The organism is Micromonospora sp. WMMA1998 (genome assembly GCF_027497375.1).
Lineage (GTDB): Bacteria > Actinomycetota > Actinomycetes > Mycobacteriales > Micromonosporaceae > Micromonospora > Micromonospora sediminicola.
The window spans coordinates 2,194,743-2,425,428 of the sequence record NZ_CP114911.1 but is presented as its reverse complement, the minus strand read 5'-3'; the positions used below and the strand labels follow the sequence as shown (position 1 = coordinate 2,425,428).

At 74.4% G+C, this 230,686-nt stretch carries 208 protein-coding genes and 2 pseudogenes (2 of these 210 only partly in view); 126 read left to right on the top strand and 84 right to left on the bottom strand.

Translation table 11 applies throughout. The features are described from left to right. The 8 genes from O7600_RS10535 to O7600_RS10500 form a co-directional block, all read left to right on the top strand. A protein-coding gene (locus tag O7600_RS10535) for a replication initiator (RefSeq protein WP_281593427.1) crosses the window boundary here: on the top strand, positions 1-1,689 show its 3' portion. 63 nt of this gene lie to the left of the window's left edge; only the last 1,689 of its 1,752 coding nucleotides appear in the window; its start codon lies off the left edge, out of view; it ends in the stop codon at positions 1,687-1,689. Further along, a complete protein-coding gene (locus O7600_RS10530; protein ID WP_281593426.1) occupies positions 1,689-1,868 on the top strand; it encodes a helix-turn-helix domain-containing protein in 180 nt (59 codons plus the stop codon). The genes O7600_RS10535 and O7600_RS10530 overlap by 1 nt, the downstream gene beginning before the upstream one ends. After that, positions 1,868-3,085, top strand: coding sequence for a tyrosine-type recombinase/integrase (locus O7600_RS10525; RefSeq protein ID WP_281593425.1), 1,218 nt, complete (start codon positions 1,868-1,870; stop codon positions 3,083-3,085). Before O7600_RS10530 ends, O7600_RS10525 begins: the two co-directional genes overlap by 1 nt. A gap of 53 nt (positions 3,086-3,138) precedes the next feature. Next, complete coding sequence (locus O7600_RS10520; protein WP_281593424.1) at positions 3,139-3,477, top strand: Imm51 family immunity protein; 339 nt, start codon at positions 3,139-3,141, stop codon at positions 3,475-3,477. A gap of 126 nt (positions 3,478-3,603) precedes the next feature. Continuing rightward, positions 3,604-3,897 (top strand): transposase, encoded by a 294-nt coding sequence (locus O7600_RS10515; protein ID WP_013289120.1) that lies wholly within the window; start codon positions 3,604-3,606, stop codon positions 3,895-3,897. Between the two features lie 11 nt (positions 3,898-3,908). After that, positions 3,909-4,808 (top strand): IS3 family transposase, encoded by a 900-nt coding sequence (locus O7600_RS10510; protein WP_281590201.1) that lies wholly within the window; start codon positions 3,909-3,911, stop codon positions 4,806-4,808. 31 nt (positions 4,809-4,839) lie between these two features. Continuing rightward, positions 4,840-5,097, top strand: coding sequence for a hypothetical protein (locus O7600_RS10505; RefSeq protein WP_281593423.1), 258 nt, complete (start codon positions 4,840-4,842; stop codon positions 5,095-5,097). Between the two features lie 325 nt (positions 5,098-5,422). After that, positions 5,423-6,052, top strand: coding sequence for a hypothetical protein (locus O7600_RS10500; RefSeq protein ID WP_281593422.1), 630 nt, complete (start codon positions 5,423-5,425; stop codon positions 6,050-6,052). Between the two features lie 60 nt (positions 6,053-6,112). On the opposite strand, the gene O7600_RS10495 is transcribed toward O7600_RS10500, so the two are convergent. After that, a complete protein-coding gene (locus tag O7600_RS10495; RefSeq protein ID WP_281594120.1) occupies positions 6,113-7,045 on the bottom strand; it encodes an SMP-30/gluconolactonase/LRE family protein in 933 nt (310 codons plus the stop codon). Between the two features lie 95 nt (positions 7,046-7,140). Between O7600_RS10495 and O7600_RS10490 the strand changes: the two genes are divergently transcribed. Further along, positions 7,141-7,611, top strand: a complete 471-nt coding sequence (locus O7600_RS10490; RefSeq protein ID WP_281593421.1) for an Lrp/AsnC family transcriptional regulator — start codon at positions 7,141-7,143, stop codon at positions 7,609-7,611. Between the two features lie 342 nt (positions 7,612-7,953). Here O7600_RS10490 and O7600_RS10485 read toward each other — a convergent pair whose 3' ends face one another. Then, positions 7,954-8,229 (bottom strand): hypothetical protein, encoded by a 276-nt coding sequence (locus tag O7600_RS10485; RefSeq protein ID WP_281593420.1) that lies wholly within the window; start codon positions 8,227-8,229, stop codon positions 7,954-7,956. Between the two features lie 101 nt (positions 8,230-8,330). Between O7600_RS10485 and O7600_RS10480 the strand changes: the two genes are divergently transcribed. Beyond that, positions 8,331-9,254, top strand: coding sequence for a hypothetical protein (locus O7600_RS10480; RefSeq protein ID WP_281593419.1), 924 nt, complete (start codon positions 8,331-8,333; stop codon positions 9,252-9,254). 206 nt (positions 9,255-9,460) lie between these two features. On the opposite strand, the gene O7600_RS10475 is transcribed toward O7600_RS10480, so the two are convergent. Together O7600_RS10475 and O7600_RS10470 are read right to left on the bottom strand one after the other, a co-directional pair. Beyond that, on the bottom strand, positions 9,461-9,946 hold the full coding sequence (locus O7600_RS10475) for a roadblock/LC7 domain-containing protein (RefSeq protein WP_281593418.1): 486 nt from the start codon (positions 9,944-9,946) through the stop codon (positions 9,461-9,463). Next, positions 9,943-10,314, bottom strand: coding sequence for a hypothetical protein (locus tag O7600_RS10470; RefSeq protein ID WP_091572826.1), 372 nt, complete (start codon positions 10,312-10,314; stop codon positions 9,943-9,945). Before O7600_RS10470 ends, O7600_RS10475 begins: the two co-directional genes overlap by 4 nt. Positions 10,315-10,680: 366 nt before the next feature. Here O7600_RS10470 and O7600_RS10465 point away from each other — a divergent pair, with 366 nt between their 5' ends. From O7600_RS10465 to npdG, 4 genes are all read left to right on the top strand, one after another. Beyond that, positions 10,681-10,884 (top strand): hypothetical protein, encoded by a 204-nt coding sequence (locus O7600_RS10465; protein WP_098747330.1) that lies wholly within the window; start codon positions 10,681-10,683, stop codon positions 10,882-10,884. A gap of 77 nt (positions 10,885-10,961) precedes the next feature. Then, the gene (locus O7600_RS10460) at positions 10,962-11,681 is read left to right on the top strand and encodes a histone (RefSeq protein WP_281593417.1); all 720 of its coding nucleotides are present in this window, start codon (positions 10,962-10,964) and stop codon (positions 11,679-11,681) included. Between the two features lie 108 nt (positions 11,682-11,789). Further along, positions 11,790-13,226, top strand: a complete 1,437-nt coding sequence (locus O7600_RS10455) for an RNB domain-containing ribonuclease (protein WP_281593416.1) — start codon at positions 11,790-11,792, stop codon at positions 13,224-13,226. 99 nt (positions 13,227-13,325) lie between these two features. Beyond that, positions 13,326-14,024 carry an NADPH-dependent F420 reductase gene (gene npdG, locus O7600_RS10450; protein ID WP_091572837.1) on the top strand — a complete coding sequence of 233 codons (699 nt, stop codon included), beginning with the start codon at positions 13,326-13,328 and terminating at the stop codon, positions 14,022-14,024. Positions 14,025-14,090: 66 nt separating this feature from the next. Here the strand turns inward: npdG and panB are convergent, their stop codons facing one another. Both panB and O7600_RS10440 read right to left on the bottom strand, forming a co-directional pair. After that, positions 14,091-14,936, bottom strand: a complete 846-nt coding sequence (gene panB, locus O7600_RS10445; protein ID WP_281593415.1) for a 3-methyl-2-oxobutanoate hydroxymethyltransferase — start codon at positions 14,934-14,936, stop codon at positions 14,091-14,093. 117 nt (positions 14,937-15,053) lie between these two features. After that, complete coding sequence (locus O7600_RS10440) at positions 15,054-16,814, bottom strand: NAD+ synthase (RefSeq protein ID WP_281593414.1); 1,761 nt, start codon at positions 16,812-16,814, stop codon at positions 15,054-15,056. A 208-nt stretch (positions 16,815-17,022) separates the two neighbouring features. Between O7600_RS10440 and glnA (O7600_RS10435) the strand changes: the two genes are divergently transcribed. The 6 genes and pseudogenes from glnA (O7600_RS10435) (at position 17,023) to O7600_RS10410 (ending at position 26,174) form a co-directional block, all read left to right on the top strand. Next, positions 17,023-18,372 (top strand): type I glutamate--ammonia ligase, encoded by a 1,350-nt coding sequence (gene glnA / locus O7600_RS10435; protein ID WP_091572849.1) that lies wholly within the window; start codon positions 17,023-17,025, stop codon positions 18,370-18,372. 82 nt (positions 18,373-18,454) lie between these two features. Then, positions 18,455-18,880 (top strand): DUF350 domain-containing protein, encoded by a 426-nt coding sequence (locus tag O7600_RS10430; RefSeq protein ID WP_091572853.1) that lies wholly within the window; start codon positions 18,455-18,457, stop codon positions 18,878-18,880. 33 nt (positions 18,881-18,913) lie between these two features. Continuing rightward, positions 18,914-19,111: pseudogene (locus O7600_RS10425) on the top strand (HTH domain-containing protein); the annotation flags it as partial. A 93-nt stretch (positions 19,112-19,204) separates the two neighbouring features. Then, positions 19,205-22,540 carry a hypothetical protein gene (locus O7600_RS10420; protein WP_281593413.1) on the top strand — a complete coding sequence of 1,112 codons (3,336 nt, stop codon included), beginning with the start codon at positions 19,205-19,207 and terminating at the stop codon, positions 22,538-22,540. A gap of 37 nt (positions 22,541-22,577) precedes the next feature. Continuing rightward, a complete protein-coding gene (locus O7600_RS10415) occupies positions 22,578-22,949 on the top strand; it encodes a VOC family protein (protein WP_281593412.1) in 372 nt (123 codons plus the stop codon). Positions 22,950-23,150: 201 nt separating this feature from the next. Beyond that, positions 23,151-26,174 (top strand): carbohydrate binding domain-containing protein, encoded by a 3,024-nt coding sequence (locus O7600_RS10410; protein WP_281593411.1) that lies wholly within the window; start codon positions 23,151-23,153, stop codon positions 26,172-26,174. Positions 26,175-26,285: 111 nt separating this feature from the next. On the opposite strand, the gene O7600_RS10405 is transcribed toward O7600_RS10410, so the two are convergent. Continuing rightward, entirely contained in the window at positions 26,286-26,747 is a 462-nt protein-coding gene (locus tag O7600_RS10405) for a hypothetical protein (RefSeq protein WP_281593410.1), read from the bottom strand. Positions 26,748-26,928: 181 nt separating this feature from the next. On the opposite strand from O7600_RS10405, the gene O7600_RS10400 reads away from it, so the two are divergent. Further along, a complete protein-coding gene (locus O7600_RS10400; RefSeq protein ID WP_281593409.1) occupies positions 26,929-27,828 on the top strand; it encodes a virginiamycin B lyase in 900 nt (299 codons plus the stop codon). A 55-nt stretch (positions 27,829-27,883) separates the two neighbouring features. Here the strand turns inward: O7600_RS10400 and O7600_RS10395 are convergent, their stop codons facing one another. Beyond that, positions 27,884-28,813: an LD-carboxypeptidase gene (locus O7600_RS10395; protein ID WP_281593408.1), complete on the bottom strand. Its 930-nt coding sequence runs from the start codon at positions 28,811-28,813 to the stop codon at positions 27,884-27,886. Positions 28,814-28,879: 66 nt separating this feature from the next. Here O7600_RS10395 and O7600_RS10390 point away from each other — a divergent pair, with 66 nt between their 5' ends. The 4 genes from O7600_RS10390 to O7600_RS10375 all read left to right on the top strand — a co-directional run bounded on the left by O7600_RS10390 (position 28,880) and on the right by O7600_RS10375 (position 34,445). Next, complete coding sequence (locus tag O7600_RS10390) at positions 28,880-29,647, top strand: type 1 glutamine amidotransferase (RefSeq protein WP_281593407.1); 768 nt, start codon at positions 28,880-28,882, stop codon at positions 29,645-29,647. Between the two features lies 1 nt (position 29,648). Beyond that, positions 29,649-32,672, top strand: a complete 3,024-nt coding sequence (locus O7600_RS10385; RefSeq protein ID WP_281593406.1) for a bifunctional [glutamine synthetase] adenylyltransferase/[glutamine synthetase]-adenylyl-L-tyrosine phosphorylase — start codon at positions 29,649-29,651, stop codon at positions 32,670-32,672. A gap of 91 nt (positions 32,673-32,763) precedes the next feature. Continuing rightward, positions 32,764-33,747, top strand: a complete 984-nt coding sequence (locus O7600_RS10380) for an RNA polymerase subunit sigma-70 (protein ID WP_281593405.1) — start codon at positions 32,764-32,766, stop codon at positions 33,745-33,747. Positions 33,748-33,752: 5 nt separating this feature from the next. After that, positions 33,753-34,445, top strand: coding sequence for a DUF6069 family protein (locus O7600_RS10375; RefSeq protein ID WP_281593404.1), 693 nt, complete (start codon positions 33,753-33,755; stop codon positions 34,443-34,445). 9 nt (positions 34,446-34,454) lie between these two features. Here the strand turns inward: O7600_RS10375 and O7600_RS10370 are convergent, their stop codons facing one another. Next, positions 34,455-36,080 carry a hypothetical protein gene (locus O7600_RS10370; RefSeq protein ID WP_281593403.1) on the bottom strand — a complete coding sequence of 542 codons (1,626 nt, stop codon included), beginning with the start codon at positions 36,078-36,080 and terminating at the stop codon, positions 34,455-34,457. Here O7600_RS10370 and mptB (O7600_RS10365) point away from each other — a divergent pair. Further along, positions 35,979-37,529: a polyprenol phosphomannose-dependent alpha 1,6 mannosyltransferase MptB gene (mptB, locus tag O7600_RS10365; RefSeq protein WP_281594119.1), complete on the top strand. Its 1,551-nt coding sequence runs from the start codon at positions 35,979-35,981 to the stop codon at positions 37,527-37,529. The genes O7600_RS10370 and mptB (O7600_RS10365) overlap by 102 nt on opposite strands. Before the next feature lie 11 nt (positions 37,530-37,540). Next, on the top strand, positions 37,541-39,028 hold the full coding sequence (gene mptB / locus O7600_RS10360) for a polyprenol phosphomannose-dependent alpha 1,6 mannosyltransferase MptB (protein WP_281593402.1): 1,488 nt from the start codon (positions 37,541-37,543) through the stop codon (positions 39,026-39,028). Between the two features lie 46 nt (positions 39,029-39,074). Here the strand turns inward: mptB (O7600_RS10360) and O7600_RS10355 are convergent, their stop codons facing one another. Next, the gene (locus tag O7600_RS10355) at positions 39,075-39,614 is read right to left on the bottom strand and encodes an ATP-binding protein (protein ID WP_281593401.1); all 540 of its coding nucleotides are present in this window, start codon (positions 39,612-39,614) and stop codon (positions 39,075-39,077) included. A gap of 170 nt (positions 39,615-39,784) precedes the next feature. Further along, positions 39,785-41,209 (bottom strand): type I glutamate--ammonia ligase, encoded by a 1,425-nt coding sequence (glnA, locus tag O7600_RS10350; RefSeq protein WP_281593400.1) that lies wholly within the window; start codon positions 41,207-41,209, stop codon positions 39,785-39,787. Between the two features lie 192 nt (positions 41,210-41,401). Here glnA (O7600_RS10350) and O7600_RS10345 point away from each other — a divergent pair, with 192 nt between their 5' ends. Then, positions 41,402-41,800 (top strand): RDD family protein, encoded by a 399-nt coding sequence (locus O7600_RS10345; protein WP_281593399.1) that lies wholly within the window; start codon positions 41,402-41,404, stop codon positions 41,798-41,800. A gap of 59 nt (positions 41,801-41,859) precedes the next feature. On the opposite strand, the gene O7600_RS10340 is transcribed toward O7600_RS10345, so the two are convergent. Continuing rightward, complete coding sequence (locus O7600_RS10340; protein WP_091573168.1) at positions 41,860-42,549, bottom strand: DUF4191 domain-containing protein; 690 nt, start codon at positions 42,547-42,549, stop codon at positions 41,860-41,862. A 216-nt stretch (positions 42,550-42,765) separates the two neighbouring features. Between O7600_RS10340 and O7600_RS10335 the strand changes: the two genes are divergently transcribed. After that, complete coding sequence (locus O7600_RS10335; protein WP_176558921.1) at positions 42,766-42,936, top strand: hypothetical protein; 171 nt, start codon at positions 42,766-42,768, stop codon at positions 42,934-42,936. Positions 42,937-43,106: 170 nt separating this feature from the next. Next, positions 43,107-46,028 carry a helix-turn-helix transcriptional regulator gene (locus O7600_RS10330; RefSeq protein ID WP_281593398.1) on the top strand — a complete coding sequence of 974 codons (2,922 nt, stop codon included), beginning with the start codon at positions 43,107-43,109 and terminating at the stop codon, positions 46,026-46,028. Positions 46,029-46,064: 36 nt separating this feature from the next. Here the strand turns inward: O7600_RS10330 and lipA are convergent, their stop codons facing one another. Then, entirely contained in the window at positions 46,065-47,111 is a 1,047-nt protein-coding gene (gene lipA, locus O7600_RS10325) for a lipoyl synthase (RefSeq protein WP_281593397.1), read from the bottom strand. A gap of 354 nt (positions 47,112-47,465) precedes the next feature. Between lipA and aspS the strand changes: the two genes are divergently transcribed. Next, a complete protein-coding gene (gene aspS / locus O7600_RS10320) occupies positions 47,466-48,752 on the top strand; it encodes an aspartate--tRNA(Asn) ligase (RefSeq protein WP_281593396.1) in 1,287 nt (428 codons plus the stop codon). Positions 48,753-49,212: 460 nt separating this feature from the next. On the opposite strand, the gene O7600_RS10315 is transcribed toward aspS, so the two are convergent. The 3 genes from O7600_RS10315 to O7600_RS10305 are packed head-to-tail and all read right to left on the bottom strand — an operon-like array spanning position 49,213 to position 52,121. Next, on the bottom strand, positions 49,213-49,605 hold the full coding sequence (locus tag O7600_RS10315; protein ID WP_281593395.1) for a VOC family protein: 393 nt from the start codon (positions 49,603-49,605) through the stop codon (positions 49,213-49,215). 4 nt (positions 49,606-49,609) lie between these two features. Next, positions 49,610-50,251, bottom strand: coding sequence for a lipoyl(octanoyl) transferase LipB (gene lipB, locus O7600_RS10310; protein WP_281593394.1), 642 nt, complete (start codon positions 50,249-50,251; stop codon positions 49,610-49,612). A gap of 52 nt (positions 50,252-50,303) precedes the next feature. Continuing rightward, the gene (locus tag O7600_RS10305; RefSeq protein WP_281593393.1) at positions 50,304-52,121 is read right to left on the bottom strand and encodes a DUF2079 domain-containing protein; all 1,818 of its coding nucleotides are present in this window, start codon (positions 52,119-52,121) and stop codon (positions 50,304-50,306) included. Positions 52,122-52,267: 146 nt separating this feature from the next. On the opposite strand from O7600_RS10305, the gene O7600_RS10300 reads away from it, so the two are divergent. Then, positions 52,268-53,494: a PHB depolymerase family esterase gene (locus O7600_RS10300; RefSeq protein ID WP_281593392.1), complete on the top strand. Its 1,227-nt coding sequence runs from the start codon at positions 52,268-52,270 to the stop codon at positions 53,492-53,494. Between the two features lie 28 nt (positions 53,495-53,522). Here O7600_RS10300 and O7600_RS10295 read toward each other — a convergent pair whose 3' ends face one another. From O7600_RS10295 to O7600_RS10265, 7 genes are all read right to left on the bottom strand, one after another. Continuing rightward, entirely contained in the window at positions 53,523-54,422 is a 900-nt protein-coding gene (locus tag O7600_RS10295; RefSeq protein WP_281593391.1) for a TIGR01777 family oxidoreductase, read from the bottom strand. A gap of 92 nt (positions 54,423-54,514) precedes the next feature. Then, positions 54,515-55,051, bottom strand: coding sequence for a DinB family protein (locus tag O7600_RS10290; protein ID WP_281593390.1), 537 nt, complete (start codon positions 55,049-55,051; stop codon positions 54,515-54,517). Continuing rightward, a complete protein-coding gene (locus tag O7600_RS10285; RefSeq protein WP_281594304.1) occupies positions 55,048-55,215 on the bottom strand; it encodes a hypothetical protein in 168 nt (55 codons plus the stop codon). The genes O7600_RS10290 and O7600_RS10285 overlap by 4 nt, the downstream gene beginning before the upstream one ends. A 4-nt stretch (positions 55,216-55,219) precedes the next feature. After that, positions 55,220-56,173: an LLM class flavin-dependent oxidoreductase gene (locus tag O7600_RS10280; RefSeq protein WP_281593389.1), complete on the bottom strand. Its 954-nt coding sequence runs from the start codon at positions 56,171-56,173 to the stop codon at positions 55,220-55,222. Between the two features lie 81 nt (positions 56,174-56,254). Beyond that, complete coding sequence (locus O7600_RS10275) at positions 56,255-57,133, bottom strand: oxidoreductase (RefSeq protein WP_099164210.1); 879 nt, start codon at positions 57,131-57,133, stop codon at positions 56,255-56,257. 81 nt (positions 57,134-57,214) lie between these two features. Further along, positions 57,215-58,549: a low temperature requirement protein A gene (locus O7600_RS10270; protein ID WP_281593388.1), complete on the bottom strand. Its 1,335-nt coding sequence runs from the start codon at positions 58,547-58,549 to the stop codon at positions 57,215-57,217. Positions 58,550-58,609: 60 nt separating this feature from the next. After that, entirely contained in the window at positions 58,610-59,176 is a 567-nt protein-coding gene (locus O7600_RS10265; protein ID WP_281593387.1) for a TetR/AcrR family transcriptional regulator, read from the bottom strand. 147 nt (positions 59,177-59,323) lie between these two features. Between O7600_RS10265 and O7600_RS10260 the strand changes: the two genes are divergently transcribed. Continuing rightward, positions 59,324-60,268, top strand: a complete 945-nt coding sequence (locus O7600_RS10260; RefSeq protein ID WP_281593386.1) for an SDR family NAD(P)-dependent oxidoreductase — start codon at positions 59,324-59,326, stop codon at positions 60,266-60,268. Between the two features lie 58 nt (positions 60,269-60,326). Here O7600_RS10260 and sucB read toward each other — a convergent pair whose 3' ends face one another. Together sucB and lpdA are read right to left on the bottom strand one after the other, a co-directional pair. Next, entirely contained in the window at positions 60,327-62,192 is a 1,866-nt protein-coding gene (gene sucB / locus O7600_RS10255; protein ID WP_281593385.1) for a 2-oxoglutarate dehydrogenase, E2 component, dihydrolipoamide succinyltransferase, read from the bottom strand. A gap of 66 nt (positions 62,193-62,258) precedes the next feature. Then, positions 62,259-63,650 (bottom strand): dihydrolipoyl dehydrogenase, encoded by a 1,392-nt coding sequence (gene lpdA / locus O7600_RS10250; RefSeq protein WP_281593384.1) that lies wholly within the window; start codon positions 63,648-63,650, stop codon positions 62,259-62,261. Between the two features lie 177 nt (positions 63,651-63,827). Between lpdA and O7600_RS10245 the strand changes: the two genes are divergently transcribed. Continuing rightward, entirely contained in the window at positions 63,828-64,157 is a 330-nt protein-coding gene (locus tag O7600_RS10245; protein ID WP_281593383.1) for a hypothetical protein, read from the top strand. Between the two features lie 83 nt (positions 64,158-64,240). Here the strand turns inward: O7600_RS10245 and O7600_RS10240 are convergent, their stop codons facing one another. Next, a complete protein-coding gene (locus tag O7600_RS10240) occupies positions 64,241-65,809 on the bottom strand; it encodes a leucyl aminopeptidase (protein WP_281593382.1) in 1,569 nt (522 codons plus the stop codon). Between the two features lie 165 nt (positions 65,810-65,974). Here O7600_RS10240 and gcvT point away from each other — a divergent pair, with 165 nt between their 5' ends. Continuing rightward, on the top strand, positions 65,975-67,099 hold the full coding sequence (gcvT, locus tag O7600_RS10235; RefSeq protein WP_281593381.1) for a glycine cleavage system aminomethyltransferase GcvT: 1,125 nt from the start codon (positions 65,975-65,977) through the stop codon (positions 67,097-67,099). Between the two features lie 10 nt (positions 67,100-67,109). Here the strand turns inward: gcvT and O7600_RS10230 are convergent, their stop codons facing one another. From O7600_RS10230 to O7600_RS30110, 4 genes and pseudogenes are all read right to left on the bottom strand, one after another. Continuing rightward, positions 67,110-68,402, bottom strand: a complete 1,293-nt coding sequence (locus O7600_RS10230) for a DUF2314 domain-containing protein (RefSeq protein WP_281593380.1) — start codon at positions 68,400-68,402, stop codon at positions 67,110-67,112. Positions 68,403-68,464: 62 nt separating this feature from the next. Further along, entirely contained in the window at positions 68,465-69,238 is a 774-nt protein-coding gene (locus O7600_RS10225) for an adenosylcobinamide-GDP ribazoletransferase (RefSeq protein ID WP_281593379.1), read from the bottom strand. Beyond that, positions 69,228-71,192, bottom strand: a complete 1,965-nt coding sequence (locus O7600_RS10220) for a bifunctional adenosylcobinamide kinase/adenosylcobinamide-phosphate guanylyltransferase (protein WP_281593378.1) — start codon at positions 71,190-71,192, stop codon at positions 69,228-69,230. The genes O7600_RS10225 and O7600_RS10220 overlap by 11 nt, the downstream gene beginning before the upstream one ends. Positions 71,193-72,272: 1,080 nt before the next feature. Beyond that, positions 72,273-73,091, bottom strand: a pseudogene (locus O7600_RS30110) (serine/threonine-protein kinase); the annotation flags it as partial. A gap of 124 nt (positions 73,092-73,215) precedes the next feature. On the opposite strand from O7600_RS30110, the gene O7600_RS10210 reads away from it, so the two are divergent. Further along, positions 73,216-73,416, top strand: coding sequence for a hypothetical protein (locus O7600_RS10210; protein ID WP_091573186.1), 201 nt, complete (start codon positions 73,216-73,218; stop codon positions 73,414-73,416). Further along, a complete protein-coding gene (locus O7600_RS10205; RefSeq protein ID WP_281593376.1) occupies positions 73,413-74,210 on the top strand; it encodes a site-2 protease family protein in 798 nt (265 codons plus the stop codon). Before O7600_RS10210 ends, O7600_RS10205 begins: the two co-directional genes overlap by 4 nt. 43 nt (positions 74,211-74,253) lie before the next feature. Here the strand turns inward: O7600_RS10205 and O7600_RS10200 are convergent, their stop codons facing one another. Both O7600_RS10200 and O7600_RS10195 read right to left on the bottom strand, forming a co-directional pair. Next, a complete protein-coding gene (locus O7600_RS10200) occupies positions 74,254-75,252 on the bottom strand; it encodes an aldo/keto reductase family protein (RefSeq protein WP_281593375.1) in 999 nt (332 codons plus the stop codon). A 44-nt stretch (positions 75,253-75,296) separates the two neighbouring features. Further along, entirely contained in the window at positions 75,297-75,950 is a 654-nt protein-coding gene (locus O7600_RS10195) for a helix-turn-helix domain-containing protein (RefSeq protein WP_174529815.1), read from the bottom strand. A gap of 82 nt (positions 75,951-76,032) precedes the next feature. On the opposite strand from O7600_RS10195, the gene O7600_RS10190 reads away from it, so the two are divergent. Then, a complete protein-coding gene (locus O7600_RS10190; protein WP_281593374.1) occupies positions 76,033-76,512 on the top strand; it encodes a cupin domain-containing protein in 480 nt (159 codons plus the stop codon). Between the two features lie 7 nt (positions 76,513-76,519). Here the strand turns inward: O7600_RS10190 and O7600_RS10185 are convergent, their stop codons facing one another. Next, positions 76,520-78,778, bottom strand: coding sequence for a WG repeat-containing protein (locus tag O7600_RS10185; protein ID WP_281593373.1), 2,259 nt, complete (start codon positions 78,776-78,778; stop codon positions 76,520-76,522). A 3,737-nt stretch (positions 78,779-82,515) separates the two neighbouring features. Here O7600_RS10185 and O7600_RS10180 point away from each other — a divergent pair. From O7600_RS10180 to O7600_RS10170, 3 genes are read left to right on the top strand one after another with little or no spacing between them, the layout of a single operon-like run. Continuing rightward, positions 82,516-83,367 carry an ABC-2 family transporter protein gene (locus tag O7600_RS10180; RefSeq protein WP_348651370.1) on the top strand — a complete coding sequence of 284 codons (852 nt, stop codon included), beginning with the start codon at positions 82,516-82,518 and terminating at the stop codon, positions 83,365-83,367. Next, positions 83,360-84,178: an ABC-2 family transporter protein gene (locus O7600_RS10175; protein WP_281593371.1), complete on the top strand. Its 819-nt coding sequence runs from the start codon at positions 83,360-83,362 to the stop codon at positions 84,176-84,178. The genes O7600_RS10180 and O7600_RS10175 overlap by 8 nt, the downstream gene beginning before the upstream one ends. Beyond that, on the top strand, positions 84,175-85,161 hold the full coding sequence (locus tag O7600_RS10170; RefSeq protein ID WP_281593370.1) for an ATP-binding cassette domain-containing protein: 987 nt from the start codon (positions 84,175-84,177) through the stop codon (positions 85,159-85,161). Before O7600_RS10175 ends, O7600_RS10170 begins: the two co-directional genes overlap by 4 nt. Before the next feature lie 33 nt (positions 85,162-85,194). On the opposite strand, the gene O7600_RS10165 is transcribed toward O7600_RS10170, so the two are convergent. The 3 genes from O7600_RS10165 to nadA all read right to left on the bottom strand — a co-directional run bounded on the left by O7600_RS10165 (position 85,195) and on the right by nadA (position 88,617). After that, on the bottom strand, positions 85,195-85,803 hold the full coding sequence (locus tag O7600_RS10165) for a DUF3043 domain-containing protein (protein ID WP_281593369.1): 609 nt from the start codon (positions 85,801-85,803) through the stop codon (positions 85,195-85,197). Positions 85,804-85,873: 70 nt separating this feature from the next. Then, complete coding sequence (gene murA / locus O7600_RS10160; protein ID WP_091573192.1) at positions 85,874-87,229, bottom strand: UDP-N-acetylglucosamine 1-carboxyvinyltransferase; 1,356 nt, start codon at positions 87,227-87,229, stop codon at positions 85,874-85,876. 212 nt (positions 87,230-87,441) lie between these two features. Further along, positions 87,442-88,617 (bottom strand): quinolinate synthase NadA, encoded by a 1,176-nt coding sequence (gene nadA, locus O7600_RS10155; RefSeq protein WP_091577160.1) that lies wholly within the window; start codon positions 88,615-88,617, stop codon positions 87,442-87,444. Positions 88,618-88,660: 43 nt separating this feature from the next. Here nadA and O7600_RS10150 point away from each other — a divergent pair, with 43 nt between their 5' ends. The 4 genes from O7600_RS10150 to O7600_RS10135 all read left to right on the top strand — a co-directional run bounded on the left by O7600_RS10150 (position 88,661) and on the right by O7600_RS10135 (position 92,052). Next, the gene (locus O7600_RS10150; RefSeq protein ID WP_281593368.1) at positions 88,661-89,821 is read left to right on the top strand and encodes a glycerate kinase; all 1,161 of its coding nucleotides are present in this window, start codon (positions 88,661-88,663) and stop codon (positions 89,819-89,821) included. A 137-nt stretch (positions 89,822-89,958) separates the two neighbouring features. After that, entirely contained in the window at positions 89,959-90,330 is a 372-nt protein-coding gene (gene erpA, locus O7600_RS10145; protein ID WP_091573194.1) for an iron-sulfur cluster insertion protein ErpA, read from the top strand. A 196-nt stretch (positions 90,331-90,526) separates the two neighbouring features. After that, a complete protein-coding gene (locus tag O7600_RS10140; protein ID WP_091573195.1) occupies positions 90,527-91,501 on the top strand; it encodes a carbohydrate kinase family protein in 975 nt (324 codons plus the stop codon). Continuing rightward, positions 91,498-92,052, top strand: coding sequence for an ATP-binding protein (locus O7600_RS10135; RefSeq protein WP_348651369.1), 555 nt, complete (start codon positions 91,498-91,500; stop codon positions 92,050-92,052). The genes O7600_RS10140 and O7600_RS10135 overlap by 4 nt, the downstream gene beginning before the upstream one ends. A 68-nt stretch (positions 92,053-92,120) precedes the next feature. Here the strand turns inward: O7600_RS10135 and O7600_RS10130 are convergent, their stop codons facing one another. Together O7600_RS10130 and O7600_RS10125 are read right to left on the bottom strand one after the other, a co-directional pair. Continuing rightward, the gene (locus tag O7600_RS10130; protein WP_091573197.1) at positions 92,121-92,345 is read right to left on the bottom strand and encodes a sulfurtransferase TusA family protein; all 225 of its coding nucleotides are present in this window, start codon (positions 92,343-92,345) and stop codon (positions 92,121-92,123) included. Continuing rightward, positions 92,342-93,493, bottom strand: coding sequence for an aminotransferase class V-fold PLP-dependent enzyme (locus tag O7600_RS10125; RefSeq protein ID WP_281593366.1), 1,152 nt, complete (start codon positions 93,491-93,493; stop codon positions 92,342-92,344). The genes O7600_RS10130 and O7600_RS10125 overlap by 4 nt, the downstream gene beginning before the upstream one ends. A gap of 172 nt (positions 93,494-93,665) precedes the next feature. Here O7600_RS10125 and coxB point away from each other — a divergent pair, with 172 nt between their 5' ends. Both coxB and O7600_RS10115 read left to right on the top strand, forming a co-directional pair. Then, complete coding sequence (coxB, locus tag O7600_RS10120; RefSeq protein WP_281593365.1) at positions 93,666-94,637, top strand: cytochrome c oxidase subunit II; 972 nt, start codon at positions 93,666-93,668, stop codon at positions 94,635-94,637. A gap of 10 nt (positions 94,638-94,647) precedes the next feature. Then, on the top strand, positions 94,648-95,076 hold the full coding sequence (locus O7600_RS10115; RefSeq protein ID WP_281593364.1) for a cytochrome c oxidase subunit 4: 429 nt from the start codon (positions 94,648-94,650) through the stop codon (positions 95,074-95,076). Between the two features lie 485 nt (positions 95,077-95,561). Here O7600_RS10115 and O7600_RS10110 read toward each other — a convergent pair whose 3' ends face one another. From O7600_RS10110 to O7600_RS10095, 4 genes are all read right to left on the bottom strand, one after another. Next, entirely contained in the window at positions 95,562-95,759 is a 198-nt protein-coding gene (locus tag O7600_RS10110; protein ID WP_281593363.1) for a hypothetical protein, read from the bottom strand. Positions 95,760-95,864: 105 nt separating this feature from the next. Further along, entirely contained in the window at positions 95,865-96,911 is a 1,047-nt protein-coding gene (trpD, locus tag O7600_RS10105) for an anthranilate phosphoribosyltransferase (protein WP_281593362.1), read from the bottom strand. 81 nt (positions 96,912-96,992) lie between these two features. Next, positions 96,993-97,391: a hypothetical protein gene (locus O7600_RS10100; RefSeq protein WP_091573203.1), complete on the bottom strand. Its 399-nt coding sequence runs from the start codon at positions 97,389-97,391 to the stop codon at positions 96,993-96,995. Between the two features lie 81 nt (positions 97,392-97,472). Next, positions 97,473-98,408 (bottom strand): cytochrome c oxidase assembly protein, encoded by a 936-nt coding sequence (locus tag O7600_RS10095; RefSeq protein ID WP_281594118.1) that lies wholly within the window; start codon positions 98,406-98,408, stop codon positions 97,473-97,475. A 126-nt stretch (positions 98,409-98,534) separates the two neighbouring features. Between O7600_RS10095 and O7600_RS10090 the strand changes: the two genes are divergently transcribed. The 5 genes from O7600_RS10090 to O7600_RS10070 all read left to right on the top strand — a co-directional run bounded on the left by O7600_RS10090 (position 98,535) and on the right by O7600_RS10070 (position 103,713). Then, positions 98,535-99,134: a heme-copper oxidase subunit III gene (locus O7600_RS10090; RefSeq protein WP_091573205.1), complete on the top strand. Its 600-nt coding sequence runs from the start codon at positions 98,535-98,537 to the stop codon at positions 99,132-99,134. A 72-nt stretch (positions 99,135-99,206) separates the two neighbouring features. Continuing rightward, positions 99,207-100,040, top strand: coding sequence for a cytochrome c (locus tag O7600_RS10085; RefSeq protein ID WP_091573206.1), 834 nt, complete (start codon positions 99,207-99,209; stop codon positions 100,038-100,040). Between the two features lie 67 nt (positions 100,041-100,107). Continuing rightward, positions 100,108-101,196, top strand: a complete 1,089-nt coding sequence (locus O7600_RS10080; protein ID WP_099164235.1) for a Rieske 2Fe-2S domain-containing protein — start codon at positions 100,108-100,110, stop codon at positions 101,194-101,196. Continuing rightward, on the top strand, positions 101,193-102,824 hold the full coding sequence (locus tag O7600_RS10075) for a cytochrome b N-terminal domain-containing protein (RefSeq protein ID WP_281593361.1): 1,632 nt from the start codon (positions 101,193-101,195) through the stop codon (positions 102,822-102,824). Before O7600_RS10080 ends, O7600_RS10075 begins: the two co-directional genes overlap by 4 nt. Positions 102,825-103,032: 208 nt before the next feature. Continuing rightward, positions 103,033-103,713 (top strand): DUF4142 domain-containing protein, encoded by a 681-nt coding sequence (locus tag O7600_RS10070; RefSeq protein WP_281593360.1) that lies wholly within the window; start codon positions 103,033-103,035, stop codon positions 103,711-103,713. A 63-nt stretch (positions 103,714-103,776) separates the two neighbouring features. Here O7600_RS10070 and O7600_RS10065 read toward each other — a convergent pair whose 3' ends face one another. From O7600_RS10065 to O7600_RS10045, 5 genes are all read right to left on the bottom strand, one after another. Continuing rightward, complete coding sequence (locus tag O7600_RS10065) at positions 103,777-104,064, bottom strand: Lrp/AsnC ligand binding domain-containing protein (RefSeq protein ID WP_013287689.1); 288 nt, start codon at positions 104,062-104,064, stop codon at positions 103,777-103,779. Positions 104,065-104,116: 52 nt separating this feature from the next. Beyond that, positions 104,117-104,992 carry a sugar phosphate nucleotidyltransferase gene (locus O7600_RS10060; protein ID WP_281593359.1) on the bottom strand — a complete coding sequence of 292 codons (876 nt, stop codon included), beginning with the start codon at positions 104,990-104,992 and terminating at the stop codon, positions 104,117-104,119. Continuing rightward, a complete protein-coding gene (locus O7600_RS10055; protein WP_281593358.1) occupies positions 104,989-105,528 on the bottom strand; it encodes an NUDIX domain-containing protein in 540 nt (179 codons plus the stop codon). Before O7600_RS10055 ends, O7600_RS10060 begins: the two co-directional genes overlap by 4 nt. A gap of 49 nt (positions 105,529-105,577) precedes the next feature. Beyond that, entirely contained in the window at positions 105,578-107,365 is a 1,788-nt protein-coding gene (locus O7600_RS10050; RefSeq protein ID WP_281594117.1) for a RelA/SpoT family protein, read from the bottom strand. A gap of 127 nt (positions 107,366-107,492) precedes the next feature. Next, positions 107,493-109,250 carry a DEDD exonuclease domain-containing protein gene (locus tag O7600_RS10045; protein WP_099164236.1) on the bottom strand — a complete coding sequence of 586 codons (1,758 nt, stop codon included), beginning with the start codon at positions 109,248-109,250 and terminating at the stop codon, positions 107,493-107,495. 127 nt (positions 109,251-109,377) lie between these two features. On the opposite strand from O7600_RS10045, the gene O7600_RS10040 reads away from it, so the two are divergent. The 4 genes from O7600_RS10040 to O7600_RS10025 all read left to right on the top strand — a co-directional run bounded on the left by O7600_RS10040 (position 109,378) and on the right by O7600_RS10025 (position 114,755). Next, a complete protein-coding gene (locus O7600_RS10040; RefSeq protein WP_281593357.1) occupies positions 109,378-110,778 on the top strand; it encodes an NYN domain-containing protein in 1,401 nt (466 codons plus the stop codon). Between the two features lie 179 nt (positions 110,779-110,957). Beyond that, positions 110,958-111,167 (top strand): hypothetical protein, encoded by a 210-nt coding sequence (locus tag O7600_RS10035; RefSeq protein ID WP_281593356.1) that lies wholly within the window; start codon positions 110,958-110,960, stop codon positions 111,165-111,167. Between the two features lie 1,207 nt (positions 111,168-112,374). Further along, complete coding sequence (locus O7600_RS10030; RefSeq protein WP_281593355.1) at positions 112,375-113,634, top strand: M48 family metallopeptidase; 1,260 nt, start codon at positions 112,375-112,377, stop codon at positions 113,632-113,634. Continuing rightward, positions 113,631-114,755, top strand: coding sequence for a glycosyltransferase family 4 protein (locus O7600_RS10025; RefSeq protein WP_281593354.1), 1,125 nt, complete (start codon positions 113,631-113,633; stop codon positions 114,753-114,755). The genes O7600_RS10030 and O7600_RS10025 overlap by 4 nt, the downstream gene beginning before the upstream one ends. 20 nt (positions 114,756-114,775) lie before the next feature. Here O7600_RS10025 and O7600_RS10020 read toward each other — a convergent pair whose 3' ends face one another. Beyond that, a complete protein-coding gene (locus O7600_RS10020; protein ID WP_281593353.1) occupies positions 114,776-116,890 on the bottom strand; it encodes an MMPL family transporter in 2,115 nt (704 codons plus the stop codon). A 163-nt stretch (positions 116,891-117,053) separates the two neighbouring features. Here O7600_RS10020 and O7600_RS10015 point away from each other — a divergent pair, with 163 nt between their 5' ends. Together O7600_RS10015 and O7600_RS10010 are read left to right on the top strand one after the other, a co-directional pair. Next, positions 117,054-118,346, top strand: coding sequence for a sensor histidine kinase (locus O7600_RS10015; RefSeq protein WP_281593352.1), 1,293 nt, complete (start codon positions 117,054-117,056; stop codon positions 118,344-118,346). Next, a complete protein-coding gene (locus O7600_RS10010; protein ID WP_091573219.1) occupies positions 118,298-118,966 on the top strand; it encodes a response regulator transcription factor in 669 nt (222 codons plus the stop codon). Before O7600_RS10015 ends, O7600_RS10010 begins: the two co-directional genes overlap by 49 nt. 88 nt (positions 118,967-119,054) lie before the next feature. Here the strand turns inward: O7600_RS10010 and O7600_RS10005 are convergent, their stop codons facing one another. From O7600_RS10005 to O7600_RS09985, 5 genes are all read right to left on the bottom strand, one after another. Next, positions 119,055-120,728 (bottom strand): bifunctional diguanylate cyclase/phosphodiesterase, encoded by a 1,674-nt coding sequence (locus tag O7600_RS10005; protein ID WP_281594116.1) that lies wholly within the window; start codon positions 120,726-120,728, stop codon positions 119,055-119,057. Positions 120,729-120,816: 88 nt separating this feature from the next. Beyond that, the gene (locus O7600_RS10000; protein ID WP_281593351.1) at positions 120,817-121,629 is read right to left on the bottom strand and encodes an SAM-dependent methyltransferase; all 813 of its coding nucleotides are present in this window, start codon (positions 121,627-121,629) and stop codon (positions 120,817-120,819) included. Between the two features lie 198 nt (positions 121,630-121,827). Beyond that, positions 121,828-122,496 (bottom strand): response regulator transcription factor, encoded by a 669-nt coding sequence (locus tag O7600_RS09995; RefSeq protein ID WP_007072219.1) that lies wholly within the window; start codon positions 122,494-122,496, stop codon positions 121,828-121,830. Positions 122,497-122,503: 7 nt separating this feature from the next. After that, on the bottom strand, positions 122,504-124,198 hold the full coding sequence (locus O7600_RS09990; RefSeq protein WP_281593350.1) for a GAF domain-containing sensor histidine kinase: 1,695 nt from the start codon (positions 124,196-124,198) through the stop codon (positions 122,504-122,506). A 14-nt stretch (positions 124,199-124,212) separates the two neighbouring features. Continuing rightward, the gene (locus O7600_RS09985) at positions 124,213-126,021 is read right to left on the bottom strand and encodes an AMP-dependent synthetase/ligase (protein ID WP_281593349.1); all 1,809 of its coding nucleotides are present in this window, start codon (positions 126,019-126,021) and stop codon (positions 124,213-124,215) included. Between the two features lie 201 nt (positions 126,022-126,222). Here O7600_RS09985 and O7600_RS09980 point away from each other — a divergent pair, with 201 nt between their 5' ends. The 6 genes from O7600_RS09980 to O7600_RS09955 all read left to right on the top strand — a co-directional run bounded on the left by O7600_RS09980 (position 126,223) and on the right by O7600_RS09955 (position 131,831). Next, positions 126,223-126,678, top strand: coding sequence for an SRPBCC family protein (locus tag O7600_RS09980; RefSeq protein WP_281593348.1), 456 nt, complete (start codon positions 126,223-126,225; stop codon positions 126,676-126,678). A gap of 41 nt (positions 126,679-126,719) precedes the next feature. Then, positions 126,720-127,388 (top strand): hypothetical protein, encoded by a 669-nt coding sequence (locus tag O7600_RS09975; protein ID WP_281593347.1) that lies wholly within the window; start codon positions 126,720-126,722, stop codon positions 127,386-127,388. A 74-nt stretch (positions 127,389-127,462) separates the two neighbouring features. Beyond that, positions 127,463-128,410 carry an ROK family glucokinase gene (locus tag O7600_RS09970; RefSeq protein WP_091573224.1) on the top strand — a complete coding sequence of 316 codons (948 nt, stop codon included), beginning with the start codon at positions 127,463-127,465 and terminating at the stop codon, positions 128,408-128,410. Position 128,411: 1 nt separating this feature from the next. Continuing rightward, positions 128,412-129,113, top strand: a complete 702-nt coding sequence (locus O7600_RS09965; protein WP_281593346.1) for an endonuclease/exonuclease/phosphatase family protein — start codon at positions 128,412-128,414, stop codon at positions 129,111-129,113. A 487-nt stretch (positions 129,114-129,600) separates the two neighbouring features. Then, positions 129,601-131,007, top strand: coding sequence for an NAD(P)-binding domain-containing protein (locus O7600_RS09960; RefSeq protein WP_281593345.1), 1,407 nt, complete (start codon positions 129,601-129,603; stop codon positions 131,005-131,007). Continuing rightward, positions 131,004-131,831 carry an alpha/beta fold hydrolase gene (locus tag O7600_RS09955; protein WP_281593344.1) on the top strand — a complete coding sequence of 276 codons (828 nt, stop codon included), beginning with the start codon at positions 131,004-131,006 and terminating at the stop codon, positions 131,829-131,831. The genes O7600_RS09960 and O7600_RS09955 overlap by 4 nt, the downstream gene beginning before the upstream one ends. 15 nt (positions 131,832-131,846) lie before the next feature. Here the strand turns inward: O7600_RS09955 and O7600_RS09950 are convergent, their stop codons facing one another. Both O7600_RS09950 and O7600_RS09945 read right to left on the bottom strand, forming a co-directional pair. Then, on the bottom strand, positions 131,847-133,265 hold the full coding sequence (locus O7600_RS09950) for a trehalose-6-phosphate synthase (protein WP_281593343.1): 1,419 nt from the start codon (positions 133,263-133,265) through the stop codon (positions 131,847-131,849). A gap of 171 nt (positions 133,266-133,436) precedes the next feature. Beyond that, complete coding sequence (locus tag O7600_RS09945; RefSeq protein ID WP_281593342.1) at positions 133,437-134,273, bottom strand: DUF308 domain-containing protein; 837 nt, start codon at positions 134,271-134,273, stop codon at positions 133,437-133,439. Positions 134,274-134,414: 141 nt separating this feature from the next. On the opposite strand from O7600_RS09945, the gene O7600_RS09940 reads away from it, so the two are divergent. Then, positions 134,415-135,107, top strand: coding sequence for a lysophospholipid acyltransferase family protein (locus O7600_RS09940; protein ID WP_281593341.1), 693 nt, complete (start codon positions 134,415-134,417; stop codon positions 135,105-135,107). A 16-nt stretch (positions 135,108-135,123) separates the two neighbouring features. Here O7600_RS09940 and O7600_RS09935 read toward each other — a convergent pair whose 3' ends face one another. Beyond that, positions 135,124-138,672, bottom strand: a complete 3,549-nt coding sequence (locus O7600_RS09935) for an adenylate/guanylate cyclase domain-containing protein (protein ID WP_281594115.1) — start codon at positions 138,670-138,672, stop codon at positions 135,124-135,126. 179 nt (positions 138,673-138,851) lie between these two features. Between O7600_RS09935 and O7600_RS09930 the strand changes: the two genes are divergently transcribed. After that, positions 138,852-139,085 (top strand): hypothetical protein, encoded by a 234-nt coding sequence (locus O7600_RS09930; protein ID WP_281593340.1) that lies wholly within the window; start codon positions 138,852-138,854, stop codon positions 139,083-139,085. 56 nt (positions 139,086-139,141) lie between these two features. On the opposite strand, the gene O7600_RS09925 is transcribed toward O7600_RS09930, so the two are convergent. Then, a complete protein-coding gene (locus tag O7600_RS09925; protein ID WP_013287664.1) occupies positions 139,142-139,834 on the bottom strand; it encodes a Crp/Fnr family transcriptional regulator in 693 nt (230 codons plus the stop codon). A gap of 248 nt (positions 139,835-140,082) precedes the next feature. On the opposite strand from O7600_RS09925, the gene O7600_RS09920 reads away from it, so the two are divergent. From O7600_RS09920 to O7600_RS09895, 6 genes are all read left to right on the top strand, one after another. After that, positions 140,083-140,586 carry a polyadenylate-specific 3'-exoribonuclease AS gene (locus O7600_RS09920; protein ID WP_281593339.1) on the top strand — a complete coding sequence of 168 codons (504 nt, stop codon included), beginning with the start codon at positions 140,083-140,085 and terminating at the stop codon, positions 140,584-140,586. A 56-nt stretch (positions 140,587-140,642) separates the two neighbouring features. Next, entirely contained in the window at positions 140,643-141,146 is a 504-nt protein-coding gene (locus O7600_RS09915; RefSeq protein ID WP_099164252.1) for a pyridoxamine 5'-phosphate oxidase family protein, read from the top strand. A 178-nt stretch (positions 141,147-141,324) separates the two neighbouring features. After that, on the top strand, positions 141,325-142,353 hold the full coding sequence (locus O7600_RS09910; protein ID WP_281594114.1) for a 6-phosphofructokinase: 1,029 nt from the start codon (positions 141,325-141,327) through the stop codon (positions 142,351-142,353). Positions 142,354-142,439: 86 nt separating this feature from the next. Continuing rightward, a complete protein-coding gene (proC, locus tag O7600_RS09905) occupies positions 142,440-143,252 on the top strand; it encodes a pyrroline-5-carboxylate reductase (protein ID WP_281593338.1) in 813 nt (270 codons plus the stop codon). A gap of 81 nt (positions 143,253-143,333) precedes the next feature. Beyond that, a complete protein-coding gene (locus O7600_RS09900) occupies positions 143,334-143,684 on the top strand; it encodes a DUF2203 domain-containing protein (RefSeq protein ID WP_099164254.1) in 351 nt (116 codons plus the stop codon). A 30-nt stretch (positions 143,685-143,714) separates the two neighbouring features. After that, a complete protein-coding gene (locus O7600_RS09895) occupies positions 143,715-143,984 on the top strand; it encodes a GNAT family N-acetyltransferase (RefSeq protein WP_281593337.1) in 270 nt (89 codons plus the stop codon). Between the two features lie 43 nt (positions 143,985-144,027). Here the strand turns inward: O7600_RS09895 and O7600_RS09890 are convergent, their stop codons facing one another. Next, positions 144,028-144,711 (bottom strand): NADPH-dependent F420 reductase, encoded by a 684-nt coding sequence (locus O7600_RS09890; protein WP_281593336.1) that lies wholly within the window; start codon positions 144,709-144,711, stop codon positions 144,028-144,030. A gap of 190 nt (positions 144,712-144,901) precedes the next feature. Here O7600_RS09890 and O7600_RS09885 point away from each other — a divergent pair, with 190 nt between their 5' ends. Continuing rightward, positions 144,902-145,708: an SGNH/GDSL hydrolase family protein gene (locus O7600_RS09885; RefSeq protein WP_099164256.1), complete on the top strand. Its 807-nt coding sequence runs from the start codon at positions 144,902-144,904 to the stop codon at positions 145,706-145,708. Positions 145,709-145,770: 62 nt separating this feature from the next. Here O7600_RS09885 and O7600_RS09880 read toward each other — a convergent pair whose 3' ends face one another. Further along, positions 145,771-146,259, bottom strand: a complete 489-nt coding sequence (locus O7600_RS09880) for a glutathione peroxidase (protein ID WP_281593335.1) — start codon at positions 146,257-146,259, stop codon at positions 145,771-145,773. Between the two features lie 143 nt (positions 146,260-146,402). On the opposite strand from O7600_RS09880, the gene O7600_RS09875 reads away from it, so the two are divergent. Beyond that, complete coding sequence (locus tag O7600_RS09875; RefSeq protein WP_281593334.1) at positions 146,403-148,040, top strand: glycosyl hydrolase family 18 protein; 1,638 nt, start codon at positions 146,403-146,405, stop codon at positions 148,038-148,040. A gap of 66 nt (positions 148,041-148,106) precedes the next feature. On the opposite strand, the gene O7600_RS09870 is transcribed toward O7600_RS09875, so the two are convergent. After that, complete coding sequence (locus O7600_RS09870; RefSeq protein WP_281593333.1) at positions 148,107-149,081, bottom strand: AraC family transcriptional regulator; 975 nt, start codon at positions 149,079-149,081, stop codon at positions 148,107-148,109. A 208-nt stretch (positions 149,082-149,289) separates the two neighbouring features. Between O7600_RS09870 and O7600_RS09865 the strand changes: the two genes are divergently transcribed. The 3 genes from O7600_RS09865 to O7600_RS09855 all read left to right on the top strand — a co-directional run bounded on the left by O7600_RS09865 (position 149,290) and on the right by O7600_RS09855 (position 152,324). After that, entirely contained in the window at positions 149,290-149,775 is a 486-nt protein-coding gene (locus O7600_RS09865; RefSeq protein WP_091573242.1) for a hypothetical protein, read from the top strand. A gap of 91 nt (positions 149,776-149,866) precedes the next feature. Beyond that, positions 149,867-151,273 (top strand): 3-deoxy-7-phosphoheptulonate synthase class II, encoded by a 1,407-nt coding sequence (locus O7600_RS09860; RefSeq protein WP_281593332.1) that lies wholly within the window; start codon positions 149,867-149,869, stop codon positions 151,271-151,273. Positions 151,274-151,304: 31 nt separating this feature from the next. Then, positions 151,305-152,324 (top strand): GntG family PLP-dependent aldolase, encoded by a 1,020-nt coding sequence (locus O7600_RS09855; RefSeq protein ID WP_099164260.1) that lies wholly within the window; start codon positions 151,305-151,307, stop codon positions 152,322-152,324. Positions 152,325-152,412: 88 nt separating this feature from the next. On the opposite strand, the gene O7600_RS09850 is transcribed toward O7600_RS09855, so the two are convergent. After that, positions 152,413-153,282 carry a deoxyribonuclease IV gene (locus O7600_RS09850; protein WP_281593331.1) on the bottom strand — a complete coding sequence of 290 codons (870 nt, stop codon included), beginning with the start codon at positions 153,280-153,282 and terminating at the stop codon, positions 152,413-152,415. An 8-nt stretch (positions 153,283-153,290) separates the two neighbouring features. Continuing rightward, a complete protein-coding gene (gene pknB, locus O7600_RS09845) occupies positions 153,291-155,273 on the bottom strand; it encodes a Stk1 family PASTA domain-containing Ser/Thr kinase (RefSeq protein ID WP_281593330.1) in 1,983 nt (660 codons plus the stop codon). A 178-nt stretch (positions 155,274-155,451) separates the two neighbouring features. On the opposite strand from pknB, the gene O7600_RS09840 reads away from it, so the two are divergent. After that, a complete protein-coding gene (locus O7600_RS09840) occupies positions 155,452-155,796 on the top strand; it encodes an Rv2175c family DNA-binding protein (RefSeq protein WP_281594113.1) in 345 nt (114 codons plus the stop codon). 94 nt (positions 155,797-155,890) lie between these two features. Here the strand turns inward: O7600_RS09840 and O7600_RS09835 are convergent, their stop codons facing one another. Both O7600_RS09835 and O7600_RS09830 read right to left on the bottom strand, forming a co-directional pair. Next, positions 155,891-156,973: a polyprenyl synthetase family protein gene (locus O7600_RS09835; RefSeq protein WP_281593329.1), complete on the bottom strand. Its 1,083-nt coding sequence runs from the start codon at positions 156,971-156,973 to the stop codon at positions 155,891-155,893. Between the two features lie 9 nt (positions 156,974-156,982). Continuing rightward, the gene (locus O7600_RS09830) at positions 156,983-158,431 is read right to left on the bottom strand and encodes a helix-turn-helix transcriptional regulator (RefSeq protein WP_281593328.1); all 1,449 of its coding nucleotides are present in this window, start codon (positions 158,429-158,431) and stop codon (positions 156,983-156,985) included. 224 nt (positions 158,432-158,655) lie between these two features. Between O7600_RS09830 and metF the strand changes: the two genes are divergently transcribed. Together metF and O7600_RS09820 are read left to right on the top strand one after the other, a co-directional pair. Next, positions 158,656-159,573, top strand: a complete 918-nt coding sequence (gene metF, locus O7600_RS09825) for a methylenetetrahydrofolate reductase [NAD(P)H] (RefSeq protein WP_281593327.1) — start codon at positions 158,656-158,658, stop codon at positions 159,571-159,573. Between the two features lie 44 nt (positions 159,574-159,617). Next, on the top strand, positions 159,618-160,307 hold the full coding sequence (locus O7600_RS09820; RefSeq protein WP_098746681.1) for a CDP-alcohol phosphatidyltransferase family protein: 690 nt from the start codon (positions 159,618-159,620) through the stop codon (positions 160,305-160,307). A gap of 107 nt (positions 160,308-160,414) precedes the next feature. Here the strand turns inward: O7600_RS09820 and crtI are convergent, their stop codons facing one another. The 10 genes from crtI to O7600_RS09770 all read right to left on the bottom strand — a co-directional run bounded on the left by crtI (position 160,415) and on the right by O7600_RS09770 (position 169,463). Next, a complete protein-coding gene (crtI, locus tag O7600_RS09815; protein WP_281593326.1) occupies positions 160,415-161,902 on the bottom strand; it encodes a phytoene desaturase family protein in 1,488 nt (495 codons plus the stop codon). Between the two features lie 12 nt (positions 161,903-161,914). Beyond that, a complete protein-coding gene (locus O7600_RS09810) occupies positions 161,915-163,042 on the bottom strand; it encodes a glycosyltransferase family 2 protein (protein ID WP_281593325.1) in 1,128 nt (375 codons plus the stop codon). Beyond that, positions 163,039-163,890 (bottom strand): carotenoid biosynthesis protein, encoded by an 852-nt coding sequence (locus O7600_RS09805; protein WP_281593324.1) that lies wholly within the window; start codon positions 163,888-163,890, stop codon positions 163,039-163,041. The genes O7600_RS09810 and O7600_RS09805 overlap by 4 nt, the downstream gene beginning before the upstream one ends. A 56-nt stretch (positions 163,891-163,946) precedes the next feature. Then, complete coding sequence (locus O7600_RS09800) at positions 163,947-164,501, bottom strand: GNAT family N-acetyltransferase (protein ID WP_281593323.1); 555 nt, start codon at positions 164,499-164,501, stop codon at positions 163,947-163,949. Further along, positions 164,498-165,229: a monooxygenase gene (locus O7600_RS09795; protein ID WP_281593322.1), complete on the bottom strand. Its 732-nt coding sequence runs from the start codon at positions 165,227-165,229 to the stop codon at positions 164,498-164,500. The genes O7600_RS09800 and O7600_RS09795 overlap by 4 nt, the downstream gene beginning before the upstream one ends. Beyond that, on the bottom strand, positions 165,226-165,714 hold the full coding sequence (locus O7600_RS09790; protein ID WP_281593321.1) for a YbaK/EbsC family protein: 489 nt from the start codon (positions 165,712-165,714) through the stop codon (positions 165,226-165,228). Before O7600_RS09790 ends, O7600_RS09795 begins: the two co-directional genes overlap by 4 nt. Before the next feature lie 221 nt (positions 165,715-165,935). After that, positions 165,936-166,664: a TetR/AcrR family transcriptional regulator C-terminal domain-containing protein gene (locus tag O7600_RS09785; protein ID WP_281593320.1), complete on the bottom strand. Its 729-nt coding sequence runs from the start codon at positions 166,662-166,664 to the stop codon at positions 165,936-165,938. Between the two features lie 26 nt (positions 166,665-166,690). Then, complete coding sequence (locus tag O7600_RS09780) at positions 166,691-167,545, bottom strand: FAD:protein FMN transferase (protein ID WP_281593319.1); 855 nt, start codon at positions 167,543-167,545, stop codon at positions 166,691-166,693. Further along, on the bottom strand, positions 167,542-168,045 hold the full coding sequence (locus O7600_RS09775; protein WP_281593318.1) for an FMN-binding protein: 504 nt from the start codon (positions 168,043-168,045) through the stop codon (positions 167,542-167,544). Before O7600_RS09775 ends, O7600_RS09780 begins: the two co-directional genes overlap by 4 nt. Positions 168,046-168,065: 20 nt before the next feature. Continuing rightward, on the bottom strand, positions 168,066-169,463 hold the full coding sequence (locus tag O7600_RS09770) for a ferredoxin reductase family protein (RefSeq protein WP_281593317.1): 1,398 nt from the start codon (positions 169,461-169,463) through the stop codon (positions 168,066-168,068). 524 nt (positions 169,464-169,987) lie between these two features. Between O7600_RS09770 and O7600_RS09765 the strand changes: the two genes are divergently transcribed. The 10 genes from O7600_RS09765 to O7600_RS09720 all read left to right on the top strand — a co-directional run bounded on the left by O7600_RS09765 (position 169,988) and on the right by O7600_RS09720 (position 182,149). After that, positions 169,988-170,491 (top strand): SAV_6107 family HEPN domain-containing protein, encoded by a 504-nt coding sequence (locus tag O7600_RS09765; RefSeq protein WP_281593316.1) that lies wholly within the window; start codon positions 169,988-169,990, stop codon positions 170,489-170,491. Between the two features lie 138 nt (positions 170,492-170,629). Beyond that, positions 170,630-171,373: a hypothetical protein gene (locus O7600_RS09760; RefSeq protein ID WP_281593315.1), complete on the top strand. Its 744-nt coding sequence runs from the start codon at positions 170,630-170,632 to the stop codon at positions 171,371-171,373. Continuing rightward, positions 171,370-173,097: a DNA polymerase Y family protein gene (locus O7600_RS09755; RefSeq protein ID WP_281593314.1), complete on the top strand. Its 1,728-nt coding sequence runs from the start codon at positions 171,370-171,372 to the stop codon at positions 173,095-173,097. The genes O7600_RS09760 and O7600_RS09755 overlap by 4 nt, the downstream gene beginning before the upstream one ends. A gap of 120 nt (positions 173,098-173,217) precedes the next feature. Then, positions 173,218-176,583 (top strand): error-prone DNA polymerase, encoded by a 3,366-nt coding sequence (locus tag O7600_RS09750; RefSeq protein ID WP_281593313.1) that lies wholly within the window; start codon positions 173,218-173,220, stop codon positions 176,581-176,583. Between the two features lie 99 nt (positions 176,584-176,682). Further along, positions 176,683-176,862 (top strand): hypothetical protein, encoded by a 180-nt coding sequence (locus O7600_RS09745; protein WP_091573261.1) that lies wholly within the window; start codon positions 176,683-176,685, stop codon positions 176,860-176,862. A gap of 33 nt (positions 176,863-176,895) precedes the next feature. Beyond that, positions 176,896-177,645 (top strand): methyltransferase domain-containing protein, encoded by a 750-nt coding sequence (locus O7600_RS09740; RefSeq protein WP_281593312.1) that lies wholly within the window; start codon positions 176,896-176,898, stop codon positions 177,643-177,645. Beyond that, positions 177,642-178,793, top strand: a complete 1,152-nt coding sequence (locus O7600_RS09735) for a nucleotide pyrophosphatase/phosphodiesterase family protein (protein ID WP_098748029.1) — start codon at positions 177,642-177,644, stop codon at positions 178,791-178,793. Before O7600_RS09740 ends, O7600_RS09735 begins: the two co-directional genes overlap by 4 nt. A 39-nt stretch (positions 178,794-178,832) precedes the next feature. Further along, positions 178,833-180,092 carry a DNA polymerase IV gene (locus tag O7600_RS09730; protein ID WP_281593311.1) on the top strand — a complete coding sequence of 420 codons (1,260 nt, stop codon included), beginning with the start codon at positions 178,833-178,835 and terminating at the stop codon, positions 180,090-180,092. Positions 180,093-180,207: 115 nt separating this feature from the next. Continuing rightward, positions 180,208-180,606 carry a DUF3040 domain-containing protein gene (locus O7600_RS09725; protein ID WP_091573265.1) on the top strand — a complete coding sequence of 133 codons (399 nt, stop codon included), beginning with the start codon at positions 180,208-180,210 and terminating at the stop codon, positions 180,604-180,606. Positions 180,607-181,102: 496 nt separating this feature from the next. Then, on the top strand, positions 181,103-182,149 hold the full coding sequence (locus O7600_RS09720; protein ID WP_281588100.1) for an IS30 family transposase: 1,047 nt from the start codon (positions 181,103-181,105) through the stop codon (positions 182,147-182,149). Positions 182,150-182,338: 189 nt separating this feature from the next. Here O7600_RS09720 and O7600_RS09715 read toward each other — a convergent pair whose 3' ends face one another. The 3 genes from O7600_RS09715 to O7600_RS09705 are packed head-to-tail and all read right to left on the bottom strand — an operon-like array spanning position 182,339 to position 187,173. After that, the gene (locus O7600_RS09715; RefSeq protein WP_281593310.1) at positions 182,339-184,801 is read right to left on the bottom strand and encodes a DUF3488 and transglutaminase-like domain-containing protein; all 2,463 of its coding nucleotides are present in this window, start codon (positions 184,799-184,801) and stop codon (positions 182,339-182,341) included. A gap of 16 nt (positions 184,802-184,817) precedes the next feature. Continuing rightward, positions 184,818-186,116: a DUF58 domain-containing protein gene (locus O7600_RS09710; RefSeq protein ID WP_281593309.1), complete on the bottom strand. Its 1,299-nt coding sequence runs from the start codon at positions 186,114-186,116 to the stop codon at positions 184,818-184,820. 1 nt (position 186,117) lies between these two features. Beyond that, complete coding sequence (locus O7600_RS09705) at positions 186,118-187,173, bottom strand: MoxR family ATPase (RefSeq protein ID WP_281593308.1); 1,056 nt, start codon at positions 187,171-187,173, stop codon at positions 186,118-186,120. 349 nt (positions 187,174-187,522) lie between these two features. On the opposite strand from O7600_RS09705, the gene leuS reads away from it, so the two are divergent. Beyond that, complete coding sequence (gene leuS / locus O7600_RS09700) at positions 187,523-190,363, top strand: leucine--tRNA ligase (RefSeq protein ID WP_281593307.1); 2,841 nt, start codon at positions 187,523-187,525, stop codon at positions 190,361-190,363. Between the two features lie 48 nt (positions 190,364-190,411). Here the strand turns inward: leuS and O7600_RS09695 are convergent, their stop codons facing one another. Next, positions 190,412-191,206 carry an ABC transporter permease gene (locus O7600_RS09695; RefSeq protein WP_281593306.1) on the bottom strand — a complete coding sequence of 265 codons (795 nt, stop codon included), beginning with the start codon at positions 191,204-191,206 and terminating at the stop codon, positions 190,412-190,414. Further along, a complete protein-coding gene (locus O7600_RS09690; protein ID WP_281593305.1) occupies positions 191,203-192,108 on the bottom strand; it encodes an ATP-binding cassette domain-containing protein in 906 nt (301 codons plus the stop codon). The genes O7600_RS09695 and O7600_RS09690 overlap by 4 nt, the downstream gene beginning before the upstream one ends. A gap of 132 nt (positions 192,109-192,240) precedes the next feature. Between O7600_RS09690 and O7600_RS09685 the strand changes: the two genes are divergently transcribed. Both O7600_RS09685 and O7600_RS09680 read left to right on the top strand, forming a co-directional pair. Further along, positions 192,241-193,434 (top strand): histidine kinase, encoded by a 1,194-nt coding sequence (locus tag O7600_RS09685; protein ID WP_281593304.1) that lies wholly within the window; start codon positions 192,241-192,243, stop codon positions 193,432-193,434. Continuing rightward, positions 193,431-194,087 (top strand): response regulator transcription factor, encoded by a 657-nt coding sequence (locus O7600_RS09680; protein ID WP_281593303.1) that lies wholly within the window; start codon positions 193,431-193,433, stop codon positions 194,085-194,087. Before O7600_RS09685 ends, O7600_RS09680 begins: the two co-directional genes overlap by 4 nt. Before the next feature lie 470 nt (positions 194,088-194,557). On the opposite strand, the gene O7600_RS09675 is transcribed toward O7600_RS09680, so the two are convergent. Genes O7600_RS09675 through O7600_RS09660 form a run of 4 tightly spaced genes read right to left on the bottom strand, consistent with a single transcriptional unit; the run spans position 194,558 to position 197,993 of the window. Beyond that, the gene (locus O7600_RS09675; protein WP_281593302.1) at positions 194,558-195,319 is read right to left on the bottom strand and encodes a phosphotransferase; all 762 of its coding nucleotides are present in this window, start codon (positions 195,317-195,319) and stop codon (positions 194,558-194,560) included. Between the two features lies 1 nt (position 195,320). Next, the gene (locus O7600_RS09670) at positions 195,321-196,037 is read right to left on the bottom strand and encodes a VTT domain-containing protein (RefSeq protein ID WP_281593301.1); all 717 of its coding nucleotides are present in this window, start codon (positions 196,035-196,037) and stop codon (positions 195,321-195,323) included. After that, complete coding sequence (locus O7600_RS09665) at positions 196,034-196,756, bottom strand: glutamine amidotransferase (protein ID WP_281593300.1); 723 nt, start codon at positions 196,754-196,756, stop codon at positions 196,034-196,036. The genes O7600_RS09670 and O7600_RS09665 overlap by 4 nt, the downstream gene beginning before the upstream one ends. Continuing rightward, the gene (locus tag O7600_RS09660) at positions 196,746-197,993 is read right to left on the bottom strand and encodes a MurT ligase domain-containing protein (protein ID WP_281594112.1); all 1,248 of its coding nucleotides are present in this window, start codon (positions 197,991-197,993) and stop codon (positions 196,746-196,748) included. The genes O7600_RS09665 and O7600_RS09660 overlap by 11 nt, the downstream gene beginning before the upstream one ends. A gap of 356 nt (positions 197,994-198,349) precedes the next feature. On the opposite strand from O7600_RS09660, the gene mraZ reads away from it, so the two are divergent. From mraZ to O7600_RS09535, 25 genes are all read left to right on the top strand, one after another. After that, the gene (mraZ, locus tag O7600_RS09655; protein WP_073831045.1) at positions 198,350-198,781 is read left to right on the top strand and encodes a division/cell wall cluster transcriptional repressor MraZ; all 432 of its coding nucleotides are present in this window, start codon (positions 198,350-198,352) and stop codon (positions 198,779-198,781) included. A gap of 204 nt (positions 198,782-198,985) precedes the next feature. Further along, positions 198,986-200,092 carry a 16S rRNA (cytosine(1402)-N(4))-methyltransferase RsmH gene (gene rsmH, locus O7600_RS09650; protein ID WP_281594111.1) on the top strand — a complete coding sequence of 369 codons (1,107 nt, stop codon included), beginning with the start codon at positions 198,986-198,988 and terminating at the stop codon, positions 200,090-200,092. Next, the gene (locus O7600_RS09645) at positions 200,089-200,676 is read left to right on the top strand and encodes a hypothetical protein (RefSeq protein WP_281593299.1); all 588 of its coding nucleotides are present in this window, start codon (positions 200,089-200,091) and stop codon (positions 200,674-200,676) included. The genes rsmH and O7600_RS09645 overlap by 4 nt, the downstream gene beginning before the upstream one ends. Positions 200,677-200,679: 3 nt before the next feature. Further along, a complete protein-coding gene (locus O7600_RS09640) occupies positions 200,680-202,887 on the top strand; it encodes a penicillin-binding protein 2 (RefSeq protein ID WP_281593298.1) in 2,208 nt (735 codons plus the stop codon). A 52-nt stretch (positions 202,888-202,939) separates the two neighbouring features. Beyond that, positions 202,940-204,502, top strand: a complete 1,563-nt coding sequence (locus O7600_RS09635) for a UDP-N-acetylmuramoyl-L-alanyl-D-glutamate--2,6-diaminopimelate ligase (protein WP_281593297.1) — start codon at positions 202,940-202,942, stop codon at positions 204,500-204,502. After that, positions 204,499-205,908 carry a UDP-N-acetylmuramoyl-tripeptide--D-alanyl-D-alanine ligase gene (murF, locus tag O7600_RS09630; RefSeq protein WP_281593296.1) on the top strand — a complete coding sequence of 470 codons (1,410 nt, stop codon included), beginning with the start codon at positions 204,499-204,501 and terminating at the stop codon, positions 205,906-205,908. The genes O7600_RS09635 and murF overlap by 4 nt, the downstream gene beginning before the upstream one ends. Further along, complete coding sequence (gene mraY / locus O7600_RS09625; RefSeq protein WP_098748050.1) at positions 205,905-207,035, top strand: phospho-N-acetylmuramoyl-pentapeptide-transferase; 1,131 nt, start codon at positions 205,905-205,907, stop codon at positions 207,033-207,035. Before murF ends, mraY begins: the two co-directional genes overlap by 4 nt. Positions 207,036-207,272: 237 nt before the next feature. Continuing rightward, entirely contained in the window at positions 207,273-208,688 is a 1,416-nt protein-coding gene (locus O7600_RS09620; protein ID WP_281594110.1) for a putative peptidoglycan glycosyltransferase FtsW, read from the top strand. Continuing rightward, entirely contained in the window at positions 208,688-209,794 is a 1,107-nt protein-coding gene (gene murG, locus O7600_RS09615) for an undecaprenyldiphospho-muramoylpentapeptide beta-N-acetylglucosaminyltransferase (RefSeq protein ID WP_281593295.1), read from the top strand. Before O7600_RS09620 ends, murG begins: the two co-directional genes overlap by 1 nt. Before the next feature lie 31 nt (positions 209,795-209,825). Further along, positions 209,826-211,307 carry a UDP-N-acetylmuramate--L-alanine ligase gene (gene murC, locus O7600_RS09610; protein WP_281593294.1) on the top strand — a complete coding sequence of 494 codons (1,482 nt, stop codon included), beginning with the start codon at positions 209,826-209,828 and terminating at the stop codon, positions 211,305-211,307. Beyond that, entirely contained in the window at positions 211,304-212,122 is an 819-nt protein-coding gene (locus O7600_RS09605) for an FtsQ-type POTRA domain-containing protein (protein ID WP_281593293.1), read from the top strand. Before murC ends, O7600_RS09605 begins: the two co-directional genes overlap by 4 nt. 243 nt (positions 212,123-212,365) lie before the next feature. Next, on the top strand, positions 212,366-213,481 hold the full coding sequence (gene ftsZ, locus O7600_RS09600) for a cell division protein FtsZ (protein WP_030500246.1): 1,116 nt from the start codon (positions 212,366-212,368) through the stop codon (positions 213,479-213,481). 9 nt (positions 213,482-213,490) lie between these two features. Further along, positions 213,491-214,237 (top strand): YggS family pyridoxal phosphate-dependent enzyme, encoded by a 747-nt coding sequence (locus O7600_RS09595; protein WP_281593292.1) that lies wholly within the window; start codon positions 213,491-213,493, stop codon positions 214,235-214,237. A gap of 193 nt (positions 214,238-214,430) precedes the next feature. Further along, positions 214,431-215,132 (top strand): cell division protein SepF, encoded by a 702-nt coding sequence (gene sepF, locus O7600_RS09590; RefSeq protein ID WP_281593291.1) that lies wholly within the window; start codon positions 214,431-214,433, stop codon positions 215,130-215,132. A gap of 28 nt (positions 215,133-215,160) precedes the next feature. Further along, entirely contained in the window at positions 215,161-215,466 is a 306-nt protein-coding gene (locus tag O7600_RS09585; RefSeq protein WP_091059628.1) for a YggT family protein, read from the top strand. 41 nt (positions 215,467-215,507) lie between these two features. Beyond that, the gene (locus O7600_RS09580) at positions 215,508-216,314 is read left to right on the top strand and encodes a DivIVA domain-containing protein (RefSeq protein WP_091573288.1); all 807 of its coding nucleotides are present in this window, start codon (positions 215,508-215,510) and stop codon (positions 216,312-216,314) included. A gap of 72 nt (positions 216,315-216,386) precedes the next feature. Further along, positions 216,387-217,034, top strand: coding sequence for a hypothetical protein (locus tag O7600_RS09575; RefSeq protein ID WP_281593290.1), 648 nt, complete (start codon positions 216,387-216,389; stop codon positions 217,032-217,034). A gap of 2 nt (positions 217,035-217,036) precedes the next feature. Beyond that, positions 217,037-217,345, top strand: a complete 309-nt coding sequence (locus tag O7600_RS09570) for a DUF167 domain-containing protein (RefSeq protein ID WP_281593289.1) — start codon at positions 217,037-217,039, stop codon at positions 217,343-217,345. A 22-nt stretch (positions 217,346-217,367) separates the two neighbouring features. Then, entirely contained in the window at positions 217,368-218,873 is a 1,506-nt protein-coding gene (locus O7600_RS09565; RefSeq protein WP_281593288.1) for a potassium/proton antiporter, read from the top strand. A 222-nt stretch (positions 218,874-219,095) separates the two neighbouring features. Further along, the gene (locus O7600_RS09560) at positions 219,096-219,515 is read left to right on the top strand and encodes a TraR/DksA C4-type zinc finger protein (protein ID WP_098748056.1); all 420 of its coding nucleotides are present in this window, start codon (positions 219,096-219,098) and stop codon (positions 219,513-219,515) included. Positions 219,516-219,582: 67 nt separating this feature from the next. Then, positions 219,583-220,188 (top strand): signal peptidase II, encoded by a 606-nt coding sequence (gene lspA / locus O7600_RS09555; RefSeq protein ID WP_281593287.1) that lies wholly within the window; start codon positions 219,583-219,585, stop codon positions 220,186-220,188. Then, positions 220,185-221,129, top strand: a complete 945-nt coding sequence (locus tag O7600_RS09550; RefSeq protein WP_281593286.1) for an RluA family pseudouridine synthase — start codon at positions 220,185-220,187, stop codon at positions 221,127-221,129. The genes lspA and O7600_RS09550 overlap by 4 nt, the downstream gene beginning before the upstream one ends. Before the next feature lies 1 nt (position 221,130). Then, positions 221,131-221,985, top strand: coding sequence for a hypothetical protein (locus O7600_RS09545; protein WP_281593285.1), 855 nt, complete (start codon positions 221,131-221,133; stop codon positions 221,983-221,985). A 140-nt stretch (positions 221,986-222,125) separates the two neighbouring features. Next, a complete protein-coding gene (locus tag O7600_RS09540; protein WP_281593284.1) occupies positions 222,126-223,652 on the top strand; it encodes an ATPase in 1,527 nt (508 codons plus the stop codon). A 207-nt stretch (positions 223,653-223,859) separates the two neighbouring features. Further along, positions 223,860-224,657 (top strand): DUF2567 domain-containing protein, encoded by a 798-nt coding sequence (locus tag O7600_RS09535; RefSeq protein ID WP_281594109.1) that lies wholly within the window; start codon positions 223,860-223,862, stop codon positions 224,655-224,657. On the opposite strand, the gene O7600_RS09530 is transcribed toward O7600_RS09535, so the two are convergent. Continuing rightward, complete coding sequence (locus tag O7600_RS09530) at positions 224,623-225,327, bottom strand: LON peptidase substrate-binding domain-containing protein (RefSeq protein WP_099164299.1); 705 nt, start codon at positions 225,325-225,327, stop codon at positions 224,623-224,625. The genes O7600_RS09535 and O7600_RS09530 overlap by 35 nt on opposite strands. A 107-nt stretch (positions 225,328-225,434) precedes the next feature. On the opposite strand from O7600_RS09530, the gene hisD reads away from it, so the two are divergent. The 8 genes in view from hisD to O7600_RS09490 are tightly spaced (at most 19 nt apart) and all read left to right on the top strand, a layout consistent with a single transcriptional unit that may run on beyond the window. After that, the gene (gene hisD, locus O7600_RS09525; protein WP_281593283.1) at positions 225,435-226,760 is read left to right on the top strand and encodes a histidinol dehydrogenase; all 1,326 of its coding nucleotides are present in this window, start codon (positions 225,435-225,437) and stop codon (positions 226,758-226,760) included. Then, positions 226,757-227,830, top strand: a complete 1,074-nt coding sequence (locus tag O7600_RS09520; RefSeq protein WP_281593282.1) for a histidinol-phosphate transaminase — start codon at positions 226,757-226,759, stop codon at positions 227,828-227,830. Before hisD ends, O7600_RS09520 begins: the two co-directional genes overlap by 4 nt. Continuing rightward, positions 227,827-228,438: an imidazoleglycerol-phosphate dehydratase HisB gene (hisB, locus tag O7600_RS09515; RefSeq protein ID WP_091573299.1), complete on the top strand. Its 612-nt coding sequence runs from the start codon at positions 227,827-227,829 to the stop codon at positions 228,436-228,438. The genes O7600_RS09520 and hisB overlap by 4 nt, the downstream gene beginning before the upstream one ends. Then, the gene (locus O7600_RS09510) at positions 228,438-228,605 is read left to right on the top strand and encodes a hypothetical protein (protein WP_172967956.1); all 168 of its coding nucleotides are present in this window, start codon (positions 228,438-228,440) and stop codon (positions 228,603-228,605) included. Before hisB ends, O7600_RS09510 begins: the two co-directional genes overlap by 1 nt. Then, entirely contained in the window at positions 228,605-229,228 is a 624-nt protein-coding gene (hisH, locus tag O7600_RS09505; RefSeq protein ID WP_281593281.1) for an imidazole glycerol phosphate synthase subunit HisH, read from the top strand. Before O7600_RS09510 ends, hisH begins: the two co-directional genes overlap by 1 nt. Further along, positions 229,221-229,541, top strand: a complete 321-nt coding sequence (locus O7600_RS09500) for a hypothetical protein (protein ID WP_281593280.1) — start codon at positions 229,221-229,223, stop codon at positions 229,539-229,541. Before hisH ends, O7600_RS09500 begins: the two co-directional genes overlap by 8 nt. A gap of 19 nt (positions 229,542-229,560) precedes the next feature. Then, positions 229,561-230,289 carry a bifunctional 1-(5-phosphoribosyl)-5-((5-phosphoribosylamino)methylideneamino)imidazole-4-carboxamide isomerase/phosphoribosylanthranilate isomerase PriA gene (gene priA / locus O7600_RS09495; RefSeq protein ID WP_281593279.1) on the top strand — a complete coding sequence of 243 codons (729 nt, stop codon included), beginning with the start codon at positions 229,561-229,563 and terminating at the stop codon, positions 230,287-230,289. Continuing rightward, positions 230,286-230,686, top strand: the 5' portion of a protein-coding gene (locus O7600_RS09490) for a RidA family protein (RefSeq protein WP_281593278.1). Its footprint extends 25 nt past the window's final position; the window shows 401 of its 426 coding nt (coding positions 1-401); the start codon lies at positions 230,286-230,288; its stop codon lies off the right edge, out of view. The genes priA and O7600_RS09490 overlap by 4 nt, the downstream gene beginning before the upstream one ends.

Genomic DNA, 230,686 nt, shown 5'->3' with positions numbered 1-230,686 from the left:
CCGGGGTCGCGGGCGGCCCGCATGGCGCTTCCCCGCTCGGTCGACGTGCTCAAGGAGATCGCCGCCGAGTACGGCGTCTGCGTGCGTCCCCTCGCCATGCGCCGCACCGACCTCGACACCGGCCTGACCGAGGTCATCGACCTGCCCTGCGGCGCGACCCGGGAGGACAAGTGCGCGCCCTGCGCGAGAAAGAACCGCCGGCTGCGGCAGGCCCAGATCCGGGAGGGCTGGCACCGCGACGACGAGCCGCTACCGCCCCCGCAACCGGCGACCGAGGAACAGAAGGCGCTGATTCTGATGCGCGGGCACCTGGAGTTCTCCCGTGACGAGGCGTCGCGGGCGTGCCAGTGGGACCAGGTGGACGACCTCAACGAGGCGATCCGCGACGTGGAAGAAGCGATCGCGGCCGAAGGGCTCCGGGGGCGGGTCGCCCCGCCGCACGCGACCGGCGACGACGACCAGGACGACGACACCGGCCCGCGCCGCAAGCGCTCCACCCGACGGCGGCAGGACGCCCCGGAACTGCCCCGGCGCAAGGTCGAGCCGCGCACGGTCGGAAAGACGTACACCGCCCCGGACGGGGCCACCTACCGGCCGTCGATGTGGCTGACGCTCACCCTCGACTCCTACGGCCCGGTCCGCCCCGACGGCACGCCGCTCAACCCCGACCGGTACGACTACCGCCGCGCCGCCTGGGATGCGGTGCACTTTCCTCGGCTGCTGGACCGGTTCTGGCAGAACCTGCGGCGGTGTGAGGGCTGGAACGTCCAGTACGCCGGCTGCGTCGAGCCGCAACGCCGCCTCGCCCCACACGCGCACTTCGCCATCCGGGGCACCGTTCCCCGGGACATCCTGCGCACCGTCGCGGCGGCGACCTATCACCAGGTGTGGTGGCCGGCGGTCGACGTCACGCGGTACACCGTCGACCGGCCTCCGGTGTGGGACGAGGACGCCTGCGCGTGGGTCGACCCGGACACCCGCCAGCCGTTGACCGCCTGGACGGAAGCCCTCGACGACATCGACGCCGACCCGGACGCAGAACCGGTGCACGTGGTGCGCTTCGGCACCCAGGTCGACGCCCGCGGCGTCATGCCCGGCACCGCCGACGCGGAGCGGACGATCCGGTACGTCACGAAGTACGTCACCAAGCACACCGGCGACTGCCACAAGGCGACCACGGACCGGCAACGGGCGCACCTGGACCGGCTGTGGCGGGAACTGCGCGTGACCCCCTGCACCGACCGGTGCGCGAACTGGCTGCTGTACGGCGTCCAGCCGAAGAAGGCGCACGCAAAGCTCAAGCCGGGCCGCTGCAAGGGCAAGGTCCACCAGCGGGACACCCTCGGCATCGGCGGCCGGCGCATCCTCATCTCCCGCGACTGGTCCGGCAAGACGCTCTCCGACCACAAGCACGACGTACGGGCCTGGGTGCGGGCGCTGCTCGGCGTCACCGTCGGCCTCGATGGCGTCGACGACCAGGGCGCCACCGTCGAACCGGTCCGCCACGCCTGGGAACTCGCCCGGCCCGATGATCCCGACGTGCCGGCGATGGCTCACCGGCTGCTGCGGTCGATCAGCGAACGCGCCCGCTGGCGCTCCGAACTGCTCGCCGCCAAGGACCGCGCCGCCCAGCTCCCCGACGACGACTCGACGACGGAAGCGGACGACAAGACGGAGGAGGGGCTGTAATGGCCAAGGACGAGCTGTGGACGGTTCGGGACGTGGCGGCGTACCTGCGGGTGCCGCAGGAGACGCTGTACCGCTGGCGCAAGGTCAAGTACGGTCCGCCGGCGGCCCGGGTCGGCCGACACCTGCGCTACGAGCCGGAAGCGGTCCGGGCCTGGGTACGCGAGCAGGTGGCGGCCTGATGGGGCACGTGGAGGATCGCTGGTACAAGACGCTGCGTCACGAGGGCGGGCGGAAGGAGCGGGTCAAGACGCAACTGTTCGGCAAGGGCCTGCGCTACCGGGTGCGGTACATCGGCCCGGACGGCAAGGAACGCAAGAAGTCCTTCCCGGACCGGGCCAAGCGCGAGGCTGAGGCGTTCATGGTCTCGACCGAGACGGACAAGCTGCGGGGCTCCTACGTCGATCCGCTCGCCGGCCGGATGACCTTCGCCGAGTACGCCGAGACCTGGCTGCGCACGCGGTCCTTCGACGAGTCGACGCGGGAGGTAACTGAGCATCGGGTACGCAAGTACCTGCTGCCGTTCTTCGGCTCTCGGCAACTGGCGGCGATCAAGCCGGGTCACATCCGGGAGTGGGACGCCGCGTTGGTCGGCAAGCTGGCTCCGGCGACCCGGGCTGTGATCTTCGCGCACCTGCGGACCATCCTCGGCGCGGCCCTCGACGACGAACGCATCGCGAAGAACCCGTGTTCGGCAAAGTCGGTCACCCCGCCGCGACCGGTGCAGCGCCGGGTGGTACCGCTGCGCTACGACCAGGTTTCGGCAATCCGCGGTGGCCTCGCCCAGCGGTACCGGGCGATGGTCGACCTGGGCGCCGGCTGCGGTCTGCGGCAGGGGGAAATCCTCGGGCTAGGCCTCGATGACATCGACCTTGACGCCGGATGGGTGCACATCACGCGTCAGGTCAAGCTCGTCCGCTCCCGGCTCGTCTTCGGCCTGCCCAAGAACGACCGGGACCGCCGGATACCGCTGCCCGACTCCGTCGCCCTGGTGCTGCGTCAGCACATCGAGGACTTCCCGCCGGTGTCGCTCACCCTGCCGTGGGAGAACCCGGCCGACGACGAGCGGGTGACGGTGCCGCTGCTGTTCACCACCACCCGGCGGGGTGCGATCAACCGGCACACCTTCGACGACAAGAGCTGGCGCCCCGCCGTACGCGCCGCCGGCATCACGCCGACCCGGGCCACCGGGATGCACGCGCTGCGCCACTTCTACGCCTCGTCGTTGCTCGACGCGGGGGAGAGCATCAAGGCCCTGGCGTCGTACCTCGGCCACGCCGACCCGGGCTTCACGCTCCGGGTCTACACGCACCTGATGCCGGCCAGCGAGGAACGCACCCGGCAGGCCATCGACCGCCTGTTCGAGCCTGAGTCCGGAGATGCGGGATCGCCATCGTAAGAGCGGCCGCCAGGATCTTGTCGCCGGCTACCGACGGCTGCCAGGCTCCCCCGATGACCATGTTTCTTATGATCGAGACGACGCCCGGTGAGCATTCGCTCCTGTTGAATGCGGGGACAACACCGGTCGACGACCTGATCGAAGAACTCGATCACGAGCCCAACGGGTACTTCTGGGAAGGCGTGGCGCAGGTTCTCGTCAGCACTGAGGCTCAGTCGATCGACGGCCGATTCGTCTATGCCTGCGAGGGTGACACGTTCTGCGCCTACGGCACCGACCGAGGGGCGCTGGAAGAGTTGGAAGCCCGGATGACCACAGTCGCCACCGACGGCGAACGCATGCGGCGGCTGATCAGGGACGCCGAGGCGAGCGGCTTCGAGTTCGACGATTGACAGCGAACGTGGCCGGGCTGGGCTTAACCCGCGTTGAGTAGCCCGGACACTGGTGACCTTGTGAAGTGACCCCCTGAGACCGGACACCTCCTGACTTGGCATCCTGCCGAGGAGGAGGAAACCGCTGTGGCTCGACAGAGCAAGTACCCCGAGGAGTTCCGCCGCCAGGCCGCGGCGTTGGTGCTCGACTCCGGTCGCACGATCCGTGACGTGGGTCGGGAGTTGGGCGTCAACCACGAGACGTTGCGCAACTGGGTCGACCGGATGCGGCAGGAACGTGACGGCGGCCGGCCCAGCGACTTGGCCGCGGATGAGCGGGCTGAGCTGGTGCGGTTGCGGCGTCAGGTCGCGCAGCTGGAGCTGGAGAAGGAGATCCTGAAAAAAGCCGCGGTCTTCTTCGCACGCGAGACGGAGCGGTGAACCGTGCCGACGTGTACCGGTTCATCGACGCGGAGAAGACCTCCTACCCGGTCCGTCTGCTCTGCCGGCTGCTCGGCGTCGGTCACAGCGCCTTCTACCAGTGGCTCCGAGCCGGCCGGCACCATGCCGCCGACCGGCATCGCCAGGACCAGCATCGGGTCGAGGTGACCCGGCAGGCGTGGTCGGAGCATCGAGGCGTCTACGGCGCCCGCCGGCTCACCGCCGAGCTCCATGACCGCGGCCACCGGTGGAACCGCAAAGCGGTAGCGAGACTCATGCGCCTGGCCGGCATTGAGGGCGCCCACCGCCGGCGACGCGGCAAGCCCCGCCGCAAGGCCGCAGCCACCGCGACCGCGCCGGACCTGGTCCAGCGCCAGTTCACGGCGACCGCCCCGAACAGGTTGTGGGTCGCGGACATCTCCTACCTGCGCACCTGGGAAGGCTTCCTCTACCTCGCCGTCGTGGTCGACACCTACTCCCGCCGCGTCGTCGGGTGGGCGATGGCCGACCACCTGCGCACCGAACTGATCCTCGACGCGGTCGGCATGGCCATCCAGCACCGCCGACCCGCCCGCGACCAGCTCATCCACCACTCGGATCGCGGAAGCCAGTACACCTCGTTCGAGTTCGGCCGCACCCTACGCTCCTGCGGCGTCCTGGCCTCCATGGGCTCGGTCGCCGACTGCTACGACAACGCCATGGCCGAGACGTTCTTCGCCACCCTTAAAACCGAACTGGTCTACACCCGCGCCTGGCCCAGCCGTCACGAGTTGGAGATGGAGGTCTTCTCCTACATCGAAGGCTTCTACAACCCTCGCCGCCGACACAGCCGTCTAGGTAACGTCAGCCCCGACACCTACGAGAAGATCCACCAAGAGCCCCTGACAGACATCGAGGTGTCCGGCCGATAGGGGTCACTTCATCCCGGCCGTGGTGCGGGTCGTGTTCACCGATGCGCAGGGCCGCGCATGGTCGCTCGTCGACAAGGCGCCCATCTTTGGTAGGGACCTCGATCCCGAGTCCGCGTTGCCGACGCCGGCCGCGGTGCGGTGCGTCGTCAAGGAGTTCCGCGACATGCCTGACGCCTCGTCGGTGTCGCCGGCCCTGGTCTCGACCGAGCCTGACGGCGTAGCGGCCGAGGACGGAACAGCCGTCTTCCTCGTCTCCGTGGACCTCCTGAGTCCGGCGGCATCCAGATAGTTGGGCGCGATCCGGTCGGCTTGTGACCCGGCCGACGTGCCGTCGTCGAGGCTCCCGAAATTTCGCCAGACGCCCTGGCGACGCCCTGAGAGGGTGTCGGAAGGGTGAAACGCCTGCTCAGAGTGGGTGCAACCTTCACAATCCGGCGTACAGGTCGACTCGTCCGTCGCCCACCAGGTCAGAGCCGTGATCAAGGCTCTGAGCTGGTTCTATGTCGTCGGCTGATGTGCGACACGCGTCCGCCAACTGATCTACAACGTCTCGGCCTGCTGATGCGGCGGTTGCGGGTGTTCGGGGCGGCTCGGTGGATCTAGGATCGTCGCCCATGTCCGACAGGATGTGGTCGCTGGCCGAGTTCCGCTTCGACGAAGCTATCGAGGCTGCCGAGGTATACCTCGACAGCGGAACAGGGCTGGAGTTGATGGCCCGGGACGAGGCGATCGCCCTCGCCCACGAGCGGGGGGCCAATCTTGTGGCCTGGTGTCCCCCGGACGGCGAGGCGACACCCTCGTGCGTTGTGGCGAAGGTAAGCCAGCCGCTGCGGTGGGAGCAGGCCCCGCTCGATGAGCCAGCGCTCGATGAGCGACTCTGGTTTGAGGCCCCCTGCGGGCGTGACGTCCTGGTCGGCAACGGCCACACGTTCACTGGACGGATGGCGGCATGGTGTCCCCACGAGGGCGTGGGCTACAACGTCTCGCGTCCCGGGATGGGGGCGATGTCTGACGAGGCCCGCTACTTTGTCGCAGGTTTCCTGGCAGGCAACGAGCCCAGGTACCCGGCGGACGTTGACGGCGAGCCTGACGAGGCAGATCTGAGTGCCTGGCGGGCTGCCCTCGCCCGATTCCGGCGCACGGGCTCGTGGTACGGCCGCTGGGGAACCTGCCAGGTGTGCGGGTGTGTCCTACTGCCGGACACCGCCGACAACCGATGCCACCAGCACTCGGCCGCCGACTAAGCCCGTCTTGCGCCGGTCCCTAGGTTGTTGGACCGTCCCGGTGGGTGTGCACGTCGCGGCTCACCGCTCTTCGCTGTCGGCGGGTCCCGGGTAGCGGGCGCCGTTGAAGGTGACCCGCAGCGTGTAGACGGAGCGACCGGCGGTGATGTACAGCTGGTTGCGTTTCGGCCCGCCGAAGGTGAGATTGGCGACCGGTTCGGGCAGGAGCAACTTTCCGATGAGGGTGCCGTCGGGGTCGAAGCAGTGCACGCCGTCCCACGCGGCGGCCCACAGCCGGCCGTCGTCGTCGACGCGCAGGCCGTCGAAGCGCCCGTTGTCACATTCGGCGAAGATCTCGCCACCGCTGAGAGCCCCGTCGGCGGTTACGTCGAAGACACGGATGTGGCTGGGTTCCTGCCGGGTGTCGGCGATGAACAGCTGCTGCTCGTCCGGTGAGAAGGCCAGGCCGTTGGGGCGGCAGAAGTCGTCGGCGACGACGCGCAGGTCCCCGGTGGCGGGGTCGAGCCGGAACACGTAGCACGAGCCACCGAACTCGGACTCGGCCCTGTTTCCCTCGTAGTCGCTGTAGATGCCGTAGATCGGGTCGGTGAACCAGATCGTGCCGTCGGCCCGCACCACGACGTCATTGGGGCTGTTGAGCTGCTTGCCGTCGTGGCGGTTTGCCAGCACGGTGACCGTGCCGTCGTGCTCGGTGCGGGTCACCCGCCGGTTCCCCTGCTCGCAGGTGATCAGCCGGCCCTGCCGGTCGATGGTGTTGCCATTGGCGTAGCCCGAGGGCTGGCGGAACACGCCGACCTCGCCGGTGGTCTCGTCCCAGCGCAGCAGCCGATCGTTGGGGATGTCGCTCCACACCAGATAGCGGCCGGCCGCGAAGTATGCCGGGCCCTCTGTCTTGCGGGCGCCACCATGCAGGACCTCGATGACGAAGTCACCGTCGAGGTACCGGAACCTCTCATCGAGCAGCCGGAACTCAGCAGGGACACTGTCAGACATGCGATCTCCATTCCGAACGAAGTTCTGACCAAAAGCCTGGTTGCCGAACATGGTATGGTCAAGCGGTACGTGTTCCAAATCATGATAGGCGCCTGATGATTGACGGTATTGATCGCGCCCTGTTGGCCCGGTTGCAGCGCGACGCGACCCAGTCCTATGCGGCCTTGGGCGAGGCGGTTGGCCTGTCCGCCGGATCGGCGCACGAACGCGTACGCAAGCTGCGCGAGCGAGGCGTGATCCGGCGCACCACCGTGGACGTCGACCCTGCCGTCGTCGGCCGTGGCGTGCTCGCCTTCGTGATGCTCGGCGCCGATGCGTGGATGGGCGACGCGGCGACTCGTCACGCGCTCGCGGCCATACCCGAGATTCAGGAGGCGCACATCATCGCCGGCTCGGCGAGCGCACTGGTGAAGATCCGCACCGCCACTACCGAGGACCTGCAAGCCGTACTGAGGCGCATCTTCTCGATCGACGGGGTTACCAGCACTCAGACCATCGTCGTGCTGGAGTCGTTCTTCGAACGTCCGGTAAACGTCCACGACCAGGGCCCCGACGGCCAGGAGTAGTCGCAGCGCCCTGGCCGAGCGGCACTCCGCTCATTCGACGATCGGACGCGCGCGCATCGCCGCCTCGGCCAGGTCTGCGCGGGCGGAGGTCTGCTCGCGCGCGTGCCGCCGTCGGCCTGGGCCCCGGACGCCCCACATCATCCGCGCGGGCCGCGCGCCTGACGACGTTCTGGATCTTGCCCGGACCACCTACGGGTGTCAGGCCTCGGAGATGACCTTGCTCAGGCTGATCGTCACGGACGCCGCGGTGAGCGGGTTCGAGTTGGACGTCCGACACCACGGCCGACGACGGGACGGCCGTCTCCGCCGGGTGTGCCGCGCTGCTGGGCGACCAAGGGCTGGTCAGAGGTCCCGGCCTTCGGGGGCGTGGGCGCCCGATCCCCTCCATCGGCCGGTGTGCCGCTCGACGACCTCTCGTACCTGACGACGGAGGTCCGGGTGCTCGCTGCCGCTCATCCCCTCGGCCGCGAGCACCGCGTCGGTGAAGCCGTCCACGCCAGCCGGAGGCGACTCGCGGAGCCGGCGCCTCTCCTCCGGTGGCAGGCAGAAACCCAGCTTGACGCAGAGTTCGTCGAGGAGCCGGCGCACGTCGGACTCCCGGTCGTCACGGTGGCCCATGGAAGACAGCATGACGACCCCGGCGCGTCGCCCCTCCCTAGGGGGATCATGGGTGCGGTTCCGGATGTCGGTCGCCGTGCGCGCCGCGCAGGATCGGAGGCATGAGCCTGCCCCGACCGCGCCGCCCGCTGCGGGACGCCGACGGCGTACGCCGGTTCCGGCTCTTCCTGGTCGCCGCCGTGCTCACCGTCGCGGTGACCCGGCTCTACCTGGCGGCCACCGGCTTCCCGCAGGTCGGTTCCGGCGACCTGCACGTGGCGCACCTGCTCTGGGGTGGGCTCGGCATGCTCGTCGCGCACCTGCTCCAGATGCTCTTCCTGGGCCGGGCGGTGCGCACCGCCGCGTCCGTGCTCGCCGGCGTGGGCTTCGGCTTGTTCATCGACGAGGTGGGGAAGTTCGTCACCCGGGACCACGACTACTTCTACGAGCCGGTCGCCGCGCTGATCCACGCCACGCTTCTCGGCGCGTGCCTGTTCGTGGTCCTCGTGGTGGGCCGTCGGCCGCCCACCGAGCGGGAACGGCGGGCCAACGCGGCCCAGGCCCTGGCGTACGCGGTGGCGGCGGGAGGCGTCCGCCGCCCGGCGTTCCGCTGGCCGGACCGCCTGCGTACCCCGGTCGAGCTGATGTCGGGAACGACCGGGACACCCGCGTGGGACCGTGTCACGGTGGTGGCGGTCGGGCTGCTCGCCGTGTTCTCGCTGGGCCGGCCGCTGGTGCTGTTGTCCCGTGAGCCGGGGCTGTGGCGCGGCACCCACGTGGCGGCGGCGGTCGCCGCGTTGCTCGTCACCGCCGTCGGGCTGGGCCTCTGGGCGGCGGGCCGGCGGGTGCGCGCGCTCGGGGCGCTGATGTCCGCTCTGGTGCTGCACCTGGTCGTGGTGCAGTTCTTCTGGCTGCTCGACCACGAGTTCGCCGGCTTCGCGCTGGTACTGGTCACGTTGGCCCTGCTCGCCCGCTGCCGGGGGATGGCCGCCCGCCACCGGACGCCGGCGGGTGACGTGGCCCCGCGGACGCGGGTCGCGGCCTGAGTCGTTCGTGACATCAGCTCGAAGGGCGACGAGAACCGAGGTCCGGTCCGGGCCGGTGGTTGTGCCGACCGTCGGCCGTCGGCGTTGCCGTCGGAGAAGGACGACGGCAACGCCGACGGGTCCCGGATCGAGGTCGGCGGCAGGACCGTCACTGGTACGGCCGGGCCGGCGCGCCGGCCCCGAGGGACCGGCGCGACCGGAGGCGGTCAGGAGGTGGTCGGGACGACGCCGTCGAGCAGGTCGCCCAGGCGGGCCGCGGTGGTCGGGGCGTGCAGGTGCAGCCGCGCCACGTTGATGCTGTCCGTGCCGACCACGGCGAGCAGGGCCTGCGGGCTCACCGCGTAGACGCTGAGATAGCCGCCCTCGTTGCGTACGGTGGACTGCTGGAAGTCGCCCTGACCCAGCCGGGACCCGACCTGCCGGCCCAGCCCGAACATGGTGGCGGCCAGCGCCGCCAGGTCGTCCGGGTCGGCGCCGTTCTGCAGGTTGTGCGTGATGAGCAGCCCGTCGACGCCGCCGAGGACACAGCCGTGCACCCCGGGGATCTGCAGCCGCAGCGCCGACAGCTCCTGCCCGATGGCCGGGTACGGCAGGGCCGGGTTGCCGGCCAGCGAGGGCGGCAGCGTGCGCGGGGGTGGCAGGGCGCCGGCCCGGGCCGGCGTACGGCGGGGGAGGTCGTCCACCCGACTCACAGCTCCAGGGTCTCCTCGATCACGCGCAGCTGGTGCCGGGCCATCGCGAGGTTGGCCCGGCTCTTGCTCACCATCAGGTAGAGGAACAGCCCCTTGCCGGTGCGGTTGCTCAACGGTCGGATCAGGTGGTACTGGCTGCCGAGCGTGATGAGGATGTCCTCGATCTCGTCGTCGAGCTTCAGCATCTCGATGGTGCGCAGCTTGGCCCGGACCACGTCGGTGTTGCCGGCGGCGGCGACGGTCAGGTCGATCTCGCCGGTGCCTCCGGCCACGCCGAGGGTCATGCCACTGGTGTAGTCGACGAGCGCGGCTCCGATGGCCCCGTCGATGCTCATCGCGTTCTTCAACGCGACGTCAAGGTTGCCCACGGTTCTCTCCCCAGGTCTGACGGGATGCGCCGGCGGGTCCGCCCGCGGTGTCCGGCGGGGCTGACAGCCGACGTCTCCCGCGAATATGCTCCGTCGAGGCTTGCACAACGCTGTCCGCCCGGCACCGGCTCGGGCGATGATCCACCGAAGCGGATCCCCCGGCTCGCCCGCCGGTCCCGTAAGTGGGACTCACCGTCGGATGGTCGATCCTGCTTCCTGCTGCTAGAGCGGGGGCGTGTCGTCCCGCGTACCCGTCTTCCGCCGTTCCCCGTCGCGACCGCCACGACCAGGTCTAATGTGGAGAGGGCGACGACTATTTGTGGCGTTCCGGTGGCGGCCGGGCGGTTCCCGGTGCACAGTGATCGCATGAGCGACGACGGAAGTGGTGGGCACTACTACTGGTGCACGCGACACCACCGGGTCGAGACCGATGCCGACGTGTGCCCCGCGAAGCACGTTCTCGGACCGTACGCCTCAGCCGCCGACGCGGAGAACGCCCTGCAGCAGGTGCGGGAGCGTAACGAAGCGTGGGATGCCGAGGACGCCCGTTGGGCCGGGGAGGGCCGCTAGACGGCGCGGGAGGGCCCGCGTCGAGGTGATCCGTGCTCCGCGAGGGCGAGAGCACGTCCCCAGGAAAGGGAACCGAGATGGCCGAAGCACAGCAGGCCACCCGCCCGGCCGCGAAACGGACGACCGCGAAGAGGACCACCGCGGGCAGGACGACGACGGTCACCAAGGCGTCGCCGAACGCCTCGGGCGCCGGCGCCGGACGGACGCCGGCGAAGAAGGCGGTGGCGAAGAAGGCCGCCGCCAAGAAGGTCGTGTCGGCGGCGCGCAAGGCGCCCGCCACCAGGGCCACGGCGGCCAGGACGACCGCCAAGAAGACCGCGGCCAAGAAGACCGCCGGTCGGACGGCGCCGGCCACGAGGACCACCGCCAAGAGCGCGCCGGCCAAGAAGGCCACCGCGAAGAAGACGGCGGCGAAGAAGGCGCCCGCGAAGAAGACCACGACGGCGGCGAAGAAGACCACCGCGGCGAGGAAGACCACGGCGGCCACCAAGACCACGGCGGCCCGGAAGACGACCACCGCCCGGACGACCACCGCGAAGAAGGCGCCGGCGAAGAAGACCACCGCCGCCAAGAAGACCACCGCGGCGAAGAAGGCGCCGGCCAAGAAGACCACCGCCTCGACGCGCCCCGCGGCGCGCAAGACGGCGGCCAAGAAGGCCCCGGCGAAGAAGACCACCACCGCGCGCAAGACCACCGCCGCCAAGAAGACCACGGCGGCCAAGAAGGCGCCGGCCCGCACGACCACCACGGCCAAGCGGACCACCACCTCCCGCAAGGCCCCGGCCCGCCGGGCCTGACCCCGACCGCTCACCCGCGCGGCGGGAGCTGACGCCGCAGGCGTCGGTACGGGTTGACGCCGTCGCGCCGGTGAGCGGAACGTGCGGGGCGCTGTCAGGATTGACCGCGTGGTGATCCGACGCGTACTGGCGCCCCGCATCGACTTCGGCGCGCTGCGCCGCGAGCTGGGACTGCCCGAGAGCTTCCCGGCCGCGGCGCAGCGCGAGGCCGACACGGCGGCGGCCGCGCCGCCGCCGGCCGTCGCCGACCGCACCGACGTGCCGTTCGTCACGGTCGACCCGGCGACCTCGCGCGACCTCGACCAGGCGATGCACCTCGCCCGCCGTCCCGGTGGCGGCTACCGCGTGCGGTACGCGATCGCCGACGTGTTCACCCACGTACGCCCCGGCGGTGAGCTGGAGGCGGAGACGTGGCGCCGGGGCCAGACGGTCTACCTGCCGGACGGCAACGTGCCGCTGCACCCGCACACGCTCAGCGAGGGGGCGGCCAGCCTGCTGCCCGACGCCGACCGGGCCGCGGTGCTCTGGACCATCGACCTGGACGCCGACGGTGGCACGGTCGCGGTCACCCTGGAACGGGCCCTGGTGCGCAGCCGGGCGAAACTCGACTACGGCGGGGTGCAACGCGACGCCGACGCCGGCCGGCTGCCCGAGCCGATCGCCCTGCTGCCCGAGATCGGGGCCCTGCTCACCACCCGTGGTCTGCACCGGGGCGCGATCAACCTGCCGCTGCCCGAGCAGGACGTCGAGCCCGACGGCGACGGCTGGCGGCTGGTGCTGCGCGGTCCCGGGGCGATGGAGGAACACAACGCCCAGATCTCGCTGCTGACCGGCATGGCCGCCGCCGACATCATGCTCGCCGGCCGGATCGGGCTGCTGCGGACGATGCCGCGTCCCCGCGCGGAGGCGGTCGAGCGGCTGCGGACCGCCGCCGGCCCGCTCGGCGTGCCGTGGCCGGACGGTGTCCCGGTCGGTCAGGTGCTCGCCGGGCTGGACGCGTCGCGTCCCCGGGCCGCCGCGTTCGTCGACCAGGCCGCCGAGCTGATGCGCGGGGCCGCGTACACCGCCTTCGACGGCGCGGTGCCCGAGCAGCCCGAGCACGGCGGGGTGGCCGCCGCGTACGCGCACGTCACCGCGCCGCTGCGCCGGCTCGCCGACCGCTACGCCACCGAGGCGTGCCTGGCCCTGCACGAGGGCCGGGAGGTGCCCGCGCACGTCCGGGCCGCGTTGCCGAAGCTGCCGGAGGTGATGGCGACGACCGACCGTACCGCCGGCGCGGCCACCCGGGGCGCGATCGAGCTGGCCGAGGCGGTGCTGCTGGCGCACCGGGTGGGGGAGACGTTCGAGGCGGCGGTGCTGGACGTGGACGAGCCGCGCCCGGCGGGCAACGGCCGCGCCGGCCGGCCGCCCGGCGGCACCGTCGCGCTGGACGAGCCGCCGGTGCGGGCCCGCTGCGTCGGCGACCTGCCGCTGGGCGAGCGCGTCCGGGTCCGGCTGACCGCCGCCGACCCGGTGGAGCGCAAGGTCGCCTTCGAACGCGCCTGACCGGCGGTGGACGACCCGCACCCGACCCGGCGGCCGGGGCGGGGATTGTCACAGCGCCTCGACGCGCCGACGCCGGGCACCCTTTGCGAGGATGACCGCATGGCTTACGACGCGACCACGCTGCCCGACGTCTCCGGGCTGACCGTCGGCATCATCGGTGGCACCGGCGACCAGGGGCGGGGACTCGCCTACCGGTTCGCCCGGGCCGGGCAGACCGTGCTGATCGGCTCCCGCGCCGCCGATCGGGCCGCCCAGGCCGCCGCCGAGATCGCCGCCCTGCCCGGGATGCCGGCCGGCGCGACCGTCACCGGCGCCGACAACGACGAGGTCGCCCGGCGCAGCGACGTGGTGATCGTGGCGGTGCCGTGGGACGGGCACGCCGCCACCGTCGCCGCGCTCGCCGAACCGCTGGCCGGCAAGATCGTGGTGGACTGCGTCAACCCGCTCGGCTTCGACAAGCAGGGCCCGTACGCGCTCACCGTGGCCGAGGGCAGCGCCGTGCAGCAGGCCGCCGCGCTGCTGCCCGACTCCCGGGTCTGCGCCGCGTTCAACCACGTCAGCGCGCCGCTGCTGGCCGACCCGGAGGTCGACCGGATCGACCTCGACGTGCTGATCTGCACCGAGGACCGGGACCTGGTGGGCGTGGTCGCCGCGTTGGCCGCCCGGATCCCCGGGATGCGCGGCATCTACGCCGGCCGGCTGCGCAACGCCCACCAGATCGAGGCGTTCACCGCGAACCTGATCGCGATCAACAAGCGCTACAAGGCGCACGCCGGCATCCGGGTCACGGATCTCTGAGCGGCGCTTGTCAAGAAGGGGCCCCTCCTCTACGCCAGGCGTTAAGAAGGGGCCCTTCCTTACACCTCAGAAGGTGTGTTCGGGGGCGGGGAACTCGCCGCCGCGTACCTCGTCGGCGAACCGGCGGGTCGCGTCGGTCAGCGCGCCCGCCAGGTCGGCGTAGCGCTTCACGAAGCGGGGCGCCCGGCCGGCGCGCAGGCCGGCCATGTCCTGCCAGACCAGCACCTGACCGTCGGTGTCCGGGCCGGCGCCGATGCCGACGGTGGGGATGCGCAGCTCGCCGGTGACGCGCTTGGCCACCTCACCGGGCACCATCTCCAGCACCACCGCGAACGCGCCCGCCTCGGCCACCGCCCGCGCGTCGGCGAGCACCTCCTCGGCGGTGTCGCCCCGGCCCTGCACGCGGTAGCCGCCGAGCGTGTGCTCGCTCTGCGGGGTGAAGCCGATGTGCGCCATCACCGGGATGCCGGCCCCGACGATCGCCTCGATCTGGGCCGCGCAGCGCCGGCCGCCCTCCAGCTTCACCGCGTGGCAGCCGCCCTCCTTCATGAACCGCACCGCGGTGCGCAGCGCCTGCGCCGGCCCCTCCTCGTAGGAGCCGAAGGGCAGGTCGCCGACGATCAGCGAGTGCCTCGTGGCCCGCACCACGGCGCGGACCAGCGGCAGCAGCTCCTCGGCGGTGACCGGCAGCGTGGTCTCGTAGCCGAAGACGTTGTTCGCCGCCGAGTCGCCGACGAGCAGCACCGGAATCCCCGCCTGGTCGAAGATCGAGGCGGTGTACTGGTCGTACGAGGTGAGCATGGCCCACCGCTCGCCGCGCTCCTTGGCGGCGATCAGGTCACGGGTGCGGATCCGCCGGGTGGCCGGCCCGCCGTAGAGGGCGGTCACCTCGGTCGGGGTGGACTCCACCATCACCATCTCCTTCCTCGAGGCCGCGCGCGCGGTCCCCGGGTTCCCCGCGATCGTCGCACCGGGCGGCCGGTCGGGGGCAGGTCGGAGTGGAGGAATTCACTCCCGGCCGAGGTCCGCTCAGCCGTCCTCGCGCCAGCGGTTGGTGATCGGCAGTCGCCGGTCCCGCCCGAACGCCTTCATGGAGATCTTGGTGCCGGGCGCGGACTGCCGCCGCTTGTACTCGGCGGTATCCACCATCCGCAGCACCTTGTCCACCACCGCCGGGTCGTGGCCGGACTCGATCAGGCCGTCGCGGCCCAGGTCGCCGTCGACGTAGCCGATCAGGATCGGGTCGAGCACGTCGTAGTCGGGCAGCGTGTCGCTGTCGAGCTGGCCGGGGCTCAGCTCGGCCGACGGCGGCTTGCCGATCGAGTTCTCCGGGATCGGCGGCGTCTCGCCGCGCCGGGCCGCATCCGCGTTGCGCCACTTCGCCAGCCGCCACACGAGCGTCTTCCACACGTCCTTGACCGGGTTGTAGCCGCCCACCGAGTCGCCGTAGAGCGTCGAGTAGCCCACCGCCAGCTCGCTCTTGTTGCCGGTGGTGAGCACCAGGTGGCCCTCCTGGTTCGACAGCGCCATCAGGATCACGCCGCGCACCCGGGCCTGGAGGTTCTCCACCGCCACGCCGGACAGCGACATGTTGGCCAGGAACGTGTCCACCATCGGCTGGATCGCCTCGACGCGGTAGTCGAGACCGGTCCGCTTGGCCAGGTCCTCGGCGTCGGTGCGGGAGTGCTCGGAGGAGTGCTGGCTGGGCATCGAGACGCCGACCACCCGCTGCGGGCCGAGCGCGTCCACCGCCAGGGCCGCCGCCACCGCCGAGTCGATGCCGCCGGAGAGGCCGAGCACCACCGAGGGGAAGCGGTTCTTGTCCACGTAGTCGCGCAGGCCCAGCACCAGCGCCTGCCACACCTCGGCCTCGTCGGCGACCGGCTCGATGATCCCGCCGGTCGCCGCCTCACCGGTCGGCGCGGCCGGGATGCCGGAGACCTCGTGGCGGACCAGCCGCATCCCGTCGGCCAGGTCGGTGGCGCCGCCGGTCGCCTCCGGCGCGGCCGGCAGCTCCACGTCGTGCACCAGCAGGTGCTCGACGAACTGCGGCGCCCGGGCCAGCAGCGTGCCGTCGGCGTCCACGATCAGCGAGTCGCCGTCGTAGACCAGCTCGTCCTGGCCGCCGACCATGTTCACGTACGCGATCGCCGCGCCCGCCTCGGCGGCGCGCCGGCGCACCAGCGGCAGCCGCGCGTCGTCCTTGTTCAGCTCGTACGGCGAGCCGTTGATGCTCAGCACCAGCCCGACCCCGGCCTGCCGGGCCACCGCGAACGGGCCGCCGGCCTGCCACAGGTCCTCGCAGATCGTCAGCGCCACGTCGACCCCGCCGAGACGCACCACGGTCAGCGTGTCGCCGGGGACGAAGTAGCGGTCCTCGTCGAACACCCCGTAGTTGGGCAGGTGGTGCTTGAAGTAGGTGGCCACCACCTCGCCGCGGTGCAGCAGCGCCGCCGCGTTGCGGGCCCCCCGGCCCGGCTCGGCGTCGGAGCTGACCTGCGGCGGCCCGTCCGCGTCCAGGTAGCCGACCAGGACCGGCAGGTCGCCGACGCCGTCGGCGGCCAGGTCGGCGGCGAGCCGGTGCAGCGCGGCCCGGGACGCGGCGACGAAGGACCGACGGAAGACCAGGTCCTCGACCGGGTAGCCGGTCACCATCAGCTCGGGGAAGAGGGCCAGCTGGGCGCCGGAGTCGGCGGCCCTGCGGGTCCACGCGCGGACCCGCTCGGCGTTTCCGGTGAGGTCGCCGACCGTCGGGTTGACCTGGCACAGGGCGAGACGCAGGGTGGGCATGTCCCCATCTTCCCCCAGTCGTCCCGCCCCAGTCCCGCCGGTCGTGGGAGACGCGGGCCACCGCCCGCCCGGCGTCCCCCGGGGCGGGACACGGCAGGACGACCCGCCGGGGAAGGGCGTAACGTCGGCGTAACGAGGCCGGTGAAGACTGAGCGGTCAGCCGGGCCGGCCCGACCGGTGCAGGACGTACGTGTCACGAGGGGTGGATGTGGACCGTCAGCAGGAGTTCGTCCTCCGTACGCTGGAGGAGCGGGACATCCGTTTCGTCCGGCTGTGGTTCACCGACGTGCTCGGCACGCTGAAGAGCGTCTCGGTGGCCCCGGCGGAGCTGGAGGCGGCCTTCGAGGAGGGCATCGGCTTCGACGGCTCCGCCATCGAGGGCTTCGCCCGGGTCTTCGAGTCGGACATGGTGGCCATGCCCGACCCGACCACGTTCCAGGTCTTCCCGTTCGAGGGCGGCGTCAGCGGCGAGAGCGCGCGGATGTTCTGCGACATCCTGCTGCCCGACGGCAGCCCGTCCTGGGCCGACCCGCGCCACGTGCTGCGCCGGATGCTCTCCCGGGCGGCCGACAAGGGCTTCACCTTCTACACCCACCCCGAGATCGAGTTCTTCCTGCTGGAGAACGGCCCGCAGGACGGCTCCGTGCCCGTCCCGGTGGACACCGGCGGCTACTTCGAGCACACCACGCACGCCGTGGCGCGGGACTTCCGCCGCCAGGCCGTGCTGGCGCTGGAGCGGATCGGCATCTCGGTGGAGTTCAGCCACCACGAGGTCGCCCCCGGCCAGCAGGAGATCGACCTGCGCTACGCCGACGCGCTCACCACCGCCGACAACATCATGACGTTCCGGCACGTGGTGAAGGAGGTGGCGCTCTCCACCGGGGTGCAGGCCAGCTTCATGCCGAAGCCGTTCACCGACCAGCCGGGCAGCGGCATGCACACCCACCTGTCGCTGTTCGAGGGGGAGCGCAACGCGTTCCACGACGCCGGCGATCCGATGAAGCTGTCCAAGGTCGCCAAGTCGTTCATCGCCGGGCTGCTCACCCACGCCCGGGAATACACCGCGGTCACCAACCAGTGGGTCAACTCCTACAAGCGGCTGTTCCCGCAGGCCCTGCCGGACCGGATCACCGAGAGCCCGGCGTACGTCTGCTGGGGTCACCTGAACCGCTCGGCGCTGGTCCGGGTCCCGGCCTACGGCAAGCCGAACTCGGCCCGGGTCGAGGTGCGGTCGCTGGACTCGGCGACCAACCCCTACCTGGCGTTCGCGGTGATGCTCGGCGCCGGCCTCAAGGGCATCGAGGAGGGCTACGAGCTGCCCCCGGGCGCCGAGGACGACGTCTGGTCGCTGAGCAGCGCCGAGCGCCGCGCCATGGGCTACGAGGCGCTGCCGGAGAACCTGTCCGAGGCGATCGACGTGATGGCCGGCTCCGAGCTGGTCGCCGAGGTGCTCGGCGAGCACGTCTTCGACTTCTTCCTGCGCAACAAGCGGGCCGAGTGGGAGCAGTACCGCCGCGAGGTCACCCCCTACGAGCGGCAGCACTACCTCTCGCTCTAGATCACCGTGGCGCGGTGCCGCTATCGTCTGCGGCACCGCCCGCGCACCCGCGCCGGGCGAACGGAGCCGGGGAGGGCGTTCGGTGCTGGGAGACCTGCTCAACGGGGCGTGGCAGAGCATCGTGTTCGGGGTCGTCGGGGTGGGCCTGATGGCCGCCGGGTTCCTGCTGGTCGACCTGCTCACGCCGGGCAAGCTGCGGGAGCTGATCTGGACGCGCCGCAACGGCAACGCGGCGCTGCTGCTCGCCGCCAACCAGCTCGGCATCGCCGGCATCGTGTTCACCGCCGTGCTGACCAGCTACAGCTCCTTCGCCAAGGGGCTGGCCTCCACGGTGATCTTCGGGCTGGTCGGTCTGCTGGTGATGGCGCTGGCGTTCCTGGTGCTGGACCTGCTCACCCCGGGCAAGCTGGGCGACGTCATCGCCGCCGACGAGCCGCACCCGGCGGCCCGGGTCAGCGCCGCCACCCACTTCGGCGCCGCGCTGATCGTCTGCGCCTGCATCGCCTGACGGTTGTCGGACCCGGGGCATAGCGTCCGGGACGTGAACCGCACCGACCGTCTCTACGCCCTGGTCGAGGAGCTGCGGGCGGTGTCGCCGCGCCCGCGCAGCGCGCGCTGGCTGGCCCACCGCTTCGAGGTCAGCACCCGCACCGTCGAGCGCGACATCGGCGCGTTGCAGGGCGCCGGGGTGCCGATCTGGGCCGAGCCGGGCCGCACCGGCGGCTACGTGGTCGACCGGGTCCGCCCGCTCACCCTGGTCTGAAACCCGACAGCGTTTCCGGTCCGGATGGGGGAGGCTGGCGGGTCTGCCACCCCGGGGGGAGGAACACGCGTGCCCGACACGCTCAGCTACGCCGATGCCGTACGCCTGCTCGGCGGGGAGAAGAGCAAGGTCGTCGACTGGTTCGACAAGCTGACCGGCGGGGTGCTGCTGGCCGCGTCGGTGCCGGTGCCGGCGCTGCTCGGCATCTTCGACGCCAAGGCGGAGTTCGTCCGGCTGGGCCACGAGCTGGTACGCGGCGTGTCCGAGAAGCGCTCCGGGCTGTCCCGGTACGGGCGGACGCAGCGGCTGGAGGCGGCGCACGCGGTGATCGCGGTGACCGCGTTCTTCGAGGCGCTCCAGGAGACCGACCTCCCGATCGATGTCAGGGCACTCCGGATCACGAAAATCGAGCAGGCCACCCTTGCCGGCGCCACGAGGTACGGCGCCCATGTGGCCGACGCCCTCTTCCGCACCGCCGCGCCGCTGCCCGGTCCGCACTTGCCGTATCCCGCCCTCCGCGTGGCCCTTGTTCGCTACTACGAGTGGTTGGTCGGCCGCGTCGACCACTTCCTGGCCGGGCTCGCGGGCCTTGCCGAGTCGATCCGCCGCGCCGATACGCAGGATGTGCTGATGAGGCTGCCGGCCGTTGCGGCCGACCGGCACCGGGAGCTGCTCACGCGGCTCGCTGTCGACTTCTCCGAGGTCTCCTTCTGGTTGGGGCTGGACGAGCACGAGGCGACCCGGGAGGAGGTCCGGCGGCTGGCTCTCGGGCTGACCGACCTACGGCAGTCCCTGACCGAGATCTCCACCGGTCGTATCCCGGACGGGGTACGGTCGGGCCTCGCTGCTCGATACGAGGCCGAGCTGCGCCGACCGGTGATCTCCTCGGGTGACGTGCCGACCGGGCTGACCGTGCCGAGGCTCGGCGAGGCGTACGTGCCGCCCCGATTCCGGATCGCCGAGTTGGATCCGTTGGCGCGGCCGGGGGACGAGACGTGGTGGGCCGATCAGCCGGTCCGGGACGACCTCTGGCAGTCGATCGTCGTTCACCTCACCGCGCCCGGGGGGACGCGGTCGCCGCTTCTGGTGCTCGGGCAACCCGGGTCGGGCAAGTCGGTGCTCACCCGGGTCGTCGCCGCTCAACTGCCGGCGGCGGACTTCCTCGTCGTCCGGGTGGTGCTGCGGGAGGTGTACGCCGCAGGTGACCTGCAGGACCAGATCGAGCAGGCGATCCGCGACGACACGGGTGAGCGCCTTGGCTGGCCGGCGTTGGCCCGGATGGCGGGGGACGCGCTGCCGGTGGTGCTGCTGGACGGCTTCGACGAGCTGCTCCAGGCGACCGGCGTCAGCCAGACCGACTACTTGCGGCGGGTGGCGGCCTTCCAGCACCGCGAGGCGGACCAGGGACGACCGGTGGCCGTGGTGGTGACGAGCCGCACCAGCGTGGCCGACCGGGCGCAGCCCCCGCCCGGCACCGTGGCGCTGCGGCTGGAACCCTTCGACGAGCCGCGCGTCGAGGCCTGGGTACGGACCTGGAACCGGGTCAACGGCGCCGCTTTCGGCACGCCGGGCGCGCGCCCGCTCGACCTTGCCACCGTGCTGTCCCACCGGGAGTTGGCCGCGCAGCCGCTGCTGCTGTTGATGCTCGCCCTCTACGACGCCGAGGGGCACGACCTGCGCCAGGCCGGGGACCTGCACCGCGGCGAGCTGTACGAGCGGCTGCTGCGGCGCTTCGCCTGCCGGGAGGTCACCAAGCACGCCGATGGGGTGTCCGAGCCGGACCTGGACCGAGCGGTCGAGGAGGAGTTGCGCCGTCTCGCCGTCGTCGCGTTCGCGATGTTCAACCGGGGTGCCCAGTGGGTCACTGCCGAGGAACTGGGCACGGACCTCGCCGTGCTGCCCTTCGGCGGTACGCCGGTGGCGCGGCAGGGCGGGCTCCGGGTGCCGTTGCCGGAGGCCGACCTGGTGCTGGGCCGGTTCTTCTTCGTCCACCGTGCGCGGGCCGCCGACGAGGGGCGGCACCGCGAAACCTACGAGTTCCTGCACGCGACGTTCGGCGAGTTCCTGGTGGCGCGGCTCACCGCCGAGGCGGTGGACGACCTGGTGGCGCGGGAAGCCGCCGCCGGCCTGTCCTGGGGCGGTGAACCGGCGTCCGACGACCTGCTGCACGCCCTGCTGTCACATGCGGTGCTGAGCATCCGGGCGACCGTGCTCGCGTTTCTCGCCGAACGGCTGTCCGGGCGGGACCAGGTGCAGCGGGATGCCTGGGCGGCATTGCTCCTGCGACTGTTCCGGAGCGCGGCGTACGACGGCAGGCCGCGTCGCTACGACAACTACCGGCCCCGTCGGCTCCGGATGACCGTCCGGCATGCCGCGTACAGCGCGAATCTGCTGCTGCTCGTTCTGTCGGCGGTCCAAGAGGTGACCGGGCGCGAGCTGTTCCCGGAGGCGACCGTCACCGTGGACGAGTGGCGGGCCCAGGTCGGGCTGTGGCGGTCGCAGCTCGGAGCCGACGAGTGGGACAGCCTGGCCGACCTGTTGGCGTTGGAGCGGCGGGGCCGGGCGTCCAGCCGGGACGTGAAGATCTGGGTGGACGATCGGTTCGCCGTGCCACCTGAGCCCGACCTGGGTTGGGTGTTGGGGCTGACGACTGACGGGCCGGGGCACGGCTACCGCCTACCGGTCGAGCTGCTGGTGCGGTCGCGGCGTGCCGCGCACCTGAGTTGCGACCGGACCGAGGCGCTGCTGGTGCACGCTGTGGAACCGGTGATCGACCAGTTGCACACCTTGCTCACGACGTACCAGTCTCCGGAGGGAGGCGTCGCACTCTCGGCCGCCCGGGCGCTGTTCACCGCCTGGCTGCTGCCGCTGCGGCCGACGAGCCAACGGCAGCGCCGGGAGGTCTACCTTCGCTGCGCGCGGTTGATCGGAGATGCGGCCGGTCTGGTGGAAGACTGGGATCGGGCCGCCTTCCTGCGCCTGCTGCTGGAGCGACTGGCGCAGGACCAGGACGTGCCGCCGGCGGTGGTCGCGGAGGTGCTGCTCGCCTGCCGGGCGACGTTGATGCAGGACCCGAGCGTCGCCACGGTCATGCTGCACTGCGTCGAACGTACGTGGGGTGCCGACGAGGAGGTGGACGACACCCTCGCGCGAGTCGTCGGTCAGGTGGTCAGCGCCCAGGCAGTCTCGTCCGGCCCGCTCCACCCGGCGACGTCGGAGGCGGTGGCACGCCTGCGTGATCGAGGTGCCCGGTCGGAGCCGCCGGTGATGCTGGCCGAGTTCACGGCTGAGGTACGCCGCGGGTGGTCTGACCCGGCGCACCGACGGGAGCCGACGTCGGGTGCCGACGTCACGGAGAAACACCGACAGGGCGCTGTCGTGGACACCCCTGAGGCTGGATCCTGACGACGCCGGCACCGGGCCGGCGCGGCGAGGAGGCAGCATGTCCAGCACGCCCGTGACCTGGTTCGAGATCGGCTCCGACCGGCCGGACGAGGCGCAGCGGTTCTACGCCGACCTGTTCGGCTGGACCTTCGAGGAGCAGGGCGGCCCGGGTGGGTCGTACCGGCAGACGGCGGCCGGCGGGGAGTCGGGGATCGGCGGCGCGATCCGGGGCACCGACTCCGCCGCCGACAACTACGCGATCTTCTACGCGCAGGTGACCGACGTGGCGGAGACCTGCCGCCGCGCCGGGTCGGCGGGCGGCACGGTGCTGGCGCAGCCGGTCACGACGCCGAGTGGGCTGACGCACGCCCGCCTGCGGGACCCGTCCGGGAACCTGTTCGGCGTCTTCACCCCGCCGGCCGCCGGCTGACCGCACCCTTGCTCCCGGCCGGTGGGCCAGCCGGGAGCAAGGCGTTGCGGCGAGTGCAAGCGGTTGCGCGCATCGTCGATTGTGAACCTCTGGTTTCCGGGGATTGAAGCTGGTAACTTCCTGGCACCACGCGTCGCAAGTTCTTGCAACGCCTTCATCCCCTTGCGCCCGTCGTGCGGGCGGGGGTGTCAGGAGAGCGCCATGAGGGGCACGACCACCACCACCCGCCGCCGATGGGGAGCGCTCGCGCTCGCCGCCGGCGTGCTCGCCGCGCTGCTGCCGTTCACCGCCGCCGCGGCGGCGAACACCGTCACCGTCTACTACCAGCCACCGGCCGCCTGGGGTGCGTCGGTCAACATCCACTACGGCGTGGACGGGCAGGCCTGGACGCCGGTGCCCGGCGTGCCGATGGACACCGCCTGCGCCGGGTGGCGTCGCCGGACCGTCGACCTCGGTTCGGCCACCGGCCTCCAGGTCGTCTTCACCAACGGCAGCGGCGTCTGGGACAACAACAACGGCGCCAACTACCGGCTCGCCGCCGGCACGGTGACCGTCGCCGCCGGCCGGATCGGCGCGGGCGACCCGTGCGCGTCGGCCACACCCTCGCCGACCCCGTCCGCCACCCCGACGCCGACGCCGTCCGGCACCGCCGGGAACACCGCCGAGGTCTGGTACCACCTCACCCCGCGCGGCTGGTCCGCCGCGAACCTGCACTACCGGCCCACCGGCGGCACCTGGACCACCGCGCCGGGCGTGGCCATGGAGACGCGCTGCGCCGGCTGGGCCCGCCGGATCGTCGACCTCGGCGCCGCCACCGGGCTCACCGCCGCGTTCAACGACAACGCCGGCACCTGGGACAACAACGGGGGCGCCGACTACACCCTCGGCACCGGGCGCAGCGTCGTCGACAACGGCCGGGTCACCGCCGGGGCCGCCGACCCGTGCGCGCCGGTCGTGCCGGACACCGGCCCGCCGTCCACGCCGGGCGGGCTCACCGCCGTCGCCGACGGGCTGGCGGTCACCCTGAGCTGGACCGCCGCCACCGACGACCGGGCCGTCACCGGCTACGAGCTGACCCGCACCGGGGGCGCGGGCGCCGTCACGGTCACCAGCACCACCACCCGGTACGTCGCGTACGACCTGCGGCCCGCCACGACGTACACCTGGACCGTGCGGGCGCTCGACGCGGCCGGCAACCGGTCGGCGGCGAGCGCGCCGGCGTCCGCGACCACCGGCAACCCGCCGGCCGGCGGTGCGCCGCTCGGCGGCGACCCGCGCGAGGACAGCATCTACTTCGTCCTGACCGCGCGGTTCGCCGACGGCGACCCGGGCAACAACCGGGGCGGCAGCCAGCACGTCGCCTCCGGCAACGCGGCCAATGACGACCCGATGTTCCGGGGCGACTTCAAGGGGCTCGTCGACAAGCTCGACTACATCAAGGCGCTCGGGTTCTCCGCCATCTGGATCACGCCGGTGGTGCTCAACCGCTCCGACTACGACTACCACGGCTACCACGGCTGGGACTTCTACCGGGTCGACCCGCGGCTGGAGAGCGCCGGCGCATCCTACCAGGACCTGATCAACGCCGCGCACGCCAAGGGCATCAAGATCTTCCAGGACGTGGTCTACAACCACAGCTCCCGGTGGGGCGCCAAGGGCCTGTTCACGCCCACCGTCTACGGCACCCGGGACGACCAGTGGAAGTGGTACTACGACCAGCAGCAGGCCGGCCGGGAATACGACCCGATGGTCGAGGCGACCGGGAACGACCCCACGCTCACCCCGGCGCAGAACGCCAAGGCCAAGGGGCGGCCGTACAACGGCGACGTCTGGTCGTCCGCCGCGCCCGCCGGCAACCAGTGCCTGAACTGGGGTACGCCGACCGGCGGGCGCAGCCCCGAGGGCTACACGCTCTACCAGTGCCAGTGGCCGGTCCCGACCAGCAAACTCTTCCCGGCCGACAAGTACCACCAGTGCTGGATCGGCAACTGGGAGGGCGAGGACGCGCGCAGCTGCTGGCTGCACGAGGACCTGGCCGACTTCAACACCGAGAACGCGCAGGTGCAGCGCTACCTGATCGACGCGTACAACCGGTTCATCGACATGGGGGTGGACGGCTTCCGGATCGACACCGCCGTGCACATCCCCCGGGTCACCTGGAACCGGCGCTTCCTGCCCGCCATCCAGCAGCACGCCGTGTCGAGGTTCGGCGAGAAGGGCCGGGACTTCTACGTCTTCGGCGAGGTCGCCGCGTTCGTCAACGACAAGTGGAACCGGGGCTCGGTCAACCACTCGGCCCAGTTCTTCACGTGGAAGGAGCGCAGGGAGTACAGCCCCGACGACGTGCGGGCCGCGATCGAGCAGTACGACTACGAGCAGCTGCTCGGCCCGTCCGGGCAGCCCACCACCGACAACGCGTTCCTGCGCGGCAACGCGTACCACGCGCCGGACCACTCGGCGTTCTCCGGCATGAACGTGATCGACATGCGGATGCACATGAACTTCTCCGACGCCGGCAACGCGTTCGGCAACGGGAAGGACTCCGACGACAGCTACAACGACGCCACCTACAACGTGGTCTACGTCGACAGCCACGACTACGGGCCGAACAAGTCCTCCACCCGCTACGCCGGCGGCACCGACGCCTGGGCGGAGAACATGAGCCTGATGTGGACGTTCCGCGGCATCCCGACGCTCTACTACGGCTCGGAGATCGAGTTCCGCAAGGGCGCCCGGATCGACTGCGGACCGAGCTGCCCGCTCGACACCACCGGCCGGGCCTACTACGGCGACCACCTCGCCGGCAGCGTCACCGCCGCCGACTTCGGGGTGGTCGGCTCGGCCAGCGGGGCGGTCGCCACCACGCTCAGCCAACCGCTGGTGAAGCACGTGCAACGGCTCAACCTGATCCGGCGGGCCGTGCCGGCGCTGCAGAAGGGGCAGTACTCGACCGAGGGCGTCAGCGGCGCGATGGCGTACAAGCGGCGCTTCACCCAGGGCGCGGTGGACAGCTTCGCCCTGGTCACCGTGTCCGGCGGCGCCACGTTCAGCGGCGTGCCGAACGGCCGGTACACCGACGCGGTCACCGGTGACGTCCGCACGGTCACCAACGGCACGCTGACCGCCTCGGTCAGCGGCCGGGGCAACCTGCGGGTCTACGTGCTCGACCTGCCCGGCAACCCGGCGCCGGGGAAGGTCGGCGGGGACGGGCCGTACCTGCGCTGACGACAGCGTAGCGGGGTCCGGACGCGTCCGGACCCCGCCCTCGCCTGGGTGGCCCCGCCGGGGCCGGCCGGGAGGGAGGTGCGGCCGGCGAGGGGAGGCGGGGCCACCGGGTCACTCGCCGGGCCTGCCGTCCTGGCCGTGCCAGCCGCGGTGGCCGGCTCCGCCCGGGCCGGGGAACACGCCGGCCTCGGCGGCCTTGAGCACCGCGTCGGCCTGCTCCTGGGTCAGCTTCCCGTCCTTGACGGCCTGGTCCAGCCGCTCCTTCAGGGCGGCCTGCCGGTCCTGCGTCGACGGCGGCTGCGGCCGCTCCGGCCGGTCGGCCTGGCGCTGCTCGCGCAGCTTCTTCAGCGCGGCGGTCACCTTGTCGGCCGGTACGCCCAGCTCCTTGGCGAGCGCGTCGGCGAACTCGGCCTGCCGCTGCTGACGCTCGCCGTTGCGGTCCGCGCTCGTGCTGGCGCTCGGGCCGGGGCTCTTGTCGTCGGCGAGCGCCACCGTCGGGGCGGCGATCCCGACACCGAGCACCCCGGCGGCGGCGAGGCCGACCAGCAGGCGCTTCCTCGTCGTGCGGATCATGCGGTTCTCCTGTTCGGTGGTGGTGCGATGACGTCACCGACAGTGACCGCCGGAGCTGGGGGTCACCCGTGGCGAACCTGTCAGCGAGCTGGCAATCGGGTCACCGATCCGGACAAATGCGGTTGCGGGGCCGCCGGGACGGCCGTGAGGCTGGGCGGAATCCCGACGGAAGGCATCCCTCATGACACAGCCCGTCATCCGCGAGGTCCCGCTCACCGGGCCGGGCTCCGGCCCGTACGCGATCGCGGTCGGGCCGGACGGCGCGCTCTGGCTGACGCTGGCCGGCTCCGGCGGCGTCGCCCGGCTCGGCCTCGACGGCGAGGTGCGGACCCACCGTGCCGACCCGCCGGAGAGTCGGCCGCTGATCATCACCACCGGCCCGGACGGCGCGCTCTGGTACACCCGCTCCGGCGACCACCGGCTCGGCCGGATCACCGTCGACGGCGAGAGCAGCTCGGTCGCGCTCCCGCTCGGTTGTGCCCCGTGCGGCCTGGTCACCGGGGCGGACGGGGCGCTCTGGTACGCCGGCATGGGCGACGACACGGTCGGCCGGGTCACCGTCGACGGGGAGGTCGCCACGTTCCCGCTGCCGGTCACCAAGGCGTTCCCGTCGATGCTGGCCGTCGGGCCGGACGAGGCGCTCTGGCTGACGCTCAACCAGGCGAACGCGATCGCCCGGGTCGACCTCGACGGGTCGGTGCGGGTGCATCCGCTGCCCACCGACGCGGCCGGGCCGGTCGGCATCACCCGGGGCGGCGACGACGCGCTCTGGTTCGTCGAGATCGGCGCCGGGCAGCTCGGCCGGATCACCCCGGACGGGCGGATCGACGAGTTCCCGCTGCCGGACCGGACGTCCCGCCCGCACGCGATCGTCGCCGACCCGGCGGGCGGCTGCTGGTTCACCGAATGGGCCGCGAACCGCGTCGCCCACGTCGCCCCCGACGGCCACGTCACCCACCACGACCTGCCGACGCCGGCCTCCGAACCCCACGGCCTGACGGTCACCCCCGACGGCGCGGTCTGGGCCGCCCTGGAAACCGGCGCCGTCGCCCACCTCCCCCCGGGATCGCGTTGGTCATGAGGTTGGCGGCGGTTCGGAGATCGGCAACTGCCGCCAACCTCACGGTCGACAGGGGTCAGCGGACGGCGGGGGTGACCGTCAGGGTTCCGGTGGTGGTGTCGAGGACGGCGGGGGTGCCCACCGGGACGGTGAGCTGGTTCGGGCCGTGGCCGACGGGGAGGCCGCCGAGGACCGGGACGCCGAGGTCGCCGAGGCGGTCGGTGAGCACGTCCACCACCGTCGTGTCCCAGCCGTCGGCGCACTCGGTGAACTGGCCGACCGCCACCCCGGCGAGCCCGTCCAGGGCGCCGCAGCGGCGCAGGTGGGTGAGCATCCGGTCGACCTTGTAGGGCGGCTCCTGCACCTCCTCGACCAGCAGGATCGCGCCGCGCAGGTCGGGCATGTCCGGGGTGCCGATCGACGCGGTGATCAGGCACAGGTTCCCGCCCAGCAGCCGTCCCTCGGCCCGGCCGGGCACCCGCACCGGATACGTCTCCTCCGCCTCGACCGCCGCGACGATCACCGGTTCGGTGCTGGTCAGCGCCGCGTGCAGCGACTCCGCCGAGCGGATCGGGGTGCGCTCGTCCCGCCAGGCGGCGCCCGGACCGTGCACCCCGGCGAGCCGCGCGCCGCGCCAGAGCGCGAACTGCAGCGCGGTGATGTCGGAGAAGCCCGCCACCACCTTCGGGTCCCGGCGTACCGCGGCCATGTCGATCAGGTCGACCACCCGCTGCGCCCCGTAGCCGCCACGGGTGCAGATCACCCCGCGGATCTCCGGGTCGGCGAACGCCGCGTTCAGGTCCGCGACCCGCAGCGCGTCGTCGCCGGCCAGGTAACCCCGCCGGGCGTACGCGTTCGGCGCGGGCACCGGCCGCAGGCCCCAGCCGGTGAGCAGCTCGACGCCGCGGGCCACCCGCTCCGGGCGGGTCGGGCCGGACGGCGACACCAGCATCACCGCGTCGCCGGGACGCAGGGCCGGTGGGCGCAGGCAGTCGTCGGTGGGCACGACCGGGAGCCTAGTGCGACCGAGCCGGACCGTCCGCCGTCGGGCGCACCGGCTAGCCTCGACGTCGTGGCGACCGCGCTGGTGATCGAGAACGACCCGACCGACGACCTCCGCCGCCTGGGGGAGTGGCTCACCGAAGGGGGCCTGGAGCTGCGCGTCGTGCGCCCGCACACCGGCGACGCGCTCCCCGACGACCTGGAGGGATACGCCGCCCTCGTGGTCCTCGGCGGCGACCAGCAGGCCTACCCGCTGCCCGACGACAGCCCCGGCGCGGCCTGGTTCCCGGCGCTGGAGGGGCTGCTGCGCAAGGCGGTCCGCCGGCGGGTGCCCACGCTGGCCATCTGCCTGGGCGCGCAACTGCTCGCCACCGCGCACGCCGGTCGGGTCGAGCGCAGCCCGTCCGGGCCGGAGATCGGCCCCACCGTGGTGGGCCGGCGCGACGCCGCCGAGACCGACCCGCTGTTCCGCTACGTGCCGTTGATGCCCGACGTGCTCCAGTGGCACGCCGACGAGATCACCGAGCTGCCGCACGGAGCGACGCTGCTCGCCGCCTCCACCCGCTACCCGCACCAGGCGTTCCGCCTCGGCGACCGGGCCTGGGGCCTGCAGTTCCACATCGAGTGCGACACCGCGATGATCGCCGAGTGGTCCCGCGACTCGGCCACGCTGGCCGAGCTGGGCTACGACCCGGAGCTGGTGGTGGCCGCCTGCGACCGGGCGATGGCCGACGTCGAGGAGGCCTGGCAGCCGTTCGCGATCCGGTTCGCCGCGCTCGCCCTCGGCGAACTCGGCGACGACAGCACCCGCCGCAGCCTGCCGTTGCTCGGGGCGTGACGTGACCCGGCCGGCCCGCGGACGCCTGGCCCGCTACGGTTTCGCCGAGGGAGACGGCGCCACCCGCGCCGCCGACCTGCTCGGCCCGGACGGGCTCGACCTGTGGCGCCCGCAGGCACAGGAACCGGCCGACGAGCACGCCGCCGAACTGCTCACCGCGCTGTCCCGGGCCGCCGACCCGGACCTGGCCCTGCGCCAGCTGCACCGGCTGGTCGAGTCGGAGCGGCGCGCCGGGGACGAGGTGGCGGTCCGCGACGCGCTGGCCGCCGACCCCGGGCTGCGCCGCCGGCTGGTCGCGGTGCTCGGCGCGTCCTCGGCGCTCGGCGACCACCTGGTGGCCAACCCGGGGCAGTGGGCCGTGCTGGCCACCGAGCCGGACGGCCTCGCCCCCACCGCCGACGGGCGGCTCGACCCGACCGTGGCGGCCCGGCTGACCACCGTCACCGGCGCGGTCCCGCTGCTGCGGCAGGCGTACCGGCTGGCGCTGCTGCGGATCGCGGCGGCCGACCTGACCGGCGGGCGGGGCCTGGAGCAGACCATGGCGGCGCTGTCCGGGCTGGCCGACGCCACCCTGGCCGCCGCCTACGACATCGCCGTCGACGAACTGCCCGAGGGCACCCCCCGGCCCCGGCTGGCGGTGGTGGCCATGGGCAAGTGCGGGGGCGACGAGCTCAACTACGTCTCCGACGTCGACGTCATCTTCGTCGCCGCCGCCGACGACGACCTGTCCGCCGCCACCCAGGTCGCCACCCGGCTGATCCACGTCTGCGGGCTGGTCGCCTGGCCGGTCGACGCGGCGCTGCGCCCGGAGGGCAACCGGGGCCCGCTGGTCCGCACGCTCGCCAGCCACCTGGCCTACTACCGCCGCTGGGCCCGCACCTGGGAGTTCCAGGCGCTGCTCAAGGCCCGCCCGGCGGCCGGCGACCTGGACCTGGCCCGGGAGTGGATCGAAGCGCTCGCCCCGCTGGTCTGGACCGCCGCCGAGCGGCCGGAGGCGGTCGAGGACGTCCGCGCCATGCGCCGCAAGATCCTCGACAACGTGCCGCCGAAGGAGCTGGAACGCGAGATCAAGCGCGGTCCGGGCGGGCTGCGCGACATCGAGTTCGCCGTCCAACTGCTCCAGCTCGTGCACGGCCGCGGCGACGAGTCGCTGCGGGTGCCCGGCACGATCCCGGCGCTGCGCTCCCTGGTCGCCGGCGGCTACGTCGGCCGCGCCGACGGCGAGGCGCTGCTGCGCGGCTACCGCTTCCTGCGCGCCGTCGAGCACCGGCTCCAGCTCCAGGGGCTGCGCCGCACCCACACCGTGCCGACCGAACCGGCCGCGCTGCGCTGGCTCGCCGCCGCGCTCGGCTACGCGGCCACCCCGGGCCGCAGCGCCGTCGAGGAGTTCCGCGCCGAGTGGGTCACCCACGCCGCCGAGGTACGCCGGCTGCACGCGAAGCTGCTCTACCGGCCGCTGCTGGAGTCGGTGGCCCGGGTGCCGGCCGAGGGGCTGCGGCTCACCCCGCAGGCCGCCCGCCACCGCTTGGAGGTGCTCGGTTTCGCCGACCCGGCCGGGGCGCTGCGGCACCTGCAGGCGCTCACCGGCGGGGTCAGCCGCACCGCCGCCATCCAGCGCACGCTGCTGCCGGTGCTGCTGGACGAGTTCGCCGACGCCCCGGAGCCCGACCGGGGGCTGCTCAACTACCGGCAGGTCTCCGACAAGCTCGGCAGCACCCCCTGGTACCTGCGCCTGCTGCGCGACTCCGGCCCGGTGGCGCGCCGGCTGGCCCGGGTGCTCTCCTCCTCCCGCTACGCCGCCGACCTGCTGGCCCGCGAGCCGGAGGCGCTGCGGCTGCTGGCCGAGGACACCGAGCTGACCCCGCGCCCCCGGGACACCCTGGTCGAGGGCTTCACCGCCGCGGCGGCCCGGCACGACGACCCGGTCGAGGCCACCCGGGCGGTCCGCGCGTTGCGCCGCCGCGAGCTGGTCCGGATCGCCTGCGCCGACGTGCTCAGCCGGGCCGGGTCGCTCGCCCCGCTCACCCCGCGCCCGGTCGGCGGCGGGGAACGCCGGCCCACAGTGGTCGACGTGACAGCGGTCGGCACCGCGCTGTCCCACGTCACCGACGCCACGCTGGCCGCCGCGCTGCGCGCCGCCCGGGCCGCCCAGCCCGGCCCGCCCGGCCTGCGCTTCGCGGTGATCGGCATGGGCCGGCTCGGCGGGTACGAGTCCAACTACCTCTCCGACGCCGACGTGCTCTTCGTCTACGACCCGCCGGCCGGGACGGAGGAGAGCGCGGCCAGCGCCGCCGCGCACGCGATCGCCGAGGAGCTGCGTCGGCTGCTCTCCGCGCCCGCCCCCGACCCGCCGCTCGGCGTCGACGCCGACCTGCGCCCGGAGGGCCGGCAGGGCCCGCTGGTGCGCAGCCTGGCCGCGTACGCCCAGTACTACGCCCGGTGGTCGCGGGTGTGGGAGGCGCAGGCGCTGCTGCGGGCCCGGTTCGTCTGCGGCGACGCCGACCTGGGCGCGCGGTTCGAGTCGATGATCGGGCCGGTGCGCTACCCGACCGACGGGCTGACCCGCGAGCAGGTGGTGGAGATCCGCCGGATCAAGGCGCGGGTGGAGACCGAACGCCTGCCCCGCGGCGCCGACCCGGCCACCCACACCAAGCTGGGCCGGGGCGGCCTCGCCGACGTGGAGTGGGCGGTGCAGCTGCTCCAGCTCCGGCACGCCGGCCGGCTGCCGGCGCTGCGCGTCACCCGTACCCTCGACGCCCTGGCCGCCGCCCGCGACGCCGGCCTGCTCGACGGCGGGGACGCGGCCGAGCTGGCCGCCGGCTGGACCCTCGCCGCGCAGGTCCGCGACGCGTTGATGCTGGTCCGGGGTCGGGCCGGCGACCAGCTGCCACGGCACGGGGTGGAGCTGGCGGGCGTGGTGCGCCTGCTGGGTCACGAGGACCCGGGCGAGTTCCTCGACGAATACCTGCGCACCGGCCGCCACTCCCGCACCGTCGTCCAGCGCATCCTCGAAGCCCCGCTCTGACCTCGGGCGAAATCCGCACCCGGGTGATGAGTTCTCGCGCCCGTGCCCGTCACACCTACGACGGCACATGACGAGACGTGAGGATGACGAGATGAGTGCGGACACACGGCCCGCGGGGTGGGGCGAGGTCGACGAACCGGTCTTCGCCGGGCTGACCGAGCGGCACCGGCGGGAGCTGCACGTGCACTGCTACCGGATGCTCGGGTCGTTCGAGGACGCCGAGGACGCCGTGCAGGAGACGTTCCTGCGGGCGTGGCGGCGCCGGGAGACCTACGCGGGACGGTCGACGGTGCGGGCCTGGCTCTACCGGATCGCCACCAACACCTGCCTGGACCTGCTCGCCAAGCGTCGCCCGCAGCCGGCGACCGGCGGCGAGGTGCCGTGGTTGCAGCCCTATCCGGACCGCTTGCTCGACGAGCTGCCCGCCGGCGACGCGGACGAGCCGGAGGCGGTCGCCGTGGCTAGGGAGACGATCGAGCTGGCGTACCTGGTCGCGGTCCAGCACCTCGCGCCGCGCCCCCGGGCCGTGCTGATCCTGCGCGACGTGCTCGGCTGGCCGGCGCGGGACGTCGCGGAGCTGCTCGGGGACTCCGTCAACTCGGTGAACAGCGCGTTGCAGCGGGCCCGCGCCGGCATGCGCGCGCACCTGCCCGCCGAGCGGCAGGACTGGACCGGCGGCGACGAGGACGCCGGCACCCGCGAGCTGGTGCGCCGCTTCACCGACGCCAGCGTCGCCAAGGACGTCGACCGGCTCGCCGCGCTGCTGCGTGACGACGTGCGCTGCTCGATGCCGCCCACGCCGGGCCTCCAGGTCGGCCGCGACGCGGTGGTCGGCGACTGGGTCGCGGACGGTTTCCCGGAGCTGGGGCGCCTGCGCGCCGTCCCGACCGCGGTGAACCGGCAGCCCGCCGTCGCCTTCTATCTCTGGCGGGAGGGGGAGGGCGCGTACCTGCCGCTGACGCTCGACGCGCTGCGCGTCACCGACGGGGCGATCACCGAGATCGTCACGTTCCACGCCGACCAGTTCCCCCGGCTCGGGCTGCCCGAGCGCCTGCCGGCCGACGACACCGAGTAGCCCCGGTGCGGACGCTCACGCTGCCCGGCGGCGCGCGCGTCGCCGTGGTCGCGGCCCAGTGGCGCGACGCGTTCGCCGTCGTCACCGGCGGGCGGGTGCAGCTGGAGCTGCGCGACGGCGCACCCGGGCCGGTCCTCGGCCGGGACGCCTGCTTCTGGCTGCGCGGCACCGGCGTACGCGCCCTGCGCAACCCCGACCGGCGCACCGCGACGGTGCGCATCCACACCCCCGGCAACGGACCCTGGAGGAACGACATGACCAGCGGCAACGACACCGCGGTGGCCGCCGGACCGGCGGCGGGCCGGACCGGCCACCGCTTCCGCCGGCTCGCCGGCACCGGCCTGCTCGCCACACTCGCGGCGATGCTGGCCACCACGCTCGCCGCCGCGCTCGCCCGCGCGCTCGGCGTCGACTTCGCGATCCCCGACGGCGGCGAGCGGATCCCGCTGGGCGGGTTCGCGGTGGTGACCGGCTTCTTCTCGGTCGTCGGCGTGGTCCTCGCCGCCGCCCTGCTGCGGTGGAGCGTCCGCCCCGCCGCGCGGTTCGGGTGGACGGCCGGGACGCTGACCGCGATCTCGCTGGTCCCGCCGTTCCTGGTCGGGGCGGACGCCGCCACCGTCGCCGCGCTGGTCGGGCTGCACCTCGTCGCGGCGGCGGTGATGATCCCGACCCTGACCCGGAGCCTGCGCGCCGGGTGAGCCGGCGGCTCAGCTGCCGAGCGTGTACGTGCCGGCGCGGGGGACCGTCACCACGGTCCACCCGCCGTCGGCGGCGAGCGTCGCGCCGCCGGTGACGGTCAACCAGCGGTCGTGCCGGACCCGGACCGGGACCGGGCCGGGTCCGGGGGCGCGGAAGGTGACCGAGGCGCCGTCCTGCCGGACCAGCTCGCCGGGCGCGCCCACGAGCGGGGTGGGGTCGGCCACCGCGTACAGCCGCCAGTGCCGGTCCGACCAGACCTCGGTCAGGTACGGCTGGCCCGCGGTCACCAGCTCCGCCTCCGGCCGTCCCACCCAGGACAGCTCGACGTCCGGCACGGCCACGTACTGCACCGCGTTGTCGGCCAGCCAGGCCCGGTAGGAGTCGGGGGTCAACGGGACACCGGTGCCCGAGGCGCCGGGAACGGTGGCGAAGAACAGCGGGTTCCGGTCGATGTCGGCCTGCCGCAACCAACCCCGGGCCAGCGGCACCTCGCCGAGGCGGGCGGCCTCCCAGTAGTTGCGCGTCGGCGGCACCTCCACCCGCCCGGTGAGCCCGCGCCGGTCCAGCTCCGCGCGCAGCGGCGCGAAGTAGGCCGGATCGGCCGTCGGGTCGCCGGCGCTTCGCACGTCGGCGGTGACCACCGGCGGCTGCCACCAGCAGACCACCGCCAGCAGGGCGGCCAACCCGACCGGGCCGGCGGCCCGGGGGAGCCGGCGCACGGTCGGCCACCGCGCGGTGAGCCGGTCCGGCAGCGTCGCGGCGGCGGCCAGCACCGGCAGCGCGAACATCACCACCAGGCGGGTGGCGTTCAACCCGACCGGGGTGGGCAGCCACACGGCGGCCAGCACCCCCGCCCCGGACAGCAGCGCGCCCACCCGGACCGGCCGGTACGCCACCAGCGCCGCCACCAGCAGGCTCGTCACCACGGCGTGCGTCGTGTCCGCCCGGCTGATGTTCATCCAGCCGCCCTCGCCGAACAGCAGCCCGGTCACCGCCAGCGGCCCGGCCGCCGGCACGGCGAGCAGCAGGCCGTCGGCGTACCGGCGGGTCAGCAGCAGCGCGACGCCGGCCAGGCCGACGAAGAGCCCGGCCACCGGGCTGGCCGCGGAGGCGAGCAGCGCGGCGGCGCCGACGGCGGAGGCACGGACCCACCCGGCGCGGAACCGCCGGGCCGGGCCGGGCGCGCCGGACGGCCGGTCGCCCGGGGCGGCGGGCAGCGTGAGCGCGAGCAGCGCGGCCAGGCCGAACGCGACGCCGAGGGCGTAGGTGACCCGGCCGGAGACCAGGTTGCCGGCGATGGTGAGCACACCGACCAGGCTGCCGAGCAGCGGGCGGGGCACCCGGAGCCGGACCAGCAGGGCCGCGAACGCGGTGGCCGAGGCGAGCAGGGCGAGCGCGCCGGTGGGGCGTACCCCGAGCGCCGCCATCAGCGGCGGCGAGACGAGGCTGTAGCCCCACGGGTGCACCCCGCCGTACCAGCGCAGGTCGACCAGGGCCGACCCGTGCGCGGCGAAGAAGTCGGCGCGGGCGACCTGCGCGGACAGGTCCGACCCGGTGACCGGCAGAGTGAGCTGGAGCACGGCCAGGACGAGCGCCGACGCGGCGGACACCGCCACCACCCGACCGCCCCGCATGCCCACCTCCTGATCGGGAACCACCGTACTGGCAGCATGTCGGACGTGCCTCACCACCTCTCGCGCTGGACCGGCCTGGCGGGCTCGGTGCTGCTCGCCGTGGCCGCCTTCCTCGGCGGCGCCCTGCCCGACGGCGAGCTGCGTCCCACGCCGGTCAGCATCTGGCAGGGCCCGAACGGCCCGCTGATCATCGGACTCTGGCTGGTCGGCACCGGGCTGCTGGCGTGGGCCTGGTGGTCGTTGCGCGACCGGGTGCCGTCCGCCCGCTGGGTGCTGGTCACGGTCGCGCTCTGGCTGCTGCCGATGCTCGTCGCCCCGCCGCTGGGCAGCCGCGACGTCTACGCCTACGCCTGCCAGGGGGCCAGCTACTCGGGCGGCATCAACCCGTACGAGCAGGGCGTGTCCGCGCTGCCCTGCCCCTGGCTGGACACCATCTCGTTCATCTGGCGGGACACCCCGGCGCCGTACGGGCCGCTGTTCGTGCTGCTCTCCGGCGCCGTGGTCAAGGCCACCGGCTCGCTGTGGGGCGCGGTCGCGCTGTTCCGGCTGCTCGCCGTCGCCGGGGTGGCGCTGACCGCCTGGGCGCTGCCGGTGCTGGCCCGTCGCTGCGGGGTGCCGCCGAAGCGGGCGCTCTGGCTGGCGCTGGCCAGCCCGCTGGTGCCGGTGCACCTGGCCTCCGGCGCGCACAACGACGCGCTGATGGTCGGCCTGCTCGTCGCCGGGCTGGCCGTGGTGGCGGCCCGACCGGGCCGGCCGGGTCCGCTGCTCGCCGGTGGCGTCCTGCTCGGTCTGGCCGCCGGCGTCAAGATCACCGCGTTGGTGGTGCTGCCGTTCGCGGCGCTGGCCGCGATCGTCGGGCCGTACCGGATCCGGGCGCTGGTCCGCGACGGCGCGTGGGTGGTCGGCGGCGCGCTGGCGGCGCTGACCGTCGCCACGCTCGCCGCCGGGCTGGGGCTCGGCTTCATCAGCGGGCTGGAGCAGGGCGGGCTGGTGGTGGCCTGGACCTCGCCGCCCACCGCGGTCGGGCAGACCGTGGGCTACCTGCTGGCGCCGTTCGGGGTGCACGTGGACGCGCTGCCGGTGACCCGGGCGATCGGCATGGTCGTGCTGGTCGGGGTGCTGGTCTGGCTCTGGTTCCGGTCCTGGCGCCGGGGTGAGCCGTTCTGGCACGCGGCGCTGGCGCTGACCGCCACGGTCGCGCTCTCCCCGCTGTTCCACCCCTGGTACTGGCTGTGGCCGCTGGCCGTGCTGGCCGCCACCGCGCGGCGGACCCGGTGGCTCGCGATCGTCACCGTGGTGTCGTCGTTCCTGGTGCTGGCCGACGGGACCGGTTTACCCCGGTACACCAAGATGCCGGGTGCGCCGCTGATGACGCTGTTCGTGATCGTGCTGGTCGTGCGGTTGGTACGGTCGGCCCGGAAGGGTCGGCAGCCGGTTCCCGTGTCCTGAGGAGTGTGCCGGTGAGCGAGCCCGACGCGCCGGTCCGACCGGTCGCCGCCAGCGTCGCCCGGTACGCCGGTCTCACCGGGGCGATCCTGCTCACCGCCGCGGGCTGGCTCGGTGGGGCGCTGCCCGACGCGCCGCCGCGCGCCACGCTCGGCGATCTCTGGCAGCCCCCGCACGGGCCGGCGACGCTGCTCTGCTGGCTGGTCGGCACGGCGCTGCTGGTGGGCGCCTGGTGGTCACTGCGCTGGGGCGCCCCGTCGGGCCGCTGGGCGTACCTGACCGCCGGGCTCTGGACCCTGCCGCTGCTGGCCGCGCCGCCGCTGGGCAGCCGGGACGTCTACTCGTACGCCTGCCAGGGTTGGACCTGGACGCGCGGGGTCAGCCCCTACCGGGTGGGTGTCGCCGCGGCCGGCTGCCCGTGGACCGACTCGGTGTCGCCGATCTGGCGGGACACCCCCGCGCCGTACGGGCCGTTCTTCGTGCTGCTGGCCGGGCTGGCGGTCCTCGCCGGTGGCGGCCTGGTCGGGACGATCGTGGCGCTGCGGCTGGTCGCGGTGGCCGGGGTGCTGCTGGTCGCGCTCTGCCTGCCCGGCCTGGCCCGCGCCGCCGGGGTGCCGACCCGCCGCGCCGCCTGGCTGGTGCTCGCGTGCCCGCTGGTCGGGATCCACCTGGTGGCCGGCGCGCACAACGACGCGCTCGCGCTCGGGCTGCTCCTGCTCGGCCTGCTGGTGCTGGTCCGCCTGCCGGGCAAGCCGCGCGCGCTGCTGGTGGCCGGGGTGCTGCTCGGCCTGGCCGTGGCGGTGAAGGCGGTCGCCGTCGTGGCGCTGCCGTTCGCGGCGCTCGCCGCCGTGCTCGGCCGCTACACCTGGCGGGCGCTGCTGCGCGACGGCGGGCAGCTGGCCGCGTCGGTGCTCGGCACGCTGCTGGTCGTCTCGCTCGCCACCGGCCTCGGGCTGGGCTGGATCGGCGGGCTCGGGCACAGCGGCGACTCGCAGCAGTGGACCTCCCCGCCCACCGCCGTCGGTCTCGTGATCGACTACGCCGGTGAGCTGGCCGGGCAGCGGCCCGCGGCGGTGCCGGTGGCCCGGACGGTCGCGCTGGTGCTGCTCGCCGGGACGCTCGTCGCGCTCTGGTGGCAGGCATGGACGGCGCTGCGGCGGCTCAACGACGCCCGGCAACGGGTGGCCCGGCTGACGTCGGCCCGCCCGCGGGTGGCGCTGCTCGGCGCGGGTCTGGCGCTCGCCGCCACCGTGCTGCTCGCCCCGGTCTTCCACCCCTGGTACGCGATCTGGCCGCTGACCCTGCTCGCGGTCGCGGCGGTGCCGCTGGCCCGGCAGGTGTGGTTCGTGGCACCTTGCGCGGTCGCGTCGGCGCTCACCCTGCCGGACGGATCCAACCTGGCCCGGTTCAGCAAGGCGCCGGGCGCGGTGCTGATGACGGTGCTGGTGGTGGTCGTCGCCGTCGTCGGTGTCCGGGCCGTGTTGCGCCGCCGTACCGCGTGAACGGCCGGGCCGGCTGGACGGAGGTTCTCGCCGTGGCGGCCTGGTTCTAGGAGATCGAGGCGGGCCAGCGGTGCCTGCGCCACTCGTCCCAGCTGGCGAACCCGGCCGGTGGGTCGTCGACAGGTTCGCTGCCGTCCAGTTCCCCCGGCGTCGGGACGCTCATGCGGGCAGCCCACGTGGCGAGTTCCTCGTCGGACATGTGCCAGGTCGTGTGCGGCTCCTCGGCCAGCCGCCGGTCAAGTCGTTGCCGCTGCTCGGCCGGGGTGAGCTGGAAGTAGCGCATCGTCACCGACGCGCCGAGGTCGGCTGCTGCCTGACGTAGGGCCGAACGCTCATCCCGGCCCCAGAGGCCGAAGTCGATGACGACGTTGACGCCGAGTTCGAGCGCCCGCAGCGCGATCTCGATGAGTCGTCCCTCGATGACGTCCGAAGCCGACGGCGGGTTCGCCAACCCGTAGAGGGCCTTCACCCACTCGTCCTTCGTCAGACGAAGGGCCTTCTCCTCGACCTCCATGCGCCGCGCCTCCGTGGTCTTCCCGGTGCCCGGCAGTCCTACGGTCAGGAACAGCGTCGGTCGTGTCGTCATCACTACCCCTACGAGCGGTCGCCCCATCATCGCTGACGTCCGGCCATGCCGCGGTCAGCGCACGACCGTCACGTTCGACACGAAACGGCGGTCATGTCGGCTGGGAACCGGACATGACCGCCGTTTCGTGAGGCGTACCCGATCGGTGCAGGTCAGCGCCTTGATCTGTCTCAGCAGTCGAAGTACATCGCGAACTCGTGCGGGGTCGGGCGCAGGCGCACCGGGTCGACCTCGTTGGCCCGCTTCCAGTCGACCCAGGTGGAGATCAGGTCGGGCGTGAAGACACCGCCGTCGAGCAGGTAGTCGTGGTCGGCCTCCAGCGAGTCGAGCACGGCCGGCAGGGAGCCGGGGACCTGCTTGACGTCGCCCCATTCCTCCGGCGGGAGGTCGTAGAGGTCCTTGTCGATCGGGGCCGGGGGTTCGATCTTGCTCTTGATGCCGTCCAGGCCGGCCATCATCATCGCGGAGAAGGCGAGGTAGACGTTGGCCGAGGGGTCGGGGACGCGGAACTCGACGCGCTTGGCCTTGGGGTTGCTGCCGGTGACCGGGATGCGGGTGCAGGCGGAGCGGTTGCGCTGGGAGTAGACCAGGTTGACCGGGGCTTCGAAGCCGGGCACGAGGCGTCGGTAGGAGTTGACGGTCGGGTTGGTGAAGGCCAGCAGTGAGGGCGCGTGGTGCAGCAGGCCGCCGATGTACCAGCGGGCGGTGTCGGACAGGCCGGCGTAGCCGGTCTCGTCGTAGAACAGCGGTTCGCCGTTCAGCCAGAGGCTCTGGTGGGTGTGCATGCCGGAGCCGTTGTCGCCGAAGAGCGGCTTGGGCATGAACGTGGCGGTCTTGCCGTTGGCCCACGCCTCGTTCTTCACGATGTACTTGAACAGCTGGAGCTGGTCCGCGGCGTGCAGCAGGGTCGAGAACCGGTAGTTGATCTCGGACTGGCCGGCGGTGCCGACCTCGTGGTGCGAGCGCTCCACGGTGAAGCCGGTGTCGACCAGGCGCCGCACGATCGAGTCGCGCAGGTCGGCGTAGTGGTCGACCGGCGGGACGGGGAAGTAGCCGCCCTTGTAGGCGGTCTTGTAGCCGCGGTTGCCGCCCTCCTCGATCCGGCCGGTGTTCCAGGCGCCCTCGATCGAGTCGATGTAGTAGAACGACTGGTGCGCGGAGGTCTCGTGGCGGATCGAGTCGAAGATGTAGAACTCGGCCTCGGCGCCGAAGTAGGCGGTGTCGGCGATCCCGCTGGCGGCGAGGTAAGCCTCGGCCTTCTTGGCGACGTTGCGCGGGTCGCGCGAGTAGGCCTCGCGGGTGAACGGGTCGTGGATGAAGAAGTTGATCGCGACCGTCTTCTGCGCCCGGAACGGGTCGACGAAGGCGGTCGCCACGTCGGGCAGCAGGAGCATGTCCGACTCGTGGATGGCCTGGAAGCCGCGGATCGACGAGCCGTCGAACGCGAGGCCGTCGGTGAAGACGCTGTCGTCGAAGGACTCGACCGGCAGGTTGAAGTGCTGCATCACGCCGGGCAGGTCACAGAAACGTACGTCGACGAACTTCACGTCCTCGTTCTTGAGGTATCGCAGGAGTTCCTCGGGATTGGCGAACACACGTCCTCCTGGCAGGTCCACTCCGGTGGCTGGCTCCTGGCGACGCTATGGCCGGGCGGTTGCCCGGCCGTGTCTCCTCTGTTTCCGCCGTGTTACGTCGCTCGCGGAGCGTCATCCCCACCCCGTCTGCGGCCCTTTGTGGCGTTCGTCGGATTTACCGGTGGGTGCCGACGCGGCGCTACCCTGGCCGCTGTGACCGATACCGCCACCCCGGTGCCGCCCGCCACCGACCCCGCCTTCACGCCGCCCGGCCTCGGCCGCCGCTTCGGCGCGCTGCTCATCGACTGGATCCTGTGCCTGCTGGTCGCCGGCACCTTCGCCCACCCGACCCGCGACGGCTGGTCACCGGTCCTGGTGCTGGTCCTGGAGTACGGCTTCTTCCTCGGCCTGTTCGCCCAGACCCCGGGCATGTTCCTGACCCGGGTCCGCTGCGTGGCCTGGGCCGACGGCGGCCGGATCGGGATCGTCCGGGCGCTGCTGCGCGGCCTCCTGCTGGCCCTCGTCGTGCCGGCCCTGATCATGGACGAACACCGGCGCGGCCTGCACGACCGCCTCACCGGATCGGTCGTCACCGACGCGCCGCGCCGCTGACCCGCACGGGAAAGGAGCCGGCCCCGCGGGGGACCGGCTCCTTTCGCGTACGCCTGGGGTCAGCGACCCCGGGTCTGCCGGAACGCGCCGCGCGGCGGCCGCATGTTCTTCGGGACCGCGCCCTTGGGCATCTGCGGCCGCGCGGTCAGCGCCTTGAGGCGCTTGTCGAGGGCGTTGACGTCCTTGGGGGAGAGGCTGCGGGGCAGCCGCATTAGCGTCATCCGCAGCTTGCGGACCGGCAGCTCACCGTCACCCTGACCGATCACGTAGTCGTGCAGCGGGGCGCTGCCGATCACCTTGGCCAGCCGGCGCTTCTCCTGGCCGAGCAGGCCCCGGACGCGCTGCGGGTTGCCCTCGGCCAGCAGGATCACGCCGGGCCGGCCCACCACCAGGTGCACCATGTCCATCTGGGTGGTGGAGCTGACCGCCGGGGTGACCCGCCAGTCGCCGCGCATGCTCTCCATGATCTGCGCCGCCGCGCCGGGCTGCCCCTCGGCGGCGTTCATCATCGCCTTGTTGGACCGCAGGTTGAGCACGATCAGCACGGCGAGCAGGGTGAGCAGGATGCCGATCGGCAGCCAGAGCCAGCCCCAGGCGAGCACCGCGACCACGGTGAGCGCGAGCGGGATCAGCACCGCCGCCGCCGTCAGCGGCGCGAACCACTTGTCCTGCTTGGCGGTGAACCGGAACACCATCCCGATCTGCTTCAGCCGCTGGCCGAACGAGACCTTCTCCTGGGGCTTTGCCATGCCGCAGAGTCTAGTGGTCGGCGCCCGGCCGGTTGATCCGTGGCCGCCCCTTCCGGCGCGGGCTGAGTACCTTACGGCCGCGCCGGCCCGTCCCGGCCCCCGGGTAAGGAGGTAAGGCGGGTGAAGATCAGGCACCGTACCCATGCCCCGGGGGCACCTTCGCGCGGAAAGTCGATGTCGACAGGGACGACACACCGCACGACAGGGAGATCGACGATGTTCGGCAACGACGCGGAGTTTCTGCTCAGCATCCACCGCAGCCACGCCTCCGAGCTGCAGGCCGACGCGGCCCTCGACCGGCTCGCCCGGTCGCTGCCCCGCCGGCACGCGCACGGGTGGCTGAGCCGGCGCCAGCACACCGCCCGCACCACCGACGCCCGCCGGTGACCGCCCCGCCGGTCGCCGGCACCGGCCTCGAACCGGTCGTCGCCGGATCGGCGCGGAGGCCGGAGACCACGGGCCCGGACGTCGCCGGTCCGGCCGCCACGGGGGCGGCCGGACCGGCGACGCCGGCTGGACCGGTCACGCCGTCGGACCGCCATGGCATGCTCGACGGCGTGACCGTACGCGCCGCCAGCACCGTGCTCGTCGGCCGGCAGCCCGAGCTGGCCGTGCTGCGCGAGGCGCTGGCCCGGGCCCGCGGCGGCGACCCGACCACGGTGCTGGTCGGCGGGGAGGCCGGCGTCGGCAAGACCCGACTGATCGAGGAGTTCGGCGCCCACGTCGCCGCGGCCGGAGCGCGGCTGCTGGTCGGCCAGTGCCTCGAACTGGGCGAGGCCGGCCTGCCCTTCGCCCCGTTCGCGGCCGCGCTGCGCGACGTGCTGCGGCACGACGGCCCGACGGTCTTCGCCGGCTACGAGGCGGAGTTCGCCCGGCTGCTGCCGGAGCTGGCCCGGATGCCGGCCGGCGTCGCCGCGCCCGCCGGGCCGGCCCTCGCCGACACCCCGCGCGGCTACCTGTTCGACCTGGTCGCCGACCTGTTCCGGCGGATCGCCGAGGAGCGCCCGCTGGTGCTGGTGATCGAGGACCTGCACTGGGCCGACCGGTCCACCCGCGACCTGATCGGGTTCCTGGTGCGCGCCGCCCGCGCCACCCGCCTGCTGGTCGTCTGCACCTACCGCACCGACGAGCTGCACCGCGGCCACCCGCTGCGGCCCTTCCTCGCCGAGCTGGACCGGGTCCGGGGCGTGGACCGGATCGAGCTGGGCCGGCTCGACCACGACGGCACCGCCGCCGTGCTCGCCGACCTGCTCGGCGCGGAGCCGGCCGCCCGCGCCGTCGACGACGTGCACGACCGCACCCAGGGCAACCCGTTCTTCATCGAGGAGCTGGCCGCCTCCGGCGGGCCGATCGGTTGCGCCACCATCCCGGAGACGCTGCGGGACCTGCTGTTGGCCCGCGTCGACCGGCTGACCGAGCCGGCCCAGCGGGTGCTGCGGATCGCCGCCGCCGGCGGCACCCGCTTCGCCCACCAACTTCTCACCGAGGTGGCCGGGCTGCCCGAGGCCGAGCTGGAGGACGCGCTGCGCGCCGCCGTCGCCGGCCAGCTCGTGGTCGCCGACCCGGACGGGGACTACGAGTTCCGGCACGCGCTGGTCCGCGAGGCGGTGCACGACGACCTGCTCCCCGGTGAGCACGCCCGGCTGCACGCCCGCTACGCCGCGGCGATCGAGGCGCAGCCGCACCTGGTGGCCGCCGGTCGCGCCCCGGCCGAGATCGCCCACCACTGGTATGCCGCACACGACCACCCCCGTGCCCTCACCGCGGCCCGGGTCGCCGCCGCGGCGGCAGCCGAGCGATACGCGTACGCCGAGCAGAGCCGGTTGCTGGAGCGCGTCCTCGAACTGTGGGAGCTGGTTCCCGACGCCGCGGACCGTCTCGGCATGGACCACCTGCGGGTGCTGGAGGAGACGCTCACCGCCGCCGTCACCGCGGGTGACCTCGGCCGGGCGCTCACCCTCACCCGGGCCGCGCTGGCCGAGGTCGACTCCACCGCCGAGCCGCTGCGGGCCGCCGCCCTGCTCGACCAGCGGGGCCGGCTGCTCGCCCTGCTCGGCAAGAGCGACGGCGCCGCCGAGCTGCGCGAGGCGTACCGGTTGGCGGCCGGCGCGCCGGGCGGCGCGGACCGGCTCGGCGTGCTGGCCGACATCGCGGCGCACCTGATGAAGGTCGACCCGGGGGAGGCCGCCTCGGTGGCCGCCGAGGCGATGGCCGGCGCGGCCGAGATCGGCAGCACCGACCTGGCGCTGCTGCCCACCCGGATCGCGGTGCTGCACCGCACCGAGGACACCCCGGATCTCGGGCTGGCCGAGCTGCGCCGGGTGGAGGCGCGGGCCCGGGCCGCCGGCGACTCACGGGCGCTGGTCAGTGCCCTGGTCTTCCTCTCCGACGTGCTCTACGAGCTGGGCCGGTACGCCGAGTCCGAGGAGGCCGCGGCGGCCGGGGTGAGCGAGGCGCGCCGGGTCGGGATCAGCCGTTCGATCGGCGCCTACCTGCTGTCCAACCGGGCCGAGGCGCTGATCGCGCTGGGCCGGTGGGACGAGGCCGACGCCACCTGCGCGGAGGCGGCCCGGATCGATCCGCCGGGTATGACCGGCCTGCACTGGCTGCAACTGCGGGCCGGGCTCCGGCTGGCCCGGGCGCACCCCGCGGCCGACGAACTGGTCGGGCGGGCGCTGGCGTTCCTGGGGCGGCCCTACCTCTGGCCGAACCACCGCCTGCCGCTGCACGAGCTGCGCGTGGAAGCGGCCCTGGCGGCCGACGACAAGGTGGAGGCGGTGCGCGCGGCCCGCGCCGCCCTGGCCGACGCGCACCTGGCCGACCGGCCCCGCGAGGGGTGGCCGGTGCTCCACGTGGCGGCCCGCGCCGCCGTGTTGGCCGGTGACGCGGCACTGGCCGGTGAGGTCTCCGCGCTGGCCGCCGTGCTGCCCGTCCGGCACCCGGCCGAGCGCGCCCACCGCGCGCAGGTCGCCGCGATCCTGACCGGCCCCGGCGCGGGCGGTGAGGCACTGGGCGCGTGGCGGTCGGCGGTGGCGCAGTGGCGGGCGACCGGGCAGCCCTACCCGTTGGCTCGGGCGCTGCTCGGGCTGGCCGAGGCCGCCGCGGCGGCCGGCGAGCGGGACGAGGTGGCCGCCGCCGTCCGGGAGGCGGCCGAGGTGGCCGCCCGTCTGGGCGCCACCCCGCTGGGGGAGCAGGTGGCGACGCTGGCACGCCGGGTCGGGCTGCGCGGCACCGGCCGGCCGGGGCCGGACCTGTTGACCAGCCGGGAGCGGGAGGTGCTGCGGCTGGTCGCCGAGGGGCACAGCAACAGCCGGATCGCCGAGCGGCTCTTCATCTCGCCGAAGACGGCCAGCGTGCACGTCTCCCGGATCATCGCGAAGCTGGATGTGACCAACCGGGTGGAGGCCGCGGCGCTGGCCCACCGACTCGGTCTGCTGGACCCGCCGCCGCCCGCGCCGACGCAGCGCCGGGCCCGGTAGTCCTCCGCGCCGACCGGCGGCGCGGAGGACGATCCGTCAGCGGGTGGTGACGACTTCCTGGCGGGCGGCGAGCGCCTGCTGGTAGAGCCGCCCGGCCCGGTACGACGAGCGGACCAGCGGCCCGCTCATCACGCCGGCGAAGCCGATCTCCTCGGCCTCCTCGCGCAGCTCGACGAACTCCTCCGGCTTGACCCAGCGGGTGACCGGGTGGTGCCGGGGGGAGGGGCGCAGGTACTGCGTGATGGTGATCAGCTCGCAGCCGGCCTCGTGCAGGTCGCGCAGCGCCTGGGAGATCTCGGCGCGCTCCTCGCCCATGCCGAGGATGAGGTTGCTCTTGGTGACCAGGCCGTCGGCCCGGGCCTGCCGGATCACGTCCAGCGAGCGCTCGTAGCGGAACGCCGGGCGGATCCGCTTGAAGATGCGCGGCACCGTCTCGACGTTGTGCGCGAGCACCTCCGGGCGCGAGCCGAAGACCTCGGCGAGCTGCTCGGGCACCGCGTTGAAGTCGGGGATCAGCAGCTCGACGCCGCAGCCGGACTGGAGGGCGTGGATCTGCCGGACCGTCTCGGCGTAGAGCCAGGCGCCGCCGTCGGGCAGGTCGTCACGGGCCACGCCGGTGATGGTCGCGTAGCGCAGGCCCATCGCGGCGACGGACTCGGCGACCCGGCGCGGCTCGTCGGCGTCGAACTCGGCCGGCTTGCCGGTGTCGATCTGGCAGAAGTCACAGCGCCGGGTGCACTGGTCGCCGCCGATGAGGAAGGTGGCCTCCCGGTCCTCCCAGCACTCGTAGATGTTGGGGCACCCGGCCTCCTGGCAGACCGTGTGCAGCCCCTCGCGCGAGACGAGCCCGCGCAGCTGGGTGTACTCCGGCCCCATCTTGGCCTTGACCTTGATCCACGGCGGTTTGCGCTCGATCGGCGTCTCGGCGTTGCGCGCTTCGATCCGCAGCAGCCGCCGCCCCTCCGGGGCGGCGGTCGCGGTGCGCGCTGGCTGCTCAGTCGTCGGCGCGGTTTGCTCGATCGTCACGAAATCGAGCCTACGCCGGTCGGCGGCGGTCGATGAACGTCGGGCGACGGCCGTCACCCCGGAAATGTTGTGACACCGGACACGAGCGGTCAAAAAACCCCGTCACATTCCGGTGGTCGTGGTGCTAGCGTGCCGGGCAGAGCTGCGACGGAGCCGAGTAGCGGACCGACCCGCCAGCCCAGAGAGCCGCCGGTTGCTGCGAGGCGGTCTGGCGCCGGCCGCGAAGACCCTCCCGAGCTGCGGGAGGAACGGCGTCCGCGCCCAGTAGAACCCGCCCGGCCGGCCCCGGTGAAAAGGCGACGAACGAGGCTCCCGCCGCGGCGGGGGCGAAGGTGTGGTGGCACCGCGAGGTTCCCGCTCGCCCACACCTCCCTGGGGATCGCGTTGCGATTGACCGAGGAGGTAACCGCCGTGCAACGCATCCTGTCCACTGAACTTTCCGCCCATGTCGGCGCCACCGTACGGCTCGCCGGCTGGGTCCACCGCCGCCGGCTGCTCAAGTCGGTGGCCTTCCTGATCGTCCGGGACGCCGCCGGGCTCGCCCAGGTGGTGGTCGCCGTGCCCGCCGTCCGCGCGCGGGTCGAGGCGCTGCCCGAGGAGACCGTGGTCGAGGTGGTCGGCACGGTGGTCGCGAACCCGACCGCCCCCGCCGGGGTCGAGGTCGTCGATCCGACGGTACGTCCGCTCGGCCCGCCCGCCGTCCCGCCCCCGTTCGACCTCTACCGGCCGGTGCTGACCGCGAGCCTGCCCACCCAGCTCGACCACGCGCCGACCGCGCTGCGGCACCCGACCCGGTCCGCCGCGCTGCGGATCTCGGCCGCGGCCGTGTCCGGATTCCGGGCGACCCTCGACGCGCGGCGGTTCGTCGAGGTGCACACCCCGAAGGTGGTCGGCTCGTCCACCGAGAGCGGCGCGAACGTGTTCGCGCTGGACTGGTTCGGCCGCCCGGCCTACCTGGCCCAGTCGCCGCAGTTCTACAAGCAGCTCATGGTGGGCGTCTTCGAGCGGGTGTACGAGGTGGGGCCGGTGTTCCGCGCCGAGCCGCACGACACGGTCCGCCACCTGGCGCAGTACACCTCGCTCGACGTCGAGCTGGGATTCGTGACCGACCACCGGGACGTGATGGCCGTGCTGCGCGACACGCTGGCCGGGATGCTCGCGGCCGTGGCGGACCGGGCCGGCGCCGCGCTGGACACGCTCGGCGTGACGGTGCCGCCGGTGCCCGCCGAGATCCCGGCGGTGCACTTCACCGACGCGCTGACGATCGCCGGCGCCCCGGCCGACGAACCCGACCTGGCACCCGCCCACGAGCGGGCGCTGGGGGAGTGGGCCCGCGCCGAGCACGGCAGCGACTTCCTGTTCGTCACCGGCTACCCGATGGCGAAGCGGCCCTTCTACACCCACCCGGACCCGGCCCGACCGGCGTACTCGAACGGTTTCGACCTGCTGTTCCGCGGCATGGAGCTGGTCACCGGCGGGCAGCGGCTGCACCGGCACGCCGACTACCTGGCCGCGTTGGCGGCCCGGGGCGAGCCGGTGGAGCCCTACGTCGGCTACGTGGACGCGTTCCGGCACGGGATGCCGCCGCACGGCGGCTTCGCGATCGGGCTGGAACGGTTCGTCGCCCGGCTCACCGGTGCGGCGAACGTCCGCGAGGTGACGGCCTTCCCGCGCGACCTGCACCGGCTCACGCCGTGACCCGGCCGGGTCTCCGCTCGCCTCGGATGCCCGCTCGGCCGGTGTCCGGCTCGCCGGGTCCGCGCTTCGTGCACGCAGGGTGACCGAGGCGCTCTCGGCAGGGCTGCTCACGCCGGGTGAGCGCTCGGCGGTGGATGCCACCTCTGCTCCGTCTCGGCGCGCGGCCCTGACCAGCTGATTCATGGGCATGCGGGAGAGTCGGGGATGGGACTCCGGCTGCCTTTGCTCTGCATCCACGGGCGCAGCGGTCGACGAAGGGGGATCGATGCGTGCGGGGCTGCAGAGCAAAGGCGGCGGCGGGTGAGGGGTGGCGGCGGGCAGGTGGTCACGCTCGGTCACGATGGGCGGAGTGGTGAGCCCACCGGGACCCGGCGCCGCGACGCCCCGGTAGGCGACGATCAGCGCGAGGGCGACCCGAGAGCGCGGAAGAAGGCGCGCGTGGCGGCACCGGGCCGGCGCGTCAGGCCGGGCCGAGCAGGTCCCAGGCGTTGCCGGCCAGGTCGCGGAAGACCGCGACCCGGCCGTACGGCTCGGTGCGGGGCGGGCGGACGAACTCGACGCCGGCCGCGACCATCCGGCGGTACGTGGCGTCGAAGTCGTCGACCTGGAGGAAGAAGCCGACCCGGCCGTGCGTCTGGTCACCGACCGCCGCGGCCTGGTGCTCGCCGTCGGCGCGGGCCAGCAGCAGCCCGGTGCCGCCGCCCGGCGGGCGGACCACCACCCACCGCTTGGGCCGGCCGTCGTTGGTCAGCGACGGCGTGTCCTCGGCCACCTCGAAGCCGAGGACCTCGGTGAAGAAGGCGACGGCCGGGTCGTACTCGGCCACGACGAGGGTGACCAGGTCGAGCCGCACCCGGTCAGACCCGGGTGAGGGTGGGCAGGTGTCGCTCGACCACCGGGAGCACGTCGGCCACGGTGACCGGCCGGCCCAGCTCGGCGGTGAGCGAGGTGACCCCGGCGTCGCGGATGCCGCACGGCACGATCCGGTCGAAGAAGCCCAGGTCGCAGTCGCAGTTGACGGAGAAGCCGTGCAGCGTGACGCCGCGGGCCACCCGGATGCCGATGGCGGCCACCTTGCGGGCCGGCCCGCGGTCGTCCTCCGGCACCCACACGCCGCTGCGCCCCTCGACCCGGCCGGCGGCCAGCCCGAACTCGGCGCAGACGTCGATCAGCAGCTGCTCGGTGCGTCGCACGTAGGCCACCACGTCGACCGGGTCGGGCAGCCGGACGATCGGGTAGCCGACGAGCTGCCCCGGGCCGTGCCAGGTGATCTTGCCGCCGCGGTCCACGTCCACCACCGGGGTGCCGTCCACCGGCCGGTCCCACGGCTCCGTCCGCTTACCGGCGGTGTAGACGCTGGGGTGCTCCAGCAGCAGCACGGTGTCGCCCTGCTCGCCGGCCACCACGGCCTCGTGCAGCCGGCGCTGCTCGTCCCAGGCGGCCTGGTAGTCGAGCAGGCCGGCGCGGACGGCGGTCAGCCCGGAAGTCGTCACGCTCACCCGTCCAGCCTAGTCCCGCCGGTCGGGACCCGGACCCGTGACGCTCGTCGCGTCACGCCGCGGGCACCCGCCACACCCAGACGTCCTCGACCCGCTCGGGCGGGCCCAGCAGGGCGGTGGCGGTGCGGCGCAGCGCCTCCTCGTCGACGTCGTACTTGGCGCCGTGCACCCGGTCGGCCAGCACGACCGCCCGCACGCCCCAGTAGCGCAGGTCGGCCCGCGACTGCTGGATGCTGCCCTCGGTGATGATCGGCACCAGGCCGGTCCGGCCGGCCTGGTCCATCAGCGTGTCGAAGGTGCGCGGCACCGGGCCGATCCGGCCCCGGCCGTCCGGGCCGCCCGGGCCGAGGAAGAAGCCCGCCGGGATGCGGAACTCACCCTGCCGGTGGGCCAGGGCGTACGCCTGCCAGCGCTGGCCGTCGGGGTAGACGTCGACGGTCAGCGGCAGCGGGGTGAGCACCCCGTCGGGCGGGACGTAGCGTGTCCAGGCGCCGGTGGTGATGAACGCCGGGACCGGTTCGCGCACGCTGGTGAGCAGCGGGGTGGGCAGCAACGGCAGCAGCGCGACGGCGAACCCGACCGTCCAGGCCGCGCCGCCGAGCCGGCGCCGGGGCGGCCGGGCCCGCAGGCTGTCGACCGCGTACGCCAGCAGCAGGCCGATCACCGGCGCGACGACCAGCGCCAGCCGCGACGGCAGCGCGGCGTTGACCACCGGCAGGTTGTCCAGCACCCCGAACGGCAGCAGCTGGTCGGTGCGCCGGCCGTTCCACTTGGCCGTCGGCCCCCAGGAGAGCACGGCGAAGACGACCGCGGTCACACCGAGCGCGGCCAGCGTGGCCCGGAACGCCCGGTCGGCGCGCCGCCAGAGCAGGGCGAAGCAGGCGACCGCGAGCAGCAGCAGCGGGACGCCGAAGAAGGAGTTCTCCTCGGTCGGGTTGGGCGCCAGCGAGGTGCCCCACCCGGCCCAGCCGGCCAGCGAGCGGCGCGGGTACGACCCGTACGCGGCGATGTCCTCGGCGTGCACCAGCGGGTCGAAACCGGTGCCGTGGAACCGTTGCGGCCCGGCGAAGTGCAGCCAGAGCGGGTACGCCAGCAGCGCCCCGGCCACCAGCGCGGTCACGCCGAGCCCGGCCGCCATCCGCGGCAGCGCGGCGCGCGCCTCGGCCCGGCGCGCCGGGGCCAGCGCCCAGACCAGCAGGAACACGCCGAGCGCCAGGGCGGTGAAGAACAGCCCCTCGGCGGCGATCGAGAAGGCGACCGCCACCAGCAGGCCGAGCAGGATCCCGCCGGTGATCGCGTGCCCCGGCCGGCGCAGCCGGAACACGCCCCAGACCAGCAGTGGCACCAGCCAGCCCGCGGTCCAGTTCAGGTGCGCGTTGGCGTGCGACACCATCGCCGGGCAGTAGGCGATGAACAGCGCGCCCACCCCGGCGGCCAGCCGGCTGCCGACGAGGTGCCGGCTGAGCAGCCAGTACCAGGCCACCGCGGTGGCGGCCAGGTTGAGCGTGAGGATCACCAGGAACGTCGCGGGCGGCCCGACCAGGTACGTCAGCGGCGCGAAGACCGCCGCGTACACGGTGATCGAGGTGTTGACCGCGAGGTTGACGCCGTCCGGGACGTTGATCAGGTGGGTGAAGAGCGGGTTCTCGCCGTGGGTCAGCGCGTGTCCGCCGAACGCCAGCAGCCACTCGAACAGCGCCTGGTCGCTGGAGTTGACGGTGATCGTGCGGCTGTTCGGATCCCGCCACATGCCGCTGGTGACCCAGAGCGCCAGGGCCACCGCGGCCAGCGTCACCAGCAGGTCGGCGCGCCGGTCGCGAGCGGCGGTGGCCGGCGACGGGCCGGTGACCGGGGACGGGGAGAACGGCACGCAGCGGACGTTACCAATCGGACCTGGGCACACCGCCCGGACGGTGAATGTGTGACCGGCAACCATTCCTGTCGATGAAACACGGACGTAACGTCGCGGCAACTCGGAGAGTGATTCAGTTCACATTCCATGATCGGGAGGTCCCCGTGTCCCGCTCCTCATCCCTCATCACCCGCCTCGCCGGGGCGGCGGCCGGGGTCGTGCTGGCCGCGGCCGCCGTCCTGGTCTCCGCCCTGCCCGCGCAGGCCGCCTCGCTGACCCAGGTCAGCGGGTTCGGTTCCAACCCCGGCAACCTGGCCATGTACGCCTACCGGCCGGACGGCCTGCCGACCAACGCGCCGGCCGTGGTGCTGCTGCACGGCTGCACCCAGAACGCCTCGACGTACTTCACCAACTCCGGCTGGCAGAAGTACGCCGACCAGTGGAAGTTCGCGCTGATCGTGCCGCAGCAGCCGTCCGGCAACAACGCCAACTCCTGCTTCAACTGGTTCGAGACCGGCGACACCGCCCGGGGCCAGGGCGAGGCGCTGTCGATCAAGCAGATGGTCGACTACGCGAAGACGAACTACGGCACCGACGCCGGCCGGGTCTTCGTCAGCGGCCTGTCCGCCGGCGGCGCGATGAGTTCCGTCATGCTCGCCACCTACCCCGACGTGTTTGCCGCCGGCTCGGTGATCGCCGGCATCCCGTACCGCTGCGCCACCAGCACGACCAGCGCCTTCAGCTGCATGAACCCGGGGGTGGACAAGAGCCCCGCGCAGTGGGGCGAACTGGTCCGCAACGCGTACGCCGGCTACTCCGGCAAGCGGCCCCGGGTGGCGGTCTGGCACGGCACCAGCGACTACACGGTCAACGTGGCGAACGCGACCGAGTCGCGGGACCAGTGGACCAACGTGCTCGGCGTCTCGCAGACCCCGACCAGCACCTCGTCGCTGCCGGGCGGCACCAGCCTGGAGGTCTACGGCAACGACCAGGTGCGCGTCTACCGCGTCTCCGGCATGGGCCACGGCACCCCGGTCGACCCGGGTTCGGCCGCCGACCAGTGCGGCACCGCCGGGGCGTACTTCCTGGACACCATCTGCTCGACCTACCGGGACGCGCTCTTCTTCGGCCTGGGCGGCGGCACCACGCCGAGCCCGACCCCGACGGCGACCGCCTCGCCCACCCCGACCTCGTCGCCCTCGCCGACGCCCACCACGGCGCCGGTCTGCGTCACCGCCAGCAACTACGCGCACGTCGTGGCCGGCCGGGCCTACCAGTCCGGCGGGTACGCCTACGCGCTCGGCAGCGGCCAGCGGATGGGCCTCTACAACACCTTCTACACCACGGCGCTGAAGCAGACCGGCCCCAGCTACTGGGTCATCGGCTGCTGACCGCCCGCACCGCGCCGCCCTCGCCGGGTCACTCGGTGAGGGCGGCGTGCAGCGCGCCCGCCAGCTCCGGGTGGGTCCAGGTGAAACCGGCCCTGCCGAGCACCCCCGGCAGCACCCGGGTGCTGGTGAGCGCCTCGTGCGCGAAGCCGCCCAGCGCCACCTTCAGCGCCAGCGCCGGGATCGGCATGATCGCCGGCCGGTGCAGCTGACGGGCCAGCTCCCGGGTGAACTCGGCGTTGGTGACCGGCGCCGGGCCCACCACGTTGACCGGGCCGGCCACGTCGTCGCGGGCCAGCAGGAACACCGCGGCGTCCAGCCAGTCCCGCATCGAGATCCACGGCAGCCACTGCCGGCCGTTGCCCAGCTTGCCGCCGACACCCAGCCGGAACGGCAGCAGCTGCGGCTTGAGCAGACCGCCGTCGCGGTGCAGCGGCAGTCCGGTACGCAGCCGCACCACCCGTACCCCGGCGTCCTCGGCCGGTCGGGTCGCGGCCTCCCAGACCCGGCAGACGTCGGCCAGGAACCCCTCGCCGGCCGGCGCGTCCTCCTCGACGGTCCGGTCGCCAGTGTTGCCGTACCAGCCGACGGCGGAGGAGTTCAGCAGTGCCGCCGGCCGGTCCGTCGCGGGCAGCCCGGCGATCGTGATGGCCAGCGTGGTGGTGCTGTCCACCCGGCTGGTCCGGATCAGCTTCCGGTAGTCGTCGTTCCAACGCTTGTCGCCCACCCCCGCGCCGGCCAGGTTCACCACCGCGTCGGCGTCGGCGACCAGCTGCGGGTCGAGCTGCGCGGCGGACGGGTTCCACTGCCGCTCGTCGGGGGTGCGCGGCGCGCGGCGGACCAGGCGGGTGACCTGGTGGCCGTCCGCGGCGAGCCGGTCGACCAGTCGGGTGCCGAGGAAGCCGGAGACGCCGGCCATGAGGATCCGCATGCTCATATCTTCGAGTACGGAGCGCGATCCGGATGCGTTGAGCGAAATCACTCACTCGTCACGCCCCCGTGTTGCGGAGTCGTCTCACTCACTCACTCGCCCGTGCGGCCGTCGACGGCCTCGCGCAGGATGTCGGCCTGGCCCAGGTGCCGGGCGTACTCGTCGATCATGTGCAGGAGCACCCAGCGCAGCGATCGTTCGGCCCCGGTCCCCGGCGTGCGCCCGACCGCGTCGAGGGGGAGGGCGGCGGCGATCCGGCGGGAGGTCGCCACCTGGTCCCGCCAGATCGCGAAGGTGCCCGGGCCGGTGGCGTCGGCGACGTCGTGGAACGGCGCGTCGAAGTCGTCGGTCAGGTCGAACAGGTCGCCGGGCCAGGGCGCGTCCGCGACCACGCCCTGGAAGTACCAGCGTTCGACGGTCGCGAGGTGCCGGACCAGGCCGAGCAGGGACAGGCCGGTGGACGGCACCGGCCGCGACCGCAACTGCTCGTCGGACAGGTCGGCGCACTTGCGGACCAGGGCGTCGCGCTGGAAGTCGAGGAACGTGTCGAGCAGCGTGCGCTCGTCCGCGCCGGGCGGCAGCGCGAAGCGGCGGTCGGACCCGGCGTCTCCGGGCGTCACGGCGCTCACGCCGCCGCCGTAGCCGTGCGCAGGTCGGCCAGGAGGCGCTCCACCTCGGCGTACGCCGTCTCCAGCAGCGGTCCGTGGGCCAGCGCGCCGCCGATCGCCCGGCAGCCCATGCCGATGGCGCTGACCTCGATGCCGCTGCGCCCGAGTCGTCGTGTCGTCGTCATGGCCTCAGTGTCCTATCTCGAGTGCGCTCGACGTCGACCCGTTTCCGGCCAGCCGGGGCAGGAGCGGCGCGAGCGCGGCGACGGCGTCGGCGCGTACCACGAAACGGGTGACGCCCCAGCGGCGCTCGTGCCCGGCGACGGCCGCGGCGATCTCGTCGGCGGTGCCGGCCAGCACGAACGGAGTGGCCAGCACCTCCGCCGGCGTGAGGCCGGTCTCGGCGGCCGTCTCCGCGGCGACCGACTCGGCGTCGTCGGTCACGGCGAACCGCTGGACCAGCGCCTCCAGGACCGGCGGCGCGCCACGGCCGGCCGCGCCGGCCGCCACGTGGGCGAGCTGCGCCTCGATCTGGTCGGCCCGCCAGCGGGCCTCGTGCTGGTGGCCGTCGGCGAGGGTGCGGCCGAAGCCGGTCAGGCCGACCACGTCGGCGTGCGCGCCGGCCCAGCGCAGCAGCGTCGAGTTGGCCGTGCCCATGGTGAGCGGGATCCGGTCCTGGACCGGCCGGGGCGCGTCCAGGCGGGCGGCGTGGGCGGTCAGGTCCGGCGTGTCGACGGTGACCTCGTCACCGGCCAGCAGCGCCCGCACCGCCTCGGCCACCGCGACGCAGCGGCGGACCCGGCCGGCGACGTCGGGACGTTCGCGCCCGACCGCCCGCCACTCGGCCGGGGTGTGGCCGGCGCCGAGGCCGAGCCCGGCCCGCCCGCCGGAGACCACGTCCAGGGTGGCCACGTCGGCGGCGAGCAGGACCGGCTCCCGGACGCCGGCGTTGGAGACGTACGAGCGCAGGCGCAGCGTGCCGGTCACCGCCGCCGCGGCGGCGAGCGCCACGAACGGGGACGGGCCGGAGCCGGGATGGTCGGCCGCGGACAGCGCGTCGAAACCGGCGGCCTCGACGGTGCGGGCCAGCTCCACCCAGCTCGCCGCGTCGGTGGGCCGGGCCTGTACGGAGAAGGTCGCCATCGGCCCAGTCTCCGGCCGCGCCCCTCGCCGCACCCACCCCTTCTGCCGAGGGCCGAAGGGGTGGGGACCCGGCCCGACACCTCACACGGCGTCGAGGCGGGCCAGGTCGGCGGGGGAGAGGCGCAGGGCGCCGGCGGCGATGTTCTGCTCCAGGTGTGCCGGGTTGCCGGTGCCGGGGATCGCGAGCACGTTCGGGCCGCGTCCCAACGTCCAGGCCAGCCGGATCTGGGCCGGGCTGACACCGTGTTCGCGGGCCACGGCGACGACCTCCGGGTGCTCCTCGCCGGTGGCGCCGGCCTCCCGCCCGCTGGTGACGATGGAGAAGAACGGCACGAACGCGGTGCCGTGCGCGGCGCAGTCCCGGATCAGCTCGTCGTGGCTGCGACGGTAGCCGAGGCCGTACGAGTTCTGCACGCAGACCACCGGCGCGACCGTCCGCGCCTCGGCGACCTGGTGCGGGCGCACCGCCGAGACGCCGAGGTGCCGGATCAGCCCGGCGTCGACCAGCTCGGCGAGCGCGCCGTAGTGCTCGGCCAGCGGCTCCGGGCCGTGCACCCGCAGGTTGACCACGTCGAGGTGGTCCCGGCCGAGCTGGCGGAGGTTCTCCTCGACCTGGCCGCGCAACTGGTCCGGCCGGGCCGCCGGCAGCCACCCGCCGGACGGGTCCCGACCCGGTCCGACCTTGGTCACGATGACCAGGTCCTCCGGGTACGGCCACAGCGCCCGGTTGATCAGCTCGTTGGCGGAGCGCAGCGGGGAGAAGTAGAACGCCGCCGTGTCGATGTGGTTGACGCCCAGCTCGACCGCGCGGCGCAGCACGGCGACGGCCCGGTCCCGGTCGCTCGGGCTGCCGTCGGCGTTCGCGGTCAGCCGCATCGCGCCGAGGCCCATCCGGTTGACGGTCAGGTCGCCGAGCTGCCAGGTGCCGGCCGCGCCGGCGTGGACGGTGTCGGTGGTCATGGGGTCCCCGTTCTGTCGTGGCCCGGTGGTGGACCGAGTGGTTCCACGGACAGGACCCCCGGTCGGTTCACCGCTTCGCGCTCACTCGCCCTCGTCGCGGTCGTCGGGCTGCTCGTGCCAGCGGGCCCGCCACGCCGCCTCGTGCGCCTCGTGGCTGGCCCGCTCCTCGAAGACCAGCTTCCGCAGCGCCCGCCGGCCCTCGTCGAAGACGATCACCTCGACGGCCACCATACCGACCGTGATCGCGGTCAGCAGGCCCAGCGCGGCCAGGCCCGGCACCCGCTCGGCCAGCGGGATCGACACGCCGAGCAGGAGCACGGCCGCGACCCGGGTCCAGCTCAGCGTGCGCAGCGTCCGCGCCTGGAACAGCATGTTGCCGCAGAGATAGCAGGCCACCCCGCCGAAGAGCAGTGGCACGGCGGGCCCGTGCGCCGGTTCGCCCGGCGACACGTTCGGGTCGGCGATGCCGTGCACGATCATCTCGGCGCCGAGCGCGAACAGGATGATGCCCGCGATCATCGGCAGGAACAGGTACGCGTACGCGTCCCGGGCCATCGCCACCCGCGGACCGCCTTCGGCGGCGTGCAGAGCGATCCGGGCGGCCGGCCCGACCATGTCGTAGTGCGCCCACCAGAGCGCGGCGGTGAAGAAGATGCCGAGCACCGCCGCCGCCACGGCCGGCCAGGTGGGCGGCTGCCCGAGCAGGTTGCTGCCCACCCCGACCGAGATGACCGACTCGCCCAGCGCGATGATCAGGATGAGGTCGTACCGCTCGGTCCAGTGCTCGGCCGAGGCGACGCCCCAGCCCCACGTGCCGGCGACGAGGCCGGTGCTGTACTGCAGCACCACGACGGTCGCCCACAGCCCGTCCCGCACCGCCGCCGCCGAGGTGAGACCGTCGACCGTCGGCGGCACCAGCGCGGCGACCAGCAGCAGCGCGGTGCTGCCGATCACCTCCGGGGCGAACCGGACCAGTTGCCGGCGCTCGTTCGGGCTGTCCCGCACGACGTGCAGGTAGAGCAGCAGGTGCACCAGCCGCAGCACGGTGTAGCTCAGCGCCGCGACGATCGGTCCGGCCGCGTTGCCGCGCGGGTCGCGGAACGCGTTCGGCAGCGACAGCGCGAACGTGAACAGCGCGGCCATGCCGACGGTCATGAGCACCGGGACGAAACCCTCGCCGAGGCGTACCCGGGTGGCCACCACGCTGTGCACCACCCACGACCACCAGAGCACGGCGAGGACCAGCAGCGCGTGCAGCAGCGCGCCGCCGGTCACCTGGAGCGCGGTGGCCCGGGTGATGATGAAGAACGAGAAGACGAAGACCAGGTCGAAGAAGATCTCGAACCGGTCCACCCGGGCCCCCGGGGCCACCGGCACGGCCGGCCCGAGGCGCCCCCGCCACCCGTACCCGCTCACCGGCCGAGTCTGTCAGCGCCCCGGCGGCGGCGGGCCGGAACGACGCGGACCGCGTCCCGGTCAGCCCTGCCGGTGACGCAGCCCGTCCATCAGCAGGTCGAGCAGGCGGCCGGCCTGGTCGCGCTGGTCGGGCTCACCGGCCACCAGGGAGACGCCGCTCAGGCTCGCGAGCACGTCGGCGGGGGCCACGTCGGCGCGTACGGTGCCCTCGGCCGCGCCGGCCGCCAGCAGGTCGCCCAGCGCGGCGAGCAGCCGGTCCCGGCTGTGCGCGTACGGGTTGGCGCCGGAGGCGATGGCGAGCCGCAGCGCGTCGGCCATGCCCCGCTTGGTGGCGAGGTAGTCGACGAACCGGTCCATCCACGCGCGCAGCGCCGCCTCGGCGGGCCGGTCCGCCAGCAGTTCCGGCCCGGCGTCGCAGAGCTTGGCCAGCTCACTGCGGTAGGCCGCCTCGATCAACGCCTCCCGGGTCGGGAAGTGGCGGTAGAGGGTGCCGATGCCGACCCCGGCCTCCTTGGCGACCCGATCCAGCGTTACCTCGGCGCCTGCCCGGGAAAACGCCTGGACTGCGGCGTCCAGCAGTCGCTGCCGGTTGCGCAGCGCGTCGGCGCGCAGCGGTCGGTCGGGCACGGCTCCTCCTCGGCTCGACCGGAGCACGCGTCCGGCCGGACTGGCAACCGGAGGATCCTCCGGTTACTGTAGCGTTAACGGAGGGTCCTCCGCTTCTCATCGTAGCGGGCGGACGTCGATCCGCCCCGCCGTCGACAAGGATGGATCATGACCACCAGCACTCCCGTCACCACCCCGTTCTCCCGCGAGACCACCGCCCTGGAGGTGGTCCGCGACCTCGACCTGACCGGCCGGCGCGCCGTCGTCACCGGCGGCGCCTCCGGGATCGGCGTCGAGACCGCCCGCGCGCTCGCCGCCGCCGGGGCGGACGTCACCCTCGCGGTCCGCAACCCGGACGCCGGGCAGCGCGCCGCCGCCGACATCACCGGCACCACCGGCAACGACCGGATCCTGGTCGCCCCGCTCGATCTCGCCGACCTCGACTCGGTGGCGGCCTTCGTCCGCACCTGGGACGGCCCGCTGCACATGCTGGTCAACAACGCCGGCATCATGGCCTCGCCCGAGATGCGCACCGAGCAGGGCTGGGAGATGCAGTTCGCGACCAACCACCTCGGGCACTTCGCCCTGGCCACCGGGCTGCACCCCGCACTCGCCGCGGCCGGGGGCGCGCGGGTCGTCTCGGTCAGCTCGGCGGCCCACCTGCGCTCGGCCGTGGTCTTCGACGACATCCACTTCCGGCAGCGGCCGTACGACCCGTGGGAGGCGTACGGCCAGTCCAAGACCGCGAACGTGCTCTTCGCGGTCGAGGCCAGCCGGCGCTGGGCCGACGACGGGATCGTCGTCGACGCGCTGATGCCGGGCGCGATCCGGACCAACCTCCAGCGCTACATCAGCGACGAGGAACTGGACCGGATGCGCGCGCAGAGCGGCGGCGGGGCGGCCTACTGGAAGACGCCCGAGCAGGGGGCGGCCACCTCGGTGCTGGTCGCGGCCTCGCCGCTGGTCGCCGGCGCCGGTGGCCGGTACTTCGAGGACTGCCAGGAGGCCGGGGTGAACCAGCCGGGCACCCGCACCGGCTACGCCCCGTACGCCCGGGACCCGGAGGCCGCGCAGCGGCTGTGGACGGTCTCCGAGGAGCACCTGCGCGGCTGACCCGCGAAACGTCGGAGGGGCGCGCGGCAGTCGCCGCGCGCCCCTCCGCCGTCGAACGTCAGAGGCCCAGCTCGGCCTCGAAGTTGCCGGCCTCCAGCCGCTCCTTGACCGAGGTCAGGAAGCGGGCGGCGTCGGCGCCGTCGATCAGGCGGTGGTCGTACGACATGGCCAGGTAGACCATCGACCGCACCGCGATGACCTCGCCCAGCTCCGGGTCGTTGACCACGACCGGACGCTTCACCACGGCACCCGTGCCGAGCATCGCCGACTGCGGCGACGGCACGATCGGGGTGTCGAAGAGCGCGCCCCGGCTGCCGGTGTTGGTCAGCGTGAACGTCGCACCGGCCATCTCGTCCGGAGTGATCTTGTTGGCCCGGGTGCGCTCGGCCAGGTCGGCGATCCGCTTGGCGATGCCGCCCATGTTGAGGTCACCGGCGTTGTGGATGACCGGCACGAGCAGCCCGCGCTCGGTGTCCACCGCGATGCCCAGGTGCTCGGCGGCCGGGTAGGTGATCGTGCCGCCCTCCAGGTCCATGCTGGCCTGGATGATCGGGTGGGTCTGCAGCGCCTCGATCGCGGCCAGGGCGAAGAACGGCAGGAAGGACAGCTTCACGCCGTGCTTGGCCTGGAACGAGTCCTTGGCCCGGGCCCGCAGCTTGGCGACCTTGGTGACGTCGACCTCGACGACCGTGGTCAGCTGCGCCGTCTCGTGCAGCGACTGCTGCATCCGCTTGGCGATGGTCGCCCGGATCCGCGGCAGCTTCTCCGTGGTGCCCCGCTTGGCGCTCGGCTGCGGCTTGGCGGCCGGCTGGGCCGGCGCCTTCGCGGCGGCGGGCTCGGCGGCGGCCGGCGCGGCCGTGGCGGCCTTCGCCTTCTCGGCCGCCTCCAGCACGTCCTGCTTGCGGATCCGGCCACCCACGCCGGTGCCGTTGACCGAACCCAGGTCGACGCCGTGCTCGGCGGCGAGCTTGCGGACCAGCGGCGTCACGTAGCCGGCGGCCTCCTCGCCGCCGCCCTGGGCCGGCGCGGTCGGACGCTGCGGGGTGGCGGTCGGCGCGGCCGGCTGGGCGGCCTGCTCGGCCTTGGCCGGCTGCGCGGCCGTCTCCGCCTCGGCGGACGGCTCGTTGTAGGACAGGCCCGGGGTCGGCTCCTCGACCTTCGGCTCCGGCTTCGGCTCGGCCTTGGGCTTCGCCTCCGGCTTCGGCTCGGGCTTCGCCTCCGCCTTGGGCTCGGGCTTCGGCTCCGCCTTCGGCTGGGCCGGCGCGGCGCCGGCCGCCCCGACGATCGCCAGCACGGCGCCGACGTCGGCGGTCTCGTCCTCGGCGACCTTGATCTCCTGCAGCGTGCCGGCGACCGGCGACGGGATCTCGGTGTCGACCTTGTCGGTGGAGACCTCCAGCAGCGGCTCGTCCACCTCGACGGTCTCGCCGACCTGCTTGAGCCAGCGGGTGACCGTACCCTCGGTGACGCTCTCGCCCAGGGCCGGCATGGTCACCGGGGTGCCCTCGCCCGACGGCGCGGCGGGCTGGGCCGGCTCCTCGACGGCCGGCTGCTCGGCCTCGGCGCCCGGCTCGGCGGCGGCCTGCTCGGCCTGCTGCTCCGGCTCGGGGCCGGTGCCCTCGGCGGCGGCGGTCGGCTCGGTGGCCGGCTCGGCCTCCTCGGTGGGGGCCGCGCCCGCGTCCTCGCCCTCACCGGCGATGACGGCCAGCTCGCTGCCGACCTCGGCGGTCTCGTCCTCGCCGACCACGATCCGGCTCAGCACGCCCGCCGCGGGCGACGGGATCTCGGTGTCGACCTTGTCGGTCGACACCTCGAGCAGGGGCTCGTCGACCTCGACGGTGTCACCCTCCTGCTTGAGCCAGCGCGTGACGGTGCCCTCGGTGACGCTCTCGCCGAGCCGGGGCATGGTGACCGATACCGGCATGTTCTCCAGACTCCTTCATTCCCCTGGTGGGATCATCGCCCGTCGCCGGACGCCGCGGTTGTCGTGTCAGGCGTGCGCGTGCAGCGGCTTGCCGGCCAGGGCCAGGTGCGCCTCGCCCAGGGCCTCGTTCTGGGTCGGGTGGGCGTGCACGAGCTGCGCCACCTCGGCCGGGTAGGCCTCCCAGTTGTAGATGAGCTGGGCCTCGCCGATCAGCTCACCCACCCGGGCGCCGACCATGTGCACGCCGACCACCGGGCCGTCGTCCACCCGGACCAGCTTCACGTGGCCGGCGGTCTTGAGGATCTGGCTCTTGCCGTTGCCGCCCAGGTTGTAGTTGTAGGTCTTGATCTTGTCGGCGCCGTACTGCTCCTTGGCCTTCGCCTCGGTCAGGCCGACCGAGGCCAGCTCCGGGTCGCAGTAGGTGACGCGCGGGATGCCGGCCTCGTCGATCACGGCCGGGGTCTTCCCGGCGATCTCCTCGGCGACGAAGATGCCCTGCTGGAAGCCGCGGTGCGCGAGCTGGAGGCCGGGCACGATGTCGCCGACCGCGTAGACGTTCGGCACGCTGGTGCGCAGCCGCTCGTCGGTCAGCACGTAGCCGCGGTCCATCTTGACGCCCTGCTCCTCGTAGCCGAGGTTGGCGGTGTTCGGGCCGCGGCCCACGGCGACCAGCAGCAGCTCGGCCTCGACCGTGTCGCCACCGGAGATCGTCAGCTTGACGCCGTTGTCCGTCTTCTCGACCTTCTCGAACGGCTTGCCGACCTTGAAGTTGATCTTCCGCTTGCGGAACGCCCGCTCCAGCGCCTTCGACGACTCCTCGTCCTCGGCGGCGACCAGGCGGGGCAGCGCCTCGACGATGGTCACGTCAACGCCGAAGGACTTCCAGACGCTGGCGAACTCGACGCCGATCACGCCGCCGCCGAGCACGATCGCCGACGCCGGGACGCGGTCCAGGGTCAGCGCGTGGTCGCTGGTGATAATCCGCTCGCCGTCGACCTCCAGGCCGGGCAGGCTCTTCGCGTACGAGCCGGAGGCCAGCACGATGTTGCGGCCGGTGTAGCGCTTGCCGTCGACCTCGACCACGTTCTTGCCGACCAGCTTGCCGTGGCCCTCGACGATGGTGATCGCCTTGTTGCTCTTGAGCATCCCCTGGAGGCCCTTGTACAGGCGGGCGATCACGCCGTCCTTGTACGAGTTGACGCCCGCCATGTCGATGCCCACCAGCTCGGCCTTCACGCCGAACTGCTCGGACTCGCGGGTCTGGTCGGCGATCTCAGCCGCGTGCAGCAGCGCCTTGGTCGGGATGCAGCCGTTGTGCAGGCAGGTCCCGCCGAGCTTGCCCTTCTCGATGAGCGCGACGGAGAGATCCAGCTGGGCGGCGCGCAGCGCGGTCGCGTAGCCGCCGCTACCACCTCCGAGGATGACGATGTCGAAGGTCGTGTCGTTCGGCTCGCTCACATCCAACTCCCAGGTCGCGTCACTGCATCGGGGGTTACGGCGGAGTAACAGGCACACCCCACCTCGGTCATCTTGTCACCACCCCGGGCCGAGCGCGTACCGAGGTGCCCAACGACACGTCGACGACACGTACCCTTGGCATCGTCTTCGATGATGTCCGGGGGAGGAGTGGGTCCGGTGGCGCTGTTCCGACGACGCAAGCGGGTGGCCGCGGTGAGCCGCGACCGGGCCGCCGACCGCGCCGATCTGGACCACCTTGAGAACTTCGTCCGCAGTCGGCGGGGCGTCGAGGCGTTCCTGGAGCCGCGGACGACGGTCACCGAGACCACCGTGATGCTGATCGCCGACGACGGCGAGTGGACCCGTCGGCGGGTCGGCAGCCCGGACGAGGCCCGCCGGTGGGCCCACAAGATCGCGATCCCGATCTACGACGTGCGGCTGATGGGCTACCCGCAGCGGATGCGCGACTACAACGAGCGCCGCAAGCGCCGTCCCGAGCTGTTCTAAGCCGTCCGAGCCGTCCGAGCGCACGTGTTAAGAAGGGCCCCTTCTACAACGCCAGGCGTTAAGAAGGGGCCCTTCCTTGCACGTCAGCCGTTGGCGGCGACGTCGTCCACCAGGTGGAGCAGGGTACGCACCGGCACGCCGGTGCCGCCCTTGGTCCAGTAGCCGGTCGCCTCGCCCGAGTGGTAGCCCGGCCCGGCGATGTCGATGTGCGCCCAGGCCACGTCGTCGGTGACGAACTCGCGCAGGAACACGCCGCCCTGCAGCATGTGCCCGGCCCGGTCCATCCCGGCGTTGACCTGCGAGATGTCCGCGACCTCGGACTCCATGCCCTTGCGCACGTCGTCCGGCAGCGGCATCGGCCAGGCCGGCTCGCCGGTCGCGTCACCGGCCACCCGGACCCGCTCGCACAGCTCCGGGGTGCCCATCACGCCGGCGATCCGCTTGCCCAGCGCGACCACCTGGCCGCCGGTCAGCGTCGAGGTCTCGAACAGGTAGTCGGCGCCGTCCTCGCACGCCCGGGCGATGGCGTCGGCCAGCACCATCCGGCCCTCGGCGTCGGTGTTGAGCACCTCCACCTTCTTGCCGTTGTACATGCTGATCACGTCGCCCGGCCGGTAGCTGGTGCCCGACGGCATGTTCTCCGCCATCGGCAGGTAGCCGGTGACCGTCACCGACGGCTTGAGCGCCGCGACCGCCAGCATGGCCGCGCCGACCGCCGCCGCGCCGGCCATGTCCGACTTCATCTCCCACATGCCCTGCGCCGGCTTGATCGAGATGCCGCCGGTGTCGAACGTGATGCCCTTGCCGACCAGCGCGACCCGCTTGCCGTTGCCGCCGCCCGCGGGGGTGTAGGTGAGCTTCACCAGCCGCGGCGGGGCCTCGGAGCCCTGACCGACCGCGAGGATGCCGCCGTAGCCGCCGGCGGCCAGCGCCGCCTCGTCCAGCACCTCGACCTCCAGCCCCGCCTCGCGGGCGGCGGCGGAGACGACGTCGGCGAACGCCGGGGGACGCAGCTCGTTCGGTGCGGTGTTCACCCAGTCCCGACTGGCCCGCACCGCGCCGGCCACCGCCTGCGCGCGGGTGACCTCGGCCTGGGCGGTCCCGTCGGCCGCGTCCGGCACCGCGACCAGCACCTCGGCCACCGGCTCCCGCCGGGTCGGCTGCGGCTTGGTCTTGTAGCCGGCGAACCGGTAGCCGCCGAGCAGCGCGCCCTCGGCGACCGCGCGCAGCGCGGCCGGCGCGTCGGCGTCGTCGGGCAGCGGCAGGGCGAGGGCGACGCGCGGGGCGCCGGCCAGCGCCCGGACCGCGGCGCCGGCGGCGCGGCGCAGCGACTCGGGCCCGGGTGCGGCGCCGGAGGGCTCCGGGCCGAGCCCGACGGCGGCGACCACCGGGGCGGTCACCGTGCCCAGCGTGGCCAGCTTGATCACCTCGCCGGGGCCACCGGTCGCGCCGAGCAGGGCCAGCGTCTCGGTCAGCTTGCCGTCGAACGCGGCGGCGATGCTCTCCGCGCCGCTGGCCAGCAGCAGAGCGTCGGCGGGTGCGCCGCTGCCCGGCTCGGTGGACTGGCTGTGCACGCCGATCACGATCGCGTCGACGGCGAGTTCGGCGGGGTCGGTGTCGACCAGGCTGAGGGTGGTGCGGGGCGATGTCACGAAAGCTACTCCGGGCGGGCCGGGCCGGCCGCGTCGTCGCGTACCGGCGGTGAAGGTCTCTCCGGCGGCAACCTACCCGTCGGAGGCGTGGCTGTCCCGCCGATGGGCCTCGACGGGATCCCGCCGATGCTAACCAGCCCGGTCCGGGCCGGTAAGTTGCCACCCATGACCGAGGTGACCTCCGACGCCGCCGAGACCCGGCTGCGCCGCTCCCCGCTGCACGAGCGACACACCGCGCTCGGCGCGAAGTTCGCCCCCTTCGGGGGCTGGCAGATGCCGCTGGAGTACGCCGGCGGCGGCGTGCTCAAGGAGCACACCGCCGTGCGGACCGCTGTGGGTGTGTTCGACGTCTCCCACCTGGGCAAGGTCCGGGTCACCGGGCCGGGCGCCGCCGACTTCGTCAACGCCTGCCTGACCAACGACCTCGGCCGGATCGCGCCCGGAAAGGCGCAGTACACGCTCTGCTGCGACGACGCCACCGGCGGCGTGGTGGACGACATCATCGCCTACCTGCACGCCGACGACCACGTCTTCCTGGTGCCGAACGCGGCCAACACCGCCGAGGTGGCCCGCCGGTTGCGCGCCGCCGCGCCGGACGGCGTGACCGTCACCGACGAGCACGAGGCGTACGCCGTGCTCGCGGTCCAGGGGCCGCGCTCGGCGGAACTGCTCGACGGGCTCGGCCTGCCCACCGGGCACGAGTACATGAGCTTCTCCACCGCCGCGCTGGCCGGCGTGGAGCTGACCGTCTGCCGCACCGGCTACACCGGCGAGCTGGGCTACGAGCTGGTCGTGCCCGCCGAGCACGCGGTCGCGGTCTGGGACGCGCTGCTCGCCGCCGCCGACGAGGTGCGCGCCTGCGGCCTGGCCGCCCGGGACACGCTGCGCACCGAGATGGGCTACCCGCTGCACGGGCAGGACCTCTCCCCGGAGATCACCCCGGTGCAGGGGCGCTCCGGCTGGGCGGTGGGCTGGGACAAGCCGGCCTTCTGGGGCCGGGACGCGCTGCGTGCCGAGAAGGCCGCCGGTCCGGCCCGTACGCTGCGCGGCCTCACCGCCGTCGACCGGGCCATCCCGCGTCCCGGCATGGCCGTGTACGCCGGCGACACGCAGGTCGGCGTCGTCACCAGCGGCACGTTCAGCCCGACGCTCAAGCACGGCGTCGCGCTGGCGCTGGTCGCCACCGACCCGAAGCTGCCCGACGGCGAGGAGCTGGAGGTCGACATCCGCAGCCGGCGGGCCCGGATGCGCCTGACGAAGCCCCCCTTCGTCCAGCCCTCCGTCCGCTGAACCGCGCGGGTCAGTCCTCGGCGAGGCGCTCGCCGGCGTCGAGGACGGCCTGCGTCCAGCCGCCCTCCAGCACGCCGGTGCCGTCCAGCACGGCCCAGTCGACCACGTCCGACGCCTCCACCACGACCGGCGAACCGATCCGCACGCCGGGGTCGGTGTCGGCGTCGCTGGCGCTGGCGCCGACGATCCGCTCCGGTACCTCCCAGGAGGTCACCCCGGCCCAGACGTACTCGGGGCCCTCGTCGCCGGGCAGGCCGTACTTGACCACCAGCTGGCTCTCGTCGGGCAGCCGGCCGGACAGGAACCGGGCCCGGATGTCGCCGAGCGAGGCGCGGGCGGTGGCCACCGCCCGGCTCATCGCGTCGCCGGTGCGGGTGTAACGGACGTCCGGCTGGATGCCGCTGAACAGCGTCGCGCAGGCGGCGGCGAAGTAGCGCCCGGGCGGGCCCGGGTGGCCGGCCGGCGGGTTGAGGCTCAGGAACGAGTCGGCGTCCGGGTCGGTGGCCGGGTCCAGCTCCAACCGCAGCAGCACCGGGGCCGTCGCGCCGTGCTGCTCCGGATTGCCGTACGCGACCGCGATGTCGTGCCCGGTCACCGTGGCCAGCACCGGCAGCTGCACGAACGCCGGCACCTCCTCGCCGGCCAGCCCGTCGGTCCAGTCCCGCAGCAGCCGCCGGGCCGCCCCGGTCATCACCGCGCCCCAGGCCCGGGTGAGGTGGTCCGGCACGCCCTGGGCCTGCAACTCCAGCAGCCCGAACCGGCGCAGCCCCTTGGTGGTGAACCAGAGCCCGTCGGCGTCCGAGGAGTAGGGCACCAGCACCCAGTCGACCAGCCGGATCCGGCCGTGCTCGTCGGGCAGCGAGCGCAGCGCGGCCGCCGGGTCGAGGAACTGGAGCCCGAAGACGTCCACCACGTCCCCGCCGACCGTTTCGGCGACCGCCGCGGCCACCGCCCGGGCCGCCCACTCGTGCGCCGGCGGCCAGCCCGGCCGGTATTCGGCCTGCACCACCACCAGGTGGGTGGCGGCGGCCAGCCGGGCCAACTGCTCGTCGGTGGCGCCGAACGCGCTGAGCAGGTCCGGCGGCAGCTCCGGGAACTCGTCGACGGTGCGTGTGTCCACGCTCATCAGGGGGCTGTCCAGCATCTGCTTCGCCAGCCCGTGCACCGGCTCGGCGAGCCGGCCGGCCAGGCCCTCGACCGCGGTCTTCGGGCTGACCCGGGGCAGCCCGGCGATCGGCACCAGATAGGTCGCGTCGAGCGACTCGGGCACCGGTACGGGCAGGAAGTCGTCCGTGATGAGCATGTCGTCCCCCTCGACCGCGCCGGTGCACCAACCCGAACGCTACCCGTCCGACCGGGTGCCGATCAGCCGGTCAGGACCAGTCCCAGGTAGGACAGCGTGGTGACGATCTCCACGAGGGCGCCGAGGACGTCGCCGGTGATCCCGCCGAAGCGGCGTACCAGGTGTCGCCGGAGCCCGGCCGCGACGGCCAGCGCGCCGAGCACGGCGAGCGGCCCCTGCCACGGGCGGGCCGGCACGGCGGGCGCGGCCAGCAGTGCCACGGCGAGCGCGCCGACGGTCGGGGCCACCCACCCCACGGTGCCGGCCACCAGCGCGCCCAGGCCCTCCGGCCGGGCCGCCGGCACCCCGCGGCGGCAGGCCAGCGTCACTCCCAGCCGCCCGGCCGCCGTGGCCGCGACCACCGCGGCGAGCGCCGCGACCGCGTCCCGTCCGACCAGCTCCGCGAGCACCGCGGTCTGGAGCAGGAGGACGAGCACCAGCGCGACCACCCCGAACGGGCCGACGTCCGGCTGCTTCATGATCTCCAGGGCGGCCGGGCCGCGGCGGTAGGAGCCGAGCGCGTCCACGGTGTCGGCCAGCCCGTCCAGGTGCAGGCCCCGGGTGAGCAGCGCGCCCAACCCGACGGTGAGCCCGGCGGCGACCAGCGGCGGGGTGACGGCGCCGGCGAGCAGCAGCACCCCACCGAGCAGCGCGCCGAGCAGCGCGCCGACCGCCGGGGCCAGGGCCATCGCGGTGCCGGCGGTGGCCCGGTCGACCCGGCCGGCGCGCAGCGGCGCGGTGGTGAACGTGGTCAGCGCCAGCCGGACGCCGTCGGCGAGCCGGGCCTCAGTCGGCACGTCGGCCGGGGAAGACCGGCTCGTCCGCGCCGGTCGTGGTCGGTCCCGGGCCGGCCGGCTCCGGCTCGGCGAAGTCCGGCTCGTCCGCGCCGGTCGTGGCCGGTCCCGGTCCGGCCGGCTCGGGCTCCGCGAAACTCTCGTCCTCCGCGCCGCCGCCGAGCGACGGGTGCACCGGCAGGGTGGCGGCCAGCGTCAGCGCCGAACGCAGCAGCGGCAGGGCGGCCAGCGCGGTCGCCCCCTCGCCCAGGTCGAGGCGCAGGTCCAGCAGCGGTGTCAGGCCGAGGACGTCGGCGGCGAGCCGCACCCCGGGACGGCCGCCGTGGTCGGGCAGCAGGCACCAGTGCCGGGCCTGCCCGGCCAGGTCGCGGCTGACCATCCCGGCGGCGGTGCCGACCGGGCCGTCCAGCAGCACCGGGACCCGTCGGGCGGTGGCGCCGAGCAGCACCCCGGTGGCCATCGCGATGTCGCCGCCGCCCAGCTCGGAGAGGATGTCGTGGGCCTCCCGGGGCGAGCGCCGGGTGCGGTGCAGCGCGTCCCGGACGGCCGCGCAGCGGACCATCCAGGCCGCGTCGTCGATCTCGCCCTGCTCGTTCACCACCCGGCCGAGCACGGCCGGGGGTTCCGCGCCGGCCGTGGCCGCCAGCACCGCGGCGGCCGCCGCCTCGGCGCCGGCCCCGCACGCCGCCAGCACCAGCAGCTGTACGCCGGCGTCGGCGGCCTGCTCGGCCAGGCGCCAGCCGTAGCGCAGCGCCGCCTCGACCTGGTCGGCGGGAAGCGCCGGACCGTCCTCGAACGGCGCCGAGGTGGGCGCCTCGACGACCTGGAGGCTGGCGCCGTTCTCGGCGGCCAGCCGGGCCAACGCGCCCCGGCCGGCACGGGCCTGCCGGGCGCGGCGGGCCGACTCGCCGGGCGCCGCCCCGGCCGACGCGCCGCCGTCGTGGTCGCCGTGCAGCAGCAGCACCCGGACGGTGTCCCACGGGCGCGGGGTGGCGGTGCCCTGGGTGGCGGCGGCGAAGCCGACCACCTGCTCCAGCAGGCCGAGCCCGGCGCCGGGGACGTCGAGCGTGGCAAGCCGGTCGACCGCCTGCGGCCCGGTGTAGTCGTCCGGCATCGGCAGTTCCATGCCGGGCTGGATGACCAGCCCGGTGGCGATCATCGGCAGCGCCATGGTGGGGGCCGCCCAGTCGCCCGCGCCGGACGTCCCGCCCTGCCCCGGGGTGGGCACCGGCCCGGCGGTCGGGGTGAGCACCTCGGGCAGCGCCACGTCCGGCACGGCCCGACCGCCAGCGTCCGGGACGGAGGTGGGCCCGGGCTGGGTGGCCGCTGCCGTCGCCGTGCCGGCCGACGGTTGCGTGGGCGCGGGGCCTCCCGGGGCGGCCGGCCGTTCCGCCGGGACGGCGGCCGGGGTGGGCGGCTTGAGCCAGGCGGTCTGGCCGGCCACCACGAGCGCGACCGCGTCGCAGGCGTCGGCGACCGCCCGGTTGGTCGCGCCCAGCGCGTCGGTGAACGCCCGGCCCAGCGGCGTGGTGGGCACCAGCGACAGGCCGACCTCCGGGCTGACCAGCACCAGCCGCGCCTGGCTCGCACGGACCGCGGCGGCCAGCTCGGCGACGGTGGCGGTGTCGTCGGCCGGCTGGTGGGCCGGGTCGAGCAGCACGGTGACCCAGCCGCCGAGGTCGTCCACGAGCACGGTGTCGTTCGGGCCGGCGGCGGTGATCAGCTCGGCCAGCCGGCCCGGATCCGCCGCGGTCTCCTCGGTGGTCCAGCTCCCCGGCCGGCGGGCGCGGTGCGCCGCGAGGCGGCCCGCCCACTCGGTGTCCTCCGGGTCCCCGGAAGGGGCGGTGGCCACGTATCGGACCGTGGGCGCGTCGGCGACCAGTGACTCGGCGAACTCGGACTTGCCGGAGCGGATACCGCCGAGCACGAGGAGGGTGTGCCACCCGTCAACGGACATGCCCGTACCTTAGTTCTCCCGCCCGCACCCCGCCCTTCCCGGCCCGTCCTTGCCCGCCGCCGGCGTCGATCTTGCAGTTGTCGCCCCCGAGATGCGGGGAATGCCGGTTGTGTCGGGGCGGCAACCGCAAGATCGCGGGGGCCGGGGGTGGTCGGGTCAGTCGCAGTGTTCGAAGGGGCTCGTGTAGGTGGCGTCGGGGGTGGAGCCGCCCCACTTCACGCAGACGCCGGCGGCGGTGGCCCGGACCGGGCCGGCGTAGTACTGGTAGCCGCCGCTCTGGGTCTGCCGGGCCCTGCCCTGGACCTCCAGGTACGTGGTCACCGTGGTCACCCGGCCGACGTCGGCGTCCTTGAGCGTCACCACGCAGTTGGCGCCGGACGCGGCGCTGTAGAGCAGATAGACCCGTCCCTGCCGGCTCCCGCCGGCGGTCAACGTGGCCGAGTCGATCACCTGGTAGCCGCTGCCGCACACCTGCGTCGCGGTGTACGGGTTCGCCTTCGGCGCCGCCGTCGGGCCGCTCGTCGGGGCGGGGGCGCCGGTGCTCGGCGCCGGTTCGCTCGGTGGCGTGGCGGTGCGGCTCGGCGTGGCCGACGGGGACCGGCCGGGCCGCCCCGCACGGCTCGGGCTCGGCGTCACCGCACCGGCGTCGGCCGCCGTCGGCGCCACCGGGTCGGCGACTGCCGACTCCCCGGCCAACGCGGTCGGGCCGGGCCCCGGACCCGGCTCGTCGGGGGAGCGCAGCGCCGTCACGGCCACCGCGACCAGCACCGCGACCAGGACCAGACCGGCCGCGCCGGCCAGCGCCACCGTCCGCCGCCCGCGTCGCGCCGGCTCCTCCCGCGTCGCCGGCCCCTGATCCGACCCCGCCGACGAAGGGCCACCCGGGCCGGACCTCGGGTACGGGTCGCCCGCTCCGGACGACGGGGACGCGGCGCCCGTACCCCGGCTCGGGGGGCCGGTCGGCGCGGACGCCGGGCTCGCGAGATCGGCCGGCGCGGACACCCGGCCCGGTTCGGCGGGGCCGCTCACCGCCCACGGCGGGCGCGGCGGGGCCGGTACGACGGCCAGCGTGGCGTCGCGGGCGTCCCGCGCGTCCTCGGCCAGGGCCAGCCCGGTCGGGAAGCGGTCGCGCGGGCTCTTCGCCAGCGCACGTCGGACCACCTCGACCACGGCTGGGGGCGTGGTCGGCGGCAGCGGTGGCGGCTCGTCCTGCACGTGCCGCATCGCCACCCGCAGCGGGTTGTCGCCGTCGAAGGGCGGGCGGCCGGCCAGGCAGAAGTACGCCACCGCGCCGAGCGCGTACACGTCGGTGACCGGCGAGACGGGCTGGCCGGCGGCCTGCTCCGGGGACATGTACGAGGCGGTGCCGAGCACCATGTGGGCGGCGGTGATGCCGGCCATGGTGCTGGCCCGGGCGATGCCGAAGTCGACGAGCACCACCGTGCCGTCCCGCTTCACCAGCAGGTTGCCCGGCTTCACGTCCCGGTGCACGATGCCGGCGAGGTGGGCGGCGTGCAGCGCCTGCGCGGCCTGCCCCACCACCGACATGGTGGACGCCGGGTCGAGCCGGCCGGCCTGCCGCACCCAGCTCGACAGCGGCTGGCCGTCGACGTACTCCATCACCAGATAGCTGACCTGGCTGCCGTCGGCGAGCACGGCCGAGCCGAAGTCGTGCACCTGCACGATGCCGGGGTGGCGCAGCGCGGCCAGCATCCGGGCCTCGGCGTGGAACCGGGTGGTGAACTCCGGGTCCGCGACCAGCGACGGCAGCAGCACCTTCACCGCGACGGCCCGGTCCAGGAGCGTGTCGGTGCACCTCCACACGGCGCCCATGCCGCCGGTGGCGATGCGTTCGTCCAGCCGGTACCGCTCGCTGAGCACCACTCCCGAAGTCAGCACCGCGACACCGTACCGGCCGGCGACCGGCATGATCCATGTGGCGGCGGGCCGTCGCGCGGCGGGCCGACTAGGCTTGCGGGGGTTTGGCGTCCCACGGGGCGACGGCGGCGAGGGGAGACGCGGCATGGCGTGGAGCTGGCGGTACGAGGGCACGAACGGCGAAGCGGTCGACGGGCCGGCTGAGTCGTTCCCGAATCAGGCCGATGCCGAGTCCTGGATCGGCCAGACCTGGCGGGAGCTCGCGACGTCCGGCGTCACCACCGTCTCACTGGTCGAGGACGACCGGGTGGAATACCGGATGAGCCTGCAGCCCCCGGCCGAATGACCGGCTACGACCGCCCGGGCGACCCGCTGGTGCTCGGGGTCCCCCGGGCGGCGTTCCGACCCAGCCCGATCTTCCTGGCGCTGGTCGCGCTCTTCGTGGCCAGTGGCGTGATGACCTGGAACCGGTACGGCAACGTCCGGTTCGACGTGTTCCTCTTCGTGGTGTCGGGCTGGCTGGTGTCGCTCTGCCTGCACGAGTACGCCCACGCCGTGATCGCCTACCGGGCCGGCGACCGGGACATCGCGCACCGCGGCTACCTGACGCTCAACCCGCTGAAGTACACCAGCCCGCTGCTGTCGATCGTGCTGCCGGTGGTCGTGGTGCTGCTCGGCGGCATCGGCCTGCCCGGTGGCGCGGTCTGGGTGGACCGGCACGCCATTCCCGGCCGGCTGCGCCACTCCCTGGTCAGCCTGGCCGGGCCGGCCACCAACGTGCTGTTCACGCTGGTGCTGGTGGCGGCGCTGACCTGGGGGCCCGACCTGGGCGGGCCGCTGGAGTTCTGGGCCGGCGTCGGGCTGCTCGCGTTCCTCCAGCTCACCGCCAGCGTGCTCAACCTGCTGCCGGTGCCGGGCCTGGACGGCGGCAACATGATCCAGCCCTGGCTCAGCCCCGCCTACCGGCGGATGTACGACCTGTTCGCCCCGTACGGATTCATCCTGCTCTTCGCGCTGCTGTGGAGCCCGCAGATCAACCGGGTCTTCTTCGGCGGGGTCTTCGCCGTCGGCGAGGCGCTCGGCCTGCCCCGGGAGCTGTACCAGCTCGGGTTCTACCTGATCCGCTTCTGGCAGGGCTGACGCCGTCCCGGGCCGACGGTGACCGCCGGCCCGGGACCGGGCGTCACGGACGCTGGGCCGGGCTCTCGGTCTGGGCCGGGTCCCGCTCGGTGACCGGCTCGACGATCTCGTCGATCGCCTTGAGCAGCTCGGCGTCGAGCTTCACGCCGGCCGCCTTGACGTTGTCGTGCACCTGCTCGGGCCGGGACGCGCCGATGATCGCCGAGGCGACGTTGGGGTTCTGCAGCACCCAGGCGACGGCGAGCTGCGGCATGGTCAGCCCGGCCTGCTCGGCCAGGGGCTTGAGCCGCTGCACCCGGGTGAGCACGTCGTCGGTGAGCCACTTGGCGATGAAGTCCGCGCCGGACTTCTCGTCGGTGGCGCGCGAGCCGGCCGGCGGCGGCTGACCCGGCAGGTACTTGCCGGAGAGCACGCCCTGGGCCATCGGCGACCAGACGATCTGGCCGATGCCCAGCTCCTCGCTGGCCGGGACGACCTCGGTCTCGATGACCCGCCACAGCATCGAGTACTGCGGCTGGTTGGAGATCAGCGGGATGCGCAGCTCACGGGCGAGCGCGTGGGCCTCGCGCAGCTGCGACGCCTTCCACTCCGAGACGCCGATGTAGTGCGCCTTGCCGGAGCGTACGACGTCGGCGAAGGCCTCCATCGTCTCCTCCAGCGGGGTGCTGTAGTCGTAGCGGTGGGCCTGGTAGAGGTCGACGTGGTCGGTCTGCAGGCGGCGCAGCGAGCCGTCGATCGACTCCATGATGTGCTTGCGGGACAGGCCCCGGTCGTTGCGGCCCGGGCCGGTCGGCCAGTACACCTTGGTGAAGATCTCCAGGCCCTCGCGGCGCTCGCCGGCGAGCGCGCGGCCGAGGACCGACTCGGCGCGGGTGCCGGCGTAGACGTCGGCGGTGTCGAACGTGGTGATGCCGCTGTCGAGGGCGGCCCGCACGCACGCGACGGCGGCCTCCTCCTCGACCTGCGAGCCGTGGGTGATCCAGTTGCCGTACGAGATCTCGCTGACCATCAGGCCGGAGCGGCCCAGGTGTCGGAATTCCATGCTTCCGACCCTAGTCCCGCCCGCCGGCCGGTGCCGCGCGGCGCTCACGCCGGCAGCAGCGCGTCCCGCATCCGGGCGCCGAGCCACCGGCGGAAGCTCTCCTCGGTCCACCCGCACCGGTGCACCAGCGCCGCGTAGTGCGCCGGGTCGTTGTAGAACCACAGGCCGTCCACGGCGCGCTCGGTGTCCGTGTCCGGCCGCAGCGGACCGTCCAGGGTGAGCAACCGGTCGACCACCATCCGGGCACCCGCCCGGCGGTTGCGCAGCAGGGTCTCCCACAGCTCGGCCACCTCGGGCGCCTCGTCCGCGGCCCGGCGCACGGTCTCGAACGCGCCGGCCGCGCGGTGGCCGATCAGTGTGCAGACCCCGGCGTACGCGTCGAGCACCCCACCCTGGTCGGGCGCCTCCCAGACCGGTTGGAACCACGGACGCCGGGCCACCGGCACCGGCTCGTCGTCCCCGGCGAGCGCCTCGTCGAGCACCTGTCGCAGCAGCGCGGCCTTGGACCCGAACGCGGCGAACACGGTGGGCCGGGCGACGCCGGCCTCGGCCGCCACGTCGGCCAGCGACGTCGCCGCGTATCCGCGTGCGACGAACAGCTCGGTCGCGGCCCGCACCACCGCCTGCCGGGTGCGGCGGGCGTTCTCCTCGCGCACCGGGGAGCGGTAGGGGCGCTTTCCGTCCTTGACTCCAGCCATGACGTCGCGATACTAACCGTATATTCACAAGACCGCTGGCTATCGAATAATGCCCGGTCCATCGGAAAGGCCGGGAGGCCCCATGTCCATCCGTCCCTACCTGCTCGGCCCCGACGACGGCGAGGCCCACTGGTTCCTCGGCAGCCTGTGCACCGTGAAGGCCGGTGGCCGGCACACCCGGGACCGGCTCACCGTCGCCGAGTTCGTCAACCCGCCCGGCTTCGCCCCGCCGCTGCACCGCCACCAGGTCGAGGACGAGATGTTCTACGTACTCTCCGGCACCGCCCGGTTCCACTGCGACGGGCAGAGCCTCACCGCCGGCCCTGGCGACTTCGTCCTGCTGCCGGTGGGGCTCGCGCACAGCTTCGTGGTCGGCCCCGACGAGCCGCTGCGCGCGCTCCAGATCACCACACCCGCCGGGTTCGAGCGGTTCGCCGCCGAGGCCGGCGTACCGGCGCCGGAACGCCGACTGCCCGACCCCGGCCCGGTCGACCCGGCCGCGCTCGGGCACGCCGCCACCCGCAACGGCATCGAGTTGCTGGGGCCCCCGCCGACGGCGTGAGACCGGGTCAGAGCACCGGGCTGGCGTCGGTGAGCAGCCGGTCGATCTCGGCGGCGACCTCCGCGCGGGCCCGGTGCACCGGATCGATCAGCGGCTCACCGCGCCGGTCCAACGCGCCCCACCGCCCCGACTCCGTGGTCACCAGGAACGCCACCGGGTGCACCACCAGCGTCGGGTACGCGGGCGCCACCACCACCCGGCCGCCCCGGTCCACCACGCCCCGGCGGCCGGCCAGCTCGACCACGGCCAGCCCGTCGGAGGTGAAGCCGTCCAGGTGCCGGCCGTCGGCCAGCGACGTGCCCAGACCGTGGTAGCGGGTCGGCACCACCACCGCCCCGGTCCGGTCCACCGCACCCCAGCCGCCGTTCTGCCGGACCGCCGCCAGCCCGTTGCGGAACGGCCGGGCCTCCTCGTACCCGGGTGGGATCTTCACGATGTTCATCTGGTCGACGGCCATCCACCGGCCCTTGCCGTCCATGGACACCCAGGACAGTCCCTCGGAGAACGGGCCCACCGCCCGGTAGCCGTTGTTCGCCTCGATCAGCGCCGCGCCGGCGCTGTCGATGAGCGCCCAGCGGGACGCCTCCGGCCGACGCACCCAGGCCAGCCCCTCGTGGAACGGCTGGGCCTCCGCGTACCGGTAGCCGACGACCAGCTCGCCGTCGGCGTCCGCGTACCCCCAGAGCTGCTGCTCCTCGTCGAACGTCGGCACCGGCCAGCGCGGCGTGCCGAGGATCTCCTCCCGGGTGCGCGGCGCCGGACCGAAGCCGCCGTCCGCGGCCCGCTCGGCCACCGCGTCGAGCGCGACCACGGTACGCGCGTTGAGCGGCCCGTCCTCGCCCTGCCGCAGGTCCAGCGCCCGCTCGAAGTGCAGGCACGCCTCGGTCAGCCGACCCTGGTCGAAGCAGCAACGTCCGGCGTGCTCGTGCAGCAACGCGCGCAGCCGGTCGGGCAGCTCCGGCGAGTTGGCCTCGGCGAAGAGCCGGTCGGCCTCCGCGTGCTCCCCACGCCAGCGCAGCACCTCGGCGAGGCGGGCGCGGGCCAGCGCGGTCCGCCGCAACTCACCGGTGGCCTCCGCGTACGTGAGGGCGAGCCGAGCGTCGGCGACCGCGTCGTCCAGGTCCCCGAGGACCCGGGACGCCACCGACCGGAGGCTGAGCAGCCGGGCCCGGCTGCGGTTGTCCAACGCGGTGTCGAGCTTGCCGGTGAGACCGTCCCGGATCCGCCGCAGCTCGTCCGGGTCGGGGGCCTCCTCGCGCAGCGTCCCCGGGTGCAGCCGCCACCCCACGGCGGCCAGTGCCTGCTCCGGGTCCACCGGCGGCGCCGGCTCGGGAGCGGACGCCTCGGCCTCCGGTCCCGCCTCCTGGGCACCCGAACCCGCCGGCCCGCCCGAACCGGCGTCGACCGTCGGTCCCTCGCCCGCCGCCGCGTCGCCCCGCACCGGCTCCGCCGGGACCCCGTCCGGCTCCCCGCCGTGTGCGCCGGTCACCGCGTCGTCCTCGGTACGCGCCGAGGCCCCGACGGCGCCGACCTCGGCCGTGGTCGCGCCCCGGTCCGCGCCGGCGTCGGTCCCGTCGGTCGAGGTGTCGCTGTGCTCCGCGGTGGTGCCGGGCGCTGTTGCCGGGGTGTCCTGGCCTGCGGTGGTGCTGGCCGGTGTCGTCGGGGCGTTCTGGTTCGTGGTGGTGGTGGTCGGTGCGTCGGTGCTCCCGGAACGGGTGGCACCGGCCGAGGCGAACGAGGCGGGCGTCGGCGCCGGGCCCGCTGGCGACGGCGAGGGCGCCGACGCCGGAGCGGGTGGTGCGGAGGTGGGGCGCGGCCCGTCGCCGAGGACCGGTTCGGTCGTCGTCCCGCCGTACCCGGTGGGGCTCGGCGTGCCGGGCCCGGGTGTCGGCGGCCGCGGCTCCGCGCCGGGCCGGGACGCGTCGGTCCGCGGGGCCTCGACCGTGGTCGCGGAGTCCGGTACGGCGGCCGCCACCCCGGCGGCGTTCGGTTCCGGAGGCTGCGGGACGCCCGCCTCGCTGACGGGCGGGTCCGTGACGCTCGGTTCCGGGTCGGTGCCCTCGGCGATCGCCCGCTCCGCAAGGGCCCCGTCCGTTGCGGCCCGTTCCGTCGCGGTCTCCGCCGTCGCGGCGAGCAACTCGGCGGCCTGCTCGGTCGCGGCCTGCCCCGGGTGGGCCGGTGCGATGGTCCGGTGCTGCTCCACCCCGTTCGCGGTGTCGCCGGACCTCGCCGAACCGGTGCGCCCGGCCGTGTCGACGGAAGACACGAGATCACGGGCGTCGACGTGGGATTCGGCCGCTTCACCGGTGGCCCCCGACTCGACCGGTCCGCGGAGGCCGACCAGCTCCCCCTCCGCCCCCGACTCCTCACCCGCGCGAGATCTTGGAAGGAATAGGCCCTCATAGGGGCCGGAATCTTCCAAGATCTCCGGTGGTGCCTCTGCCGCGGGGGCGAGGGCGGCCCGGCCGGTGGAGGTGGACGGGGACGGCGGCTCCGCGAGGTCGACCGGCCCCACGGAAGCGACCGGCCCCACGGAAGCGACCGGCTGCGCGAGAGCGGGCGGCGGTACGAAGTCGGCCGGCTTCGTCGGTTCGGCCGGGTCCACGGGGCCAACGGGCCTGGCCGGGTCACCGAGGTCGGCCGGGTTCGGGGAGCCGGAGGGCTTGCCGAGGTTGTCCGGGTGCCCGGGGTCGGCCGGGTTCAGGGAGGCGGCGGGCGTCATGGGGTCGGCCGGTTGCCCGGGGTGGGCCGGGTGCATGGGGCGGTCCGACTGCGCGGGGGTGGCCGGCCTCGTCGCGGCGGTCACCGGCTGGTCGGCCTCCCGCACGACGCCGGCGAGGGTGGCCCCGCTGTGGCGGTCGCCGGAGGGCGGGAGGCCCGTCGGCTCCGTGGCATGGTGGGTGTCGGCCTCGACCGGTCGGTCGGCTCCGGGACGGTCGGCGCTGTCCGCGGGCCTGGACTCGGCCGGAGTGGACCCGGCAACCGTCGCGTCCAGGTCCGCGGGTCGCGTACCCGCCTCCTGGTCCTCGGGGGCCGTCGGTCGGTTCGGTCGGAACCAGGCTTCCGCGCCGGCGTCCGCGGCCTGCGGTGCGGGACCTGTCCCCGCCACGGAATGCCCGCTGCCGGCCTGGTCCGGCCGCTCCTCGACCGCTCGGCCGTCCTGCGTTCGGCCCGGCCGCTCGTCGACCCGGTCGGCGTTCGCGCCCGCCGGAGGTTGACCGTTGTCCGTCGGTGGGGTCGACCGGGTCGGTGCGCCGGCCCGAAGGTCGGCTGCGGCGCGGGGCTCGGGCCTCGTCGCGGAGCCGGGACGGTCGGTCGTGCCCACCTGCGGGCCGGTGGCCGGTCCCCGCTCCGGGCCGGTGGCCGGTCCCCGCTCCGGGCCGGTGGCCGGTCCCCGCTCCGGGCCGGAGGTCGTGTCGGTCCCGGCCCCGCTGACCGTGCTGTGGGTCGTATCGGATCCGGCCCCGGTGACCGGGCCTCGGGCCGTTCCGGTCCCGGTCCCGGTCCCGGTGACCGTGCCGCGGGCGGTGTCGGACCCGGCGCCCGCGACCGTGCTGTGGGTCGTGTCGGTGCGCGCCCCGGTGACCGGGCCCTCCTCGGGCCGCTGATCCGCACCCGGCTGCGGCCCGCCAGGCGCTCGGGGGGTGGGTGGGGTCGCCGTCTCCGGGCGGCGGTCGGCGGGTGGGGCCGGGGCGGTGTCACGCGGGTGAGCCTCGGCGGGCCCGGTCGGTGCGGGCACGGGCGCGCCGCTTCCGACGGTCGGGGTCGACGAGGGGCCCGGGTAGACGGGCGGTGCCGGGCGAGCCGGCGGGGCCTGGGTCGGGCCCGGCCGGGCGGTCGGGCGCGGGTCCGGGCGATCCGCGTGCCGGGTCGACGCCGCTGGCGGGACAGGCGCGCCGGACCCGTCCGTCGGCGGGGCGGACCTGCCGGCGTCCGTCGGCGCGGCCGGCTCGACGGAGCGGGGAATCGACGGCACGGGTCCGGTTCCGGACGCGTCACGGACGGGCGCGGCCGGCGTCGGACCGGCGGACACCCGCCGGTCGGGCTCGGCGTCGGCTGGACGACGGGCCTCGTCGTAGCGTCCCGATCCCACCGACCGGTGCGGGTCCTCCGGACGCGTCGGCGGTACGGGACGTGCCGGCACGCCCTCGGCGCCGGACACGGTCGGCCCCTCGCCGGGGCGCACCGGTGCTGCCGTCGGCGTGATCCCGTCCGGCCGTCCCGCGGCGGGCCGGGGTCGGGCGTCGTCGGGCCGGGTGCGAGCGGCGGGCTCGACCGGAGCCGCTCCCCGGGCGTCGGGGACACGGATCGACGGATGTCCGTCCGGCCGTGCCGGCCACTGCTCGGACCGGTACTCGGCGCTCGCGGCGACGTCGGGCCGTCTGCCGTCCTGCTCCGGCTGCGGTCGGCCGGACCCGGGCCGGCCCGAGGTGGCCGGCGGCCGAGAATCTCGCGGCTCCGGGCGGGTGCCGGGCTGACCGGCGTGCGGGGACCGAGGGTCGCGTGGGTCCGGGCGGGTGCCGGGCTGGTCGGGGCGGCGACCGTCGGGGCGTGCGCCGTCGACGGGCTGGGCCGGGTATCCGGGCGGCGTCGGGCGGGCCACCGGCGGGCGGTGCCGCTCGTCGGGCCGGTAGGCGGCGGGCTCGACACGTGGACGCGGCTCGACGACCGGCCACTCGCCCTGGTGGGAACGGGCCCGGTCGGCGGGCGGGCGCTGCCCGTCCCACCGCTGGTCGGCGGCGGGGCGCGGAGGGCCGTACCGGTCGGGCTCGGTGCGGGGGCGCCCGTTCTCGGGCGCCTGGCGGTGGGTCTCGGGGTACGCGGCGGCATCCCGGCGCGGCGCGGCGTCGTCCCACCGGCTGCCCGCCGGCTCACGCCGCTCGGCCGGGGGACGGGCCCCGGGGTCACGCCAACCGTCGCGGCCGTCCCGCTCCGGCGACGCCGTCGGATGGTCCCGCCGGTCGACCGGCCGACCGGGACCGGCCTCACGTCGACCGTCGAGGGACGCCTCCCGGTGGCCGTGGGGGAGGGCGTCCCGACGCGGGTCGGACGCCGGACCGCGGCGACCGTCCGGGGTGGTCTCGTGGCCGTCCCCGGCGACACGTCGGCCGTCCACCGGGCGACGGCGCTCGGCCCAGCCCGGGCCGGCGTGCGGGACCTCGTTCGGCTCCGGCACCCAACCCGGCTCGAATCCGGGTGGGGCCGGTCGATGCGACGCCGCGGCGGGACGTACCCACCGCTGGTCGGCGCGCTCCGGGCCGGGCCGGTGCCGCTCCTCGGGCCAGGGCCGCCGGTCGTCCGGGCCCGGTCCGTCCGGACGACCGTTCCGGTCGCGCGGCCCCGCGCCGCCGGGGTACGACCCGCGCGAACCGTCCGCTGCGGCCGGACTCACCGGGTACGACGGACGGGCCTCGCGTGGTCCGGCGGGGCTGACCGGGTAGGTGCCGCGCGGTCCGGCAGGGCTGAGCGGGTAGGCCTCGCGCGGTCCGGCGGGGCTGACCGGGTAGGTGCCGCGCGGGCCGGCGGGGCTGGTCGGATCGGCCTCGCGCGGTCCGGCGGAGCTGACCGGGTACGAGCCACGCGGGCTCGCGGGGCTGACCGGGTACGCGTCGTCGGGGCGGGGCCCGGCGGGGCTGACCGGGTGCTCGACACCCGGAGCGGGGCTGACCGGGCGTACCTCGGCGCGTCCGACCACGGCGCGACGGCGGGGCGGAGGCGTCAGGTTCTCGAGGCCGATGTCGCCGGGGTAGCGCTGTCCGGGGAACTGCGGCTCCCACTCGTGGGTGGGCTCGGCGGCCCAGGCCGGTTCGGCCGGCTCGCGCCAGCTGCCCCAGCCACTCATCGGCAGCCCCTCCCGCCGCTCGCGCGGCGCGGCCCCGGGGCCGGCTCGCGTCGCTCGCTCACGGCGGTGTCACCTCGTTGGAAATTGTCGCGCTGGGCACCGGACGTGCCGGTAGAGTCGCCCGGTCCAGCACGTCGTGGCTGCGGAAGGAGGGTAACGGCGTGGGCTCGGTCACCGCCACTGTGGGACCACCCACGGACGCACACGTTACCCCATGGTTTCGGACATTCGGCGCGATAGTGGCGGCCGGCTTCCGCCGGTACGCGACCTACCGCCAGGCCGCCGTGGCGGGCGTCGTCACCAACACCGTGTTCGGCTTCCTGCGCTGCTACATCTTCCTCGCCGCGACCGGTGCGGCCGGCACCGTGGCCGGTTACGACCGGGCGCAGCTCGCCACGTTCGTCTGGGCCGGGCAGGGTCTGCTGGCGGTGATCGCCATCTGGGGCTGGACCGACCTGGCCGACCGGATCCGCACCGGCGAGGTGGCCGCCGACCTGCTGCGGCCGGTGCACCCGGTGACCAGCTACCTCGCGGTCGACCTCGGCCGGGCCGGGTTCGCCGCGCTGGCCCGGCTGGTGCCGCCGCTGGTGGTCGGCCCGCTCTTCTTCGCCGTCTACCTGCCCCGGCGCTGGGCCACCGTGCCGTTGTTCCTGCTCTCCACGCTGCTCGCCGTGGTGGTCTGCTTCGGCTGCCGCTACCTGGTCAACGCCACCGCCTACTGGCTCCAGGACGTCCGTGGTCCGATGATCCTCTGGACGCTCGGCTCGGGCGTGCTGGCCGGGCTCTACTTCCCGCTGGGCTTCCTCCCCGGCTGGCTGGAGGCGACGCTGCGGTACGCCACCCCGTTCCCCAGCATCCTGCAGGTTCCGCTGGACGTACTGGTCGAGCGCGAGCCGATGTCGACCGGTCTCGGCCTGGTCGGGCTGCAACTGGTCTGGGCGGTGCTGCTGCTGGCGCTCTGCCGGCTGGTCCAGCGCCGCGCCGAGCGCCGCCTGGTGGTGCAGGGTGGCTGAGGCTGGCGCTGGCGGCGCGCTGCGGGCGTACCGGGCGCTGCTCGGGGCGCAGGCCCGCTCGCAGGCCGCCTACCGCACCTCGTTCGTGGTCGACCTGGTCGGCAACCTGGGCGCGACCGTGTTCGACGTGGTCACCGTCCTGGTGATCTTCGGAGTGACCCGGGAGCTGGGCGGGTTCACCCTGCGCGAGACGCTCGTCGTGGTCGGGCTGTCGTCGTGCGGCTTCGCCGCCGCCGATCTGCTGGTCGGCAACATCGAGCGGCTGCCCCGGTACGTCCGCACCGGCCTGTTCGACGCCGTGCTGGTCCGCCCGCTCGCGGCGCTGCCCCAGCTGCTGCTGATGGACCTGCCGCTGCGCAAGGTGTCCCGGGCCGTGTTCGGGCTGGCCGTGCTGCTGTACGCGCTCGCCTCGGCGGGGATCGACTGGACCCCGGGCCGGGTGGCGCTGGCCGTGGTCGCCCCGCCGGCCGCTGTGGTGTTCTTCGCGTCGGTCTTCGTCACCTGCGCCACGGTGTCGTTCTACTGGGTCGACTCGGGGGAGATGGCCAACTCGGTGACCTACGGGGGGCGCGACTTCACCTCGTACCCGATCACCGTCTACGGCGGCTGGTTCCGCGCGCTGTTCGCGTACGGGATGGGGTTCGCCTTCGTCAGTTACCACCCGGCGCTGGCGCTGCTCGGCCGCGCCGACCCGCTCGGCCTGCCGCCCTGGGTGGGGTGGGCCTCGCCGGGCGTCGCGCTGGTCGCGGCGGCGGTCGCCGCCCTGGCCTGGCGCGTCGGGATCCGTCACTACCGGAGTACGGGGTCATGAACGTCATCGAGATGGACGGGCTGCGCAAGGAGTTCACGGTCCGGGTCCGGGCCGGGGCGTTGCGCCGGGAGAAGCGGACGGTGACCGCTGTCGACGGGGTCGACCTGCGGGTGGAGCGCGGCGAGATGCTCGGCTACATCGGGCCGAACGGCGCCGGGAAGTCGACCACGCTGAAGATGCTGACCGGGGTGCTGATGCCCTCGGCGGGCCACGCCCGGGTCTGCGGGCTGCGGCCGGTGGCCGACCGGACCCGGTTGGCGTTACGTATCGGGGTGGTGTTCGGGCAGCGCTCGCAGCTCTGGTGGGACCTGCCGCTGCGGGAGTCGTTCGACCTGCTTCGGCACGTCTACCGGGTGCCGGCCGCCGCGCACGCCGCCCGGCTGGCCCGCTGCCGGGACCTGCTCGACCTGGACGCGTTCCTGGACACCCCGGTCCGGCAGCTCTCCCTCGGTCAACGGATGCGCGGCGAGCTGACCGCGGCGCTGCTGCACGGCCCGGAGGTGCTCTTCCTGGACGAGCCCACCATCGGGCTGGACGTGGTGAGCAAGCAGGCGGTCCGGGGCTTCCTGGCCGAGCTGGGCCGGGCCGGCGACACCACGCTGGTGCTCACCACGCACGACCTGGCCGACATCGAACGGCTCTGCCGGCGGCTGGTGGTGATCGACCACGGGCGGGTGGTGCACGACGGCTCGATCGCCGAGCTGCACCGCCGGTACGGGTCGCGCCGGATGGTGGTCGCCGAGCTGGACGCCGCGCTGCCGCAGCCGCCGGTGCTGCCGGGCGCGCCGGTGCAGCGGGTGGAGGCGGACGGCCGGCGGCTGGTCTTCGCGCTGGAGGCGGCGAGCGTGGCGGAGGTGGTGGCGGGGCTCGCCGGCCTGGCCACGCTGCGGGACATCTCGATCGTCGAGCCGGACATCGAGGAGGTCGTCACCCGGCTCTACCGCAGTGAAAGGAAGGGCCCCCTCTTAACGCCTGGCGTATAGGAAGGGGCCCCGCTTAACGCGTGTGCGCGCCGGTCAGACCTTGTCGCCGATGTTGACCCGGGGGGCGGGGGCGCGCATCTTGCGGAACGTGATCGACCGCATGATCGCGTAGAAGTAGAGCGACCCCAGCTTCTCGGTGCTCTTCGGGAAGCGCTCGCGGACCAGCTTCTTGATCTTCCGGGCGATCAGCACGGAGTCGATCAGCACGCCGAGGGCCAGCGCGCCCCAGAGCAGGTTCGACACCAGTCGCACCTGCGGCGGCATGGCCTGGTTGGAGCCGACCAGCACGATCAGCGCGCCGCCGAAGAACCAGGTGCCGACCGTACGCCGGGAGTCGACCACGTTGCGGGCCAGCAGCCGCTCGGGGCCCCGGTCGCGTGGGCCACCCTCGCGGCGGAACTCGGCCGCGGCCTCGGCGCGCGCCGCGCGGCGCTGCTCCCGGGCCTCCTCCTTGGTCAGCGCGCGGGCCGGGGCGGCCGGACGGCGACCGGCGGCGGGGCGCTTCGGAGTGGTCTGCCCGAGCTCCTTCTTGCTGGGCGTGTAGCCCCGGGAGCGGACAGCGGCGGACTCCTCGTCGGTCGTCACCGGGGTGACGGACTCCTCGACGAGGTCGGCTGACTTGCGACGAAACAACGACGGCACGCCGGCAAGGGTAGCCAAACGCGTCGGCCCGGTGCACACGCGGTGCACCGGGCCGACGGAGAAAGCGTGATCAGGGGCGCTCGACGTGCGCGCCGAGGTCGGCCAGCTTGGCCTCGAAGTCCTCGTAGCCGCGGTTGATCAGGTCGACGCCGTACACCCGGGAGGTGCCCTCGGCGGCCAGCGCCGCGATGAGGTGGCTGAACCCGGCCCGCAGGTCCGGGATGACCAGGTCGGCCGCGTGCAGCTTGCTCGGGCCGGCGATCACCGCGGAGTGCTTGAAGTTGCGGCGGCCGAAGCGGCACGGGGTGCCGCCGAGGCAGTCCCGGTAGACCTGGATGTTGGCGCCCATCGTGTTCAGCGCCTCGGTGTAGCCGAGCCGCTGCTCGTAGACCGTCTCGTGGACGATCGACAGGCCCCGGGCCTGGGTGAGCGCGACCACGAGCGGCTGCTGCCAGTCGGTCATGAAGCCGGGGTGCACGTCGGTCTCCAGCGCGACCGCGTTGAGCTCGCCACCCGGGTGCCAGAACCGGATGCCACCCTCCTGACCCGGGTCGCCGAGCTTCGGCGGCCGGGCGTCGGTGACCTCGTACTCGCCGCCGACCGACCGGAAGATGTTCAGGAAGGTCATCATGTCGGCCTGCTGCGCGCCGAGGACCTCGACGTGGCCCCGGGTCGCCAGCGCCGCCGCCGCCCAGCTGGCCGCCTCGATCCGGTCCGGGATCGGCCGGTGGGTGTAGCCGTGCAGCTTCTTGACGCCCTGGATCTCGATCACCCGGTCGGTGTGGACCTTGATGATCGCGCCCATCTTCTGCAGGATGCAGATCAGGTCGATGATCTCGGGCTCGACCGCCGCGTTGCGCAGCTCGGTGACGCCCTCGGCCATCACGGCGGTGAGCAGCACCTGCTCGGTGGCCCCCACGCTCGGGTACGGCAGGGCGAACTTGGTGCCGTGCAGCCCGTTCGGCGCGGACAGGTGCAGCCCCTCGGGGGTCTTCTCGACCGTGGCGCCGAACTCGCGCAGCGCCTGGAGGTGGAAGTCGATCGGGCGGGGGCCGATGTGGCAGCCGCCCAGGTCGGGGATGAAGGCGTGGCCGAGCCGGTGCAGCAGTGGGCCGCAGAACAGGATCGGGATCCGGCTGGAACCGGCGTGCACGTTGATCTGGTCGGTGCTGGCGCTCTCGACGTTGGACGGGTCGAAGACCAGCTCGCCGTCCTCGGTGCCGTCGGTCACCTTCACCCCGTGCAGGCCGAGCAGCCCGCGGACCACCTCGACGTCGCGGATCCGCGGCACGTCGAACAGTCGGCTGGGTGTGTCGCCGAGCAGGGCGGCGACCATCGCCTTGGACACGAGGTTCTTCGCGCCGCGCACGCGGATCCGCCCTTCGAGCGGAGTGCCTCCGTGTACGACCAGGACGTCGTCGGTCAACGCAACCTCCAGCGCGTTGGGTGCTGCCGTGTAGGTGAGGGTCTGCGAAGTGCATCGCTACCCGAATCGCGGTCATCGAAAAACGGCCCGCGTGTGTCGTCGCCCCGGCAGCATAGCCCTCCGTGACGAGAATGGAATCGGTCACATCGCCAGCGAGGGCACGAACCGGGGTGTCCGGTGCGTTTCCGTGCCAGCGGGGTGACGGAAGGTGATCAGACCCCCGGCAGGGCGAGCATCTGGTCCAGCGCCGTCCGGGCGTGTCGGGCGGTGTCCGGGTCGACGGTGATCTGGTTGACCACGCGACCCGCGACCAGCTCCTCCAGCGCCCAGACGAGGTGCGGCAGGTCGATCCGGTTCATCGTCGAGCAGTAGCAGACCGCCCGGTCGAGGAACATGATCTGCTTGTCCGGGTGGGCCAGCGCGAGCCGGCGGACCAGGTTCAGCTCCGTGCCCACCGCCCACGCCGAGCCGGCCGGGGCCGCCTCGATCGTGGAGATGATGAACTCGGTCGAGCCCACCAGGTCGGCGGCGGTGACGACCTCGTGCCGGCACTCCGGGTGCACCAGCACGTTGACGCCGGGCACCCGGGCCCGCACGTCGTTCACGCTGTCGAGCGTGAAGCGGCCGTGCACCGAGCAGTGCCCGCGCCACAGGATCATCTTCGCGTCGCGCACCTGCTCCGGGGTCAGCCCACCGCCCGGCTTGTGCGGGTCGTAGAGCACGCAGTCGTCCAGCGAGAAGCCCATCTCCAGCACCGCCGTGTTGCGGCCCAGGTGCTGGTCGGGCAGGAACAGCACCTTGCGGCCCTGCTCGAACGCCCAGTCCAGGGCGCGCTTGGCGTTGGACGAGGTGCACACCACGCCGCCGTTGCGGCCGACGAAACCCTTGATGTCGGCCGAGGAGTTCATGTAGGTCACCGGGACCGTGTCGGCGGCGACACCCAGGTCGGTCAGCGTGTCCCAGGCGGCCTCGACCTGCGTCAGCACCGCCATGTCCGCCATCGAGCAGCCGGCGGCCAGGTCGGGCAGGATCACCTTCTGCGCGTCCGAGGTGAGGATGTCGGCGCTCTCGGCCATGAAGTGCACACCGCAGAAGACGATGTACTCCGCGTCGGGCCGGGCCGCGGCCTCCCGGGCCAGCTTGAACGAGTCGCCGGTCACGTCGGCGAACTGGATCACCTCGTCGCGCTGGTAGTGGTGGCCCAGCACGAACACCTTCGTGCCGAGCGCGGCCTTCGCCGCCGCCGCGCGGGCCACCAGGTCGGGGTCGCTCGGCGCGGGGAGGTCACCCGGACACTCCACGCCACGCTCGGTGGCGGGGTCGCTGCCGCGGCCGAGGAGCAGCAGCGCAGTGGCGGTGTTGGAGGGCTCAACCCAGGTCGAAGTCACGACCCCATGGTCCCACAGCCCGGCCGCCGCGCAGCCGCCACCGATGTGGCCTGCCACACTGCTCGGCATGCGCGTGCTGCTCTGCCCGGACAAGTTCGCCGGCACGCTGCCGGCCCCGGAGGTCGCCGCCGCGGTGGCCGAGGGCTGGCGGAGCGTCGCCCCCGACGACGAACTGCTGCTGCGACCCCTCGCCGACGGCGGGCCCGGGTTCGTCGCCGTGCTCGCCGAGGCGCTCGGCGGACGCCGGCTGCCGGTGCCCACGGTCGACCCGCTGGGCCGCCCGGCCGCCGGTGAGATCCTGCTCACCGACGACGGCGTGGCCTACCTGGAGAGCGCGCAGGCGTGCGGCCTGCACCTGCTGTCGCCCGCCGAGCGCGACCCGAAGGCCACCACCTCGTACGGGCTGGGCCTGCTCGTCGCCGCCGCGGTCGAGGCGGGCGCGCGGACCGTGGTGGTCGGGCTGGGCGGGTCGGCCACCAACGACGGGGGCGCCGGCATGCTCGTCCCGCTCGGTGTGACGGCGCTCGACGGGGTCGGCCGGGCCCTTCCGTACGGCGGCGCGGCGCTCGCGGCCGTGGCCGGGCTCGACGGCGCTCCCCGGCTGCGCGGAGCGGCGCTGGTCGCCGCCACCGACGTGGACAACCCGCTGCTCGGGCTGCACGGCGCGAGCAGCGTCTTCGGGCCGCAGAAGGGCGCCACCCGGGCGGACGTGCTGCTGCTCGACGCCGCGCTGGAGCGCTGGGCCGACGTGCTGGTCGAGCGGCTGCCCGACTGCCCGCCCGGGCTCGGCGCGCTGCCCGGCGGCGGCGCGGCCGGCGGACTCGGCGCGGCGGTGCTGGCCCTGGGCGGCCGGTGTGAGTCGGGCATCGGGCTGGTCACCCGGGCGGTCGACCTGGACACCGCGCTGGACGCCGTCGACCTGGTGGTCACCGGCGAGGGCTCGTTCGACCACCAGTCGCTGCGCGGCAAGGTGGTCGCCGGCGTGGCCGGGGCGGCCCGTGACCGCGGCGTGCCCTGCGTGGTGCTGGCGGGACGGGTGAGCACCGGCCGGCGGGAGGCCGCCGCGGCCGGTGTGACCGAGGCGCACAGCCTGGTCGAGCACTTCGGCGGCGAGGAGCACGGGGGAGTGGCCGCGGCGATGGAGCGCCCGGCCGAGGGGCTGCGGGCGCTCGGGGCCCGCCTCGCCGGCCAGTGGAGCCGCTGAGCGCGTTCCGCTGGTCACGCCGCCGGGTGGTCACGCCGGCAGCGGCGTACGATCGGAGACGGACCACCGGGAATACTGGCGGACGTGCGGCGTTGGCCAGTACGTCCGGACCTCATACCGCGCAGGGAGACTTCCACGTGACCACGCCAGCGCAGACCGAGTCGACCGAGGCCACGCAGGCCCCCAGCACCGTCGTCCTCACCGACGTCGCGGCGCAGAAGGTCAAGGCCCTGATCGAGCAGGAGGGCCGCGACGACCTGCGGCTCCGGGTCGCCGTGCAGCCGGGTGGCTGCTCCGGCCTGCGGTACCAGCTCTTCTTCGACGAGCGGTCGCTCGACGGTGACGTCGTCACCGACTTCGGCGGTGTCGAGGTCGTCGTCGACCGGATGAGCGCCCCCTACCTGGCCGGTGCCACCATCGACTTCGCCGACCGGATCGACGCCCAGGGCTTCACCATCGACAACCCGAACGCCGGCAACTCCTGCGCCTGCGGCGACTCCTTCAGCTGAGTCGGCGGGCCCCACTCGACCGGAAACGGCGGGACCACCCCGGACGGGGCGGTCCCGCCGTTTCGTCGTACCGGTGGGTGTCCGTGCGGTGACGTCCGGATGTGCGGGGGGCGACCGGTCGGCGGCCGACCGCCGTCCGGGCGACCGGACCGACCGGTAGGCTGACCGCGCCGTGCTCCCGACCACGAGGGTTGACATGAAGATCGCCGTGACCGGCTCGATCGCGACCGACCACCTGATGAGCTTCCCCGGCCGCTTCGCCGACCAGCTCATCGCCGACCAGCTCGACAAGGTCTCGCTGTCCTTCCTCGTCGACGAGCTGGTGCTGCGGCGCGGTGGCACCGCCGCCAACATCGCGTTCGGCATGGCCCAGCTCGGGCTGCGACCGGTGCTCCTCGGCGCCGTCGGCGCGGACTTCGCCGACTACCGCTCCTGGCTGGAGCGGCACGGCGTCGACTGCGACTCGGTGCACGTCAGCGAGGTGGCGCACACGGCCCGCTTCGTCTGCACCACCGACACCGACATGTGCCAGATCGCCTCGTTCTACGCCGGCGCGATGAGCGAGGCCCGCAACATCGAGCTGTCCCCGGTCGCGCAGCGGCTCGGCGGGCTGGACCTGGTGCTGGTCAGCGCCAACGACCCGGCCGCGATGATCCGGCACTCCGCCGAGTGCCGTGACCGCGGCTACTCCTTCGTCGCCGACCCGTCGCAGCAGCTCGCCCGGATGGACGGCGCGGACGTGCTCGGGCTGATCGACGGCGCCGACTACCTGATGACCAACGAGTACGAGCGGTCGCTGCTGCAGAGCAAGGCCGGTCTCACCGACGAGCAGCTGCTGGACCGGGTGAAGGTGCGGGTCACCACGCTCGGCAAGCAGGGCGTGGAGATCGCCGGCCGGGAGGTCGGCACCATCCGGGTGCCGATCGCGCGGGAGATCCAGGCGGTCGACCCGACCGGCGTCGGCGACGGCTTCCGGGCCGGCTTCTTCGCCGCGCTCGACTGGGGTGTCGGCCTGGAGCGCGCGGCCCAGGTCGGCTGCCTGCTGGCCACGCTCGTGCTGGAGAACTTCGGCGGCCAGGAGTACGAGGTCCGCCGGGACCTGTTCGTGAAGCGGCTCGCCGAGTCGTACGGCGACGCGGCCGCCGAGGACGTCCGGCCGCACCTGCTGTGACCGGCGTGGCGGGCCCGGCCGGCGGCGGGGTGGACCCGGAGGTCCGCGCCGGTGCCGGCGGCCCGCTGCTGGTCGCGTTCGCCGGGCTGCCCGGCGTGGGCAAGAGCACCCTGGCCGCCCGGGTCGGCGCCGCGCTGCGCGCCCCGGTGCTGCCGGTCGACCCGGTCGAACGGGCACTGGGCCGCTACGGCCTCACCGGCGACGTGCCCGGCATGGCCGCCTACGGGGCGGTCGCCGGGCTGGCCGAGGTGCAGCTCGGCCTGGGGTTCAGCGTGGTGGTCGACGCGGTGAACCCGGTCGCCAGCGCGCGCGGCCTCTGGCACGACCTGGCCGAGCGGGCCGGGGTGCCGCTGCGGGTGATCGAGGTGCACTGCGGCGACGAGGCGGAGCACCGCCGCCGGGTCGAGGCCCGGCCGCCCGAGGAGCACGTCACCTGGGAACAGACGCTGCGGCGCCGGGCCGAGTACGAGCCGCTGATCGGCCCGCGCCTGGTGGTCGACACCGCCGTGGCCGTCGACCCGCTGCCCGGCATCCTCGCCTACCTGCGCTGAGCTCGGGCCGTCGCCGGCGTTAAAAGGGGCCCCCTGCTCTACCCGAGGCGTTAAGAAGGGGCCCTTCCTTACACCCGGACGTCGTAGGCGGGACCGGCGTGCGGGTGGGCGGCGAGGAACTCGTGCCCCCGCATCCGGCACCACGCCGGGATGTCCACCGCGGCGGCCGGGTCGTCGGCGAGCACCCGGACCACCGCGCCGGCCGGCAACCCGGGCACCCGGCGAGCGAGATTGATCACCGGCAGCGGGCAGCGCTGCCCCCGACAGTCGAGCACCTCGTCCGGTTCGCTCACAGGCCGGTCACCCCCGCCTCGGCGCGCAGGGCCGCGACGATCCCGGGCAGCTCCGCCAGGAACCGCTCCACGTCCGCCTCGGTGGTCTCCCGGTGCAGCGACACCCGCACGTTGCCGTGCGACAGCACCCCCATCGCCTCCAGCACGTGTGACGGCCGCAACGTCGAGGACGTGCAGGACGAGCCGGAGGAGACCGCGAAGCCCCGCCGGTCCAGCGCGTGCAGCAGCGCCTCGCCGTCCACGTACAGGCAGGAGAACGTCACCAGGTGCGGCAACCGGTCCACCGGGTCGCCGACCACCTCCACGTCCGGCACCTCCGCCGCCACCCGGGTCCGGACCCGGTCCACCAGCGGCGCCAGCCGGGCCGCCTCGGCCGCCGCGTCGGCCGCCGCCGCGCGCAGGCTCGCCGCCGCGGCCACCACCGCCGGCAGGTTCAGCACCCCCGGCGTACGCCCCGACTCCCGCTCGTCGGCCGGGTACGGCGACTCCCACCGGGTGCCCTTGCGCACCACCAGCAGCCCGACGCCGGGCGGGCCGCCCCACTTGTGCGCGCTGGCGGTCAGCACCGACCAGCCCGCCGGCAGCGGCGCCCGGCCGACCAGCTGCGCCGCGTCCACGTACAGCGGCACCCCGGCCTCGGCGCACAGCTCGGCCGCGGCGGGCACCGGCTGCACGGTGCCCACCTCGTGGCTTGCCCCGATCAGCGCCGCGAGGGCCACGCCGGGGGCGGCCACCGCCGCCGCCCAGGCGTCCAGGTCCAGCCGGCCCAGCCGGTCCACGGGTACGGCGACCGCGTCGCCCCCGCCGGCGGTGTGCCGCCGCGCGGCGTGCAGCACCGCCGAGTGCTCGATCGCCGAGTGCACGAGCGTCGCCCCGGCCCGCCGCCGCCCGGCCAGGCCGCCGAGTACGGCGGCGTGCGCCGCCGCCGTGCCGCTGGGGGTGAAGGAGAGCTCGTCGGCGCGGACGCCGAGCGTCTGCGCGGCGGCCTCCCGGGCGGCGTCGAGGAGCTGGCGGGCCCGGCGGGCCGGCGCGTAGAGCCGGGCCGGGTCGGCCCAGCCGTCGTCCAGGGCGGCCAGCATCGCCTGCCGCGCCACCGGGTGGAGCGGAGCGGCGCTGGCGGCGTCCAGGTAGACCGGGGAGGCGTTCATGACGTTCCACGCTATCGCTCGGGTACGCCCAAGATCCCCCCGATGGGGGCGGACAGTGACCCCAAGACGGTCACGCCCGCCATGGTCGAGTAATCTGCGACCGTCGGTGACGCCTTTGCCGTCGGTGTCAAGAACACGGAATCGCCGCGGCGCGCTAGGGAGGCAGGACCAGGTGGTCGCAAGGAGTTCGGAGGTACGGCCGTCGGCCGTACGGCACAGCGCTTCCCCGGGGGCCGGTGGGCGCCGGCGGCGTGGTGCTGGTCGAATCGCCGGGCTCGGTCTCGGCGGAGCGGCGCTGCTGGTTCTGCTCACCGGCTGTGACGTCGGCAAGACGTTCGACGGCTTCGGCTGGCCGCAGGGCGGCATCACCCCCGAGTCGCACCGGATGTACGACCTGTGGATCGCGTCCTGCATCGCGGCGCTCGCGGTCGGCGTCTTCGTGTGGGGCCTGATCTTCTGGTGCGTGATCCGCTACCGCAAGCGTGGCAACGAGCTGCCGGTGCAGACCCGCTACAACCTGCCGATGGAGTTCCTCTACACCATCGCGCCGATTCTCGTGGTCTCCGTGCTCTTCTACTACACGGCGGTCGTACAGACCGACGTGAACAAGGAGTCGAAGAACCCGGACGTCACCGTCGAGGTCGTCGCCTTCAAGTGGAACTGGCAGTTCAACTACCGCGACGGCCAGGGCCGTGACGCCAACACCGTCGCCTCGGTGCTGGGCACCAGCGAGGTCATCCCGGTGCTGGTGCTGCCGAGCGGCCGGTCGATCCGGTTCGAAGAGCAGAGCCGCGACGTCGTCCACTCGTTCTGGGTGCCGGAGCTGCTGTTCAAGCGCGACGTGATGCCGGGCAGCATCCGCAACACGTTCGAGGTCTCCAGCATCGACCAGGAGGGCGCGTTCGTCGGCCGCTGCGCCGAGCTGTGCGGCAGCTACCACGCCTTCATGAACTTCGAGCTGCGGGTCGTCTCGCCGGAGAAGTACGAGCAGTTCCTGGCGGCCAAGAAGGGCGGCCAGTCGACCCAGGACGCGCTCAAGGCGATCGGCGAGCCCGAGTACGCCACCGAGACGAAGCCGTTCGACACCCGGCGCAACAAGGACAACTTCAACCCGTCCGACGCGACGGCCGGCGCGGGAAGCTGAGGGGTTCGGCATGAAGACCGAGTGGAAGATCTTCCTGACCATCGCCACGTTCCTCCTCGGCGCGACCATCCTCTACGGCGCCTGGACGTACGCCGACAGCAACGGCCGGGTCGAGTGGGTCGGCACCGTGGCGCTGCTGCTCTCGTTCCTGCTCTGCTCGATGTGCGGCGGCTTCTTCTGGTTCGTCTCCCGCCGTATCGACCTGCGTCCGGAGGACCGGGCGGACGGTGAGATCGCCGACGGCGCCGGTGAGATCGGCTTCTTCAGCCCGGGCAGCTACTGGCCGTTCGGCCTGGCCCTGGCCGCCGCGATCGCCGGCCTCGGGCTCGTGTTCTGGCAGTTCTGGCTGCTGGGCCTGGGCATGGTGGCGGTAGTCTTCGCCACCTGCGGGCTGCTCTTCGAGTACTACTCCGGCACCCGCCGCACCGCCGAGCACTGACCCCCGAACCACCAGTCAGGCCCGCCGCCCCTCCGGGGCAGCGGGCCTGAATGCTTCCCCCGACGGCTCTCTGTGGCGGATGTCGGCTTGTGGACGACGGGTCGCCGAGATCTCGGCCGGACACGGGCGGTGGCGCCTGGTGCGGGATGGTCGGGCGCTCCTGCCCCTCCCGCGCCCGCCTCGCGCTCGTCCGGCGCCGGCTCTGGGCGCCTGTCGGTCCGCCCGCTGCCTGCCCTGACCCACCTGTCTGAGTTTGGTCAAGGAGTTTGTGTCGCCGGGGGCGTCGTCACCTGACGCCAACTCCTTGATCACCGGGTGCTGGCGTGGGGGCCGCGGTCGGCTGGCGGGTGGGAGGGGTGTGACGTCGTTGCGCTGGTCGCCGCTGGCCGGCGGCGTGGACCTTTCGGCGGTGGCTCGTCCTCCCGAGGTCCGAGCGGCGGACGAGAAGAAGATCGGCCCTCGGGCGGGAGCGGCGACGGGGTGGGTCAGGCAGCGTGGCGGTGGGTGGCGCGCCGGGCCGGGCGGCGGGCCGGGCGCAACGCGTGCGTGGCGATCAGGATCGCCGTGCCGCAGCCGGTGCAGATCAGCTCGGGGCAGTCGACGCCGTGCCCGTCGCCGCAGGGCGGCGCCTCGAACAGCACGACGCCCACACAGGTGTCGCAGGGCAACTCGCGGGCGGACACGGGCGTCTCCTCTCGGTCCGGTGCCGGTCGCGGCGGGGAAGCCATCGACCGAAAACGGGAAATTACTCCCGTGTAGTTTGGCACGCGGGTATGACAGGCACCCGTTCAGGCGGTGCGGGCGACCTCCAGCCAGCGGTCCAACGCGGCGGCGGCGGAGCCCGAGTCCACCGACTCGGCGGCCCGGGCCAGGTTGGCCCGCAGCGCCTCGTGCAGGTCTCCGTCGAGCGGGCCCTGGGTGGACAGCGCGACCGCGGCGTTCACCAGCACCGCGTCCCGCACCGGGCCGGTCTCGCCGGCCAGCAGCCGCCGGACCACGTCGGCGTTGTAGACGGCGTCTCCGCCCCGCAGGTCGGCCAGGGTGGCCCGGGGCACCCCGAGCTCCGCCGCGTCCAGCACGGCCTCCCTGACGGCGCCCTGCTGGGCCACCCAGACCCGGGTCGGCGCGCCGGTGCTGAACTCGTCCAGCCCGTCCTCACCGCGGACCACGATCGCCGAGTCGCCCCGGGCGGCGAAGACGGCCGCCATCACCGGCGCCATCCGCCGGTCGAAGCAGCCGACCGCGCCCGCGCGCGGGCGCGCCGGGTTGGTCAGCGGGCCGAGGAAGTTGAACGCGGTCGGTACGCCGATCTCCCGCCGGACCGGACCGGTGTGGCGCATGCCGGGGTGGAACCGGGCGGCGAAGCAGAAGCCGATGCCGGCCTCGGTGACGCAGCGCGCCACCTGCTCCGGTTCCAGGTCCAGCGGCACGCCGAGCTGCTCCAACACGTCCGCCGTGCCGCACGAGGAGGAGGCGGCCCGGTTGCCGTGCTTGACCACCCGGACCCCGGCCCCGGCGACCACCAGGGCGGCCATGGTGGAGATGTTGACCGTGTGGGCCAGGTCCCCGCCGGTGCCCACCACGTCCAGCGCGGTGGCGCGTACCTCCTCGGGCAGGCGTACCGGCACGGCCCGGGTGAGCATCGTCTCGACCAGGCCACCCAGCTCGGCCGGGGTCTCACCCTTGGTGCGCAGCGCCACGGCGAACCCGGCGATCTGCGCCGGGGTGGCCGAGCCGGCCATGATCTCGCCCATCGCCCAGGCGGTGTCGGCGGTGGAGAGCTCCTCGCCGCGCAGCAGCGCGTTGAGCAGAAGCGGCCAGGTCCGTTCGCCCATGGCGGGCCTCCCGAGCGGCGTGAGTGAAGCGGTTGGGGGGCGTGCGCCACGGCCGCGTTCGCCGTGGCGCCGCGGGGTGGATCAGGCCGCGGCGTGGGTGCGGCGCAGCAGCTCGACCACGGTGCTGCCGGCGGTCACCGGGTCGAGCGGGTGGGTCAGCGTGGCGTCGACCTCGGCGTACGCGGCCAGCCAGCGGTCGGCGGCGCGGGCCAGCACCACGCAGGTCGGCGGCGCGTCGTCGCGGTCGTCCTTGATCTGGCGGGCGATGCCGATGCCGCCGCCCGGGCTCGCCTCGCCGTCGAGCAGCAGCAGATCGATCTCGTAGTCGTCGACCAGCCGGACGCAGCCGGCGTAGTCGTCGGCCTCGACGAACTCGATCTCGATGCCGGGCGCCGGCCGGGTGCCGACGGCGAGCCGCATCCGGTCCCGGACCTTCGGGTCGTCGCTGTAGAGCAGGACGGTGCAAAGACGATCGCTCATCGTGACGTGGCTCCCACCTCGTAGCTGCCCGCTGATCGTAGCGGGCGTCACATTCGACCCGACGCCCCGCCCGGGCGGGACTCAGGCGCTGGCCTCCGCGGCCTTCTGGCGGGCCTCCTGGCGGTCCAGTTCCCGGTCCAGCCGGCGGGCCTCGCGCTCGGACTGCTTGATCCACTGGACCACCAGCACGGCCAGCATGGTGACGCTGACGAACTCGCCGCCGGCCCAGAGCACGCCGCCGGCGACCACCTGGTCCTCCCAGGGGTCGGACCAGGACAGGTTCAGCGACGGGTACCAGTCGCCGCCGAACAGCGTGGTGCTCTGCATGATGGTGAGTCCGAGCACGGTGTGGAACGGCACGGAGAGCACCATGAGCAGCGCGCGGGCCGGGTAGGGCCAGCGACCGGGCAGCGGGTCCAGGCCGAGCAAGGGCCAGAAGAAGACGCAGCCGGTGGCGATGAAGTGCGCGTGCACCAGCTCGTGCGCCCACTCGTGCCGCAGCGTGAACTCGTAGAGGTCGGTGAAGTAGAGCGCGAACGGGTTCACCACGAAGATGGTGAACGCCACCAGCGGGAAGCTGTAGATCCGGGCGATCCGGCTGTGCACGATCGCCAGCAGCCGCTTGCGGGGCCGCACCGGCAGCGTGCGCAGCGCCAGCGTCACCGGGGCGCCGAGGGCCAGGAAGATCGGCGCGATCATCGACAGCACCATGTGCTGCACCATGTGCACCGAGAGCAGGGTGGTGTCGTACGCGCCGAGGCCGGTGAGCGTGACGAGCGCGATGCCGCCGAGGCCGGGGCCGAGGAACGCCACGGTGCGGATGACCGGCCAGCGGTCGCCGCGCAGTCGCAACCGGTGCACCCCGTAGAGGTAGAGGCCGGCGGCGAGCACCAGGCCCAGGGCGAGCCAGCTGTCCAGCCGGGTCTCGGTGAGCACCCGGGCGACGGTGAACGGCGGCGGGGCGACCTCGCCTCCCGCCGCGAGCGTCGCCGGAGCCGCCGAGGTGACGGCGAGGATCTGATCGACGTGCAGCACGCTTTTCAGGGTAGGTCAGGCGAAGCGGACGACCACGATCGGGCCACTGCGGGCACCGGTTTGCCACCCCGCTGATCGTCGGTCCCGGTCAAGGGCAATAATGACCGCGTGACTGCGGCCCCAGCCATTGACAAGAGCCGGATCCACTCCCTGACGCGTCCCAACATGGTCAGCGTCGGGACGATCGTGTGGCTCTCCAGCGAACTCATGTTCTTCGCGGCGCTGTTCGCGATGTACTTCTCGATCCGCGCGGCGGCGCCGGAGCTGTGGGAGAAGCACACCGAGGCCCTCGACGTGCCCTACGCGACCACCTTCACGGTGATCCTGGTGCTCTCCTCGGTGACCTGCCAGCTCGGTGTCTTCGCGGCCGAGAAGGGCGACGTCCACGCCCTGCGTCGGTGGTTCACGATCACCTTCGTGATGGGCCTGATCTTCGTGCTCGGTCAGCTCAACGAGTACCGCCACCTGGTGCACGAGGGCGTCAAGATCAATGAAGACGGTTACGGGTCGATGTTCTACCTCACCACCGGCTTCCACGGTCTGCACGTGACCGGCGGTCTGGTCGCCTTCATCATCTTCATGATCCGCACCACCATGGGTCGGTTCACTCCGGCCCAGGCGACCTCGGCGATCGTCGTGTCCTACTACTGGCACTTCGTCGACGTCGTGTGGATCGGGCTCTACGCCATGATCTACTGGCTTCAGTGATCTTGGCGCGTCACGAACCGCGCCGCTGCTCCGTCCCCTGAGACAAGGTCCAACCGGTTAAGGACACAGGTCATGACTTCTGACAACGACCGCCGACGCGGTCTGCTCGCGCGGCTGCGCGGGCGGCCCGTAGCGCGCAGCAGGGGCCGCCGCCGGCTGGGTGCCGCGGTCCGGCTGGCCGCCGCGCTGATGCTGGCCGGCGGCGCCTACACCGTCTTCGCCCCGGGCGTGCAGGCGCAGGACAACCCGCCGCTGAGCGCCGCCGGCAACGAGGGCAAGGCGCTGTTCGACGTGAGCTGTGTGACCTGTCACGGTCGCAACGCCCAGGGCGTCGAGGGACGGGGTCCGAGCCTGATCGGCGTCGGATCGGCCTCGGTGGAGTTCCAGGTCAGCAGCGGCCGCATGCCGATGGCCCGGCAGGAGGCCCAGGCGATGCGCAAGCCGCCGGTCTTCACCGACGAGCAGGTGCGCCAGCTGGGCCAGTACATCCAGGAGCTGGGCGGTGGCCCGCAGGTGCCGTCGGGCAACCTGCGTGAGGGCGCCAACATGTCCACCGGCGGCGAGCTGTTCCGGATCAACTGCTCGCAGTGCCACGCCTTCGGCGGTGGTGGCGGCGCGCTCTCCTCCGGCAAGTACGCCCCGAGCCTGAAGCCGGCCAGCGACCGGCAGATCTACGCCGCCATGCTGAGCGGCCCGCAGAACATGCCGGTGTTCGGCGACAACCAGATCACTCCGCAGGAGAAGGCGGACATCATCGCCTACATCCAGGAGACCCTGAAGCACGACCAGGACCAGGGCGGTTTCAACCTGGGCCGGTACGGCCCGTCGACCGAGGGTCTGGCGATCTTCCTGGTCGGCATCGTCGCGCTGGTCTTCGCGAGCCTGTGGATTGCGGGCAAGTCGTGACCCGGCCGAACATCTGTATCATTGCCCTGGTGCCGGCCACCGGCGCCACGCGTAGCGAGGTGACGGCATGAGCACCCACACCGAGCACCAGGCCCAGCCGGGCCCGGAGCCGCTCGACGTGAACGACCCCCGGCTCTCCCGGTTCGACATCGTGCAGGAAGGCGCCCGGCGCGACGACATCGAGATCGTCCACTACGAGGCGCAGGTGGTCCCGGGCAGCAAGGCCGAGCGTCGGCTGACCCGCACGGTCGCCATGATGTTCCTGCTGACCGGTGCCTTCGCCACCGCCTTCCTGGCGATCTACATCTGGTGGCCGTGGCAGTGGGAGGCCGGCCGGGGCGGCGACAAGCTCTACACCCCGCTGCTCGGCCTGACCCTGGGCCTGGCGCTCCTCGGCGTCGGCTTCGGCATCCTGACCTGGGGCAAGAAGCTGCTGCCCAAGGAGGTCTCGATCCAGGACCGGCACGACCAGGTCGACAACCCGGAGGATCGCAAGATCACCGGTGAGACCATGCTCTACCTGGCCGACGAGCTCGGGGTGAAGCGCCGTCCGCTGCTCGGCATCTCGCTGCTCGCCGGTCTCGCGCCGGTCGGCGCGGTGGTCGCGGCTCCGCTGGTCGGTGGTCTGATCCAGCAGCCGCACAAGAACAACCAGATGTTCACCACCGGCTTCCAGCCGGCCGAGGGCGGCGAGAAGATCCGGCTGATCCGCGAGGACGGCCGCCCGATCCGCCCCGCGGACGTCAGCGTCGGCGGTCAGCTCACCGTGTTCCCCGGCATCGAGGGTGGCGTCAGCAACAAGCACGCCGACTCGCCGACCCTGCTCATCCACCTGCGCGAGGACGACGCGCAGAAGTCGCGCGAGGCGAACGAGCGCAAGGGTCGCGGCGACTACATGTGGGGCAACTACGTCGCGTTCTCCAAGATCTGCACGCACGCCGGCTGCCCGGCCAGCCTCTACGAGCAGCAGACCAACCGGCTGCTCTGCCCCTGCCACCAGTCGCAGTTCCTCATCACCGACAACGCCAAGCCGATCTTCGGCCCGGCGAACCGGCCGCTGCCGCAGCTGCCGATCGAGGTGGACGAGGAGGGCTTCTTCGTGGCGAGGTCCGACTACACCGAGACCATCGGTCCCGACTTCTGGGAGCGGCCATGAAGCGCCGAAAGTTCGATCGGGCCGCGCTGCCGGCCAAGACCGCCGGGGCGGTTGACGACCGCTTCCAGGTCGCCACGCCGCTGCGCAAGCTGCTGAACAAGGTCTTCCCCGACCACTGGTCGTTCCTGCTCGGCGAGATCGCGCTCTTCTCGTTCGTGGTCCTGCTGCTGACCGGTGTGTTCCTGACCTTCTTCTACGAGCCGGCGATGACCGAGGTGGTCTACGACGGCAGCTACGCGCCGCTGCGTGGCACCCCGATGTCGGCCGCGTACGCCTCCAGCCTGGACCTCTCGTTCGACGTCCGCGGTGGTCTGATCATGCGGCAGATGCACCACTGGGCGGCCCTGCTGTTCATGGCCGCGATCGTGGTGCACATGCTCCGGGTCTTCTTCACCGGCGCGTTCCGCAAGCCGCGTGAGACCAACTGGATCATCGGCTCGCTGCTGTTCTGGGTCGGCTTCCTGGCCGGCTTCACCGGCTACTCGCTGCCGGACGACGGCCTGTCCGGCACCGGTCTGCGGATCGCCTCCGGCATCATCCTGTCGATCCCGGTGATCGGTTCCTGGGTCAGCTCGTCGATCTTCGGCGGGGAGTTCCCCGGCACCATCATCATCAGCCGCTTCTTCATCGCCCACGTGCTGCTCATCCCGGGCCTGCTGGTGGCGCTGATCAGCGTGCACCTGGGCCTGGTGTTCAAGCAGAAGCACACCCAGTGGCCCGGCCCCGGCCGGACCAACGAGAACGTGGTCGGCGAGCGGATGTTCCCGCGCTACGCGCTCAAGCAGGGCGGCTTCTTCATGGTCGTCTTCGGCGTGATCGCGCTGATGGGTGGCCTCTTCCAGATCAACCCGATCTGGTACTTCGGCCCGTACGAGGCGTGGGTCGTCTCGGCGGCCAGCCAGCCCGACTGGTACGTCATGTTCCTCGACGGCTCGACCCGACTCATGCCGGGCTGGGAGATCAGCATCCCGATCGGCGACGGATACGTCATCCCGCCGCTGTTCTGGCCGACGGTCGTGCTCCCGGGCATCCTGGTGGGCCTGTCGACGATGTACCCGTTCCTGGAGGCGCGCCGCCTCAAGGACTACAAGCACCACAACCTGCTCCAGCGGCCCCGGGACGTTCCGGCCCGGACCGCGGTGGGCGCCATGGCCGTCGCCTTCTACGTCGTGCTGACGCTCTCCGGCGGCAACGACGTGATCGCCGACAAGTTCCACATCAGTTTGAACGCGATGACCTGGGCCGGCCGGATCGGTCTGCTGGTCGTCCCGCCGCTGGCCTACTACATCACCTACCGGATCTGCCTGGGTCTCCAGCAGCACGACCGGGAGGTGCTGGCCCACGGCGTGGAGACCGGCATCATCAGGCGCCTGCCGGACGGCCGGTTCGTCGAGGTCCACCAACCGCTCACCTCGGCGGACGGCCACGACGGTCACGCGCCGGCGCTGGACTACGTCGGCTGGGTGGTACCGAAGAAGATGAACCGGCTGGGCGCTCTCGGGCCCGCCATCCGGGGCTTCTTCTACCCGATCGAGAAGCCGGCCGAGGCGCCGGTCTCGCCGGGCCACCCGCCGGTCGAGCCCCGACCGGAGCGGGAGGAGATCAGCAGCGGCGAGAGCCGTCGCTGACCCCTTCGAGTACGACCGACAGTGGCGCCCGCCGGACATCCGGCGGGCGCCACTGCCGTTTCCGACCCCGTCGTCCGGTTGTACCGTCGACCGCCCGACGGCTCCGCTCCGGTGCCCCGCCGCCCCCGGACACGGACGGGTGGAATCGCAGGAATAACCCCGGTCAGCCGGGTATCCGTGCGGTCCGACGTCTCATGGGGGAGGAAGCATGTTGGGAATCAAACGCCTGGGTCTGCTGGCCGCGCTGGTGGTCGTGGGGCTGGCGCCCGCCGCCGCGGCGCAGGCCGCGGCGCAGCCGTCGACGCAGGACACCCAGTACCTGCAGGCGGTGCACCAGGTCAACCTGTACGAGATCACCGCCGGTAACCTGGCCCAGCAGAAGGGCCAGAACCAGCAGGTCAAGGACTTGGGCAAGATGTTCGTGACGGACCACACCCAGCTGGACCAGACGGTGCAGTCGACTGCCCAGCAGCTCAACGTGCAGCTGCCGGCCGACCCCACCGCCGACCAGCAGAAGGTCCTCGACAAGCTGAACAACCTCAGCGGGGCCGAGTTCGACAAGGCGTGGGTGACCGCTGAACTCGCCGGCCACGTCCAGGCCATCCAGGCCACCCAGACGGAGATCTCACAGGGCTCCGAGCAGTCGGTGGTGCAGCTCGCCCAGGACGCGCTGCCGGTCCTCCAGGCGCACTACGACGCGCTGGTGGCCCTGGCCCAGACCCTGGGTGTCCCGGTCCCGCAGACCAGCGCCAGCGGCACGCCCGGCCCGGGTGGCACCACGTCGCCGGCTCCGGGTGGCGGCGGCACCGAGTCGCCGGCTCCGGGCGGCACCGAGACCGAGGAGCCCGCTCCGGGCACCACGGAGTCCCCGGCGCCCGCGCAGAGCTGACGCATCGCACGACCCAGGTCGGCCGGCCCGTCCCCACCAGGGGCGGGCCGGCCGCCGTCCGTCTCAGTCGGCGTTGGCCAGCCCGATCGCGAACGCCTCTTCCAGGTCGTGCTGCGAGTAGGCGCGGAACGCGATGTGCGACTCGGTGTTGAGCACGCCGGGCACCTTGGAGATGCTGCCGGCGATGACCTGGGCGATCTGCTCGAACTCGCGGACCCGGACCATGGCGATCAGGTCGACGTGCCCGGCCACCGAGTAGACCTCGCTGACACCGGGCAGGTTGGCCAGGGTCTCGGCCACCTCGGGGATGGAATCGGTGGCGCAGTCGATCAGCACGATCGCGGTGATCACGGGACGTTTCTCCGTTCGTCGGCGACGAGGCCCATGCTAGAGCCCGGCGCGGTCACCGCGCGGCCGGGACGGTCAGGTCGGCGCCGGCCCGGACCACGCGATCGAGGTGTTCCCCGGCGGCGACGGTCGCGCCCGGCCAGATCACCGACCGGTCGACCGTGCCGTGCACCCGGGCGCCCGCGCCGACCACCGAGCGGGTGACCCGGCCGTCCACCGAGGCGGACGGGTCGACCAGTCCGACCGGGCCGGCGGCATGCAGGTTCGCGGCCAGGTAGTCGGCCGGCGTGCCGGTGTCGTAGAAGGTGCCCCGGTAGGGGACCACGGTCAACGCGCCGGCCGCCTCCGCCGGCCGCCACACCGCGCGGACCAGATCGCCGAAGGTGGCCGGCAGGTCCCGGACCATCCGCCACGGCAGCAGCGAGAAACCGACGAAGCGGTGGCCGGCGAAGGTGCCGGGGGCGGCCGGGTCGTCCGCCGGCTGTCCGAGCAGGCGTACGCTCCGCCCGTCCCAGCCGTCCAGCAGCGCGGCCACGTCCGGGCCGGGAGGAGCCTGCGGGTCGGCCAGGTACGCGTCGGCGTTGCCGACGAGCACGCCCCGCCCGGCGATCCAGTCCCGCAGCCGCCCCAGCCCGCCGGCGGTGCCCAGCGGGTCGCCGGGCTCGACCGACAGGTGGGCGCGGTCGCCCACCCGGGCCACCACCTGGTCGCCCAGGTAACAGGCGTTCACCGCGACCCGGGCCGGGCCGGTCAGCCCGAGGCCGGCCAAACGGGCCAGGGCCCGGTCGAGCAGCGGCACGTTGCCCACCGGGCAGAGCGCCTTGGGCACCCGCTCGGTGAGCGGGCGCAGTCGGGTGCCCTCACCCGCCGCCAGCACGACCGCGCACACCTCGACCCCGGCCGTCGTCGCCCCGGCCGCCGGTGGACTCACGCGGCCGGTGGCGTCGCCGGCGGGACCTCGCCGGCGCGCGGCCCGATGCCGTAGTAGCCGAGCAGGTTGGCGGTGGCGCGGCTGAGCCGGGGCAGGTCGTCCAGCGGATGCCAGGCGGCCTCGAAGACCTCGGCCCCGTCCACCGCCAGCTCGGTGCGCGACGCCGGCACCTCCGCCTCGAACACCACGTCGACCCAGCCCTTGGCGTGCACGACCGCGTTCGGCACGGCCGGCCGGAGCGCGTCGGGGGAGAGGCGGACGCCGGACTCCTCGTACAGCTCCCGGGCGGCGCCGACCACCGGCGCCTCGCCGCGTTGCAGCAGACCGGCCGGCAGGGTCCAGCTGTGGCCGGGCGGCTGGCGCAGCAGCAGGATCCGCCCGGCGCCGGTGGTCTCCGTGTCCCGGACCAGCGTGACCGCCCCCACGATGTACTTCGGCACGGCCAACCGCACCAGTCGCCGCCGCAGCGGGACCGGAAGCCGGTAGAAGAGCTGATAGCCGAGGGCCCGTCCGGTGGCACGCGCGCGGGGGATCATGCGTCCAGGCTAGTGGCCGCCGGGCGGACGCGGGCCAACGCCCTTCGCCCTACTGCCGGTGGTCGACCAGGTCGATCAGTTGCTGGACCACCGTGTCCGGCTCGACCGTGCGGTCGAAGACCGCCACCAGCAGCGTCTCCAGGTCGGGGTAGCCCAGCTCCTCCGAGAGCCGCAGCAGCGGCAGGTCGCTGGCCAGGCCGCGGTTGTGCTTGCGCAGCGCCAGCCCGATGGAGGCGCGGCCGAGGCGGACCTTGTCGGCGATCGAGATGCCCGGCTCGGTGTGCTCGGCGAACCAGCGGTTGATCTGCATCTGGGCGTGCGGGGACTTGACGAAGCCCAGCCACTCCCGGCGCGGGCCGCGCGGGGCCACGTCCACCTCGAAGCCGCTCTCCGCGTCGCTCTCGGTGAAGATCTCCACCACGTCGCCCTCCTCCAGCTCGGAGGAGAGCGGGGCCAACCGGCCGTTGATCCGTGCGGCCAGGCAGTGGTCGCCGCGCTCGGTGCCCAGCTCGTACGCGAGGTCGACCGGGGTGGCCCCGGCCGGCAGCACCACCTGGCGGCCGTCGGCGACCACCTGGATCTGCGCCTCGGCCAGGTCGCACCGCAGCGACGCCATGAACTGGGTCGGGTCGACCGTGTCCTGCTCCCAGTCGAGCACCCGGCGCAGCCAGGCCAACTCGTCGGCCCGGTCGGCGGCCCGGCCCGCGGCCCGGGGGAAGCGGTAGTGGGCGGCCACGCCGTACTCCGCGGAGCGGTGCATCTCGCTGGTGCGGATCAGCACCTCCACGGTGCGGTCCTGCGGGCCGCACACGCTGGTGTGCAGCGAGCGGTAGAGGTTGTTCTTCGGGGAGGCGATGAAGTCCTTGAACCGGCCCGGCACCGGCCGCCAGAGGCCGTGCACGGCGCCGAGCGCGGCATAGCAGTCGGTCGGTGGGCCGTCCACCACGATCGCGATGCGCGGCAGGTCGTAGGGGGCGGCGTGGTCGCCGGCGACCGTGTCCTTCCAGATCGAGTAGAGGTGTCGCGGCCGGGGGGACACCTCGGCGTCCACCCGGTTGCGGCGCAACGCGGCCCGGGTCCGGGCCACCACGTCGCCCAGGTAGGCGTCCCAGCCCGGCCGGTCGTGCACGAACCGCTCGATCCGCGCGTGCTCGTCGGGTTGGAGGTGCAGCAGCACCACGTCGTCCAGCTCCCGTTTGAGGGTCTGGATGCCCAGCCGGTCGCAGAGCGGGACCAGCACCTCCTGCGTCTTGCGGGCGATCCGCTCCCGCGAGGCGGCCGAGCGGACGCCGAGGGTGCGCATGTTGTGCAGCCGGTCGGCCAGCTTGATGACCAAGACCCGGACGTCCTTGCCGGCCGCCACGATCATCTTGCGGACGGTCTCCGCCTCGGCGGCCTTGCCGTAGAACGCCTTGTCGAACTTGGTCACGCCGTCGACCAGGTGGGCCACCTCGCGGCCGAAGTCCTCCTGGAGCGCCTGGAGCGTGTAGCGGGTGTCCTCCACGGTGTCGTGCAGCAGCGCGGCGACCAGGGTGATGGTGTCCATGCCGAGGTCGGCGCAGATCTGCGCCACCGCGAGGGGGTGGGTGATGTAGGGCTCGCCGCTCTTGCGGAACTGGCCGCGGTGCATGTTCTCGGCGATCGTGTAGGCCCGGCGCAGCACCGGGGCGTCGGCGCTGGGGTGGATCCCGCGGTGGGTGCGGACCAGGGCGGTGACCGGGTCGCCGTCGGTGGTGGGCCAGGTGAGCAGGGAGCGCAGGCGGCGGGTGAGCGGCAGCTCGCCCTGGGTCGGAAGGGCGCCGCCCAGGGCGGCGCCGTGTCCGGCGTCGACGTCCACCTGGGACACCTCCTCACCCCGACCCTCGACCGCCGGGACCGGCGACCGGGAGCAGGCCCGCGAATCGGGCAGGTCTGCACTTCTTTAACAGACTAAGGGAGTCGACGTAGTCCGATCGGACACTTGGTCATGAGCGTTCGGTCGAGAGTTGGTGGGACCCGCCGTTCTCCGCCTTTGCCAGCAGGTCGCGGAACCGCCCCGCGCCGCCCACCGGGGAGGCCCATCCGTCGGTCGCCTCGACCAGCCGGGTCTCCGGTCGCTCCAACCAGGACAGGATCCGTTCGGTCTCCTCGGCGGTGGCCGCCGGCACCGGCCCGTGCCCGGGCAGCACCGTCTCGGCGGTGGCCCGGATCGCGGCGATCGTCGGTCGCGGGTGGACACCCGGCGGGGACACCCCGGCGCCGGCCAGCCGGCCGTGCCGGACCAGCGCCAGCTCCCAGCCGCCCCGGGCGGCCGGTCGGGCGGCGGCCAGCTCGGCGATGCCGGTCAGCGCGGCCAGCCGCTGCATCCGGACCGCCGCGCGCAGCACCGCGACCAGCCGGCCCCGCGCCACCGCGGCCTCCTCGTAGCGCTGGGCCGCGGACAGCACCTCGATCCGGGCGAGCAGGGCCTCGACCACCACCCCGGGGTCGTCGCGCGTGGCGGTGCGGAACGGGGTGGCCGCGCGGTGCTCGTACTCCTCCGGGGTGATCCGGTGCTCGCAGGGCGCCGGGCATCGTCCCAGCTCGGCCAGCGCGCAGGCCGGCATGGTGGTGCGCCGGGAGAGCCGGTGGGTGCACTGGCGCAGCGGCACCGCGTCGTGGAAGCCGGCGGCGGCCAGCTCGGCCGCCTGCCGGGACCGGAACGGGCCGAGGTAGGCCGAGTCGGTGGGCGCGAGGTCGCGCACGATCGACAACCGGGGGTACGCCTCGTCGGTGAGCTTCAGCCACACCTGGCGCTCGGGATACTTCGACCGGCGATTGTACGGCGGCGCGTGCGCCGCGATCAGCCGTAGCTCACGGACCTCCGCCTCCAGCGAGTGGGCGCACTCGACCGCCTCCACCCGCTCGGCGGCGGCCAGCATCTCGGAGATCCGGGCCCGCTTCTCCGCGGCGGTGAAGTAGCTGCGGACCCGGGTGGCGATGTCTCCGGAGGTGCCCACGTAGAGCGGACGGTCGTCGGCGGCCCGGAAGATGTAGACCCCGGGGACCTTCGGCAGCCCCTCGGCCAGGTGCCGTTTGCGGCGCTGGGTGGGGGTGACCGCGCGGGCGAACTCGATCGCCTCGCCGACGGTGTCCACCCGGTGCCCGCCGAGGCGGCCGATCAGCCCGTGCAGCACGTCGACGGTGGCCTTGGCGTCGTCCAGCGCCCGGTGGGTGGGTTGGGTGGCGGTGCGGAAGTAGGCCGCCAGGGTGCCCAGCTTGCGGTTGGGCACCTCGTCGCGGGTGAGCACCCGCCGGGCCAGCGCGGCGGTGTCCAGCACGCGGGGGTTGGGCCACGCGTAGCCGTGCTTGGCGCAGGCGGCCTTGAGGAAGCCGACGTCGTAGGGGGCGTTGTGGGCGACCAGCACGGCGTCGGTGACGAACTCCAGGAAGCTGGGCAGCACCTGCTCGATCGGCGGGGCGGGCAGCAGCATCGCCTGGGTGATGCCGGTCAGCACGGTGATGAAGGGCGGGATGGGCACCCCGGGGTTGACCAGGGTGGCGAGCACGCCCAGCTCCTCGCCACCACGGACCTTCACCGCGCCGATCTCGGTGATCCCGCCGCCGTCCGGCGCGCCGCCGGTGGTCTCCAGGTCGACCACCACGAAGGTGGTCGCGTAGAGCGGCAACGCGGGGTCGACCCCGCTGCCCGCCGCCCGGTCCAGACCGGCCAACGCCTCCTGGACGTACTCCGCTCGCGTCACCCGCCGGACGGTAACGGCACGGTCCGACACTCCGGTCACTCCGGCCCCTTCCGTTACCACGGGGGTACGATGAGAGATCGGCTCACTCACCGGGCGGTGGGCCCGTTCGGGGTGGGAGACTTGCCACATGCCCCTCACCGAGCCGCACGACGACCGCACCTCCCCGGAGGAGCCGGTGGTCGGTGCGCCCGGAACCGGTGAGGAACCGTCGACCACGGTCGAGCCCGAGCCCACCCTCCCCGAGCCGGTCCGCCAGCGGATCGTCACGCTGACCGCCGCCGTGCTGCCCGGCCTGCCCGCCGACGAGGTGCCGGTGCCGCTGCGCCGGGTCGCCAAGTTCGCCCCGAACCGCCGGGCCCGGCTCGGCGCCCCGGTGATCGCCGCCCAGCTCACCGCCGACCCGCTGTTCCGGCAGCGGGTCACCGCCCGGGTGCTGGCCGACGCGGGCGACCTCGGCGCGGCCGTGGTGGAGGGCACCGCGCCCGCCGCGGCCGACCCGGTCGAGGTGGCCGCCCTGGCCTACCTGGCCCGACCCAGGGGCTGGCGGGAACTCATCGACGCCAGCGGCGAGGCGGTACGCGCCGAGGCGGACAGCGCGGTCGTGGCCGAGCTGGTGCGGGAGGCCGAACAGCGGGCCACCCGGGCCGAGCACGACCGGGCGGTGGCCCGGGTCGAGGCCGAGAAGCTCCGCGACGAGCTGGCCCGGGTCCGGGAGGAACTGGGCCAGCTCCGCGAGGAGGCGCGCCAGTTGGCCCGTACCCTGCGGGAGACCCAGGCCCGGGAGCGCAAGGCCACCGAACTGCTGGCCACCGAGCGCGGCCGGGCGGCCCGCGCGGCGGCCGACGCGGACGCCGAGCTGCGCCGCGCCCGGGCCCGGCTGGCCGAGGCGGAGGCCGCCGCCGGCGTGGCCCGGGCCAGCGCCAAGGAGGCCCGCTCCGTCGACGACGCCCGGTTGTGGCTGCTGCTGGAGACGATCGGTCAGGCCGCGGTCGGGCTGCGCCGGGAGCTGGCGCTCGACCCGGTCGACGTGCTGCCGGCCGACTTCGTCGCCGACGCGTTCGCCGACCAGCCGGGAGCCGCGCCGGCCGGCGCCGCGACCCGGGCCCGCGACACGGACGACCCGGCCCGCCTCGACCAGCTCCTCGCCCTGCCCCGGGCACACCTGGTGGTGGACGGCTACAACGTCACCAAACGCGGCTTCGGCGAGATGTCGCTGGAGCAGCAGCGCAAGCGGCTGATCACCGGCCTGGGCGGGATCGCCGCGCAGACCGGGGACGAGGTCACCGTCGTCTTCGACGGGGCCGAGCGGATCCACGGCCTGCCTCCGGCGCCGCGCGGCGTACGCGTGCTCTTCTCCCGCAAGGGGGAGACCGCCGATGAGCTGATCCGGCGGCTGGTCCGCGCCGAGCCGGCCGGCCGCCCGGTGGTGGTGGTCTCCTCGGACCGGGAGGTCGCCGACGGGGTCCGCCGCCACGGCGCGTACCCGCTCGGGGCCGACTCCCTGCTGCGCCGCCTCGCCCGCTCCTGACCCGACCCGGCGGCGGCGTTCCGATCGCGCCACTTCGGCGTACTGGTGGTCGGATGATCGTTTTCGAGGTGGGTGCTGCCTCGTTGTCCGGTTCTGTCACACCCCAGGCATAGCCTTTCGGTGACCGACGGTGGTGGTCTATTCCCCGACCGCCACCGGCGACCCGTCAGGAGGCGTTGATGCTCATCGACTGCGACACCTGCGGCATCCGCGGCGCCGGCTGCTCCGGCTGTCTGGTGACCGCGCTGCTCGACCCCGACTCGCCGGCGGCCGGCCTGGGCCCCGCCGAGCACCGTGCGATCGAGGTGTTCGCCCGGGCCGGCTTCGACGTGCAGGTGGTGCCGGCCCCGGCGCCCCGCCGCTCCGCCCGTCGCCGCCGCGTCGCCTGACCACCGCCTGCCTCCGGGTGGCCCGACCCCCGCGCCCGGACTCTCCCCGTCCACCGGTCCGGCTCGCTGAGTCCGTCGCGTTCCAGGCCGGCAGGCCGGGCGGGCACTCCGGGTTGAGCCCGTGACGGCCGGCCCCCGGGCCGACTCCGCCGGCCTCCCGGGTCCGGCGCCCGAGCACTGACCTCGGCCCAAGGCCCACGGCCCACGGCCCACGGCCCACGGCCCACCCTGCCGGGCGGATCACTGTCGACCTCGCGCCACTTCGCCGTGACCGCGCCGTCGGGCATAGACGCGCGGCTGCCAACTCCGACACGGCTGCACGTGCCGCTGCTGCTGCCACTGCCGCTATTGGCGTGAGGCGATGACCGCCCATCCCACGTCCGCGGCGCCGCTGTCCTGCCGGCCGGCCCGGCTCAGCCCGCCACGGTCCGCTCCGCTGCTGTCGCCTGGCTGTCCCCGCCGGCGTGATCCCCGACCTCGATGTCCTTGGGCGTGTCGCGCCCGCCAGGGCAGATGCGTCAGGAGCGATATGACTCCTGGTCATAAATATGACTCAGAGGCATATCGCTCTCGGGCCCTGCCATCCGCCGCCCGCGCATGCGACCCGCCCACGCGTGCCGCCCACGACGCGCCGTGGAGCGCCCGCCGCCCGAGCGCCTGTCGACCGGAAACTGCTGCCGCGCCGGTGGCTCGGGCGCCTGTCGTCCGGAGCCGTTGCCCGCGCCGGCCGCCCCCACCTGCGCCGGCTGCCCCCACCTGCGCCGGCTGCCCCCACCTGCGCCGGTCATCCACCACCCGGGCCGATCACCCACCACCCGGGCCGATCACCCACCACCCGGGCCGGTCGCCCACCACCCGGGCCGAAGACTCGGGGCTGGGCCGCCTGTCGCCGCGCCAGTCGCCCGCAGCTCACGCCCGGCCACCTGCCGCCCACCGCCCGCGTCCGCGCATGCCGCCGGCTCCTGTCGCCCGCTGCCGTGCCACCGCCGTCGGCCGCTGCCCGCTGCGACCCCAGGGCTGACGCCGGGAGCGGGGCGACGTGCGCCGGCGCCGGCGCGGGCCGGGGCGGGCGTGACCGGGCGCGGCGGGCGGCGGCGGTGAGCGGTCGGGCACCGCAGCGGATCCGCGAGGATCGGGCAATAGGATGGGCGGTCACGGTGGAGGGGAGCGGCATGACGCGGACGGGTCGCGACGGCGGGGTGGGCTGGTGACCCCGCGCGGTTGGGCACTGCTGAGCCTGGCCGGGCTGGCGGTCGCGCTGGTCGTGGCCGTCGTGCTGCTGGTGCCGTGGGGCCGGCCGCCGGCCCCCCGGGCGGACCAACTCGCGGCGTTGCGGTCGCTCCCGGTCGACCAGGTGGCCCGCGGTCGGGCTTTTCACGACGCGTTGCGGCCGGCCGGTTGGTCGGCGCTCGCGGTCGGGCTGGTGGTGGCGCTGCTGCTCGGCCTCACCCCGCTCGGTGGGCGCCTGGTCGAGCTGGCCGGCCGGCCCTTCGGCGGCCACTGGGTCGCGCAGGCCGTGCTCGGCGGGCTGGCCGTCATGTTCCTCGCCGACCTGCTCACGCTGCCCTTCTCGGCCTGGCGTCGCACCGTGCTGGTCCGCTACGGGCTGAGCACCCAGGGCTGGGGCGGCTGGGCGGTCGACCTGCTCAAGTCGTACGCGGTCAGCGCGGTCATCGGGGCGCTGGTGCTGCTCGGCTTCTACACGGTGGTGCGGCTCGCCCCCCGCTGGTGGTGGGCGTTCGGCGCGGCCGGCGCCGCCGCCCTGGTGGTCGTGCTGTCGTTCGTGCTGCCGGTGCTGGTCGAGCCGGTCTTCAACCGGTTCACCCCGATGGAGCCGGGCCCGCTGCGTACGGAGCTGACCAGCATGGCCGCCCGAGACGGGGTCCCGGTGCGCGACGTGCTGGTCGCCGACGCCTCCCGGCGGACCCGGGCGGTCAACGCCTACGTCTCCGGGCTCGGACCGACCCGGCGGGTCGTGGTCTACGACACCCTGCTGCGCGAGGCCGAGCCGGCGGAGGTGACCAGCGTGGTCGCGCACGAGCTGGGGCACGCGAAGGACCGGGACGTCTGGACCGGCACCGTGCTCGGCGCGCTCGGCGCCGCCGCCGCGGTGGTGGCCCTCTACCTGGTCGGCTCGTGGCCGCCGCTGTTGCGGCTGGCCGGTGTCGACTCCATCGCCCAGCCCCGCGCGTTCCCGCTGCTGATCGCGTTGGTCACGGTGGCCGGTCTGCTCGCCACCCCGGTGCAGGCGCTGGTCTCCCGTCGGGTGGAGGCCCGCGCCGACGCGCACGCGCTGGCGCTCACCGGCGACCCGGCGACGTTCGAGGCGATGCAGCGCCGCCTGGCCGGGGTCAACCTGTCCGACCCCGACCCGCCGCGCTGGGAGTACCTGTGGTCGGCGTCCCACCCGTCCACCGTGGAGCGGATGGCCGCCGCCCGCGCCTACGCCAGGGAGACCGGCCGATGAGCCGCACCTTGCTGATCACCAACGACTTCCCGCCCCGCCCCGGCGGCATCCAGTCCTTCGTGCACAACCTGGCCGTACGCCAGCCCGCCGGCTCGGTGGTGGTCTACGCGTCGAGCTGGCGCGGCGCGGAGAAGTTCGACGCCGACCAGCCGTTCGAGGTGGTCCGCGAACGAACCAGGGTGCTGCTGCCCACCCCGCTGGTGGCGCGGCGGGCGGCCCGGCTGGCCCGGGCGTACGACTGCGACACGGTGTGGTTCGGCGCGGCGGCCCCGCTGGGGCTGCTCGCGTCCGGGCTGCGCCGGCGGGCCGGGATCCGCCGGGCGGTGGCGCTGACCCACGGGCACGAGGTCGGCTGGGCCGCGCTGCCCGGCGCCCGCGCCGCGCTGCGCCGCATCGGTCGGGGCGTGGACGTGACCACCTACCTCGGCGAGTACACCCGGGTCCGGCTGGCCCGGGCGCTGGACGGGCTGACCGAGCTGCGGCGGCTCGCGCCCGGCGTGGACGTGGACACCTACCACCCGGGGGTGGACGGCGGGCAGGTCCGGCTGCGGCTGGGCCTCGCCGACCGGCCGGTGGTGGTGTGCGTGTCCCGGCTGGTGCCGCGCAAGGGACAGGACATGCTGATCCGGGCGTTGCCCGAGATCCGCCGTCGGGTGCCGGACGCCGCGCTGCTGGTCGTCGGCGGCGGGCCTTACAGGGCGACGCTGGAGAAGCTGGCCCGACAGGTCGGGGCGGAGCGGGACGTGGTCTTCACCGGCTCGGTGCCCACCGCCGAGCTGCCCGCGCACTACGCGGCCGGTGACGTCTACGCGATGCCCTGCCGCACCCGCAACCGGGGCCTGGACGTGGAGGGCCTCGGCATCGTCTACCTGGAGGCGAGCGCGACCGGGCTGCCGGTGGTGGCCGGTGACTCCGGCGGCGCGCCGGACGCCGTCCGCGACGGGGAGACCGGGTACGTGGTCCGGGGTCGGGACGTGGCCCAGCTCGCCGACCGGGTGTCCACCCTGCTCGCCGACCGCGACCTGGCCCAACAGTTCGGCGCGGCCGGACGCGCCTGGGTGGAGCGGGAGTGGCGCTGGGAGACCCAGGCCGAGCGGATGGCCGCCCTGCTCGCCGGCTGACCAGCGCGGCCACCAAGCTGTCAGACCCGCAGCGCGGCCCGCTCGGCCGCGGGCGGCGGCGCCGCGGCCACCCGCCGACGGGACAGCCGCCCCGGCCACCAGGTACGCGCGCCCAGGTCCAGGGTCAGCGCCGGGATCAGCAGGCTGCGCACCAGGAGCGTGTCGAGCAGGATGCCGACCGCCACGATCACCCCCATCTGCACCGACGGCACCAGCGGCAGCACCAGCAGGGCGCCGAAGGTGGCCGCCAGCACCACCCCGGCGCTGGTGATCACACCGCCGGTGACGGTGAGCGCCCGCAGCATGCCGGGCCGGTGCCCGATCGACGCGGCCTCCTCCCGCGCGCGGGTCATCAGGAAGATGGTGTAGTCGACACCGAGGGCGACCAGGAACAGGAACGCCTGCAGCGGCACCCCGACGAACAGTCGTGGGTGGCCCAGCGCGTCCAGCAGCAGCCCGGCCGCGCCCATCGCGGCCGCGTACGACAGCACCACGCTCGCCATCAGCAGCAGCGGCGCGACCAGCGCGCGCAGCAGGAGCACCAGGATCACCAGGACGACGGCGAGCACCAGCGGGATGACCACCCGGTTGTCCCGGTCCACCGTGCGCCGCTCGTCGAGCAGCGTCGCGGTGCGCCCGCCGATGAGCGCCTGCGCGCCGGGCACCGCGTGCACCTCGGTCCGCAGCCGGTTCACGGTGTCCCGGGCCGGGGCGCTGTCCGGGGCGGCGGCGAGCACCGCGGTGACGCGTACCCATCGGCCGTCGGCGGACCGCTGCGGGCCGCCCACCTCCGCGACGCCCGGCACCGCGCGGACCGCGTCCACCACCCGGTCGGCCGCGCCGGCGGCGGCCAGCACCTCGACCGGCGCGGTCGACCCGCCCGGATAGTGGGCGGCGACCAGGCGCTGGCCGGTGACCGAGCCGACCTCGGTGGTGAAGGACTCGTCGTCGGGCAGGCCGAGGGCGAGGTTGCCGATCCCGAGGGTCAGCGCGACCAGGGCCGCGGCGGTGCCCACCCAGACCAGGCGCGGCCGGCGACCGACCAGGCCGGCGACCCGCCGCCACACCCCGTGGTCGGCGGTGCGGTCCCGCTCGTCCGCGCCGGGGGCGTGGCGCGGCACGAACGGCCAGAACAGCCACCGGCCGCACAGGACGAGCACCGCCGGCAGCAACGTCGTCATCGCCAGCAGCGCGGCCACGATGCCGACCGCGCCGACCGGGCCCAGGCCGCGGGTGGCGGGCAGGTCCGCCGCGACCAGGCAGAGCAGGCCGAGCGCGACGGTCGCCGCGGAGGCGCAGACCGCACCGTACGAGCGGCGCAGCGCCACCGCCATCGCGGCGTGCCGGTCGGCGTGCCGGCGCAGCTCCTCCCGGTAGCGGGCGATGAGCAGCAGGGCGTAGTCCACGCCGACGCCGAAGACCAGCACGGTGAGGATGGTCTGGCTCTGGAAGTCCACGGCGAGGCCGGCGTGCCGGGCCAGCAGGTAGACGGTGGCGCCGGCGAGCTGGTTGGCGACGCCCACCGCGAGCAGCGGCACCAGCCACAGCACCGGGCTGCGGTAGGTGACCAGCAGGAGCAGGGCGACGGTGACGGCGGTGGCCAGCAGCAACGCGCCGTCCATCCCGTCGAACGCGTCCCAGATGTCACTCTCGGCGGCCGCGTCGCCGGTCAGCGCCGTCCGCAGCCCCGGCACGCCCTCGGCGAGGCGGTCCTTCATGGCGCGCACCGCGTCGGCGCGCCGCTGCTCGTCGGCGCTGACCGGCAGCGAGAACAGCATCGCCCGGCCGTCCGCGCTCGGCACCGGCGGGGAGACCAGGCCGCCGTCGGCGTACCCGGCGAAGGCCGCCCGGTCGGCGTCGACCCGGGCCCGGTCGGCGGCGGTGAGGCCGGTGTCGCGGACGTAGACGGCGACGGCCAGCTGCCGGCGGGCCTCGGGGAAGGCGGCCTCGGCCCGCTGCGCGGCGCGACTGCTCTCGACGCCGGGCGGCAACGCGCCGAGCGTGGAGTTGTCCTGCGTCTCGCCCAGCTTGAGCGCGAGCGGCCCGGCGGCCGCGAGCAGCACCAACCAGAGGACGAGGACGGCGTACTTGCCGCGGCGGCCGGCGGGCAGCCCGGCCATTCGGTGCGGGGACATCGGGTTTCCTCTCACTCGTGCCCGGCGCGGACCGCGGGCCCTGTCTGCGATCCTTCGGCCCGGCGGCCCGCCGGTCAGGGGTGCCGTCCCGACTCCACGGGTGGTGCCAGCACCACCGGATCTGCGACGGTGGTGCCGGAGAATGAGGTCCGTGGACGCATCGGTGCGCGTACTGCTTCGGACCTGGCTGCGGCCCGGCGCGGTGACCGCCGCCCAGGGGCTGCTGATCGCGCTGCTGTCGTTGACCACGCACGTGGCCCTGTTCGTGCTGTCGCTGGCCGCGCTGGTGCTGATCCCCGCGTTCGGCGTCGGCTTCGCCCTCTTCCCGGTGGTCACCGCCGGGGTACGGGTCTGCGCCGGGCTGCACCGTCGGCTGGCCGGGTGGGGCGGCGTCGGGATGGCCACGCCGTACCTGCCGGCGCCGGCCGGCGCGCAGTTCGGCACGTGGCGGCGGTTCCGCTGGGTGGTGGCCGACCCGGCGACCTGGCGGGACCTGGCCTGGCTGCTGCCCGGCGCGGTCACCGGCGCGGTGTGCCTGGCCGCGTTCGCCCTCCCGCTGTACGGCCTGGAGGGGCTGGTCGGCGTCCCGCTGGTGCTGCACACCTTCGACGTCTGGTACGGCTACGGCCCGTTCTGGCCGGTCGACAACCTGGTGGAGGCGCTGCTCTGCTTCCCGCTCGGCGCGTTGCTGCTGGCCGTCGGCGTGGCGGCCGGACGCTGGCTGGTCTGGCTGCACGTCACGTTCGCCGGGTTCTTCCTGCCGCCGACGCGCAGCGCCGAGCTGGCCCTGCGGGTGCGTCAGCTGACCGTCACCCGGGCCGAGACGGTGGACGCGCAGGCCGCCGAGCTGCGCCGGATCGAACGGGACCTGCACGACGGCGCGCAGGCCCGGCTGGTCGCGCTGAGCATGAGCATCGGCCTGGCCGAGCAGCTGGTGCGGGACGACCCGGAGGCGGTCCGCCGGCTGCTCGCCGAGGCCCGGGAGACCAGCGGGCAGGCGCTGGCCGAGCTGCGTGGGCTGGTGCGCGGCATCCACCCGCCGGTGCTCGCCGAGCGGGGCCTGCCCGGCGCGGTACGGGCGCTGGCGCTGGCCGTGCCGCTGCCGGTGGACGTCACCGTCGACCTGCCCGGCCGGCCGGCGGCCCCGGTCGAGTCGGCCGTGTACTTCGCGGTGGCCGAGGCACTGGCGAACGTGGGCAAGCACAGCGGGGCGACCCGCGCCTGGGTGGAGCTGCGGCACACCGGCGGACGGCTGTCGGTCGTGGTCGGTGACGACGGCGGGGGCGGCGCGGAGGCGGCGGCGGGCGGCGGGTTGGCCGGGACGGGGCGTCGGCTGGCCGCGTTCGATGGGACGATGACGGTGACCAGTCCGGTGGGTGGGCCCACCGTCATCAGCATGGAGCTGCCGTGCGAGTTGTCATCGCCGAGGACCTCGCCCTCCTCCGGGACGGGCTGACCCGGATCCTGGAGGCGTTCGGCTGTCAGGTGGTGGCGGCCGTCGACAACGGACCGTCGGTGCTGCCGGCGCTGACCGCGCACCGGCCGGACGTCGCGGTCATCGACGTCCGGTTGCCGCCGACGTTCACCGACGAGGGGTTGCAGGCGGCGGTGCGGGCCCGTGCCGAGCTGCCCGGGCTGCCGGTGCTGGTGCTGTCCCAGCACGTCGAGCAGCTCTACGCCCGGGAGCTGCTCGCCGACCGGCGCGGCGGGGTCGGCTACCTGCTCAAGGACCGGGTGTCCCACGTGGACCAGTTCGTCGACGCGGTGCGCCGGGTCGCCGCCGGCGGCACCGTGATGGACCCGGAGGTGGTCGCGCAGCTGCTGGCCCGCCGGGCCGGCGCGGAGCCGCTCGACGAGCTGACCCCGCGGGAGCGGGAGGTGCTCGGCCTGATGGCCGAGGGCCGGTCGAACGCGGCCGTCGCCGCCCGGCTGTTCGTCACCGAGAAGGCCGTCGACAAGCACATCAACAGCATCTTCAGCAAGCTGCGGATGCCGCCGTCCGGCGACGACAACCGACGGGTGCTGGCGGTCCTGGCCTACCTGGACGGGGCGGACACCCGACGCCTTCCGAGCTGACCGCGCCGCGGTGTGGCGTGGGGCCCCGCGCCTCACGTGTTAAGAAGGGGCCCTTCCTATGCCGCAGGCGTTAAGAGGGGGCCCTTCCTTACGCGGCGGGCGCGTGGCTGAGGTGCTGCACGGCCGGTCCCGGACGACCGAAGTGCCAGCCCTGCCCGGCGTCGCAGCCGATCGCGCGCAGGCGGTCCGCCTGGTGCGCCGTCTCCACCCCCTCGGCGGTGACGGTGAGGCCGAGCGCGTGCGCCAGCGAGACCAGCGAGCCGAGGATCCGCTCGTCGGTACGGCCACCCGGGTCACCGGCCGGGGCCCGCAGCCCGGTCACGAACTCACCGGCCACCTTCAGCTCGTCGACCGGCAGGTCCCGCAGGTACGCGAGGTTGCAGTAGCCGGTGCCGAAGTCGTCGATCGCCACCCGGACGCCGAGGTCGCCCAGCACCCGCAGCGCCCGCACCGGCTCGACCACCGTGCTCATCATGGTGCTCTCGGTGATCTCCAGTTGCAGCCGTTCCGGCGCCAGGCCGGTGCGGCCGAGCACGCCCCGCACCTCCGGCACGAGATCGGCCCGGTGCAGTTGGCGGACGGCCAGGTTGACGCTGACGAACGGGGCGGCGCCGTCCGTCGCCGGCCAGGTGCCCGCCTCGCGGCACGCCTCGGCCAGCACCCAGCTGCCGAGCCGGACGATCAGGCCGGTCTCCTCGGCCAGCGGGATGAAGCTGTCCGGCCGGAGCACACCCAGCTCCGGGTGGCGCCAGCGCACCAGCGCCTCCATGCCGAGCACCCGGCCGTCGCGCAGCGACGTGAGCGGCTGGTAGTCGAGGTAGAACTCGCCCCGGTCCAGCGCGGCGGGGATCGCCGCGGAGAGCGCGTACCGGGCCAGCTCGCGGCGGTTGCGGTCGGCGTCGAACAGCGACCAGCGCGCCCCGCCAGCGGCCTTGGCCCAGTGCAGCGTGCTGTCCGCCGCGCGCATCAGCTCCATCGGGGAGGTGCCGGCCACGGGCCGCTCCACGATGCCGATGCTGGCCGACACGGTCAGCTCGTGCCCGTCGACCAGCGCCGGCTCGCGTACCGCGGCCAGCGCCGCCTCGGCCACCTTGACCGCGTCGTCGGTGCCGGCGGTGCGTTCCACCAGGACGACGAACTCGTCGCCGCCCAGGCGGGCCACCAGGTGCTCGCCGAGCGCCCGGCGCAGCCGCTGGGCCACCGCCACCAGCAACGAGTCGCCGACCTGGTGGCCGAGCGAGTCGTTGACCACCTTGAAGCGGTCCAGGTCGAGGAAGCAGACGCCGACCCGGTCGGCGCCCCGGCCCGGGGTGCTGATCGCGGCGGTCAGCCGCTCGGTGAACAGCGTCCGGTTGGGCAGATCGGTCAGCGGGTCGTGGGTGGCCTGGTGCCGGAACCGGGCCTCGCTGTCCCGCAGCGCCCGCTCGGCGTGGGCCCGGGCCATCATCGCGGCCCGGCGGATCGACTCCTGCTCGTCGAGCGTACGGTCGCGCAGCGCGCGGGCGTACCCGGTGGCGACGGTGGCGAGCAGCCGGGCCATCCGGTCCTCGACGTCGTCGACGACCAGGTCGAGGTCGCGGACCAGGCGCAGCTGGATCACCTCGACGGTGCGGCCCAGCCCCTCGGCGGAGGCGATGTGCGACTGCACCAGCTCCGCGCCCACCTGCTGGCCGATCCGCAGGTCGAACGGTTCGGCCCGCAGCGCCTGGGCGAGCCGCTCGGTCAGCCGCTGGAGCACCTCCTCCAGCTGCGCCTGGGTCATCGGCAGGTAGCTGGTGCCGGAGACCGCCTTGGCCCAGGCGCGGGCGAAGACGCCGGGACGGTGGCGGCCGGCGGTGGCGACCACGTCGTCAGCCACCGAGCCGCCCGACCCCGCCCATGAAGACCGCCCGCTCGGCGTTCTCCGCCTGGTCGGGGGCGTCCGGACGCCACTGCGGCACCCACACCACGCCCGGTTCGACCAGCTCGAAGCCGTCGAAGAGCGCGGTCAGCTCGGCCCGGCCGCGGATGAACAGCTGGCTGTCGGTGCGCCGGTAGACCCGTTCGGCCTCGGCCCGCTCGCCGGTGCCGTCCCGGCCGTCGTCGCTGGCCTGGGAGAGCACCAGGTGGCTGCCGGGGGCCAGCGCCGCGCGCAGCGTCCGCAGGATCTCCTCCGGGCGGTCGGCGTCGGGGACGAAGTGCAGCACCGCCACGATCATCACCGCGACCGGCTGGGAGAAGTCGAGCAGGCGGTTGACGTCCGGGTGGCCCAGGATCGCCTCCGGGTCGCGCAGGTCCTCGCGCACCACCGCGGCCCGCTCGTTGCCGGCCAGGATCTCCTGGCTGTGCGCCACGGCGACGGGGTCCACGTCGACGTAGACCACCCGGGACTCCGGGTCGATCCGCTGGGCGATCTCGTGCACGTTGCCCACGGTCGGGATGCCGGAGCCGATGTCCAGGAACTGGCGGACGCCGGCCTGGGCCAGGTAGTGCACCGCCCGGCGCAGGAACGCCCGGTTGGCCTGGGCCATCAGCGGGGCCTCCGGCACCGCCTCCACCATCGCCCGGGCGGCGGCCCGATCGGCCGCGAAGTTGTGCGAGCCGCCGAGGTAGTAGTCGTACATGCGGGCCACGCTGGGGCGCTCGATGTCGATGGTCTCGGGTGCCCAGTCCGGCCGCTGCATGTCCCTGCCCCTTGGGTGTCGGCGACGCGCGGGGGTCACCGCCGCGCGGATCACCCGGGTATTCTGCCTGCCCGCCGTCGTGCTGCAAAGACCGCCGTCGCTACGCGTCCGGCCCTTCACCGTACGCGGTCACGTGCGCCCGGAATGCCGGAGAGGCCCGCGTCCGGCGTGCGGACCCAGGCCTCTCCGGCGACGGCGTCAGAACTTCGGCGCGTCCGGGGCCTCCAGCAGCCCCAGCCGCAGCGCGGTCATCAGCGCCTGGGCGCGGTTGGCCGCGCCCAGCTTCTCGTAGAGCTTGGAGATGTGGGTCTTGGCGGTCGACTCGCTGACGAAGAGCTGCTTGGCGATGCCGGCCACGCTCATGCCGTCGGCGAGCAGCCGCAGCACCTGGCCCTCGCGCGGGGACAGCTGCGGGCCGGACGGGGCGAGCCGGCGCTTCATCGCCTCGGCCAGGTCGGCCGCGGTGAACGCGCTGGGGGAGGAGGCGGCGTGCCGGGCGGCGGCCACCACCTCGTCGGCCGGCGCGGTCTTCGGCACGAACGCGCTGGCACCCGCCTCCAGGGCGCCGAAGAGCTGGTCGTCGCCGGCGTACATGGTGAGCACGACGATGCCCATCGACGCGCTGGACTTGCGCAGCGCGCGGGTCGCCTCGAGGCCGCTGCCGTCGGGCAGCCGCAGGTCCATGATCACCACGTCCGGCTGGAGCGCGCCGGCCTGGCGCACACCCTCCGCGGCCGTGGCGGCCTCGCCCACGACCTCGAACTGCCGGTCCCTCTCGAAGGCGTGCCGCAGACCCTTGCGGATGAGGTCGTGATCGTCGACAAGGAGAACCTTGGTACGGGTGGCCGGTGTCGGGCTAGTGGTCATCCTCGGGTTACTCCCCTTCTGCTGCTGCGGCGCTGCCGCGCACCTTATCGCGCCGGGGCGACGAGCCGAGTACCACCGCCACGGTTGTGCCGCTGGGTTGCCGCGGCCTGATCTCCAACCGGCCCCGGATACGTTCCGCCCTCTCCGCCATGATCGCAAGACCATAGTGCCCCTCGGGGCGCTGGTCACCGATGCCGTGACCGTCATCCGACACTTCGATTCGGGCGTACGGGGGATCCACCTCACACGTGACCCAGAGGTTCGACGCGCCGGCGTGCTTGCGGGCGTTGGTCACCGCCTCCTGCGCGATGCGCAGCAACTCGGCCTCGGTGGCGGCCGGCAGCCGGGCGGTGGACTCGTCCAGCGACAGGTTCACCCGCAGGCCGCCGGCCGCGCCGACGGTGCGCGCGTACTCGGCGATGGCCGCGGCCAGGCCACCGTGCCGGTCCACCTCGCTGCGCAGCTCGAACAGGCTGAGCCGCAGCTCGGTGATCACCCGGGTGACCTCGTGGCGCAGCGTGCGCAGCGACTCGGCGGTCTCCTCCGCGTCGTCGTGCACGGTGGCCAGGGCGTTGTCGATGCCGTAGCCGACCATGACCAGCTCCTGGGCGACCCCGTCGTGGATCTCCCGGGCCAGTCGCTGCCGCTCCTCGTTGGTGGCCAGCGAGCGCACCTCGTCGAAGAGCAACGCGGCCTCCAGCCGCAGCGCGGCCGGGCCGGTCAGCGCGGTCACCCGGGACACCACCGGCGGCGGGTACGCGGCGGCGGTGTCCGCCTCGACCACCACCAGGCCGACCGTGCGCACGCCGGCGACCAGCGGCACGATCAGCGCGGAGACCTCGCCGGAGCGCCGGGACCGGGCCTGCGAGCGGGCCGAGACGGTCGGCTGCTGGCTGGCCCAGGCGTCGGCGATGGCCGAGTCGGCGTCGAGCGTGGTCTCCCAGTCGACCCGGTCCGCGCCGATCTGGGCGAGCACGACCAGCCGGCCGCCGCCGCTGGCGGAGAGCACCGCGCCGCGGTCGGTCTTCGCCACCACCCGCAGCTCCTCCAGCAGGTGCTCGGAGATGCCGCCCGGGTCCAGGGTGGCGCCGGGCAGCTGGCGGGCGACCGTCCGCAGCTGGGTGAGCAGGCGGGTGGCCTCAGCGTACGGCTGGGGCTTGCCGGCGTTGCGGACCCGGATCACGCGTTGCAGGGTGCCGGCGGTGTAGAGGCCGAGGCCGGCCAGGATCAGCCACTGGGTGCAGACCGCGAGGTAGCCGAGCTGGCCGAGCTGCGGCTCGCCGCCCACCTCGGTGAACGCGGCGCTGGCCAGCAGCGTGGCCGCCGCCACGGCGAGCAGCGCCGCGCCCTCGGAGAACCGGCGGCGCAGCGCGGTCACGGTGACCGGCACGGCGAGGTAGGGCAGCACCGCCGAGGCGCCCAGCCCGCCGGTGACACCGGTGAGCTGGGTGTCGGCGGCGACCTGGCTGGCGGCCAGACCGAGCACCACGACCTCGGCGAAGCGGCTGATCGGGGCGAGCAACCGGTGCTGCGGCGCCAGCACGGCGGGCAGGCCGGCGACGCCGAGCAGGGCGATCCACCAGAGCTGGCTGGCGTCGCGGGTGGCGAACAGGGTCAGGGCGGCGACCAGCGCGAGGAGGACCGCGCGGGCCGCGACCGCGAGGGGCTGCGTCTGCGGCTGGCCGGATGTGGAGGCGGGCACCTGACGGATGGTAGTCAGCGCTGGTAGATCTCCGCGATCTCCGTGGCGTACGTCTTGTGCACGACCTGTCGCTTGACCTTCAACGAGGGGGTCAGCTCGCCGGTCGTCTCGGTGAAGTCCTGGGGCAGGATCCGGAACACCTTGATCGCCTCGGCCTTGGAGACGGACAGGTTGGCCTGGTCGACCGCGCTCTGCACCTCGGCCCGCAACGCCTCGTCCTCACGCAGCTCGGCCGCGGTGGTGGTCTCCGGGCGCCCGTGCGCGGCCAGCCACTTCGGCAGCGCCTCCTCGTCGATGGTGACCAGCGCGGAGATGAACGGCTGCCGGTCGCCGACGACCACGCACTGGCTGACCAGCGGATGCGCCCGGACCTGGTCCTCCAGCACCGCCGGGGCGACGTTCTTGCCGCCCGCGGTCACGATGATCTCCTTCTTGCGGCCGGTGATGCTCAGGTAGCCGTCCTCGTCGAGCTGGCCCAGGTCGCCGGTGCGGAACCAGCCGTCGGTGGTCAGCGCCTCGGCGGTGGCCGCCTCGTTGTGCCAGTAACCCTGGAAGACGATGTCGCCGGAGATCAGGATCTCGCCGTCGTCGTCGATCCGGACGGTCACGCCGGGCAGCGGCCGACCGACCGTGCCGATCCGGGTGCCGGTGGGCAGGTTGGCGGCGGCGGCCGGCGACGTCTCGGTGAGGCCGTACCCCTCGCAGATGGTCACCCCGACGCCGCGGAAGAAGTGCCCGAGCCGGGCGCCGAGCGGCGCCCCGCCGGAGATGGCGTCGCGGCAGCGGCCGCCCATGGCGGCGCGCAGCTTGCCGTAGACCAGCTTGTCGAACAGGGTGTGCTGGGCCCGCAGCGCCAGGCCCGGGCCGCCGGGGGTCTCCAGCGCCTCACTCCACGCGATGGCGACCTTCTCCGCCCGGTCGAAGATCTTGCCCTTGCCGTCGGCCTCGGCCTTCTGCCGCGCGCCGTTGTAGACCTTCTCGAAGACCCGGGGTACGGAGAGCACGAACGTCGGCTTGAACTCCTGCAGCTCGCCGACCAGGTTCTTGGTGTCCGCGCAGTGCGCCATGGTGGCCCGGGCCTGCACCACGCCGACCTGGATCAGCCGGGCGAACGCGTGCGCGAGCGGCAGGAAGAGCAGGGTGGAGGCGCCCTGGCGGAACAGGTTGGGCAGCACCGGCACCGCGTTGGTGATGTCGGCGTAGATGTTGCGGTGGGTCAGCACGCAGCCCTTCGGCCGGCCGGTGGTGCCGCTGGTGTAGATGATCGTGGCGACGTCGTCGGCCTTGAGCATCGACCGGCGGACCTCGATCTCGGCCGGGTCCACCGAGGTGCCGGCGGCGACCAGGTCGTCGACCGCGCCCAGCTCGATCTGCCAGACCTCGCGCAGCTCGGGCAGCCGGTCCCGGACGCCGGCGACCAGGGTGGCGTGCGCGGTGCTCTCCACCACCACGGCCACGGCGCCGGAGTCGCCGAGGATCCAGGCGGCCTGCTCGGCGCTGGAGGTCTCGTAGATCGGCACGGTGACCGCGCCGGCGGCCCAGATGGCGTAGTCGAACAGGGTCCACTCGTAGCGGGTGCGGCTCATCAGGGCGACCCGGTCGCCGGGGGAGACGCCGGCCGCGACCAGGCCCCGGGCCACCGCGACCACCTCGTCGCGGAACTGCCGGCAGGTCACCTCGGCCCGCGACGCGGGGCCCGCGTCACCGATCTGGCGGACGAACTGCACGGTGTCCGGGGCGACCTCGGCGTTTTCCCAGACCGGGTCGGTCAGGTTGGCCGCGTCGCCGACGGTGACGATCGGCGGAACGGAGAACTCGCGCACCTGCACTCCCTCGTGCTCGCACCGGCGGGGGCCGGCCTGGTCGGCTAGTCGAAACCTACCCGCCCGCCCCGGTGGGTCGGCCAGGGAGGTTGCCCGCCCGCCCCGGTGGGTCGGCCAGGGAGGTTGCCCGCCCGGCTGGTGGGACACCCGGCGGGCGGGTGGAGCGGCGCGGCCCGGCCGGTGGCCGGGTAGCCTCCCCCCATGGCGGACACCTCCACCCAGTCGATCATCATCGGCGCCGCACCGGACCGGGTGGCGGCGGTCATCTGCGACTTCCCCCGCTACCCGGAGTGGGCCGAGGCGGTGCGGCAGGCCGAGGTGGTCGAGGAGTACGAGGACGGCTACGCCAGCCAGGTCCGGTTCACGCTGGACGCGGGCGTGCTGGCCGACGAGTACGTGCTGGCTTACGAGTACGCCGAGGACATCTCCCGGATCGAGTGGCACCTGGTCGCGTCGTCGACGATGCAGCGGTCCCAGCGCGGCTCGTACGACCTGGTCGGCAATCCGGACGGGACGACCACGGTGACCTACACGCTGGAGGTGGAGCTGTCCGTGGCGATGCTCGGCATGTTCCGCCGTAAGGCCGAGAAAATGATCATGGATGCCGCGTTGAAGCAGCTCAAGCGCCGGGTAGAAGCACCCGGTGCGGCGCACTGACCCGACCGTCGTCCCGGTTGCCACGCTGGAGGAGCCGAACCATGGGCACCACTGATCCGGGTTCGGCCCGGGAAGAGGCCGAGCGCCTCGTCGCCACGCTGCTGGCCTCCGCCAGGCTGGCCGCCGCCGCCCCCGGTTCGGGCCCGTGGGGTCCGCTCGGTGGGATCCTCTCCGGTGTCCTCGGTCACACCCCGGGCGGCGCCGGCCCGGGGCGCCCCGCGCCGCACGCCGCGGCCTCGGCGGCCGGTGGCGCCGGTTTCGCCACCGGTTCCCCGGAATGCTGCGTCTGCCCGGTCTGTCGCGGGATCGCGGCGTTGCGTGACCCGAGTCCCGAATTCGCCGAGCGGCTGGCCACCGGCGCCGGCGACCTGGCCGCCGGCGTGGCCAGCCTGCTGCGGGCGTTCGCCCCGGCCGAACCGGCCGAACCGGCCACCCCGGGCGGTGCCGCTCCCGGCGAACCCGGGGACCACGTGTGGCGCGAGGCGACCCGTACCGGGCATGATTCTCAGCCGGCACCCGAGCAGGACGTCTGGTCCGCCGCCACCCGGGGGGCGGACGCTTCCGACCCGGGTGCCTCGTCGCAACCGCCCGCCGACGCCGCCGGGCCGGACGAGCCGGCGTCGGGCCGGCCGCCGGCCGGCCAACCCGTGGTGCCCGCCTCGCGGGCGTCCGGCGAGGTGGGCGCGGACGCATCAGGCGACGGGGCCTGACCACCGGACATCCCGGGACCGCAACGGCCGGTTCGGCCGGTGCCGGGGCAGCACAGCAGAGGGGAGTGGCAGCGGTGACGCTGACCATCGGAGTCGACGTCGGTGGCACGAAGGTGGCCGGCGGTGTCGTGGACGACACCGGCGCGGTACTCGTGCAGACGCGACGGGACACCCCCGCCGACGACGTGGCCAAGACCCGCGACGTCATCATCGAGGTGGTCACCGAGCTGGCCACCGGCCGCACGGTCGAGGCCGTCGGCATCGGCGCGGCCGGCTGGATCGACGCCTCCCGCTCCACCGTGCTCTTCGCCCCCAACCTGGCCTGGCGGGACGAGCCGCTGCGCGAGTACGTCGGCAACGCCACCGGCCTGCCGGTGATCGTGGAGAACGACGGGAACGTGGCCGCCTGGGCGGAGTTCCGCTACGGCGCCGCCCGCGAGGCCGACGACTCGATGGTCATGTTCACCATCGGCACCGGCGTCGGCGGCGGGATCGTGCTCGGCGGCGAGCTGGTCCGGGGCGCCCACGGCATCGCCGCCGAGCTGGGGCACATGCTCACCGTGCCGGACGGCCACCAGTGCGGCTGCGGCCGGCTGGGCTGCATCGAGCAGTACGCCAGCGGCAGCGCCCTGGTCCGCTTCGCCCGGGCCGCCGCCCGGCAGGAGCCGCACCGGGCCACCGCGCTGCTGGAACTGGCCGACGGCGAGGCCGAGGCGATCACCGGCCCGATGGTCACCGCGGCGGCCAAGGGCGGCGACCCCGTCTCCACCGAGGCGTTCGCCCAGGTCGGCCGCTGGCTCGGCACCAGCCTCGCCGACATGGCGCAGATCCTCGACCCGCAGGTGCTGGTGGTCGGCGGCGGCGTGATCGACGCCGGCGACCTGCTGCTCGGCCCGACCCGGCGGTCGTTCACCGACGCCCTGGCGCAGCGCAGCCGCCTGCCCGTCGCCGAGGTGCGCCCGGCCGAGCTGGGCAACACCGCCGGCGTGATCGGCGCCGCCGACCTGGCCCGGCGGATCTGACGTGCCGGGTCCGGGCGTGCCGCTGCGGGTGCTGTCGTACAACGTCCACAGCCAGCGGGACGACACCGCCGCGCTGGCCGAGGTGGTCCGGGAGGTCGGCCCGGACGTGGTGATCGTCCAGGAGGGACCGCGCCGGTTCCGGTGGCGGCAGAAGTGCGCCACGCTGGCCGACTCGTTCGGCCTCGTGGTGGCGGCCGGCGGCCTGCCGTCGTTGGGCAACGTGCTGCTGACCAGCCTGCGGGTGCGGGTCACCGAGACCCGGTGCGAGCGCTACCCGCTGACCCCGGGCCGGCACCTGCGCGGCGCGGCGTACGCGCGGTGCCGGGTGGGCGGGGTCGACTTCCTGCTGGCCGGCTCGCACCTGTCCACCGACCCGGCGGAGCGGCCGGCGCAGGCGGCGGCGTTCAAGCGGGAGTTGGCCGCGTCCCCGCTGCCGGTCGTGGCCGGCGCGGACCTCAACGAGGGGCCGGACGGGCCGGCCTGGCGGACCGTCGCCGAAGGGTTGACCGACGCCGCGGTGGCCGCCGACCGCGCCGACCGGCACACGTTCTCCTGCGCCGACCCGCGCCGCCGCATCGACGCGCTCTTCGTGGACCCGCGGATCACCGTGGCCGACTACGACGTGGTCGACACCCCGCGCACCCGCCGGGCCAGCGACCACTTCCCGGTCCTGGTCGACCTGCTGCTGCCCACCGCCGACTGACCGCACCCGGCCCCGCCCGACCGGCAGTGGCGGGCGGGCCGATGACGCGGCGTCCGCTGCCGCGATCGGCGGAGGCCGCCGGGGGGACCGGCGCCGGCGAAGGCCGCCGGCGGGACGGGCGTCGGCGGTGACGGACCGTGAGAGGTCGGCGGGCGGAACGCCCCGCCCGCCGGCGCCTTTGCTCTGCAGCCCTATCCGCATCAGCCACTCGCCGTGACGGCGGCGGCGGGGCGCGGTCCGGCGACCTCCGCAGGTCGGCCCAGCTCACGTCCATGCTGCGTCCGTGGCTGCAGAGCAAAGGCGCGCACGAGGGACGCCCACCGCGCGGCCTGCGCCTCACGCTGTGTGAACGACTGCCGGTGACCCAGCGTCAGGAGCCACGTCCGGATGGGCCGCGGCGCCTCTCCGGGCGGCTGGACAACGGCGGGCATTCTCGGCAGGATTTCGCACCGACCGGCACGCGTGCCGCACAAAAGGAGATGTCCCGGTGTCCTCCTCCACCGACCTCGGTCGCCCCGACCCGGACCCGACCGTCGTCCCGAGCCGGGACGACCGACCGGTCTCCGACCGGGGCGACACGGTCTGCGTCATCGGCGCCGGCGCCAGCGGCCTGACCGCCGTCAAGAACCTCCGCGAGGCCGGCTTCGGCGTGGACTGCTACGAGCGGGAGACCGGCGTCGGCGGCGCGTGGAACTGGCGGCACGACCGCAGCCCGGTGTACGCCAGCACGCACCTCATCTCGTCCCGGCCGTTCACCCAGTTCCCGGACTTCCCGATGCCGGACGACTGGCCGGACTACCCGCACCACAGCCAGCTGCTGTCCTACTTCGAGCGGTACGCCGACCACTTCGACCTGCGCCAGCACGTCTGGTTCGGCACCGAGGTGGTCCGGGTCGAGCCGGTCGCGGGGGACCGGTGGGACGTGACCACCCGCAGCACCGGCGGCTACGGCCCCGAGCGCACCTCCCGTTACGCCGCCGTGGTGCTGGCCAACGGGCACAACTGGTCGCCGAAGCTGCCCCGCTACGAGGGGCTGGAGGAGTTCCGCGGCGAGGTCATGCACGCCTCGTCCTACAAGGACCCGGCGCAGCTGCGCGGCAAGCGGGTGCTGGTGGTCGGCGCCGGCAACACCGGCTGCGACATCGCGGTCGAGGCGGCCCAGCAGGCGTCGCACTGCTGGCACTCCACCCGGCGCGGCTACTGGTACGCCCCGAAGTACGTCCTCGGCCGCCCCGCCGACCAGGTGAACGACACGCTGCTGGCGTTGCGGGTGCCGCTGCGGGTGCGGCAGTGGCTCTACCACTGGACGCTGCGGTTGACCGTCGGCGACCTGACCCGGTTCGGCCTGCCGAAGCCCGACCACCGGGTCTACGAGACGCACCCGATCGCCAACAGTCAGCTCGTCTACTACGTCGGCCACGGCGAGATCACCCCGGTGCCTGACGTGGCCCGGTTCCACGACCGCACGGTGGAGCTGGCCGACGGGCGGCGGATCGACCCGGAGCTGGTCGTCTTCGCCACCGGCTACCTGCCGCGCTTCGAGTTCCTCAAGGGCCGGGTGCTCGGCGACGAGGACGGCTCCGGCCGCCCCCGACTGTGGCTGAACGCCTTCACCGCCGGCCATCCCACGCTGGCCGTGGTCGGGCTGGTGCAGCCCGACTCCGGCATCTTCACCATCTCGCACTGGCAGAGCGTGCTCTTCGCCCGGCTGCTCACGCTGCGCGCGACCCGGCCGGAGCGGGCCGAGGCGTTCGACCGCCGGGTCCGCGCCGGGCTCGGCGAGCGGTACTCGGCGAAGGTCAAGGACAGCACCCGACACTGGTTCGAGGTCGGGCACGCCGACTACCTGCGCGCCCTGCAGCGCGCCCTGCACGAGCTGGAGGAGGGCAAATGACCAGCGAGCGGGTGCGGGTGGTCCGGGGCTGGGAGTGGGCCCGGCCGGAACGGCCGGTGCGGCGCGAGGTGCTGGCCGCCGCGCCCGAGCGGGAGGAGGCCAAGCCGCCGCTGCTGTTCGTACCCGGGTTCGGGCACGGCGCCTGGGCGTTCGCCGAGCACTGGCTCGGCCACGCCGCCGAACGCGGCTTCCCGGCGTACGCGCTCAGCCTGCGCGGGCACGGCGGCAGCGAGCCGGCGCCGGAGGCGACGCTGCGCTCGTACACCCATGACGTGGTCCAGGTGGCGGCGAGCCTGCCGCGGCAGGCGGTGCTGGTGGGGCACGGCGCCGGCGCGCGGGTGGTGGCGCACGCCCTGTCCCGCTACCCGGCGCGGGCCGCGGTGCTGGTGGCGCCGGTGCTCGGCGGGTGGGCGACGGTTGGCACCGCCCTGCGCCGCAACCCGGCCGGCACGCTGCCGGCGGTCTTCGGCGCGGGACTGCGGCTCAACCGGCGGCAGTTGTTCAGCCGGGAGTTGCCCGACGCCGACGCCCGCCGGCACGTGGCGCGGCTGGGCCGGGCCGGGCGTCGGGCGCAGTGGCAGCTGCTCACCGGCCGGCAGCCCGAGCCGGCGGTGGGCCGGCCGCCGGTGTTGGTGCTGGGCAGCCCGGACGACCGGGTGCTGCCGCCGGCCGCGCTGACCCGGGCGGCCCGCCGCTACGCCTCCGCGCCGCTGCTGTTCCCCGGCATGGGCCACGACCTGATGCTCGACGTCCGCTGGCGGGAGCCGCTCGACGCGCTCCTGGACTGGCTGGACAAGGACCCGGCGCCCGCCCCGCTCGGCTGAGCGCCGGGCGCCGGCTCAGCGGGGGGTGGGGCGGCGGCCCAGCAGCGAGCCGCTCTCCTCCAGCGCGCTCAGGTAGGACGCCGCCCACGCGTGGATGTCGTTGTGGGCCACGTGCTCCCGCATGGCGCGCATCCGGGCCGCGACGTCCTCGGGGCCGGCCCGCAGCGCGGCGAGCAGCCCCTGCTTCAGGCCGTCCAGGTCGTGCGGGTTGACCAGGTACGCCTGCTCCAGCTCGGCGGCCGCGCCGGCGAACTCGCTGAGCAGCAGCGCGCCGGTGCCGTCGACCCGGGCCGCCACGTATTCCTTGGCGACCAGGTTCATCCCGTCGCGCAGCGGGGTCACCGCCATCACGTCGGCGACCCGGTAGAGCGCGACCAGCTCGGCCCGGTCGAACGGCTGGGTGAGGTAGTGGATCGCCGGCTCGCCGACCCGGCCGAACTCCCCGTTGATCCGGCCGACCTGGTGCTCCACCCGGTCGCGCAGGATCTGGTACTGCCCGACCCGGTCCCGGCTGGGCACCGCCACCTGCACCAGCACGGTGTCGCGCACCTTGACGTCGCCGCTGGCCAGCAGCTCGCGGTAGGCCTTCAACCGCTGCTCGATGCCCTTGGTGTAGTCCATCCGGTCGACGCTGAGGATGACCTTGTCCGGCTGGCCGAGGTCCTGCCGCAGCCGGCGGGCCCGGTCGGCCACCTCGGGCCGGGCGGCGAGCGCGGACATCTCGGCGGTGTCGATGGCGACCGGGAACGCGCCGATGCGCACCACCCGGTCGTCGACGGCGATCCGCCGGTCGGTCGCGGACAGGCCCAGCACCTTGGCGGCGAGCTGGGCGAAGTTGTGCGCGGCCTGGGCCCGCTGGAAGCCGATCAGGTCGGCGCCGAGCATGCCGCGCAGCAGCTCGGCCCGGCGGGGCAGCTGCATGAACAGCTCCGGCGGCGGGAACGGCACGTGTAGGAAGAACCCGATCCGCAGGTCGGGGCGGAGGCCGCGGAGCAGGCCGGGCACCAGCTGGAGGTGGTAGTCCTGCACCCAGACCAGCCCGCCGGGCTCGGCCACCTCGGCGGCGGCCTCGGCGAACCGCTGGTTGACCCGCTGGTACGCCTCCCACCAGCGGCGGTGGTACTCCGGCTGCTCCACCGCGTCGTGGTAGAGCGGCCAGAGGGTGGCGTTGGCGAAGCCCTCGTAGTGGTCGCGGAAGTCCTCACCGGTGAGCGGGACGGTGTGCATCCGGACGCCGTCCACGTCGGGCAGGGCGGGCGCCGGACCGGTGCCGCCGGCCCAGCCGACCCAGGTGGCGGGGGTGTGCCGGAGCAGGGGGTGCAGGGCGCTCACCAGGCCGCCGGGGCTGCGGCGCCACTCGAAGGCGCCGTCGGGCGCCACACTGTCGTCGATGGGGAGGCGGTTGGCCACCACCACGAGGGGGCTCTGTCGCATCTCGGGCAATCCGCTCAGCAGGGGACCGGTGCCCGGAGGGGACGCAAGCCGGACAGCCGGTGCGGGAAGTGACGTTCAGCGGTATTCCTACTGACCGTAAGTTACACCCCTGTTACCCGGCGAGCCGGGGCGCGCGGCGTCCCGCGATCCGGGCGGCCGCTGTCCGCGGCCTCAGACCACCGCGCCGTTGTCCGGGTCGTCCTCGTCCCGGTCGCCCGGGCGCAGCCGCCACACGAGCATCACGAAGCCGGCCAGGATGCCGGTGAAGCCGAGCAGCGTCACCACCGACGGGTCGACCAGCGACACCACGGTGGGGGAGAGGAAGAGCAGGAAGCCGAGCACGACGCAGAGCACGCCCAGCACCGCGTACTTGGAGAAGCGCGGCAGCGGCGGCGGCGGGGGCGGCGTGAAGTGCTCCTCCTCGGCGTCGCCCGGCAGGTCGGCGCCGAACGTGTCCAGCCCGTCGAGCAGGGAGGGCTCGTCGGACCGGTCACGGCCGAGCGAGACGCCGGAGACGTCCGCCGCGTAGGGCAGCCGGCGCACGTCGGTGGCGGTCGGGCCGGCCGGCTCCTCGGCGCGGCCGGCGGTGGCGCCGGCCGGCGGGGCCGGGTCGTCCACGTCCTCGGCGGCGGGCCAGGGGTGGCTGCCCGCGGTCGGCGTGGTGTGGAAACCGGCCACGATCTTGGCCCATTCGGCCTCGATGTCCGGCTCGTCCGGGCGCGGCGGATCGTCGGACCCTTCGTCGGCGAGCTGGGTGAGGTAGTCGCGCGCGGTGGTCAGGTGGGACCGGTCGACGTAGAGCCGGTCGACCGGCCGGGCCGGCACGGTGGTGGTGCGGGTCACCGGATTCAGGTCGGCCGAGGGCTGCAGGTATGCGGCGATCCCGCCCGCGGCGAGCACGTCGAGCAGGTGCTCACCCACGCGCGGGTCGACGTCGCCCGCGACCGCGTACTCGGCCGCGTCGAGCCCGTTGTCCCGCCGTCCCCGACGGGGCCCGCCCCCTGACACCGGACACCCCCTTCGCCGTCGTGCTCTGAATCCTGACACGCCGGCACCCGGTTCCGGGAGTGCGTTGTGGCGTGCCGCTCGTGCTTCGTACCCTCTTCCCACACGGTCCCGCGCGTCGCCACCCCACCCGGAAGGACCCCGGTGCTGTACTGGCTGCTGAAGTACATCATCCTCGGCCCAGTGTTGCGGCTGGTCTTCCGCCCGCAGGTCGAGGGTCTGGAGCACGTGCCGGCGACCGGCCCGGTGATCCTGGCCAGCAACCACCTGTCGTTCTCCGACTCCATCTTCACACCGCTGATCGTGAAGCGAAAAGTCACCTTCATCGCAAAAGCCGAATACTTCACCGGCAAGGGCCTGAAGGGGTGGCTGACCAAGATGTTCTTCGTGGGATCCGGCACCATCCCGGTCGACCGCACCGGCGGCCGGGCCGCCCGGGCGGCCCTCGACACCCAGCTCCGGGTGCTGCGCGCCGGGGGCATCGCCGGCATCTACCCCGAGGGCACCCGCTCCCCGGACGGCCGGCTCTACCGGGGCAAGACCGGCGTCGCCCGGCTCGCCCTGGAAAGTGGCGCGCCGGTGGTCCCGATGGCCATGCTCAACTCCGACGCCATCCAGCCCACCGGGCAGATCGTGCCCAACCTCGGCCGGGTCCGGATCCGCTTCGGGCCCCCGCTGGACTTCTCCCGCTACGCCGGCATGGCCGGCGACCGGTTCGTCGAGCGGGCCGTCACCGACGAGATCATGTACGAGCTGATGGAGCTGTCCGGCCGCGAGTACGTCGACACGTACGCCCAGAAGGCGAAGGCCGCGCCCCGGGAGCCGGTGCCGGCCTGAGGCGCCCCGGGCCGCGTCAGCAGGCCATCGCCGGACCGGCGTCGGGCACCGGACGCCGGGCCAGCGCCAACAGCCCGGGGGCCTCGTTGCGCTGGGCGAACGCGTGCACCTCGGCCAGCGGCCCGGCCGCCCCGGGGTCGCCGGCCAGCGTCAGCTCCCCCACGGCCAGCGCCAGGGCCAGCATCCGGTCGGTGACGTCCGGGATCCCGGCGTAGATCTCCGCGCCGGCGAGGTGCAGCTCGGCGGCCCGGCGATGGTCGCCGTCCGCCGCCGCCACGGCGCCGGTGACCGTCCGCAGCGCCGCCTCCGACCAGGGCGTCCGGTGTCCGAGCCGGTCCAGCATCGCGCGCACCCGCACCGCCGCGTCCCGCCCGGACAGGGCTGCCGCGTACGCCGCCGCGGCGATCCACTCGCCGCTGGCCAGGGCCGGCACGCTCGACCAGGAGCCGGCCAGCTCGTCGACCAGCTCCGCCGCCTCCTCGGCCCGGCCCTGCAGCGCCCGGCAGAGCGCTGCCATGCCGAGCATGGTCCAGTGCGGGCGGTGGAAGCCGCTGCGCCGGGCGGTGTCCAGCGCCGCGGACACGTCGTCGCGGTACGCCGACCCGGTCGCCTCGGCGGCGCGGGGCGCGGGCGGCACCGGCTGGCCGCGCAGCACCCGCAGGCAGGACCGCAGGCCGCGCACCTGCATGTCCCACCCGCCGGTGGGGGTGTCCACGAACGCGTCGGCGGCGGCGAGCAGCCGGGCGAAGTCCCCGTCGAAGTAGGCCCGCATCGCCTCGCCGGAATAGCTCGTGGTCAGCGTCTGCGCGCTGGCCGTACGGGTCGGGCCGGCGGTCAGCAGCGCGTCGGAGCGGAGCCAGTCGCCCTCCTCGCGGACCGCGTACGCGAGGTTCTGCACCGCCCGGTGCAGCGCCAGCAGCTGCTGCCCCCGGCTGAACTCGACGATGGCGCGCAGGTCGTCCAGCCCGGACCGGTCACCGGCCTGGTAGCGGGCGGTGGCGGCGGTGACCCGGGCGTTGGTGCGGGTCTCGGTCAGGCCCAGCCGCTCGGCGATCTCCGCCGCGGTCTCAGCGGCGGACACCGCCGCGTCCCGCTCGTAGTTGAGCATGTGCAGCCGGCCCAGCTCGGCGTACGCGTCGGCCTTCTGCGAGCTGTCCGGCAGCGGCTCGAACAACCCCACCGCCCGGTCCAGGCAGGCCACCGCCGCCGTCCGGTCGGCGCGCAGCCAGGCGGCCTGGCCGAGCAGCGTCCACGCCCGGGCCGCGCAGGCGTCGTCGCCGTGCGCGAGCAGCCGGTCGGCCAGCGCCTGCAACTGCTCCGGCCCGCCGCCGGAGAGGAACGCGTTGCCGTCGCGGTAGAACGAGATCTCGGTGGCCAGCAGCTCCAGCTGCAGCCGGCCCACCGGGTCGCTGTCGTCGGCCAGGCCGAGCGCGCGGCCGGCGTGCGCGGCGGCGGCGTCCAGACCGTGCAGGGCGTACGCCCGCCGGGCCGCCCGGTGCAGCGCGGCGCGGGCCGGGCCGGCGTAGCGGTGTGTCGGCAGGCCGAGCGTGCGGGCGATCTCGTGGGCCGCCCAGCGGTGGTGGGCGAGGACCTCGGCCAGGTCGGTGTCCCGGGTCTGCGACAGCGCGTCCAGCCAGTCCGCGGTCCGCTCGTGTCGGGCCACCCGCTCGGTGCGGGGCAGCCGCTGGTAGCAGACGTCGCGGACCAGCACGTGCCGGAACCGGAACTCGGCCTGCCCGGCCATCGTGGACGCCGACTGCTCGTGGACGAAGTCGCGCTGCTCCAGCCGGCGCAGCGCGCGTTCCACCGACTCCACCGGCTGCCCCAGCGCGGCCGCGACCGCGCCGGGCCAGAACTGCACGCCGACCACCGAGGCGGCCAGCAGCACGGCCCGGTCCTTGGCGTCGAGCAGGTCGACCCGGTTGGCGATCACCGAGTGCACGCTCTCCGGCATCGGCAGGTCGAGGTGCTTCTCCAGCGACCAACCGCGCCCGGACTGGCGCAGCGCGCCCTGCTCGATCAGCATCCGGACGTACTCGTGGGCGTAGAGCGGGTTGCCGCCGGCCACCTCGACCAGCGGGGTGAGCATCTCGGCCGGGAACGCGGCCTGGCCGAACATGTGCGCGTAGAGCGACGCGATGCCGGTGTCCCGCAGCGGCGGCAGCGTGACGGTGACCGAGCCGGTGATCGTCCCGGCCCAGCTCGGGTCCCGGTCGACCAGCTCCGGGCGGGCGGTGCAGAGCAGCAGCAGCGGCACCTCGCGGGCGGCGGCGCCGAGCAGCTCGACGAAGCGCAGCATGGCGTCGTCGGCCCAGTGCAGGTCCTCGAAAACCAGCACGGTCGGGCGGCGGGCCGCGAGCGCCAGCAGGAACCGGCGCCACGCCGACTCCGCCTCCTCGGCCGGCAGCGTGGTGCCGGCCAGCCCGACCAGCGGGCGCAGCGCGTCCACCAGGCGGGTGCGTTCGGTGGGGCCGACCAGCTCGGCGACGGCGGCGGTGAGGCGCTGGGCCGCGGTGGAGGCGGGGTCGGTGTCGAGGATGCCGGCCTCGGTCTTGACGATGTCGGCCAGCGCGGCGAACGTGACGTTCTCGCCGAACGGCGGGCACCGCCCGGTACGCCAGGTCAGCGGCTCGTCGACCAGCCGGCCGGCGTGCCGGTGCAGCTCCCGGACCAGCCGGCTCTTGCCCAGCCCGGCCCGGCCGAACACGGTCACCACCTGCGGCAGCCGGTCGCGCAGCGAGCGGTGCAGCGCGTTGACCAGCAGGCCCAGCTCGTGCTCGCGGTCGATCAGCGGGGTGGTGTCCGGCTCCCGGTCGGTGGGTTGCCGGCGGACCGGGGCGAGTGCCAGCCAGACCTCGGTGGGGGAGGAGCGGCCGCGCAGGGTGACCGGCGGCTGCTCGTCGTAGCGGATGGCGTCCTTGGTCAGCGCGTGGGTGACGCCGCAGACCAGCACGCCGCCGGGCGGGGAGACCGACTGCATCCGGGAGGCGGTGTTCACCACGTCGCCGGCGACGATCGCCTGTCCGCCGTCGCGGGCCGCCGCCACGTCCACCAGCGCCTCCCCGGTGGCCACCCCGACCCGGAAGCGCAGCTCGTCGTGGCCGCTGGGGGTGAACCGGGTCAGCACCCGTTGCAGCTCCAGCCCGGCCCGGACGCACCGCAGCGCGTCGGTCTCGGTGGCCACCGGGGCGCCGAAGAGCGCCATGACCGCGTCGCCGATGTACTTCTCCACCACGCCGCCGTACTGCCCGACCACCCGGCGGGCGGCGGAGAAGAAGCCGGTCTGCATGCCGCGCACCTGCTCCGGGTCGGCGCGCTCGACGTACGGGGTGAAGTCGATGAGGTCGACGAAGAGCACGCTGACCCGGCGGCGGTCCTCCTGCGGCGTGGGCACCGGCTGCCGGGCGCCCGGTCGCGGCGAGCCACAGGTGGTGCAGAAGGCCACGTCGGTCGCGAGCGGGCGCAGGCAGTGCGGGCAGACGGCGCTCAGCTCGGCGCCGCATCCACCGCAGAACCGGTCGCCGTCGGCCGCGGTACGTCCACAACGGTCACACTGCGCGGAGATGACAGGCCTCCACTGGGTCGGTCGGCCGGTGTCGGCCGGGCGCCGCCCCCCGCGGCGTCACCGTGAGTATCCCGGGCGCCGCCAATGTCAGGTACCGGGCTGTTGGTTTGTGGACACTCGTCCGGGCGGTCGAGGGCCGCGTGCGGCGACTACATTCATCCCCGCCGGACGAGGACGACGTGACCAAGGGGGATCTCATGGTGTTCGTGAAGCTGGAGAGCGACTGGACCGACGGCGACGGCGTCGCCCACTCGGCGGGCGAGTCCGTCGACGTGGACGCGGCCACCCTGGCCACCCTGCAGGCCGAGGGCGTCGTCAGCGAGGGCTCCGCCGGGGGCAAGGACAAGAACGAGTGGGCCGGCCCGGGCAGCACTCCCAACGCCTGGGCGGGACCGGGCAGCGCCGGCGTCTGACCCACCGCGTACGACGAGGGCCGGGGCGTGTCGCCCCGGCCCTCGTCGCGTATCCGTCAGCGGTCGTTCATGCCGGCGCGGCGGCGCAGCGCGGCCACGTCGGTGACCACGATCCGGCGCCCCTCGGTGCGCAGCCAGCCGCGGCTGGCGAACGAGCCGATGGCCTGGTTGACGCTCTGTCGCGAGCCGCCGGCCATCTCGGCGAGCTGGCTCTGGTTCAGCTCGATCGTGATCATCGGGGCCTGGCTCTCGCCGGCCAGCCGGACCAGCGTCTTGGCCACCCGGCCGGGCAGGTCGAGGAAGACGTGGTCGGCGTTCTGCTCGGTGAGCCGGCGGATCAGCTGGCCCAGCGAGCGCATCACCGCGTCGAGAATGCGCGGGTTGGAGTGGACCAGCTCCATGAAGGCGGGCCGGGACAGCGCCAGCGCGGCGCAGTCCTCGATGGCCTCGGCCGAGGCGGACCGGGTCGAGGCGTCCAGCAGGGAGACCTCGCCCAGCACGTCCGGGGGTCGGATCACCGACAGCACGGCCCGCTCGCCGGTGGGCGCGGTGCGGAACACCGCCACGGCGCCGCGACGCAGCACGATCAGCGACTCGCCGGGGTCGTTCTCGACGAAGAGAAGTTGCCCCTTGCGGTAGGTGCGCGGGACGGCGGCGGCGATGACCCGCTGGCGCACCTCCGGCTCCAGCCCGGCGAACATCTCCACACCCGTGAGCGCGTCACCCGGCTCCGGCAGGCGAGACTCCACGGCCCAACCCCTCCCCGGTCAGAAGTCACCACTCGCACACCGGGTGAAGCTGTCAGTCCCGGCAAGAAGCAGCTCAACCGGTTCGGCGCCCGACGGCGGTACACATCAGATCATGACGCCCCCGTCGCGTGCTGTACACCCCTGGAAACACTTCCGTGACCATGCCCGGTCTGCCGGCGGCACCGCGCCGACCTCGGCGGACGCCCCGGCGACGACCCCGCGACGGTGATGGGCGAGGATGGGGGGCGATGGTCTACCGCTATTTCTACGACTGCGAATTCATCGAGGACGGCCGCACCGTCGACCTGGTGTCGATCGGCGTCGTCGACGAGTACGGCCGCGAGTTCTACGCGGTCTCCACCGAGTTCGACGACTCCCGGGCGGTGCCCTGGGTGCGGCGCAACGTGCTGGACAAGCTGCCGTCGCCGGCCGACCGGGCCTGGCGCTCGCGCGAGCGGATCCGGGACGACCTGCACGAGTTCCTGCTGGCGCCGGTGCGCGAGCGCCCGGGCGAGCAGCTGGAGCTGTGGGCCTGGTACGCGGCGTACGACCACGTCGTGCTGGCCCAGCTCTGGGGCGCCATGCCCGCGCTGCCCCGGGAGATCCCCCGGTTCACCAAGGAACTGCGCCAACTCTGGGACGACCGGGGGCGGCCCCGGCTGCCCGACGCCGAGGCGGACCGGCACGACGCGCTCGTCGACGCCCGGCACAACCTGGCCCGCTGGCGGGCGATGACGGCTCGGGAGGTTTGACCCGTTCCGCCCGGGGCACGGGAGCGGCATCACGCCGATCCGAGACGGGAGTGCCCATGAGCAACGAGCCGACCAACGCCGCCGAGGCCCGCGGCCGGGTCACCGAACTGATCCGGGACGCCCGGATCTGCCTGCTCACGACCAGCGCGGTGGACGGGCGCCTGGTCAGCCGCCCGATGGGACTGCAGGAGGCGGAGTTCGACGGGGACCTCTGGTTCTTCGCCTACGCCGACTCGGCCAAGGTCCGTCAGATCCGGGTGAACCCGCAGGTCAACGTCGGCTTCTCGGACCAGCGGCACAACGCCTGGGTGTCGGTGGCCGGCACCGCCACCGAGGAGTGGGACCGGGCGCGCGCCGAGAAGCTGTGGAACCCGTTGCTCAAGGCGTGGTTCCCGGACGGCCTGGACACGCCCGGCATCACGCTGATCAAGGTGCACGCCGGTTCGGCGGAGTACTGGGACTCGCCGGGCAGCACGGTGGTCAACCTGCTCGGCTTCGCCAAGGCGGCGGTCACCGGGAAGCCGCCGAAGGCGGGGGAGAACCACGAGGTCAGCTACTGACCGGTAGCCGGTCCGGGGGTCGGGACGGGCCGGGGCGCGGTGTCGGCGCGCACCAGCGACGACTACAGTTCGCACTGACGGCCCGCCCCGGGCCGGCAACGGCGCCGATGGTCTGATCTGACACATATCCTGGGGCTTATCCGGGCTTCACCTGATGCTCCAGGAGGATGAGCAGATCATGCGTATCGGCGTGCTCACCGGCGGCGGCGACTGCCCAGGTCTCAACGCGGTCATTCGGGCGGTGGTCCGCAAGGGCGTCGCCACCTACGGTCACGAGTTCGTGGGCTTCCGGGACGGCTGGAAGGGCCCGCTGGAGGGCCTGACGAAGCCGCTGGGCATCGCGGAGGTGCGCGGCATCCTGCCGCGCGGCGGCACCATCCTCGGCTCCTCCCGGACCAACCCGTTCAAGATCGACAACGGCGTGGAGCGGATCAAGGAGAACCTCGCCGCCCAGGGCGTGGACGCCCTGATCGCGATCGGCGGCGAGGACACCCTCGGCGTCGCCACCAAGCTCCACGAGCTGGGCGTCAACGTGGTCGGCGTGCCGAAGACGATCGACAACGACCTCGGCGCCACCGACTACACGTTCGGCTTCGACACCGCGGTCAACATCGCGATGGAGGCGATCGACCGCCTGCACACCACCGCGGAGAGCCACCACCGCACCCTGGTCGTCGAGGTGATGGGCCGGCACGCCGGCTGGATCGCCCTGCACGCCGGCCTCGCCGGCGGCGCCAACGTGATCCTGCTGCCGGAGCGGCAGTTCGACGTCGAGCAGGTCGCCGGCTACGTCGAGAAGCGCTTCCAGCACCAGTACGCGCCGATCGTCGTGGTCGCCGAGGGCGCCCAGCCGCTGGACGGCCAGATGGTGCTGCACAACCAGGAGCTCGACTCCTTCGGCCACGTCCGTCTCGGCGGCATCGGCCAGTGGCTGGCCGAGCAGCTGGAGGCCAAGACCGGCAAGGAGGCCCGCACCGTGGTGCTCGGGCACATCCAGCGCGGCGGCACCCCGACCGCGTTCGACCGGGTGCTCGCCACCCGGCTCGGCCTGCAGGCCATCGACGCGGTGCACGAGGGTGACTGGGGCAAGATGGTCGCCATGCAGAGCACGGACATCGTCCGGGTCCCGCTGGCCGAGGCCACCCGGGAGCTGAAGACCGTGCCGCTGGAGCGGTACGCCGAGGCCGAGGTCTTCTTCGGCAGCTGAGGTGTAAGGAGGGGCCCCCTGTTAACGCCTCGTGCATAGCAGGGGCCCCCTCTTAACAGTTGTCGGAGCGGGACGAGGAGGCACGGGTGGGCGGGCACACGGTCGCGGTGATCGGCGCGGGCAAGATCGGCGAGCTGATGCTCTCCGGGCTGCTCCGCTCCGGCTGGCCGGTCGAGCGGCTGCTCGCCACCGCCCGGCGCCCCGCCCGCGCGCAGGAACTGACCGACCGCTACGGCGTGCGGGTGGTGGACAACCCGACCGCGGTCGAGGAGGCCGACGTGCTGGCCGTCTCCGTCAAGCCGCAGGACGCCGCCGCGCTGCTCGACGAGATCGGCCCGAAGGTCCCCGCCGGCAAGCTGGTGATCTCGCTCTGCGCCGGCCTGCCGACCGCCTTCTTCAACCGGCGGCTGCCCGAGGGCACCCCGGTGGTCCGGGTCATGACCAACACCCCGGCGCTGGTCGACGAGGCGATGAGCGCCATCTCGGCCGGCGCGCACGCCACCGGGGAGCATCTGGCCCTGGCCGAGGAGATGTTCTCCCCGCTCGGCTCGACCGTCCGGGTGCCCGAGTCCCAGCAGGACGCGGTCACCGCGCTCTCCGGCTCCGGCCCGGCCTACTTCTACCTGCTGGTCGAGGCGATGATCGACGCCGGCATCCTGCTCGGCCTGCCCCGCCAGGTCGCGCACGAGCTGATCGTGCAGACCGCCATCGGCTCGGCGGTGATGCTGCGCGACTCCGGCGAGCACCCGGTGAAGCTGCGCGAGGCGGTCACCTCACCGGCCGGCACCACCATCTCCGCGATCCGCGAGCTGGAGAACCACGGCGTACGCGCGGCCATGCTGGCGGCGCTGGAGGCGGCCCGCGACCGCGCCCGCGAACTGGCCGCCCAGGCCGACTGAGGCGCAGGGCGGAGCCCGCGATCGACAGCTCGGGGTCACCGGGTGCCGCCTTCGGGTCACGTCGTGCCCCATACTGGCCCGGTGTTCACTCTCGCCCAGGCGCGACACCTGGTCGCCACGCTGCGGCCGCGCGTCGACGAGCTGATCCGGCACCGGGCCGACCTCGCCGAGCTGCGGGTCGACCTGGCCGACCACGGCGCCAGCGCGCTCGGCGGCCTCGCGGAGGTGAAGGCCCTGGAGGCCCGGCTGCACGCGGTCGTCGAGGAGTTCCACCAGCACGGCATCGAGGTCAAGGGGATCGCCCCGGTGCTGCTCGACTTCCCCGGCGAGCGGGAGGGGCGGGCGGTGCTCTGGTGCTGGCTGGAGGGGGACACCGACGTCCGCTGGTACCACCGGGTCGAGTGCGGCTTCGCCGGCCGCCGCCCGGTCTGAGCCGCGGGCACCTCGTTGGCGGCGTGCGCGGTGGGCACGGTCGAGCGACGGCTGGGTGGCCCGGACGATCCGAGCGGTCTGGTCGGGTACGTCGTCAACGTGAGCGCCGACCCGGCACACCGGCGGCGGGGCCACAGCCGCGCGTGCGTCACCGCGCTGCTGGCCTGGTTCCGGCATCGGGGCGTACGCCGGGTCGACCTGCGGGCGTCGGCGGCCGGTCGGCCGCTCTACTGTGCGCTGGGCTTCCGGGAGACCGCGGACCCGGCGATGCGGTTGACCCTTCCCGCCGAGGTGGACTGAGCGTCGGGCCGGCGGGCGGCCCCGCCGGCCCGGCGTCCGTCCGTCAGCTGTCCGCGTAGCGGCGGGCGGCGGCGAGGGCGGCGCGCAGCCGCTGCGCGTCGACCGGTCCCGGCCGCTCCCAGTCGCCGTCCGTGGCGTAGAGGCCCGCGTACGCGCTGGTGTCGCGCTGGAACCGCCAGCCCTCGGCGAGCGGCCCGACGTCGACCGCGTCGTAGCCCAGTGAGTCGAGGAACGCCGTGACGGTGGCCTTGGCCCCGTCGTCGTCACCGGCGATCGGCAGGGCGGTCCGCTCCGCCGCGCCGGCCGGGCGGCCCAGCACCCGCAGGTGTGCGAAGTAGATGTTGTTGAAGGCCTTGACCACGTGCGACTGCGGCAGGTGCCGCTGGAGCAGTTCGCTGGTGGTGGTCGACTCGTCGTCCAGTTCTGGGAAGCTCCCGTCACGCTCCGGGTAGTAGTTGTTCGTGTCGATCACGATCTTTCCGGCGAGCGGTGCCGTCGGCACCTCGCGGTAGGCCCGCAGCGGGATCGTGACGACCACCAGGTCGCCGGCGGTCGCCGCCTCGTCCGGGGTGGCCGCACGGGCCCGGGGGCCCAGCTCGGCCACCAGGTCCCGCAGCGTCTCCGGGCCCCGCGAGTTGCTGAGCACCACGTCGTGGCCGGCGTCCACCGCGAGCCGGGCCACCGTGCCGCCGATGTTGCCGCTGCCGATCAGTCCCACAGTCGTCATGTCCGATGCCAACCCCGGCGGGACGCGGCCGCATTCCCTGGCGAAATCCTTCAGCTGCCTACGCATGGCCGGCAACGATTTGTATGGACAAGTCTCTATCTACTGGGACTGCAAATCGGTGATCTTCCATGCATGGTGATCTCATTGATATCTATCTCTCACCACCACTTCCCACCCCCAGGAGTGCGACGTGCGGAGATCCCGTCTTGCCACCCTCGCCCTGTCCCTCGCCACGTCGATCGGGGTCGCGCTGACCCTGGCCGCAGCGCCCGCCCAGGCCGCCCCGTCCGACCGGTACGTCGCGCTCGGCGACTCGTACGCCTCCGGCGTCGGCGCCGACAGCTACACCTCCGAGAGCGGCAACTGCCTGCGCAGCACGAACGCCTACCCGGCGCTCTACAACGCCAACATCCGGCCCGCCTCGTACCGCTCGGTCGCCTGCTCCGGCGCGACCACCGCGGACGTCATCAACAGCCAGCTCTCCGCGCTCTCCTCGACCACCACGCTGGTCAGCGTCACGATCGGCGGCAACGACGTCGGCTTCGCCTCGATCATGAGCACCTGTGTGCTCCAGGGCGAGACCCAGTGCGTGGCGGCCGTGGAGTCGGCCATGAACATCGCCCGCACGCAGATGCCCGGGCGACTCGCCAACGTCTACAACGGCATCCGGAACCGGGCGCCCTCGGCCCGGGTCGTGGTGGTCGGCTACCCGGTCTTCTACCAGCTCGGCACGACCTGCGTCGGGCTCAGCGCCACCTCGCGCGCGAAGATCAACGAGGGCATCAACCTGCTGGACGACATCACCCGGACGGCCGCCACCTCGGCCGGCTTCACGTTCGCCGACGTCCGGTCCATCTTCGTCGGGCACCAGCTGTGCAGCTACGGCACGAAGTGGCTGCACGCGTTGAACGTGCTGAACCTGACCGTCTCGTACCACCCGACGGCCGCGGGTCAGTCCGGCGGCTACTACCCGGTGTTCCGGTCCGCCGCCGGCTGACCGGCCCGTCGAACCGCGAGCGGCATGCCTCCGGTGGGAGGCATGCCGCTGCGCCGTGCTCCTCAGGCCGGCAGGACCTTCTCGATGGCCGCGCGCAGCTCGGGGTCCTCGGGCGTGACCTGCGGGCCGAACCGGGCGGCCGCCGAGCCGTCCGGCGCGACGAGGAACTTCTCGAAGTTCCAGCGCACGTCGCCGCTGTGCCCCTCGGCGTCCGGGGTGGACACCAGCGCGGCGTAGAGCGGGTGCCGGTCCGGCCCGTTGACGTCGACCTTCTCCGTCAGCGGGAACGTCACGCCGTAGTTCACCTGGCAGAACTCCTCGATCTCCGCGGCGCTGCCCGGCTCCTGGCCGGCGAACTGGTTGCAGGGCACCCCGAGCACGGTCAGCCCCCGGTCGGCGTACCCGTCGGCGAGCGCCTGGAGGCCCGCGTACTGCGGGGTGAGGCCGCAGCGGGAGGCCACGTTGACCACCAGCAGGGCGCGGCCGCGGTAGCGGTCGAGGTCGGCCGGGCCGCCGCTGAGGGCGTCGATCTGCACGTCGAAAACCGTCATGCGACGAGGCTACGGGCCGTCGCGCCGATCGTCCCGCGCCACCCGTGAAATAGACGCATCTACATCTTGACGAAGTGATGACGCCGTGAGTAGCGTCTCAGCAATCAATTTGGAAAGTTTCCTAACTATTGGGGAGACGCCGTATGAAGAGATCGCTCCGCCGGGCCCTGTGGGCCGGCGCCGTGGTCGCGCTCGCAGTCGCCGCGGTGCCCATGACCACCGCGTCGGCCGCCGGCAGCGTCACCGCAACGTTCACCAAGGTGCAGGACTGGGGGACCGGCCACGAAGCGCGGGTGACCGTCACCAACGGCACCGGCGCCAGCGTGAACGGCTGGCGCATCGAGTTCGACCTGCCCTCCGGGACCGCGATCAGCAGCTCCTGGGACGCCGACGTGACCCGCAGCGGCAACCACTACGTCGCGGTCAACAAGAGCTGGGCCGGGACGCTCGCCCCGGGCGCCAGCTTCAGCTGGGGCTACAACGGCAGCGGCGCCTACAAGGGGCCACTGAACTGCACCGTCAACGGTGGATCCTGCGCCGGTGGCGGCACCCCGCCGACCACGACGCCGCCCACCACGACGCCGCCGACGACCACCCCGCCGACGACGACGCCGCCGACCACCACGCCGCCGACCACCACCCCGCCCACCACGACGCCGCCCACCGGCGGCAAGAAGGTGGTCGGCTACTTCGCCGACTGGGGCGTCTACGGCCGCAACTACCACGTCAAGAACATCCACACCAGCGGCTCGGCCGCGAAGCTGACCCACATCCTGTACGCCTTCGGCAACACCACCGGCGGGCGGTGCAGCATCGGTGACAGCTACGCCGACTACGACAAGGCGTACACCGCGGCGGACAGCGTCGACGGCGTCGCCGACACCTGGGACCAGCCGCTGCGGGGCAGCTTCAACCAGCTGCGCAAGCTGAAGAAGATGTACCCGCACATCAAGGTCATCTACTCGATCGGCGGCTGGACCTGGTCGGGCGGCTTCACCCAGGCCGCGCAGAACCCGGCCGCGTTCGCCGAGAGCTGCTACAACATGGTCGAGGACCCGCGTTGGGCGGACGTCTTCGACGGCATCGACATCGACTGGGAGTACCCGAACGCCTGCGGTCTCACCTGTGACAGCAGCGGCCCGAACGCGTTCAAGAACGTGATCGCCGCGCTGCGGAGCAAGTTCGGCTCCTCGGCCCTGGTCACCGCGGCGATCACCGCCGACGGCAGCAACGGCGGCAAGATCGACGCCACCGACTACGCCGGCGCCGCGGCGAACCTCAACTGGCTGATGCCGATGACGTACGACTACTTCGGCGCGTTCGCCGCCCAGGGGCCGACCGCCCCGCACTCCCCGCTCTACTCGTACAGCGGGATCCCGCAGCAGGGCTTCTGGTCGGACGCGGCGATCCAGAAGCTCAAGTCCAAGGGCGTGCCGGCCAACAAGCTGCTGCTCGGCGTCGGCTTCTACGGCCGGGGCTGGACCGGCGTGACCCAGACCGCACCCGGCGGCAGCGCCACCGGCGCGGCGCCCGGCACCTACGAGGCCGGCATCGAGGACTACAAGGTCCTCAAGAACACCTGCCCGGCCACGGCCACCGTCGGTGGCACGGCGTACGCCAAGTGCGGCAGCAACTGGTGGAGCTACGACACCCCGGCGACCATCGGCGGGAAGATGAGCTACGCCAACACCCAGGGCCTCGGTGGCGCGTTCTTCTGGGAACTCTCCGGAGACACGAGCAACGGTGAGTTGATCAGCGCCATCAAGGGCGGTCTCGGCTGAGCCGAGGGCCGACGCACCACCCACCCGGCGGGGAGGGGCCGCACCGGCCCCTCCCCGCCCGCGTGGTCAGCCCCGCACGGCCCGTTCCCGGTGCTCGCGGGGCGACGACCCGTAGGCGGCCCGGAACGCGCGGCTGAAGTGCGCCGGGTGCGCGAACCCGCACCGGGCGCCGATCTGCGCGACGCTCAGCCCCCGCAGCCTCGGGTCGGCCAGGTCCCGCGCCGCCCGCTCCAGCCGGCCGGTCCGGATCAGCTCGCCGACCGTCGTACCGGTGCCCTCGAAGAGTCGGTGCAGCGACCGCAACGACAGGTGGTGCGCCGCCGCGACGGCGGCCGGGGAGAGGTCCGGGTCGGTCAGGTGCCGCCGGACGAACGCCGTCACCCGGGCCCGGAGCCCGGAGACCCGGACGTCGACCGGCAGCTCCCGCTCGACGTCCAGCAGCCCCGCCAGGGCGCCGGCGATCAGGTCCAGGGCGACCCGGTCGAGGTGCGGGGCGTCGGCCGGCGCGTACTGCTCCGGGTGCGCCACGATCCGCCGCAGGAACGCCGCGAGCAGCGCGCCCATCCCGGTTCGGGCCGGGATGCCGGCGGCGCACAACCGCGTCAGTCGGTGCGGGGCCAACGGCAACGCCCGGTGCGGCACCAGGGCGGTCAACGTCTCCACCGCCCCCGGCGTCGCGCCGTCCGGTCGCAGCCGGGAGCCGTGCGGCCGGACGGTGTCGACCAGGGCGAACGCGGACGGGTCCAGCGGTGTCTCGTGGCGCTGCTGGGTCATCACCCCACGCCCGGACAACGGCAGGGCGAGCTGGTACAGCTCCGGGTCGCCGCTGTCGATCAGGTGGGCCGGGCGGGTGAACTCCAGCGACGGGTAACGCCAGACGCCGAGGCGGATCGTGCCGAGGTCGACCACGCGGGCCGAGGCGGTGAAGTCGTCCGCGTGCGCGCTGCGGATGGTGGCGGTCGACGACTGCCGGGCGACGAGATCCTGCCAGAAGTCGAAACGCTCGGCCGGTGGCAGCCACGCGGTGTCGACGGATGTCACGGCGAGGATGGTCCGTCACCTCCGGGGATGGCGCGGTCCGCTACCGTCCCGCGACCCGAGACTATCGATCCCCGGCGGCTGCCGCGGATCGAGGTGCGTGCCGGGCCGGGCGATCGGGACGAGGGCGCGGGACGGCGTCGGCCGGGGCGCCGGTCGGTGTGTCAGACTCGGTGGCCGGGCAGCCACGATGCCCCGATGGGAGGAACCGATGGGTCAGCAGCACCGGAGGGCGGCGACCGCCACCGTCCTGCTCGCGCTCCTGCCGGTCGCCCTGACCGCCTGCGGCGACGACGGGGCCCCCGGGGGAGCCACTCCCGCGGCGCAGCAGGCGCCGGCGCAGGAGGCGGCCGCCAAGAGTCGGGAGCGGGTGCAGGCATACCTGGACGCGCTGGCCGCCCGCGACGCCGCCGCCGGCCGCAGCCAGCTCTGCGCGCCGATGCAGGCCGCGTTCGACGCCGGGGCCACCGGTCCGAACGGCGACTTCGCCGATCACTTCACGGTGCCGCAGGCCACCATCACCGACGTCCGGTCCGGGCCGCACGGCCAGGAGGTCAGCGCCACGGTCACGGTGGCCGCCGGGTCCCGCACCGCGACCCGCGCGCTGCTGTTCACGGTCACCCGCACCGGCGCCGACTGGTGCATCTCCGGCGAGACGCCGGGCGGCCGGACCGCCCAGCCGACCGTCTCGCCCTGACCCGGGCGCCGATGTGGCGCTGATCTCCCAACCACCGGAACCGTCCCCCTCGGCGGCGGGCGGCCTCGACGGTCGCCGTACGCTTTCCTTCATGCGCCATGAGTGGCATCAGCTGAGTCACCCCGCCGTGGGCAGCCCCGGTCTGCAGACCAGCCGCCCGACCGCCGACTCCGCCGAGGACGCTGCCCTCGGCCTGGACCGATGGCGGGAGCTGCCACGCGCGCAGACCCCGCCCTGGGCCGACCAGGACCAGGTCGCCGAGGTCTGCACGGTGCTGGACACGGTGCCGTCGGTGGTCGCGCCCTACGAGGTCGACCAGCTGCGGCAGCGGCTGGCCCTGGTCTGCGAGGGCAAGGCGTTCCTGCTGCAGGGCGGCGACTGCGCGGAGACCTTCGCCGACAACACCGAGAGCCACCTGCTGGCCAACGCCCGCACCCTGCTCCAGATGGCGATCGTGCTCACCTACGGCGCGTCGCTGCCGGTGGTCAAGGTGGCCCGGGTCGCCGGGCAGTACACCAAGCCCCGGTCGCTGCCCACCGACGCGCGCGGGCTGCCGGCCTACCGCGGCGACATGATCAATTCGCTGGAGGCCACGCCGGAGGCGCGGGTCGGCGACCCGCAGCGCATGATCCGGGCGTACGCGAACTCGGCCGCCGCGATGAACATGCTCCGGGCGTACCTGGCCGGCGGGCTCGCCGACCTGCACGCGGTGCACGACTGGAACAAGGACTTCGTGCGGCAGTCGCCGGCCGGGGAGCGCTACGAGGCCATCGCCCGGGAGATCGACCGGGCGCTCGCCTTCATCCGCGCCTGCGGGATGACCGACGACGAGGCGCTGCGCACGGTCACGCTCTACTGCTCGCACGAGGCCCTGGCCCTGGAGTACGACCGGGCGCTGACCCGGATCTCCAACCGCAAGGCGTACGGCCTGTCCGGGCACTTCCTCTGGATCGGCGAGCGGACCCGCCAGATCGACGGCGCGCACATCGACTTCATCTCCCGGATCGCCAACCCGATCGGGGTCAAGCTCGGCCCGACCACGACGCCGGACGAGGCGATCGAGCTCTGCGAGAAGCTCAACCCGGACAACATCCCCGGCCGGCTCACGCTGATCAGCCGGATGGGCAACCACCGGGTGCGCGACGCGCTGCCCCCGATCGTCGCCAAGGTGACCGCCGCCGGGGCCAAGGTCGTCTGGCAGTGCGACCCGATGCACGGCAACACCCACGAGTCCTCCAACGGCTACAAGACCCGGCACTTCGACCGGATCGTCGACGAGGTGCTCGGCTACTTCGAGGTGCACCGCGGCCTGGACACCCACCCGGGCGGCCTGCACGTCGAGCTGACCGGCGAGGACGTCACCGAGTGCCTCGGCGGCGCCCAGGGCATCGAGGACCTCGACCTGCCCGACCGGTACGAGACCGCCTGCGACCCGCGACTGAACACCCAGCAGTCGCTGGAGCTGGCCTTCCTGGTGGCGGAGATGCTCCGTGGCTGACGCGAGGAGTGAGCTTGCGAGGAGTGTGGACGTGATCGATCTTCGGTCGGACACCGTGACCCGGCCGACGCCGGGGATGCGGGAGGCGATGGCCACCGCCGAGGTGGGTGACGACGTCTACGGGGAGGACCCCACCGTCGCCGCCCTCGAGGCCGAGGTGGCCGCCCGGTTCGGGCACGAGGCGGCGCTGTTCGCCCCGTCCGGCTCGATGGCCAACCAGATCGCCCTCCAGCTCCACGTCCCGCCCGGCGACGAGCTGCTCTGCGACGCCGACGCGCACGTGGTCACGTACGAGATCGGGGCCGCGGCCGCGTACGCCGGAATCTCGTCGCGGACCTGGCCGGCGGTCGGCGCGGAGATCGACCCGGACGTGGTCGCCGGGATGGTCCGGCCGGACGGCTACTTCGCGGTGCCCACCCGGGCGATCGCGGTGGAGCAGACGCACAACCGGGGTGGCGGCGGGGTGATCCCGCTGTCGACGCTGCGCCGGCTGCGGGAGGTCGCCGACGCGCACGGGCTCGCCCTGCACTGCGACGGCGCCCGGATCTGGCACGCGCACGTCGCCGACGGGGTGCCGCTGGCGGAGTACGGCGCGCTGTTCGACACCCTCTCGGTCTGCCTGTCCAAGGGCCTCGGCGCGCCGGTCGGCTCGCTGGTCGTGGGCAGCGCGGAGAAGATCGCCCGGGCCCGGTTCCTGCGCAAGCGGATGGGCGGCGGCATGCGGCAGGTCGGCATCCTCGCCGCTGCGGGCCGCTACGCGTTGGCGCACCACGTCGAGCGGCTCGCCGACGACCACGCCAAGGCCGCCCGGCTGGCCGAGGCGGTCGCGCCGCACGGTGTGCTCGCGACCGTGGTACGCACCAACATCGTGCCGCTCGACCTGACCAAGCACCCGCTCGACGCGCCCGCCCTGGCGGCGGCCGCGCGGGCGGAGGGCCTGCTGATCTCGGTGCTCGGCCCGCGTACGGCCCGACTGGTCACCCACCTGGACGTCACCGACGCGCAGGTGGACCGCGCCGCCGAGACCCTCGCCACCATCCTCCGCGCCTGACCCCGCGCTTCCTTCGATGATCACGGAGTTTGCGTCGGCGCCGGCGCGAACTCCGTGATCACGAAGCTGGTCGGCCCCGCCGGGCCGGTCAGGGGTGGAGGCGCTTGAGGGTGGCGATGTCGGCGGCGTGGCCGACGTGCTTGTCCGTCGGCGTCTCCACCAGCACCGGTACGCCCGCGGTCGCCGGGTGGCGCATCAGCTCGGCGAACGCCGGCTCGCCGATGCTGCCCTTGCCGATGTTCTCGTGCCGGTCCCGGGTGGAGCCGCACAGGTCCTTCGAGTCGTTGGCGTGCACCAGCCGCAGCCGGTCCGCGCCGACGGTGGCGACCAGCGTGTCCAGCGTGGCGGTCATGCCGCCCTCGGCGGCCAGGTCGTGCCCGGCCGCCCACGCGTGACAGGTGTCGAAGCAGACGCCCAGCATGGGGTGCCGGTCCACCGCGTCGAGGTAGGGGCCCAGGTGCTCGACCCGCGAGGCCAGTGACCGGCCGCCCCCGGCGCTCGGCTCGACCAGCAGCATCGGCCCGCCGACCGCCGCCGCCTCGTCCAGCAGCGGGAGCAGCGACTCCCGGACCTGCCGCAGGGCCGCCTCCGCGTGCCCGGCGTCGACTGCGCTGCCGGCGTGGAACACCACACCCTCGGCGCCGATCGCGCGGCCCCGCCGCAGCGCGTGCGCCAGCGTCTCCGCCGACCGGGTGACCGTGGCCGGGGTGGGGGAGCCGAGGTTGACCAGCAGCGAGGCGTGGATGAACACGGGCAGCCCGCGTTCGCCGCAGCCGTCCCGGAACAGCGCGTCCTGCGCCGGGTCGCCCGCCGGCAGCGCCCAGCCGCGCGAGTTGGAGACGTAGACCTGCACCACCTCGGAGGCGGCCGCCTCGGCGTACGGCAGTGCCGCCCGGGCCAGGCCGCCGGAGGTGGGCGTGTGCGACCCGACCCGCCGGCGCTCGCTCCTCGCGTTCATATCTGCGCTCACAGGCAGGTCACCGTGACCGTCGTGCCCGGCGGCACCGGCGTGTTCTCGGCCGGGTTCTGCAACCGGGCCACGCCGTTCGGGTTGAGCTGGATGTTGACCGGGAAGCCCTGGCTCTCCAGCGTCTGCTTGGCCTGCTGGCAGGGCATGTCGATCACCCGCGGGACGGCGACCTGCGCCGGGCCCTTGCTGATCTCCAGCTTGACCTTGGCGCCCTTCTCCACGCCGGTGCCGTCGGCCGGGCTCTGACCGAGGATCTCGTCCTTCGGCTTGTCGGAGTCCTTGTAGTTCTCCTCCGGGGTCAGCCCGAGCTGCCCGAGGATCGTCCGCGCCTCGTTGACGTTCCTGCCGACCAGGTTCGGCACGCTCACCGGGGCGCGGCCCTTGCTGAGGATCAGCGTCACCTTCGACCCGGGCTTGACCACCGTGCCGACCTTCGGGTCGGTGGCCAGCACCACGCCGGCCGGCAGCACGTCGTCGTAGCGGGAGGGGCCCTTGGCCGGCACCAGCTTGAGGCCGGTCAGCTCGGCCTGGGCCAGCTCGAAGTCCTTTCCCACCACGTCCGGCACCGGCAGCCGCTCCGGGCCGAGCGACAGGGTCAGCGTGATCGTGCCGCCCTTGACGATCCGGGCGGCCGACGCCGGCGCCTGCCCGAGCACGGTGTCCTTCGGCACCTTCTCGTCGTGGCGGGGGTCGGCGTAGCGCAGCGTGAAACCACCGCGCTGGGCCTGCGCCTCCGCCTCGGCCTTGGTCAGGCTCACCATCTGCGGCGCGACCGTGTAACGGCCGACCCCGAACCACCAGCCGCCGATCGCCGCCACGAGGCCGAGCACCACGACCGCCGCGGCGACGGCGAGGCGCCCGCGCGGCGAGCCCATGACCCGGGCACGCAGGGCGGACAGCCGTGCGCCCAGCCCTTCCGGCTCGTCGGCCCGACGCCGGTGCGGGCGCTGCCCGCCGCTCTCGGGCAGTCGGGCCCACGGGGGCCGCTCGGCGGGCCGGACCGCGGCCACCACCTGCGTCGGCTGGCTCAGCACCGCCGTGTCGTCGCTCACCCGGCGCAGCACCGCGGTGTGCGCGTGCGGGTTGCCCAGTTCGTCGCGAGCCGCCTGCACCTCGGTCAGCAGCGCGCCGGCGTCGGCCGGGCGGGCGGCCGGGTCGCGGCGGGTGGCCCGGGCGACCAGCGCGTCCAGGACCGGCGGCAGCGCCGGGACCAGGGTCGACGGGGCCGGCACGTCGCGGTCGACGTGCTGCCAGGCGACCTCGACCGGCCGGTCGCCGTCGTAGGGCACCCGGCCGGTGAGCATCTCGAACAGCACGATGCCGGCGGAGTAGACGTCGGTGCGCGGGTCCGCGTGCCCCTGGGTGACCAGCTCCGGTGCCACGTAGGCGACGGTCGCCATGAGCTGGTTGCCGTTCTCCTCCTCGGCGCTCGCCTCGACGGCCCGGGCCAGCCCGAAGTCGGCCACCTTGACCACGCCGTCGACCAGGTTGCCGCTGCCGCCGGTGGGCGCCTCGGCGACCAGCACGTTCTCCGGCTTGACGTCGCGGTGCACGAGACCGGCGCGGTGCGCGGCGGCGATCGCGGCCAGCATCTGCTCGGCGATCGCGAGCGCCTCGTCGGGGGCGAGCCGGCGCCGCTCGGCGAGCACGTCGCGCAGGGTCCGGCCGCGGACGTATTCCATCACCAGGTAGGGCAGGCCGGCGTGGATCCCCTGGTCGTAGACCGCGACGACGTTGGGGTGGGTGAGCCGGGCGATGGTCTTGGCCTCGTCGGTGAAGCGCTCGACGAAGCCGGCCATCCGGGCCCGCGCCTGCGGCGCCTGGGTCGGGTGAATGATCTTGACCGCCACGGTGCGCTCCAGGCGCTCGTCGGTGGCGGTGTACACGGTCGCCATGCCGCCACGAGCCACGCGACCGCGAATGCGGTAGCGCCCGTCGATCAGCGAGCCCAGCAACGTGTCGGCGACCTGTGTGTCCATCGGCAGGCAGTCTATGTGTCGGGACGGTGAAGGTTGAACAGGATGCTACCGCCGGGTTCGGACGAGGGGGGACCGCCGCGCTGCCGCTCCGGGTCCGGGGTGCCGTGCAGCCGGTCGGGTGGGCACGTGGCAGGGTGGTCGGGTGACCGATTCCGTACCCACCGAGACGGGCGCCGACCTGCCCGGACCGACCGACCCGGCCGGCTGGCTGTCGCTGCCGGACGTGGCCGAGCGCCTCGACCTGTCGATCAGCAAGGTGCACCAGATGATCCGCGACCGTGAGCTGCTCGCGGTCCGCCGCGACGGTGTCCGCCGGATCCCCGCCGACCTGGTGGCCAACCGCACCGTGCTCAAGCACCTGCCCGGCGTGCTCAACCTGCTCGCCGACGCCGGATACGACGACGAGGAGGCGTTGCGCTGGCTCTACCGGGAGGACCCGTCCCTGCCCGGCACGCCGGCCGTCGCGCTCGGCGGCGACCTGGCCCGCGAGGTCAAGCGTCGCGCCCAGGCCGTCGCCTTCTGACCCGCCCTGGGTTCCCGCCCTTCGATCATGAGGTAGACGGCACGATCGGAGATCAACTCCGCCGTCAACTTCATGATCGACGGGGTGGGGTGGGTCAGTCGGTGCGGCGGGTGGCGGCCATGGCCAGGTCGACCAGGGCCTGCCGGGCCTCGGTGTCGAGGTCGACGGTGGTGAGCGCGGCCAGGGCGCCCTCGGTCAGGCCGGCGATCCGGTGCTCGGTGCGCGCCAACGCGCCGCTCGACGTGATCAGCTCGCGCAGCCGGGCCACCCCGGCGGCGTCCAGATCCGGCGCGCCCAGACCGCTCAGGAGCAGCTCCCGGCCGGTCGGGTCGAGCGTCTCCAACGCCGCCGCCACCAGGTAGGTGCGCTTGCCCTCACGCAGGTCGTCGCCGGCCGGCTTGCCGGTGCGCTCCGGGTCGCCGAAGACACCCAGCACGTCGTCGCGGAGCTGGAACGCCTCGCCCAGCGGCAGCCCGTACGCCGAGTAGGCCGCGTGCACCTCGGCCGGCGCGCCGGCCAGCGCGGCGCCCAGCAGCAGCGGGCGCTCGACCGTGTACTTCGCCGACTTGTACCGGGCCACCTTGCCGGCCCGCTCCAGCGACGTGTCGCCGGTGGCCTGGGTCAGCACGTCCAGGTACTGCCCGACGGTCACCTCGGTGCGCATCTCGTCGAAGACCGGCCGGGCCCGCGCCACGGTCGTCGGCGCCAGGCCGGCCGAGTGCAGCAACTCGTCAGACCAGACCAGGCAGAGGTCGCCCAGCAGGATCGCCGCGGCGTCGCCGAACGAGTCGGCGTCGCCGCCCCAGCCCGCCGCCCGGTGGCGCGCGGCGAACCGCCGGTGCACCGCCGGCTCACCCCTGCGGGTGTCGGAACGGTCCATCAGGTCATCGTGGATCAGGGCGCTGGCCTGCACGAACTCCAGCGCGGCCAGGGCGGCCACGACCTGGTCGGAGTCGACCCCGCCGGCGCCCCGATAGCCCCAGTAGCCGAAGGCCGGGCGCAGTCGCTTCCCGCCACCCAGCACGAACGCCTCGATCGCCTCGGCGACCGGCAGCAGGCCGTCGTCGACGGCGGTCAGCCAGCCACGCTGGCCGGAGAGGAACTCGGTGAGCGCCTTGTCGATCCGTTGGCGCAGGCCGGCGCGGTCGACCGGGGAGACGGGAGCAGCGTGGGTCACGCCCCGACGCTAGTCGCTCCCGACCGGTCGTGGCGCGCCCCCACCCCGGCGTGCCGCGCGACGCGCCGGATGCGCCCGTCGCGCCCGCGCCTCCCCGGACCAGCCGGGGGCCGGCCCGGGGAGGTAGGGGCGGGCGGACGCGGTCAGCCCCGCGTAGCGCCGGGCGGCCGGTTCGGACGGGTGGGCGGCCAGGGCGCGGCGGAACTCGGTGAGCTGGCCGACGGCCCGGTGCGAGCCGGAGCGGACGGCGTCGAGCAGCGCCGCCGAGGCCACCTCGCACGCCTCGGGCACCTCACCGAGTCGCAGGTGCGCCTGGGCCAGCCAGCTGCCGTAGACGGCGGCCCGGCGCGGCCGGCCCGGGACCGTCGCCGCCCGGGCCAGCAACGCGACGGCGCGCGCCGGCCGGCCCGAGGCGACCAGGGTCCGCCCGGTCATCGCCGCCAACTCGGCGTCGTCGAGCCAGTAGAGCCAGGCCGGTTCCCGGCCCGGCTCCGGCGCACCGGCCGCGGTCGCGCCGGCGAGCGCCCGGTCGGCGGCGCGGTGCCGGCCGGCGAGCGCCGCCGCGAGCGCCACCCGGTGCAGCAGCAGGGCCCGTAGGCCCGCTGAGGCGGTGGCGCGGCCGGCGGCGTACCCGATCCGGGCCAACGTGAGCGCGCCGGCCGGATCGCCGGCGTCGGCCAGCAGGTGGCTGGCGGACCCGAGCACGTACGCGGCGAGCGGCCGGTCCCCGGCGGCCAGGGCGGCGCGCAGCGCCAGCCGGTAGGCCACCAGACCCGCGGCCGGGTCACCGGCGTCGGCGGCCAGCCATCCGGCCAGCTGGGCCGACTCGGCCAGGACCGGCAGCAGCCGGCGGCGGCCGGCGGGCCCGGCGAGCCGGTAGCCACGTGCGGCGCGGCGCAGCCGGCGGGCGCCGAGCACGGCGAGGTCACCCCCGCCGAGCAGGTCGTCCCAGCGCCGCAGCGCGGCCAGCCCGACCCCGTCCGGCGCGGCGCGGGGACGGGCGCCGCCCGGCAGCGCGTCCGGACCCTCGGGCGCGGTCGGGGAGACTCCGGCCACCGGGTCGTCGCGGAGCAGCGCGTCGCCGAGCGGCCCGGCCGACGTGCCGCCGGTCGGGTCGGCGGCCCAGCGGTGCGCCAGGGTGAGCAACGCGAACCGGGCACGCGACCCGGCCCGGTCGACCGCCGCCGGCGCCACGCCGAGGCGGCGGCTGCGCGCGGCGGCCCCGGCGATCAGCTCGCCGGGCACCCCCAGGACGGTGGCCAGCCACGCGGACCAGAAGTCACCGGGGAGGCGGACCTGGCGTTCCCACCGGGACACCTCGTGGCGGGTCAGGGTGGGCACGCCGGAGGCGGCGCAGAGCTCGGCGGCGACCCGCTGCTGACTCCAGCCGCGGGCGGACCGCAGCTCGGCCAGGAGCGGCCCGAGCAGGCGGGGGCCGGACGGCGAAGACGGGATCATCGGGTCCTCCGGGGCGGCGGCGCGGGACGGCGACACGGACACCGGTCGTGCCGGACCGGCGCGTCACCGTCGTGGCGACCCCCGACGCGGGCCCCCGGGCCGGCCACCGGCCGCCCCACCGCGCTGCCGTCGTTTCTACCCCCGGGGTACGACGCTCCGGCGGGGCCTGTTCGCGGGCTGGGAACATCCTCGGCGCGCCCGCCCGGTCCGGCTAGAGTCGGTCCGTGGCGCTCGGTCTTCCCTCGGTCCTCCCCAACTCCCAGCCGGCGATCGGGGAGCTGATCCGTGACGGCCGGCCGACCTTCTCCTTCGAGTTCTTCCCGCCGAAGACGCCGGCCGGCGAGAGGCTGCTCTGGCAGGCCATCCGCGAGCTGGAGTCGTTGCGCCCGTCGTTCGTCTCGATCACCTACGGCGCCGGCGGCTCGACCCGGGACACCACGGTCGCGGTGACCGAGCGGATCGCCACCGAGACCACGCTGCTGCCGATGGCGCACCTCACCGCGGTCAACCACTCGGTCGCCGAGCTGCGGCACGTCATCGGCCGGCTGGCCTCGGTCGGGGTGCGCAACGTGCTGGCCGTGCGGGGCGACCCGCCCGGCGACCCGGGTGGCGAGTGGGTCCCGCACCCCGAGGGCGTCCACTACGCCGAGGACCTGGTCCGGCTGGTCCGCGACAGCGGCGACTTCAGCGTCGGGGTGGCCGCCTTCCCGTACAAGCACCCGCGCTCGCCGGACGTGGCCAGCGACACCGCGCACTTCGTCCGCAAGTGCCGGGCCGGCGCCGAGTTCGCCGTCACCCAGATGTTCTTCGACGCCGACGACTACCTGCGGCTGCGCGACCGGGTCGCCGCCGCCGGCTGCGACACTCCGATCCTCGCCGGGGTGATGCCGGTGACCCAGATCGGCACCATCGAGCGGTCGGTGCAGCTCTCCGGGGCGCCGTTCCCCCGGGCGCTGGCCGAACGGTTCGAGCGGGTGGCCGACGACCCCGCGGCGGTCCACCGGCTCGGCGTCGAGCAGGCCGGCGAGATGTGCGCCCGGCTGCTGGACGAGGGCGTTCCGGGCATCCACTTCATCACCCTCAACCGGTCGACCGCCACCCGCGAGGTCTGGCAGCGGCTGCGTGCCGACGCCCGGGTGTGACCACCCGCCGGACGACACCCGCGCCGCCCTTCTACGGTTGATCCGTGGTGGGCACACAGCTGAACTGGGACCAGTACGCGACCGCGTGGGCGCGGCTGCACGGCGGGTTCGATCCCCGGACCGCGGCGCCGGTGGTGCGCGCCTGGCTGCGCTTCGCCTACCACGTGGGCTACGTGCTGGGCCGGCTGCGGGTCGGCCCGACCGCGGTGACCGTGTTCGGCGTGCTGCTCTGCTTCTGCGTACCCCTGCTGGTGGGCCGGGTCGGCGACGGACCGTTCCTGGGTTCGCTGTTCGTGCTGCTCGCCGCGGTGGCGGACAGCGTCGACGGCGCCGTGGCGGTGGCCACCAACCGGACCACCCGGCTGGGCTACGTCTACGACTCGGTCGCCGACCGGCTCGGCGAGGTGGCCTGGCTGATCGCGTTCTGGCTGCTCGGCGCGCCCGGCGCGCTGGTCGCGGCGGCCGGCGGACTGTCCTGGCTGCACGAGTACGTGCGGGCCCGGGCCGTGTCCGCCGGGATGCGGGAGATCGGCGCGGTGACCGTGGGGGAGCGGCCCACGCGGGTCTGTGTGGCCCTGGTCGGCCTGCTGGTGGCCGGGCTCACCGGGCTGATCGACGCCGACCTGACCGCCGGCACCATCACCATGGCGACCACGGTGTGGGTGCTGCTCGCCGGGTTCGGCCTCGGCCAGCTGCTCGCCGCCGTGCGTCGCGCCCTGGTCGACGCCGGCTGACCGGCCGCGCGGGCGCAGGCGCGCGGCGGGTGCGTCGCGTGGGGTGGGTGTTAACAAGGGGCCCTTCCTCTACCGGAGGCGTTAAGAAGGGGCCCTTCCTTACACCCTCACCAGGCCGGGCCGACCGCCTCGGCGACGATCTCCGCGGACAGCGTGACCATGGGCAGCCCGCCGCCCGGGTGGCTGGAGCCGCCGACCAGCCACAGCCCGGCCGCCGGACCCCGGTTGGCCGGGCGCAGCAGGCCGCCCGCGGTGCCGTAGATCGCCCCGCCCGGCGCGCCGGTGGCCGCGTCCAGGTCGGCCGGGGTGCGGATCTCCCGGAACACCAGCCGGTCCCGCACGTCCACGCCGCGTTCGGCGAGCACGTCGAGGATCCGGTCCGCGTACGCCTCGGCCAGGCCCGGCCGCCGCCAGTCCACGGCGCTCGCGGCGGTGCCGTGCCGGGGCGCGTTGACCAGCACGAACCACGCCTCGTGGCCGTCCGGTCGGACCGTCGGGTCGTCGGCGGCGGTGACGAAGACGGTCGGGTCGGGCGCCGGACGGGCCCGCACGCCGCGACCGGGGTCGCCGAAGACGGCGTCGAACTCGGCGTCGTAGTCGCCGGGGAAGAAGACGGTGTGGTGGGCCAGCCCGGAGTCGCCGCGGACGCCGAGCAGCAGCACGAAGCCGGCCAGGCTGCGGTCGGTGAGCGCGGCCAGCCGGCGCGGGTCGGGCAGCAGGTCCCGGTAGACGGTGAGCGCGTCCACGTTGGCCACCACCACGTCGGCCGGAACGGGGGCGGCCGACCCGGCGACGCGCACCCCGTGCACCCGGCCGCCGGCGGCGTCGATCCGGGTGACCGCGGCGTCGGTACGCACCACCACGCCCAGGTCCAGGCAGCGCGACAGCAGCGCGTCGGCGAGCGTGCCCAGCCCGCCGCGCAGGTACCAGCCGCCGTACGCCAGCTCCGCGTAGGGGACGGCGACCAGCGCGGCGGGCGCGCGGCGCGGGTCGGCGCCGGTGTAGGTGGCGTAGCGGTCGAGCAGCATCCGCAGTCGCGGGTCGGACAGGTACCTGCGGCCCAGGCCGCGCAGCGTGCGGCCGGGGCCGATGGCGGCGAGGTCGCCCAGCCGCCAGGCCAGCGCGGCCAGGTCGCGCGGGGAGTCGACGGTGCGGCGCAGGATGTCCCGGTGCGAGGCCGCCCACACCCGGTCGGCCCGGCGCCACAGCCGCTGCCAGTCGGCGGCGGACCGGTCGCCGAACGCGGCGCCGACGCGGGCGGCGAACTCGACCGGGTCGGCGCAGGAGTCCAGCGTGGGACCGCCGCCCGGGAAGACGTGCCGCACGATCGGGTCCAGCGGGACCAGGTCGAGGTATTCGTCGAGCTTCGCGCCGGTCGCCTCGAACAGGTCGGAGAAGACCTGCGGCAGGGTGACCAGGCTCGGCCCGGTGTCGAAGCGCCACGCCCCCTCCGGGGTGTGGTGGGTGTGGCGGCCGAGCTTGCCGCCGACCGTGCCGGCCCGTTCGAGGACGGTGACCTCGTGCCCGGTGACCGCGAGCCGGGCGGCGGCGGCGAGACCGCCCACGCCGGCGCCGATGACCACGATGCGCGCCATGACGTGCCCCTCCTAGGTGACCGGGCGACCCCGCCAGGTGAGCCGGTGTCGCTTCCGCAGATGGTACGACCGGACGGTCAGCCAACCGAGGACCACGACCGACACGGGGTGCGCCAGCGCGTCGGGCCAGGCCCGGCCGCCGGTGGCGCGGGCGCTGACCACGCGCCCCGCGACGCCGCCCAGGTAGGCCAGGAACGCCACCGCGGCCACCGCCGGCGCGCCGGCCACCAGCGCCGCCACGGTCAGCAGCGGGGGCGCCGTGTAGAGCAGGAGCAGCAGGGTCAGCACGGCGGCCGCGCCGGCCGGGTGCCCGAACGACGCCCAGAGCGACTTGGTGTAGCCGTCACGCAGCTGCGGCCAGTCGTCGTACATCCGGCAGGAGGCCAGCCGGGAGCCGTCGGCCAGCGCGATCCGGCCGCCGGCCCGCTTCACCGCCCGGGCCAGCTCGATGTCCTCCAACACCTTGTCGGCCACCGCCGCGTGCCCGCCGGCCCGCAGGTAGCCGGCCCGGTCCACGACCAGGAACTGCCCGCCCGCGGCGGCCAGCGAGGGCCGCCGCGAGCGTTCCATCGCGCGCAGCGGCAGGAACGTCAGCCACAACCACTGCAGCAACGGCTGCACCAGCCGGTCGGCCGCGGTCCGCACCACGATCCGGGGGTACGGCGACAGCAGCGTCGCACCCGCCGCGCGTAGCTCGGCCACCGCCGCCGCGACCGCGTACGGGGTGAGCACCACGTCGGCGTCGACGAACGCCAGCACCGTCGGTTCCGGGTCGGCCCGGGTGGCGAGCTGCCAGCAGGCGTGCGGCTTGCCCAGCCAGCCGGGCGGTGGGGCGACGCCGCTGAGCAGCGTCACCCGGGGATCGGCGCCGGCCACCGCGCGGACCACGTCGGCGGTGCCGTCGGTCGAGCCGTCGTCGAGCACCACGATCCGCAGCCCCGGCACCCCGCGCTGGGCGAGCAGCGCGCGCAGGCAGGGGGTGACCCGGCCGGCCTCGTCGCGCAGCGGCAGCAGCACCGCCACCGCCTCGGCGACCTCCACCGGGGCGGCGCCCGGGCGGCGCAGCCAGGCGAGCGCGTTGACGAGCGTGTGCCCGGTGAGCGCGGCGACCGCCACCACCACCGCGAGGGCGGCGGTCATGCCGGCGCGTCGACGCGCGGCGTGGGATCCGGCGCGGTGGCCCGGTCCCGGCGGCCCCGCCACAGCGCCACCGCCAGCGGCACCGCGGCCACCGCCATGCCGGCCGCGCCCCAGAGCGCGGACGCGGGCAGCCGGAGGAAGACCGCGTGCGCCAGCACGCTGGAGGCGTACGTCCAGAGGTAGAGCGCGAACATCGGGGCGTCCCGGCCGTCGACCCGGTCGACGGACGGCCCGGCGAGCGGGCGCAGCGCGGCGGCCAACAGGACCGCGAAGCCCAGCCAGCCGAGGTAGTTGCTGACCGGGATGCCGGGCAGCCCGGGCAGCGCCGGGGTGGCGTCGAGCCAGGTCCAGTAGCCCTCGGCCACCATCTGCGGGTCGAGGAACAGATCCCACGCGGCCAGCCCCACCGCCGCGAGCGCGACCCGCGCAAGGAGGGGCCCCTTCTTAACGCCTCCGGTAGAGGAAGGGCCCCCTTTTAACACCTGGGTGAGCCGGACCGCGGTGAGCCACGCCGGCCAGGCCATCCACGTCCAGGCCAGCGGGATGATCAGCGGCACGCCGGCCAGCTTCGGGCCCAGCTCGCCGGAATAGTCGTAGCTGCCGAACGGGAACCCGGTGGCCACGCCGAGCGCCTCGACGGCGAACCCGCCGCCGGTGGCGACCGCGACCAGCGCGGCCGCGGCCCGGGCGCCCCGGGTGAGCAGCGCGTGGCCGACGGAGAGCAGCCAGCCGAGCACCACGGTGGCCACGGTCAGCCCGGCTCGGGTCGCGCCGCCGGTGAGCGGGTAGCAGATCTGGGCGAGGACCAGGACGGCCAGCAGCGCCCAGGGCAGACGTACGCCTCTCACCGTGTCGCCTTTCGTTCGCGACTGCGGGGCTCGCAGGCCCGGCTCACTCCTCGCGCTCACGGCTGGTCCGGCGGGGGGAGCGGCAGGTCCCGGCCGAGCACGCCGAACGGCCGCTCGTCACCGGGGAAGTGGAAGTGCCGCAGGACGTCGGTGAAGCCGAACCGGCGGTAGAGCTGCCAGGCCCGGGACGTCTGCTCGTCGGCCTCGGGGGTGGAGAGGAGCGTGGTGTCGCCCTCGGCCATGGCGAGCAGCGCGCGCAGCTGGCGGGCACCCAGGCCGTGCCCCTGCGCGGGTGGGCGGACGTGCAGCTCGACCACCTCGAACGGATGGGTCAGCCAGCGCTGCCGGGCCGGCGGGGTCAACGCCCGCAGCACCTGGTCGTGCCACCACTGGCCGCTGGCGCCGAGGTAGCCGTACCCGAAGCCGGCCAGGTGTCCCTCGGTGGTCAGGCTGGCGACGGCGCGGAAGCCGGGCCGGCGGACGTGGGTGGCGATGTAGCCGCGCCGGGCCTCCAGCAGGTCGGGGCGGTAGCCCATCGCCTCGCCGTAGACGGCCACCACGTCGTCCAGACGCCGGACCAGGTCGTCCGGCGTCCACCGCACCAGCCTCATGCGTTCCCTCTCGCCGAGTCGGGGTCGCCCTCGGCGGCGACCCAGCCGAGCACCTCACGGTCGCCGACCACGTCGCCCACCGCGAACCGCGCGAACAGTTCCTCCGCGTACCAGCCCTCGGTGGGCGTGCGGGTGATCGCGGCGCGGTGCTCGGGGGAACGGTACGCGAACGCGACCAGGTCCGCCGGGTCGCGCCACACGCTCACCGTGCCCTGCCAGCCCAGCGGCGCCTCGCCCACGCCGAACCGGGCGAGCAGCCCGGGCGCGGCGTGCAGCGCGCCGGCGACCGGCGGGATCGCCCGCCAGAACGTGGCCGCCCGCCGGGCCCGCAGCCGGGCCCGGGTCAGCGCCAGCACCGGCCCGGTGACCCGGCCGCCGGCCGGCGCGCCGAACGGCTCCCGGCCGGACCACTGGCCCCGGCTGGTCAGCGGGCGCAGCTCCACCCGCACCGCGGCGCTCGCGATCCTGGCCCAGGACCGGGCGACCGGGGAGGAGTCGAAGCCGGCCGCGTCGGCGGGGGAGTCCCACACCACCAGCGCGGCCCAGCGGGTCAGGTCGGCGTCGCCCGGCCCGAAGCCGGTGCCGGTCCCGGTGCCGAGCAGCTTGGCGAAGCGGACGCCGGGCAGCCGGCGCAGCCGGGCCGGGTGGGTGGCCATCCGGGCCAGCGCCCCGGGCACGGACCGGCGGGGGACGCGCCACACGTGCAGCGTGACGAGGTCGGGGTTCACGCCACCTCGGCCGGGGTGCCGGCGGTGATCCGCAGCAGTTCCGCGTACGTGGTGGGGAACACCGCCTGGGGCACGCCGCCGGCCGCCCATACCTCGTCGTATCCGGCCAGGGCCGTGTCGACCAGGGTGCGCAACGGTCCGGGGTGGCCGACCGGGGCGACCCCGCCGATCACCTGGCCGGTGTGCCGCCGGACGAAGTCGGGGCTGGCCCGGCGCAGGTGGGTCACGCCCAGCGTGGCGGCCAGCCCGGCGGTGTCGACCCGGTGCGCGCCGGAGGTGAGCACCAGCAGCGGCGTGTCGTCCGCGTCGAAGATCAGCGAGTTGGCGATGGCGCCGACGGCGACGCCGAGCGCGTCGGCCGCCGCGGCGGCGGTGTGCACCGCCTCCGGCAGCAGGCGGACGCGGCTCGGGCCGCCGGAGCCGTCGCGCGCTCCCGCGTCGTCGAGCGCCCGCTGCACCGCCTGCACGTTCGGGTGTGGCTGCATGCCGCCATTCTCCCCGCCGCGCCCGCCCGGCGCGCAGCCACCCACGCCGCGTCCCGCCGGCCCGGCTACCGGAACCGGTCGGTGAGCCCGGTCAGCTTGGCGACGTACGCGGCCAGTCGTGGTCCCGGGGGAGGCTGGTGTTCCCCTGCTGCCAACCGATCGCCCCGTCGTGCTGCTCGCGCATGCGTGTCAGTCTGCCGCCCCCGGACGATCCGGTGGGGTCACGGCGGGTCGCCGCCGGTGGCGCGGGCGGCGACGAACGCGGCGATGCCGTCGAGGATGCGGGCCAGGCCGAAGTCGAGGGTGTCGTGGTCGGCCGGGCCGTCCGGGCCGGGGCGCAGTGCGGCGTCCAGCGCCGGGTAGCGCTCCTCGCGGCCCCGCACCAGCGTGCCGAACGCCGCCTCCCGGCCGGACCCGGGCGGCAGGCCGGCCAGGTTGCGGGCGTGCCCGACCAGCAGCGTCGCCACGTCCAGCCGCTCGGTCGCGGTGAGCCCCGTCCCGGCGAGCGCGGCGACGACCCGTTCCACCCAGGACAGTTCGTGCGGTCCGGGCAGCCGGGCGCCCACGGCCGCCGCCTGCGTCCACGGGTGCCGGCGGAACCGATCGACCAGCCGCCGGGTCCAGTCGTCGAGCTGACCGCGCCAGTCGGCCCCGGCCGGCGCCGGAGCGGGTTCGCCCAGCGCCGCGTCCAGCATCAGCGCGACCAGCTCCGCCCGTCCGGGCACGTAGCGGTAGAGCGCCATCTTGGTGACGTCGAGCGACTCGGCGACCCGCTGCATGGTGAGCCCGTCCAGCCCGTCCGCGTCGGCGACGGCGATGCCGGCGTGGGCCACGGCGGCCGGCGAGAGAGTGGGGCGGGGACCCCGCCGGGGGCCGGCGGGCGCGCCCCAGAGCAGCTCGAAGAGCCGCTTCTTGTCGACCTCGCCGGCCCGCACGGATCGCTCTCCCACCTCGCCGGACGGCGCCGGTCCGCCCGCTACGCCGACGATACGGCCACCTGCGCTCCGGACCCGGCCCGGCCCGGCCCGCGTCGGGCCGGGAAACGGGCCCCGGGCCAGCCCGGGGTGACCCGGACCCGGCCGGTGGCGTCCACCAGCAGGGCCGCGTACCCGTCCAGGGTGGCCAGCCAGTCCGGCGCGTCCGGGCCGCGGGCGACCGCCGCGGTCGCGTACACGTCGGCCCAGAGCAGGTCGGGGCCGACCACGGTGACCGACCGGACGGCCCCGGCCGGTCGCCCGGCGCGGGGGTCGGTGATGTGCGCGCCGCGCCGGGCGGTGCCGGAGGTGGCCACCGCGCCGTCGGCCCGCTCGACCACGTCGAGCATCCGGTCCGGCCGGTCGGGGTCCTCGACGCCGATCCGCCAGGGGGGCCGGCCCGGCGCGGCCCGCAGCAGCACGTCGCCGCCCGCGTTGAGGCACAGGTCGTGCCCCGCCAGGTCGGTCAGGTGCCGCGCGGCGCGCGCCACCGCCCAGCCCTTGACCAGCCCGGACGGGTCGAAGCCCACGCCGCCGAGGGGCAGCGGCAGGCGACGGGCGTCGAACCACCCGCCGGTACGCGCGCGGGCGGTCTCGCAGAGCGCGGCCACCTCGCGCAGCAGCGGGTGCGTGGTGGTGGCCGGGTCGGGCGGCGCGCCGCCGAGGCGACCCAGCTCGCTGTCCGGCCGGTACGTGCTGAACACCGCGTCGGCCCGGCGCAGCTCGGCGAAGACCCGGGCCACCCGCTCCGTTACCGCCTCGGTGCGTACCGCCGGACCGCGCAGGTGGACGCTGACCGGCAGCCCCATCACCTGTTCCACCCAGGCGCGCCGGTCCGGCCCGGCCGGCGTGGTCACCGCAGGTGCGCCGCGTCGATGGCGGACTGGAGCGACTCCCGGTAGCCGTCGCTGGTGACGGTGGCCCCGGAGACGGTGTCGATCCGCGCGCTCTGCGCCGCCAGGGCCTCCTGCCGCAGGATCGGCACCGCGTAGTCGTTGATCTCCTGGTCCCGGTGGTTGCCGTCGGGCACCTGGACGGCGGCCACGTCGGTGATCTTCCCGCCGGAGACGGTGATCCGCACCTGCACCGGCCCCCACCGGGTCTGCGCCACCGAGCCGGTGGCCGTGCCGCCGCCGGTCGTGCCGCTGCCGGTCGTGCCGCTGCCGCCGGTCGCGGCGCCGTCGGACGGGGCCGAGCCGGTGGCGCCGCCGTCCGTGCCGCTCCACGCGCCGCCGGCCGGGTCGCCGCCGGCGACCGCGCTGGTCTCCCCACCCGCCCCCATGGTGCTGGTCCGGTAGCTGAACAGCAGCACCAGCGCGGCCACGGTGGACAACAACCAGATGGTGATCCGTCGCACGGATCCTCCCTTCGCGCCCGTCACCAGGCGAAGCGTTCGTGATGGACGTGCGCGTCGGGCACCCCGGCCGCGCGGGTCGCGGCGCGGACGGCGTCGACCCAGCCGTCCGGGCCGCAGAGGAAGACGTCGTGTCCGGCCACGTCGGGGGAGAGCCGGCGCAGCGCCTCGGCGTCGGAGAGCCCCTCGGCGTACGCCGGCAGCCAGGACGGCCGTGCCGCCCGGGGACCGACCAGGCGGTGCACCACCAGCCCGCGCTCGGTGACGAGCCGGTCCAGCTCGGCGGAGAAGACCAGGTCCTGCGGGGTACGCGCGCGGTGGACGAGCACCGCCTCGCCCGGCGCGTACGGCAGTTCCCAGAGCAGCGCCAGCAACGGGGTGAGCCCGACACCGCAGGCCAGCAGCGTGATCCCGGCGCCCCGCCAGTGCTGGCCGGTGAGTCGCCCGTACGGCCCCTCGATCAGCACCCGGGTGCCGGGGCGCAGGGCGGCCACCCGGGCGCTGCCGTCACCCAGGTCCTTGACCGTGATCCGGAGCAGGTCCCCCCGCGGCGGCGCGGACAGCGAGTACGGGTGGGCCCGGGACCAGCCGGGTCCGTCCAGGAACCGCCAGAGCAGGAACTGTCCGGCCCGTACCGGCAGCCGGTGCAGGTCCCGCCCGCGCAGCCAGACCGAGGTGATCCCGGGCGCCTCGGCGACCACCGCGGCCACCTCGATCCGGTGGCGCAGCGAGCGCCAGGCGGGCAGGCCGAGCCGCCAGAGGAGCACGCTGGCCAGCGCCAGCAGGTAGACCGTCCACCAGTAGGCGCGGGCGAGCGGCGAGGCGAGGAAGTCGGCGCCGGTCCAGAGCTGGTGCGGCAGCGCCAGCGCGACGCCCAGGTAGGCGTAGAGGTGCAGCAGGTGCCAGGACTCGTAGCGCAGCCGCCGCCGGGCCGCGCGGACCGAGGTCACCACCACCAGCACCAGCAGCGCCAGCGCCGCGGTGGCCAACAGCATCCCCGGGTACGTGAGGACCAGGTCCCCGGTCTCGGCGAGCACCCCCCGGCGGGCGGTGCCGGCGTAGCCGAGGACGGTCAGCAGCACGTGCGCCAGCAGCAGGTGGAACGAGGCGAAGCCGGCGAGCCGGTGCCAGCGGGCGATCCGGTCCTGACCGAAGCGGCGCTCCAGCAGCGGCACCCGGGCCATCAGCACCACCTGGACCAGCATCAGGTCGGCGCTGACCAGACCGGCGAGCCGGCCGAGCGAGGTGAGCCCGGTGGCCACGCCGGCCAGCAGCTCCTGCACGCCGCCCTCGGCGGTCCAGAGGGCGGCGACGACCAGCAGGCTGAGCGCCGCGAGGGCGCCGGCGACGTCGGCCCACCAGGCGGGGGCGGTCGGCAGCGGGCGGCGCGGGGCCCGCCGGTCGGCCACGGCGGCGGTCACCGGAGGGTCTTCTCGGTACGGCTGACGCTCATGGGGTAAACCCTGGGCCGGCGAGTTCCGGTTCTCCTTTGCCGCTGCTGTGCCCCGGCTGGGAATCCGGCGGGGTGCCGGCATGTCCCCGGCGCGTCACACGTTGCGTTTTCGTCGGTGGGGAGGTGTACTGTCAGGGTAGTTAGAACGAGTGTTCGATTCCGACCCCCGGGTCGCACACCTCGTTCCACGGCTCCGGAGACGGTGTTTCGCGGCACCGGCCTCCGGAAGGTGCGGCTCCGCGGGCCGCACCGGGCCTCGGACAGTCGCGAGTCCGGGCCCGACAGGCAGGTCGTCGCCCGCCGCCCACGACCCCCGGGCGGCGGGCGACGGACCCGCCGGTACGCCGGCCGGGTGTGGGTGTGGGGAAGCGTCCACACCCGGCCGGCCGCCACCTGAGGTGCGTCTTCCTCCGCACCGACCGCTCCGGGCGACCGGGCGACGGCTCCTCGTCGCGCGACCGCCCGCCCCGGCCACACGCGGAGGAGAGACCCATGCCGACCAGTCCGGCCCAGGCGCCCACGGTGCCCGCGCACGTGTTGCCGCACCGCACCCCCGCCCAGCTGCTCGTGGTGGCGCGCGAAGGGCTGGCCGAGGCCGTCCGCACCCGCCCCGACGGCCTCCGCTACGCCGCCGCCCACCTCGCGGCGCTGCGCGCCGCCGCCGCGGTGCTCGCCGCCCGGGCCCGCCCCGCGCCCACCCGGCGCAACCGGATCACCAGCGTCTGGGTGCTGCTCGCCACCGTCGCCCCCGAGCTGGACGAGTGGGCCGCCTACTTCGCCGCCGGCGCGAGCAAGCGGGCCGCCGCCGAGGCGGGCATTCCCCGCGTGGTCACCGCCCGGGAGGCCGACGACCTGCTCCGTTCCGCCGAGCAGTTCGTGACCGTGGTGGAGACCGCACTCGGGCTGGCCCACCAACCGACGCTCGACGGCCTGCACCGGCCCCTGCGGCTCGGCGGTTCCGACGCCCCGGCGCGATCCGGGGCGGCCGCCGCCTGACGTGGCGCCCGGCCGCCATCGGCGGGACCCCGGGCGGCCGGGCGCCGCTCCCACGGCACACGCGTGCCGCGCAGCACACGATCCACAGCACCATCCGCGGGCGGGGCCCGTGGCGAAACACGACGGGGGGTTGGTCCGATGGCGGGCCGCATGGTGGTCGGCTCCGCCGCCCTGGCCGAGCTGGTCCGGCCGGCGAGCGCGCCCGACCCGGCCGGCGGCCACCGGGTGCTCCCCGTCCGGGCCGAGTTGACCGGGCTGCTGCCCAACCGGGGCCTGCGTCGTGGCAGCACCGTCGCGATCGGCGCCGGCCAGCCCCGGCACAGCGGCGCCACCTCGCTGATCCTCGCCCTGCTCGCCGAGGCGTCCCGGGCCGGCTCGTGGTGCGCCGTGGTCGGCGTACCCACCTTCGGGGCCGGTGCGGCGGCCGAGGCCGGGATCGCCCTGGACCGGCTCGCGCTGGTGCCGCACCCCGGCCCGGAGTGGCCCACCGTCGTCGCCGCGCTCATCGACGGGGTCGACGTGGTGGTCACCGCCGTGCCGACCACGGTCGCCGCCTCGGTCGCCACCCGGTTGGCCGCCCGGGCCCGGCAGCGCGGCAGCGTGCTGGTCCCGTACGGGCGGTGGGACGGCGCGGACGTGACGCTCCAGGTGGTCCGTGGGGTCTGGCAGGGGCTCGGGCCCGGCCGGGGGCGGCTGCGCCGCCGCGAGGTGACCGTCTCGGCCCGCGGCCGGGGAGCGGCCGCCCGGCCCAAGGAGATCAAGGTGTGGCTGCCCGGCGACGAGCTGACCCGGGTGATCCCCCGCGCGTCCGGGGCCGGCGTCCCGTCCGGCACCGCCCCGGCCCGTCGGCTGCGCGTGGTGGCCCCCGCGGTGGGCCGGTGAGCACCGCCCCGCCGCGGGCCCTGCTGCTCTGGTGCCCGGACTGGCCCGTCCTGGCCGCCGAGATCGTCGACGGCGTGCCGGCCACCGACCCGGTCGTGGTGCTGCACGCCAACCGGGTGGTCGCCTGCTCCGAGCGGGCCCGGGCCGAGGGGATCCGGCGCGGGCTGCGCCGGCGGGAGGCGCAGGGGCGCTGCCCGCACCTCACCGTGGTCGACCACGACCCCGGCCGGGACGCGCGGGCGTTCGAACCGGTGGTGGCCGCCGTCGAGGAGGTGGTCGCCGGGGTCGAGGTGATCCGCCCCGGCGCGTGTGTCACGGCCGCCCGGGGGCCGAGCCGCTACCTCGGCGGTGAGGAGGCGGCGGCCGAGCGGATCGTCGAGCACGTCGCCCAGAGCTGCGCGGTGGAGAGCCAGGTCGGCATCGCCGACGGGGTCTTCGCGGCCGGGCTGGCCGCCCGGGAGGGGCGCATCCTGCCCCCCGGCGGCACCCCGGAGTTCCTGGCCGGCCGGCCGGTCGAGGCGCTGGGCCGGCCCGCCCTGGCCGACCTGCTGCGCCGGCTCGGCGTCCGTACCCTCGGCGACTTCGCGGCGCTGCCCGCGGGGGACGTGCTGGCCCGGTTCGGCTTCGACGGGGCGCTGGCGCACCGGCTCGCCGCCGGCCGGGACGACCGGCCGCTCGCGGTCCGGCAGCCGCCCGTCGACCTGACCGTCACCGCCGACCACGACGAGCCGATCGAGCGGGTCGACGCCGCCGCGTTCGCCGCCCGCACGCTGGCCGAGCGGCTGCACGAGCGGCTCGCCGCATACGGCCTGGCCTGTACCCGGCTCGGCATCGAGGCGGTCACCGCGCACGGCCAGGAACTGCACCGGGTCTGGCGACACGACGGCCTGCTCACCGCCGCGGCCATCGCCGACCGGGTCCGGTGGCAACTCGACGGCTGGCTCTCCGGCAGCAACGGCCGGGGCGGGGCCCGCCCGGCCCGCCCGACCGCCGGCATCATCCGGCTGCGGCTGGTGCCGGACGGCGTGCTCGCCCAGGCCGGCCTGCAACCCGGGCTGTGGGGGGAGACAGGTGCGGAACGGGAGCGGGCGCACCGTGCGCTGAGCCGGGTGCAGGGCATCCTCGGCCCGGAGGCGGTGGTCACCGCCGTCCTCGGCGGCGGGCGCTCCCCGGCCGAGCAGGTGCGCCTGGTGCCGTGGGGCGACGAACGGGCGCCCGCCCGCCCCGGCCCTCCGCCCCTGCCGGCCCTTCCGTCGTCGGACGCCGCGCCGGGTGTGCCGCCTGTGCCGGGCGGGCCCGTGCCGGCGGTCCCGTCCTGGGCGACGGTGCGGGCCGGTTCGGGCGTGGCGGCGAGGCGGGCCGGTGGCCGGGCCGGCCGGGGTCGGGCGGTGCCCGAGCCGCCGTGGCCCGGGCGGATCCCGCCACCGTCACCGGCCGTGGTGCTGCCCACGCCGGTGCCGGCCGAGGTGCACGACGCGGCTGGCCAGCCGGTCGTGGTGAGCGCCCGGCTGGCGGTCAGCGCACCGCCGGCCCGGTTGACCGTGGGCACCGGCCGGCCGTCCGACATCTCCGGATGGGTCGGCCCGTGGCCGGTGGACGAGCGCTGGTGGGCGCCGGCCGAGGCACGCCGTCGCGCCCGGTTCCAGGTCTGCCTGGCCGACGGCACCGCCCTGCTGCTCGCGGTCGAGGGCGGGCAGTGGCTGGTGGAGGCGATCTATGACTGAGCGCTTCGCCAGCGTCTGGTGCGCGTCGCGCGGGAGGCGGAAAGATCTTGGTACGAAAGTGCCCCCGTGGGTGCCACTTCGTACCAAGATCTCGGCGAACCGGGGGCGGGGGAGCGCGGGATGAGCTTCCACAACCCGAAGATGCCCTGGTCGAAGCTGGAGCAGGTGCTCTCCGGGCGGGGCGGGGACGAGCCGGGCAGGGGCGAGCGGCACCTGCACGTGGTGGACCCGCTCGCGGTCGACGCCGACGGCGGCGACTCCCCGGCCTGGAGCCGCAAGCGCCAGGAATACCAGCCGCCGGAGTTGGACCGCCCGGACGGCGTCGTCCCCTACGCTGAGCTGCACGCGCACTCCAACTTCAGCTTCCTCGACGGGGCCAGCCACCCGGAGGAACTGGCCGAGGAGGCGGCCCGGCTGGGGCTCACCGCGCTCGCCGTCACCGACCACGACGGCTTCTACGGCGTGGTGCGCTTCGCCGAGGCGGCCCGCGCGCTGCGGCTGCCGACGGTCGTCGGCGCCGAACTGTCTCTCGGGCTGCCCGGGCCGCAGAACGGCGAGCCCGACCCGCTCGGCCGGCACCTGCTGGTGCTCGCGCACGGGCACGAGGGGTACGCCCGCCTCGCCGCCACCATCTCCCGCGCCCAGCTGCGCGGCGGGGAGAAGGGCCGCCCGGTCTACGGCGAGCTGGAGGAGATCGCCGCCGAGCTGCGCGACCACGTGCTCGTGCTCACCGGCTGCCGCAAGGGGCACGTGTCGGCCGCGCTGCTCACCGAGGGCGTCGACGCGGCGGCCCGGGAACTGGACCGGCTGACCGCGTTGTTCGGCGCGGAGACGGTGGCGGTGGAGCTGACCGACCACGGCCACCCGGTCGACGCCGACCGCAACGACGCGCTCGCCGAGCTGGCCGCCGCGGCCGGGCTGCCCACGGTCGCCACCAACAACGTGCACTACGCCACCCCGGGCCGGCGTCGGCTGGCCACCACCGTGGCCGCGGTCCGGGCCCGGCGCAGCCTCGACGAGATCGACGGCTGGTTGCCCGCCGCGGCCACCGCCCACCTGCGCAGCGGCGCGGAGATGGCGGCGCGGTTCGCCGCGTACCCCGGTGCGGTGGCGCGGGCCGCGGAGTTCGGCGCGGAACTCGCCTTCGACCTGCATCTGGTCGCGCCGCAGCTGCCGGCGTACCCGGTGCCGGCCGGGCACACCGAGATGAGCTGGCTGCGCCGGCTGACCATGGACGGCGCCCGCGAGCGCTACGGCCCGCCCGAGGCGCACCCGGAGGCGTACGCGCAGCTGGAGCACGAGCTGCGGATGATCGAAGACCTCGGCTTCCCCGGCTACTTCCTGGTGGTCTACGACATCGTCGCGTTCTGCCGCGCGCAGGACATCTACTGCCAGGGCCGGGGGTCGGCGGCCAACTCGGCGGTCTGCTACGCGCTGCGCATCACCAACGTGGACGCGGTCCGGCACCGGCTGCTGTTCGAACGGTTCCTCGCCCCGGAACGCGACGGCCCGCCCGACATCGACGTGGACATCGAGTCCGACCGCCGGGAGGAGGTGATCCAGCACGTCTACGCCCGCTACGGCCGGGAGCACACCGCCCAGGTCGCCAACGTCATCTCCTACCGGCCCCGGTCGGCGGTGCGGGACGTGGCCAAGGCGTTCGGCTTCTCGCCCGGGCAGCAGGACGCCTGGAGCAAGCAGATCGACAGGTGGGGTTCGGTCGCCGCGGTCGACGTGGCGGACATCCCGGAGCAGGTGGTCGCGTACGCCAACGAGTTGCAGACCTTCCCCCGGCACCTGGGCATCCACTCCGGCGGCATGGTGATCTGCGACCGGCCGGTGATCGAGGTCTGCCCGGTGGAGTGGGGCCGGATGCCCGGGCGCAGCGTGCTCCAGTGGGACAAGGACGACTGCGCCGCCGTCGGCCTGGTCAAGTTCGACCTGCTCGGCCTCGGCATGCTCTCCGCGCTGCACTACGGCTACGACATGATCGGGATGAGCCTGGACCTCGGCGACATGACGCTGGACGACCCCGAGGTCTACGACATGCTCTGCCGGGCCGACTCGGTCGGGGTGTTCCAGGTGGAGAGCCGGGCCCAGATGGCCACGCTGCCCCGGCTCAAGCCCCGCGAGTTCTACGACCTGGTGGTGGAGGTGGCGCTGATCCGGCCCGGCCCGATCCAGGGCGGCTCGGTGCACCCGTACATCCGGCGCAAGAACGGCCAGGAGCCGGTCACGTACGCGCACCCGCTGATGCGCAACGCGCTGGAGAAGACGCTCGGCGTGCCGCTGTTCCAGGAGCAGCTCATGCAGCTCGCCATCGACCTGGCCGGGTTCGACGCGGCCGGCGCCGACCAACTGCGCCGGGCCATGGGGGCGAAACGCTCGGTGGAGCGGATGGCGCAGATCGCCGACCGGCTCTACGCCGGGATGGCCGAGCGGGGCATCAGCGGCGAGCTGGCCGACGACGTCTACCGCAAGCTCACCGCGTTCGCCAGCTACGGCTTCCCGGAGAGCCACGCGATGAGCTTCGCCTACCTGGTCTACGCCAGCTCGTGGCTCAAGCGCTACCACCCCGGCCCGTTCCTGGCCGCGCTGCTCAACGCCCAGCCGATGGGCTTCTATTCGCCGCAGACGCTCACCGACGACGCCCGCCGGCACGGCGTCCAGGTGCGCCGGCCGGACATCAACGCCAGCGGCGCCAAGGCGGTGCTGGAGTCCACCCCGGAGACCCGGTGGGGCAGCGTGCCGGGCGAGCCGCCGCACGCCTGGGGACTGGGCGGCCCGGCGGTCCGGCTGGGGCTGGGCAGCGTCCGTACCCTCGGCGCGGACGTGGCCGAGCGGATCGAGGCGGAGCGGGCGGCGCACGGGCCGTACCGGGACATGCCGGACCTGGCCCGCCGCGTCGGTCTCACCGCCGCGCAGCTGGAGGCGCTGGCCACCGCTGATGCCTTCGCCTGTTTCGGGCTGACCCGGCGGCAGGCCCTCTGGGCCGCCGGCGCGGCGGCCCAGGACCGGCCCGGTCGGCTGCCCGGCACGGTGACCGGCGCGGACCCGCCCACGCTGCCCGGCATGGCGGACGTGGACCGGCTGGTCGCCGACGTGTGGGCCACCGGCCTGTCCCCGGAGAGCCACCCGGCCCGGTTCATCCGGGACCGGCTCGACGCGCTGGGCGCGGTGCCGATCGCCCGGCTCGGTCAGGTGCCGCCCGGGCAGCGGATCCGGGTCGGCGGGATCGTCACCCACCGGCAGCGGCCGGCGACCGCCGGCGGGGTCACGTTCCTCAACCTGGAGGACGAGACCGGCATGCTCAACGTCACGTGTTCGCCGGGGCTCTGGCAGCGCTACCGTCGAATCGCCCGCACCAGCGGCGCGCTGGTGGTGCGGGGCCGGTTGCAGCGGCACGAGGGCGTCACGAACCTCACCGCGGACCGGCTGGACGCGATCGAGCCGCCCGTCACGCCGGCGTCCCGGGATTTCCGCTGAGTGGAGTGATCCACATTACGGTTTCCCGGAGCCCGAGGCGGGAGACTCCCGGACACGGGTTGGGCAGAGTGGCCCACCCGGGTATGGGGGATGAACCAGATGACCTTTCACAGCACGTACCCCGGTGGCGTGGCCAACGCCCGACGGACCCGCCTCGGCACCGGGTGGGCGCCCACCCACGAGGTCGAGCCGCGGGAATACCAGGTGACCGAGGGGCCGGTGGCCAACGCCCAGCGCTCCCGCGCCGAGGAGGACCCGGCCGGCGGCGGCGAGTCCTGACCCGCGGGCGGGGGGTGACCGGCCGCGACGGCCGTGGTTAGGCTCGGCGACGTGGAGCAGACCCGAACCCTCACCCCCCGCACCGCCGTGATCTGGGCCGTGCTCCGGGCCGAGCTGGACCGGCGGGCCGGCGAGCGGCTCTCGGTGCTCGACGTCGGCGGCGGGACCGGCGGCTTCGCCGTCCCTCTGGCCGAGGCCGGTCACCGGGTCACCGTGGTCGACGCCAGCCCCGACGCGCTCGCCGCGCTGACCCGCCGGGCCGCCGAGGCCGGGGTCGCCGACCGGGTACGCGCCCGGCAGGGCGACGCGGACGCGCTCGCCGGGGTGGTCGAGCCCGCCTCCGTGGACCTGGTGCTCTGCCACTCCGTCCTCGAGGTCGTCGACGACCCGGAACCGGTGACGACGGCGCTGGTCGACGCGCTCCGACCGGGCGGAGCGGCCAGCGTACTGGTCGCCGGGCGGGCCGCCGCCGTGCTCGGCCGGGCGATGAACGGGCAGCTGGACAGCGCCGCCGCGCTCGCCGCCGACCCGCAGGGCACCGCCGGCGGTCGGGACAGCCTGCGCCGCCGCTACGACGCCGACGGCGCGGCCGCGCTGCTCACCGCCGCCGGGCTCGTCGTCGAGGAGATCCACGGCGTACGCGTCCTCGCCGACCTGCTGCCGGCCGCCGTGGCGGACGGTCAGCCGGCCGCCCTGGTGGAGCTGGAACGGTCCCTGGCCGGCCGGTCGCCGTACCGGGACCTAGCCGCCCAGCTGCACGTCTTCGCCCGCCGCCCGGCATGACCGGCCCTCTCGACCGGGTCGCGCCCCGCTACGGCGGCGGCAGCCTGGTCGACGTGCTGCCCAGCGCGCTCACGCTGCTCGGCGTGCCCGGCGCGGTCGACCTGCTCGACCTGACGCCCCGGCTCGCCGGGGTACGCCGCATCGCCGTGCTGCTGGTCGACGGGCTGGGCTGGCACCAGATCCCCACCGCCGCCCCGTACGCGCCCACGCTGGCCGGACTGGCCGCCACCACCGGCGTGCCGCTCACCTCCGGTTTCCCCTCCACCACCCCGACCAGCCTGGTCAGCCTCGGCACCGGCACCCCGTCCGGCGCGCACGGGGTGCTCGGCTTCACCGTCCGGGTGCCCGGCACGGACCGGGTGCTCACCCACGTCGACTGGTCCGCCGACCCCGATCCGGCCCGCTGGCAGCCGGTCCCCACCTGGTACGAGCGGGCCCGGGCCGCAGGGGTGGCGGTCACCGTGGTCAGCCGACCCGAGTTCGCCGGCAGCGGCCTCACCCTGGCCGCGAACCGGGGCGGCGACTACCGGGGCGCGACCGGCGTCGACGCGCTCGCCGCGCGGATGCTGACCGCGCTGGCCGCCGGCGCCGGGCCCACCCTGGTTTCCGGCTACCACCCCGACCTGGACCGGCACGGGCACCTGAGCGGCATCGACTCCGCGCCGTGGCGGACGGCGGCGGCCGAGGTGGACGCGCTGCTGGCCCGTCTGGTGGACGGGTTGCCGCCGGACGCCGCGCTGCTGGTCACCGCCGACCACGGCCAGCTCGACATCCCCGCCGGGCACCGGATCGACCTGGACACCGACCCCCGGCTGCGGGCCGGGGTGCGGGTGGTCGCCGGCGAGCCCCGGGTCCGCTACCTGCACGTCGAGCCGGGCGCCGAGGCCGACGTGGTGGCCACCTGGACCGGGGTGCTGGGCGGGGCGGCCGACGTGCTGACCCGGGCGGAGGCGGTGGCCACCGGCTGGTTCGGGCCGGTGCCCGAGGCGCACCTGGGCCGGATCGGCGACGTGGTGGTGGTCTGCCGGGACACGTACGCGGTGGTCGCCACCCGCTCCGAGCCGCCGGTGGTGTCGCGGCTGGTGGCGTACCACGGCGCGGACACCGCCGCGGAGATGACCGTCCCGCTGCTGGTGGTCCGGGGCTGACCGGCGACCCTGTCGGACCGGCGGGTTAGCCTGCGGGGCATGGGCCGCAGCCAGTCGTTGCCCCGGGGCGGGGATCCGCGCTTCGGGCCGGACGCCGACGACACCGGCTGCGCGATCCTGCACGTCGACATGGACGCGTTCTTCGCCTCGGTGGAGGTGCGCCGGAGCCCCGAGCTGCGCGGCCGGCCCGTGGTGGTGGGTGGCGTCGGCCCGCGCGGGGTGGTCAGCTCCGCCAGCTACGAGGCCCGCCGCTACGGCGTCCGCAGCGCCATGCCCACCGCCCGGGCCCGGGCGCTCTGCCCGCACGCGGTCTACCTGCCGCCCGACTTCACCGCCTACTCGACGGCGTCCCGCGCGGTGATGCGGATCTTCCGCGACGTCACGCCGCTGGTCGAGCCGCTCTCGCTGGACGAGGCGTTCCTCGACGTGACCGGCGCCCGGCGGTTGTTCGGTCCGCCGGCCGCCATCGCCGGCCTGATCCGTCGCCGGGTCGCCGAGGAGCAGCACCTGACCTGCTCGGTCGGCGTGGCGTCGAGCAAGTTCGTGGCCAAGCTCGGCTCCACCCGGGCCAAGCCGGACGGGCTGCTCGTGGTGCCCGCCGCCCAGGTGCTGGAGTTCCTGCACCCGCTGCCGGTGTCCGCGCTGTGGGGCGTGGGGGAGCGCTCGGCCGAGGCGCTGCACCGGCTCGGCCTGCGCACCGTGCGCGACCTGGCCGAGGCGCCGGCCGGTCTGCTGCGTCGGGCGGTGGGTGAGGCGTCCGCCGCACACCTGCACGAGCTGGCCTGGGGGCGGGATCCGCGCCGGGTCTCCCCGGAGCAGGTGGAGAAGTCGATCGGCGCCGAGGTCACGTTCGACACCGACGTCACCGACCCGACGGAGATCCGGCGATCCCTGCTCGCCCTCGCCGACAAGGCCGGCGCCCGGCTGCGCGCGGCCGGCCAGGTGGGCCGCACGGTGTCGCTGAAGGTCCGGTTCGCCGACTTCCGCACGATCAGCCGTTCCCGCACCCTCGCCGTGCCCACCGACACCGCCCGGGAGATGTTCGACACGGCCTGGGCGCTCTGGGGCGCCCTCGCCCCGGGTGAGCCGGTCCGACTGGTCGGCGTCCGGATGGAGGGGCTCGCCGCGGCCGAGGAGACGCCGCAGCAGCTCACGCTGGGCGCGCCGGAGCGCGGCTGGCGGGAGGCGGAGGCGGCGGCCGACGCGGCGGCCGCCCGATTCGGGCGGTCCGTCATAGGTCCGGCCAGTCTTCTCGGCAGGCGGGATCCGCGACGAGTCGAAAAACCGACCCGGCCGTAGGTCGTCCCGCTTTCCGACGCGCGAGGGCCCTCGTAGACTTGCGGGTAAGCAGCCGGTTGGCTGCCACGGTCTGTCGGCCCGCCCGGGCCGACCAACGTGACCGGGGAGGAGTGCCGTGCCGCTCTCGGAGCACGAGCAGCGGCTGTTCGAGCAGATCGAGCGGTCGCTTGCCGAGGACCCCAAGTTCGCCTCGGCCGTGCGCGCCAGCGACCCGCGTTTCCACGCGCGGCGTCGCGTGCTCGTCGCTGCCGGCGTGGTCGTCGCTGGTCTGGCCCTGTTGATCTACGGTGCCGTGATCAAGATTCCCGCGGTGGCCGTGGCGGGTTTCGTCGTCATGCTGGCCTCGTTGATCTTCGCGGCGCAGTCGCACCGCAGATCCCAGTCACCCGACCTGCACGTGGTGGGTGGCACGACGAGCCGGCGTCGTCCCCGTGGCCGCAGCGCCGGTCGCCGGGGCTCCTTCCTCGACCGGATGGAGGACCGCTGGCGGCAGCGCCCGGAGGGCCACCGCTGATCCCGTCCCGCCCCTGACCTCGGGGGCGGGTCGTAGCGGCGACTCGCCGACCCGCCGGCGAGCGCGCTTTCTTCACCATGGCCGCAGTCCGGGCCGTGCCGCGTCTGCTTGCCGGCAGGCGCCGTGTCTGCTTGCGTTCTGACGAGATTGCTCGCACTGCGCTTGCTCGCACTGCGCTTGCCTGCGCCGCTATTCGCCAGGCCACGTCGTGCCCGCTGCCGTGCCCGCCGAGCGTCGTCCTCGGGTCGATCCCGCACCCCTTGACCGCCACGCCGGTCCTTTCGCTGCACCCGCCACTTTCGCCAGTCCAACCGGAAGACCGTCGCTGCGGCTCATCCGACACGTTCGCCACGTGCCTCCCACCCTTTCGCGGTCCCCTGCCGGCGCCCATATCCGGGATCGCGAGATCGATCTTCCACCTCGTAGGAACGACGAAGATCTTGGAACGAAAGCGCCCCTCCAGGCGGGTTCAACCGGTGGTTGCAACACCCTTCGGATGATCTTCGTTGGGGTGGTTGTGGCGTCGAGGTTGAGCCCGCTGGAGCGGGAGCAGATTGGGTTGGGTCGGGCGGCTGGTGAGTCGTTGCGGTCGATCGCGCGTCGGTTGGGGCGGGCGGTGTCGACTGTCTCGCGGGAGGTGGGCCGGTTCGAGCGTTACGGGCAGCGGTATCAGCCGTCGATGGCGCAGTGGGCGTCGTTTCTGCGGCATAACCGCGCCAAGCGTGTGCCGCGGCTAGCTGTTGACGGGCTGTTGCGTCAGACGGTGCTGGATATGCTGCGTCGACGTCGTTCGCCGCAGCAGATCGCCGCTCGGCTGCGGCTGGAGTACCCGCTGCGGCCGGAGATGCATGTGTCGCACGAGACGATCTATCAGGCGATCTACCTGCAGGCGCGGGGGAATCTGCGTGCCGAGTTGTCCCGTCAGGTGGCCCTGCGGTCTGGGCGGGCGGCGCGTCGGCGCCGGCCGGTGGCCGCGGCGGCGGTTCGCTCCGTGCGGCCGTGGCTCGGGTTGAACATCAGCGCCCGACCCGCTGAGGTCGCCGATCGGGCGGTGCCCGGGCATTGGGAGGGCGACCTGCTCGAGGGAGTACGTCGGGGTGGACGCGGTGGTTCCGCGATCGCGACCCTGGTGGAACGTGCTACCCGGTTCGTGATCCTGGTCGGGCTGCCCGAGGGCAAGGTGTCCGAACACGTCGTGTCTCAGCTGGCTGCGGCGATGACCTGGCTACCGCAGCGGTTGCGGGCCTCGTTGACCTGGGACCAGGGCACAGAGATGGCCCGGCACCGCGACTTCACCATCGCCACCGACTGCCCGGTCTACTTCTGCGACCCACACAGCCCCTGGCAACGCGGCAGCAACGAGAACACCAACGGCTTACTACGCCAGTACTTCCCCAAAGGCCAGTTCGACTTCACCACCATCGACCAAACCGGCCTCAACGCCATCGCCGACGAACTCAACGACCGCCCCCGCATGACCCTGGGCTGGGCCACCCCCGGTGAGAAGATGACCCAGCTACTAGGTGTTGCAACCACCGATTGAGTCCGCCCCAGGGGCCGTTCCGTACCAAGATCTCGCGGCGGTGCGGCGGTGGTGACGAAGGAGTTTGCGTCGGGGACAGCGCTCGGCGCTGACGCAAACTCCTTGATCAACCGGAATGCTGTGGGCCGGGGTGCGGCCCGCCGACGGGGGAGCGCCGGCGGGCCGGGTGGGCCGGGGGGCCGGGGGGGGTCAGCGGGCCGGGCGGCCCGCCAACAGGCGGCGCGGGCTCCAGCGCAGCATCCGCTGCCGCGCCCGCCCGGTCGTGGTCACCAGTCGGGCCGACTGCTCGGCCGCGGCGGTCCGCCACCGCGCCAACACCGATGGCGGCAGCAACGCGGCCAGCAGCCTCGTCCGCCGGTCCGCGCGGGCCGCCAGGGCTCCCCGGACGTTGTGCAGCGCCGGGTGCAGCTCGGCGCCGCCGAGCGGGTCCCGGGCGTAGCGCGCCCGCTCCTCGGCCCGGCCCAGCAGCCGTACCCCGGTCGCCGCGCCGGCGTCGGAGGCCAGCGCCTCCCGGCTCAACCGCTCGGCGGTCGCCCGCGGCGTCTCCGTACGGTCCACCCGGACGTGGAAGTCGACAAGCGTGTCCAGCAGTTCGTCCCACGCGGCGTGCGCGTCGGCGCGGACCGCGTCGGCGTCCACCCCGACCACGATCTCGCGCGGGCCGCCCCGCTGCCCGGGCACGGTCACCGCGGTGGCCGTCGGCGCGGCTGTCCGGACCCGCCGTCGGCGCAGCGTCGAGCGGCGCAGGGCCGGCACGGCGAGCAGGGCCAGCAGGGCGAGCGCCCCGGCCAGCCACCACGGCCAGACCGGGTTCTGCTGGGCCCGCCCACCGTCGCCGAGCGCCAGGCCCTGGTCGATGTCCCGCTCCTCACGCTCCGGCTGCTGCGACCCGGCCGACGGGTCGGTGGCACCCGGCGCGGCGGTGGTGCCGGACGAGGGGGAGATCTCCTCCGGGGCGTCGGTGTCCGGCGCCCAGGACGAGCGGACCGAGCCGGTGACGGCGGCCGCCGGCGTGGCGTCGAACGGCACCCAGCCGATCCCACCGAAGTAGACCTCGGTCCAGGCGTGCAGGTTGCGGTTGGTCAGGACGTAGGTGCCGCCGTCGGCCCGGCCGCCGTTGGTGAACCCGACCGCGACCCGGGCCGGTACGCCGGCCGCCCGGACCAGCCAGGCCATGGCCGCGGCGTACTGCTGGCAGTAGCCGACCTTGGTGGCCAGAAAGTCGGTGATGTCCTCCCCGCTGCTGCCGTTGCGGGTCGACAGGGAGTAGGAGAAGCCGTTCTCCACGGAGAAGTACTCGTAGATCGCCCGGACCTTGTCGTAGTCGTTCTGCCGGCCGCTGACCAACTGCCGGACCAGGTCCTCGACGGCGGCGACCGACGGCCGGGAGGTCCCCTGCCGCATCACCGCGCTCTCCGCCGGCGGGGTCGGCGCGGCGCGCAGCGCCGCCGGGCTGAACGTCGACCGGACGTACTCGAAGGAATAGCGCTTGCCGCGGGCGTTCTCCCGGTTGGAGAAGACGATCTGCTGGTTCGGGTCGTAGAGCCAGTTGCCGCTCAGGTCGTCGGTGTCGACCGGCTCGGCGTAGACCGGCATGAGCGGCATGTTCAGGCTCTTCGTCACCTCGACGGTGGCCCGGTAGCGCCGCTGCTCGACCCCACGGGGAGCGCGGTCGCCCGGGTCGGGCAGGGCGCGGGTGACCGGCCCGCCCGACGGCACCCGGGCCTGGAAGCCGCTCGGTCGCAACTCGTCCACCACGCCGAGACGCAGGTAGAACGGGCTCGGCTCGTTGGTGCTGACCTTGACCAGCTCGACCTCCTCGCTCTGGTTGAGCTGGCCGCTGAGCGCGGCGAACAGGTCGATCCGGCCGGGACTGCCACCCTGCCCGGGGCGCCCGGTGCCGTCGCCCGGGCCGGCGCCGACGTTGTTCATCAGCCCGCCGGTCATTCCGGGCACGGCCAGGGGCAGCGCGACCGCCACGGCGACACCGACCACCGCGAGCCGTCGGCCGGCCGCCGCCAGCGGCGAGGCCTCCCAGACGTCGACGTCGCGCCCCTCGCCGGTGAACCGGCGACCGAACCGGCGGACCCGGTCGACGTTGTCGGTGACCAGCAGCCACAGGTAGCCGCAGGCGCCCACCACGAACGGGGTCGCGGGAACGCTGTCCAGGTAGACCGCGACCGGCACCGAGTAGATGGCCAGCATCGGCAGCCCGGCCAGCGCCGGGCGGCGCAGCCCGACCGCGAGCACGTCCACCACCACGGCCACCCCGCCGATGCCGAGCACGGCGAGGAAGAGCAGCGAGTCGACGTCGGGAACCTTGACGCCGTAGGTGCGCATGTCCTGCAGCGACGCCTGGAGCAGGTCGCCGAAGTGGCCGAACGTCGCCGGGGTCGGCACGAACGCCAACGCCTCGGTGCCGCCCGGGAAGACCCAGGTCAGCCCCAGCGTCAGGCCGGCGAGCATGGCGAGCAGCTGACCCCACAGCGGAGCCCGGCCCAGCCGGCTCAGCGCCGCCGCGCCGGCCACCACGGCGACCACGACCGCGGCCTGGATCAACCAGGTCCAGCGCTCGAAGATCGCCGACAGCGGGGCCGACGCCAGCAGGGTCGCCGCCGCGGCGACGAAGCCGATGTTGCGGTGCGGGGTCACAGGACCACCCTTCCGGTTATCGCATGCCTCCGGCGACCGTCTCGGCCAGCGCCGCCCGCAGGGCGAAGCCCTGCGAGCCACGGCCGGCCTGCGGCCACAGCGCCGGCAGCCGGTTGCCGTGCTCCACGCCGATCACCCGCCAGCCGCTCTGCAGCAGGGCGAGCGCGGCGGCGCCGTGCGCCCGCTCCGCCTCGGCCCGCGCCTTCGCCGGCAGGTTCAGCCAGGTGTTGCTGTCGAGCAGGAACGCCACGCAGGTGGCGCCGTTGCCACGCAGCCCGGCCAGCAGCTCCGCCTCGGCGGTGCCGAGCGTGCCCAGCAGGGCGATGATCAGACCCCCGTCGGCCCGCTGCCGGACCTGCTGCACCAGCGTGGTGATCTCGCCCCGCCGGTCCAGGTGCACCTCGGCGAGGTGGTCGAGGAGCAGGCCCTCGCCGCCGGCCTCGGTGGCGCCGACGTCGACGCCGTTGCCGGTGACCAGGCGCAGCTTGTAGCCGGCCTGCCGCAGGTGCATGGTGATGCTGGCGGCCGCCGAGACCGCCCACTCGAAGCTGGCCGTCGGGCCCTCGCCGCGGTGGCCGGCGGCCCGGGTGTCCAGCACCACGGTCGCCCGACTCTCCCAGGGCTGCTCCTCGCGCCGCACCATCAGCTCGCCGGTGCGCGCGGTGGACTTCCAGTGCACCCGGCGCAGGTCGTCGCCCATCCGGTATTCCCTGGTGGCGGCGTCGTCCTCGCCGTGCACCGCCACCGAGCGGGCCCGGCTGTCGCCGCTGCCCGCGTACTCGCCGGGCAGCCGCACCGAGGGCAGCGGGGTGACCTGCGGGATCACGGTGAGGTGGTCGGTGCTGGGGAAGGACCGGGTCAGCTCGCACAGGCCGAACGGGTCGGTCAGCCGGATCACCAGCGGACCCACCTCGTAGCGGCCGCGCACGTCGGCGCGGACCGTGTACGCCACCGAGCTGGCCTGGTGCGCGCCGAGCCGCTCCAGCACCACCCGGGGCCGGCTGCCCAACGCGTAGGGCAGCCGGTCCTCCAGCAGCAGCGTGCCGGTGGGCAGCCGGGACAGGTTCTGCAGCCGCAGCACCACCCGGGAGCTGGCCCCGACCGGCGCGCGGTGCGGTTCGAGCGAGCGGTTGCAGGCCAGCTTGTAGCGGCTGCGCCCGACGTAGGCCGCCGCGAGCAGCGGCAGGACGGCGAGCAGGACGGCCACCCGGAGTAGATCCTTCTCGCCGAGGATGCCCGCGGAGATCGCGGCGGCGACCGCGGCCGCCAGGAAGGAGCGGCCCCGGGTGGTCAGCCCACGCAGCCCGTCGCGCACGTCACGGCCTCCGCGGCTCGTACGGCCCGCGGCCGTTGGTGCCGCCGCCGGGCCGGGTGTCGTACGGGGAACGCTGCCGGTCGTGCGGCAACGGCAGGCGGTGCACCAGCTCGGCGACGATCGCGTCGGTGGTGCGCCGGGCCAGCTGCGCGTCCGCGGTCGGGATGATCCGGTGCGCCAGCACCGGCACCGCGAGCACCTGCAGGTCGTCCGGCAGGACGTAGTCGCGGCCCTCCAGGGCGGCCACCGCGCGGGCGGTGCGCAGCAGCTGGAGCGTGGCCCGCGGGGACGCGCCCAGGCGCAGGTCGGGCGCCTCGCGGGTGGCGGTGACCAGGTCGATCGCGTACTGCTTGACGGCGTCGGCGACGTGCACCTGGCGGACGTGACCGATCAGCCGGCGCACGGTCGCCGCGTCGGAGACCGGGCGCAGCCCCTGCAACGGGTCGGTCGCGCCGTGCCCGTCGAGCATGGCCAGCTCCGCGCGCGGGTCCGGGTAGCCCATCGCGATCCGGGCGGTGAACCGGTCCCGCTGCGCCTCCGGCAGCGGGTAGGTCCCCTCCATCTCGATCGGGTTCTGCGTCGCGATCACCATGAACGGCGTCTGCAGTTGGTAGGTCACCCCGTCGACCGTGACCTGCCGCTCCTCCATGCACTCGAGCAGGGCCGACTGGGTCTTCGGCGAGGCCCGGTTGATCTCGTCGCCGACCACCAGGTTGGCGAAGACCGCGCCCGGGCGGAACTCGAAGTCGTGGGTCTCCTGGTTGTAGACGCTGACGCCGGTGACGTCGCTGGGCAGGAGGTCGGGGGTGAACTGGATCCGGCGGACCGAGCAGTCGATGGAGCGGGCCATCGCCTTGGCGAGCTTGGTCTTGCCGACGCCGGGCACGTCCTCGATGAGCAGGTGGCCCTCGGCGAGCAGCACCGCCAGGGCGAGCCGGACGGTGGCCGTCTTGCCCTCGATGACCTGCTCGATGTTGGACACGACGGCCTCGCTGGCGGCACGGAACTCGTCGTGCGGCAGCAGACCGCCCACCTCGTCCCAGGTCTGTTGTGTCACGGGCCTCCTCCTCGTCGCCTGGACGGCAGCTCTGTATAGAGCACCTGGACCCGCCGTTGGGTTCGCGACGCCGAGCCTCGTTTGCCGCAGAAATCTCACTGGCCTCTCAGGCTAACCATGTTTGTCGTTATCGCCGACCCCCGCAGGTGGTCGGTCGGTTACGCCCCGAATATTCGCCGGACGGGGGACGGGGGTACACTGCCGGACATGGCCGGAGTCTTCCTGCTTCTTACCGAGCCGTGCTGATGCGCTGACGCGCGACAGCACGGCCGCCCCTCCTGCGCGAGGGGCTTTTTTGTGCCCGCAGCGCAGCTCCCACATCCGATCTGACCCGCGCCGAGGAGACGCCATGAGTGAGGAAGCCGCACCGGCCACCGACATTCCCCCGTTCCGGTACACCGCCGCCCTGGCCGACGAGATCGAGACCCGCTGGCAGGACACCTGGGCGCGGGAGGGCACCTTCCACGCGCCGAACCCGGTCGGCCCGCTGGCCGACCCGGGCCACCCCCGCGCGGGCGCCGAGAAGCTGTACGTGCTGGACATGTTCCCCTACCCGTCGGGCGCGGGCCTGCACGTGGGGCACCCGCTGGGCTACATCGGCACCGACTGCTACGCCCGCTACCAGCGGATGACCGGGCGCAACGTGCTGCACGCGATGGGCTTCGACGCGTTCGGCCTGCCCGCCGAGCAGTACGCGGTGCAGACCGGCACCCACCCCCGGACCACCACCGAGGCGAACATCGAGCGGTACAAGGCGCAGCTGCGCCGGCTGGGGCTGGGTCACGACGAGCGGCGCTCGGTCGCGACCATCGACACCGACTTCTACCGCTGGACGCAGTGGATCTTCCTGCAGGTCTTCAACTCCTGGTACGACACGGAGGCGAGGAGGGCCCGCCCGATCGCCGAGCTGATCGCCGAGTTCGAGGGCGGCACCCGCCCCACCCCGGACGGCCGCCCGTGGACCGAGCTGACCGTGGCCGAGCGCCGCCGGGTCGTCGACGACCACCGGCTGGCCTACGTCTCGCAGGCGCCGGTGAACTGGTGCCCGGGGTTGGGCACCGTGCTGGCCAACGAGGAGGTCACCGCCGACGGCCGTTCCGAGCGGGGCAACTTCCCGGTCTTCAAGCGCAACCTGAAGCAGTGGATGATGCGGATCACCGCGTACGGGGACCGGCTGCTGGAGGACCTGGACACCCTGGACTGGCCGGAGCCGATCAAGCTGCAGCAGCGCAACTGGATCGGCCGCTCGACCGGCGCGCACATCGACTTCCCGACCGACGCCGCCCCGGTGAGGGTGTTCACGACCCGGCCGGACACCGTCTTCGGCGCCACCTACATGGTGCTGGCCCCCGAGCACGAGCTGGTCGACGTGCTGGCGCCGGCCGCCTGGCCGGAGGGCACCCGGGACGCCTGGACCGGTGGGCACGGCAGCCCGCGCGAGGCCGTCGAGGCGTACCGGAAGGCCGCCGCGGCCAAGACGGACATGGAGCGGCAGTCGGACAGCAAGGAGAAGACCGGCGTCTTCGTCGGCGCGTACGCGACCAACCCGGCCACCGGCGGGCAGGTCCCGATCTTCATCGCCGACTACGTGCTGGCCGGGTACGGCACCGGCGCGATCATGGCGGTGCCGGCCCAGGACGAGCGGGACTGGGACTTCGCCGAGGTCTTCGAGCTGCCCATCGTGCGGACCGTGCAGCCGCCGGAGGGCTTCGCCGGCAAGGCGTGGACCGGTGACGGCCCGGCGATCAACAGCGCCGCCCCGGAGCGCGGCATCGACCTGGACGGCCTGGGCGTGGCCGACGCCAAGGCGCGGATCATCGAGTGGCTGGAGGCCAACGGGCACGGCGCGGGCGCGGTCACCTGGCGGCTGCGCGACTGGCTGTTCTCCCGCCAGCGCTACTGGGGCGAGCCGTTCCCGATCGTGTACGACGAGACCGGGGCGCCGATCGCGCTGCCCGAGTCGATGCTGCCGGTCGAGCTGCCCGAGGTCGACGACTTCTCGCCGAAGACGTTCGACCCGGAGGACGCCGACAGCAACCCGGAGACCCCGCTGTCGCGGCGGCGCGACTGGGTGGAGGTGGAGCTGGACCTGGGCGACGGGCCGAAGCGCTACACCCGCGAGACGAACGTGATGCCGCAGTGGGCCGGCTCCTGCTGGTACGAGCTGCGCTACCTGGACCCGACCGACTCGCAGCGCTTCGCCGACCCGGCGAACGAGGCGTACTGGATGGGGCCGCAACGCCCGGGCGACTGCGGGGGCACCGACCTGTACGTCGGCGGCGCCGAGCACGCCGTGCTGCACCTGCTGTACGCGCGCTTCTGGCACAAGGTGCTGTACGACCTGGGTCACGTCTCGTCGTTCGAGCCGTTCCGCCGCCTGTTCAACCAGGGCATGATCCAGGCGTACGCGTTCACCGACCCGCGCGGCGCCTACGTGCCCGCCGAGGAGGTCGTCGAGGTCGACGGCCGCTGGTTCCACGGCGAGACCGAGGTCCGGCGCGAGTACGGCAAGATGGGCAAGTCGCTGAAGAACGTGGTCACCCCGGACGAGATGTGCGCGGCGTACGGCGCGGACACGTTCCGGGTCTACGAGATGTCGATGGGCCCGCTGGAGGTGTCCCGCCCGTGGGAGACCCGGGCGGTGGTCGGCGCGTACCGGTTCCTGCAGCGGGTCTGGCGCGCGGTCGTCGACGAGCAGACCGGTGCGCTGCGGGTCACCGACGCGCCGGCCGACGAGGCGACCCGGCGGCTGCTGCACAAGGTGGTCGACGGGGTCCGCGGCGACATGGACGGGATCCGGTTCAACACCGCGATCGCCAAGCTGATCGAGCTGACCAACGGCCTGACCCGGCTGGAGCGGACGCCGCGCGAGGTGGCCGAGCCGCTGGTGCTGATGGTCGCCCCGTTCGCCCCGCACCTGGCCGAGGAGCTGTGGCGCAAGCTGGGCCACGACACCTCGCTGGCGTACGCGGACTTCCCGGTCGCCGACCCGGCCCTGCTGGTGGCCGACTCGGTCACCTACCCGGTGCAGGTCAACGGCAAGGTCCGGGGCCGGGTCGAGGTGCCCGCCGACGCGGCCGAGGACACCGTCCGCGCCGCCGCGCTGGAGGCGGTCGCCGGCGCGCTGGCCGGCAAGGAGCCGCGCAAGGTGATCGTGGTGAAGGGCCGGATGGTCTCGGTCGTCGTCTGAGACCGAGTACGTGGGCGCGCCCCGGCGCGGGCGCGCCCACGTACCGGGTCAGGGTTCGCGGCGGTGCACGACGACCGCGGCGAGCAGCGCGGCGGCCACCGGCCAGGCGGCGTACACCGCCCAGGACCCGGGCACGGTCGCCACGTGCAGGTTCGGCAGCACGTACGGGTTCCCGACCAGGCGTTCCCAGGCCGGCACCGGCAGCGCGTTGTGGATCACCGCGGTCCACCGCCGGTCGATGTCGAAGGCGAGCGGGGCGAGCAGCAGCAGCGTCGTGGTGACCACGATGGCCGGGGCGGTGTGCCGCACCAGGGCGCCGACGCCGAGGCCGAGGAGCGCGCAGACCGGCAGCAGCAGCGTCGAGGCGACGACGGCACGCAACGCTCCCGGGTCGCCGATCGACGCGCCCGCGTCGCGGTCGGCGAGGATCGTCTGGGACACCCAGAAGGAGGCGGAGGCGGCCACCGCCCCGACCGCCAGCATGACGGCGGCCAGCACCGTGACCTTGGCGGCGACCACGGCCCGCCGGTCCGGCACGGCGAGGAACGTGGTGCGGATCTGCCCGCTGGCGTACTCGCCGGCGATCATGACCGCGCCGACCGCGCCGGCCGCGAGCACGACGAACAGCCAGCCCTCCTCGGGGAAGGCGTCGTGGATCGGGTCGAAGGCGGCCCGCCGCTCGGCCGGGTAGTCCGGCCAGTTGTGGTGGTCGCCCAGCGCGGCCCGGGCGCTGAACAGGACCGCCGAGACCGCGATCAGGGCCAGCGCCCCGTAGGTGGAGCGCAGCGACCACAGCTTGATCCACTCGGCGGCGAGCAGGTCACGGAAACGGGCGCGCATCATCGGCCTCCGGCGGCGTAGTCGAGTCGGTCCGCGGTGAGCGCCATGAACGCCTCCTCCAGCGAGGCGGCGCCGGCGTGCAGCCCGTGCACCACGACACCGGCCCGGAAGGCCAGCTCACCGACCCGCCCGGCGGGCAGGCCGGTGACCGTCAGGCCGTCGCCGTCGCGGGTGACGACCCCGCCGGCCGCCGCGAGCGCGGCGCCGAGCGCGGCCGGATCGGGCGTACGCACGACGACCCGGTCGTGGGCGGTGCGGGCGGCGAACGCGGCGAGGCTCTCGTCGACGAGCAGTTCACCGCGCCCGATGACCACGAGGTGGTCGGCGGTCTGTTCCACCTCGCTCATCAGGTGACTGGAGACCAGCACGGTCCGGCCCTCGGCGGCGAGCCGGCGGAACAGGCCGCGCACCCAGCGCACCCCCTCCGGGTCGAGGCCGTTGAAGGGCTCGTCGAACATCAGCACCGGCGGGTCGCCGAGCAACGCGGCGGCGATGCCGAGGCGCTGCCGCATGCCGAGGGAGAAGCCGCCGATCCGGCGTCGGGCCACCTCGGTCAGGCCGACCTGCTCCAGCACCTCGCCCACCCGGGCCCGGGGGAGCCCGTTGCTGCGGGCCAGCGCCGCCAGGTGCGCCCGGGCGCTGCGCCCGCCGTGCACGTCGCCGGCGTCCAGCAGCGCGCCCGCGTACCGCAGCCCGCGTGGTCGGCCGACGAACGGCCGCCCGTCCACCAGGGCGGCGCCGCCGGTCGGCCGGTGCAGGCCGAGGACGAGGCGGAGCGTGGTGGACTTGCCGGCGCCGTTCGGGCCGAGGAACCCGGTGACGTGTCCGGACCGGACGGTGAGGGTCAGTCGACTGACGGCGGTCGTCCCGCCGTACCGCTTGGTGAGGTCCCTGAGCTCGATCATGGCCTCGACGCTCCCGTGTCCCGGCCGCCGGGTCGTCGTGCCGGGGACCACACCCGGCCCGGCGACACCCGCCCCCGGGCGTACGCCCGCCGGCCGATGACCGGGGCACCGGCCGCTGACTACGGTGGGTCCATGGAGGCGGTCGTCCCGCGTCCGCGCGTCGTGGCCCGACGGGTGCGGACGGTCCTGATCTGGTCCGCGGTGGCGTTGCTGCCGGTGGCGCTGCTGCTCGCGGCCACCTCCGGCGCGGGCGGACCGGTGCTGGTCGTGCCCACCCCCGACCACAGCGTGCCGGGGCTCCCGTTGCGCTACCTCGCGCCGGTCCTGGCGGTGCTGCTCCCCGCCGGCCTGCTGCGCCGCCGGCCGCTGCTCGCCCTCGGCCTCATGCTCGCCGGCGCGTCGCTGGTCACCGCCACCACCAACGCGTGGGAGCAGGGCTACCTGAACGGCCTCTGGTACCTCCAGTTCCTCGTCGTGGACGTGATGCTCGGCGTGGTCGCGGCCCGCGTACCGCGCCGGGTGTCGGTGCCCGCGGCGGTCATGGTGCTCCTGGTGCAGGTGGCCGCCGCCTTCGTGAACCCGGCCGCCGACGCGGTGGACCGGGCCACGCTCTCCGTCCCGGCGGTCCTCGCCGCCTGGGTGGCCGGCAACTCGGTGCTGGCCCGTCGCGCGCACGCCGAGCAGATGCGGGCCCACGCGGCCACCGAGGCGGTCACGGCCGAACGGCTGCGCATCGCGCGGGAGTTGCACGACCTGGTGGCACACAGCATCGGCGTGATCGCCATCCAGGCGGGCGTGGGCGCCCGGGTCATCGACACCCAACCCGCGCAGGCGCGGGCCGCGCTCACCACCATCGAGACGACCAGCCGGGAGACGCTGGCCGGGCTTCGTCGTACCCTCGGCGCGCTGCGCCGCCCCGACGACGCGGCGGCGTCGCTGGACCCCACCCCCGGACTGTCCGACCTGGACCGGCTGGTCGCGGCCGCGGCCGACGCCGGGGTACGGGTGACGCTCACCGTCGACGGCGAGCCGGGTCCGCTGCCCGCCGAGGTGGAGCTGGCCGCGTACCGCATCGTGCAGGAGGCGCTGACCAACGTGGTACGCCACGCGCGGGTCGACCGGTGCCGGGCGACGGTGCGGCACGCGCCGGACGGGGTACGCGTCGAGGTGGTCGACGACGGGCGGGGCGGCCCGGTCGGCGGCGACGGGCACGGGATCGTCGGTATGCGGGAGCGGGCCGCGCTGCTCGGTGGCCGGTGTGTCGCCGGGCCACGACCGGAGGGTGGCTTCCGGGTCGCCGCGGTGCTGCCGGTGGGTCCGGCATGACGATCCGGGTTCTCCTCGTCGACGACCAGCCGCTGGTGCGGGCCGGCCTGCGGGTGCTCATGGCCGACGCGCCGGACCTGGTGGTGGTCGGCGAGGCGGGCACCGGCGCGGAGGCGGTCCGGTCGGCGCGGGAGCTGGCCCCCGACGTGGTGCTGATGGACCTGCGGATGCCCGGCACCGACGGGATCGCGGCCACCCGGGACATCGCCGCGGCCGGTGGCGCCACCCGGGTCCTCGTGCTCACCACCTTCGACGACGACGAGCACGTGCACGCGGCGCTGCGCGCCGGCGCGAGCGGTTTCCTGGTCAAGGACATGGCCCTGGAGGAGATCCTGGGGGCGGTGCGGGTGGTGGCGGCCGGCGACGCGTTGATCGCGCCGGGGGTGACCCGGCGGCTGATCGCCGAGTTCGCCCGGCGGCCCGCCCCGGCGCCCCGCCCCCGCGCCCTGCCCGGCGTCACCGACCGGGAGCGGGAGGTGCTCGGCCTGGTCGCGCGCGGGTTGTCCAACGCGGAGATCGCGGCGGAGCTGGTGATCAGCCCGGCCACCGCCAAGGCGCACGTGGCCCGGCTGTTCACCAAGCTGGGCGCCCGGGACCGGGTGCACCTGGTGATCACCGCCTACGAGGCCGGCCTGGTCGTCCCGCCCCGCTGACCGGGTCCCGGCGGGGGTGGGCCGGGTGCTGGCCGGCTACCTGGACAGTCGTCGGTTCCGGGTCGGGCCACGACGTAGTCGGCGAGATGTTCGCCGGTGGGCGTCGACCGGGCGGCCACCAGATGCTGTCACGGTGCCTTTCGAGCTGATGCCGTCAACGACTCACGCGTTTCCGGAGCGGGCGGGCACCGGTGCCCCGAGTCGTTTCTGATATCAGCTCGAAAGGCATTGCGGAGGTGACGGGCCGGCGGCCGGGGGTCGGCGTGGCCAGGGCCGGCGTCTGGTGGCTGAGTCCGAGGGCCGGGGGGTCGGGGGTCGGCGTGGCCGGGGCCGGCGTCTGGTGGCTGGCGTCCGGAGGACCGAGGGCCGGCGTGGCCGGGGGCGGCGTCCGGGGGCCGGCCGGCTACCGGAAGCCGGCTACCGGACGCCGGGGAGCGTTGCCGGACCGGTGGCCCGCCGTGCCGGGGCGCTCACCCGGTGAAGAGCGCGGCCTCGACCGCCGGGCGGTGCCGGCGGAGCCAGTCGTGCCAGCCGCGTACCGTCTCGACCACGCCGGCGGCGCGCAGCCGGCGCATGGCGGGCTCGCCCCGGTCGGCGCCGGCGGCGACGCCGCGCCAGGTGCCCTCGACCTGGTCGAGCAGGACACCGACCAGTTCGTCGCGGGGGAGCAGCCGGCCGGGCGGCCCCTCGTAGGCGTCGCAGAGCAGTCGGCAGCGGCGACCCAGTTCGGCCGGGTCGGCGTCGCCGCCGAGGGTGGCCCAGTGCCAGCCGGCGAACGCCACGTCCTCGATCCGCCGCCCCGGCGCGGCCAGGTCCCAGTCCAGCAGCGCCACCGGCAGCGGACCGTCCGGGCCGTCCCGGTACACCGTGTTCTTCGGCGACAGGTCCCGGTGGCAGACCGTCTCCGCGCCGGCGGCCAGGTCGGTGCCGGCGCAGGCGTCGTGCAGCGACCGGACCAGCCCGGCGAGCCGGGTCAGCGCGGCGTCGGTGAAGAAGGCCGGGTCCTCCCGGTGGCGCCACGGCACCCGGCCCTCGACGTGGGAGAGCACCTGCCGGCCCCGCTCGTCCACCCCGAGGTATGCGGGCGCGACACCGGGCGCGGTGGCTGCCAGGTGGCGCAGCAGCGCGGCGACGAACGCGGCGTCGGGCGGTGGGGTCCGGCGGACCGTGTCACCGACGCGGACCACCTCGGCGACGAAGCCGCCGGGCAGGATCTCGCCGGAGCCGGTCACGTCAGCTCGGGCCGATCCGGCGCTGCCGTTCCGCCCGCCACCACCGATGGATGATCAGCACGCTGGCGATCAGGCCGAGACTGGCCGGCGCGGCCGCGTACCAGTTGATCGAACCGGGACTGCTCACCGCCGCGCCGATCGCGGCGTAGCCGATGGCGGTCGGGGCCGAGGCGATCACGCTGCCGGCGAGGAACGGCAGGATCCGGGCCGCCGTGGTGCCGTAGCCGTAGCTGACCAGCCCGAAGCCGGCGATCGGCAGCAGCCGGACGGTGATCACCCCGAACACGCTCTGCCGGGCGAACCAGCCGTCGAGGCGGGCCAGCCGGCCGCGTACCCGCTCGGCGACGAAGTCGCGGCCCAGCAGCCGGCCGACGGTGAAACCGAGCGCCGCCGCGAGCAGCGCCGCGCCGAGCGCGTACGTGGCGCCCTGCACCGGACCGAAGATCGCGCCCGCGGCCAGCGTCACGAACGTGCGGGGCACCAGCGCCACCAGCAGCAGCGCGCCGCCGACCACGGCCGCCACCGGACCGTAGCCGCCGAGCGCGTCGGCGAGCCGGGGCAGCTCGGCCGGATCCGGCCGGGGCACCAGCAGCAGCGTCACGCCGAACCCGGCGAGCAGCATCAGGAGCAGCCCGAACCGGCGCGCCGACGGTTGCCGCAGCAACCCGACGAGCCGGCGGGCCACCGGTCGCCGCCCCGGCCGGGCGGCGCCGGTCATGCCCGGGCGGCGGCGGCCACCGCGGTGCGGCGCTCGGACCGGAGCCGGTCGGCCCAGGTGTCGTCGAGCGGCGGGAGCTGGTGGATGCCGGTGGCCCAGCGCAGCAGCAGATCGGCCAGGTCGGGGTTGCGGGCCAGCGCCGGGCCGTGCGAATAGGTGCCGAGCAGTTTGCCCCGCCACGCGCCCTCGGTGGTGCCGTCGTTGCCGACGCCGGCCGTGACCCGGGCCAGCGGTGACACGCCCGGGCCGAGGTGGGTGCGCCCGCCGTGGTTCTCGAACCCGGACAGGTGCGGGATGCCCAGCCGCGGGTCGACCTCGCCGGCCAGCTCGCCGACCGCCCGCGTCGGCCCCCGGTCGGAGGAGAGGTCGAGCAGTTCCAGGCCGGTGCACCTGGTGCCCTTGGCGAAGAAGGAGGTGCCGAGGAGCTGGTAGCCGGCGCAGACCCCGAACACCACCGAGCCCTGGGCCACCGCGCGGTGCAGGCCGCCGTCGGCGATCAGGCGCTGGGCGCCCAGCGCCTGCGGGCCGTCCTCGCCGCCGCCGATCAGGTAGATGTCGGCGGTGGCGGGCAGCCGCTGGTCGGAGCGGACCTCCAGCACCTCGACCGGCATGCCGCGCAGCTGGGCCCGGCGGGCCAGGATCAGCGCGTTGCCCCGGTCGCCGTAGGTGGACAGCAGGTCGGGATAGATCCAGACGATGCGCAGGCTCTCAGTTGACACGGTCCAGCTCCGCTCGGATGTCCTGGAAGGCGGTGTAGTTGGCGATGACCTCCAGCCGGCCCGGCGGCACCGCGCGGACCGCCTCGTCGAACGTGCGCACGTGCCGGAACGGCACGCCGTTGACGTCGAGTCGCACTGCCAGGTCGTACGCCCGGTCGCCGGTGATCAGCACCTGCCGGCCGGCCAGCGGCGAGAAGTCGACGTCGAAGAGCCACGACGTGTCCAGCCCGTCGGGGTCGCGCGCGTTGATGGAGAGCAGTGTCGGCGCGACGTCGGCCATGTCGAACGCCTCCAGCCAGCTCGCCGGGTTCTTGGCCAGCAGCAGTCGGATGTTGCGCCCGTCCCGGTCGACCTGGGCGTAGCGGCCGGCCACCGAGGTGACCGAGCCGAGCCGGGAGACCGCGTCCACCGGGCGTACGCCGAACTCGGCGGCGACCGCCAGGGCGGTGGCCGCGTTGCCGAGGTTGACCTTGCCGGGGAGCTGGAGCTGGATCTTGTGCCAGGCGCCGGTGGGGTCGAGCACGCCGTCGTCCTCGACGGTCCACTGCGGCTCGGGGCGGCGCAGCGGGCAGCCGGTGCACCACCACTGCTCGCCGGAGCGCTGGATGGTGGAGCCGCACTCGGGGCAGACCCACGAGTCGTCGTGCCACCGCTGGCCGGCGCTGAACCAGGTGACGTGCGGCGGCACGTGCCCCTGGGCCGGGTCGGCCGGCGGGCAGGCGGCCCAGACCACCATCGGGTCGTCGGCGTTGGCGACCACCCGCACGTCGGGATGCCGGACCAGGGCGGCGCGCCAGAGCTGCGCCATCATGGCGACCTCCTTGGCCCGGTCGAGCTGGTCCCGGGAGAGGTTGAGCAGCGCCACCACGTGCGGCTCGGTCGCCTCCAGCACCTGGGCGAGGTAGTGCTCGTCCACCTCCAGCACCGCGTAGGGCGTGCTGCCGGCCTTGGCCAGCGCCGAGGTGTGGCCGGTGGGCATGTTGGCGCCGAAGGAGTTGGTGGCGACCCGGCCCAGCACGCCGACCGCGGCGGTGGTGAGCCGGGTGGTGGTGGTCTTGCCGTTGGTGCCGGACACGAGCGCGATCGCGCGCCCGGTGGCGAGGTGGGCGAGCAGGTCGGGGTCGATCTTGAGGCCGATCCAACCGCCGATCACCGAGCCGTCGCCCCGGCCCGCGGCCCGCGACAGCGCCGCGGCGGTGCGCGACACGGAGCTGGCCACCTTTGCCCGCAAGGGCATCTTCGCGTCCGTCACCCGAGCGAGGTTACCGGACCACGGCCCCCGCCAGATCGCCGCCGACGGTGAACCGTTCGGCCGGGGACGGCGCGGCGGACGGTCGGGCCGCGCTCGCCCGGACGGCGGCGGTCGATGTCGGGTAGCGGACCGCGCCGAGGGGGCCGCCACCCCCTCCACTCCGCCCCACCCGCATTGACGTGCGGTTTTGCGCGCGGACACGCCACGCCGGACGGGCGATTCTGGTTGCAGGTGGAGGGAAGTGGAGTAGAGTGGGGCGCGATGGTGAGGCCGGGAGGGCCACACCGGCCCGGGGGGTCAGCGGCGCCGCGAACGCCGCTCAGGGCGAGGGGGTTGGGCCGATGTTCCTCGGCACCCACACTCCGCGCCTGGACGACAAAGGCCGGTTGATCCTGCCGGCGAAGTTCCGGGACGAGCTGGCGGGGGGTGTCGTGATCACCAAAGGGCAGGAGCGCTGCCTCTACGTCTTCCCGATGCCCGAGTTTCAGCGGATCGCGGACCAGTTGCGCGCGCAGCCGATGACCAGCAAGGCGGCCCGGGCCTACAGCCGGGTCTTCTTCGCCAGCGCGCACGACGAGGTGCCCGACAAGCAGGGGCGGGTCACCATTCCCGGTCACCTGCGGTCGTACGCGGCCCTCGACCGGGACCTGGTGGTGATCGGGGCCAGCACCCGGGTGGAGATCTGGGACAGGGCGGCCTGGGAGGCCTACCTCGCGGAGAGCGAAGACGACTTCGCCGACATCGAGGAGGGGGTGCTGCCCGGCGGTCTGTAGGGCGTGACGGCGCCCGACGTACTGCGAGATCTCCAGCCGCTTTCGAGTTCCTGGCACCCCTTCCCCGGTGCCAGGCGCACGATCCGACACGGAGGGCCGCGGCCTCCGGCGGGCGGGAGCGGATGGGGATCTGGCGGTATGGCGAGGCGTCGTGGCGACGACGGACACGTGACGGAAGCGGTTGACGAACGGGTGGGGGTCGAGATGGGGGAGCTACGCGGCACGCACGTGCCGGTGCTGCTCGAGCGGTGTCTCGAGCTGCTGGCCCCCGCGCTGGGCCGCCCCGGCCGGACCGTGCACGTCGACGCCACGCTCGGCCTGGCCGGGCACGCCGAGGCGGTGCTCACGGCGCACCCGGAGACGGTGCTGATCGGCCTGGACCGGGACACCGAGGCGCTCGCCCACGCGCGGGTCCGCCTGGCCCGGTTCGCCGACCGGATCCACCTGGAGCACGCCGTCTACGACGAGCTGCCCGAGGTGCTCGACCGGCTCGGCTACCCGGCGATCGACGGGGTGCTGTTCGACCTCGGCGTCTCGTCGCTGCAACTGGACGCGCCCGACCGCGGGTTCGCGTACGCGCAGGACGCGCCGCTGGACATGCGGATGGACCAGACCCGGGGGGTGACCGCCGAGGAGGTGGTCAACACCTACTCCCACCCGGATCTGGCCCGGCTGCTGCGGGTGTACGGCGAGGAGAAGTTCGCCGGGAAGATCGCCTCGGCGATCATCCGGGAACGGGAGCGCACCCGGATCACCTCCTCGGCCCGGCTGGCCGAACTGGTCCGCGACGCCATTCCGGCACCGGCCCGACGAACCGGCGGACACCCGGCAAAGAGAACGTTTCAGGCTTTACGGATCGAGGTAAACAGAGAACTGGCAGCGCTGGAGACGGCGCTGCCGGCCGCTCTGGACAAGCTCACCGTGGGCGGCCGCATGGTGGTCCTGTCCTACCACTCGTTGGAGGACCGGCTCACCAAGCAGGCGCTCGCCGACCGGGTCCGCAGCAAGGGCCCGGTCGACCTCCCGGTCGAACTGCCCGGGTCGGGCCCGACGTTCCGGCTGCTGAGCCGGGGCGCCGAGCTTCCCGGGGAGGACGAGGTGGCCGCGAACCCGCGGGCCGCCTCGGTGCGACTGCGGGCCGCGGAGCGGCTCGATCCGGAGGCGACCCGGCAGGGGCGTACCGACCGCGAACGGTACCGCCGCCGGGTGAAGGCGATGCACCAACCGGGGACGGGGTCACCGGGGTCCGCGACGGACCCGTCGGCCCCGGGGGACGGGAACGGGACGGACGAGGAGGGGGAGGGGACATGAACGTCGAGAAGCGCGACGGCCGGGGCGCCGTCGGGCAGCGCGCACCGCGGTCGGGGGGCCGGACCACGGCGCAGCGCATGACGCGGGACACGACGGCGGCGACCGACCGCCGGGAGGGGACTCGCGCCCGGGGGGCGGCGCGCGAGTTCCCGACCCAGGGCAGCGCCGCGCTGCGGCCGGCCGAGCGCACCCGGACCACCGGCGCGACGACGCCGCGGCTGCGGGTCGCCCCGCCGCCGCCGATCCGGGTGCCGCGGGCGCCGTTCGTCGCGCTGATCCTGGTGCTCGTGGTCGGCGGGGTGCTCGGCATCCTGGCGATCAACACGAAGATCAACGAGAACGCCTTCCGGCTGGAGAAGCTCCAGCAGCAGCAGGCGAAGCTCGACGTGGACGAGCAGCAGCTGAACAAGGAGATCGCCGAGCAGAAGGATCCCGGCAACCTGACCGCCAACGCCCGCAAGCTGGGCCTGGTCGAGTCGGAGGACCCGGCCTACATCCGGCTGCCGGACGGGAAGACGATCGGCGTCCCGCACCCCGCCGAGGGTGCGCCGTCGGCCACCAGCCAGCAGGGCAACGGAGGCTGAGCAGTGCCACCGAGGTCGGAGGAACCGCGCCGGGACGCCACGGGCTCCCGGCGCGGCTCGTCACGGGGGGCCGAGCCACGGGAGCCGGGCGTCGGGGGCATCTCCGACGCCCGGGCCTACACGCCGCGCGGGCGGACCATCCGGGAGGGCGGCGCCGAGCAGCGTCGTACCCCGCGCAGCAGCCGGTCCGGCGACCCGTTCCGGCCGGCGTTGCAGGTGCTCGACGGCGGTCGGGCCGGGCGGGCCGGCCGCCGGGAGCCGACGCCGGCGGGCGAGCCGGCCCGCGCCGGCCGCCGCACCACCGCGTCGGGCGGCCGCGCCGGCGTGGTCCGGACCGTCGCGGACCGCTCCGCCCGCGAACCGTTCGACGACGAGGACGAGGGCCCGCCGCGGCGTCGGCCCGGCCCGCGCCGCCCGGCGGCCCGCCGGCCGGTCCGCAAGCCGCGCCGCCCGCCCAGGCTGGGCGACGCCGGCCGGCGCCTGCGGCTCGGCACCGTGCTGGCGCTGACGCTGTTCGCGAGCATCGGCGTCCGGCTGGTCTACCTGCAGACCGTGGACAGCCCGGCGTACGCCGACGGCGGCCTGTCCAACCGGATCGCAAAGGTCGAGCTGCCGGCCCCGCGCGGGGCCATCCTCGACCGGGCCGGCGAGCCGCTGGCGCACAGCGTCGAGGCCCGGTACGTCTTCGCCGACCCGACCCGGGTCAAGGACCGGTTCGCCACCGCGCGGCTGCTCTCCCCGCTGCTCGGCGTGCCGGCCTCGGACCTGGCCGACAAGATGAAGCCGAGCAAGCTTCCCGGCACCAACACCCCGTCGCAGTTCGTCTACCTGGCGCGCGGCGTCGAGATCGGCCGGGCCAAGGAGATCATGGCGCTGGACCTGGCCGGCATCAACGTGCACCGGGACGAGCGGCGCGAGGTGCCCGGCGACGACCTGGCCGCCAACCTGATCGGCTTCGTCAGCCAGGACATGAACGGCCTGGAAGGGCTGGAGGCGAAGTACGACGACGTGCTGCGCGGGCAGGCCGGCCAGCGGATCTACGAGACGGGCCTGGGCGACCTGGCCGCGCCGATCCCGGGCGGCTACAGCAGCACCACCCAGCCGAAGCCGGGCAGCTCGCTGCGCCTCACCATCAACCGCGACCTCCAGTTCATGACCCAGCGGATCCTGTCGAAGTACCTGGCCGACGTCGAGGGCGGGGTCGGCGCGGCGGTGATCATCGACGTCCCGACCGGGGAGGTGCTGGCCCAGGCCAGCCAACCCACGTACAACGCGGCCGACCCGACGAAGGTCGACTCGCCGGCCGACCGCGACGACATCGCGACCACGTTCGTGGTGGATCCTGGTTCCATCCACAAGGCGATCACCTACGGCGCGGCGCTCCAGGAGAAAGTGATCACGCCGGACACCACGTTCCCGGTGGCGAACACCGTCGTGCGCGGCGGCGTGCCGTTCAGCGACACCCACCCGGCCAACGGCCGCACCATGAGCATCCCGGGCATGCTCGCCTTCTCCTCCAACGTCGGCACCATCGCGATCGGCGACAAGCTGGGCAAGGAACGGCTGATCGACTACCAGAAGCGGTTCGGGCTGGGCCAGGCGACCGGGGAGGGCCTGCCGGGCGAGGCCCCCGGTCGGCTGCTCCCGGCCGACCAGTGGAGCGGTTCGGCGTACGGGTCGGTGCCGATCGGACACAGCGTGGACGCCACGCCGCTGCAGATGGCCGCCGCGTACGCCGCGATCGCCAACAACGGGACGTACGTCCAACCGCACCTGATCAAGGAGACGATCGGGCCGGACGGCACCCGGACGCCCGCCGCCGCCCCGGTCACCCGCTCGGTGCTCAGCCCGGACAACGCGGCCGCCCTGCGCCGGATGCTGGAGGCGGTCACCACGGTCGACGGTCCGGCGGGCCGGGCCACCGGACTGGCCGCCGCGGTGCCGGGCTACCGGGTGGCCGGCAAGACCGGCACCGGCCTGCGCTACGACAACGGCAAGCGGCAGCCCGGCGACGTCGGCTCGTTCATCGGGATGGCCCCCGCGGAGAACCCGCGCTACGTGGTGGCGGTCTTCGCCTGGAGCCCCGGCGGCGAGGGCAGCTCGGTCGCCGCGCCGGCGTTCCGGGAGATGATGGGCTACACGCTCCGGCAGAACCGGGTGCCGCCGTCGCTGACCGACAAGTCCCCGAAGTTCGAGGTCTTTCCGCGCTGAGTCGGCACGGCGGGACATCATCGGTGAGTGGCGACGAACCACCGGGGCGGCTGTGCGGTCGGAACCGGACGACCGGGTAGGGTCTGACGCCGTGCCCGGCAATCCACGTCCCGCCACCGTGCGTCCCGTCCGGCTCGGCGACCTCGCCGCCCGACTGGCGCTGACGCCGCCGGAGGCCGCCGCCGAGCCGGCCGTCACCGGCGTCACCCATGCCAGCCAGGAGGTCTGTCCCGGCGACGTGTACGCCGCCCTGCCCGGCGCCCGCCGGCACGGCGCGGAGTTCGCCGCCGCCGCGGCCGGTGCCGGCGCGGTGGCCGTGCTGACCGACCCGGCCGGCGTGGCGCTGGCCGCCGACGCCGGGCTGCCGGTGCTGGTCGTCGACGACCCCCGGGCCGCGCTCGGCGAGGTCGCCGCCATGGTCTACGGCGACCCGACCGCCGGGCTGACCGTAATCGGGGTGACCGGCACCGCCGGCAAGACCTCCACCAGCTACCTGATCGAGTCCGGCCTGCGCGCCGCCGGGCACACCACCGGCCTGATCGGCACCGTGGAGACCCGCCTCGGTGACCTGGTGGTGGACAGCGTCCGGACCACCCCGGAGGCCACCGACCTGCACGCCATGCTCGCGGTGGCCAGGGAGCGGGGGGTGGACGCGGTGGTCATGGAGGTGTCCAGCCACGCGCTCGCCATGGGCCGGGTCGGCGGGGTCCGGTTCGACGTCGGCGGCTACACCAACTTCGGCTCCGACCACCTGGACTTCCACGCCGACGAGGCGGACTACTTCGCCGCCAAGGCCCGCCTCTTCGACGGGCGCTGCCGGGTGGAGGTGCTCAACCACGACGACCCGGCGCTGCGCCCGCTGCACAAGCCGGAGACCGTGACCTACTCGGCGGCCGGCGACCCGACCGCCACGTGGTGGGCCGACGGCATCGACGGGGAGGGCTACGCCCAGCGCTTCACCCTGCACGGCCCGGACGGGCTGACCCTGCCCACCGCCGTGGCGCTGCCCGGCCGGCACAACGTGGCCAACGCGCTGCTGGCCGTCGCCACCCTGGTCGCCGCCGGCGTCGACCCGGCCGTCGCGGCGCGCGGCGTGGCCGCCTGCGGCGGCGTGCCCGGCCGGCTGGAGCTGGTCAGCGGCGACGCCCCGGTGCGCGGGGTGGTCGACTACGCGCACAAGGCGAACGCCATCGAGGCGGTGCTGACCGCGCTGCGCGGCCTGACCGACGGCCGGCTGGTCTGCGTGCTGGGCGCCGGCGGCGACCGGGACCGCGGCAAGCGCCCGGTGATGGGCGAGGTGGCCGCCCGAGGCGCCGACGTGGTGCTGGTGACCGACGACAACCCGCGTACCGAGGACCCGGCCCTGATCCGCTCCGAGGTGCTGGCCGGCGCGTACGCCGCCGCCGCGCCGGCCCGGATCATCGAGGTGCCCGGCCGGCGGGCGGCGATCGAGGAGGCGGTCCGGGTGGCCGAACCGGGTGACGTGGTGGCGGTGCTGGGCAAGGGGCAGGAACGGGGCCAGGAGATCGGTGGCGAGGTGCTGCCGTTCGACGACCGGGTGGAGCTGGCGGCGGCGCTGCGCGCCCGCTTCGGCGACCTGGCGGGTCGGCGATGATCCCGCTGACGCTGGCCGAGGTGGCCGCCGCCGTCGACGGTCGACTGGCCGGCGCCGACCCGGAGGCCCGGGTCACCGGGACGGTCGAGTTCGACTCCCGCAAGGTGGCGCCGGGCGGCCTCTTCGTCGCCTTCCCCGGCGAGCGGGTGGACGGCCACGACTACGCCGCCGGCGCGGCGGAGGCCGGCGCGGTGGCCGTGCTCGGCACCCGGGAGGTGCCCGGCGTGCCGATGGTGCTGGTCGACGACGCGCTCGACGCGATGGGCCGGCTGGCCCGCGCCGTGGTCGACCGGCTGCCCGGACTGACCGTGATCGGGCTGACCGGCTCCTCCGGCAAGACCACCACCAAGGACCTGATCGCCCAGCTGGCGGTGCGGCTGGGCCCGACCGTGGCGCCGCCCGGGTCGTTCAACAACGAGCTGGGGCACCCGTACACCGCGTTGCAGGCCACGCCGGAGACGCGCTACCTGGTGATGGAGAAGGGCGCCCGCGGGGTGGGCCACGTCCGCTACCTGTGCGACGTGGTGCCGCCGCGGATCTCGGTGGTGCTCAACGTCGGAGTGGCGCACCTCGGCGAGTTCGGCTCGGTGGAGACCATCGCGCTGGCGAAGGGTGAGCTGGTCGAGGCGCTGCCCGCCGACGGCCTGGCGGTGCTGAACGCCGACGACCCCCGGGTCGACGCGATGGCGTCGCGTACCGGGGCCCGGGTGGTCCGCTACGGCGAGTCCGAGCACGCCGACGTGCGCGCCGTGGACGTGACGCTGGACGGCCGGGGACGGCCGTCGTACACGCTGGTCACCCCGGAGGGCAGCGCGCCGGTGCGGCTCGGGCTGACCGGCCGGCACCAGGTGTCCAACTCCCTCGCGGCCGCGGCGGTCGGCCGGGAGCTGGGCCTGCCGCTGCCCGACCTGGCAGCGGCGCTGAACGAGCTCGGTCTGGTCTCCACCCGGCGGATGGACGTCGTCGAACGCCCCGACGGCGTGACGCTGATCGACGACTCGTACAACGCCAACCCGGCCTCGACCGGCGTGGCGCTGCGCGCCTTGGCCAGCATGCGTGGCGAGGGGCGTACCGTCGCGGTGCTCGGCTACATGGCCGAGCTGGGCGACTTCGAACGGGAGGGACATCAGCAGGTCGGCCGGCTCGCGGCCGAGCTGGGAGTGGACCGGCTGCTCGTGGTGGGCGAGCCGGCGGCGCCGATCCACGAGGGCGCGACAGCGGTAGTCAACTGGGGAGGAGAGTCGGTGCTGCTCACCGATCAGGCGGCGGCCGTCGAGGTGCTGCGGAGCGAGCTGCGTCCGGGCGACGTGGTGCTGGTGAAGGGCTCCCGGTACCGGACCTGGGAGGTGGCCGACGCGCTACGCGCGGACGCCGGGGCGGACGGGACGGAGGGCGGCGCCGCATGAGGGCGGTCATCGTCGCCATCGGGGTCGCGTTCCTGATCTCGCTGTTCTGCACCCCGATCGCGATCAAGGTGTTCGCCCGGCTGAAGGCCGGCCAGCCGATCCGATCGAACCTGGGGCTGGCCAGCAACGAGGGCAAGAAGGGCACGCCGACCATGGGCGGCGTGGTCTTCATCCTGGCCACGGTCATCGCGTACGTCGCCGGGCACCTGGCCCTGACCACGCTGCCGGACGCGCAGATCGCGCAGGTCGAGCCGACCATCACGGCGCTGGTGCTGCTGGGGCTGATGGTGTTCTCCGGCGCGGTCGGCTTCATCGACGACTTCCTGAAGGTCCGCAAGCGGCACAGCGGCGGCCTCAACAAGCGGGGCAAGCTGGCCGGTCAGATCCTGGTCGGCGCGGTCTTCGGCGCGGTGGCGGTCTACTTCCCGTCCAGCATGACCGACGTCAGCGGCAACGCGACGAACACCGAGACGGTGGGCAGCACCACGCTGAGCTTCATCCGGGACATCCCGGCGCTGGAGATCGGCAAGATCGGCGCGGTGATCGTCATCATCATGGTGGTGATGGCGGCGACCAACGGCGTCAACCTCACCGACGGCCTGGACGGCCTGGCCACCGGCGCCTCGGTGATGGTGCTCGCCGCGTACGCGCTCATCGCGTTCTGGCAGTACCGGCACTGGTGCGCGGACCCGAACTACCCGGCCGGGGAATACTGCTACACCGTCCGCGACCCGTTGGAGATCGCGCTGATCGCCGGCGCGGCGGCCGGGGCCTGTGTCGGTTTCCTCTGGTGGAACACGTCGCCGGCCCGCATCTTCATGGGCGACACCGGCGCGCTCGGGCTGGGCGGCCTGATCGCCGGGATGGCGATGTCCACCCGGACCGTCCTGCTGCTGCCGATCCTGGGCGGCCTGTTCGTGATCATCACGATGTCGGTAGTCATCCAGATCATCTCGTTCCGCACCACCGGCAAGCGGGTGTTCCGGATGTCGCCGCTGCAGCACCACTTCGAGTTGGCCGGCTGGAGCGAGGTCAACATCGTGGTCCGGTTCTGGATCATCGCCGGGATCGGGGTGGCCATCGCGCTGGGCCTGTTCTACAGCGAGTTCCTCGCCGCGGTCAGCTAGGTGTAAGGAAGGGCCCCTTATTAACAGACGTCTGTTAATAAGGGGCCCTTCCTTCAGTTCCGACACGCCGACCGGGCGGTTGCGCCACGGGCGGGCGGGTCGAGCCGCCATGATGGGCGTGTGGGGGAGGGACGAGACATCCAGGCCAGCAGCGACCCGCCGACCCGCCGCGCGCCCGCGGCCACGCCGCCGGCCGATCCACCGGCCGTCGCGGCGGGCTGGGATCCGGCCGGCGGCCTGGCCGCGCTGCGCGGCCTGCTGGCCCGCCCGCTCGCCTCCTACTACCTGCTGCTGTCCAGCACCGGCCTGCTGCTGCTGATCGGCCTCACCATGGTCTTCTCCGCGACCAGCGTGAAGGACTTCGCCGAGGGCGGCGACGCGTCCGCGTCGCTGACCAAGCAGGCGGTCTTCGCGGTGATCGGCATCGGCGCGTTCTGGGCCTGTCAGCGGCTGCCCGCACGCACGTTCCGGGCGGTGAGTCGCCCGGCTCTCGGCGTGGCGGTGGCGCTGATGCTCCTGCTCAACCTGCTGGTCGCGCTGGAGTCGGTGTTCGGGGTGGCGTCCATCGGGCCGTTGAAGGCCGAACTCCTGTCGCTGTCCCTCGGCCCGATCTCGCTGCAACCGGTCGAGGTGGCGAAGTTCGCGCTGGTGCTGTGGGCGGCGCACGTGCTGGCCCGCAAGGGCGCCGCGCTGGGCTGGTGGCGGGAACTGGCCACGCCGCTGTTCCCGGTGGTCGGTCTGCTGTTCGTGCTGGTCGGCTTCAACGACCTGGGCAGCATGCTCTGCCTGCTGGCGCTCGTGGTCGGGCTGCTCTGGGCGGCCGGGGTGCGGGGCCGGGTCTTCGCCGCGCTCTCCGCGATCGGCCTGGCCGGCATCGGCCTGCTGGTGGCCGCCGCCTCGCTCGGCGCCGGCTCCGGCTCCCGGGACGCTGACAACTACCGGCTCGGCCGGCTCACCATGTGGCTCGACCCGCCGTCGCCGAAGACCTGCTTCGAGCAGGAGCTGGACTACTGCTACCAGCTCGTGCAGGCCCGCTACGCGATCGGCAACGGCGGCTGGTTCGGCGTCGGCCTGGGTCAGAGCTCGCTGAAGTGGAACTACCTGCCCGAGGCGCACAACGACTTCATCTTCGCCATCATCGCCGAGGAGTTGGGCGTGGTGGGATGCACCGTGATCCTGGTGCTGTTCGCCGTGCTCGCGTACACCGGGATGCGGATCGCCCGCCGGGTCGAGGACCCGTTCCGCCGGCTCGCCGCCGCCGGCGTGACCGCCTGGCTGGTCGGCCAGGCCGTCATCAACATCGGTGGCGTGACCGGCCTGCTGCCGCTGACCGGCGTACCCCTGCCGTTCATCTCCGACGGCGGCAGCGCCCTGGTGGTGACGCTCGCCGCGATCGGCATGCTCGCCTCCTTCGCCCGCGCCGAGCCGGACGCGGCCCGCGCCCTGCATGCCCGTCCGCCGGCCCGATGGGTCCGACTAGTGTGGGCCCCGTTGCCGCCGCTTCCCGGCCGGCGCCGTCGACCGGCGCCGCCCCCGGCGGACCGTGGGTCCGTGCCCCGGTCCCGGCAGCGACGGCAGGACGACCAGGCCGCGGCCCGCGGCGCCCGGTCCGACCGGGCGCGCGCCGGCTCGGCGAGCGAGAGGAGACGCTGATGGGTCCGCTGCGTTCGGTGGTGCTCTGCGGAGGGGGTACGGGCGGGCACATCTACCCGCTGCTCGCCTTCGCCGACTGCCTGCGCCGACACGACCCGAGCGTCCGGATCACGTGTCTGGGCACGCCCAAGGGCCTGGAGAACGAGCTGATCCCGCCGGCCGGCTACGACCTGCGCCAGATCCCGGCCTACCAGCTGCCCCGGTCGGTCAACATGAGCCTGGTGCGCACGCCGGACCGGATGTGGAAGGCGGCCCGTGCGGCGGGCAAGGTGATCGACGAGGTCCAGGCCGACGCCGTGGTCGGCTTCGGGGGATACGTCTCGGTGCCCGGTTACCTGGCCGCGTGGCGGCGGGAGCTGCCCATCGTCATCCACGAGGTGAACGTGCCGCCGGGCGTGGCGAACCGGCTCGGGATGAAGTTCACCAAGAACGTCGCGGTGGGCTTCCCGCACCAGCCGGCCCAGGCCGAGGCGCTGCGCGACGCCCGGGTGGTCGGCGTGCCGCTGCGCCGTGGCATCGCCGGGTTGGACCGGGCCGCCCTGCGCGACGCCGCCCGCGCCCACTTCGGGCTCCGCCCCGACCTGCCGGTGCTCTTCGTGGCCGGCGGCTCGCAGGGCGCCCGTTCGATCAACCTGGCGGTGTCCGGCGCGGCCAAGGAGCTGGCCCGCAACGGCGTGCAGGTGCTGCACGTGATCGGCGCCCGCAACGAGCCGGTCTCCGTCCCCACCGACCTGCCGGTGCCGTACGTGACGCTGCCCTACCTGTCCGAGATGGAGCTGGGCTACGCGGCGGCCGACCTGATGCTGGGCCGGGGCGGCGCGATGACCTGCGCCGAGGTGGCCGCGATCGGCCTACCCACCATCTACGTGCCCTACCCGCACAGCAACCAGGAGCAGAAGCGCAACGCGCTGCCCGTGGTGGAGGCCGGCGGCGGGCTGCTGGTCGACGACGCCGAGGTGACCCCGGCCTGGGTGGAGCGCACGGTGATCCCGCTGATCCGGGACCCGCAGCGGCTCTGGACGATGAGCCACGCCGCGGCCGGGTACGGCCGGCGCGACGGGGACGTGGCACTGCTGAACTTCGTCTACGAGGCGGTCTCCCGCTGATGCGGGCCGTCGCGACGGGAAGGTACCTGGAATGAACACCGCGCAGTTCACGCCCGCCGGCACGACGACCGCGGAGGACCTGGGCCGGATCCACCTGATCGGGGTCGGCGGGGTAGGGATGGCCGGTCTGGCCCGGCTCTTCCTCACCCGGGGCCTGCCGGTCTCCGGCAGCGAGCTGCGGGAGTGGCCGTCCCTGGCCGGCCTGCGGGCGCTGGGCGGGACGATCCACTCCACGCACGAGGCGGCCAACCTGGACGGGGTGGACACGGTCGTCTACTCCTCGGCGATCCCGCAGGACCACCTGGAGATGGTCGAGGCGCGCCGGCGGGGCCTGCGGGTGCTGCACCGCTCCGAGGCGCTCGCGGCGGCGATGACCGGCCGGCGCACGGTGGCGGTCGCCGGCACGCACGGCAAGACCTCCACCACGTCGATGGTCACCATGGTGCTCCAGCAGGCCGGCACCGACCCGTCCTTCGTCATCGGCGGAGAGATCTCCGAGGTCGGCTCCGGCGCGCACCACGGCACCGGCGAGCACTTCGTGGTCGAGGCGGACGAGAGCGACCGTTCCTTCCTCATCTACCGCCCGTACGTGTCGATCATCACGAACATCGAGGCGGACCACCTCAACACGTATGGCGACCTGGCCAACCTGGAGGCCGCGTTCGCCGATTTCGCCCGCCTCACCGATCCGGACGGGTTCGTCGTCACCTGCGCGGACGACGCGGGTGGTCGGCGGCTGGCCGAGACGCTGCGGGCGGAGGGGCGTCGGGTGTGGACGTACGGCGAGTCCGCCGACGCCGACCTGCGGATGAGCGACGTCACCTCCTCCGCACGAGGGGTGCGCTACCTGGCCGAGGCCGAGGGTCGGTCGCTGGGCGAGATCCGGCTGCCGATGCCGGGGCGGCACATGGCGCTCAACAGCGCCGCCGCGGTGCTCGCCGCGTACCTGCTGGAGTTGCCGGTGGCCGCGGCGGAGGCCGCGCTCGGCGCGTTCCCCGGCGTGCGGCGGCGGTTCGAGCGCAAGGGCGTCGCGGACGGCGTGCTGGTCTACGACGAGTACGCCTACCACCCGACCTCGATGACGCTGGCCCTGCAGACGCTGCGCGAGGTGGCCGGCGACGGCCGCCTGATCGTGGTGTTCCAGCCGTACCGGCTCTACCGCACCCGCGACAACCAGGCGGAGATCGCCGCTGCCCTGGGCATCGCCGACGAGCTGGTGCTGCTGGAGGTGTTCGGCCCGGGCGAGATGCGCCGGCCCGGCGAGGGCTCGGCCGCGTTGATCGAGGCGGTGCCGCTGCCGGCCGAGCACAAGGTGTTCGTCGAGGCGTGGGACGACGTGCCGGCCGAGGTGGCCCGGCGGGCCCGTACCGGAGACGTGGTGGTGACCATGGGCGCGCCGCCGATCTCGCTGATGGGCGATCAGTTGCTGGACGCGTTGCTGGCGCGGACCGGAGGCGCCGCGGCGCTGGGCGCCGGCGTCGACCCGGACGGCGCGGCGGCCACCGCCGGATGAGCCCGGGGCCGGCCCGCGGCCGTACCCCCGGTCAGGAGGGCGGGTCGGGGCGGCGCAGCCCGGTCCGGCGCTGGCAGCTGGTGCGGGCCGGCGCGGACGCGGTGCCGCCGTCCACCCGTCGCTTCATGGCTCGGGCCCGGCAGCGGCGGATGCGGGCGGCGCTGCCCTGGGCGGTCGCCGCCGCGGTGGCGGCCGTCGGCGGGCTGGTCGCCTGGACGGTGCTCGGCACCGGCCTGTTCGGCGTGCGCGACGTCCGGGTGGTCGGCGCGCGCACGGTCACGCCGGTGGAGATCCGGGACGCCGCGGCGGTGCCGGACAACGCGCCGCTGGCCCGGGTGGACCTGGCCGCGACCGCGCGCCGGGTGGGCGCGCTGCCGCCGGTGGCCCGGGCCGCGGTGGAGCGGGACTGGCCGGGGACCCTGGTGATCCGGGTCGAGGAGCGGGTTGCGGTGGCGGCGGTGCCGCAGGGCGAGCGGTTCGCGGTGATCGACGGTTCCGGTGTGGTCTTCCAGCACCTGGACCAGGCGCCGGCGGGGATGCCGCTGGTCAGGGTCGCCCGCCCGGGCCCGGACGACCCCGGCACCCGGGCCGGGCTGGCGGTGCTGGCCGCGCTCGGTCCGAAGCTGCGCGCGGAGCTGGTCGCGGTCGACGTGGCCGGGCTGGCCCGGATCACGTTGCTGCTGCGCGGCGACCGCGAGGTGTTCTGGGGGGACGCCTCGCGCGGCCCGGACAAGTCCACGGTGGCCACCGCGCTGCTGGGGCGCCGGGCCGACCGGATCGACGTCAGCGCCCCGGACGTGGTCACGTTCCAGTAGTCCCGGGGGCGAGCGGCCCTTGTGTCCCGGGTCGCTCGGTCGGCGACACGCCGGAAGGGTCCTTGGCTCCTGGCGCGGCGGCGCATACGTTGCCCCGAAGAGATCAGTGGTTGACATAGCCCTAAGCCTCTAGTAGAGGGTGAGGGTTCAGCCGTCGGAGAGTTCAGGGCAGATGCTCCGCCGCTGGTCCGGCCAAGCCGTGTGGGGTCGGCCCATGCCAATCTCGAAGGGAAAGGACCGGAGATGACACCTCCGCACAACTACCTGGCGGTCATCAAGGTCGTCGGCATCGGGGGTGGCGGCGTGAACGCCGTCAACCGGATGATCGAGGTTGGGCTCAAGGGCGTCGAGTTCATCGCGATCAACACCGACGCGCAGGCGCTGCTGATGAGCGACGCCGACGTGAAGCTCGACGTGGGCCGGGAGCTGACCCGGGGGCTGGGCGCCGGCGCCAACCCGGACGTCGGCAAGAACGCCGCCGAGGACCACCGCGACGAGATCGAGGAGGTCCTCAAGGGCGCCGACATGGTCTTCGTGACCTGCGGCGAGGGCGGCGGCACCGGCACCGGCGGCGCGCCGGTGGTGGCGAACATCGCCCGCAAGCTCGGCGCGCTCACCATCGGCGTGGTCACCCGGCCGTTCTCGTTCGAGGGCAAGCGCCGCCAGGTGCAGGCCGAGGCGGGGATCGAGGAGCTGCGCAACCAGTGCGACACGCTCATCGTCATCCCGAACGACCGGCTGCTGGCCCTCGGCGACCGCAACATCTCCATGATGGACGCGTTCCGCACCGCGGACCAGGTGCTGCTCTCCGGTGTCCAGGGCATCACCGACCTGATCACCACGCCGGGTCTGATCAACCTGGACTTCGCCGACGTGAAGAGCGTGATGAGCGGCGCCGGCAGCGCGCTGATGGGCATCGGCAGCGCCCGGGGTGAGAACCGCGCCGTGGAGGCGGCCGAGGCGGCCATCTCCAGCCCGCTGCTGGAGCAGAGCATGGACGGCGCGCGGGGCGTGCTGCTCTCCATCGCCGGTGGCTCGGACCTCGGCCTGTTCGAGATCAACGACGCGGCGCAGCTGGTCACCGACGCGGCCCACCCGGACGCGAACATCATCTTCGGCGCGGTCATCGACGACGCGCTCGGCGACGAGGTGCGGGTGACCGTGATCGCGGCCGGCTTCGACGGGGGCGCTCCGGCGTACAAGGCGGTCGAGCCGCCGCGCAAGAGCAACCAGAACCCGCCGGCGCAGCCGAACGCGCCGGTGAGCCCGCCGGCCACCATGCCGGCCCCGCAGCAGCCGTCGCGCCGGGTGCTCTTCGACGACGTCGACGTGCCCGACTTCCTCAAGAACGGGTCCTGAGCCGCCCCGATGACGGAGTCACCCCTCACGGTGCGGCCGGAGCGTCGCGCCGAGCTCGCGGCCGGGCTGGCCCGGGTCCGGTCCCGGATCGCGGACGCCTGCGCGGCGGCCGGCCGGTCCCCGGACTCGGTCACCCTGGTCGCGGTCACCAAGACGTACCCGGCGGTCGACGTGCTCGCGCTGGCCGAGCTGGGGGTGCGCGACGTGGGGGAGAACCGGGACCAGGAGGCGGCGCCGAAGGCGGCGGCGGTGGCCGCCGCCGGGGCCACGCCGCGCTGGCACTTCATCGGCCAGCTGCAACGCAACAAGGCGCGGTCGGTGGTCCGGTACGCCGACGTGGTCCAGTCGGTCGACAGCGTCCGGCTGGCCGCCGCGCTCGCCACCGCCGCGACCGCCGCCCGGGACCGGCCGTTGGACGTGTTGGTGCAGGTGAGCATCGACGGCGACGCGGCCCGGGGCGGGGCGCTGCCGGGCCTGGCCGACCCCGATCGGGGGCTCGACCCGGTGGCCGCCGCGGTGGCCGGCGCGGACGGGCTGCGGCTGGCCGGCCTGATGGCGGTGGCCCCGCTGGGCTGGGAGCCGGACCGGGCGTTCGCCCGGCTGGCCGAGGTGGCGGCGCGGCTGCGCGGCGACCATCCGGGCGCCACGGTGCTGTCGGCGGGGATGAGCGGCGACCTGGAGAGCGCTGTCGCGCACGGCGCGACACATGTCCGCGTCGGCAGCGCGTTGCTCGGAATGCGCCCCACGCTGGGGTAGCCTGACCACGACGGAAGCAAATTACATCAGTGTTGTTCAGGACGGCGTTCCCGTAGCCGGGGGCCGTGGCGGGCGGGCCGCGAACCGCACGTCAGGGGATTGCCGATCCGGTCCGGTGGGCATGATCGTCCACTCGTGATCAAGCGACACGGCACGGGGGCGCGTGCCGCACGGCGGACGGAAGGGCGCGGGGATGGGTGCACTGCGCAAGGCGGGGGTCTGGCTCGGTCTCGTCGAGGAGGACGACGAGCGGGCGTACGAGGACGGTGGCTACGACAAGGGTGGCTACCGGGACTCGTCGCGCTACCGGTCGAGCCGGTACGCCGAGGAGTTCGCCGACGAGGACGACGACGAGGCCGACGAGCCGCCGACGACCCGGAGCCGGGTCGGCGAGCGGGGTCGGCTGAGCGAGCGCACCGGCCGCGCCGTCGACGCCGACCGGTCCGAGGTCGAGCGCCCGGAACGGGCCGAGCGGACCGAGCGCTCCAGCGTCCGGTCGATCACCCGCTCCTCCGCCGACGGCTCCGGCGCGCTGAGCTACCACACCCGGGACAACCTCGCCCTCGCGCCGCAGGCCCAGCCGCGCGAGCGGGTGGTGGCTCCGGAGGAGGAGCAGCGCTACCAGATCACTACCCTGCACCCGACGACGTACCGCGAGGCGCGGACCATCGGCGAGCACTTCCGGGACGGGGTGCCGGTGATCATCAACCTCACCGAGATGGACGAGGCGGACGCCCGCCGGCTGGTGGACTTCGCCGCCGGACTCGCGTTCGGCCTGCGCGGTACGATCGAGCGCGTGACCAACCGGGTGTTCCTGCTCTCACCGGCCAACGTCCAGGTCACCGCGGAGGACAAGGCCAAGATCGCTGAGGGCGGCTTTTTCAGCCTGAGCTAGCCCGCACGACCGAGGGACGTCGCCTGCCGTGTTGTCGATCCTGTTCCAGGTGCTCTACCTGCTGCTGTACTTCTTCCTTCTCGTCCTTCTTGCCCGATTTGTTCTCGGTGCGGTGCTGGCCTACGGTCGCCGCTGGCAACCGGGGCGCGGCGCATCGGCGGGACTGGAAGTCGTGTGGAGCGTCACTGATCCGCCCCTGCGAGCGTTGAGGCGTGTGATCCCACCACTGCGAATTGGTACCGTGAGCATCGACCTGGCCTCCCTTGTGCTCCTGGTTATCCTGTTCGTGCTGATGGAGTTCGTGTTACAGCGCCTGATCGTGGCGTTCGCCTGACCAGAGCGCTTTCGCGGCCGCAACTGACCCGAGGAGTTTCGATGCCGCTGACCCCGGCCGACGTCCACAACGTCGCCTTCAAAAAGCCGCCGATCGGCAAGCGGGGGTATGACGAGGAGGAGGTCGACGCCTTCCTGGACGAGGTCGAGCGTGAGCTGGCCCGTCTGATCGAGGAGAACAACGAGCTGCGCGCCCAGGTGGAGCGCGGCGGTCGGGGTGGCGCGCCCGCCGGCCCCGGCGGCGACGCCCGCCTCGCGGCGGAGCTCAACGACGTCAAGGCCCAGCTCGACCGGGTGCAGCGCGACAAGGCGGCCGCCGAGCAGGCGGCCCGGGCGATGCAGGCCGAGCTGGAGCAGGTCCGCACGCAGGGCGGCCCGGCGGGGGTGACCGGGGACGGCGAGCAGCAGGCGCTGCGCGTGCTGATGATGGCCCAGCGCACCGCGGACGACCACGTCTCAGACGCCCGGCGCGAGGCCGACAGCCTGCTCTCCGAGGCCCGGTCCAAGGCCGAGGAGGTCACCCGCGAGGCGCGGGCCAAGGCCGACGCCCTGGAGCGGGACGCCCGCCAGCGGCACCAGGAGGCCATGGGCGGCCTGGACGCCAAGCGGACCGCGCTGCAGAAGCACATCGAGGAGCTCAAGCAGTTCGAGCGGGAGTACCGCACCCGTCTCAAGGCCTACCTGGAGAGCCAGCTGCGTGACCTGGACGGTCGCGGGCAGGGCCTCGAGGTGGAGATGAACCGCGCCGAGGGCACCCGTGCCGCCGGCGGCAGCAACGGTCTCGCCACGGCCGGCCTCGCCGGCTCGTACGGTGGCGGCCGCGCCGGCTCGCTCGAGTCCGGCCGCTGATCCCGCGTCGGTGGCCGTCCCCGGGACGGCCACCGACCGCCCAGACCGACACGACGCGGCCGGGGGTGAGCTGTGATAGCCGCGAGCGTCCTGCTCATCCTCGTCGCGGTCGTGCTGCTGGTGGTGGGCCTGGCCGGTGGGTCGAGCCTGCTGCTGATCGTGTCGATCGCGGCCAGCCTGCTGTCCGCCGTCGCCTTCGTCGCGTTCGCCCGCCAGGCGGCCGCCGCGAGGGCCACGGCGGGTCGGGAAGCCGGCCCGCGCATCCGGACCGCACGCACCGGCCCGTCCCCGGACGAGCCGGTGAGCCCGGTCCCGCACCACACGTCGACGGTCGGCGCCGGCGGATCCGGGTGGCGGCAACCGCCCGGGTCGCCGGTGGCCGAGCCGTACGACCCGCCGGCCGAGGCATGGGCGCCCCCGGTGCCCCGCGTCGCCGGCCGGGCCGAGGTGACACCGACCTCGCCCGCGCCGGGCGACCTGTCCGAGGGTGAGCCTCCGGCCGAACACCTCACCGCCGGCGAACTGGCCCGGCTGGTGCGGCTGCCGGAGGACGTCCGGGTCGTCGACGGCCACCCCCGCTTCCACCTGACCGACTGCCCGCACCTGGTGGGTCGGGCGGACGAACCGCTGCCGGTCGCCGAGGCGGTCGAGCTCGGCTTCACCCCGTGCGCCGGGTGCGCCGCGGGCACCACGCTGCTCGCCGACGCCCGGCCCTACTGACCATGGCGATCGCGGACGCCCCGCTCACCGTCGCGGTGCGCGTGAAGCCCGGCGCGTCCCGGGCCCGGGTGGGCGGTCGCCACGACGGGCCGCACGGTCCCGCGCTCGTCGTCGCCGTGCACGCGCCGCCGGTCGACGGCCGGGCCACCGAGGCGGTCCGGCGGGCGCTGGCGGACGCGCTGGGCGTCCGGCCGGCCGCGGTGTCGCTGCGGTCCGGCGCGACCAGCCGGGACAAGATCTTCCTGGTGGCGCACCCGCCCGACGGGTTGCCCGAGGTGCTGCGTCGGCTGCGCGACGGCAGCGCCGGGTGAGGAACCGTCGGGCCGGTCGGCGATGACCCCGGGGCTGAACCTCGCGCTGCTGGTCGGCGCGGCCGTGCTGCTGGTCGCGGTGGGCGCGGTGCGCTTCTCCACCCGCCTCGGCGTGCCCAGCCTGCTGGTCTACCTGGCGCTGGGCGTGCTGATCGGCGAGGCGGGCCTGGGCATCGACTTCGACGACGTCGAGCTGACCCGGGTGCTCGGCTTCTGCGCGCTCATCGTGATCATCGCCGAGGGCGGGTTGAGCGCGCGGTGGAGCACGCTGCGCCCGGTGCTCGGGCTGGCCTCGGCGTTGTCCACGGTCGGCGTGGTGGTCAGCATCGTGGTCGTCGGCGTGGTGGTGCACCTGCTGTTGGACCTGGACTGGCGGCTGGCCCTGCTCTACGGCGCGGTGCTGTCGTCCACCGACGCGGCGGCGGTCTTCGCCACCCTGCGCCGGCTGCGCCTGCCACCGCGACTGGTGGCCACGCTGGAGGCCGAGTCCGGGATGAACGACGCCCCGGTGGTCCTGCTGGTGCTGCTGCTGTCCCGGGCCGGGGCCGAGGCGGCCCACCCCTGGTGGTACGAGGCGCTGGTGCTCGGCTACGAGCTGGGGGCGGGCGTGGCGGTCGGAGTGGGCGCCGGCCTGGCCGGGCGGTACGCGTTGCGGCGCGCCGCGCTGCCCTCGTCCGGGCTCTACCCGATCGCGGTGGTCGGGTTCACGGTGCTGGCGTACGCGGCCGGGTCGGTGCTGCACGCCTCCGGCTTCCTGGCCGTCTACGTGGCCGGGGTGCTGCTCGGCAACTCCCGGCTGCCGCACCGCCAGGCGATCCTCGGCTTCGCCGACGGGCTGGCCTGGCTGGCCCAGATCGGCCTGTTCGTGCTGCTCGGTCTGCTGGTGTCGCCGAGCCGGCTGGACGCCGCGGTGCTGCCGGCGGTGATCACCGGGCTGGCCCTGCTGCTGCTCGCCCGGCCGCTGTCGGTGGCGGTGTCCGCGCTGCCGTTCCGGGTGAACCTGCGCGAGCAGCTCTTCCTGTCCTGGGCCGGTCTGCGCGGGGCGGTGCCGATCGTGCTGGCCACCATCCCGCTCTCGCTGCGGGTGCCGGGCGCGGACCGGCTCTTCGACGCGGTGTTCGTGCTGGTGGTGATCTTCACGCTGCTCCAGGCCGGGACGCTGGCTCCGGCGGCCCGCCGGTTGGGCGTGACCGCGCCGGCGGAGGCGAGCGAGATCCTGCTGGAGACCGCGCCGCTGGAGCGGATGCGGGCCGACCTGCTCCAGATGGAGGTGCCGGCCGGCTCCCGGCTGGCCGGGGTGCACGTGGACGAGCTGCGTCTTCCGGTGGGCGCCGCGGTCACGCTGGTGCTGCGGGACGGGGTCGGTTTCGTGCCCGGCCCGGACACCCGGCTGAAGGTGGGGGACAGCCTGCTCATCGTCGCCACCGCCGGGGTGCGGGACGCCACCGAGCGGCGCTTGCGGGCGGTGAGTCGCCGGGGTCGGTTGGCCCGCTGGTTTGGGGAGTACGGGGAGGACCGGACCGGCTGATCTGCTAGCGTTCCTTTTGCCCCGATTAGTGGCAATGCGGGGCGGAAAAGCGGAGCGACGGTGCGGCACGTTGTCGGACGCCTGTACGTTCCGTATTCTTGCCAACCTCCGGAGTGTGCGGCGCGGTCGCCGTGCGCCCGTCTGTTCGTGGGGGACGCCGGCGCCGGTGACCCCTGCCCACGTATCGCTGAGCGCCGCGCCACGCGGCTGAGGGAGCTGACGATGGCGAAGCCAGCCGAGACCAGGACCGCCGGCCGCAAGCCGGTGGCGAAGGCCACCCGCAGCGCGGCGGAGACCGAGAAGATCCGGGCCGCCCTGGCGGCACGGCGGGACGAGCTCAACGCCGAGTACGATCAGACGCTGAGCGAGATCACCGAGCTGCAGCGCGACCGGTTGACCGACTCGGCCGGGGACGACCAGGCCGACACCGGCACCAAGACGTTCGAGCGCGAGCAGGAGATCTCTCTCGCCAACAGCATCAAGGAGCGGATCACGCAGGTCGAGCGCGCGCTGGAGCGCCTCGACGAGGGTGGCTACGGCTGGTGCGAGCGGTGCGGCAACCCGATCCCGGTGGAGCGGCTCGCCGCGTTCCCGTCGGCCACCCTCTGCGTGAGCTGCAAGCAGCTGGAGGAGCGGCGCTGACGTCCGCTCCCCGGCGGCCGTACGGCAGACGGTGACCGCCACCGTCGCGAGCGTCGATGGGGAGCAGATGACCGCAGCACCGCCCGCCGGGCCCGGCACCACCGAGACGGGCGCCGGCACGCCCCGCCGAAAGGCGGTCGGCCTGCTGCTCGGCGTCTCCCTGGTCTCGCTCCTGGCGGACCTCGGCACGAAGCAGCTCGCGCTCAGCGAGCTGCCCGGCCGGGAGGAGCCGGTGTCGGTGCTCGGCGGCGCCGTCTACTTCACCCTCACCCGCAACAGCGGTGCCGCCTGGAGCATCGGCGCCGACCACACCTGGGTCTTCCCGCTGATCACGTTCGGTGTGATCGGCTGGATCGCCTGGATGGCGCTGCGGCTGCGGTCGCTGCCCTGGGCGGTGTCGCTGGGTCTGGTGCTGGGCGGCGCGCTGGGCAACCTGGCCGACCGGATCTTCCGGGCGCCGGGGCACTTCGTCGGCCACGTCGTCGACATGATCAGCGTGTTCGGCCCGTACGGCGAGTTCTTCCCGGTGTTCAACCTGGCCGACAGCTCGCTGTTCTGCGGCGTGGTGCTGGCGGTCTTCCTGGAGCTGACCGGCCGGCAGCGCGACGGCTCCCGGGCCGGCGCGAAACCCGCCACCGAGGACGCCCCGGCCGACCAGAAGGAGCGCGCGTGACCGCCGCGTTCGCCACCGGTGGCGACCACCGGTCCCTGCCCGTCCCGGACGGGCTCGACGGCATGCGGCTGGACCAGGCCGTGTCCCGGCTGTTCGGGCTGTCCCGCACCGCCGCGGCGGCGCTCGTGGACGCCGGGGACGCGCTGGTCGACGGCGCGGCCCGGGCCAACTCGCACAAGGTTCGGGCCGGCTCCTGGCTGGAGGTCACGCTGCCCGCGCCGGCCGCGCCGCCGACCGTGGTGCCGCAGGCCGTGCCCGGCCTGACCGTGGTCTACGCCGACGACGACATCGTGGTGGTCGACAAGCCGGTCGGGGTGGCCGCACACCCGAGCCCCGGCTGGACCGGCCCGACCGTGATCGGCGGGCTGGCCGGCATCGGCCACCGGATCTCCACCAGCGGCGCCGCCGAGCGGCAGGGCGTGGTGCACCGGCTCGACGTCGGCACCACCGGGATCATGGCGGTGGCCAAGAGCGAGCTGGCCTACACCGCGTTGAAGCGGGCGTTCAAGGAACGCGAGGTGGAGAAGCGCTACCACGCCGTGGTGCAGGGTCACCCGGACCCGCTGCGCGGCACCATCGACGCGCCGATCGACCGGCACCCCCACCACGACTACCGCTGGGCGGTCGTCTCCGGCGGCAAGCCGAGCATCACCCACTACGACACCCTGGAGGCGTTCCCCTCCGCCAGCCTGCTCGACGTGCGGCTGGAGACCGGGCGTACGCACCAGATCCGGGTGCACTTCTCCAGCATGCGGCACCCCTGCGTCGGTGACCTGACCTACGGCGCCGACCCGACGCTGTCCGCCCGGCTCGGCCTGTCCCGGCAGTGGCTGCACGCCCGCTCGTTGAGCTTCGCGCACCCCCGCACCGGCGACGAGGTCACCTTCGTCAGCGACTACCCGGACGACCTGGCCCGGGCGCTGGAGATCCTGCGCGACTGACGTGACCGACCGTCCCGCGCCGCCGCGCCGGTCGCGTACCGCCGCGCTGACCTGGCTCGCCCTCGCCTGTGCGCTGATCGTGGTGGTCGTGGCCGTGGCGCAGCGGCGGGACCGGCCGGTGGGCGACCGCACGGTGGGCGAGGTGACCCGGGTCGGCGTGGCCGACGGCGACGCCGTGCCGGCGTACCTGCGCGCCGCCGGGGACGAGCTGGCCCGGCTCGACGCGCCCGACGGCTACGCCCTGGTCTCGTTCAGCGCCTACCTGACGCCGGCCCGGGCGGCGTCCACGCTGGGCGGCACGCCGGTGTCGGCGGTGGTCGCGCGGGTGCCGCTGCCGGGCCGGCAGACCGAGATCGTGCGCATCGCCGCGCTACGCCTGCCCGACGACGTGGTCGGCGGAATGGCCGAGGTCGCGGCGCGCAAGGACCGCGAGGCGGCGGACTATCGGGCCCGCGCCGCCGCGCCGGCGGCCACCGCCCACCCGGAGGTGCGCCGGGTGTACGCCACCGGGGCCGAGGTCGCGGCCCGGGAGGCGGACGCCTACCGGGCCGGGTGCGCCTGCGTCTACGCCGCCGTGGTGCGGGGTGGGCCGGACGCGCTGCGCACGCTCGCCGGCCGTCCCGGCGTACGCGGGGTCGACCCGGCGCCGGAGGTGACCCGCCTGGACCGCACGGTGTTCACCCCGCCGCTGCCGGAGCAGCGCGACGTGGCCCGGCCGCCGGCCGACACCGGGTTGGCGTCCGGCGACGGTATGGGTGATTCGTCGGAAGCCGCACCGACGGTGAGCGGACCCTCACCCGTCGCCCGCCCGGCCGCCACCGGGTCCGGGTCGCCCAATCCCGCTCCCACCTCCTGAGACACCCCGGTGCGCGACGGCGCGACGGGTGACACGGTGAGGAGGGCCACCGGGCGATGTGCGGAGCGGGGAGTGGTCCGAATAGGGTTTCGTTCGTAGCCTGTCAGGCGGAGATCGATGGGCTGGGGGAGGGCGAATCCTTGGACGGCAGCGAGACCGGCTGGGGTCGGCAGGGTGAGCCGGCACCGCGGTGGCGGGCGCTGCTCGACCGGGCCCGGCTGGGCGGTCGCGGCGCGGAGCACACCGACGCCGACCGGCGCGCCGAGGAGAACCCGGCACCACCGCCCGAGCCGTTGCCGCGTCGCGGCGCGGGCAACGGTTGGACCGGCCGCGCCGCCGCCGTCGGCCGCGCCGCCGACGGGTCGTACGGCGCCGAGCCCGGCTACCGCGCCGAGGCCACGTTCCGGGTCGACCCCGCCTTCCGCGCCGACCCCCGCCTCGACGGCGAGCCGGCCTACCGCGCGGAGCCCGCGTATCGCGCCGACCCGGAGCCGCCGGCCGCGCCGAGCTGGCGGGCCGAGCCGTCGTACGCCCCCGAGTCGTCCTGGCGCGGCGAGGCGCCCCTCGCCCCGGAACCACGCGCGGAACCGTCGTGGGGCGGCGAGCCGGTCCCCGAGCCGCGCGGGCGCGCCGAGGCGCCGGTCGAGTCCCGCTACGCGCTGCTCGACGGCGGCTACCGGCCCGCGCCGCCCCCGGCGGAGTCCCGCTACGCGCTGTTGGACCGGGGCCGCTACCGGCCGGAGACCCCGCCCGCCCCGGAGCCGGTGCTGCCCGCCCCGCGACGGCCGGTGGAGGCCCGGCCCGGCCCGGTCGAGCCGACGCCGGCGCGGTGGCGCGCCCGGGCCCCGCAGCAGGACCCCGAGCTGGAGCGGGCGACCGGGGTGCTCCGCCGCGAGCTGGGCACGCCCCGGGTGCTCGCCTTCGCCAACCCCAAGGGCGGGGTGCACAAGACCACCGCGACAGTGCTCGCCGCGGCCACCGTGGGCAGCGTGCGTGGGCGCGGCGTGCTCGCCTGGGACGACAACGAACTGCGCGGCACGCTCGGTCTGCGGGCCGGCAGCGCCCGCCACGCCCGCACCATCCGCCACCTGGTCCACGATCTGGCGCAGATCGAGATCCTGGAGGGCGACACGCTGCTGTCGCACCTCGACGACTACCTGCGGCACGCCTCCGACGGCTCCTACGACGTGCTGGCCGGCGAGGAGAGCCCGCGGTTCGCCCAGCGCCTCGACCAGTTCACCGTCAAGCGGGTGCTGGAATTGCTGCGCCGGACCCACGAGGTGGTCTGCGTGGACACCGGCAACAACGTGGAGAGCCCGAACTGGCGCACCGTCATGCAGGCCGCCGACCAGCTCGTGGTGACCACCGTGCCGCGTGAGGACGCCGCCTTCAGCGCCGACTGGATGCTCGACCTGCTGCACGAGGTCGGCATGGGTGAGCTGGCCGATAACGCGGTCACGCTCATCTCCTGCCCGACCCCGGGTCGCACCTCCCTGCAGGACGACCTGGAGCGGCACTTCGCCACCCGCACCCGGGCCGTCGCCGTGGTGCCCTACGACCCGGCGCTGGAGACCGGCTCCTCGATCGAATACCACCAGCTCCAGGCGGAGACCCGGGACGCCTGGCTCAAGGCGGCCGCGGTGATGGTGGAGCCGTTCGCGCGCTGACCGCCCACCACCGCCCCGCGCCGGGCCCCGGCCTGAGAGGATCACCGGGTGAGTCCGGACACCCCTGATCCCGAGCGTCCCGGCGGCGGACCGACCGACCGGCAGGCGCCCGAGGCGGCGCAGTCCGCCGGCGCCCGCGCGACCGACGGGCGGTCGCCCGAGGGCGCCCGCACGGCCGACGCGCAACCACCCGCCTGGCCGAGTGGCCTGCCGGTGCCCGCCGGCACCCCGGTCACCGCGCCCGGCGCGGACCCGCTCGCCGGCCACCCGGGCGTCGTGGGGCAGCTCGCCGGAGCCGCCCCGGCCGCCCGGCGCGCCGTGCGCCGCCCGGTCGCGACGGTCCTCGGCCTGGCCGCGCTGCTGACCGCGCTCGGCGCGCCGCTGGGGTTGCTGTGGGCGTGGCTGGCGCCGGACACACCGGTGCGACAGACCCCGGACGGGGCGGTCTACGTCACCCCGCAGCCGGAACAGCCGATCGCCGCCGACGGCTGGTTCAGCCTCCTGGCGCTCGGCTTCGGCGTGCTCGCCGCGGTCGCGCTCTGGGTGCTGCTGCGTCGTCGACGCGGCCCGGCCGGCCTGCTCGCGGTGACGCTGGGCGGGCTCGGCGCGGCCGTGGTGGCCTGGCAGGTGGGCCGCCGGATCGGGCTGGCCACGTTCCAGCGGCTGCTGGACACCGCGCCGCCGGGCACCGACTTCACCAAGCCCGCCGACCTGCGCGCCGGCGGCGTCGACTGGTACGGGCCGCTGCCCGTGCCGCACGGCAGCCTGCTGCTCGCCGCGTTCGGCGCGGCCGTCACCTACACGCTGCTGGCCGGGTGGTCCCGCTGGCCGTCGCTGCGCCCGGAACCCGAGCCCGGCGGCCACTGGCCGCCCCCGACGGGTCAGGCGGGCCACTGGCCGCCCCCGACGGGTCAGGCGGGCGACTGGTCGCCCCTGCCGGGTCAGGCGGGCGACCGGCCGCCACCCGGGATCAGTTCGGCGCCGGAAGACCCGCCAGCTCGCTGAGCGGCACCGGCACGGCCCGCACCTGGCGCAGCAGCGCCGTCTCCCGGTGCAGCAGGCGTAGCTCGGCGCGCAGCCGGCCGGGGGTGTCGTCGATGGCGAGCAGCCGCTGCCGGTCCGCGACGGTCAGCGCGGCGGTCGCGGCGACCAGGTGCGACAGCACGGTCGGGTCCTCGGGCAGCTGCTCGGAGATGTCCTCCGGGTCCGGCCGGATCAGGCCCAGATAGTGCCGGAACACCGAGATCACCCGGGCCGCCAGCAGATCGGCCGTCTCGTCCGGGCCGGTCGGCTCGGGCAGCCACTCCACCTCGGCGGTGAGGTAGGGCTCGGCGGCGTCGTCGACCTCGGCGATGCGGAACCTCCGCCGCCCCACGGTGACGATGTCGAAACCGCCGTCGGCCAGCTCGGTGACCTGCCGCAGCTCGGCGGTGCAGCCCACCTCGTGCAGGGTGACCGGGCCGCCGGCCAGCCCGGACCGCCCCGGCGGCCCGGCGGGCGCGACCTCCCACCCGGCCTGGATCGCCACCACCCCGAACTCGCGGGGCGCGCCCTCGGGCAGCCCGACCAGGTGGCGGACCAACGCCCGGTAGCGCTCCTCGAAGATGTGCAGCGGAAGGACCAGCCCGGGGAAGAGGACGGTCCCGAGGGGGAACACCGGCAGCCGTGCGCTCACGTGATCGAGCGTATCCCCCGGACGCCCGTCCGGCGTGTCCCGGCTCACCGTCCCGGCGTGCGGGCGGCCCCGACCGGTCCGCGCGGCGGCGGCCTAGACTCGCAGACGTGCTGAATCGGATCGACCTGCGCGGCGGGGCACGCGACCCGCGCCGCCTGCTGCCCCGTGCCCAGCTCGACGTCTCCGTGGCGGTCGAGCGGATCCGCCCGCTCGTCGAGGCGGTCCGCGAGCATGGATACCCGGCGATCCGGGAGGCCAGCGAACGGTTCGACGGTGTCTCGCCGGAGCGTCTGCGGGTGCCGGTGGAGGTGATCCGCGCCGCCGAGGACGAGCTGGACCCGCAGGTCCGGGCCGCGCTGCTGGAGTCGATCACGCGGGCCCGCAAGGTCCACGACGACCAGCGTCGCACCGACCACACCACCCAGGTCGTGCCGGGCGGCACGGTGACCGAGCGGTGGGTGCCGGTCGACCGGGTCGGCCTCTACGTCCCCGGCGGCCTGGCCATGTACCCGTCGACCGTGGTGATGAACGTCGTCCCGGCCCAGGCGGCCGGGGTCCGCTCGCTGGTGGTGGCCAGCCCGCCGCAGAAGGACAACGACGGCCTGCCCGACCGGCGGGTCCTCGCCGCCTGCGCGCTGCTCGGCGTCGACGAGGTCTACGCCGTCGGCGGCGCCCAGGCGGTGGCGATGCTGGCGTACGGCGCCACCGTCGACCCGGCCGGCGCGGAGCGCTGCGAGCCGGTCGACATGATCACCGGCCCGGGCAACATCTGGGTCACCGCGGCCAAGCGGCTGCTGCGCGGCGTGGTCGGCATCGACGCCGAGGCCGGCCCGACCGAGATCGCCATCCTGGCCGACCACACCGCCGACCCGGCGCACGTCGCCGCCGACCTGATCAGCCAGGCCGAGCACGACCCCCTCGCGGCCAGCGTGCTGGTCACCCCGTCCACCGAGCTGGCCGACGCGGTTGACGCCGAACTGGCCCGGCAGGCGCCGGCCGCCAAGCACGCCGAGCGGATCGGCACCGCGCTGCGCGGCGAGCAGAGCGGCGTGGTCCTCGTCGACGACCTGGAGGCGGGGCTGCGGGTGGTCGACGCGTACGCGGCCGAGCACCTGGAGATCCAGACCGAGAACGCCCGCGAGTGGGCGCTGCGGGTGCGCAACGCCGGCGCGGTCTTCGTCGGCGCGTGGTCACCGGTCTCGCTGGGCGACTACTGCGCCGGCTCCAACCACGTGCTGCCCACCGGCGGGTGCGCGCGGCACTCGTCCGGCCTGTCCGTGCAGTCCTTCCTGCGCGGCATCCACCTGGTCGAATACACGCAGGACGCGCTGCGCGAGGTGGCCCCGCACGTGGTCACACTGGCGACGGTCGAGGACCTGCCGGCGCACGGCCAGGCGGTCAGTGTCCGGTTCCCCGAGGGCGGCACCTCGTGACCACGCTCGACGACCTGCCCATCCGGGACGACCTGCGCGGGCGCAGCCCGTACGGCGCGCCGCAGCTCGACGTGCCGGTGCGGCTGAACACCAACGAGAACTCCTACCCGGTCCCCGACCCGGTGGTCGAGGCGATCGGCAAGGCCGTCGCGGCCGAGCTGCGCGACCTCAACCGTTACCCGGACCGGGACGCCGTGGCGCTGCGCGCCGACCTGGCCGCCTACCTCGGTCACGGGCTCACCGCCGACCACGTCTGGGCGGCCAACGGCTCCAACGAGATCCAGCAGCAGCTGCTCCAGGCGTTCGGCGGTCCCGGGCGCACCGCGCTCGGGTTCACCCCGGCCTACTCGATGCACCCGCTGCTGGCGCTCGGCACCGGCACCCGGTGGGTGCCGGGCGCGCGCGACGCCGACTTCGGCCTCACCGCCGCCGACGCGGTGGCCCAGGTCCGGGCGCACCGCCCCGACGTGGTCTTCCTCTGCTCGCCGAACAACCCGACCGGCACCGCGCTCGACCCGGCGGTGGTCGCCGCCGTGCTGGACGAGGCGCCCGGCATGGTGGTCGTGGACGAGGCGTACGCCGAGTTCGCCCGCGCCGGCACGGTCAGCGCGCTCGCGGTGCTGCCCGGCCACCCGCGGCTGGTGGTCACCCGCACCATGAGCAAGGCCTTCGGGTTCGCCGGCGGCCGGCTCGGCTACCTGGCAGCCGACCCGGCGGTGGTGGAGGCGGTGCAGCTGGTCCGGTTGCCCTACCACCTCTCCGCGCTCACCCAGGCCGCCGCGCGGGCGGCGCTGGCGCACCGGGACGCGCTGCTCGGCACCGTCACCGCGATCAAGGAGCAGCGCGACCGGATCGTCGCCGCGCTGCGTGCCCGGGGCCACCGCGTCGCCGACAGCGACGCCAACTTCGTGCTCTTCGCCGTCGACGGCGACCAGGGCGCCGCCTGGCGTACCCTGCTCGACGCCGGCGTGCTGGTCCGCGACGTCGGCCTGCCCGGCTGGCTGCGGGTCACCGCCGGAACGCCGGCCGAGACCGACGCCTTCCTCACCGCAACGGAGAAGCTGTCATGAGCCGCACCGCCCGGATCGAGCGGGTCACCAACGAGACCAAGGTGCTGATCGAGATCGACCTCGACGGCACCGGCGAGGCCGACATCTCCACCGGCGTCGGCTTCTACGACCACATGCTGAACCAGATCGCCCGGCACGGCGGCTTCGACCTGACCGTGCACACCGTGGGCGACCTGGAGATCGACGCGCACCACACGATGGAGGACACCGCGCTCGCGCTGGGCGCGGCGTTCGACCGGGCGCTGGGCGACAAGGCGGGCATCCGCCGGTACGGCTCGGCCACCGTGCCGATGGACGAGGTGCTGGTCCGAGCCGCGGTCGATCTGTCCGGCCGCCCGTACGTGGTGCACGACGAGCCGGCGCTGGCCCCGTACATCGGGCCGGTCTACCCGACCAGCATGACCCGGCACATCTGGGAGTCGTTCGGTCAGGCGGCCAGGATCACGCTGCACGTGGACGTGCTGCGGGCGGCCCGACCCGGTGGCCACCCGGACGCGCACCACGTGGTCGAGGCCCAGTTCAAGGCGGTCTCCCGCGCGCTGCGCGAGGCCACCGCGCTCGACCCGCGCAACGCGGGCGTGGTGCCGAGCACGAAGGGCGCGCTCTGATGCGGGTGTGGCCGACGCTGCTGCTGATCCTGGCCGGGGTGCTGGTCGGCGGGACCTGGTCGCTCTACAAGCAGGGCGCCAACCGGGCCGCCGTCGTGGTCACCGGCCTGCTGGCCGCGCTGGCCACCGCCGGCGGGCTGCTCTGGCTGCTGCCCGGGGAGGGCTGATGGCGCGGGTGGTGGTGCTCGACTACGGCTCGGGCAACCTGCGTTCGGCCGAGCGCGCGCTGGAGCGGGCCGGCGCCGACGTGACGGTCACCGCCGACCTGGCCGCCGCCGCGACCGCCGACGGCCTGGTGGTGCCGGGCGTGGGCGCGTTCGCCGCGTGCATGGCCGGGATCGAGGAGCTGGGCGCCGGTCCGGTCATCGCCGACCGGGTCGCCGCCGGCCGGCCGGTGCTCGGCATCTGCGTCGGCATGCAGGTGCTCTTCGGGCACGGCGAGGAACACGGCGTGGTCACCAAGGGGCTCGGGCTGCTGCCGGGCGGCGTGACCCGGCTGCCCGCGCCCCGGCTGCCGCACATGGGCTGGAACACGGTGGCGGCCCCGGACGGCTCGGTGCTCTTCGCCGGGTTGCCGTCCGACGCCCGGTTCTACTTCGTCCACTCCTACGGCGTCACCGACCCGGCCGCGCTGGCCGCCGCCGGCGCCACCGTGACCACCGCCCACCACGGCGCGGACTTCGTCGCGGCGGTGGAGCGGGGTCCGCTGTCGGCCGCCCAGTTCCACCCGGAGAAGTCCGCCGACACGGGGGCCGCGTTGCTGCGCAACTGGCTCGGCACGCTTGAGTAAGGAGCGGGCCCGGCGGCGGGCGGTCCGCGAGGCCGAGCAGGAGCGCGAGCGCGCCGCCCGCGCCCGCCGCACGGCCCGCCGTCAGTGGCGCCGGTCTGTCGTACGCCGCCTGACGCCGCGCCTGCGCCGGGGGCGCACCGGCCGGCTGCGCCGGCACAGCCGCGGCGAGCGGGCGGCGATCGTGCTGTTCACCGCCGTCGCGGTGGTCGGCATCTGGAGTTTCGTCGACGACCTCGCCCTTCGTCTGGCGTTGGTCGTGTTGTTGCTGCTGGTCCTGCCGGCGATCGTGGTGATCGCGCTGGACCGTCGTTGAGGATGCGAGGAGAGAAGCGTTGAGCCTTGACCTGTTGCCCGCCGTGGACGTCGCCGACGGCCAGGCCGTCCGGCTCGTGCAGGGCGCCGCCGGCAGCGAGACCGCGTACGGCGACCCGCTGGAGGCGGCCCTCGCCTGGCAGTCCGACGGCGCCGAGTGGATCCACCTGGTGGACCTGGACGCGGCGTTCGGCCGTGGCTCGAACGCCGCGCTGCTCGCCGAGGTGGTCGGCAAGCTCGACGTCAAGGTGGAACTCTCCGGCGGCATCCGGGACGACGAGTCGTTGCGGGCGGCGCTTGGCACCGGGGCGGCCCGGGTCAACATCGGCACCGCCGCGCTGGAGGACCCGCAGTGGTGCGACCGGATCTGCGGCGAGTACGGCGACCGGGTGGCGATCGGGTTGGACGTGCGCGGCCGCACCCTGTCGGCGCGCGGCTGGACCCGCGACGGCGGTGACCTGTGGGAGGTGCTGGCCCGGCTGGACGCCGCCGGCGCGGCGCGGTACGTGGTCACCGACATCACCAAGGACGGCACCATGCGGGGGCCGAACCTGGACCTGCTGCGCGAGGTGTGCGCCCGCACCGACGCGCCGGTGATCGCCTCCGGTGGCGTGTCCACGCTGGACGACCTGCGGGCGCTGGCCACGTTGGAGCCGGTCGGGGTCGAGGGTGTGATCGCGGGCAAGGCGCTCTACGCCGGCGCGTTCACCGTCGCCGAGGCGCTCGCCACGCTGCGGGCCGGCGCGTGACGGCAGGCCCGGGCGAACTGCCGGTCGACGACACGGCGGTGACCCGGCTCGGCTCGGGCGGCCCCTGGGAGGCGCTCTATGGCTACTCGCGGGTGGTCCGGGCCGGGTCCCTGGCGATCACGGCCGGCTGCACCTCCACCGTGGACGGCCGGGTGGCGCACGTGGGGGACGCGGCGGCGCAGACCGCGCAGGCGATCCGGATCGGCCTGGACGCGCTGGCCGAGGTGGGCGCGGAGCCGGGCGACGTGGTGCGGACCCGGATGTACGTGACCGACCGGCTCTACGTCGACGAGGTCGGCCGGGCGCACAACGCGGTGTTCGGTCCGGTGCGTCCGGTGGCGACCATGGTGGTGGTGGCCGGCCTGATCGACCCGGAGCACCTGGTCGAGGTCGAGCT

Excerpts from the sequence above, each read along its gene's own strand:
- O7600_RS10530 (WP_281593426.1), top strand. The coding sequence starts at position 1,689 with ATGGCCAAGGACGAGCTGTGGACGGTTCGGGACGTGGCGGCGTACCTG.
- O7600_RS10525 (WP_281593425.1), top strand. The coding sequence starts at position 1,868 with ATGGGGCACGTGGAGGATCGCTGGTACAAGACGCTGCGTCACGAGGGC.
- O7600_RS10520 (WP_281593424.1), top strand. The coding sequence starts at position 3,139 with ATGACCATGTTTCTTATGATCGAGACGACGCCCGGTGAGCATTCGCTC.
- O7600_RS10500 (WP_281593422.1), top strand. The coding sequence starts at position 5,423 with ATGTCCGACAGGATGTGGTCGCTGGCCGAGTTCCGCTTCGACGAAGCT.
- O7600_RS10495 (WP_281594120.1), bottom strand. The coding sequence starts at position 7,045 with ATGTCTGACAGTGTCCCTGCTGAGTTCCGGCTGCTCGATGAGAGGTTC.
- O7600_RS10490 (WP_281593421.1), top strand. The coding sequence starts at position 7,141 with ATGATTGACGGTATTGATCGCGCCCTGTTGGCCCGGTTGCAGCGCGAC.
- O7600_RS10485 (WP_281593420.1), bottom strand. The coding sequence starts at position 8,229 with ATGGGCCACCGTGACGACCGGGAGTCCGACGTGCGCCGGCTCCTCGAC.
- O7600_RS10480 (WP_281593419.1), top strand. The coding sequence starts at position 8,331 with ATGAGCCTGCCCCGACCGCGCCGCCCGCTGCGGGACGCCGACGGCGTA.
- O7600_RS10465 (WP_098747330.1), top strand. The coding sequence starts at position 10,681 with ATGAGCGACGACGGAAGTGGTGGGCACTACTACTGGTGCACGCGACAC.
- O7600_RS10460 (WP_281593417.1), top strand. The coding sequence starts at position 10,962 with ATGGCCGAAGCACAGCAGGCCACCCGCCCGGCCGCGAAACGGACGACC.
- npdG (WP_091572837.1), top strand. The coding sequence starts at position 13,326 with ATGGCTTACGACGCGACCACGCTGCCCGACGTCTCCGGGCTGACCGTC.
- panB (WP_281593415.1), bottom strand. The coding sequence starts at position 14,936 with ATGGTGGAGTCCACCCCGACCGAGGTGACCGCCCTCTACGGCGGGCCG.
- O7600_RS10440 (WP_281593414.1), bottom strand. The coding sequence starts at position 16,814 with ATGCCCACCCTGCGTCTCGCCCTGTGCCAGGTCAACCCGACGGTCGGC.
- O7600_RS10415 (WP_281593412.1), top strand. The coding sequence starts at position 22,578 with ATGTCCAGCACGCCCGTGACCTGGTTCGAGATCGGCTCCGACCGGCCG.
- O7600_RS10410 (WP_281593411.1), top strand. The coding sequence starts at position 23,151 with ATGAGGGGCACGACCACCACCACCCGCCGCCGATGGGGAGCGCTCGCG.
- O7600_RS10405 (WP_281593410.1), bottom strand. The coding sequence starts at position 26,747 with ATGATCCGCACGACGAGGAAGCGCCTGCTGGTCGGCCTCGCCGCCGCC.
- O7600_RS10400 (WP_281593409.1), top strand. The coding sequence starts at position 26,929 with ATGACACAGCCCGTCATCCGCGAGGTCCCGCTCACCGGGCCGGGCTCC.
- O7600_RS10380 (WP_281593405.1), top strand. The coding sequence starts at position 32,764 with ATGAGTGCGGACACACGGCCCGCGGGGTGGGGCGAGGTCGACGAACCG.
- O7600_RS10370 (WP_281593403.1), bottom strand. The coding sequence starts at position 36,080 with ATGCGGGGCGGTCGGGTGGTGGCGGTGTCCGCCGCGTCGGCGCTCGTC.
- O7600_RS10355 (WP_281593401.1), bottom strand. The coding sequence starts at position 39,614 with ATGACGACACGACCGACGCTGTTCCTGACCGTAGGACTGCCGGGCACC.
- O7600_RS10340 (WP_091573168.1), bottom strand. The coding sequence starts at position 42,549 with ATGGCAAAGCCCCAGGAGAAGGTCTCGTTCGGCCAGCGGCTGAAGCAG.
- O7600_RS10335 (WP_176558921.1), top strand. The coding sequence starts at position 42,766 with ATGTTCGGCAACGACGCGGAGTTTCTGCTCAGCATCCACCGCAGCCAC.
- O7600_RS10295 (WP_281593391.1), bottom strand. The coding sequence starts at position 54,422 with ATGCGGATCCTCATGGCCGGCGTCTCCGGCTTCCTCGGCACCCGACTG.
- O7600_RS10285 (WP_281594304.1), bottom strand. The coding sequence starts at position 55,215 with ATGACGACGACACGACGACTCGGGCGCAGCGGCATCGAGGTCAGCGCC.
- O7600_RS10280 (WP_281593389.1), bottom strand. The coding sequence starts at position 56,173 with ATGGCGACCTTCTCCGTACAGGCCCGGCCCACCGACGCGGCGAGCTGG.
- O7600_RS10275 (WP_099164210.1), bottom strand. The coding sequence starts at position 57,133 with ATGACCACCGACACCGTCCACGCCGGCGCGGCCGGCACCTGGCAGCTC.
- O7600_RS10260 (WP_281593386.1), top strand. The coding sequence starts at position 59,324 with ATGACCACCAGCACTCCCGTCACCACCCCGTTCTCCCGCGAGACCACC.
- sucB (WP_281593385.1), bottom strand. The coding sequence starts at position 62,192 with ATGCCGGTATCGGTCACCATGCCCCGGCTCGGCGAGAGCGTCACCGAG.
- gcvT (WP_281593381.1), top strand. The coding sequence starts at position 65,975 with ATGACCGAGGTGACCTCCGACGCCGCCGAGACCCGGCTGCGCCGCTCC.
- O7600_RS10230 (WP_281593380.1), bottom strand. The coding sequence starts at position 68,402 with ATGCTCATCACGGACGACTTCCTGCCCGTACCGGTGCCCGAGTCGCTC.
- O7600_RS10220 (WP_281593378.1), bottom strand. The coding sequence starts at position 71,192 with ATGTCCGTTGACGGGTGGCACACCCTCCTCGTGCTCGGCGGTATCCGC.
- O7600_RS10210 (WP_091573186.1), top strand. The coding sequence starts at position 73,216 with ATGGCGTGGAGCTGGCGGTACGAGGGCACGAACGGCGAAGCGGTCGAC.
- O7600_RS10205 (WP_281593376.1), top strand. The coding sequence starts at position 73,413 with ATGACCGGCTACGACCGCCCGGGCGACCCGCTGGTGCTCGGGGTCCCC.
- O7600_RS10200 (WP_281593375.1), bottom strand. The coding sequence starts at position 75,252 with ATGGAATTCCGACACCTGGGCCGCTCCGGCCTGATGGTCAGCGAGATC.
- O7600_RS10195 (WP_174529815.1), bottom strand. The coding sequence starts at position 75,950 with ATGGCTGGAGTCAAGGACGGAAAGCGCCCCTACCGCTCCCCGGTGCGC.
- O7600_RS10190 (WP_281593374.1), top strand. The coding sequence starts at position 76,033 with ATGTCCATCCGTCCCTACCTGCTCGGCCCCGACGACGGCGAGGCCCAC.
- O7600_RS10170 (WP_281593370.1), top strand. The coding sequence starts at position 84,175 with ATGAACGTCATCGAGATGGACGGGCTGCGCAAGGAGTTCACGGTCCGG.
- O7600_RS10150 (WP_281593368.1), top strand. The coding sequence starts at position 88,661 with ATGTGGCCTGCCACACTGCTCGGCATGCGCGTGCTGCTCTGCCCGGAC.
- O7600_RS10140 (WP_091573195.1), top strand. The coding sequence starts at position 90,527 with ATGAAGATCGCCGTGACCGGCTCGATCGCGACCGACCACCTGATGAGC.
- O7600_RS10125 (WP_281593366.1), bottom strand. The coding sequence starts at position 93,493 with ATGAACGCCTCCCCGGTCTACCTGGACGCCGCCAGCGCCGCTCCGCTC.
- O7600_RS10115 (WP_281593364.1), top strand. The coding sequence starts at position 94,648 with ATGAAGACCGAGTGGAAGATCTTCCTGACCATCGCCACGTTCCTCCTC.
- trpD (WP_281593362.1), bottom strand. The coding sequence starts at position 96,911 with ATGGGCGAACGGACCTGGCCGCTTCTGCTCAACGCGCTGCTGCGCGGC.
- O7600_RS10100 (WP_091573203.1), bottom strand. The coding sequence starts at position 97,391 with ATGAGCGATCGTCTTTGCACCGTCCTGCTCTACAGCGACGACCCGAAG.
- O7600_RS10085 (WP_091573206.1), top strand. The coding sequence starts at position 99,207 with ATGACTTCTGACAACGACCGCCGACGCGGTCTGCTCGCGCGGCTGCGC.
- O7600_RS10080 (WP_099164235.1), top strand. The coding sequence starts at position 100,108 with ATGAGCACCCACACCGAGCACCAGGCCCAGCCGGGCCCGGAGCCGCTC.
- O7600_RS10075 (WP_281593361.1), top strand. The coding sequence starts at position 101,193 with ATGAAGCGCCGAAAGTTCGATCGGGCCGCGCTGCCGGCCAAGACCGCC.
- O7600_RS10070 (WP_281593360.1), top strand. The coding sequence starts at position 103,033 with ATGTTGGGAATCAAACGCCTGGGTCTGCTGGCCGCGCTGGTGGTCGTG.
- O7600_RS10055 (WP_281593358.1), bottom strand. The coding sequence starts at position 105,528 with ATGATCCCCCGCGCGCGTGCCACCGGACGGGCCCTCGGCTATCAGCTC.
- O7600_RS10040 (WP_281593357.1), top strand. The coding sequence starts at position 109,378 with ATGCCCCTCACCGAGCCGCACGACGACCGCACCTCCCCGGAGGAGCCG.
- O7600_RS10035 (WP_281593356.1), top strand. The coding sequence starts at position 110,958 with ATGCTCATCGACTGCGACACCTGCGGCATCCGCGGCGCCGGCTGCTCC.
- O7600_RS10025 (WP_281593354.1), top strand. The coding sequence starts at position 113,631 with ATGAGCCGCACCTTGCTGATCACCAACGACTTCCCGCCCCGCCCCGGC.
- O7600_RS10020 (WP_281593353.1), bottom strand. The coding sequence starts at position 116,890 with ATGTCCCCGCACCGAATGGCCGGGCTGCCCGCCGGCCGCCGCGGCAAG.
- O7600_RS10005 (WP_281594116.1), bottom strand. The coding sequence starts at position 120,728 with ATGACCCAGGCGCAGCTGGAGGAGGTGCTCCAGCGGCTGACCGAGCGG.
- O7600_RS10000 (WP_281593351.1), bottom strand. The coding sequence starts at position 121,629 with ATGCAGCGGCCGGACTGGGCACCCGAGACCATCGACATCGAGCGCCCC.
- O7600_RS09995 (WP_007072219.1), bottom strand. The coding sequence starts at position 122,496 with ATGACCACTAGCCCGACACCGGCCACCCGTACCAAGGTTCTCCTTGTC.
- O7600_RS09980 (WP_281593348.1), top strand. The coding sequence starts at position 126,223 with ATGGCGGACACCTCCACCCAGTCGATCATCATCGGCGCCGCACCGGAC.
- O7600_RS09975 (WP_281593347.1), top strand. The coding sequence starts at position 126,720 with ATGGGCACCACTGATCCGGGTTCGGCCCGGGAAGAGGCCGAGCGCCTC.
- O7600_RS09955 (WP_281593344.1), top strand. The coding sequence starts at position 131,004 with ATGACCAGCGAGCGGGTGCGGGTGGTCCGGGGCTGGGAGTGGGCCCGG.
- O7600_RS09950 (WP_281593343.1), bottom strand. The coding sequence starts at position 133,265 with ATGCGACAGAGCCCCCTCGTGGTGGTGGCCAACCGCCTCCCCATCGAC.
- O7600_RS09920 (WP_281593339.1), top strand. The coding sequence starts at position 140,083 with ATGGTCTACCGCTATTTCTACGACTGCGAATTCATCGAGGACGGCCGC.
- O7600_RS09915 (WP_099164252.1), top strand. The coding sequence starts at position 140,643 with ATGAGCAACGAGCCGACCAACGCCGCCGAGGCCCGCGGCCGGGTCACC.
- O7600_RS09910 (WP_281594114.1), top strand. The coding sequence starts at position 141,325 with ATGCGTATCGGCGTGCTCACCGGCGGCGGCGACTGCCCAGGTCTCAAC.
- O7600_RS09890 (WP_281593336.1), bottom strand. The coding sequence starts at position 144,711 with ATGACGACTGTGGGACTGATCGGCAGCGGCAACATCGGCGGCACGGTG.
- O7600_RS09880 (WP_281593335.1), bottom strand. The coding sequence starts at position 146,259 with ATGACGGTTTTCGACGTGCAGATCGACGCCCTCAGCGGCGGCCCGGCC.
- O7600_RS09875 (WP_281593334.1), top strand. The coding sequence starts at position 146,403 with ATGAAGAGATCGCTCCGCCGGGCCCTGTGGGCCGGCGCCGTGGTCGCG.
- O7600_RS09865 (WP_091573242.1), top strand. The coding sequence starts at position 149,290 with ATGGGTCAGCAGCACCGGAGGGCGGCGACCGCCACCGTCCTGCTCGCG.
- O7600_RS09860 (WP_281593332.1), top strand. The coding sequence starts at position 149,867 with ATGCGCCATGAGTGGCATCAGCTGAGTCACCCCGCCGTGGGCAGCCCC.
- O7600_RS09850 (WP_281593331.1), bottom strand. The coding sequence starts at position 153,282 with ATGAACGCGAGGAGCGAGCGCCGGCGGGTCGGGTCGCACACGCCCACC.
- pknB (WP_281593330.1), bottom strand. The coding sequence starts at position 155,273 with ATGGACACACAGGTCGCCGACACGTTGCTGGGCTCGCTGATCGACGGG.
- O7600_RS09830 (WP_281593328.1), bottom strand. The coding sequence starts at position 158,431 with ATGATCCCGTCTTCGCCGTCCGGCCCCCGCCTGCTCGGGCCGCTCCTG.
- crtI (WP_281593326.1), bottom strand. The coding sequence starts at position 161,902 with ATGGCGCGCATCGTGGTCATCGGCGCCGGCGTGGGCGGTCTCGCCGCC.
- O7600_RS09810 (WP_281593325.1), bottom strand. The coding sequence starts at position 163,042 with ATGACCGCCGCCCTCGCGGTGGTGGTGGCGGTCGCCGCGCTCACCGGG.
- O7600_RS09800 (WP_281593323.1), bottom strand. The coding sequence starts at position 164,501 with ATGAGGCTGGTGCGGTGGACGCCGGACGACCTGGTCCGGCGTCTGGAC.
- O7600_RS09790 (WP_281593321.1), bottom strand. The coding sequence starts at position 165,714 with ATGCAGCCACACCCGAACGTGCAGGCGGTGCAGCGGGCGCTCGACGAC.
- O7600_RS09765 (WP_281593316.1), top strand. The coding sequence starts at position 169,988 with ATGCCGACCAGTCCGGCCCAGGCGCCCACGGTGCCCGCGCACGTGTTG.
- O7600_RS09760 (WP_281593315.1), top strand. The coding sequence starts at position 170,630 with ATGGCGGGCCGCATGGTGGTCGGCTCCGCCGCCCTGGCCGAGCTGGTC.
- O7600_RS09750 (WP_281593313.1), top strand. The coding sequence starts at position 173,218 with ATGAGCTTCCACAACCCGAAGATGCCCTGGTCGAAGCTGGAGCAGGTG.
- O7600_RS09745 (WP_091573261.1), top strand. The coding sequence starts at position 176,683 with ATGACCTTTCACAGCACGTACCCCGGTGGCGTGGCCAACGCCCGACGG.
- O7600_RS09735 (WP_098748029.1), top strand. The coding sequence starts at position 177,642 with ATGACCGGCCCTCTCGACCGGGTCGCGCCCCGCTACGGCGGCGGCAGC.
- O7600_RS09730 (WP_281593311.1), top strand. The coding sequence starts at position 178,833 with ATGGGCCGCAGCCAGTCGTTGCCCCGGGGCGGGGATCCGCGCTTCGGG.
- O7600_RS09720 (WP_281588100.1), top strand. The coding sequence starts at position 181,103 with ATGATCTTCGTTGGGGTGGTTGTGGCGTCGAGGTTGAGCCCGCTGGAG.
- leuS (WP_281593307.1), top strand. The coding sequence starts at position 187,523 with ATGAGTGAGGAAGCCGCACCGGCCACCGACATTCCCCCGTTCCGGTAC.
- O7600_RS09695 (WP_281593306.1), bottom strand. The coding sequence starts at position 191,206 with ATGATGCGCGCCCGTTTCCGTGACCTGCTCGCCGCCGAGTGGATCAAG.
- O7600_RS09690 (WP_281593305.1), bottom strand. The coding sequence starts at position 192,108 with ATGATCGAGCTCAGGGACCTCACCAAGCGGTACGGCGGGACGACCGCC.
- O7600_RS09685 (WP_281593304.1), top strand. The coding sequence starts at position 192,241 with ATGGAGGCGGTCGTCCCGCGTCCGCGCGTCGTGGCCCGACGGGTGCGG.
- O7600_RS09680 (WP_281593303.1), top strand. The coding sequence starts at position 193,431 with ATGACGATCCGGGTTCTCCTCGTCGACGACCAGCCGCTGGTGCGGGCC.
- O7600_RS09670 (WP_281593301.1), bottom strand. The coding sequence starts at position 196,037 with ATGACCGGCGCCGCCCGGCCGGGGCGGCGACCGGTGGCCCGCCGGCTC.
- O7600_RS09660 (WP_281594112.1), bottom strand. The coding sequence starts at position 197,993 with ATGCCCTTGCGGGCAAAGGTGGCCAGCTCCGTGTCGCGCACCGCCGCG.
- mraZ (WP_073831045.1), top strand. The coding sequence starts at position 198,350 with ATGTTCCTCGGCACCCACACTCCGCGCCTGGACGACAAAGGCCGGTTG.
- rsmH (WP_281594111.1), top strand. The coding sequence starts at position 198,986 with ATGGGGGAGCTACGCGGCACGCACGTGCCGGTGCTGCTCGAGCGGTGT.
- O7600_RS09645 (WP_281593299.1), top strand. The coding sequence starts at position 200,089 with ATGAACGTCGAGAAGCGCGACGGCCGGGGCGCCGTCGGGCAGCGCGCA.
- murF (WP_281593296.1), top strand. The coding sequence starts at position 204,499 with ATGATCCCGCTGACGCTGGCCGAGGTGGCCGCCGCCGTCGACGGTCGA.
- mraY (WP_098748050.1), top strand. The coding sequence starts at position 205,905 with ATGAGGGCGGTCATCGTCGCCATCGGGGTCGCGTTCCTGATCTCGCTG.
- murG (WP_281593295.1), top strand. The coding sequence starts at position 208,688 with ATGGGTCCGCTGCGTTCGGTGGTGCTCTGCGGAGGGGGTACGGGCGGG.
- murC (WP_281593294.1), top strand. The coding sequence starts at position 209,826 with ATGAACACCGCGCAGTTCACGCCCGCCGGCACGACGACCGCGGAGGAC.
- O7600_RS09605 (WP_281593293.1), top strand. The coding sequence starts at position 211,304 with ATGAGCCCGGGGCCGGCCCGCGGCCGTACCCCCGGTCAGGAGGGCGGG.
- ftsZ (WP_030500246.1), top strand. The coding sequence starts at position 212,366 with ATGACACCTCCGCACAACTACCTGGCGGTCATCAAGGTCGTCGGCATC.
- O7600_RS09595 (WP_281593292.1), top strand. The coding sequence starts at position 213,491 with ATGACGGAGTCACCCCTCACGGTGCGGCCGGAGCGTCGCGCCGAGCTC.
- sepF (WP_281593291.1), top strand. The coding sequence starts at position 214,431 with ATGGGTGCACTGCGCAAGGCGGGGGTCTGGCTCGGTCTCGTCGAGGAG.
- O7600_RS09580 (WP_091573288.1), top strand. The coding sequence starts at position 215,508 with ATGCCGCTGACCCCGGCCGACGTCCACAACGTCGCCTTCAAAAAGCCG.
- O7600_RS09570 (WP_281593289.1), top strand. The coding sequence starts at position 217,037 with ATGGCGATCGCGGACGCCCCGCTCACCGTCGCGGTGCGCGTGAAGCCC.
- O7600_RS09565 (WP_281593288.1), top strand. The coding sequence starts at position 217,368 with ATGACCCCGGGGCTGAACCTCGCGCTGCTGGTCGGCGCGGCCGTGCTG.
- O7600_RS09560 (WP_098748056.1), top strand. The coding sequence starts at position 219,096 with ATGGCGAAGCCAGCCGAGACCAGGACCGCCGGCCGCAAGCCGGTGGCG.
- lspA (WP_281593287.1), top strand. The coding sequence starts at position 219,583 with ATGACCGCAGCACCGCCCGCCGGGCCCGGCACCACCGAGACGGGCGCC.
- hisB (WP_091573299.1), top strand. The coding sequence starts at position 227,827 with ATGAGCCGCACCGCCCGGATCGAGCGGGTCACCAACGAGACCAAGGTG.
- O7600_RS09510 (WP_172967956.1), top strand. The coding sequence starts at position 228,438 with ATGCGGGTGTGGCCGACGCTGCTGCTGATCCTGGCCGGGGTGCTGGTC.
- hisH (WP_281593281.1), top strand. The coding sequence starts at position 228,605 with ATGGCGCGGGTGGTGGTGCTCGACTACGGCTCGGGCAACCTGCGTTCG.